Below are 230,686 nucleotides of genomic sequence, written 5' to 3'. Positions count from 1 at the left end.
GCGTCGTAGGTCTGCATCAGGTATTCGCCATCTTCCGGTGCGAACAGGCCGACCATGCGCACCTGCCCGGTGTGGAGGCGGTAGAACCGCAGGGACCGGTCGTCGTAGGCGGCTTTCTCGCGGGCGGCGATGCCGGCCTCGTCGAGTACGTCCCGAACCCGGCGGGCCCGTTTGAACAGTTGGTCGGCGTTCAGGGTTCGTACGTCGGTGAGGAGCCTGGCGAGGGCGGAGGTGAGTTTCTCGGGGGTGATCGCTTTGTCCAGGTCGCCCAGACCCTTGCGGAGCGCATCGGCTTTCTCCACGCTGAGCCAGCCCTCACCGAGGGCCCGGCCGATCGGGGCGTGCCAGGGCGGCACCGCGGCCGAAGAAATCGGCGGTTGCACCGGCGGCAGGTCTGGAGTAGCACCGTCGAGCGGCGGAGTCTCGTCGAGCAGCTTCTGGGCCTCGGCGGCTTCCCGGGCGGCCTTCTCGGCGGCGTCAGTCTCCGCCACCAGCCGACCCACTCCGAGGAGCTTGACTGCGTCGCCCTTGCTCGACCCCGAGATCGACTGCAGCAGGTCCTCCGCGGACCGGAAGCCCTTCCGGGCCGCGAGGCCCTTCCCACCGAGCTCAGGACGTGACCGCCGGGCGAGGGTCGCCGCCATCCACGCGGCACACGTCTCCAGCGCCCGCCGGGAATCTGCGATCAACGCTTGCCCGGCGAGCACCTGCTCGTCGTTGAGCGCGTCGTAGTCGGCCGATGACCTGCCCAAGGCCGCGACAGCATCCGGCACCAGCACAGGGGTGGACGCACGGAGAGACGCACCGCCGTGCGGCTGATCGGGTGAAGCAGGCGACTCGGGGAGGTTGCTCATGCCCCCACGTTACGACCGACCACTGACATGCTCTGAGCATGCCTCAGGTCTGTGGAAACTCCACCTGATCAGGTATCTGTTGAGGAGAAGCCCGACGCAGCGTGCGCCACAACGACCCCGGTCGCCCACCCACCCGTCTCGATGAGCGGGGGCTAACTCGGGGAGAACGGGCGGATGCGCGCGAACAACCCTGAGATTCCGCGCCGCTGGGAATCGCCGCGCACACATTTCCTGAGTTGGCCACCCCGCGTACGAGACCGACGCCGGAGCCGGCTTGGTGCCACGGTGCGGCTGTGGGTTACTCAGGAGAAGCGGCTGACGCGCGCAGCCTTGCCGGGAGATCCCGGCCGCCGGAGACGGCTGGACTCAGATTTCCTGCATTGACCACCTGGAGGGTCCCGAATTCAGGAGAATGACCCTTGCGCCGACCCAGTGCCCGCAGATTTCCGGGATGCCGTCGGCGAAAACGGGCTCAACTCCTGAATTCGGAACACCGCCGCCCGTGGAGACCAAGGTGGCTGGTGCTGGTGCTGGTGCTGGTGCTGGTGCTGGGGCCGGTGCCGGGGCCGGGCGGGGGTGTGGTCAGTCGTCGAAGGTGTTCAGCATGGCATGCGCCGCACGCTCGAGGTAGTCCCAGAGCACTGTGCGCTGCAGCTCGGGCAACTCTGCGGAGTCGACCGCGGCACGCATGTGCAGCAGCCAGCGATCGCGGGCGTCCGGGTTGACCTTGAACGGCTGGTGCCGCTGGCGCAGCCGCGGGTGCCCGCGCTGTTCGCTGTAGGTGCCGGGGCCGCCCCAGTACTGCTCGAGGAACCCGGTGAGGCGCGCGGCCGCCGGGCCGAGGTCCTCTTCCGGGTACATCGGCTTCAGTACCGGGTCGCCGGCGACTCCCCGGTAGAACTCGGTGACGAGCTTTTCGAAGAACGGGCGCCCGCCGACCTGCTCGTAGAACGAGGCCCCGATCGCGGCGCCGTTCTCGCCGTTGCGCAGCAGCACCCTGGCGGGCAGTGCGGGGTCGACCGGGGTCGGGGCGGGGGCGGATGCCGGTGGCTGGGCAGGGTCAGTCATCATGGGATCCCTCGGGGCTCGGGGCGGTTTCGGGAGTCGGCGGGCTCGGGTGAGCGGCATCCGGCGTCGGGGCATTCGGGGCTGGCGGAGTAGTTGGAACTGCGTTGGTCGGAGCCTTTGGGGTGCGAGGAGCTCGGGCCGTGGGCGCGCGCGGCGCCGGGGTCTGCTGGGTCGCGCCGGGAGCGGCGTCCTCGACCGGGACCTCGTGCTGAACAGCGGACTTGGCCTTGCGGGGCCCGCGCGGGGTCCGGGCCTTCTTGAGCGGAACGGCGTCGATGTGCGGCAGCGGATCGGGCTCCGCGGCTGCGGCGACAGCGGCGATGTCGACGGGGTGCGTGGGCGGCGTCGCATCCGAGCCGTCGTCCGAACCGGTCATCACGACGCTGTTGAGCGGCGTGAGCGAGACCCCGAGGCTGTCGAGCGCGAGCTTGAGGTGCAGGCGGAGGTCACGGGCGAAGTCCCACTTCGCCGATACGCGCACCTTGACGGCGAGCCGGGTGACGAGCGCCTCGGCGGAGATCGACTCGAGACCCCAGATCTCGGGCTTCTCGAGGATGATCGAGCGCCACTTGCGACTCGAAGCGAGCGCCGTCGCGACCCGGAGCATTTCCGACTGAACGGCTTCGACATCCGAGCTGTACGGGATGGGCAGGTCGATGATGACGCGGGCCCAGCCCTGCGACATGTTGCCGACCCGGAGGATCTCGCCGTTACGCACGAACCAGAGCGTGCCGTTCACGTCGCGGATCTGCGTGATGCGGATGCCGACCGTCTCCACGACGCCGGACGCGAACCCGGTGTCGACGATGTCGCCGACGCCGAGCTGGTCCTCCATAACCATGAACAGGCCGTTCAGGATGTCCTTGACGATGTTCTGCGCGCCGAAGCCGAGGCCGGCGCCGATCGCGGCCGTGAGCAGCGCGAACGAGCCGAGGATGTTCGGCGCCAGCACCTGCAGAATCATCAAGCCCGCAATGATCACGACGAGGACGTTGACGATGTTGGTCAGCACCGAGCCGAGTGTGCGGGTGCGCTGCACGACGCGCACGGCGGCGACCGGGGACACGTTGAGTGCCCGGGTGTCGTCGACCTTCTGCGTGCGCTTGACGCCCGTGACGATCTGGATCACCACGCGACGGATCACGAACTGCAGGATCCAGTGCGCCGCGTAGGCGACGACGAGGATTCCCAGTACTCCCAAGAGCTGCGGGGGGAGTGTTATCGAGAAGTATTTTACGATTTCAGTCCAGAGGTTTTCCCAGTTCATAGCGCTCCGAGTCTACCGAGAGCCGCCCGGGCGAACCCTGAGCGCCCCGCCACAACACAACGGCCCCGCCCCGGTGAGGGGCGGGGCCGTCCGGCGTGCGGATGTTGCCCGTGGCTACTCGGCGTCGCGCGCCTGGGCCGCGAGGGAGCGTTCCACTCCCGCGAGGTTCTCGATCACGAGGCGACGCAGCGCGACGGGCTCGGGGTTCGCATCGAGCCAGGCCCTGGTCGCCTCGACGAGCGCCTGGTTGGCGAGCGGGGACGGGTAGAGGCCGATGATGAGCTTCTCCGCGATCGAGAAGCTGCGGGCGACCCAGATCGGCTGCAGCATCGCGAAATACTTGTCGACGAACGGCTCGAGCAGGGTCGTGTCGTTGGCGCGCAGGAACCCGGCCGCGGTGACGCGCACGATCGTGTTCGGGGCGGTGTCGGTCTCGATCAGGGAATCCCAGGCGGCCTGCTTGGCCTCCGCGGTCGGGAGTGCGGCGCGGGCCTGGGCGGCCGACTGAGCGCCGGTCGCGGTGTTGTCCGCGGCGTGGGCCGCGTCGATCTCCGCGAGACCGGCCTTGCCGCCGGCGGCGAGGGCGATGAGCAGTTCCCAGGCGAGGTCGGTGTCGATCTCGAGGCCCTCGAGCGGGACGCTGCCGTCCCGGAGCGCCTGGACGTTCGCGAGCTGGCTGTCGGTCTCTGCGACGGATGCGAAGAACTTCACGAACTGGAACTGCGCGTCGCTGCCGGGTTCGGCGTGCTGGGCGAGGGACCAGAGCGCGTCGCCGACCTCGGTGAGGATCGAGGCCTGGAACGCGGGAGCGACGTAGTAGTTCGCGGCGAGCACGAGCTGGCCGAGCACGGTGCGCAGGGTGGTCGACTCGGTCTCGCTCGCGATGTTGCCGAGCACGAGGCTCACGAAGTCGCGGGCACCGGTCTCGGCGTCGCGGGTCGCGTCCCAGATGGCGCCCCAGACGATGGCGCGGGCGAGCGGGCTCTCGATCGCGGCGAGGTTCTCGAGGGCGACCTCCTGCGAGGCCGGGTCGAGCCGGATCTTCGCGTACGCGAGGTCATCGTCGTTGAGGAGCACGAGGGCCGGGCGGGCGCGGCCGACGAGCTCGGCGACATCCGTCGTCTCGCCGTCGACATCGATCTCGACCCGGTGGGTGCGCACGAGCTGGCCGTTGACGAGGTCGTAGAACCCGATCGCGAGGCGGTGCGGGCGGATCGTCGGGTACTCGGCGGTCGCGCTCTGCAGCACGGCGAAGCCCGTGATGACCCCGGCGGCGTCCACGGTGATCTCCGGGCGGAGGGTGTTGACGCCCGCGGTCTCGAGCCACTTGGCCGCCCAGCCGGACAGGTCGCGGCCGCTGGAGGCCTCGAGCTCGACGAGGAGGTCGTTCAGCTCGGTGTTGCCCCACTGGTGCTTGGCGAAGTAGGAGGCGACGCCGGCGAAGAACTCGTCGCGGCCGACCCAGGCGACGAGCTGCTTGAGAACGGATCCGCCCTTGGCGTACGTGATACCGTCGAAGTTGACGAGCACGTCATCGAAGTCGGTGATGGTCGCGACGACGGGGTGCGTCGACGGCAGCTGGTCCTGCTTGTACGCCCAGCTCTTCTCCATCACGGCGAAGGTGGTCCAGGCCTCTGTCCACTCGGTCGCTTCGGCGGTGGCGATGGTCGAGGCCCACTCGGCGAAGGACTCGTTGAGCCACAGGTCGTTCCACCACTTCATCGTGACGAGGTCGCCGAACCACATGTGCGCGAGTTCGTGCAGCACCGTGACGACGCGGCGTTCCTTGATGGCGTCGGTGACCTTGGAGCGGAAGACATACGTCTCGGTGAACGTGACGGCTCCGGCGTTCTCCATCGCGCCCGCGTTGAACTCCGGCACGAAGAGCTGGTCGTACTTGTTGAAGGGGTACGGGTAGTTGAACTTCTCCTCGAAGTAGGCGAAGCCCTGGCGGGTCTTCTCGAAGAGGTAGTCGGCGTCGAGGAACTGGGAGAGGCTCTTGCGGCTGAACAGGCCGAGGGGGATGATCCGGCCGTCGCTCGAGGTGAGCTCGCTGCGGATGACCGCGTACGGTCCGGCGATGAGCGCCGTGATGTAGCTCGAGATCGTGTGCGTGGGCTCGAAGGCCCAGGTCTTCGCGCCGTTGCCGGCGTCGGTGGGCTCTGGCGTCGCCGAGTTGGAGACGACCTCCCACGCGCCGGGCGCCGTCACGGTGAACTGGAACGTGGCCTTGAGGTCGGGCTGCTCGAAGACCGCGAAGACACGGCGCGAGTCGGGCACCTCGAACTGGCTGTAGAGGTAGACCTCGTTGTCGACCGGGTCGACGAAACGGTGCAGGCCCTCACCGGTGTTGGTGTACTCGGCATCGGCGACGACGGTGAGGGTGTTCGAGGCCTCGAGACCGTCGAGCTGAATGCGGATGCCGTCACTGACGGTTGCCGGGTCGAGGTCGACTCCGTTGAGGGTCACCGCGTGCACCGTGCGCGTGATCGCGTCGATGAACGTCGAGGCACCGGGGGTCGCGGTGAAGGCGACCGTCGTGGTGCTCGCGAAGGTCTCGGGACCCGTCGTGAGGTCAAGGCTGATCGCGTACGTCTGCACAGTGACGAGCGCTGCGCGCTCCTGGGCTTCGATCCGGGTGAGGTTCTCTCCTGGCAACGTTTTCTCCATCTCAGTTTCGACCGGCGCTTCTGGCGCCGGTCGCACGTCTCTTAAGCCTACCGATCCCTGGCGGCACCGTCGGTGCCTGCCTGGTAGCCGTCGACCGTTAGAGTGGCTGGCGTGAACCGGACCGACCGTCTCTACGCGATCGTGGAAGAACTCCGAGCGGTCGCACCACGGCCACGCAGTGCGGGGTGGCTGGCCGGGCGCTTCGAGATCAGCTCGCGCACGATCGAGCGCGACATCAGTGCACTTCAGCAGTCCGGGGTGCCGATCTGGGCCGAGCCCGGCCGGACCGGCGGCTATTGCCTGGACGGACGGCGGACACTCCCGCCGGTCAACCTCACTCCGGACGAAGCCGTCGCCCTGTCCGTCGGTCTCCGGCTGCTCGAGGACACGCCGTTCCGGGCCGCCGCACGCTCCGCCCTGCCCAAACTGCTCGCCGCGATGCAGGGGGACGACGCGCGCGCCGCACGGGAGCTGGCCGGGCGCATCCACCTGCTCGGCGACGGGCATCCGCTCCCGGCGGTTCCGCACAGCGTGGCGAGTGCCCTGTCGACCGGCCGGGTGCTGCGACTCGGCTACCGGGACACGGAAGGCGTCCTGACCAGGCGTGACGTCGAACCGCTCGGCTACGTCGGGTCTCCGACGCACTGGTACCTGCTGGGGTGGTGCCGGCTGCGCGACGGCGTGCGCGCCTTCCGCGTCGACCGGATCGTGTCCGTGTCGGTGACCGCCGAGACGCCCGATCCCCGCCCGTTGGCCAGGGACGACCTGGATATCCCGTACGGCGTCGTCACACGGCTCGACCTGGGGTAGGCGACTAGCGCACGGGATGTCGCCGGTGTGCCCGGCCCGCGCCCTGCTGGTCGTGGCCGGCGAACCTGGCGACGGCATCCGCTGTCACGGGTGTGAAGAAGTTGAGCAGGGTGCCGTCGGGGTCGCGCACCCGCAGGGAACGATTGCCCCAGGGCATGGTCGTGGGCACGGTGACGACATCGGTGAGCCAGGGGGAGAGCCGGGCGTACTCGGCGTCGACGTCTGCGACGAGGAACTCGATGATCGCGGTGTGGTTGTCGGCCGGGTGCGCGGCACCGGGCCCGAAGAGGCCGACGGTCCGCGTGCTGCCGATCGCCAGAGTGCCCGTCGGGGTGCGCACCTCGGCGAAGTCATCGGTCGACCAGGTGGCCGGCGTGTGGAGTGCGCGTTCGTAGAAGGCGACCAGGCGCTTCACGTCGTCGGTGATCAATCGAACGGATACGAGGTTCATCGGTACGGTCCTTGTCTGGCCGGGAGCATCCCGGTGGAGCCAGTCTCGAGCCCGCTTGCGACAACCCCCTGTCGGTGTTTAGCGGCAGAACACGATCCAATAGGGTCGAGGCATGGAATTCGCCGCAGCGCCCCGACTCGTCGGAACCCGCGTCACCCTCGAACCACTCGCCGCTGAGCACGCGGCCGAACTCGCCGTCGCCGTGGCGGAGGGCGAGCTGTGGCGCGCCTGGTACACGGCCGTCCCCCGACCGGAGTCCATGTCCGCCGAGATCGACCGGCGACTCGCGCTCGCCGCGTCCGGGCAGATGATGCCGTGGGGCATCCGTCTGGCCGCGACCGGGGCGATGGTCGGCATGACGACGTTCATGCACCCGAGCCCCGACCAGCAGCGGCTCGAGATCGGTTCGACATGGCTCGGCACGAGCGCGCAGGGCACCGGCGCCAACCGGGAGGCGAAACTGTTGCTGCTCGGCTACGCCTTCGACGAACTCGACTGCATCGCGGTCGAATTCCGTACGCACTGGCACAACCGGCAATCCCGCGCCGCGATCGCCGCCCTCGGCGCGAAACAGGACGGCGTGCTCCGCAGCCACTCCGTCGGGCCGGAGGGCGCCCTGCGCGATACCGTGGTGTTCTCGATCATCGCGAGCGAGTGGCCGGCCGTGCGCCTCGGCCTCCGTGAGGGTCTTGCCCGGCATGCCGCGCCCGTCGAAAGCCCCGGTGCCTGAGCGCCGAGCCGAAGCGACCGGCGCAGCGGATGCCGTCGGTCCCGCCGCGCCGTAGGCTGACGGCAATGACATCCCCCGCCGCCTCTGCCGCAGCCCTCCTCTCCGCCTATGACGCCCAGCTCCGCCTCTGGGCGCCCGCGGTGCCGCCCGCTTTCCCCGTCTACGAGCTCGAGGGTCCCGTGTTGCGGATCGTCGGCCGCACCCGCGGCTTCGTCGAGACGGCGCGGGACGTGGGCGTGCGCGGCGCGGACCTCGACGCGCTGATCCGCCGGCAACGTGACGTCTTCGCGGCCCGTGGCGAGGCCGTCGAATGGAAGACCCGCGGCCACGACCTTCCCGCCGACCTGCCGGAGCGGCTCGAAGCGGCGGGTTTTGCGGCCGAGGACCGCGAGACGGTCGTGATCGGGCTGACCGCGCCGCTCGCATCCGCCCCGACCGTGCCGGATGGGATCACCCTGCGCCGGGTCACCGCGCGAGGGGACTTCGAGCGGATCGCCGCACTGCAAACCGAGGTCTGGGGCGAAGACCACGCCTGGCTCGCCGACGACCTCGAGTCGAGCGTCGGGGAAGCCGGCGACGACGTCGTGATCATCGTTGCCGAGGCGGGGGACCGGCTGGTCTCCTCCGCCCGCCTGGAATTCCAGCCCGGCACCGACTTCGCCGGGCTCTGGGGCGGGTCGACCCTCGCAGAGTGGCGGGGCAGGGGCATCTACCGCGCCCTCGTGGCCGAGCGGGCCCGGCTCGCCGCCGAACGCGGCGTGCGGTACCTGCAGGTCGACGCCTCGGACGACAGCCTGCCGATCCTGCTTCGCCTCGGCTTCGAAGCCGTCACGACGACGACGCCATACGTCTGGACCCCGGCGAACCTCTGACCGGGAGCGCGGCGGGCTACCAGGCGGCGGGCTTGTAGTCCTTGAGGAAGACGCCGTAGAGGTCCTCGCCGGCTTCGCCGCGCACGATCGGGTCGTAGACGCGCGCCGCGCCGTCGACGAGGTCGAGCGGGGCATGGAACCCTTCCTCGGCGAGGCGCAGCTTGGTCGGGTGCGGCCGTTCGTCGGTGATCCAGCCGGTGTCGACGCTCGTCATCAGGATTCCGTCGTCGAGCATCTCCTTCGCGCTCGTGCGGGTGAGCATGTTGAGCGCGGCCTTGGCCATGTTCGTGTGCGGGTGGCCCGGCCCCTTGTAGCCACGGCCGAAGACGCCCTCCATCGCCGACACGTTGACGATGTAGGTGCGCCGGGCAGCGGATGCCGCGAGCGAGGCCCGCAGACGGCTCACGAGCAGGAAGGGTGCCGTCGTGTTGCAGAGCTGCACCTCGAGCATCTCGAGAGGGTCGACGTCTTCGACGTTGGCGGTCCAGCTGTTCACGGCGTGCAGGTCGGGCACGAGCCCGCCCGCGTCGATCGCGGTACCCGCGGCGTGCCGGGCGAGGGAGGACGACCCGGGAGCGAGCGCGAGCGCGGTGAGGTCGTCCGCGGTGAGGGCCTCGGTCGCAGAGACGGTCGCCGCGGCGAGGATCGGGTGGCTCGTGACCGACGCCGCGAGGGCGCTCGGGTGAGCGTCGTTGGTGTGGCCGAACGTGACGATCTCCGGCACGGAATCCGCGGGCAGCGGGGAGGACTCGGCCTCGACGAGCATCGAGTACGAACCGGGGGAGCGGCGCACGGTCTGCGCCGCGTTGTTGATCAGGATGTCGAGGGGCCCTGCTGCCGCGACGGAGTCGGCGAGGCCGATCACCTGGGCGGGGTCGCGCAGGTCGATGCCGACGATCCGCAGCCGGTGCAGCCAGTCGGCCGAGTCGGGCATCGCGGTGAAGCGGCGCACGGCGTCGCGGGGGAACCGGGTCGTGATGGTGGTGTGGGCGCCGTCGCGCAAGAGGCGGAGGGCGATGTACATGCCGATCTTGGCGCGGCCGCCGGTCAGGAGCGCGCGCTTGCCGGTCAGGTCGGTGCGGGCGTCGCGCTTCCCATGGCTCGTCGCCGCGCAGGCCGGGCAGAGCTGGTGGTAGAACGCGTCGACGAGGGTGTACTTCTGCTTGCAGATGTAGCAGGCCCGCGGCACGAGCAGCTCGCCGGCCGAGGCCCGGTCGGTGCCGAGGCGCAGCTGGGCGCCGATCGTCTCGTCGTCGATCCGGGTCGGGGCTCCGGTCGCGGTCGCCGCGATGACCTCGCGGTCGGCCTCCGCGATCAGGGCCCGCTTCTCGCCCCGGCGCACCTGCTTGACCGACTTGAACATCTTGGCGGTCGCCTGGCGCACGGTGACGAAGTCCGGGTCCTCCTGGTCGAGCGCGGCGAGGGAGGCGAGGACCCGGAGGGCGGTCTCGAGGTCGCCGGGGTCGATGCTCGGAACGGGCACGGACTCTGCGGAAGGCTCGATGGTCATCCGTCAATAGTACGGGCAGCACCCGGACGCCCGCCGGGCCGCCCGGGGAACGACGAAGCGGCATCCGCCCCGCAGGGCAGACGCCGCTCGATTATGCCGACCCGTCGAAGTGGTCGGGCCGGATGCCGGTGGTGCTAGACGCCGACCGGGTGGCGCTCGGGCTCGGGCTCGGTTTCCGCGTCGGGGAGGATGATGGCCTCGATGGAACTCGTCGGCGGCTCGTAGGTGTCGTCGAACGGCATCTCGTCGGTGTCGAGGTTCGGGTTCTCGTCCTGGGTGGCGACGAGCTCACGGGCCTCGAAGACGGAATCGACGCTCGGCATCGAACCCGGGAGGGGCCGCCGGGCGCTCTCCTTGAGGAAGAAGATGCTCACCGCACCGATAAACGAGGTGGCCATCAGGTAGTAGGCGGGCATCATGTCGTCGCCGGTGGCCTGGATCAGGGCCGCGATGATGAACGGCGTGGTTCCACCGAAGATGGCGACCGCGAAGTTGTACGCGATACCCATCGCGCCGTAGCGGCTCTCGGTCGGGAACAGTGCCGGCAGGGCGGAAGCGAGGTTCGACACGTAGAACGTCACGGGCATCGCGATCAGGGAGAGTCCGACCAGGGTCGACCAGATCTCGCCGACGCCGATCAGCATGAACGCCGGGATCGAGAACACGACCGTGCTGATCGCGCCGACCCAGAGCACCGGGCGGCGGCCGATCTTGTCGGAGAGACGCCCGGTGAGCGGGATGCAGAGCGCCATGACCACGAGCACCGGGATGGTGAGTAGGGTGCCGTGCAGTTCGTCGTACCCGAGCGAGCTCGTCAAGTAGGTCGGCATGTACGAGGTGAGCGCGTAGCCGACGGTGTTCGCCGCTGCGACGAGGATCATGGCGAGCAGGATGCCCCGCCAGTGCGCCTTGAAGATGGTCAGCGGGCCGTTCGGGACCGCGTCGGCACCGTTCGGATCCAGTGCCGCGGCTTCCTTCGCGTCCAGGGTGGCCTGGAAGGCGGGGGATTCCTCGATCTTCATCCGGAAGTAGATGGCGATGAGGCCGAGCGGTCCGGCGAGCAGGAACGGCAGGCGCCAGCCCCAGTCCTCCATGGCCGGCTGGCCGAGGGTGACCTGCAGGATCGACACGAGTGCGGCGCCGATCGCGAAGCCGAGGTAGCTGCCCATATCCAGGAAGCTCGCGAAGAACCCGCGGTGCTTGTCCGGGGCGTGCTCGCTGACGAAGGTGGTCGCACCGGCGTACTCTCCGCCGGTGGAGAAGCCCTGGACGAGCTTGGTCAGCACGAGGAGCGCGGCGGCCCAGCTGCCGATCATGGCGTAGTTCGGCAGGATTCCGACGACGAAGGTCGACGCGGCCATGATCATCAGCGTCATGGCGAGGACCTTCTGGCGGCCGATCTTGTCGCCGAGCCAGCCGAAGAAGACTCCGCCGATGGGGCGGGCGATGAAGGTGGCGGCGAAGGTGCCGAGGAGGAACAGGGTCTGGACCGACTTGTCGGCCTCGGGAAGGAACACCGGGCCCATCGTTGTAATGAGGTAGCCGAACACGCCGACGTCGTACCATTCCATGGTGTTTCCCACGATGGTTCCGCCGAGTGCTTTCTTGAGCATCGGCTGGTCGACGACGTTGACGTGGGACACCCTCAGGCGACGCTGCAGGAGGGGTTTCTTGGTCTTGATTTTGGTGCGCGTTGCACCGGGGATAGAGTCTGACGTACTACGGTCTCTGGGCACTTGAACTTCTCTCGTGGAGATCACTTGCTCGCGACGTGGAGCTGCCCCTTTTCGGGCATAACGAGTAATTTTAGCGTAAAAACGCCGTCAAGCCGAATTTTCTGGCGGGATACCGATGCTGGGCAGGGGTTTCTTCGCCTTCCGCGAATGGCCGAATGCGGGCATCCGTGCCTTTAGGCTGGTGCGATGACCGACACCGTGAAGTTCTGGTTCGACCCCTCCTGCCCCTGGGCCTGGATGACCTCCCGCTGGGTGGATGAGGTGGCCTCTCAGCGTGACCTCGACGTCACCTGGAACGTGATGAGCCTCGCGGTGCTCAACGAGGACAACGACGTGAGCGAAGAGTACGCCGCGTTCTTCCCCCGGGCACTCCGGTACACCCGCCTCGTGCAGGCTGCGCAGGAGCTGCACGGCCAGGCCACGGTGAAGGCCCTCTACGACGCGCTCGGCACCCGGATCCACCCCGGCGGCAACACGAACGCCGACGAGGTCATCCCGGCGGCGCTCGCCGAGGTCGGCCTCCCCGCCTCCTTCGCCGCCTGGGCGGACAGCGAGCACTACGACCCCGAGATGCGTGCAAGCCACTTCGACGGGATGCGCCGGGTCGGCCAGGACGTCGGCACCCCGGTCATCGCGGTGAACGACGTCGCCTTCTTCGGGCCGGTCCTCTCGCCGACTCCGCGGGGCGAGGCCGCCACGAAGCTGTGGGACGGCGTCGTCGCGGTGGCCGCATATCCCGGCTTCTTCGAGATGAAGCGCACGCGCACGGTCGGTCCGATCTTCGACTGAGCGGCTGCCGGCGGCGCTGGCACAGGACGGCGCTGGCACAGGACGGCGCGGGCACAGGACGGCGCGGGCACAGCACGGGAAATAGTATGGGGGCATGCGCATTCACCTCGCCACCGACCATGCCGGGCTCGATTTCAGCCGTTACCTCGTCGGTCACCTGACCAAGGCTGGCCACGAGGTCGTCGACCACGGACCCACGAGCTTCGACCCGCTCGACGACTACCCGTCCTTTTGCATCAACGCGGCCCAGGCGGTCGTCGACGACCAGGCCGCGGGGGTCGACGCGCTCGGTGTCGTCTTCGGCGGGTCGGGCAACGGTGAGCAGATTGCCGCGAACAAGGTCGTCGGCGCCCGTGCCGCGCTGGTCTGGAACCTCGACATCGCCGGGCTCGCACGCGAGCACAACAACGCGAACGTGATCTCGATCGGCGCCCGCCAACACACGATCGAGGAGGCGACTTCCTTCATCGACGCGTTCATCGCCGAACCGTTCACCGGAGAGGAACGTCACGCGCGGCGCATCCGCCAGCTCTTCGAATACGAGACCACCCGGTCCATCGCGGGGGCGAGCGTCGATCCGGCCGGCGTCGACCCGGCCCGCCTCGACCCCGCCCACAGCGCGCGCTGACGTGCCAGAGGGTCATTCCGTCCACAGGATCGCCCGGCAGTTCGCGCGTAACTTCGTGGGCCGCCGGGTGCAGCTGTCCTCGCCGCAGGGCCGCTTCGTCGAGGGTGCCGCCGTGCTCGACGGGCACGTGATGACCCAGGCGCGTGCCGTCGGCAAGCAGATGTTCCTCGAATTCGACAACGGGCTGTGGCTGCGGGTGCACCTCGGCATGTACGGCGCCTGGGATTTCGCCGGAGAGATCCTGATGGACCCCACGATCGCATCCGCAAACGGCCGGATGGGCCAGACCAACCAGCGCGGCACCGAGCTCGGGACCGGATCCGGAACCACCGAGAGCCAGGCGGCCGACGCCGTCCTCGACTCCGCGGGGGAGAACTCGCTGCGGAGCATCGGCGCTCCCCGGCGCACCCGGGTGCGGATGGCCGAGCAGGAGAAGGAGATCGATCGGCTCGAGACCTTCCCGCCCGAACCGGTCGGCCAGGTGCGCGTGCGCCTGCTCACCGACACGGTGTGCGCAGATCTGCGCGGGCCCACAGCCTGCCAGGTGCTCGACGCCGCAGAGGTGCAGGCCGTGATCGACAAGGCCGGCCCCGACCCGCTGCTCGATGACAGCGCCGCGGCGGAGGACCGCTTCACGGCCGTCGTGCGCCGCAAGCCGACCCCGATCGGGCTGCTCCTGATGGACCAGTCCGTGGTCAGCGGCATCGGCAACGTCTATCGCGCCGAACTGCTGTTCCGGGCCGGGGTCAATCCGCACGCGCCGGGCAAGAGCCTCGCCGAGGACACCGTGCGCGGACTCTGGCGGGACTGGGCGCACCTGTTGACGATCGGCGTCGAAACCGGCCAGATGATGACCATGGACGACCTCGCGAGGGCCGACTGGGTGCTCGCGATGAAGAACCGTGCCGACCGGCACTGGGTCTACAAACGCGAGGGCCTGCCCTGCCGGGTCTGCGGCACCCATATCCTGCTCGAGGAGATGGGCGCCCGCAAGCTCTACTGGTGCCCGACCTGCCAGGCCTGAAGACCCCCCTCCGCCCGCGAGACAGACAGGACGCGACATGCGCCACACCCCCAGCTTCGAGCTCACCGATCCCGCCGAGATCCGGCGGCTGATCCGGGAGAACCCGTGGGCCACCCTCGTCAGCCACACCAGCACGGGTGATCTCGTCGCGTCGCACTACCCGATGCTCATCGACGAGTCCGTTGCAGGAACGGATGCCGATTCCGGCGAGCTCGTGCTGGTCACCCATGTTGGTCGTCCCGACGAGCAACTGCACGAGCTCGGTCAGCACGAGATGCTCGTGATCATCCAGGGCCCGCACGGGTACGTGTCCCCTGGCTGGTACGACGCCAACCCGGCCGTGCCGACCTGGAACTTCGTCACCGCGCATCTCTACGGCACGCCGGAGATCCTCAGCGCCGAGGAGAACCTCCTGGTGCTCGACCGGCTCGTCGACCACTTCGAGGACCGCATGCCCGAACCGCGTCGCCTGCACGGGACGGCCGCGAACTCGGCATACGCCGACCGGATCTCGGCCGGAACCGTCGGATTCCGCCTCCGGGTCACCCGGGTGATCGCCAAGAGCAAGCTCAGCCAGAACAAGCCCGCCGAGACCGTCGACCGCATCATCGGCGAACTCGAGGGGACGGGCCCGTACGCGAGCCCCGCCCTCGCCGCCGAGATGCGGCGCGCCCACGAGCGGCCCGCAAGCGCCGCCCGGTCCGGAGACCACGCATGAGCACCGATCCGCTCGTCCTCCGCAACGCCCGCCTGCCCGGGAGCGACGAACTCACCGATGTCGAGATCGTCGATGGCAGAGTACGGAGACTCGGTTTCCTCGGCGGCGAGCGCGGCGACGGCCCGGCGGTCGAGTCGATCGACCTCGGCGAGCGCTGGCTGATCCCCGGCCTGTGGGACAACCACGTGCACTTCACCCAGTGGGCGCAGCTCGCGCGCCGCCTCGACGTATCCGCCGCCGCGAGCGCCGCCGAGGCAGCTCGCATCGTCTCCGGGCGCATCCCACGGATCGCACCGGGGGAGACCCTGATCGGGTTCGGCTTCCGCGACGGGCTCTGGCCGGATGCCCCGGGCCGGGCCGTCCTCGACGCCGTGTCCGGACCGGTTCCCGTCGTCCTCGTCAGCGGCGACCTGCACAGCGTCTGGCTCAACTCCGCTGCCCTCGCCTCCCGCGGACTCGCAGACCACCCCACCGGGCTGCTCCGCGAGGAGGACGCCTTCGCGGTCGAACGGGCACTCGACTCCGTGCCGGACGCGGTCAGCGACACCTGGGCGGACGAGGCGGCCCGGGTCGCCGCGACCCGCGGTGTCGTCGGCATCGTCGACCTCGAAATGGTCTGGAACCTCGACGTCTGGCGCCGCCGCATCGCCGCAGGCACCGATTCGCTCCGGGTCGAGTTCGGCATCTATACCGAGCACCTCGAGCGCGCCGTCGCCGAGGGTCTCCGCTCCGGCGCCGTCATCGCCGGAACCGGCGGTCTGCTCGCCGTCGGCCCGTACAAGGTCATCACCGACGGTTCGCTCAACACCCGCACCGCGTACTGCTTCGACGACTACCCGGGGCTCACCGGCGCGGACGCCCACGGCGTGCTGAGCGTGGCAGCCGACGACCTGCTCCGCTGGATGCGCCTCGCGAGCGAGTCCGGCATCCGTCCCGCCGTGCACGCGATCGGAGACCGGGCGAACCGGATCGCCCTCGACGCGTTCGAGACCCTCGGTTGCGCGGGCAGCATCGAACACGCCCAGCTGCTCAGCCGCGCCGACGTCGACCGGTTCGCGTCCCTCGGCGTCGTCGCGAGCGTGCAGCCGGAACACGCCGTCGACGACCGCGACGTCGCGGACCGCTACTGGGCCGGCCGCACCGACCGGGCCTTCATGCTCGCGAGCCTGCTCCGCGCCGGGGCTCGACTCGCCCTCGGCTCCGACGCGCCCGTCGCGCCGCTCGACCCATGGGTCGGCATCGCCGCTGCGGTCGGACGCACCAGGGACGGTCGCGAAGCCTGGCACCCCGAACAGGGCGTGTCCCGCCAGGCCGCGCTCGCGGCATCCGCCAGGGGCAGGCACCGGGTCGCGATCGGCGACCCCGCCGACCTCGCCGTGTGCGAGACCGACCCCTTCGCCGCCTCCCTCGACGACCTCAGGCGGATGAGCGTCGCCGCGACCCTGCTCGGCGGCCGGTTCACCCACCGCGCGCTCTGACGTTCCCGGCGCTGCGGGGGTTTACCCCCGCAGCGATTGGGGCGTGGGCCGGATGGGAGCGTGAGCCGGCGGACGCGAGGCTGGAGTCATCCACAGAGGAGGACACCATGACCACCACCACAACCGTCCCGCAGTCCAGCGAATCTGGCAGTCTGGAGACCGTGCAGACCTTTCGGAACGAACGCGCCGGATACGGCGGCCTGTGGCGATCGGTGCCCCGCGAGCTCGGCTTCCTGATTCTCACCCTGCCCGTCGCCGTCATCGCCCTGAGCGTGCTGAGCACCGTCTTCTTCACGGGCGTCGGCATGGTCGCGATCTTCGTCGGACTCTTCCTGATCGTCGCCGCACTCTACGCGGCCCGCGGCTTCGGCATCGTCGAGATCACCCGGCTGCGCTGGGCCGGCCAGCCCGCCATCCGGCCGCCCCTCTGGGAACGCAACGGCGAACCGGTCACGCCGCTCCGGACGGTACTGGGCCCGCTCGTCGGGGGCCACTACTGGCTCTACCTCCTGCACGGCCTCGTCGTGAACTTCGTGGTCTCCGTGGTGAGCTGGACCATCACCGTCGTCTGGCTCTCGATCGCCCTCGGCGGAGTCACCTACTGGGCGTGGGGCTGGTCGATCCCGCAGGATCAGGGGAACAGATCCGGGCTCCTCCGCCTGGTTGAGCTGATCGTCCCCGGCAACCAGGACGTCAGCAGCCCGTACCTGGTCGAGAGCCTGCTCGAACTCGCGCTCGGCCTCGCCTTCCTCGCGACGCTGCCCTACGTCACCCGTGGCCTCCTGATCGTGCACCGGTTCATCGGCCAGGGAATGCTCGGCGCCTGGCGTTCAGAGGCGCTCACCCGCGAGGTCGCCGACCTGAGCGCGTCCCGCGGTGCGGCCGTCGTCGCAGAGGACCGCGGCCTCCGCCGCCTCGAACGCGACATCCACGACGGTCCCCAGCAGCGCCTCGTCCGCCTGCAGATGGACCTCGCAAGCGCCGAACGTAAACTCGAGACCGATCCGACCGCCGCCAGGGCGCTGCTCGCCGAGGCCCGTGAGCAGGCCCGCGACACCCTCGAAGAACTCAGGGCGCTCTCCCGCGGGCTCGTCCCGCCGATCCTGCAGGACCGCGGCCTCACCGTCGCCCTCGAGTCCCTCGCCGCCAGAAGCACCATCCCCGTCGCGCTCGAACTCCAGCTCGAGCCGGGACTGCGGCTGCCCTCCGAGATCGAACGGAGCGCGTATTTCATCGCGGCCGAGCTCCTGACGAACGCCGCCAAGCACTCCCGCGCCACCGGCATCCGCCTGCACCTCGCCCTGCGCCGGGTCCCGGACGACGACACCACCTGGCTCGACCTCTGGGTGATCGACAACGGTGTGGGCGGCGCGGTCTTCGTCGACTCGCACGGACTGCGGGGCCTCGACGAACGCCTGCGTGGTCTGCGGGGTCTCCTGTCGATCGACAGCCCGGTCGGCGGACCCACCGCCGTCGGCGCGCACATCCCGCTCACGGAGACGGTCCCGGCCTCGATCGCCGTATCCTGAACGGGTGAGAACGCCTGAGCAGATCCACGCAGCAGCCGCACCGTCGCAGCCGCTGTCACCGTCACCGTCATCGGCGGATGTCCCCGCGAACGGACCCGGAGCGACCGAGGCGCCGCTCCGGCTCGTTCTCGCCGAGGACTCCGTGCTGCTCCGGGAGGGGCTCGTGCGGCTCTTCGACGAAGCCGGCTTCGACTGCGTGGCCGCATACGGGGACGCGGACGCGCTGCTCGCCGAGGTCGATCGGCTCAGGCCGGACGTCGCCGTGCTCGACGTGCGCATGCCGCCCACTTTCCGGGACGAGGGAGTGCGCGCGGCGCTCGAGCTCCGGCGCCGGCTGCCCGGGATCGGCATCCTGCTGCTCAGCCAGTACGTCGAGGCCACCTACGCGCACGAACTGCTCGCGGCCGGCAGCGGGGGACTCGGCTACCTGCTCAAGGACCGCGTCGCCTCCCTCGACGAACTCCAGGACGCCGTGCTGCGGATCCACGCCGGCGGAACGGTCCTCGACCCGCAGGTGGTCCGCGAGCTGCTGGCTCGCCGCACCGACCCGCTCGCGAGACTCACTCCCCGGGAACGGGACGTGCTCGGTCTGATGGCCGAGGGCCGCACCAACGTCAGCATCGCCTCCCGGCTCGTGATCGGCGTCGGGGCCGTTGAGAAGAACGTCACCGCGATCTTCCAGAAACTCGGCCTCGACGACTCCGGCACCGACCACCGCCGGGTGCTCGCGGTCCTCGCCTTCCTGCGCCACTGAACCTTCACCGACCCGGGCGCAGATTGAACGCAGATAATTCGGTTTAATCTGACGAAACGGGTGCGAAGCCGTCCGGGTGCGAGCAGACTGGAAGCATGAGCGCAATCGAGAATTCCAAACTGGCCATCATCGGGGCGGGAGCCGTCGGCACCTCCCTCGCCTACGCCTCCCTGATCCGCCAGTCGGCCCGCGAAGTGGTGCTCTACGACATCAACGAACCCAAGGTCGAGGCCGAAGTACTCGACCTCGCCCACGGCACCCAGTTCACCGGCGCCTCCTGCGTGTCGGGCGGCGCGGACCTCGACATGATCACGGACGCCAATATGGTCGTGATCACCGCCGGCGCCCGGCAGCACCCCGGCCAGTCCCGCCTCGAGATGTCCGGCGTCAACGTCGGGATCCTGCGCGAGCTGATGCCCAAGCTCATCAAGCGTGCCCCCGACGCGGTCTACATGATCGTGACGAACCCGTGCGACATCCTGACCTATGCCGCCCTGCACTTCAGCGGACTCCCGTCCAGCCGGGTGTTCGGCTCCGGCACCGTCCTCGACTCCTCCCGGTTGCGCTGGCTGCTGGCGCACCGCGTCGGTGTGGCCATCGCCAACGTGCACGCCACGATCGTCGGCGAGCACGGCGACTCCGAGTTCCCGCTCTGGTCACAGGCGAGGGTCGGCCCGATCTCCCTCGACCAGTGGGTCGCGGACGACATCTCTCCCGTCACCAACGGACGCGCGAAGTTCTCGGAGGCCGAGTTCGCGGCCATCACCGAGGACGTCAAGACCGCCGCGTACCGGGTGATCGCGGGCAAGGGCGCCACGAACTACGCGATCGGGCTCTCCGGCGCGAGGATCGTCGAGGCCGTGCTGCGCGACGAGGGCGCCGTGCTCCCGATCAGCTCGGTGCTGACCGACTACCGCGGAGTAAGCAACGTCGCCCTCTCCGTGCCGACCGTCGTGAACGCGGAGGGCGTGTCCCGGGTGATCGAAGTGCCGTTCTCCGACAGCGAACAGGCCCTGTTCCAGCATTCGGCGGACACCCTGCGGGCGACGCTCGACACCCTCGGCCTCAAGTAGGGCGCGGCCCCCGCTACGGTGGGAGGCATGTGGCCAGAGGCAATAGCGATCGCCGCGGCGGGTTTCGCCGCGGGCATGATCAACGTCGTCGTCGGCTCTGGCACCCTCATCACGTTTCCGATCCTCGTGCTCCTCGGATACCCGCCGCTCGTCGCCAACGTCTCCAACAACCTGGGCCTCGTGGCCGGCGGCGTCGCGGGCACGATCGGCTACCGACGCGAAATCGCCGCTCATCGCGGTTTCGCGCTCGCGCTGCTCCCGGTCGCCGTGGCAGGCGGCCTCGCCGGCGCCACCCTGCTGCTCGTCCTGCCCAGCAGTGCGTTCAAAGCGATCGTTCCGGTCCTCATCCTGGTCGGGATCATCCTCGTCGCGATTGGGCCGTGGATTCAGGGCCGGGTCGCCGCACGCACCACGAGATCCAGCGCAGCGGATGCCCCGGCCGAGCCGGATCAGGCGGCCGGCATCCCCGGTGGTCCGGGTCGGCGCCTCGGCATCATCGCCACCATCTTCGTCCTCGGCGTCTACGGCGGCTACTTCGGCGCGGCCCAGGGGATCCTCGTGGTCGGGGCCCTCGGCATCCTGACCACCGTCTCCCTCGGCTCGGTCAACGCCGTCAAGAACCTCCTCGTCACCGGCGTCAACCTGATGGCCTCGATCGTCTTCATCCTGTTCGCGCGCGAGTCCATCGACTGGGCCGTCGTCGGCCTCATCACCGTCGGTGCCGGACTCGGCGGTCTCCTCGGTGCCCGGGTCGGGCGGCGCCTGCCGCCCGCGCTCCTGCGTGCCATCATCGTGACCGTCGGCGTTGTCGCTCTGGCCAACCTGCTGCTGAACTCCTGACCGCCCGAACGGGGGCTAGTCAATGGGAAGCTATCTTCCTATAGTTGGAGCATGACCCGCAGAAGACCAGGCAGCCTCTTCCCGCTCGAACTGGAGATCCTCGAGAACGGCCTCGCGCTGCAAGCCAGCGCGGGACACTTCTACGGCTTCGCCCTGGCGAAGGAGCTGTCCTCACGCGATGGCGCGGCGCTGACGGCGCACGGCACGCTGTACAAGGCGCTGTCCAGGATGACCGAGGCGGGAATTCTGGAGGCGGTCTGGGAGGATCCCGCTCTCGCCGCGTCGGACGGGCGGCCTCGCCGCCGGTTGTACACGGTGACGGCGGAAGGTGCGCTTGCGCTCGCGCGCGCGCAGGCAATCCCGGACCCGCGTCCGGCCGGCATTCGGCGAGGCGCACTCGGCGGGGCCCTCGCATGAGCGTCCTGAATTCGATGCCGTATCACCACGCCGTGTCCCGCGTCTCGCGCTGGTGCTCGTGGTACACCCGTGAGGTCGACGACCAGGTGGCAGGGGGCCGGCGCGACGAACTGGCGTCCGACCTCTATGAACACGCGGTCTGGGCCGACGAAGTGGGGACCACGCCGCGCGCGGCCGCGCGGGCCATTCTCAGCCGGGCGCTGCGGGGCGCTCCCGCCGACCTCAGCTGGCGGCGAGCCCAGCGGCGGCGTCTCGCGCTGGCCGAACCGGCGGCGTATCGTGCCCGCCGCCTCGAGGGCGTTGCCGCCTCGCTTGTGCTCCTCGTCGCATCCGCCCAGCTCGCGTGGGGTGTCTTCGTGCTTTCCCGGATCGCGATCAGCACGGTCGCGGGCGATATCCGACCGGGTTCCGCTACGGCGATCACCGTCGCGCTGTTCACCGTGATCTCCGGCGCCGGCGTCGTTCTCCTGGCACGGCCGCGGACCCGGTTCTGGGGCTCGCTGGGCATGGCGATCTCCAGTTTCGGTCTCGTGCATTTCGGGCTCTACCAGCTCTACTCCCTCAGCGCGACGGTGGGAGCGCTGACGTATTCCATGCCCGCGTGGGACCTCGCCAGCACGGGCGTGATTGCCGGCCTCACGCTGTTCTTCGCGGCCGCGGCCATCTGGTGGTGGCCCGCACGGCGGTCGATCCCCTCCGGCGACTCTGTCGGCCGCATCACGCTCGGAAAGCAGGAGTCATGAAGAAAAGAATCGCTCTCGGTGTCGCCCTCCTCGGCTCCACCCTGCTGGCCGTGTCCCTGGCACTGTTCGGCATGGGGGCGGCAGCGACGCTCAATCCCGTCCCGACGCATCAGGCGGATGCGGCCGGACCGCCGACCATGACTCCCACGGGCGGCACCCTGGCGGCTCCCGCCGCCGGCACGAGTGCCGGCACGGCGGCCCTGCCAGCGCCGGCGGTCCTGCCCGGTGCTGCGGAAACGGCCGGTGCGGCGGAAGCCCCCGGTGCGGCGGAGACGCCCGACGTGTCGCCGACGTCCGCACCGGCATCCACCGGAGAAGACGCTGCGATCGTGGACGGCTGGTTGAGAGCGGCCGCATTCACCGCGCTGCCGCCAGACGAACAGGCCAACGGCAGGGAATGGATCGAGACGATGACGATCACGGCCGCCTGCATGAAGCAGAAGGGCTACACCTACACGTTCCTGCCGTACTGGGAGCGGGAACGGGGAGTGCTGGCCCAGATGTGGGAAAACACCCTCCCGGCTTCGGAACGCGCGGCGGCCCACCTGGCCCTCGACGGGAACAGCGGCGGTGGCGCCGACTACCACTGGGAGGACGCCGGCTGCTGGGGGCAGGCCGTCCACGTCATGGGCAACGACAACGCGCACTGACGAACTCGTGGCGCACGCTCGCCTCGTCGCGCGCGGACTAGGTTGATCGAGGGGGAATGCACACGATGACGCGAACTTCGGCACTGGCCCGTTCCGCAACACTGATCTGCGCGCTGGCCTCGGCGCTGGTGCTCTCGGGGTGCAGCCTGGGCTCCGCCGTTCCGCCGTCACCGGGCGCCTCGCCGGCGCCGTCTGCGACGGCGACGGCCGCGCCCGTCGCGCTCGACTGTGGGCTCGTCCTTCCCGTTGAGCGCGCGGCGGCCGGGCTCGGACTCCCGGCGAACAGCCTCTTCGACCCGTCCGCGCAGACCGCCGCCGAGCAGCAGCCGAATGGCGGCGCCACCCAGATCATCATGCAAGACGCGGCCGTCGCCCTCGGCGGCCTGGTCGACTGCAGCTGGTCGGCGCCGGACAACGGGACGGGAAGGCTGACGGACGACGGCAGCCGGATGCTGCCGCGCGTGAGCGTCCGGGTGCTGCCGAACGCCGCCGCCGAGTTCACCGCGAGTGAACCCGATACCGACGACGGCCTGCGGGGACTGCACCCCGCCGACCTCGGAGACACGGCGTACGTGGCCTGCCACCCGCCGGAGCACGATTCCTGCCGGGCCGAGATCCTGGTCGGAACAACCTGGGTCAATGCCTCCGTGAGCCCGCAACCCACCGAGGAGAGCTTCATGGCGTTCGCTCGCACCGTGGTGGCGGCCGTTCAGGCCGCGGACGCGGTGCCGGCGGCGACGCCCCTCAAGCGTGTGGGCTGTGACGCTCTGCTCGCCCCGGCCGACCTCACGGATGCCGTGGGCATGCCGGACTCCCAATCGACTGATTATGAAGTGCCCGGAACGTACACATCGGGCATTCACCCGGTCGCAGAGAGCCGGTCAGGCCTTCTCCACTGCGGCTGGTCTAGTACGGACACCGGGGCACTCTCCGGCGGCGTGCTCGTGACCGTGCTGCCGGGCGCCGCATCGGTGTGGCGAGCGTCACCGCCGAACCGGGCGAACTCCAGCATCCGGTTCGATGCGCTGACCGGGCTGGGCGATGAGGCATACGCCGGCTGCGGCGGGGACACCTGCGAGGTCGACGTGCTCTCCGGCGATGCCTGGGTGCTCGTCAAGCAGTATGCGCAGCCGACCGGCAGCCTGGACGGCACGAAGACGCTCGCGGCGACAGCCCTGGCCAACTACCTCGCGAACCGCTAGGACACGACCGATGACCGATCCCAGCATCCGCTCGGCCCAGGCGAACTCCTTCGGGTCCGCCGCCGCCGAATACGAGCGCGGACGCCCGTCCTATCCCGCTGCAGCCATCGAGTGGATGCTGCCGCCCGGCGCCCGGCGCGTGCTCGACCTGGGTGCGGGCACCGGCAAGCTCACCCGTCAGCTGGTCGAGCGGAACCTGGACGTGGTCGCCGTCGAACCGTCGGACGGCATGCGTGCCGAACTCGCGCGGCAGCTCCCCGGGATCCGGGCCCTCGCCGGAACGGCGGAAGCCATCCCGCTCGAGGACGGGTCCGTGGACGCCGTACTCGTCGCCCAGGCGTGGCACTGGGTCGACGTGGCGCGGGCGGCGCCCGAGGCGGCACGCGTGCTCACGCCGCGGGGGACCCTCGGGCTGCTCTGGAACATCCGCGATGACCGGGAGGACTGGGTCGCCCGGCTGGGGAGCCTGATGCGTCGGGGCGATGAAATCGACCTGAACGGCGAGAGGCCGGATGTCGGGACCGCCTTCGCGCCCATCGAACGGGCGGACTTCGAGTGGTCGCACCACCTCGACCGGAGTGCACTGCTGGACCTGGTCGCGTCCCGTAGCTACGTGATCACGATGCCCGCCGGAGAGCGGGCCGTGCTCCTCGCGAGCGTGCAGCGACTGATGGACACGCACCCGGACCTCGCAGGTCGCGAGGACATCGCACTTCCGTACGTGACGAGGTGCACGAGGACCACCCGCGCCTGAGCGTCCTGCGTTCAGGGGCCTCCATCGACAAGGAGGCGATATGGAGGGGATGACGGGAATCGAACCCGCGCCATCAGTTTGGAAAACTGAGGCTCTACCATTGAGCTACATCCCCATGTGTGCCGAACTGCGCACTCAAATACCCTAGTACAGTCACGGCGACCTCGCGTACGCGAACCGGCCGTGGGCATCCGGTCGGTGCAGTAGACTTACCGAGGTCAATCCGCTGTCGCGTGCACCTGCGTGGCGTCAGGCTGACTCCAACGGGTTGAGACAAATCCGGGGCGTAGCTCAGCTTGGTAGAGCGCTCGGTTTGGGGCCGAGAGGTCGCAGGTTCGAATCCTGTCGCCCCGACCATCACCCCCCTCTGAACCAGATCGAACACAGGAGATAACCCACGTGAAGTCCACGGTCGAAAAGCTGAGCCCCACGCGCGCCAAGGTCACCATTTCGGTGACCCCGGAGGAGCTGAAGCCCAGCATCACCCACGCATACGGTCACATTGCCGAAGACATCAACATCCCCGGCTTCCGCAAGGGCAAGGTTCCGCCGCCTATCATCGACCAGCGCGTCGGTAAGTCGGCCGTCCTCGAGCACGCCGTCAACGAAGGCCTCGACGGTTTCTACCGCGCCGCCGTCGACGAGCACAAGCTCCGCCCGCTCGGCCGCCCCGAGGCCGACATCGTCGAATGGCCGTCCGACAAGGACTTCTCCGGCGACCTCAAGCTCTCCATCGAGGTTGACGTCCGCCCGGAGATCGACCTTCCGGCATACGCCGGCCTCAAGCTCGTCGTCGACACCGCAGAGGTCACCGACGAGGACGTCACCGAGGAACTCGACAAGCTGCGCAGCCGTTTCGGCACGCTCATCACGGTCGACCGCCCCGCCAAGACCGGCGACTTCGTGCAGATCGACCTCGTCGCCTCCATCGGCGACGTCGAGGTCGACAACGCGACCGGCATCTCCTACGAGGTCGGAACCGGCGACTTGATCGACGGCATCGACGAGGCACTCGACTCGCTCAGCGCCACCGAGACCACGACCTTCAACTCCACCCTCATGGGCGGCGACCACGAAGGCGAAACCGCCGAGATCACCGTGACGGTCCTCGCCGTCAAGGAGCGCGAGCTTCCCCCCGTCGACGACGACTTCGCGCAGATCGCCAGCGAATTCGACACCGTCGCCGAGCTGACGGAAGACCTCAAGGCGCAGGCACTGCGCTCCAAGATCTTCGGCCAGGGCACCCAGGCCCGCGAGCTGCTCATCGAGCAGCTCCTCGCCTCCGTCGAGGTCCCGATCCCGGCCGCGATCATCGAGGACGAGGTGCGTCGTCACCTCGAGGGCGAGAACCGCCTCGAAGACGACGTGCACCGCGCCGAGGTCACCGAGTCGAGCGAGAAGACCTTCCGCCAGCAGATCCTGCTCGACACGATCGCCGAGGCCGAGAAGGTCCAGGTCAGCCAGGACGAGCTCACCCAGTACCTGATCCAGGGTGCAGCCCAGTACGGCATGGACCCGAGCGAGTTCGTCCAGGCGCTCAGCGGCAACGGCCAGATCCCGTCGATGGTCGCAGAGGTCGCCCGCAACAAGGCCCTCGCGATCGCCCTCGGCAAGGCGGAGGTCGTTGACGGCAACGGCGCCGTCGTCGATCTCGCCGAGTTCACCGCGATCGCGGGCGACGAGCCCGAGGTCGCCGCCGACGGGACCACCTCCGTCGACGTCGACATCGACGCCGTCACGGTCGACCCCGCCGCGGAAGCCGCAGCAGCCGCCGCGTCTGACGACGACGACGCCGAGGTCACCGAGGTCGCTGCCAAGCCGAAGAAGAAGGCCGCAGCCAAGAAGTAACACCCGCTGCGCGGCATCCGCTGCCAGCACCCGCTGATTCCAGCGAACAAGGGCCGGGCGTCTCAGGACGCCCGGCCCTTGCGCGTTCCCGGGCCCGGGGGAGCCACGCAATCTGCCGAGGGCGAACACGGCCGTTCTGGCACTCAGGCTCCTATAGATTCAATCTCAAGCGACAAGTGAAACGGAGCGCGACATGGCCGATATGACCCCAACACCCGGCGTTTTTGACCGACTGCTGAAAGACCGCATCATCTGGCTCGGTTCGGAGGTCCGGGACGAGAACGCCAACGAGATCTGCGCCAAGATCCTGCTGCTCGCCGCAGAGGACTCTGAGCGGGACATCTTCCTCTACATCAACTCGCCCGGCGGCTCGATCACGGCCGGCATGGCCATCTACGACACGATGAAGTTCGTACCGAACGACATCGTCACCGTCGGCATCGGCCTGGCCGCATCCATGGGCCAGTTCCTGCTGTCCTCCGGGACCAAGGGCAAGCGGTACATCACACCGAACGCCCGGGTTCTGCTGCACCAGCCGTCCGGCGGCTTCGGCGGCACGGCGGCCGACATCCAGACGCAGGCCAAGGTCATCCTCGACATGAAGAAGCGGATGGCGGAACTCACGGCGGAGCAGACCGGTAAGTCGGTCGAGCAGATCCTGATCGACAACGACCGCGACAACTGGTTCACCGCCCAGGAGGCCGTGACCTACGGCTTCGTCGACCACCTGCGCGGCTCCGCGTCGGAAGTAATCGGCGGCGGCGGCACCGACGACTCAGTGAACAAGATCTAGGACGGGCGTACACGACATGGAATTCACGAATTTTGGTCACCAGGCCGGTGGCCGCGCACCGCAGGCTCCCGAGTCTCGGTACATCCTCCCCACCTTCGAAGAACGCACGGCGTACGGCTACAAGCGCCAGGACCCCTACGCGAAGCTCTTCGAGGACCGCATCATCTTCCTCGGCGTTCAGGTCGACGACGCATCCGCTGACGACGTCATGGCCCAGCTCCTCGTGCTCGAGAGCCAGGACCCTGACCGCGACATCGTGATGTACATCAACTCACCCGGTGGTTCCTTCACCGCGATGACGGCGATCTACGACACGATGCAGTACATCCGTCCGCACATCCAGACGGTCTGCCTCGGTCAGGCCGCCTCCGCGGCGGCCGTGCTGCTCGCCGGTGGAACACCCGGCAAGCGCCTCGCCCTGCCGAACGCGCGCATCCTCATCCACCAGCCTTCAGCCGGTGGACAGGGCGGCGGCCAGGCGTCCGACATCGAGATCCAGGCCGCGGAGATCCAGCGGATGCGCGAATGGCTCGAAGAGACCATCGCGCACCACTCGAACCGCACCTCGGCGCAGGTCCACAAGGACATCGACCGCGACAAGATCCTCGGCGCACCCGAGGCCCTTGAATACGGCCTGATCGACCAGATCCTGACGAGCCGCAAGAACGTTCCGGTCCTCGTCAAGTAGCAGGTCCCTCTCGCGACGGGGCAGGTCCCCGTCCTCCTGTCGCCCGCGCGGCGGCCGGCCGGATGCGCAAGCACCGGCCGGCCGCCGCGTTCCGGTTTCCGGGGCCCGGGCTTCGTGTCCGGTCCCAGAGCGGCGTCCCCGGACGAGGTCTCAGGGCGGGGATTATTACGGGTTTCCACCGATCCGCGTCGCTTGCACCCCAGTGTCACACCCAGAGGCTAGGCTCGGTTCAGCGAAACAAGCGTTACCAGCACGACCGATGGAGGAGGCTGACGGATGGCCCGAATAGGCGAAAGCGCCGACCTGCTGAAGTGTTCCTTCTGTGGGAAGAGTCAGAAGCAGGTCCAGCAGTTGATCGCCGGCCCCGGGGTCTACATCTGCGACGAATGCGTCGAACTGTGCAACGAGATCATCGAAGAGCGCCTGGCCGAGGCCGGCGCCGAAGAAGCGACGGGCGAGTTCGAACTCCCCAAGCCCAAGGAAATCTTCGGATTCCTTGAGGAATACGTCATCGGCCAGGAAGCCGCCAAGCGCGCGCTGGCCGTCGCCGTCTACAACCACTACAAGCGCGTGCGCTCCCGTGCGACGCTCACCGCTGCGGATGCGATCCACGACGACGTGGAGATCGCCAAGTCCAACATCCTCCTGATCGGTCCGACCGGCTGCGGCAAGACCTATCTCGCCCAGACGCTCGCCAAGCGCCTCAACGTTCCGTTCGCCGTCGCGGACGCGACGGCACTCACCGAGGCCGGGTATGTCGGCGAAGACGTCGAGAACATCCTGCTCAAGCTCATCCAGGCCGCGGACTACGACGTCAAGCGTGCCGAGACGGGCATCATCTACATCGACGAGATCGACAAGATCGCCCGCAAGGCGGAGAACCCCTCCATCACGCGCGACGTCTCCGGTGAGGGCGTGCAGCAGGCACTCCTGAAGATTCTGGAAGGGACCGTCGCGTCGGTTCCCCCGCAGGGCGGGCGCAAGCATCCGCACCAGGAATTCATCCAGATCGACACGACGAACGTGCTGTTCATCGTGGCCGGCGCGTTCGCGGGCCTCGACGACATCATCTCCACCCGCGCGGGCAAGAAGGGCATCGGCTTCGGCGCCCCGCTGCACAGCAAGGGTGACGACGTGAACCTCTTCAGCGAGGTCCTCCCGGAAGACCTGCACAAGTTCGGGCTCATCCCCGAATTCATCGGCCGGCTCCCCGTCGTCACGACGGTCACCCAGCTCGACCAGGTCGCCCTGATGCAGATCCTCACCGTGCCGAAGAACGCCCTCGTACGCCAGTACCAGCGGATGTTCGAGCTCGACGGCGTCGAACTCGACTTCGAACAGCCCGCTCTCGAGGCCATCGCAGACCTCGCCGTGCTGCGCAAGACCGGCGCCCGTGGCCTCCGCGCGATCATGGAAGAGGTCCTCGGGCCGATCATGTTCGAGGTGCCGTCCTCGAGCGAGGTCGCCCGCGTCATCGTGACCAGGGCAGCCGTGCTCGACAACGCCGCACCGACCATCGTGCTGCACAAGGCCGCGCGCCGCGTCGAGAAGTCCGCCTAGGCTCAGACGTCCACCTGACGACGAGGGGTCGCCATGTTCCAGCCTGCCGGTGCGGGCATCGTCGCGGCCATCACCGGGTTCGCGAGCTCCTTCGTCCTCGTGATCGCCGGGCTTCGCGCGGTCGGGGCGAGCGACGCGGAAGCCGCCTCCGGCCTGCTCGCACTCTGCCTGCTCGTCGGCGTGACGTGCACCGCGCTCCCGTGGTACTTCCGGATGCCGATCTCCTTCGCCTGGTCGACGCCGGGAGCTGCCCTGCTCGTGGCTGCGGGCCAGACCACGAAGGACTTCGCCGCCGCCGCCGGAGCCTTCCTCGTCTGCGGGGTCCTGATTGCGCTCTGCGGACTCTGGCCCGCCCTCGGACGGCTGATCACGAGCATCCCGAAGCCCATTGCGAGTGCGATGCTCGCCGGAATCCTGTTCCCGATCTGTATCGCCCCGGTCACCGCGACCGTGCAGCAGCCCCTCCTCGCCGTCCCCGTCGTGCTGGTCTGGCTCGTGCTCTTCCGGCTCGCCCGGCGCTGGGCCGTCCCTGCCGCGATGCTCGTCGCGATCGTCGGCATCGTGCTCACCGCAGGCACCGGCTGGCTCACCGCTGCGAGTTCGGCACCGCAGCTCGTGTTCGTGCCGCCGGTCTTCGACCCGGTTGTGATCGTGAGCCTCGGCTTGCCGCTCTTTATTGTCACGATGGCCGGCCAGAACGTGCCGGGCTTCGTCGTGCTGTCGACCTTCGGTTACCGTGCGCCGCCGCGTCCGATCCTGGTCGCCTCCGGGCTGGCCACGGCCGCAGGCTCCGTGTTCGGCGCCCACGGGGTGAACCTCGCCGCGATCACGGCGGCCCTGATGGCGAGCCCGGACGCGCACCGCGACCGTTCGAAGCGGTGGATCGCGACGGTCACGAGCGGCGTGACCTATCTTCTGCTCGGGCTCGCGGCGGGGTTCGCCGCGGCGCTGGTCTCGGCGTCCCCGCCGATCCTGATCGAGGCGGTCGCCGGGCTCGCCCTCCTCGGCGCCTTCGTCACGAGCATCACCGGCGCGCTCGAGGACGCCACCCACGTGATCACCGCGGCGGCCACCTTCATCGTGACCGCGTCCGGAGTCGTCATCCTCGGCATCGGCTCGGCCTTCTGGGGCCTCGCCGTGGGGGCCGTGTTCCTGGCCTGGCTGGGCTGGCGCCGGTCAGGCCCGGCTCTCTCCGCCTGAACTCGGGCCGCCCGTCAGTTCAGGCCGCGCCGGTCGAGCAGGGGCTGGATGATCGCATCGCGTCCCCGGAAGTCCCGGTACGCCTCGAGCGGGTCGACACTGCCCCCGCGCGCGAGCAGGCGCTCCCGGAACCGCTCGCCGTTCTCCCGGGTCAGGCCGCCGTGCTCCGCGAACCAGGCGCCCGTGTCCGCGTCCTGCACCTCGCTCCAGATGTACGAGTAGTAGCCGGCGTCGTAGCCACCCGAGAAGGTGTGCGCGAAATAGGTGCTCGCGTACCGGGTCGGCACCGCGGGGTTGTCCAGTCCGGCCGCCTCGAGACACGCGGCCTCGAAGGCGGCGACATCCGTGACGCCGGTGCCGGCATCCGCTTCGATGCCGTGCCAGGCCTGGTCGAGCAGTGCGGCGGCGAGGTACTCGCTCGTCGCGAAGCCCTCGTTGAAGGTCTCCGATGCGTGGATGCCCGCGACGACCTCCGGGGGCAGCGGCTCGCCGGTTTCCCGGTGGTGGGCATAGTTCGCGAGCACCTCGGGGTCGAAGCGCCACATCTCGTTGACCTGGCTGGGGAATTCTACGAAGTCCCGGTACACGTTCGTCCCGGAGAACTTCGGGTAGGTGACCCGAGCGAACAGCCCATGCAGGGCGTGGCCGAATTCGTGGAAGAGCGTCGTCACCTCGTCGAGACTGAGCAGCGTGGCCTCCCCGTCGGCCGGCTGCGGCACGTTGAGGTTGTTGCAGACGATCACGGGAGTGCCGAGCAGGTCCGATTGCGAGACGAGGGCGTTCATCCACGCCCCGCCGCGCTTGGAATCCCGGGTGTACACGTCGAGGATGTACAGGCCGACGGGGGAACCGTCCTCCTCGCACACCTCGAACACGCGCGCGTCGGGGTGCCACCCGGCGAGCGAGGGACGTTCGGCGAAGGTCACCCCGTAGAGGCGCTGGGCGGCGTAGAAGACCCCGTCACGCAGCACGCTCTCGAGCTCGAACCACGGGCGCAGGGCGGCGGTGTCGACCTCGTACCGGGCCCGGCGCAGCCGCTCGGAGTAGAACGCCCAGTCCCAGGCGGCGATCTCGAAGCCCTCGGCGAGCGTCCCCGCGGCGACGTCGGCGTCGACGAGCGCCTGCAGCTCTGCCTGCTCCGCCCGGGCGTTGCGGGCCGCCGGAACGGCGAGACGGTGCAGCAGGTCCCCGACGGCGGCCGGCGTCCTGGCGGTCTCGTCGGCGGTGACCGCCGCCGCGTGGGTCGCGAAGCCAAGCAGGCGGGCCCGCTCGGCGCGGAGCCGGGTGATCGACAGCACCAGGGCGCGGTTGTCGTGCTCTCCGCCACGGATGCCCCGGGCGCGGGAGGCGGCGAGCAACCGTTCGCGCACGCCCCGGTTGGTGAGCAGCGCGAGGTAGGGGTGGCCGGTGAAGAGCACCAGGGTGATCACGAAACGGCCGGGCAGGCCCCGGTCGGTCGCGGCCTGGGCCGCCGCCGAGAGCTGGCCGGCGGAGAGACCGTCGAGCTCCGCGGCGTCGTCGACGAAGAGGGCGAGGTCGTTGGTGTCGGCGAGGAGGTTCTTCTCGAACCGGGTGGTGGCGACTGACAGGCGCGTGTTGAAATCGCGGAGCAGCGCCTTGTCGGCGTCGGACAGCCCGGCCCCGGCGAGGGTGAATTGGGTGAAGTACCGCTCGAGGAGGTACCGGGTCTCCGGGTCGAGCCCGAGGGCATCCGCCCGCGAGTGCAGGGCCGCGATGCGCGTGAAGAGCTCGGGGCGCAGCCGGATCGCGTCGGAGTGCGCCGCGAGCAGGGGAGCGAGCTCCTCGTCCAGGGCGATCGTGAACGGGCTCGAATCGGAGGAGCTGCGGTTGAAGAACACCGCGGCGACCCGGTCCAGCAACTGGCCGCTCCGTTCGAGCGGCAGCAGCGTGTTGTCGACCGACGGCTCTGCGGGGTCGGAGCAGATGGCCTCGACCTCGGCGAGCTGCTCGGCCATGCCCTCGAGGAACGCGGGCCGGTAATGCTCGTCGCGAATAGCGGCATACGGCGGGAGCTGGAACGGGAGCGTGCTCGGCCGGGCGAAGGGGTTGTGCTGGTCCATCTCTTAAACCTAGTTCCGAATTCAGGAGTCCGGCCCCCGACCGGGTGCCAGGGCCCGGACCAGTGCAGCGGATGCCGGCCAGTGGCGCCCTGCGGGAGTCCGGCTCCTGAATTCGGTACAGGTCCTAGGCTGTCTGCATGACCGACGAGCCAGCACGCGAGCCAGTACGCCCCCAGCCGGACATCGCGAACCCCGACCGGGTCGAGATCGCCCCGTCCGGCGAGGCGATCCGCGACACCTACACGCACGGGCACCACGAGAGCGTGCTCCGGTCGCACACGTGGCGCACGGTTGTGAATTCGGCCGCGTACCTGATCCCGCACCTCACGCAGGGGCTGCGGGTCCTCGACGTCGGCTGCGGGCCGGGCACGATCACCGTCGACCTCGCCCGTCGGGTCTCTCCGGGCACGGTGACCGGAGTCGACGCCTCCGCTGCGATCGTCGCCCAGGCGGCCGGGCTCGCCGTCGACGAGGGCATGTCCAACGTCACCTTCCGGGTCGGCGACGTCTACGCCCTCGACTTCGCCGACGACAGCTTCGACCTCGTGCACGCGCACCAGGTGCTGCAGCACCTCGCGAACCCGGTCGCCGCCCTGAAGGAACTCCGCCGCGTGCTGAAGCCCGGGGGCATCCTCGCCGCCCGCGACGTCGACTACGGCGGCGTGGCCTGGTACCCCAAGCTCCCCGGCCTCCAGTCCTGGATGACCGCCTACCGCGCGGTGCACTACTGGAACGGCGGTGATCCAGACGCCGGCCGCGCGCTCAAGGCCTGGGCCAGGCTCGCCGGCTTCGACGCCGTGACGAGCAGCGCATCCATCTGGTGCTTCGCCACGGATGCCGAACGCGACTGGTGGGGGGAATCCTGGGCCCTGCGCGCGACCGAGTCCGATTTCGCCGCGCACGCAATCGAATCCGGGGCCGCCGACCTTGCCGACCTGCGCGCCATCGCCGCAGCCTGGCGCCAGTGGGCGGGCGACCCCGACGGCTGGTTCGGCATGCCGCACGGCGAGATCATCGCGGTCAAGTAGCGCAGGTCCGTCGAGGGGGACTTCGGAAAAAGTAGACTCGAGCGTGCCCTTCCTCGACCGCCTCCAGCACTGGGCCGCCCTGCGGCCGGACGCGAACGCGGTCACGATCGGTGCGGAGCGGCTCAGCTACGCCGAACTCGTCGACCGGGCGAGCGCCCGCGCCCGCGAACTCGCGGGGGAGTCGTCCGGCGGCCCCACCGTGCTCTGCCGCCCCAACGGCGTGGCCTTCATCGTGGACTTCGTCGCCGCGGTCGCAGGCACCGGCACCGTCGCCGTGCTCGACCCGGGCTGGCCGGCCCTTCAGCGTTCGGCCGTCGAGCGGATGCTCCAGGGCGCCGGCCCCTCGACGCCACCCGCCGCCGCGCCCGCAGACCTCCGCGACGGGCCCTCGGACTCGATCTTCCTATACGGCTTCACCTCGGGCACCACTGCGCTGCCCAAGGCGTTCACGCGCAGCAGGGACTCCTGGCAGCGCGCCTTCGCCACAAGTGCCGCCTGGTTCGAGCTCGGCGCCGACGACAGGGTCCTCGCCCCCGGACCGCTGTCGGCGAGCCTCACTCTCTACGCCCTCGCCGAGACCCTCTCCGCGGGGGCGGCGTTCCACACCCTGGAGCGTGTCGACGTCGGCGATGCCCTCGACGCCGTCGCCCACGCCGGCGTCACCCGCATCGTCGCCGTCCCGACCGTACTCCGGCTGCTCGGCGAGCGGGGCCTGACATCCGGGGTGGACGCACACGCGCTCACCGGGATCGTCAGCGCGGGTGCCCGGCTCGACGGCGCCACCCTCGCGAGCGTCCGGAACTGGGCGCCCGGTGCGACCGTCTTCGACTACTACGGCGCCGCGGAACTGAGTTTCGTGAGCGCCAGGCGGCTCCGCCCCGGCGAGCACCGGACCGGGTCGCCGACCGCCGTCGGCCGGCCGTTCCCCGGCGTCGAGGTGCGCGTCCTCGACGACGCGGGTCGGGCATCCGCCCCCGGAACCACCGGGACCATCTTCGTGAGAAGCCGCCTCGTCAGCGCGGGCTACGCCTGGGGCGACGACGGTTCCGCGTTCGCCCGGACGGGCGAGTGGTGCACGGTCGGTGACCGGGGCCACCTCGACGTCGCCGGGGAACTGCACGTCGAGGGACGCCTGGCCGACATGATCGTCACCTCGGGCAGCAACGTCTACCCGCAGGAGGTCGAGGCGACCCTTCTCTCCGGCCTCGGCGGTGCCGCGGGACAGGTCGTCGTGACCGGCCTCGCGGATGCCCGGCGCGGCACGCTGCTCGTCGCTGCCGTCGTCGAGGAGAGCGGCCCAGACGCCCCCCTGGTCACCCGTGCCGACCTGAGGACGGCCGCGTTCGTCCTCGCCGCCCCGAAACGACCGCGCGGCTACTACCGGATCACCGAGCTGCCTCTCACCGGCGCGGGAAAGCTCAGCCGGCGGCTGCTCGCCGCCTGGATCACCGAAGGAGACCCTCGTGTCCACCGCCTCGACTGAGCGCAGCGCCTCCACTGACCCCACCATCCCGACTGCCGCCGACCGTGAGCCCGTCGTTCTCTGGGGGCGTCGCACGGCCTTCGGCCGACGCGGCGGCGCCCTGTCCCGCGTCACCGCCGACTGGCTGCTCGCCCCCGTGCTCTCCGCGGTCGTCGCCGACCTCGGCCTCGATCCCGTGGGCATCGACGACGTGATCATCGGGAACGCTACGGGTGGCGGCGGCAACCTCGCCCGCCTCGCGCTGCTCGAGGCCGGATTTCCCGTGAGCGTGCCCGGCCTGACCGTCGACCGGCAGTGCGGGTCCGGGCTGGAAGCGATCGTGCTCGCCTGCCGGCTCGTCGCGGCGGGCGCCGGCAGCCTCTATCTGGCCGGCGGCGTCGAGAGCTGCAGCACCGCGCCGCTCCGCGCACACCGACTGAGTTCTGCTCCGGGGGCGCCGGACTTCTTCGACCGGGTGCGGTTCGCGCCGGATTCTGTCGGCGACCCCGACATGGGCGTGGCCGCCGAGAATGTCGCCGCGCACTTCGGAATCGGCAGGGAGCGCCAGGACGCCTTCGCCGCCCGCAGCCACCGTCTGGCGGTCGCCGCCGCCGAGGCGGGCGCGTTCGAGCCGGAGATCGTTGGGATCGTCGGGAACGAAGCGAGCAGCGCGGGCGGCGCACCCGTCACGATCGACCAGGGCCCGCGTCCGACGCTCGACGCGGCCCTGCTCCGTCGCTTCCCGCCGGCCTTCCGCCCGGGCGGGACCGTCACCGCCGGCAATTCGTGCGCGGACGCCGACGGGGCCGTCGTCGTGGTCGTCACGAGCAGGGCCCGCGCCCGGGAGCTCGTGGCGAGCGGCGCGCTGCAGACCGGGACGGGTGGCACCGGCATCCTCGCCTTCGTCGACGCCGTCTCTGCCGGATTCGATCCGAACCTGCTCGGCGCCGGCGGCGGGCAGGCGGCCGGGTCCCTGCTCGCGCGCACCGGCATCCCCGCCGCCGACCTCGCCCTCGTCGAGGTCGTCGAGGCCTTCGCGGCCCAGGTGCTCGCCTCCCTCGACGTGATCGACGTGGCGGAGGACCGTGCCAACCGGCAGGGCGGCGCCCTCGCACTGGGGCACCCGTTCGGGGCATCCGGTGCCCTGGTCGTGCTGCGGCTGCTGGCCCAGGCCCGTACCGAAGCGGTCGACGGGGCGCACGCCCTCGCCATGGTCAGCATCGCCGGCGGCCTCGGCCTCGCCGCGCTCTTCCGCTGGGAGGGCACGCCCGTTTAGTCGCCCGTCGGGTGGGCGTGCACTTCCCCTCGGCGGCAGGGCAGGCCAGTATGAACCTGCGGACGCCGGCGACGGGAGGACACATGGGCAGGCTGATCTACTCGGGCATTACGTCGCTCGACGGGTACACCGCGGATGCGGCGGGCGACTTCGACTGGGCGACGCCCGACGACGAAGTGCACGCCTTCATCAACGCCCTCGAACGCAAGATCGGCACCTACCTGTACGGCCGGAGAATGTACGAGACGATGGCGTTCTGGGAGACCGCGCGGGAACTCGTCGATCCGCCGGACGTGGTGCGGGAGTACACCGACATCTGGCAGGCCGCCGAGAAGATCGTCTACTCGCACAACCTCGCGGCGGCCACGACGATGCGGACGCGCATCGAGCGCTCCTTCGACGCCGCCGAGGTACGCCGCCTGGTGTCGGAGAGCCGGCTGAGCGTGTCCGTCGGCGGGCCGGGGCTCGCCGCGCACGCGCTCAAGGCGGGCATCGTCGATGAGATCCACCGGTTCGTGACGCCGATCATCGTCGGCGGCGGCACCCGGTTCCTGCCGGAGCACCTGAGGCTGCCGCTCGAGCTCAGAGGCGAACGGCGGTTCCGCAACGGAATGGTGTACCTGCGCTATGTGGTTCCGCAGGCCGGATCCGTACCCCCGGTGGCTTAGCCCCTGCCGCCGGGAGCCGCGGTGCCGCCGGGAGCCGAGGACGGAGGGCGGGTCGTGACCCGGCAGAGGCGGCAACGGCTGTTGATCGCGCTGGTCCAGGTCCTGGCCATGTCCGCCTGGTTCTCCGCATCCGCCGTCGTCCCCGCGCTGAGCCTGGACTGGAAGATCTCGGCGGTCGACGCGGTCTGGCTGACGGCATCCGTGCAGCTCGGTTTCGTGGTCGGCGCCGTCGTGTCCGCGGTCCTGAACGCGGCGGACCGGATACCGCCCCAGCTGTTGATGGCGGGGTGCGCGCTCGGAACGTCCGGTTGCATCCTCGCCTTCACCGCGACGGCGACGGGCCTCGCGACCGCACTGCTCCCGCGCTTCCTGACCGGTGCGCTCCTGGCCGGGGTGTACCCGGTCGGAATGAAACTCACGGCGTCCTGGGCGCCGCCCCGGGCCAGGGGACGGGCCTTCGGCCTCATGATCGCGGCCCTGACCCTCGGTTCGGCCCTGCCTCACCTCGTCCGTGGCCTGCCGAATCTGGCGTGGCGGGACGTGATGAACGTGTCAGCGGTGCTCGCCGCCGCCGCCGCGGTCGTCGCGGCGCTCCTGATCCGGCCGGGCCCGCACGGCGCGTCCGGCAGCACCCCGATCAACGCCCGGTACGCCGTGGACATGTTCCGGGACCGTCGTTCGCGCCTGGCCAATTTCGGCTACTTCGGCCACATGTGGGAACTCTTCGCCCTCTGGACCTGGCTGCCCGCGTTCGTCCGCGCCGGACGGTCGATGGCGGGCGAGCCCGGTGCGGCCTGGGACACCCTCGTCGTGTTCCTCGTGATGGGGGTCGCCGGTGCGGCGGGTGCGCTGCTGGGCGGGTGGGCGGCCGACCGGTACGGCCGCGGCCCGGCGGCCGCCGGAGCCCTGATCGTCAGCGGTAGCTGTGCCCTCGCGTCGCCCGTGTTCTTCGCGTCGGCACCGGTCACCCTCGTCATCGCGCTGACGGTTTGGGGGGCATCCGTCATCGCCGATTCCGGCGTGTTCTCGACGTCGCTCAGCGAGTCCGCGGATCCGCGCTACGTGGGCACGGCGTTGACGGTTCAGACGGCGATCGGTTTCCTGATCACGGTCATCACGATCCAGGTCGTCCCGGTGCTCGCGGGACTCGTCGGCTGGCAGTTCGCGCTGCTGGTCCTGGTGCCCGGGCCGGTCCTGGGCGCCGCGGCGATGATCCGCCTCGCCCGCTCGGCGAGAACGGACCGGCCGGGCGCGACGAATCCCGCGGTCCCGCGGGATTAGTCCCCGCGGAACCGTGGGGACTTAGATCCAGTCCTCGTCGTCCTCGACCTCGATCGACGGCTGCGTGATCGTGGCGCTGTCGTCGACCGGGTTGTAGCGGATCACGGTGCCGTCGTCGAGCTCGATCACGGGCTTGGCCTCCAGCCAGGTCAGTGTCCAGCGCCAGGCATCCGTGCCCTCTTTCGGAGCGACCGTGAGGTCCTCCTCGACCGTGCTGACCGCGAGGAGGACGACCTCGGGCAGCCCGGACGGCGCCGTGCCGCCGAACGGCCAGCGGGTTCCTACCTGCATCGGGCTCAGAGCTCGATCTCGTAGGTGACCCAGTCGGTGCGGGTACCGACGTCGTCGTAGAGGCGCTGGGCGGTCTCGTTGTCCGCTGCGGTGATCCACTGCACCGTGGTGAGCTTGTGCTCGACCGCGTAGCCCTTGGCGAACTCGATCAGCGCACGGCCGACGCCGCCCGTACGGTGCTCCGGCACGACGAACAGGTCGTCGATGAAGAGGCCGCGGGTGGCGCTCAGCGTGTTCGGCACCTCCCGGTAGTGCGCGAAGCCCACGAAGTCACCGTCATCATTGACCGCGACCGCGCCGTTCAGTACGTGGTTCCGATCGATGATCCAGCTCCAGACGCGGAGGGCCTTCTCATCGGTCAGTTCGCTCTTGTAAAACTCGCTGTATCCCTCGAAGAGACCCAGCCAGGCGAAAAAATCCTTGTCGCCCAATGCTCGTACGTGAATAGCCATCTGGTTCTCCCTAACTCTCCGACACCGTGGCGAGCACGATCTCCGTGACGGCCAATTCGCCGCCTTCTGCAAAAACCAACTCCGAGATCCGGCCGACCGCCTGCAGATCTGCGGCAGCCTGCGCGAGCAGGGCCACCTCTGCAGCCGTACCGCTAATTACAGCAGATGCGACGTCGGTTTTCTGGGACGCTTTTGCATCAGTCTTTCCGCGGCGGATGCCGGTGAGCGCGCGACTGGACAGCTCGAGCAGTGCGGGGTTCCCGCCTGCACCCGCTGCCAGGTCTGCCGCGACCGGCCAGGAGGCCAGGTGCACGGATCCCTCGTTCGACCAGGACCAGGCCTCTTCGGTCGCGAACGGCACGAACGGGGCGAACAGACGGAGCAGGGTCGACAGCGCGGTGCGGAGCGCCGCGACGGCGGAGGCCTGCCCGGCGCCGGCTTCGCCGTACGCGCGTTCCTTGACGAGCTCGAGGTAGTCGTCGCAGAACGTCCAGAAGAAGCTCTCGGTGACTTCGAGGGCGCGGGCGTGGTCGTAGCCCTCGAAGGCGGTCGTCGCCTGGGCGACGACGCTCGTGAGGCGGGCGAGCATGCTGCGGTCCAGGGGCTCGGTGACCGCGGCATCCGCTGCCCCGTCGAAGCCGAGGATGAACTTCGACGCGTTCAGGATCTTGATCGCGAGGCGACGGCCGATCTTGATCTGGGTCGGGTTCTTGGGGTCGAAGGCCGCGTCGGTGCCGAGGCGCGACGATGCCGCCCAGTAGCGCACGGCATCCGACCCGTGCTGCACGAGCATGTCGGCGGGGGTGACGACGTTGCCCTTCGACTTGGACATCTTCTTGCGGTCGGGGTCGACGATGAAGCCGGACAGGGCCGCGTGCTTCCACGGTGACCGGCCGTCCTCGAGCTCGGCGCGGAGCAGGGTGGAGAACAGCCAGGTGCGGATGATGTCCTGGCCCTGCGGGCGGAGCGAGTACGGGTAGACGAGGTCGAAGAGCTGGGGGTCGCGTTCCCAGCCGCCGGCGAGCTGCGGGGTGAGCGAGGACGTCGCCCAGGTGTCCATCACGTCGACCTCTCCGACGAAACCGCCGGCCTGGCCGCGCTGGGTGCTGTCGTATCCCGGCGCGGTGTCGGACGAGGGGTCGACGGGGAGCTGGTCGCGGGTGGCGACGATCGGCTGGTCGAAGACCGGGTTCGCGTCGGCATCCAGCGGGTACCAGATCGGAAGCGGAACGCCGAAGAAACGCTGACGGGACACGAGCCAGTCGCCGGTGAGGCCGTTGACCCAGTTGTCGTAGCGGACCTTCATGAATTCGGGGTGCCACTGCAGGTCGGCACCGTGCGCGAGCAGACGGGACCGGAGTGCCTCGTCGCGGGCCCCGTTGCGGATGTACCACTGGCGGGTCGAGACGATCTCGAGGGGCTTGTCGCCCTTTTCGAAGAACTTGACCGGGTGCACGATCGGCTTCGGCTCGCCGATCATGTCGCCGCTCGCCTTGAGGAGCGCGACGACGGCCTGCTTGGCGGAGAACACGGTCTTTCCGGCAAGCTCCGCGTAGGCGGCGATTCCGGCGGCGCTCGCAATGACCTCGGGCGCCTCGGCGATGATGCGGCCGTCGAAGCCCATGATCGCGCGGTTGGGCAGGTCGAGTTCCCGCCACCAGACCACGTCGGTCACGTCTCCGAAGGTGCAGATCATCGCGATGCCGCTGCCCTTGTCCTTCTGGGCGAGGTGGTGGGCGAGGATGGGCACCTCGACGTCGAAGAGCGGCGTGCGCACGGTCGTGCCGAAGAGGTGCTTGTAGCGTTCGTCGTCGGGATGCGCGACGAGGGCGACGCAGGCCGGCAGCAGCTCGGGCCGGGTGGTCTCGATCTCGATCGTGGATCCGTCCGGCTTCCGGAAGGAGACCCGGTGGTACGCGGCCGGCATGTCCTTGTCCTCGAGCTCGGCCTGGGCGACCGCGGTGCGGAAGGTGACGTCCCAGAGGGTCGGGGCCATCGCCTGGTAGGCCTCGCCGCGGGCGACGTTGCCGAGGAACGCGAGCTGGGAGGAGGCGATCGAGTGCGAACCGATCGTGCGGTAGGTCTGGGTCCAGTCGACGCTCAGGCCGAGGTCGCGCCAGAGCGCTTCGAACTGCTTCTCGTCTTCGAGGGTGAGGCGTTCGCAGAGTTCGATGAAGTTGCGGCGGCTGATCGGCACCTGGTCTGCGGCCTTGGTGCTCTTGCCGTCGCCGCCCTCGAAGGGCGCCGTGAAGTCGGGGGCGTACGGCAGCGACGGGTCGCAGCGCACGCCGTAGTAGTTTTGCACCCGGCGTTCGGTCGGCAGGCCGTTGTCGTCCCAGCCCATCGGGTAGAAGACGTCGCGGCCGCGCATCCGCTGGAACCGCGCAACGACGTCGGTGTGCGTGTAGGAGAACACGTGGCCGATGTGCAGCGAGCCGGACGCGGTCGGCGGGGGAGTGTCGATGGAGAAGATGTTCGCCCGGGTCGCGGAGTCGCGGTCGAAGCGGTAGGTGCCCTCGGTGTCCCAGGTGCCGCCCCATTTGTTCTCGAGGCCCTCGAGGGCTGGCTTATCCGGAACGTTCGGGATCGTCATGTTTCTCCGATTTACTGTCTGCGGCACCGTGTCTGCGGTGAGGTGCCTGAATATTGGCCTTTCCCAACCTACCCGATGCCCCGTTCACCGGCGATTCGGGGGGTCCCGCCCCGCCACCGGTACGTGGGGTGTGCCGAATTCAGGAGTTGCTGCTGTTGTGCGAGGTCGCACCCCCGGAATTCCGGGCAGCGGCAGGCACCGGGGGTCTGAACTCCTGAATTCGGAACAGGTGGGGTCAGGGGGTGGGCAGGCGCGGCACGGCGTCGAGGAGACGGCGGGTGTACGGATGCGCCGGCGCGGCGAAGACCGGCCCGGTCCCGCCCGATTCGACGACCGATCCGTTCTCGATGACGACGATCCGGTCGCTGACGTGCTGCACGACGCCGAGGTCGTGCGAGATGAAGACGAGGCTCAGGCCGAGGTCGCGCTGCAGTTCGTCGAGGAGGTCGAGCACCTGGGCCTGCACGGTCATGTCGAGCGCGGACACCGGTTCGTCGCAGATCAGGATCTGCGGGCGGTTCGCGAGGGCGCGTGCGATGCCGAGTCGCTGCCGTTGGCCGCCGGAGAGTTCGAGCGGTCGCCGGCCGAGCACGGAAGCGGCGAGTCCGACCCGATCGAGGAGTTCGACCGACTGATCAGCGGAGCCGACGACGTCCCGGAGGATGGCGCCGGCGGTGAGTCGCGGGTCGAAGGAGGCGAGCGCATCCTGGTAGACGGCGCCGAGTGCCGCACGCCTGGGGCGTCTGGCGCGCTCGGGGACCCCGCTCCAGGCTTCGCCGAGCACACGGACCTCGCCGGCGTCCGGGGGCTCGAGCGCGAGCAGCAGCCGGGCGAGCGTCGTCTTGCCCGAACCGGACTCGCCGACGATGCCGAGCGTGGTGCCGCGGTCGAGCGTGAAGGAGACGTCGTTCACGGCGAGCAGCCGGCTCCGGTTGGGCATCCGGAAACTCTTGACGAGCCCGGATGCCTCGAGCACGACCCGGCCGGCGGCTGCCGAAACGGACGTTGGGGCGGTCGCCGGAACGGACCCGGAAACGATCGCGGTGAGGACCGCGGGATCGATCTCGGGTTCCGGCCGGTGCGGGCGGTCCTGCGCCGAGAGCCGGGTCCCGCGGGGCCGTCCCGCCGGGACCGCGGCGATCATCCGTTTCGTCTCGGCGTGCTGCGGGTCGGCCAGGAGTGCGCGGGTCGCGCCCGTTTCGACGATCCGGCCACCGCTCATCACCGCGACCCGGTCGGCGATCCGGCTCACGACGGCAAGGTCGTGGCTGATCAGCACGAGGGCCGTCCCCGCCCGCAGCAGTTCCTCGAACAGGTCGAGGATCCGCGCCTGCACGGTCACGTCGAGAGCCGTCGTCGGCTCGTCCGCGATCAGCAGCGGCGGGCGCAGGGCGATCGCGGCGGCGATCAGCGCGCGTTGCCGCTGGCCGCCGGAGAGCTGCCCGGAACGCTGGCCGGCCCGCAGCTCGCCGTCGGGAAGCCCGACCTCGGCGAGGAGCTCGAGCACCCGCCGTGCCCGGGCGCCTGCCGACAAAGACGTGTGCAGGCGCAAGGCGTCGCCGATTTCGCGCCCGATCGGCCGCAGCGGGTCGAGCGAGACGAGCGCGTCCTGCAGCACGAGTCCGACATCGCGGCCTCGCCTGCGCCGCCAGCCTGCCTCGCCGAGACCGAGCACGGATGCCCCGCCGAGGCTCAGCTCGTCGGCGTGCAGCCACGAGCCGGCCCCGGCGAGACCGAGCAGGCTGCGCGCGGTGAGGCTCTTCCCCGAGCCGGATTCGCCGACGATGGCGAGGCATTCCCCGGGAGCGACCTCGAAGGATACGTCGTCGATGAGGGGATTCGTTCCGGGGACGCCGCCGAAACCCACACTCAACCCGCGGACCAGCAGGGCGGGTCCGCGGCGGGGCTTCGCGGCATCCGCTCGGGGGACGGTGCCGGAGAGGGTCCCGGGGTCCGTGCCGGTGGAGCCCGTGCCGGTCGGGATCGGACCGGTCCCGCCTCCGCCGGTCACGCGCGCCCCGCTCATGCGTGCCTCAGTCGTCGTTCGACGGCGCGCCCGAGGACGGTCGCGGAGATCGCGGTGAGCACAACGAAGAGCCCGGGGAAGAAGCTCATCCACACGGCGGTGCTCAGGTAGGTGCGGCCAGCAGAGAGCATCGCGCCCCATTCGGCGGCCGGCGGCTTGGCGCCGAGGCCGAGGTAGCTGAGGGCCGCCGCCCAGATGATGGCCTGGCCGATACCGAGGGTGCCGAGCACGAGAAGCGGCGCGAGGGTGTTGGGCAGGATGTGCCGCAGGAGGATGCGGGCGCGGCTGCGACCGAGAACGGTCGCGGCCTCGACGAAGGCCGAGGAACGCACGGAGACGAGCTGGGCCCGGATGATCCTGGCGTAGCCGGGCGCGGTCGCGAGCCCGACAGCGAGGGTCGCCGTCGCGGGCCCCGGCCCGAAGACCATGATGAACAGCAGGGCGAGCAACAAGCCGGGGAAGGCGAACATGACCTCGAGCAGGCGGTTCACGGTGAAGTCGACGACCGAACCGAGCATGCCGGCCACGGTGCCGAGCACTGCCCCGAACCCGAGGCCGATCAGGGTCGCCGCCACCCCGATCTGGAGCGAGCTCAAGGTGCCGTGGCTGACCCGGGTGTAGACATCACGCCCGGATTCGTCGGTGCCGAACCAGTGCGCCCAGGAGGGGGCCTGGAACGCCGAACGCGGGTCGATCGCGAGCGGGTCTCCCGGCGCCACGAGACCGGGGGCGAGGGTGGCAACGAGCAGGAAGAGCGCGAAGACGGCGGCTAGGACCTCGGTGACGCCGATCCGGCCGGCGATCCTTCTGCCGGACCGGCGCCGTGCCGCCGCCCCGGCGAGACCGGCCTGGATCTCGAGGTCGCTCATGCGCGCCGCAGCCTCGGGTCTGCGATCCGCTGGGCGAGATCGGTCAGGAGGGTCATCAGGATGTATGCGGCCGCGACGAACAGCACGACGCCGATCACGACGGGAACGTCCCGCACCGTGACGGCGTTCAGCAGGGTGCGGCCGAGGCCCGGCCTCGCGAAGATCGTCTCGACGACGACGGCCCCGCTGATCAGCGACCCGAACGCCCACCCGGAGAGACTGATCCCCGGCAGGCTCGCGTGGCGCAGCACGTGCACCCGGCGGATGCCCGCCTCGCTTTCCCCGCGTGCCCGCGCGGAGACGACGAACGGAGCCTCGAGCGCCGTCAGCATCGACTCGCGCATGACCTGGCCGAGGAAACCGGCGAGCGGGATGGCGAGGGTGAGCACGGGCAGCACCAGGCCGGCCGGGCCGGGCGTGCTCACCGGCGGCAACAGGCCGAGCCAGCTGCTGAACACCACGATGAGTGCGCTCGCGAGCCAGAAGTGCGGCAGGGCGGCGGCACCGATCTCGAGTCCGGAGCCCAGCATCCGCCCCCAGCGCCCCGCACGGGTGGAGAACAGGGCGAGGCCGATCGCGAAGAGCCACGCCAGCAGCAGCGAGAGCACGGCGAGGAGGAGGGTACCGCCGAGTTGCCCGAGCAGGAGCGGCGCGACCGGGACGCGGAGGGCGTATGACCGGCCGAGGTCGCCGGTGGCGAGGCGGCCGAGCTCGGCGAGGTACTGCGTGACGATCGGCTGGTCGAGGCCGTACTGGGCGCGCACCGCAGCGAGCGCCTCCGGCGAGGTCTGCGATCCCGGCCCGCCGAGCACGGCCTCAGCCGGGTCGCCGGGGACGAGCCGCATCGCGAAGAACGTCACGGTCGCGACAAGCCAGAGCACGAGAACGGCCCCGCCGATCCGGGCGGCGCCGCGCAGCAGGGCGCGCCGCGGCAGGGCTCGCCGGAGAACGGCCGGCCGCGACGGGTCGGCCGGGTGGGTCGACGTTACCGGTTCAGCCACGCGTCGTAGAACGTGGGCGTCGAGACCGTCGGCATCGCCCGGGTACCGGAGACGACGGAGGAGAGCAGGTAGTGGTTCTGCTGGTCGTACAGCGGTAGAACGTAGAAGCCCTCGAGGACACGGTTCTGGGCCTGCGCGTAGAGTGCGGCGCGCCGGGTCGCATCCGCCGTCTGGGAGGCCTCGGTGAGCCAGGCGTCGACCTCCGGGTCATTCACCTGGGCGTGGTTGGCGAAGTACCCGCTCGGCGCGGGCACGATGCCGGCCGAGTCGAAGAGGGTACGGAGCACGTCGGGGCCGACCTTCGTGTACGGCGCGCTCACCGCGTCGTAGGCGTTCGAGCCGAGGGCGGTGTACCAGGCCGACAGGTCGAGCGGCGAGAGCACGACGTCGAAGCCCACGGTCTTCGCGGTCGCCTGCACCTGCTCGAACAGGGACTGCTCCGCCGGGATCGACTGGTTGGTGCTCACCGGGAACACGACGGACAGGCGCACGCCGTCCTTCGTGCGGTACCCCGCTGAGTCCCGGCCGGTCCAGCCTGCCGAGTCGAGCAGGGTGCCGGCCGCCGTCGGGTCGTAGCCGAACAGGTCCGGCCGGGACACCCCGAGCGGCTCGATGCTCGAGAGCGCGGAGAACGACCGGGTCGCCGTGCCCTGGAACAGGCTCGAGACGGCGGAGTCGACGTCGGAGGCGCGGATGAACGCCTCGCGCACGAGCGGGTCGTTGAACGGGGCCCGGCTGGAGTTAAGCTCGATCCGGTTCGACGCCCCCGGCCGGGGCGCGTCGAGGTGGCGGATGCTGCCGCTCTTCTCCGCCTGCACGATCGTGTCCGGCTGGGCGTTGTCGATCGCGTCAACGGCTCCCGACTGCAGGGCGGCGTAGCGCGACGCGGAGTCGGGGATGAACCGCCAGACGATCGAGTCGAGGTAGGCGGGCCCGGAGTGCGCGGCATCGGCCGGAGGGGAGCTGTACGCGTCGTTCCTGACGAGCGTGATCGCATCCTGCTTGACCCAGGAGGCGACCTCGAACGGGCCGGTGCCGACCGGGGCGGCGCAATTCTCGTCCTGGCTGCGGGCGAGGGCCTTCGGAGACTCCATTGCGAGCCACGGCTGGCTGAGCGACTCGAGCAGGGCGCTGTCGGGTTCGCTCAGGGTCAGGCGCACGACGGTGGGGGAGACCACGGTGGTCGACACCACCTTCCGCACGGCGAGGTACCCGGTCGACGAGCCCGTCTTCGGGTCCTGGACGTGCGCGAGATTCGCCTGCACGGCCGCCGCGTCGAAGGGGGTCCCGTCGGTGAAGGTCACCGTGTCGCGCAGGGTGAAGTCCCAGGCGAGGCCATCGGCGCTCTGCGTCCAGCTCGATGCGAGCCACGGGATGATCGTGCCCGCGCTGTCGCGGGAGACGAGCGATTCGAGGAACTGCGTGCCGACGAGGGCCTGCGGGTAGTTGCCGCCGACGTGCGGGTCGAGGCACGTCGGCTCGGCGTCTCCCGAGGCATAGGTGAGCGTGCCGCCGGAGACCGGAGCGGTGTTCTCCGCGGCCGGTGGCGACGCGGAACACCCGGTCAGGATCAGGGCGATGGCGCCAAGGGCGGAGACGACGGCGAGCGAACGCGGCGCGCGGGAGTGGTGAACCAGAGGGGGCATGGGGGGAAGGAATCTCTCTCGGCGTGGCGGGGCCGTACCGGGTCCCATCGTAAAACATCACGGTCCGGCCCGAAATTCCCGCACCCGGTGCTCCGACGGGATAGAATTACGCTCGCATGACAGTGATCCGGCCATCACCGGTGAGTCTTCGGAAGAACGGGAATCGTCGCAAGGCGGACCCCTGGTAGAACCGAACGGGTCGGGCCCGTCACAGCCTCTGAACAAGCGGTCGTCACAGCTTTAAGACGGCAAGCGAGGTGGTACCGCGTCGAATCTTCCCGGAGCCGGCGTCCTCGTGGAACAGGGCCTGTCGGCCCCTTTTGTCCAGGAGATGCACGTGTACCCCAAAGCCCCGCCCGTCCCGGCAGCAGACGCCCAGCCCGCAGCGCACGATCAGGCCGCGCTCGCCGCAGCCGCTCCCATCGTTCCCTCGCCGAACTTCCCGGCGATCGAGACCGAGGTGCTCGAATACTGGAAGGCCGACGGCACCTTCCAGGCGTCGATCGACAACCGGGCGGATGCCGAGGAATGGGTCTTCTACGACGGCCCGCCCTTCGCGAACGGCGTGCCGCACTACGGCCACCTGCTCACCGGCTACGCGAAGGACCTGTTCCCGCGCTTCCAGACCATGCGCGGCAAGCTCGTGCACCGCCGCTTCGGCTGGGACACCCACGGGCTCCCCGCAGAGCTCGAAGCCGAACGGCAGCTCGGCATCACCGACAAGGCCGACATCGAGAAGCTCGGTATCGCGGCCTTCAACAAGGTCGCCCGCGACTCCGTGCTCAAGTACACCGACGACTGGCAGCGGTACGTCAACCGCCAGGCCCGCTGGGTCGACTTCGAGAACGACTACAAGACCCTCGACATCACCTTCATGGAATCCGTGATCTGGGCGTTCAAGACCCTGCACGACAAGGGCCTCGCCTACGAGGGCTACCGGGTGCTGCCGTACTGCTGGCGCGACCAGACTCCGCTCTCCAACCACGAGCTCGGCATGGACGCGGACGTCTACAAGATGCGCCAGGACCAGACCGTCACCGTGACGTTCCCGCTCGTCGGCACGAAGGCCGAAGCCCTCGGCCTCACCGCCGTGCGCGCCCTCGCCTGGACGACGACCCCCTGGACCCTGCCGACCAACCTGGCCCTCGCCGTCGGCCCGGACATCGTCTACGCCGTCGTCCCGGCCGGCCCGAACGGCACCCCGGACGCGACCGTGCTCCGCGAGGAGGCCGCCTCCGGCAGCGACGCCGCCCGCGTGGACGTCTCCGTCCTCGGCGCCGAGTACCTGATCGCGATCGACCTCGTCGGCAACTACGCCAAGGACCTCGGCTACGACACGCCCGCGGAGGCCTCCGCTGCCGTGTCCCGTACGGTCACGGGGCGCGAACTCGAGGGCGTCGCCTACGACCGCCTCTTCGACTACTACGCCGACGCATCCGTCTGGAACACCCAGAAGGCGTGGACGATCCTGCTCGCCGACTACGTCACGACCGCGGACGGAACCGGCATCGTGCACCAGGCGCCCGCATACGGCGAGGAAGACCAGAAGGCCTGCGAGGCCGCCGGCATCCCCGTGATCATCTCCCTCGACGAGGGCGGCAAGTTCCTCGCCGACGTGCCGGAGGTCGCCGGCCTGCTCTGGTCGGACGCGAACAAGCCGCTCACCCAGATGCTCAAGGCGGAAGGCCGGCTGCTGCGCCAGGCCAGCTACGAGCACTCCTACCCGCACTGCTGGCGCTGCCGCAACCCGCTGATCTACAAGGCCGTGTCGAGCTGGTTCGTGCGCGTCACCGAGTTCCGCGACCGCATGGTCGAACTCAACCAGGACGTCACCTGGGTGCCGGAGAACGTCAAGGACGGCCAGTTCGGCAAGTGGATCGGCAACGCCCGCGACTGGTCGATCAGCCGCAACCGGTACTGGGGATCACCGATCCCGGTCTGGAAGAGCGACGACCCGAACTACCCCCGCACGGATGTCTACGGCTCGCTCGACGAGCTCGAGGCCGACTTCGGGGTGCGCCCGAGCGACCTGCACCGCCCGTACATCGACGAGCTCACCCGGCCGAACCCGGACGACCCGACAGGGAAATCCACGATGCGCCGGATCACCGACGTGCTCGACGTCTGGTTCGACTCCGGGTCGATGCCCTTCGCGGCCGTGCACTACCCCTTCGAGAACCGCGACTGGTTCGACACCCACAACCCGGCGGACTTCATCGTCGAGTACATCGGCCAGACCCGCGGCTGGTTCTACCTGCTGCACGTGCTCTCGACCGCCCTCTTCGACCGGCCGGCATTCACCAACGTCGTGAGCCACGGCATCGTGCTCGGCAACGACGGCCAGAAGATGTCCAAGTCGCTGCGCAACTACCCCGACGTCTTCGAGGTCTTCGACCGCGACGGAAGCGACGCGATGCGCTGGTTCCTGATGAGCTCGTCCGTGCTGCGCGGCGGCAACCTCATCGTCACGGAGGAGGGCATCCGTGAGGCCACCCGCCAGGTGATGCTGCCGCTCTGGAGCACCTGGTACTTCTTCTCGCTCTACGCGAACGCGTCGGGGGAGAACGGCTACGACGCCGTCTGGCGCACCGACTCGACCGACGTGCTCGACCGGTACCTGCTCGCGAAGACCCGCGACCTCATCGTCGACGTCACGAGCGACCTCGAGGCGCTCGACTCGACCCAGGCGACCGCCCGGCTTCGCGACTTCGCCGACGTGCTGACCAACTGGTACGTGCGGCGCTCGCGTGACCGGTTCTGGACCGGCGCGGTCGCAGGCGGCACCGCGACGGAAGCCTTCGACACCCTGTACACCGTGCTCGAGACCGTGTGCCGGGTCGCCGCCCCGCTTCTCCCGCTCGTCACCGAGCGGATCTGGCAGGGACTGACCGCCGGCCGCAGCGTGCACCTGACGGACTGGCCGGACGCCGACCTCTTCCCGTCGGACCACGGCCTCGTCACCGCGATGGACCAGGTCCGCACGATCAGCTCCACCGTGCTCTCGCTGCGCAAGCAGGCCGGCCTGCGCGTGCGGCTGCCGCTCGCGCAGCTCACCGTCGTCACGAGCGGAACGGCGGCACTCGCCCCCTTCGAGGCGATCCTGCGCGACGAACTCAACGTGAAGAGCGTGAGCCTCGTCGAGCTCGCCGAGGACAGCGCTGCGGACTACGGCATCACCTCCCGGCTCACCGTCAACGCCCGTGCCGCAGGGCCCCGGATCGGCAAGCAGGTCCAGGTCGCGATCAAGGCCGCGCGCAGCGGAGACTGGAGCGAGACGGACGGCGTCGTGACCGCCGGCGGCATCGCGCTCGAGGCCGGCGAATACGAACTCGTGCTGGAGGCCGGCACAGGAGCGGGGAACACCGACGCGGCATCCGCGGGAGTCACGCAGACCGGACCCGCCCTCGCCCTGCTGCAGGGCGGCGGGTTCGTGCTGCTCGACACCGTGACCACGCCGGAGCTCGAGGCAGAGGGCTTCGCCCGCGACCTGATCCGCGCCGTCCAGGACACCCGCAAGTCGGCCGGATTCTTCGTGGCCGACCGGATCCGCCTCGACCTCGTCTTCTTTGACCAGGCCGACCTCGACACCCTGCGCCTCGCGCCGGGCGTCGACGTGGCCGCGGAAACGCTCACCGTGCGCTTCGCCGCGCACGCCCCGACCGAGGTCGACCCGGCCATCCTCACGGGCGCCGTGCCCTCAGAATGGCTCGAACTGCTCGCCGGCGCGCCCGTCGAGCACTACGTGCGCTTCGAGGCCGGCCGCTACGCCAACCGCGGGCCGGTGCTCGTCGCCGTCGCCCGAGAGAACGGAATCGTGAATGTCTGATTCGATGGACCAGAACCTGCCAGAAGACAACGAGTACCGCGACGCCGGTGAGGCCGTCTTCGCCGCCCTGCTCGACCGGGTCGGCGAAGCCGCCCCGCGCCCCCGCCTCGGCCCGACCCGTCGGGTCGTCGAGCTCCTCGGCGACCCGCAGACCACGTACCCGGTGATCCACATCACCGGCACCAACGGCAAGACCAGCACGAGCCGGATCACCGAGAGCATCCTGCGCGCATACGGACTGCGCACCGGCATGATGACGAGCCCGCACCTGGTGCGCCTCAACGAACGGATCGTGATCGACGGGGAACCGATCAGCGACCGGGACCTCGCGGCGAACTGGGAGGACATCCAGCCGTACCTCGCGATCGTCGACGCCGAACTCGGTGCCAAGGACGAAGAACCGCTCACCTTCTTCGAGGCGCTCACCGTGCTCGCCTTCGCCTGTTTCGCCGACGCACCCGTCGACGTCGCCGTGATCGAGGTCGGCATGGGCGGAGAGTGGGATTCCACCAACGTCGCAGACGGCCTCGTCGCCGTCGTCACCCCGGTCGCGCTCGACCACACCAAACGGCTCGGCGGCACGGTCGCGGAGATCGCCCGGACCAAGGCCGGGATCATCAAGCCCGCGGCATCCGTGGTCAGCGCCCGGCAGGCCGAGACCGTGCAGGCCGAGCTGGAACGTGCCGTCGAACTGACCGACTCGACCCTCGCGAGCGAGGGGGAGGAGTTTGCCCTGCTCGACAGCCAGGTCGGCGTCGGCGGGCAGCTCATCACGGTCCGCGGCCTCGCTGCGACGTACACCGACCTGTTCCTGCCGATGTACGGCACCCACCAGGCCCACAACGCGGCCGTCGCGATCGCCGCCGTCGAGTCCTTCCTCGGCGCGGGCACCCGTCCGCTCGACCACGACATCCTCGCGGAGGGGCTCGCGACCGCGACCTCGCCCGGCCGGCTGCAGCTCGTCGGCGTCGAACCGACCGTGCTCGTGGATGCCGCACACAACCCGCACGGGGCCGGCGCCCTGGCCGAGGCCCTCGGCACCTACTTCCACTTCGATGAGGTCGTCGCCGTGATCGGAATCCTCGCCGACAAGGACGCCGCGGGCATCGTCGCGGCGCTCGCCCCCGTCGTCACCCGGTTCCACGTCACCCAGTCCCAGTCCGACCGGGCCATCCCCGTCGACGACCTCGCCGACATCGTCGCCGCCGGAACGAACGAGGATGCCGTCAGCCGCTTCGACGACGTCGCAGACGCGCTCGACGCCGCCAGGACCTGGGCCGCGGACGCCCCGCGCCGCGGAGTGATCGTCACCGGTTCGATCACCCTCGTCGGGGAGGCACTGTCCCTCGCGGCCGCCCGCGAATGGCTCAAGAAGTGACCGACGCCCCGCGCGGGCGGCGACCGCGGTCGGTGCGCGAGTCGCTCGCCTCGATCGTGCTCGGCTTCGAGACGATCATCGTGTTCCTCGCGGCGCTGCTGCTCTTCGGGCTCGGCTCGCTGCCGGCCTGGCTCGCCCTCGGCGGGGGAGCGCTGCTCTGCCTCGTGATGGTCGCGACGATCGGCCTGCTCCGCTACAACTGGTCGTACGCGATCGGCTGGCTCGTCCAGGCCGTCATCGTCCTGACCGGGTTCGTCAACCCGGCCATGTTCATCGTCGGCGCACTGTTCACCGCCATGTGGGCATACTGCATGGTCACCGGCTCGAGATTAGACAACAACAAGGAGAATTCATGAGCACCCCGGTCCAAGAAACCCTCGTCCTGGTGAAGCCAGACGGCGTCGCCCGCAACCTCTCCGGAGAGATCCTGCGACGCATCGAGCAGAAGGGGTACTCCCTCGTCGACATCAAACTCGTCCAGGCCGACCGTTCCCTGCTCGCCGAGCACTACGCCGAGCACGCGGGCAAGCCGTTCTTCGAGCCCCTCGTCGAGTTCATGGAGAGCGGGCCGATCCTCGCCATCCGCATCGCGGGCGAACGGGTCATCGAGGGCTTCCGTTCCCTCGCCGGCACGACGGATCCCACGACCGCGGCGCCGGGCACGATCCGCGGAGACCTCGGTCGCGACTGGGGCTCCAAGGTCCAGCAAAACCTCGTGCACGGCTCGGACTCGCCCGAGTCCGCCGCCCGCGAACTGGCCCTCTGGTTCGACTAGCACCTGCCGCACTGCCGAGTGTCGCCGTTCCCGCCGAGAGTAGTCGGCGGAACGGCGACACTCGGCGGTTAAGGCGACAGTCGGCATCCGTTCGACCGAGCGGATGCCGTGGGCGGGGCGGGTGCCTGGGCAGTCCGACTAGAGGCGGTGCAGGAAGTCCATCTTGAGCTGGGCGACCGTCGCGGCCACGAGGTAGCAGCCGATCGTGATGACGACGATCCACGAGGAAGCGCCGACGGCGAAGCGCCGAACCCCGGCCGGAACCGGGATCGTGCCCGTCCGGAGGTTGTACAGGGTCACGGCCAGGAACATCGGGATCGTGACGACCCAGGTGACCATGCACCACGGGCACAGCACGTCGAGGACGAAGAAGCTCTGGCCCATCAGCCAGATCACGAAGACGAGCGCGAGCGCCACACCGACGTTGAGTCCGATCCAGAACCAGCGGGCGAAGCGGGCGCCGGCGAGGATCGCGGCGCCGATCGTGATGACGACCGTCCACGCGATGAGTCCGATCAGCGGGTTCGGGAAACCGAAGAGCGCACCCTGCCAGGAGCCGAGGTTAGTGCTGCAGCCGACGAGCACGCTGAAGTTGCAGGAGAGCTGCGCCTGCGGATCTTCGAGGATGGCGATCTTGTCGAGGGTGAGCGCGAAGGCCGCGGCAAGGGCGATCGCACCCCCGATGATCATAAAGACGGCGAGCCCGGTGGGGCGCTTGATTTGCTCGGTCTGATGCACCTCAGGATTATGTCATGCGCCTCGCACTCGATCCTGAACAATACATGCGATAATCAACGAGGATGCTCGAGCCGCGCTCGAGCACAGCCAGAGAAGGCTTAATGGGCCGTAACAGCCCAGATTCATTGGTCCCACGACCAAAGGTATTAGCAGCCAGAGCCAAGAGCCGGTTGCGAACGAAAAGGATTCCCGAGGTGAACGCGCAAGCGTTTTTCTCGCACGAGAGAGTAGCCGGATGGGTGGCGCGGTCGCCCAAAACGGTCAAGGAGCGCACCAGCAATGGTGGAAGACAACGAAAACACCAAAAAACGCAAAGGTCTGTTCGGATCCCGCCGTCGGCGTGTAGCCGCTGCGGCGATCGCGCCCGCGGAAGCAACGGCCCCGGCGCCCAGCGCCGCGACCGAAACCGTGGAGGCACCGACAGCACCATTCCTCGAGGGGGAGCCCGCACCCTGGGCATCCACCGCGACGACCCCAGCCGAACAGGACACCACCGTGGACCAGCCGACTCCGCCAGACGAACCCGCACAGCCGGTTCGCAGGCCCTCGACCTCTCTTCTCTTCCAGGCGCCGAACATCGTGCCGCTCCCGGCCCGCGCCGGGGCCAGGCGCGACGATTCACACCCCTACGACGATCGTCAGGACGGCAACCGCTCAGACGGAGACCGTCAGGACAACCGCTCGGGTAACCGCCAGGACGGCAACCGGTCGGACTCCAACCGCCAGGACAACGGCACGGACAATCGTCACGACCGCAACCGGTCGGACAACCGCTCCGAGCGAGACGAGTACCCGGACGAGACCTCGACGGTCCGCCGCCGTGCCCGCCGCCGCCCGGGCGACGAGAACCGTTCCGGTGCGGACGACCCGGCCAACACTGTCGTCAGGGTCCGCGTTCCGCGCGAACCCGAGCTCATCACCGAGCCGCAGCGCATCAAGGGCTCGACCCGTCTCGAGGCCAAGAAGCAGCGCCGCCGCGACGGCCGCGACGCCGGCCGCCGCCGTCCCGTCATCACGGAGGCCGAGTTCCTCGCCCGACGCGAATCGGTCGACCGCGTAATGGTCGTGCGCGCCAAGCACAACAAGATCCAGATCGGCGTCCTCGAGGACGGCGTGCTCGTCGAGCACTACGTCGCCAAGAATCAGGACGCATCCCTGATCGGGAATGTGTATCTCGGCCGGGTACAGAATGTGCTCCCGAGCATGGAAGCAGCCTTCGTCGACATCGGACGCGGCCGCAATGCCGTTCTGTACTCCGGTGAGGTCGACTGGGAGGCCGCCGCGGAACACGCCGCCAACAGCAACCAGGCCCGTCGCATCGAGCTCGCGCTCAAGCCCGGTGACAAGGTGCTCGTCCAGGTCACCAAGGACCCGATCGGCCACAAGGGCGCCCGGCTCACCAGCCAGGTCTCGCTGCCCGGCCGGTACCTCGTCTACGTGCCGAACGGATCGATGAACGGCATCAGCCGCAAGCTCCCGGACACCGAGCGCGCCCGTCTGAAGAAGATCCTCAAAGAGGTCCTGCCGGACAACACCGGCGTGATCGTGCGCACCGCCGCAGAAGGCGCCACCGACGAACAGCTGACGCTCGACGTCAACCGCCTTACCGAGCAGTGGGCGTCCATCTCACAGCTCGTCGACACCGTCCAGGCCCCTGCGCTGCTGCACGGCGAGCCCGACCTGCTGATCAAGATCGTGCGCGACGTCTTCAACGAGGACTTCCAGAAGATGGTCATCTCCGGGGACGAAGCCCGCGAGACGATCCAGACCTACCTCGGCCAGGTCGCCCCCGACCTCGTCGACCGGGTCGAGCGCTACGAGGGCGAGAACGACGCCTTCGACGAATACCGCATCTCCGAGCAGATCGAAAAGGCCCTCGACCGCAAGGTGTGGCTGCCCTCCGGCGGCTCCCTCGTGATCGACCGCACCGAGGCCATGACCGTCGTCGACGTCAACACGGGCAAGTTCGTCGGATCCGGCGGCAACCTCGAGGAAACCGTCACGAAGAACAACCTCGAGGCCGCAGAGGAGATCGTGCGCCAGCTGCGGCTGCGCGACATCGGTGGCATCATCGTCGTCGACTTCATCGACATGGTGCTCGAGACCAACCGCGACCTCGTGCTCCGCCGCCTGCTCGAATGCCTGAGCCGCGACCGCACCAAGCACCAGGTCGCCGAGGTCACCTCGCTCGGTCTCGTGCAGATGACCCGCAAGAAGCTCGGACTCGGGCTCCTCGAGTCCTTCAGCGAGAACTGCGAGGCCTGTGCGGGCCGCGGAGTCGTCATTCACCACGATCCCGTCACCAAGCACCGCCAGACGGCGCAGCCGCCCCAGGAGCGCCGCCCGCGCAGCAAGTCGGGCAACTCCGGCAACGACAACGGCAACGGTGGCAACGGTAACGGTGGCAACAACGGCCACCGCGGCGGGAATTCCGGCGGCAACGGCTCTCAGTCATCCGCGTCCGAGCAGGCGAAGGCCACATCGGGCACGCACGGGATCACCGAGGACGCCAAGCACGCCCTCGCCCTGATCGCGGCGAGGACCATCCCACGCGCGCTGACCGGGTCCATCCCGATCATCCACGTGCCGGATGCCCCCGCGTCGGTGCCCGTGTCCGCTGCGGTGGACGCGAACGAGGCATCCGCCCCGGTCTCGCCCGTCGCCGAGGCTCCCGTCGCTCCCGTGGAGACGCCGAGCGTCACCCAGGCAGTAGCCGCTGACCCGACCGAGGCCAACACCGGTTCCGTCGAGATCCTCGACATCCCGGTGCGGAAGTCGTCCCGCACCCGCCGCACCGTGAGCAAGCAGGTCACCGACCAGCTGCTCGACTCGGTGCTCGAGTCGCTCCCCGAGCCCAAGCAGCCCGGGCAGGGTCGCTCGCGCAGCCGTCGGGTCACGACCGCCGGAGGTTCGACGTCGAACGCGCAGCCCATCGTGCTGTCGGCACGGGAGACGCAGAACTAGTCCAGCGCATTCCGGTGCACCCCGGATGAACGGCGGTCGACTTCGGTCGGCCGCCGTTTTGTGTACCTGCGGCACCAGCGACACGCCGCAGGACCGCCGGAGTTCAGCGCCCGGAGCGCTCGCGTCCCGAAACGCGGAGCCCGCTCGCGCGTAAGCGCAGCACGAGCTCCCTGTTGCCCACCGGAAGTGCCCCAGCAGCCACGAGGGCCTCGTAGCGGTGCTCGGGCACGTCGTAGTGGTCCAGGTCGAAACCGCGCCGGGGAATGCCATTCGCAGCGGCGAAATCATGCAATTCTTCCAGCGACACGTCGCTGACGAGGTGCGACCAGACCGTATCGTGCGCGGGCCATGTAGGCTGATCTATCAACACGGTCATCCCAAGATTGTATGTTCTCCGCGGCCTTGTGCCGGGGGAGCCGACGATCCCCGGTCGATCCCAGCCCCAGTTTGACCGGGGCCGGTTGATCAGCTAAACTCGACTGTTGGTGTGCGTTGGGCCTGAGCCCGCGCTGACACCTAAGGTTTTCTGACAGAGACGGGCCGACTTGGCCCGTTTACGCAGTAACTTTCCATCATAGGAATCGGGGCCTCACGGCTCCCCAGAGATAGGTACGTAACGTGGTTTACGCAGTTGTGCGCGCCGGTGGGCGGCAGGAGAAGGTAGAGGTCGGGACCATCGTAACGATGGACCGAATCAAGGCTGACAAGGACGGCAACGTCGAGCTGGCCGCAGTGCTCCTCGTCGATGGCGACAAGATCACCTCTGACTCGAAGTCTTTGGCCAAAGTCACCGTGACCGCCGAGGTCCTCAACGACCTCCGCGGCCCGAAGATCGTCATCCAGAAGTTCAAGAACAAGACCGGTTACAAGAAGCGTCAGGGGCACCGTCAGGAGCTCACTCGCGTTCAGGTCACCGGCATCGCCTAGGCCCGAGGAGCAGAACAAATGGCACACAAAAAAGGTGCGAGTTCCACTCGCAACGGTCGCGACTCCAACGCCCAGCGCCTCGGCGTGAAGCGCTTCGGCGGTCAGGTTGTCGGAGCGGGCGAGATCATCGTCCGCCAGCGCGGCACCCACTTCCACCCCGGCGTGAACGTCGGCCGCGGTGGCGACGACACGCTGTTCGCCCTCGAGGCTGGCTCGGTCGAGTTCGGCGCGAAGGGTGGCCGCAAGGTCGTCAACATCGTGGTGGCTGCCGCGTAGGCATCCACAATCTGTAAGCGTGAGGGCGGGCTTCGGCTCGCCCTCTGCTTGTTTTACGCCACCTGAAAGGGGCACCCCCATGGCCACATTCGTTGACCAGGTCACGCTGCACCTGCGCGCGGGCAACGGCGGCAACGGCTGTGTGTCCGTCAAGCGTGAGAAGTTCAAGCCTCTCGCCGGCCCCGACGGCGGCAACGGCGGAAACGGTGGCGACATCGTGCTCGTCGCCGATCCCCAGGTGACCACGCTTCTCGGCTACCACCGGTCCCCGCACCGCAGTTCCGTCAACGGCGGCCCCGGCATGGGCGACCACCGCGCCGGCTTCAGCAGCGAAATCATGGAACTTTCCGTGCCTCTCGGCACCGTCGTCAAGGACGTCGACGGCAACGAACTCGCCGACATGACCGAACCGGGTTTCCGGATCGTCGTCGCCCCCGGCGGCCAGGGCGGGCTCGGCAACGCCGCCCTCGCCTCTTCGAAGCGCAAGGCCCCCGGCTTCGCGCTCCTCGGAACCTACGGCTGGGAAGGCGACGTCCAGCTCGAACTCAAGACCGTTGCGGATGTCGCCTTCGTCGGCTATCCGTCGGCCGGCAAGTCCAGCCTGATCGCGGCCATGTCCGCCGCCAGGCCCAAGATCGCCGACTATCCCTTCACGACCCTGTTCCCGAACCTCGGTGTCGTCGACGCCGGCGAGGTGCGCTACACGGTCGCCGACGTTCCCGGCCTGATCGAGGGCGCGAGCGAGGGCAAGGGCCTCGGCCTCGAATTCCTGCGCCACGTCGAACGCTGCACCGCCCTGCTGCACATCCTCGACTGCGCGACCCTCGACCCGGACCGCGACCCGATCAGCGACCTCGACGTGATCCTCGGAGAACTCGCCGCCTACCCGGTCCCGGAGGGTCAGAAGCCCCTCCTCGAGCGTCCGCAGCTGGTCGCGCTCAACAAGATCGACGTGCCGGAGGCCCGCGAACTCGCGGACTTCGTCAAGGCAGACCTCGAAGGCCGCGGCTACCGCGTCTTCGAGATCTCCACCGTCAGCCACGAAGGCCTCCGCCAGCTGAACTACGCCCTCGCCGAACTCGTCGAAGCGGGACGCGTCGAGGCCGCAGCGGCCCTCGCGGCCAAGCCGCGCATCATCATCCGCCCCAAGGCCGTCGACGACAGCGGTTTCGTCGTCAAGGTCGAGGGCGGCTCGTTCGGCAACATCTACCGCATCATCGGCACCAAGCCGGAGCGCTGGGTGCAGCAGACCGACTTCACCAACGACGAGGCCGTCGGGTTCCTCGCCGACCGCCTGGCCAAGCTCGGCATCGAGAACGAACTCTTCAAGGCCGGAGCCGTCGCGGGCTCGACCGTGATCATCGGTGCCGGCAACGGCGTCGTCTTCGACTGGGAGCCCACGCTCACGTCGACGGCGGAACTCATCACGGCACCTCGCGGTACCGACACCCGACTTGACGACTCGAAGCGCCGCACCAGTAGCGAGCGGCGCGAAGAGTACTTCGGCCGGATGGACGCCAAGGCGGCCGCCCGCGCCGAGCTCATCCGCGAGCGCGACGCCGGAATGTGGACCTCCGGTGAGGTCGAGTACAACGGCGAGAGCGCCCCGGCCGGCTCGGAAGGCACCGAGGACGAGTCCGAGTGAGCGTGCTCGGGCGGGGTGACATCAAGACGGCGGCACGCATCGTCGTGAAGGTCGGGTCCTCCTCGATCAGCGGCGCGAACGTGTCGCAGATCTCCCCGCTCGTCGACGCCCTCGCCGAGGCACACGCCCGAGGCGCCGAAATCGTCCTGGTGTCCTCCGGCGCGATCGCAACCGGGATGCCGTACCTCAACCTCGAAGAACGCCCCACCGACCTCGCAACCCAGCAGGCCGCGGCCTCCGTCGGCCAGAACCTGCTGATCTTCCGCTACCAGGACAGCCTCCGTCGCTACTCGATCATCGCCGGACAGGTTCTGCTCACCGCGGGCGACCTCGAGAATCCGTCGCACCGGTCCAACGCGCGCCGCGCGATGAACCGGCTGCTCGGGCTGCGGATCCTTCCGATCGTGAACGAGAACGACACCGTCGCCACCCATGAGATCCGTTTCGGCGACAACGACCGGCTCGCGGCCCTTGTCGCGACACTCATCAGCGCCGACCTGCTCGTGCTGCTGAGCGACGTCGACGCCCTCTACACCCGTCCGCCGAATCTCCCCGGGGCAGAACGCATTCCGCACATCGCAGCGGGGGATCGGCTTCCCGGCGTGGAATTCGGAGCGAGCGCTTCCGGTGTCGGCACGGGCGGCGCGGGCACCAAGGTGTCAGCGGCCCGGATCGCCGCTGAAGCGGGAACGGCCGTCCTGGTCACCTCGACCGGGCTCGTCGCCCAGGCCCTGCGCGGCGACTACGTCGGCACCTGGTTCGAACCGACGCCGCGGCAGTAGCCCGTCCGGTCCCTGCCCTGCGGAGGCGTGGAACGTGCCGTAAACTACCGGCATGTTGCAGTCACCCGTCGACTCCCTCCGGCTCACCCTGACCCTCGATTCGGCGCGGCGCGCCTCGATCGTCCTCGCGTCCACACCGACGCTGCAGAAGAACAGGGCACTCACCGCGATCGCGGATTCCCTGCGCCGGAACACGGCCGACATCCTGGCGGCGAACCGTGACGACCTCACGGCCGGTGCCGCGAACGGACTCAGCGCGGGTCTCCTCGACCGCCTCACCCTCGACGATGCCCGCGTGGCCGCCCTCGCCGACGCCGTGCTCCAGATCGCACTACTGACCGACCCCGTCGGCGAGGTCGTCCGCGGCAGCAGCCTGCCGAACGGCGTGAAGATCAGCCAGGTGCGGGTGCCCTTCGGCGTCGTGGGCGTCATCTACGAGGCCCGGCCGAACGTGACCGTCGACATCGCCGCCCTGGCGCTCAAGAGCGGCAACGCCGTCGTCCTCCGCGGCGGGTCCGCCGCCGAGAACACCAACCGCGTCCTGGTCGCCCTCCTCCAGACGGCCATCGAATCCGTCGGCCTGCCGGGGGACATCGTGCAGACCATCGATCCCTTCGGCCGCGAGGGCGCGACCGAACTCATGCAGGCCCGCGGCCAGGTCGACGTGCTCATCCCGCGCGGAAGCGCCGGCCTGATCAATGCCGTCGTCACCCAGTCCACGGTCCCCGTCATCGAGACCGGTGCCGGTGTCGTGCACATCTTCCTCGACGAGAGCGCCAACCGGGACTGGGCCGTCGAGATCGTGCACAACTCGAAGGTGCAGCGCCCGAGCGTCTGCAACGCCGTCGAGACCCTGCTCGTGCACGAGGGCGCCGCGGATCGCGTCCTGCCCGCCGTCCTCGCCCGTCTCGCCGCCTCCGGCGTCACCATCCACGGAGACTCCCGAGTCCAGGCGCTCTTCCCGGACGCCGTCCCCGCCAGCGAATTCGACTGGGAGACGGAATACATGAGCCTCGATCTCGCGGTCACGGTCGTTGCCGGACTCGACGAAGCGCTCGCGCACATCCGCCGGTATTCGACGGGCCACACCGAGTCGATCATCACCAACGACATCGTCAACTCCGAACGGTTCCTGAACGAGGTCGATTCCGCCGCGGTCATGGTCAATGCGTCCACCCGGTTCACCGACGGCGGCGAATTCGGCTTCGGCGCGGAGGTGGGCATCTCCACGCAGAAGCTGCACGCGCGGGGCCCGATGGGTCTCCCCGAACTCACGAGCACGAAGTGGATCGTGCGCGGCACCGGGCAGGTGCGGGCCTAGCCCGAACGGCCCCACTAGAATGGTGCGGTACTGCACGTCTCGCGTGCCGTCCCGCAGAAATGGAGTGTTTATGCCGACGTTCGTCTATGGCCTGATTGCCCTGGTCACCTTCGGCGCCCTCGGCGCGGTCGTCTGGTCCTACCGCGATGTCGCCAACCGCCACGCCGAGAAGGCGCGCGCATACGCCGCAGCCCACGGCCGCGTCGACGAGCACTAGGGGAACCGTCTCTGTGACTGCGCGCCGCCCCCGCATCGGCGTCATGGGCGGCACGTTCGATCCCATCCACCACGGCCACCTCGTCGCCGCGAGTGAGGTGGCGCAGAGCTTCCACCTCGACGAGGTCGTCTTCGTACCCACCGGGCAGCCGTGGCAGAAGAGCGACGTCACCGAGACCGAACACCGCTACCTGATGACCGTCATCGCGACGGCGTCGAACCCCCGCTTCACCGTGAGCCGCGTCGACATCGACAGGGTCGGCCCGACGTACACGATCGACACCCTTCGCGACCTGCACGCGCAACGCCCGGACGCCGAACTCTTCTTCATCACCGGTGCCGACGCCATCCGCCAGATCCTGAGCTGGAAAGACGTTCAGGAGCTGTGGGATCTCGCCCATTTCGTCGCTGTGAGTCGCCCGGGACATGAGCTCACCATTTCGGGATTGCCGAACCAGGACGTAAGCTTGCTGGAAGTTCCGGCATTGTCGATATCGTCCACCGACTGCCGTGCACGCGTGAACCGGGGTTTCCCGGTCTGGTATCTGGTTCCCGACGGGGTCGTCCAGTACATCTCAAAGCATCATCTGTATCGGAGTGTGGCATGACGTTGGGTACCAACCCACCGCCACTGACGCGTCGTCAAGCGCGCGAGTTGGCAAACGGGCACCAGCCCGACGCGCCTTCCGCTGCGCAGAAACATTCCCCGCACCACACGCAGCCGGTGGCCCAGGCAGCGGATGCCTCGACGAGTGCCTCCGAGCCCCTTCTGGTCCTGCCAACGACCGGCGAGCCCGTCGCAGAGTCCGGGCCCGTCATCCTCGGTGAGCTCGTCCCTGAGACCGAGACCGAAACTGAAGCCACGTCTCCGGCCGCGCCGGAGGCGACACCGGTCCTCATCTCGGTTCCTGCTGAGGCCCCCGCCGACGAACCGGTCCGCGAGCGCACCCTGACCCGGCGCGAACTCCGTGCCCTGCAGGCCGCCGCAGCGCCTCCCGCCGAAGATTCCCTGCTCGCGGCCGTCGCGACGCTCACCGCCTCCCGCCCTCTCTCGGACACCGCCGTGCCCGTCGACGTACCGGACGGCATCCGCCCGCCGACCCGCCGCGTCGAACCCCAGCCCATCGCCTTCATGGTCGACGTCGCACCGAGCCCCCTCGGCGAGACCCGGCCCGGAGCCCTGCACCCTCCGGTCGGTCACTGGTCGCTCGACCGCGGCGAGGACAACGACCTGCTGCCCGGGTTCGAGACCCTCGCACCGTTCGACCAGCTGATGAACCAGGGCGTGAGCGCCGGCGGCATCCCGACCACGACGAACGCCCTGATCCTGCCCTCGATCCCGCACCAGGGCAACACCTCGGGACCGCTCACGAGCACCGGCGAGATCATGATCACGGGCTCGATCGACCTGCCGCGCAGCCTCGGCGAGACCGGCGTGCACCCCAACGTCTACGACTCCTCCGAGATGGACCGCATGCTCGACCAGCTCGACGAGGGTGGTCACCGCAGCGGAATCGCTCCCGTGAGCGCCAGTCGCGCCGTCAGCACCCATGCGTCGACCCGTGGCGTCATGGCCCCGCCGAAACAGCGCGGGCTCACGCTTCCCACTGTTCTCACCGTGACCGTCGGCGTCCTCGCCGTCGGCGTGCTGGCCCTGTTCGCGGTCGGCTACTTCCTCCACATCTTCTAATGCCATTTCACTCGCTTTCACTAACACAGGGATTCATTCGATGACCGCTTCTGCCCACGCTCTCGAGCTCCTCAAGCTGGCCGCCGCCGCCGCAGACTCGAAAGCGGGGGAGGACCTCGTCGCGATCGACGTTTCCAGCCCTCTCCCGCTGACCGACATCTTCCTCATCGTCACCGGCCGCTCCGAGCGCAACGTCGTCGCCATCGCCGGCGAGATCGAGGACCAGCTCACCGCAGCCGGCCACAAGCCCTTGCGCCGCGAAGGCCGCGCCGAGGGCCGCTGGGTGCTCGTCGACTTCGGCGACCTCGTCGTGCACGTCTTCCACGAGGAAGAGCGCGTGTACTATTCCCTCGAACGGCTCTGGAAAGACTGCCCGGTCATCCCGATCGAACTGCCCGTCCACAAGGTCCAGGACTGAGTGGTCACAACAGGCTTCCGCGTGTAGTAGCCTAGAGAAGTTGTTTCGGGGGAAAACCTGAAACACAATCTGGGTCCGTGGCGCAGCTGGTAGCGCACCTGCATGGCATGCAGGGGGTCAGGGGTTCGAATCCCCTCGGATCCACCAATACAGGAAAAGCCCCGACTTCGGTCGGGGCTTTTCCTGTTTCCGGCCGGTCGTCGGTCCCGCTCGGGTGTCAGCCGGCGGCGTCGATCGGGGCGAACCGGGCAACGGTCTGGCCGTCGATGCTGACGGATTCCAGGAACATCGCCAGGGGACGCACCCACAGCCCGCGTTCGCCGTAGAGCGCCGTGTACACGACGAGTTCTTCCTCGGTCTCAGAATGCCGGGCGACGCCGATCACGTCATAGAGATTGCCCTTGTAATGGCGGTATCGCCCCGGTGTGATGCCTGTCATCTTTTCTCCGCTTTCCGCACCCAGTATCCGGCATTTCCCGGAGCGGGGTAGTGTTCCCGGAATCTGTGTCGTGACATAGTGTGTTGTAACACTTTATCCGTCGCGACGAATCGAGCTCCCATCACTCCCGTGAAACGCGTTTCCGTGATCAGCACCGGTTCCGTCCGGATCCGACCCCAGCACGAGAAGTCCAACGGGCTCCCGACGATCTGGTGGTTGCTGACGTCCCGGAGGTGGACACCGCCTCGGCCCATCAACGTCTACGTGATCGAGCACGAGCGCGGGCTCGTCGTTTTCGACACCGGACAAGACCGGCGGTCGGTGATCGATCCCGAGTACTTTCCAGACGGGCTCGTCGGGTTCCTCTACCGACGGCTCGCGCGGTTCGCGATCCGCGAGCAGGACACGCTCACGGAGGGCCTGCGCGCACAGGGCTATCGCGCGAGCGACGTGACCCTGGTGGTGCTCTCGCACCTGCACCAGGACCATATCGGCGGACTCGCCGAGCTGTCGGATGCCGAGATCGTCGTGAGCGCGGCAGAGTGGGCGACGCTTTCGCATCCGTTCGCCCCCGTCAACGGACTGCTTCGCGAGCACATCGAGCTGCCGGGACTGCGGTGGAACAGGGTGACGCTCGAGGCGACAGCGGATGCCGCACTCCTGCCGTTCCGGAACGCTCGCGACCTGTTCGGCGACGGCAGCGTCGTGCTCCTGCCGACGCCGGGGCACACGCCGGGTTCCCTCTCGCTTCTGGTCCGCCAGGCCGGACACCCGCCGATCCTGCTCGTGGGAGACCTGACGTATGACGTGCGGAACCTCGAGAAGCTCGCGGTGCCCGGAATCGGTCGGCACGCCGCATTGGTGCGCTCCTCGCGCGACGTGAACGACTTCGTCGACCGATGGCCCGGAACCGTGGTTCTCGCCGCGCACGACCCGGCCGCCGCGGGTCTGCTCGAGTCTGCCTGGGCGAGCGTGATCGAGCCGTGAGGCAGGCAGAGCTGATCCGCTACGCGATTCTCGCGGCGCAGCGCGACGGCAATCTCTGGTTCGCGCGCGAGCTTCGCGCACGCGCCCTGACGCCGTCCCAGGCCGAGGTGCTGCGTGTGATCGGCGACGACCCGAACGGAGTGGGCCTCGTGGATCTCGGCCGCCTTCTGGTGTGCGAGAGCGGCACCAATCCCAGCAGGCTCGTGGATCGACTCGTCGCGGCGGGGCTGGTGCAGCGGCTGCACTCCCGGGCCGATCGTCGCCGACTCGTGCTCACCCTGACGAGCGCGGGGGAAGAGGCCGAACGATTCGTACGCGGGGTTGAAGCCCGGATGTATGCACAGATCGACGCTGCCTGCGGGGGTGCAGGCGGAGAGTCCCTCGTGTCGGTCCTGCTCTCGCTGAGTGCCGGGCAGTCGGCGGGGAGCGCGCTAGAGCGGCGTCTGGCGAAGGCGCCGGAATGAGCGCCGGTTGGGCAATCACTGAACGCCCCAACGTCCACAGCAGGCACCAGGATCATTTTCTTCCGTCGGACACTGCTGGCGACCCTACCGTGTACCCGGTGTTCAGAGAAGAAATCCAGGCAAGTCGGATAGGACTCGGAATCGAGGTCCCAGATGCCCAAACTAAGCCCATAGACAGATAGCTCACTTGGGAGGAAGCGCCGTCTCACGATGAGATGCTGACTTTATTGAGGTTCGAGTACTTTCCGCGTCTCGACATCATCTTCGCCGAGGTGGGTCAAGACGTACCGGTCATGGTTAAGGTGAAGCAGATCTCTATCATTGAGCGACTTAAGTGTTCGCTTCATGTTGGCACGCATGGGCGCCCTCGCCCATGCCTGCAATTCGTCGAGCGTGGCACCCTGCGATCCCCGCCAATAGAGTAATACGAGAACATGATCCGACGCTCTTAGCTGCTTGAGCACCCTTGGAAAGCCGTCGAATTCCTGAATCAAGGGAACGTCTTTCGATACAAGGTCCACGATCATGGTGTGCGCAACTGCCGCAGTTACGTTGTTGTACATACGGACGAGTTCGGCCAATACCCACTCCATATTTCGCACGACAAGGGTTGCATCCTGCTGATTCGGGTCTATACCGTCACTTAGGTGCGCGACGTCACGTTTGTTTCGCACGTCGTAGATCAGTCTCAGGGTGCGCGGGATATGCATTCGAATACTGTCGTTTGAAGCCGCATTGATCAACGTGTTCATCATTGCGTCGACGCTAGGCAAGGTTCTCCCAAGCGCCGTGTACTGCTCTGCAGTAGCCCACTGCAAGATTCGGAACACTGCTTCGGAGAAACGGGCACCTTCGATTTCGGAGGGCCTTAGGTCGTTGCGGTAGAAGCGACGCTTAGCTTCAGCGAACGCGATCAGGAGCTCGGTCACAAGTTCAGCCGGTATGCCAGCTTCCAGGAGGCCCTCCCGAATCCTGGAGTCCAGTGTGGTCATAGAACGCCCAGCACTCTGTCGATGAGGTCAGGGAGTGCCGCGATTCCACTTCCTCTCGCTTCGAGACGTCGAGCCTTGCTCTCGCCCTTGACCACGAATCCATCGATTTTCGGCAGGTGCTGCGAGGCGAAGTTCTTTGAGTCGTAGCAATGCTTACTTTCGCAGGCTACCTTGATTACTTCGAAAGCCGTGTCGCTGTGTCCCATGCCCACCTTCCGGACGACTGTCACGATCTGGGCGACTGCGCGAGCCTGCTCTGCTGTCGTGGACCCATACTTCGTGTGTTGGCCAATCAGCTTCACGGCACCGTCGTCGATATGAAAGACGAGCAGCAACTTGTCAACCGGGATACCTGTTTCGTCGGATACTCGCCGGAATACAACTTCCTCAGGAATGGGGGCCTCTTGCTCGCCGCCACTTTCAGCTTTTCGACCATCAGGTTCCTCTCGAGACACTGACGGAGTCCCGAGTCCGTGGCCAGTTGCAGTGGCGTGTTGTACCGAATTGAGGGTCGAGCGCAGCGCCTCGGTGAAGGCGCGCCCCTGCATGTGGTCGGGCACGCCAGATTCCTTGACTGAGGACCATGCGACGTTGATCGATTCAGTGAGCGTTAAGTTCGCGCCCGAAGTTCTCGCTGCCGTTGGCATAACGCTATTCGATCCAGTTAGCATCAGGACTCTCCGGTCAGCTTGGCTACCAGCCCGGGGAAGTCAGTGATACCTGGGCCTTTGGCCTGGATCCGGCGATAGTTCCCTGTCCCCTTGATCACAAAACCCTGCAGCGCCTTCAGCTGTGAAGAGAAGTTCGCCGAGTCATAGCACTTGAGGCGTTGTGCTTCCTCTCGCACCAGTTCAACTGAGGTGTCATCTTCGTCGAGACCGAAAGAACGGACGATGGTGAAGATCGCCGCGATCGTCCGTGTTCGGTCGGCGTTATTCTTGCCCAACTTGATACCGGGGAGGTTCAAGCGCAATGCGCCATCGTCCAGATAGATCAAGTTGCTCAACGCGGCGGCGGTTGCACCAGTGCCATTCGACACCTTTTGCACCAGCTCATCGTCGGACAGGGCGATGGCGTTCTCACCCAATCTGGGTCCGCCTCCCGTGGTACCGCCGGACGGTGTCAGTTTCGCAGCGTTGGCGGTGCTCGGAGCGGACTGTCCGGTCCGAGGAAACGGCACGGGTGCCGGCACGGGCGGTGCGATAAGTCGCACTGCTTCCCGGAACGCTACCTCGTGGATCTTCTCTGGCAGGTTCGCTTCTTCAACAGCGGACCAAGCCTGTTTCAGTATTGCGCTCGTGGAAATGACAATCGCCTCCCTGGCTTCAGTTCGCTAAGTATATATGGAGAACGGACTAAGACAAGCACATGCCTTCTGTGTCAGTTTTACAGATGGAGTCATCTGTTCTTTCATCACCACCATCTCGTCCAAGTAAAGTCCTGATTAAAAGAGATTTAAAAAGCAGAAAGCGGAATTTGTAAGTGAATAGCCATCCATATACTTCTGTCGGATGGGATTGCATGCAAGAAAAACTCGTCCATCCCTGTCGCATTAGTCATCTCGAGGACCTGAATTGCGGCGATCTTGTGCAGTTCGGATGGCAATTGGAATGATACGACCATAAATTCTGCCGGAGCGGACGGATAGGTGTTTGAAGTACTGCAGTTTGCGGATATTGTTTTGGCTCAGTTGTCGGTTCGCAATTTTTAGGGAACCTAGTGCTCGCGGTGATGGAATATGTGCGCCAGAGGAGTGCAGTACGCGCAACTAGGTAAGGCTGTCCTAACTTCGACTAGGCTGTCGGTATGCGCTCCGCATTCTGCGGGGAAGCCGGAGGGCGAGGAGAGCCTGCAGTGAGAGTGACGCACCGGGTTCGTGAATTGCCTGCGGCTGCGACCACACCGGTGCCGGATCCCTGCGGCCTCGAGGCTCTCCCGATCGGGGTTCCTGCCCGCATCGTCGATGTGGGGGACCGCGGAACGGCCCCGTATTCCGGTCGCCTCGGCGACCTCGGCTTCGTCACCGGTGCCAGGATCGAACTCCTCCGTCGGGCGCCGGTCGGCGACCCTGCCGTGTACCGGGTACGCGGCTACGACATCTGCCTCCGCGCGGCCCAGGCCCGCGGCATCCGCGTGACCACGACATTGTGACCACCACACTGTGACGGACGCAGCGGGCGGGGCGGACTGCCACGGTGGTCCAAGCGGCGGCACCGTCGTCGTCGGCGCTCCCCGTACGGCACTCGTCGGCAGCCCGAACGCGGGCAAGACGAGCATCTTCAACGCCCTGACCGGCCTCCGGGCGAAGACCGGCAACTATCCCGGCGTCACCGTCGGCCGGTCCGTCGGCGTCTTCCGCGCTGCCGGCCAGGACTTCGTCGTCGAGGATCTCCCGGGCACCTATGGCCTTGAACCGGTGAGCCCGGACGAGCAGATCGTCACCGACCTGCTGCAGGGCCGGCTCACCGGGGTCGAATTGCCCGACGCCCTGGTCGTCGTGATCGACGCGACGACCCTCTGGCGATCGCTGCGGCTCGTGTCGCAGGTGTTGCGCCTGCGCCGGCCGGTGTGCATCGCCGTGACCCTCACCGACGAACTCGTCACCCGCGGCGGGCGCCTTGACATTCCCGGTCTCGAACGGGCCCTCGGGGTGCCGGTCGTCCGGGTGATCGGCAACCGGCGCGTGGGCATCCCCGAACTCCGCACGAAAATCGCGGGCTGGCGAAGCTGGTCCCGGCCCGTGCTCGATCCACCGACGGACCCTGCCGAGCTCGAAGCCTGGACCGAATCCATCCTCCTGGCGAGCGAGTACCGCCCGGCGCAGCCGGACAAGACCACCCAGCGGATCGACGCGGTGCTGCTGCACCCCGTGTGGGGCACCGCGATCTTCGTCGCGGTCATGGTCGCCTTCTTCCAGATCATCTTCTCCTTCGCGGCGCCGCTGCAGGGCCTCGTCGAGACGTTCTTCGGCTGGCTCGCCGACCTGGTCGACGGGTACGTCCCCGTTCCGTGGCTCGCGGGCCTGCTCGGTGACGCGATCATCGGCGGGGTGGGCGCCGTCGTCGTCTTCATCCCGCAGATCATGCTGATGTTCCTGCTGATCTCCCTGCTCGAGGGCGTCGGCTACATGTGCAGGGCCGCGTTCCTGATGGATCGGATCATGTCGAGGGCCGGGCTCGAGGGCCGGGCGTTCGTGGCGCTGATGAGCTCCTTCGCGTGCGCGGTCCCCGGGATCATGGCGACCCGTACGCTGCCCTCCGCCAAGGACCGCATCGCCACGATGATGGGCGCGCCCCTCATGACGTGCTCGGCACGGCTGCCGGTCTACATCCTCCTGATCGGGATGCTCGTGAGCCCGGAGTCCCGCATCGGCCCGCTGCAGACCCAGGGCGTCATCATGTTCTGCCTGTACTTCCTCGGGGCCGTTTCGGCCATGCTCGCCGCCTGGATCGTGAAGACCGTGCAGGACAGGAACGGCCTCCTGATGCCGTTCTACATGGAGATGCCGCCGTACCGGGTCCCGACGCTGCGGTCCATCTGCCTCACCATGTGGGATTCCTCCCGGGCGTTCCTCCGCAAATGCGGAACGATCGTGATGCTGACGACGATCGTGCTGTGGCTCCTCCTGAACTTCCCGCTGCACTCGACCGCCGAGCTGACGGCATCCGGCGTCGACGTGACCGATGAGGGCGCAGTGACGTCCTTCGTGATGGACCACAGTGCCGCTGCGTCGATCGGCCGGGCCGTCGAGCCGGTCTTCGCGCCGCTCGGCTTCGACTGGCGCGTCAACATCGGCGTCGTCGCCTCCCTCTCGGCACGGGAGACGTTCGTGGCCACGCTCGGCCAGATCGCGGCAGCGGACGACCCGGACAACCCCTCAGCTGCCCTCGCCGCCATGACATACACGGACGGCGCCCATGCGGGGCAACGGGTCTTCACCGCCCCGACGATCGCCGCGCTGCTGGTGTTCTTCGTCTATGCGCTGCAGTGTATGTCCACGGTGAGCGTGATGAAACGGGAAACCGGCACCTGGAAGTGGCCGGCCATCGCCTTCGGATACATGTTCGTGCTGGCCTGGGGCTCGGCGTGGGTCGTCCACGGCGTCGTCGCACTCGCGACCGGGACGGCCTGACATGATTCCGCTGCACCCGGAAGCCGTTGACTCGCGCCCCGAGGCGCTCCGCTGGGTGATGCCGGCCGGTACGCTCGCGTTCACCGGCGAGGTTCGGTCGGCACCGGGTGAGCTCGGTCGCCTGGCCGAGACCGGGGTGCTCACCGCACTCACTGTCGAGGTCGCGGCCGTCACGACGTGCCTCTCCGCGACCGGCAGCTGGGCGTCCCAGGGAGCCTTCGTGAGAAGCGCCCTGCACGCCGCCCTCGGGAATCCCGCGGGCTGGGTTCCCGTCCTTCCAACAACGCCCGGCACGCGTGACGCCGACCTCGCCGCGTGCGCCCTGACCGTGCTCACTGGGCGGGTCGGCGACTTCATCCGCTCCCACGGCGGCGTGGTCGAGCTCGTCTCGGCGCATGACGACGTCGTCACGGTGCGCCTCACCGGTTCCTGTAGCGGATGCCCCGCCGTCGGGTTCACCCTGCACGCGCGCGTCGAGCGCGCCCTGCGTGACCTGCACCCGGGCTTGCGCGCACTCGTCGCGGTCTAAGCAGGCATTCTCCGCAGGCTCTGCCGTGTTTCTTCGGTGCAGTACCGGCACATAGGTCATTCCCGTTGCGGCATGCGTCGGCGCCCGGCCGGTCCCTTCCCGGATCGGCCCTGTTGCGATCCGCCGCACCGGACCATGATGGTGAACGAATCTGCAGTCGAGGAGGTGGGGGCATGGTCCTGTTCAGTGATCGGGTGGATGCCGGCCGGCAGCTGGCCGAGCGGCTCCAGTACCTGCGGGGTGCCGACACGATCGTGCTCGGACTGCCGAGGGGAGGGGTGCCCGTCGCCGCAGAGGTCGCCAGGGTACTCGGCGCACCGCTCGACGTGATCGTGGTGCGCAAGCTCGGGGTGCCGTTCCAGCCCGAGCTCGCGATGGGAGCGATCGGAGAGGGCGGCGTCCGGGAACTCAACCCGGACATCCTTTCGATGGCCAGCATCAGCGACGAGGAACTCGCGACCGTCGAACGTCGCGAACGGGCCATTCTCGACGCCCGCGTGGCCGAACTGCGCGCGGGCAGGGAACGGATCGACGTGCGCGGTCGCACTGTCGTCATCGTCGACGACGGCATCGCGACGGGTGCGACGGCGCGTGCGGCCGGAGACGTCGCCCGGCTGCACGGAGCGAACCGGGTGATCCTGGCCGTGCCGGTGGCCTCGGCGGAAGCGCTCGTCGACCTCACCGGCTTCGACGAACTCGTCTGCGTCCATGTCCCGCGGCGGCTCGTGGCCGTCGGCAACCACTACATCGACTTCGCGGCCACGACCGACGACGAAGTGACCGCGCTGCTGGATGCCGCGGCACGGCGGATCCGTACCGGTCGCCACGCCGGTGGGTCGGGCCTGGACCGGGACGTCGAGATCCCGGTCGGCAGCGTCGTCCTCGAGGGACACCTGTACCTCCCGGAGAATGCCCCCGCGGTCGTCGTGTTCGCCCACGGAAGCGGCAGCAGCCGGCACAGCCCCCGCAACCAGTTCGTCGCCGACGTGCTGCATCGCGCGGGCCTCGGCACCCTCCTCCTCGACCTGCTCACGCCCGGGGAGGAATCGGACCGGGCCAACGTCTTCGACGTCGGGCTCCTCGCCGGGAGACTGGCGGCGGCCACCGAGTGGCTCCTCGACCGGCCGGACACCCGGTCATGCCGGATCGGCTATTTCGGGGCGAGCACCGGTGCGGGTGCGGCGCTCTGGGCCGCGGCCGACGCCGACGACCGCCTCGCGGCCATCGTGAGTCGCGGCGGCCGCCCCGACCTCGCCGGAGACCGGCTACCGGAGGTCACGGCCCCGACGCTCCTGATCGTCGGCGGTACCGACCCGGGAGTGCTCGACCTCAATCGCCGGGCCAGGACCCGGATGCGCTGCCGCAACCGGCTCGCGGTCGTCGAGGGTGCGACCCACCTCTTCGAGGAACCCGGCGCGCTGGCCGCGGCGGCGAACCTCGCGAGTGACTGGTTCGTGTCCTACTTGCTTCCCGGGCCCGACACCGGCGAGGCCGGTGAGTCGGCCGGACTGGTCGGCGTCGCCGAGGGAGACGACGCGACCGAACTGCGTGCCCAACCGGAGTCGGACGTACAGCACTGACCCGCTACTCACCCGCCGCTGATCCGCCGCTGACCCGTCTCCCCCCTGACCCTGTCGCCCGGACTTCTCCCTCCGGGCGTTCCGGGAGCAGCGATAATGGTGCTGTGCCGAATCCCCGTGACCCCCGCGCCGATCCGGCGGCGCAACGACCGGAACGGTGCCCCTGCCTGAGCGGAGAACGCTACTCCGAGTGCTGCGGCCCGTTGCACGCCGGCGTGACCCCCGCACCGACGGCCGAGCGCCTGATGCGATCGCGGTACTCCGCCTTCGTCCTCGGCGACGTCGACTACCTGCTCCACACCTGGCATCCGAGTACCCGCCCGGGGCAGTTCGAACTCGACGACACCCTCCGCTGGACCCGCCTCGACATCGAACGTGTCGAAAGCGGTGGCCCCTTCGATTCGGCCGGCCTGGTCGAATTCACCGCATACTGCCGCCAGGGCGGGATGCGGAGCGCCCAGCACGAGGTGAGCCGCTTCACCCGCGTCGCCCGGCAGTGGTACTACCTCGACGCCGAGGGGTGACCAGCCCATCCCGGTCTCTGCCGGGCGGGGTGCTTCGTCAGGGGTCGCGAGGCGGAAGCTCCGGGAGCGTTCAGTCGCGACGTGGCGGTGAACGACGGATGCTGACACGATCATGCGATCCGGGCGGAATACCAGCGTGGTGCGCCGGGTTCCGCTAGTTGATGCATTTGCATAGACACGTGCAGGAACGCACGGCAGGACCAGACCCGGCACACCCAGGACCGGCAACAGAGGAGCATGGCATGGCACAGGAGATTCAACTCGGACTAGACACCTTCGGAGACGTGACCTGGGACGCCGACGGCGCACCCCTGCACCATGCACAGGTACTTCGGAACGTCGTCGCGGAAGGCGTCCTCGCCGAGCAGGTCGGACTCGACTTCTTCGGCATCGGGGAGCACCACCGCACGGACTTCGCCGTGTCGGCGCCCGAGGTCGTGCTCGCGGCGATCGCAGGGCAGACCACGCGCATCCGGCTCGGTTCTGCCGTGACGGTGTTGAGCTCCGATGACCCGGTCCGGGTGTTCGAGCGCTTCGCGACCCTGGACGGCCTGTCGAACGGCCGCGCGGAGGTCATCCTCGGCCGCGGTTCCTTCACCGAATCCTTTCCGCTCTTCGGTCTCGACCTCGGCGACTACGAACAGCTCTTCGAGGAGAAACTCAACCTCTTCTCCGAGCTGCTCAAGGAAGAACCGGTGACCTGGGCGGGGGCGACCCGTGCGGGACTCACCGACCAGAGCGTGTACCCGCCGACAGAGTCCGGGTCCATTCGCACCTGGATCGGGGTCGGAGGCAGCCCGCAGTCCGTCGTCCGCGCCGCCCACTACGGCCTCCCGCTCATGCTCGCCATCATCGGCGGCTCGCCCCTCGCCTTCGCGCCCCTCGTCGAGCTCTACCACCGCGCCCTCGGCGAATTCAAGCGCCCGACCCAGCCCATCGGCGAGCACTCCCCGGGGTACGTCGCCGAGACGGATGCACAGGCTCGCGAGGAGATGTGGCCGCACTATGCCGCCATGCAGGAGCGCATCGGGCGGGAACGCGGCTGGGGTCCCGTGAGCCGCGAGCAGTTCGAGCACGATGCCGGGCCGGAAGGCGCCCTGTTCGTCGGATCACCGGAAACCGTCGCGGCGAAGATCGTCGCAACGGCACAGGGTCTCGGCCTCTCCCGATTCGACCTGAAGTACAGCATCGGCACCCTGAGTCACGAGCGACTCATGACGAGCATCGAGCTGTACGGCACCCGGGTCGCTCCGCTGGTGCGGGACGCGCTGGGCTGATCTTCCAGCTAGGGACGATCGTGACGCTGTAGCGTACAAGTGGTGCCGCCCGCCCGTTCGGAGGACGGTATCGATCGGAATACAGCATAAGGAGTCCCTTGGAAACCTGGCCAGGCACCGCTTACCCACTCGGCGCGACGTTCGACGGAACCGGAACGAACTTCGCCATCTTCAGCGAGGCGGCACAACGCGTCGAGCTGTGTCTCTTCGACGACGACGGCGTCGAGACCCGCGTCGAGGTGATCGAGTCGAGTGCGTTCATCTGGCACTGCTACCTCCCGCTCGTGCAGCCGGGGCAGCGGTACGGTTACCGGGTGCACGGGGACTCCAACCCCGCTGAGGGTCACCGCCTGAACGAGAACAAGCTCCTGCTCGACCCGTACGCCAAGGCCACCGCGGGAACGATCGACTGGGACCCGTCGCTGTTCTCGTACAACTTCGGCGACCCGGATTCCCGGAACGACGACGACTCCGCCCCGCACATGATGCTCGGCGTCGTCGTCAACCCGTTCTTCGACTGGCTCGGCGACCGCCCGCCGCGCACCCCGTACAGCGAATCCTTCATCTATGAGGCGCACGTGAAGGGCCTGACCGAGCTCATGGAACTCGTGCCCGAGTCCCAACGCGGCACCTACGCGGGGGTCGCGCACCCCGCGGTCATCGACCACCTCCAGAAACTCGGAGTCACCGCCATCGAACTGATGCCGGTGCACCAGTTCGTCAACGACGGCACGCTCGAAGAGAAAGGGCTCCGCAACTACTGGGGCTACAACACCATCGGCTTCTTCGCCCCGCACAATGCGTACTCCTCGACGGGCGATCGCGGCCAGCAGGTGCAGGAGTTCAAGGGAATGGTGCGCAGCCTGCACGACGCCGGCATCGAGGTCATCCTCGACGTCGTCTACAACCACACCGCGGAGGGCAACCACCTCGGCCCGACAATCTCGTTCAAGGGCATCGACAACGAGGCCTACTACCGACTGATGGACGACGACAAGCGGTATTACATGGACTACACGGGCACGGGGAACACCCTCAACGTGCGTCACCCCCACGTCCTCCAGCTCATCATGGACTCGCTGAGGTACTGGGCCATCGAGATGCACGTCGACGGCTTCCGGTTCGACCTCGCCTCGGCCCTCGCCCGTGACCTCTACGACGTCGACAAGCTCTCCACCTTCTTCGAACTCGTCCAGCAGGATCCGATCGTCTCGCAGGTGAAGCTCATCGCCGAGCCGTGGGATGTCGGCCCCGGCGGCTATCAGGTCGGGAACTTCCCGGCCCAGTGGACGGAATGGAACGGGAAGTATCGGGACACCGTCCGCGACTTCTGGCGGGGTGAGCCATCGACGCTCGGAGAGTTCGCCTCGCGGATCACGGGCTCCGCCGATCTCTACGAGCACTCCGGCAGGCGCCCGGTGGCCTCGATCAACTTCGTCACCGCGCACGACGGCTTCACCCTCTCCGACCTGGTCTCCTACAACGAGAAGCACAACGACGCCAACGGTGAGGGCAACAACGACGGCGAGTCCCACAACCGCTCCTGGAATTCCGGCGCAGAGGGGCCGACGGACGACGCGGAGGTCCTCGCCCTGCGCGCCAGGCAGCACCGCAACTTCCTGACCACCCTGCTCCTGTCCCAGGGCGTGCCGATGCTCCTGCACGGCGACGAGCTCGGCCGCACCCAGCAGGGCAACAACAACACCTACGCCCAGGACTCCGAACTCAGCTGGATCCACTGGGACACGGCGGACCAGCCGCTCATCGAATTCACCGCGGCGATCTCCCGGCTGCGCAAGGACCACCCGACCTTCCGCCGCAGCCGCTTCTTCGACGGGCACCCCAACGCCCTCGCCGTCGACGGCGACACCCTGAGCGACATCGTCTGGCTGAACAGCGACGGCGAGGAGATGCGCACGGAGGACTGGGACGAGGGCCGGGCCGGCACGGTCGCCATGTACCTCAACGGTGACGGCATCCGTGAGCGCGACTCCCGCGGCCAGCCCGTCGTCGACGTCAACTTCCTGGTCTGCTTCAACACGGATGCCGACGACGTCGAGTTCCGGTTGCCCCCGGCGATCTACGCTCCGCAGTGGGAGATCGTGGTCGACACGGCCGGCGAGGGCGCCGACGCGATCCCACGCCCTGCCGGCGCCATCCAGACCGTCAAGTCCCGGTCCGTGGTCGTGCTGCGCGCGTACACGGCTCCCGAAGTCGCGCCGGACCATTCCGTCGCCGCCTCCCTCGCCGGCCTGGCCGGAACGCCGACCGCGCTCGCGCTCAACCCGGACCACGTGGTCGAGCCATGAGGATCCCGCACTCGACCTACCGGCTGCAGATCACGGCGGCATTCGACCTCGACGCCGCGGCGGGCATCCTCGACTACGTCGTCGGCCTCGGCGCCGACTGGATCTACCTCTCGCCGCTCCTCACCTCCGCCGACGGCTCGGACCACGGCTACGACGTCGTCGACCACGCCGCCATCGACCCCGCTCGGGGCGGGCCGGAGGGGCTCCGCCGGCTCGCGGCCGCGGTGGCGGATGCCGGGCGCGGCATCCTCGTGGACATCGTGCCCAACCACATGGGCGTCGACGACCCGCACCGCAACGACTGGTGGTGGGACCTGCTCCGATTCGGGCAGGTGTCCCGCTACGCGGAGGCGTTCGACGTGGACTGGGCGGCCGGAGACGGAAAGATCCTGCTGCCGGCCCTCGGCGACGACACACCGGGAGAGGGCAGCGAGCTCGACCGGCTCGCCATTGTCGGCGGCGAACTGCGCTACTACGACCACCGGTTCCCGATCCGTCCCGGAACAGCCGAAGACGGTGCGGACGCCAGGACCGTGTATTCCCGGCAGCACTACAGCCTGGTCAACTGGCGGCGCGCAGACCACGAGCTCAACTACCGGCGGTTCTTCGCCGTGAACAGCCTCGCCGGCATCCGCGTGGAGGTCCCCTGGGTCTTCGAGGAGTCGCATCGCGAGATCGTGCACTGGGTGCGGGACGGTCTCGTTCAGGGCATCCGGGTCGACCACCCGGACGGCCTCGCCGACCCGGGCGGCTACCTCGACCGGCTTCGGGACGCCACCGACGGAACCTACGTGCTCGTCGAGAAGATCCTCGAGGGCGACGAGACGCTGCCGACGAGCTGGTCGACGCGGGGCACGACGGGCTACGACGCCCTCGCCGACGTCGACCGGATCTTCGTCGACCCGGAGGGCCGGCCCGCCCTCGACGCGCTCGAAAAGCGCCTGCAGGACGACTCCCCAGCGCCGGGGGACCACGGCCGTCCGCAGTCCTGGGCCGAGCTCGTCTCCGAGCGCAAGCGCGGCATCGCCGACGGAATCCTGGGCTCGGAAGTGCGCCGGATCGCCCGGCTCATCCCCGAGGTTCCCGGGCCGGAGGCGGTCGACGCCCTCGCAGAGCTGCTCACCGCTATGCCGGTGTACCGTTCGTATCTTCCGCTCGGCTTCGAGTTGCTCGACGAGGCCGCGCGTCGCGCGTCCGCCCGCAGGCCGGACCTGGCCGGAACGATCGGCACGCTGCTGTCCGTGCTGGCCGACCCGGCGAATCCCGCAGCCGTCCGCTTCCAGCAGACCTCCGGCATGGTGATGGCCAAGGGCGTCGAGGACACCGCCTACTACCGCTACAGCAGGCTCACCTCGCTCAACGAGGTCGGGGCAGACCCCTCGGAGTTCTCGATCGATGCCGACACCTTCCACGCGCGCCAGCAGGCCAGGGCGGCGACCTTCCCCGACTCGATGACGACGCTCTCCACGCACGACACGAAACGGGGAGAGGACGTCCGCGCCCGCATCTCCGTCATCGCCGAGGTCCCGGCGGAGTGGGAGGCGACCCTCGACACGCTCCGCGCGAACGTCTCGCTCGACGACGGACCCCTCGAGAACCTGCTCTGGCAGGCGGTCGTGGGGTCGTGGCCGGCCAGTCGCGAACGGCTCGGCGCCTATGCGCTCAAGGCGGCCCGCGAATCGGGAACGTCAACGACCTGGAACGCCCCGGACGCCGCCTTCGAGGCGAAGCTCGAGGCCCTGGTCGCCGCGGTATTCGACGACCCGACCGTCACGGCGGCCCTCGCGGGCTTCGTCGCACGGGTGCAGCAGGCCGGCTGGAGCAACTCCCTCTCGGCCAAGCTCGTGCAGCTCACCATGCCGGGAGCGCCGGACGTCTACCAGGGCAGCGAGCTCTGGGAGACCTCCCTCGTCGACCCGGACAACCGGCGACCCGTCGACTACACCGTCAGACGGGACATCCTCGCCCGACTCGACGACGGATGGCTGCCGCCCGTCGACGAGACCGGCGCCGCTAAGCTGCTCGTCACGAGTCGCGCCCTGCGCCAGCGCCGCGACGCCCCGGAACGGTTCTTCCGCCACGCCCCCGTTGCGGCCTTCGGCGCCGCCGCCGGACACCTGCTGGCCTTCGACCGCGGCGACGCCGTCACGGTCGCCACCCGGCTCCCGCTCGGTCTCGCCGCCGACGGCGGCTGGCGGGACACGACGGTCGTGCTCGCCGGCATCCCGGTGACCGACGTCCTGACCGGGGAACGGTTCCCCGGAGGGACCCTCTTCCTGCGTGACCTGCTGCGCCGCTATCCGGTCGCCCTCCTCGTTCCGGATGACGACCGGGGAACCGCAGCACCGATCAGCACGGGGGAGACCGGCCGATGAACACATCAGAGCCCGCTCACGAGGACCGGGATGTCGAGGACTGGGATTTCGAGGTCTGGGCGCCGTACGCGCAGGCGGTCGACCTGTTCCTGCGCAGCACCGTCCCCGGCTCCGCAGAGGAACCGGTCACCCGGTCCATGAACCGGGCAGAGGACGGCTGGTGGCGCCTGAGAATGCCCGACGGCGGAGCCGAGCCACGCGACTACGGATTCGTGATCGACGGTGCCGGCCCGTTCCCCGATCCGCGCTCCCGCCGCCAGCCCGCAGGCGTGCACGCGCTGTCCCGCACGTTCGACCCCGGCGCGCACGCGTGGCAGGACTCGGCCTGGACCGGCCGCCAACTCGCGGGCGGCACGATCTATGAGCTGCACCTCGGCACCTTCACGTCCGAGGGCACCCTCGATGCCGCGGCGGCACGCCTCGGCCACCTCGTGAGCCTCGGAGTCGACTTCGTCGAGCTCCTGCCGGTCAACGCCTTCAACGGAACCCACAACTGGGGCTACGACGGCGTGCTCTGGTACGCCGTGCACGAGGGGTATGGCGGACCCGCCGCCTACCAGCGCTTCGTCGACGCCTGCCACCAGGCCGGCATCGGAGTGATCCAGGACGTCGTCTACAACCATCTCGGACCGAGCGGAAACTACCTGCCCGAGTTCGGACCGTACCTCAGCGAGTCCGCGGGGAACACCTGGGGGTCCTCATTGAACCTCGACGGCCCGGACTCGGACCCGGTCAGGCGGCACATCATCGGGAACGCGCTGATGTGGCTCGACGACTACCACGTCGACGGATTGCGCCTCGACGCGGTGCACGCCCTCCGTGACGACCGGGCCATCCACCTGCTCGAGGACATGGCAGGGGAGGTCGCCGCGCTCAGCGCATTCACCGGTCACCCGCTGACCCTGATCGCCGAGTCCGACCTCAACGATCCGCGCCTGATCACTCCGGCGGAAGCGGGCGGCTACGGCCTCGACGCCCAGTGGAGCGACGACTTCCATCATGCCGTGCACGTTGCCCTGACGGGGGAGACCACCGGCTACTACGCCGACTTCGCCCCGCTCGGCGCCCTGGCCAAGGTCCTGACGCACGGGTACTTCCACGACGGCACGTTCTCGAGCTTCCGCGGCCGCACGCACGGTCGTCCCATCGACAGGCAGCGGATGCCGGCCTGGCGTCTCGTCGTCGGCAGCCAGAACCATGACCAGATCGGAAACCGGGCCATCGGCGACCGCCTGACCGGCACGCTCGACGCCGGCCAGCTCGCCATTGCCGCGACGCTGACCCTGCTTGGTCCGTTCACCCCGATGCTCTTCATGGGGGAGGAGTGGGGTGCAACCACCCCGTGGCAGTTCTTCACCTCGCATCCGGAACCGGAACTCGGCGAAGCGACCGCAACCGGGCGGATCGGCGAATTCGCCCGGATGGGCTGGGACCCCGCGGTCGTGCCCGACCCGCAGGACCCGGCGACGTTCACGAGGTCGCGGCTCGACTGGGATGAATCCGAACTCCCGGAGCACGCGAGGCTTCTCGGCCTCTACCGGCGGCTCGCGGACCTCCGTCGCGCCGTGCCGGACTTCACCGATCCCCGTCTCGACCGGGTCGGCGTCGACTACGACGCCGACGAGTCCTGGCTGTGCCTCTGCCGTGGTTCAACGGAGATCCTCGTGAATTTCGCAGCCGATGCCCGGACCCTGCCCGCAGGGACCGGTGCCGTGCTCCTCGACTTCGGGACGGACGGGCCTGCGCTCCTCTCCCGCGAGGAGGACGGGTCCGTCCTGCTGGCGCCGCACGCCGTCCTCGTCATCGCAGGGACCACCGCGTGATGAGACACGGTGGCTTCCTCTCCGCGGAGACCGGAGCAGCCCTCGACGCACTCGCGGCCCTCGACGCCGCAGCGGACCCGCTCGACCGCGTGCGCGGCCTCCGCCGGCTGCAACTCGCACTCGACGCCGACCCGGCGACCCTCTCCGCGGTGCGGGATGCCCTCGTCTCGGGGATCGGCTGGGATGCCATCTCGGAGGCGGCCGGGCTGAAGCCACCGGCGGCCCGGTGGCGGTGGAGCGGCTCCGACTCCGAGATCGCCGCCCGGCTCGAGGCCGGCCGCAAGCGGTCTGCGCGTCCGAGTTCGGTGCCGACCGAACTCCCCGGATACTCGGTCGCCGAGGCCGCGACGAAGCTCGGTCTGACCGTGCAGGCCGTCTATCTCCGGGTCAGCCGGGGTAAGCTGGCCAGCCAGACCATCGAGCTGCCGGACGGCCGCTCGTACAAACGGGTCTTCCTCGACGCAGCGGACGAGGTGAACGGCCCGCCGGACACGTCCGGCCAGGCCGGCTGAACCGGACCGACTGAATCGGATCGACTGAACCGGACCGGGCGGATGCCCACAGCTTCAGACCCACAGATACGCGCCGAAACCACATACGTGCCGAAACCACAGGGATGACGGAGTACCACCATGACTGATTTTCCGACAGAGAACTTCAACCGCACCACACCGTACAACACGGGTGACAACACGGCCGTGACCCCGGTCGTCAGCACGGAGACCGGGTCCCGGGCGATCTCGGCCCCGCCGGAGAAGCAGCCGAGACCGGCATCCGCCGTCTCGGCCAGCGGCGGCGGAGCGTCGCGCACGGCACTCGTCGTGCTGGCCGCGATCGGGATGCTCGGACTCGCATTCGTCGTGATGATCCTCGTCGGCGTCTCGAGCGAGAGCATCAACGCCCTCGCCGTCTTCGCGACTCCGATCGCCTCGATGGTCGCGGCGTACTACGGAATCACCCTGAGCATCCAGCAGGTCAAGAACGAACGCGCCGAGAAGGAGACCGCGATCAAGCGGGCCGACGTCGCGGACGCCTCGAGCCGGGAGACTGAGGTCTGGGCGGCCCAGATGGAATCGGGACTTCGCGTGGCGATGGCCAAGCTCACCGCGGCACACATCGGCACCGACGAGGTCACCAAGGCAGCGGGAACGCCGGACGGTTTCTTCTAGGCGACGGTTACTCCCCGGCGTCGGTTCCTTCTAGGCGCTGACGAGGCGCCCTGACCTGATCGCGCCGACGAAGCCGGCATAGTCGTTCGTCGCCTGCTGGGCGTATGCGACCGCGAAGTCGGCGAAGGCCCGGTCGGCCTTACCGCTCAGGCCCAGGTAGGCGGCGATGGGCACGGGGTCGCCGGAGCGGGCGTGGGCGCGCGCGAGCGTCGTGCCGGTCAGCCGGGCGTATGCGAGGAGCCCTGGCGCGGCGAAGGTGGCAGGATCGGGCGACCATTTCATGTCCCGCAGCTGACGCGCGTAGTATTGCCCGCCGAGCGGGGTCGTCGCCCAACCGAGGAACACGTCTCCGGACGCCTGCATCAGGCGCTGCCCCTCCACGACGCGCTGACCGGCATGGGCCGGCCCACCGGGTGAGCCCGGCTCCGTGGTGGGCCTCTCGATCACCGATTGCTGTGCTTCCTTGAGTTGCAGCACGAGGACGTCGTCCGGTCCGATGCCCTCGAGCAGGGCGACCCAGGAATACAGGCCGACGCTGCCGACCCCGACGACCTTGTGGGCGAAGTCGATGATGTGGAATCGGTCGAGCAGGCGCCTGCGGCTGTCGTTGAGCGATTCACGATAGGCGGAGAAGGTCGATTCGACGATCTCGGCCGTCGAGCCGGCGAGCGGGATCCTGGTCAGCAGGGGCGGCTGGTCGAGGAACTGCCGGTGCCCGTCCACAACACGGGTGAGCTTGCGCACGACGGACCACGTGTCGCGGGTCTCCGCCTTGGCGACGCTGTCCCTGACCGCGCGGCGACCCGTCTTCCCCGTCGACGCGGAGATGATGGCCTCGACGTGGCTCGACTCCATCCGGTCGTACCAGACGCGCATGATCGGCATGCTCGAATAGTCCTGGATCGTGCTGCGATAGCTGCGCGCGCTCTCCAGGGCGGCGGCCCTGCCGACCTCGGCAGGCAGGCCGGCGTCGGCCGCCGCGAGGACGAACGAGGTCGCCAGACGCTTCACGTCCCATTCGAACGGCCCACGCCACGTTTCGTCGAAATCGTTGACGTCGAAGACGACACGGCGGTCCTCACTGGCGAACAGGCCGAAGTTGGAGAGGTGTGCGTCGCCGCAGAGCTGGGTTTCGAGACCCGTGTCCGGCAGCGCGGCCAGGTCCCTGGCCATCACGAGCGCGGTTCCCCGAAAGAAGGTGAACGGCGAAACGCCCATACGGGCATGCCGGAGCGGGATCAGGGCCGGGTCCCGCGTCTGCGCCTGGCCCAACAGGAGGTCGACCGGATCGGCGCGATCGGCCGGAGCCTCCCATCGGGCGAGCGACGAGCGCGGCAGCCGCAGCCGCGCGGCACGGCCGAGCTCTTCGTGCCCCGCCGTCGTGGGGCGAACGGTGTCCGTCGTGCTGTTCATTGCGAGAGTGTATCGCTCCGGCAGGCGCAGCGGGCCAGGTCAGCGAACGCGATCCGGAACGGCCGACCTGGCGGGGGAACCGAGGTAGTGGTCGCGCGGCCAGTGCCGCACCCACCTCGGGAGCTGCGGGTAGACGCGCACGACGATGCGCAGCATCCGATCGAAGCGGCGTTGCTGTCGAGGGGACCAGCTCAGCTCGAACAGGTCGCGCACGGCGGGAGGCAGCAGTCCCACGGTGACCGGGCGGGCGAGGGGCATGGCCAGGCGCAGCAGGAACGGCCCACCCCGGGGGTGCAGGAGCCGCCTGGCGACCGCGCGCGTGGTCTCGTCGGTGCGCAGCCCCTCGAGCCGCTGCTGCCAGTACACGGCGAAGGCCGCCCGATCCCGCGGCCAGAGCGCCTCAGGGACTTGCAGCGCCGTGCCGAGCACCGCGTACTCCCGGTACAGGGACTCGGCGGTGGTGTCGTCGAACGCTCCGAACACCCGCTCGTACATGCCGATCGCCGAGTCGTAGAGCGTCGCAGCGACCCAGAGTTGCAGCTCGGGCGTGAAGGCGTTGTACGCGGGCGCTCCGCCCGCCGCAGCACCGACGACGGGAACGTGGGCGCGGTTCACCCTCCGGACCGCGGTCCTTGCCTGATCGGGAGTGCCGCAGGTCACGGCGTATGCGTAGCTCAGGGTGCCGGCCAGCCGGTCGAGGGGCCGGTTCTCGAAATCGCTATGGTGGGCGACACCGTGCCCGATCGCCGGATCCGCGAGCTGGAGCAGGATGGAGCGGCCGCCCGCGAGCAGCATGACGGCTTCGCCCGCGATGTCCCGAAGCTGTGGCATGTCGGCCTCCCTGTGCTCGCCGAGTGTAGTCCGGACAAAGTATTTCGGAAGATTCTCTCCGATTCGGAATAAACCCGCTCTCTATGCGCTTGCATGTATCCGAGGGCGGCGATCCATCCGTCACGCAGACTTGAGGAGCATCATGACCGAAACCACCGCGACGACCATCCCGGGCTACAAGGCCGGAACCTGGACCATCGACCCGACCCACTCCGAGGTCGGCTTCAGCATCCGCCACATCATGATCAGCAAGGTCAAGGGCACGTTCGACAGCTTCGCGGCGACTTTCGTCACCGGCGAGAACCCCCTCGACTCCGTCGTCACCGCCTCGGCAGACGTCGCTTCGATCAACACCAACGAGGCCAACCGCGACGGTCACCTCCGTACCGGCGACTTCTTCGAGGCCGAGACCTACCCGACGATCGACTTCGTCTCCACCGGTGTCCGTGAAGTCAAGGGCGAGTTCCTCGTCGACGGCAACCTCACGATCAAGGGCGTCACCAAGCCCGTCACCTTCGACTTCGAGTTCGGCGGCTTCGGCACCGACCCGTACGGCAACTACAAGGCCGGTGCAACGGCCAAGGCCGAGATCACCCGCGCCGACTTCGGCCTCAACTACAACGCGGCACTTGAGACCGGTGGCTTCCTCCTCGGCGACAAGGTCACCATCACCATCGAACTGCAGGCCGTCCTCAACCAGGCGTAGTCTTCCCGGTTCGTGAAAGGGGTCCCACTTCGGTGGGGCCCCTTTTTTCGGCTATTCGCCCTTGATCTCCTCGCGTACCCTGCGGAGGTCCTCCATGAGCGAACCGATCAGGATCCAGTGCTGCGGATGCGGCGTCATGATCAGGAGCGGCTCGGTGAGGGCGGGCGGTTCGACCGCGACCGGCAGGTGATCCCGATCGGGATAGTCGGCCTCCGCGGCGAGCAGTCGCAGGTCGTGCGCCGAGCGGCTGAGCTCGACGGTGATCGCGAGCACGGTCGGCTCGAGGTGCAGCGAATGGTCGTAGTGGTCCCTGAGCGACCTGGTCATGCCGATCGTCCGGGTCACGAGAGAGGTCAGCCGGTTGTAGAACTCCTCGTCCACGTCGAGCAGGCGTCGATTCGTGGTGTGGCGTGGATTCAGGGTCAGGCTCTCCTCCGCGGATTTGAGCGCCTTTTCCGCCTTGTTCAGCATCGGCCGCAAGAGCCGCGCCTTGATCATCATTTCCTCGATCTGGGTCTGCGTCTGCGGGAATCGCAAGGCGTCGACGATACGGTCGAGGGTGTCCGCGACTTCACGCGCGAGGCGGATGACCGTGTCGTGTGCGGGCGCGAGCAACACCGGCGGCACGATGAGCGCGTTCACGAACAGGGCGGCCGCGGCGCCGATCATTGTCTCGATGATGCGGTCCCTGGCGTATTCCGGGGTCGTGGCCCCGATGGAGAGCACCATCATGGCGCTGATCGGGATCTGGCTCGCCGAGCTCGGGGCCAGTCGGAGCGCCCAGGCGAGCAGGATGCAGAACACGATCGCGAGCAGGACGATCCAGCTCGACTTGCCGAACGCGACGCCGACGCCATAGGCGACGAGCACCCCACCGACGACGCCGAGGCTGCGCTCGATCGCCCGGCCGAGGGTCTGGTTGATGTTCGGCTGCACGACGAGGAGGGCTGCGATCGCGGCGAAGATCGGGAGCTCTGTGTGCAGGAGGCCTTGCGACAGTACCCAGCCGAGCATGACGGCGAGTGAGGTCTTCACAGCCTGGAGCAACGGAATCCGGCTCGAGGATCGAACGCGGGCCGATATTCTCACCCGTTCAGGATATCGTGCTCGCTCCGCCGGGGGGGAGCAACCGGGGGCGTGACCGTGGTGGGAATCCCGGTGAAGCGGGAATAGTCGCGGATTGCCCTGGCGAAGCCCGTGGATCGCCGCGCGCTGAGGGTACTGAACGGCGCCGCCTCGACCGCGACGGTCGGTCCCGCTGACCTGGTACGTGTCGTCTCCTTCCGCCAGGTCCCGATCACGCGGCCGTCCGCGACGATGAGCGGCAGGAAGATCCCGTTGAGACCGGGCACGACCCGCGGGAAGTCCTCGTTCGCCACGACGTACGACCGGTCGCGGTAGCCGAGCAGGTACTCATCGAAGCCGGGCAGTGCGAGTACGGGAGAGCGCTGCGCCGGCCTCGATCCGAGGACCCCGCGTTCCGTCGCAACGGGCAGGAGCAGGGACTCCCCGTCCACCTCGAGCTCCTCCAGCCGGTCGCCGGCTTCCGCGAGAGCGACCCGGGCGTCGGAGACGGTGAGCTGGGTCCACGCGACGAAGTCGCGCAGGGTGGCCGGGCCGTGGCCGTCGAGGTAGCGCATCAGGAATTCGGCGAGTCCCTCAGCGCGATCCAGGCGGCGCTGCACGGGTGCCCACTCGTCGAGCAGGGCGAGGGCCGGCTGGCCGTCCTGGTGGGGCCCCCACGCCACGAGCCCCGCGAGCGCGAGGGAGACGATCAGGTGGTAGCCGCGCTGGCCGTCCGGGTCGATCCCCGCGGACCGCAGCCCGGCCAGGAAGGGGGTGCGGCTGAGGTGCCTGCCGCCGGAGAGGAGGTCGGTGGCGGCCACAGCGGCCGAGGCCACGATGGTGGCGTCGAGCCCGAGTTGCCTCTGCCGGGTCTCCAGCGAGGAGAGCACCCTCTCTGCGGTGAGGTCGAGCAGCCACCGGACGTCGGTTGCCGGGACCAGGTGCAGGGTCCCGCGCATCGGATACGATCGCACGATCGAGCCGGCATCGAGTGCGGCCGTGACGTCGGCGGCGACGGTACCGGGGGAGCGCACCCCGATCGCCCAGCTGGCCGCGGGGAGATCCTGGGCCTGGACCGCGAGCATCCGCTCGACCACGGCGAGCGGACCGCCGAGGCCACCGGTCGCCGTCGCGGTCGCGGATAGCCCGTGGCTCAGCAGGCGGAGGCGCAGGACATCGGAGCGGGAGGCGCGCGTGGACATGCGGCCAGTATGACGCTGAGCGCGGACACTCTCGAATCGGCCGGTCAGTCGAACGTGCGCAGCAGCACCCAGTCGTCGTCCTCCGCAGCGTGCCGCACGTCGAAGACGTGCGTTTCGCCGTCGTCCGACGTCGCCTGGAACCGCCAGCCGGCGATGCAGAGCGGCGGATGGCCCACACCGAAGGTGTATGGGTCGAAGGGTCGCCACCAGTCGGCGGTACCGACGAGAGCCGTCGGCGTATCCGTCACCCGGAATCGTCGCGCGCGCCAGACGATGCGGCGGGGCTCTCCCGCGTTGTCCGTCGTGACCCTGACGGGTTCAGGGTGCTGCGCGTCGATCGGGACCACTGACCACCTCGCCTGTCGCATCGAACGTATGTTCGATAAAACTATAACAAGGGGGTCGACAGAATGCTAGACGGGGTCCCCGGCGGAGTCTCCACGGACCGCGCGCGGCGGTTCAGCCGTTTCGCGCCACGCATGCCTGGCGCGAAACGGCGGAAAGGGCGCGCGGCGCTCAGGCGAGGTCGTCGTCGGTGCGGGCACCGAAGACGATCTCGTCCCAGCTCGGCATCGATGCACGTCCGCGCTTGCCGAGGTTGCCGGTGTTCCGCGGCTGCCCGGTCGCGGCCTGGGAGGCCCAGGCATTGCGGGTCGGGTCGGTGCGCGGCGCCTCGACCGGGGTGTCGGCGACGGATGCCTGCGCCGGGTCGTCGATGAGTCGCGGGCCGCTCGGTGCCGGCGTTTCGCTCCGCGGTTCCGGGGTGAGCGCACCGGAACCGAGTACGGCGGCTTCACGCTCACCGCGGCGGCGACGCAGTGACTCGAGCAGGTCGGCGGTCTCGCTCAGGCTCTTGGGCGGTTCCGCGGCGCGCTTGATCGCGGCCTTGGACACGGCGTCCGTCGTTCCGGCGGATCGGGAATAGGGGATCGGGTCCAGTTGGGGCGCGGTGTCGTTCATGAGCTCGTCCGCGAGTGATTCCTTGAACGTGAACGCGCCGCTGTCGAAGCGGGACACGTCTGCAGGGCTCGTCTCCGCACCGACCGCACGGAGACGGGGGATGAGGGCGCCCTTGAGCTCGCCCTGCTGGGAGAGGGCGATGGCCTCGTTGCCCAGCGGGGAGAGGGCGTTCTTCTTCGGTTCGAAGGACCAGCGGGCATCGTGGTCGATATCGTCGGCGGTGAAGGCGAGCTTGACGATCCAGCCTGCGCCGGGTTCCTTCCAGCTCGCCCAACGCTCGTCCGTCGCTCCCAGGGATGCGAGACGCTCGCGGATCACTCCGCCGAACGTCGCGGGCCCCTCTCCGGGATCCGGCTCGATCGCGGTGTGGACGGGCACGCCGAGGGCGCACGAGACGATGTACTCGCGTTCGGCGACCACGGGGCCCTCGAAACGGCGCACGAAGTCGATCGGGGCACCCGTCACGGCGGCGACGTCCTCTGCCGACATTCCGGCGCGGATGTGCGCCTGCACGTCCCTCGGGGACAGCTTCGTCTTCGGGGTGTGTTCTATCTGGCTCTGGCGAAGCCGGGACTGGAGAACCTCGTCGATGGGGATCCGAAAACGGTCACCATCCTCGCTCGCTGCAAGCAGCGCGCCGTTCTCTACTCCGATTACCTTCAAATCCTGCATGGCGAAAGCCCTCTCGCGATCACTGATCCGCCAACACTGTCATGGAACGCCCCTCATTCCGGGGAATACGCCGGGCGTGCCGTAAGTTGACCACTCAGCCGAAGTAATCAGCGGCGGCGGTTTGCTATTCCTTCGGGATTGTTGCAAACTGTGCCCGCTGATTTCGTTAATCGGCATTAAATGAATGGATGGGCATGGCAACCGATTACGACGCACCCCGAAAGTCCGAAGACGACTCTGAGTCGATTGAGGCCCTCAAGGAGCGCGTACCGGACAAGATGTCTGGCGTCGTGGATGTAGACGACTCAGACAACCCCGGTGGGTTCGATTTACCCGGTGCCGATCTGTCCGACCTCGACCTCGATGTCGTCGTCCTGCCCCCGCAGGCCGATGAATTCACCTGCGTAGAGTGCTTCCTCGTGAAGCACCGTTCGCAGATGTCGCACGAGACCAAGCTCGGCCCGGTCTGCCTGGAGTGCGACTCCTAAAAGCGCGTTTTAGTTACTTGATGCCGGCCGTCGTGATCCATTGATCGCGGCGGCCAACGTCGTTGGGTGACGTGTCGAGACGAGCCAGTACGGTGCCGGATCCCGGGGATCCTCGATCGGTACCCGAACGACGGGGCCGATCCAGCCCCTGATCAACAACCAGGCCCGCGCGTCGAGCCTGCGCCCGCGCTCGAGCGTCGCTTCCGAAGCCTCGAACGCAACGGCCTCCCCGACGAGCTCCGTTGTTATTCGCGCGCGACCCGCCGTGAAGACACCGTCCGTCACGGACACGACGGGAGCCGTCAGCAGCAGAGTGAGGACAGCGGCGCCGTAGAGCACGATGGCGACGATGATTCCCCAGAACATCGAGATCGGTGCGAAAACGAGGATGCTCGCCGGTATCAGCAGGGCGGTCGCGAGGAATGGGGCTGGTGAGGCCCAGAGTTTTTCACGATATTCAGGCATGGCTCTATTCGATCAGACTTCTGCACTACCCTCGACACGTGGCAGAAAGCGTCGAAGTGTTGATTACCGCATCCATCGTTCCGCGGTACGCGCATCCGGGCGACGCCGGAGCCGATCTGCACTCTGCGGATGAGCTGGTCCTCGCCCCCGGTGAGCGTGCCCTGGTCGGCACCGGCGTGTCGATCGCCCTCCCGGACGGTTACGCGGCGTTCATCGTGCCCCGCAGCGGCCTCGCGGCCAAGCACGGCATCACGATCGTGAACTCGCCGGGTACCGTCGACGCCGGCTACCGCGGCGAAATCAAGGTGTCGCTGCTCAACACCGACCAGACCGAATCTTTTGCGATCGCCGTGGGCGATCGCATTGCCCAGATCATCGTCACCCCCGTCTCCCGGGCCGCCTTCATTCCCGTCGACCGGCTGCCGGACAGCCAGCGCGGCGAGGGCGGTTTCGGATCGACCGGAGTGCGTGAAACGGGAACCGGCCGGCAGCCCGCCGGCTCACCAATGTCAGGAGACACCCCGTGACCGACGTCGCGAATGCGGACCAATTCCCGGAACCACTGCCGAAGTCGGCGCCAGAGGACCGCGAGACAGAGGGACCCCTCGACGAGAGCGAGGCGAACCCGGTTCGACCGTACGTCGACCTCGGCGGCGTCAAGGTGCTCCCGCGTGAGGGCCTGCACCTGCGCCTCGAGATCGAAGAGGGCAGCAAGCGGGTCGTGGCCATCGGCCTCGACTACGCCGGTTCGACCTTGCAGGTGCAGCCGTTCGCCGCACCCCGGTCCAGCGGCCTCTGGCACGAGATCCGCGACCAGATCGCGGACCAGATCGGCAAGCAGGGCGGCACGACGACCCTGCGCGAAGGCCCGTTCGGACCGGAGCTCGTCGCCGAGATCCCCGTCGCGACCGGCCAGGACGCCTCCGAAACCAGCAGGCTCGCCCGCTTCATCGGCGTCGACGGGCCCCGCTGGTTCCTCCGCGGCGTGATCGCGGGCGAAGGCGCCATCAACCCGGACGCCGCCGCCCAGATCGAGGACCTCTTCCGCAGCATCGTCGTCGTGCGGGGGTCCGCACCGATGCCGCCGCGCGACCTGATCCCGCTGCGCATGCCGGTCACGCCCGCCGGCCCCGCAGAGCCCGCAGACGCCTGACCCGACCGCCAGGAAGATCGCCCCGACATGACGGACAACCCAGCCTCCCGCGACGAGCGGGAGACCCCGCACCCGACCGGGCCGGACCCGACGCAGCCGGATCCTGCGGTGGCCGCGCCGAACGCCGTGTTCGCCGAAAGCATGGCGGCCGCGGCCCGGCGTGCCGGTTTCTCGCCAGCGGCGGAGGGGGCGCCGATCAGCGGCCACGCCCTGCTCGCGGCGATGGGCGGCATCCGCGGCCTGGTCGAGGCAGTGGTGCCCGGACTCGTCTTCCTCGTGACGTACACCCTGACCCGCGACCTCATTCCGTCCCTCGTCGCCCCGATCGTGATCGGCGTCGTGATGGCCGGGCTGCGAATCATGGCCAGGCAGACGGTGACGCAGGCGGTCGGCGGGCTCGTCGGCATCGGCATCAGCGCCGTGCTCGCCCTGCTCTCCGGTAAGCCGGAGGACTTCTACCTCTCGGGCTTCTGGATCAACGGAGCGTACGGCGGAGCTCTCGTGATCTCGATCGTCGTGGGGTGGCCGCTCATCGGCCTCGCCGTCGGCTTCCTGGTCGGTGACGGCGTGAACTGGCGGTCCGACCCGTCGAAGCGCCGGGTGCTGACCCTGCTGACCGTCCTCTGGGCCGGTCTGTTCCTCCTGCGCCTCGCCGTGGAACTGCCCCTCTACTACACGGGGAACGTCGCCTGGCTCGGCGCGACGAAGCTCCTGATGGGCATCCCGCTGTACGCGCCGCTCCTCATCGTGTCGTGGCTCATGGTGCGGTCGGTCTACCGTCCGAACCCGCCGGCCGACGGTGGAACCGGGAACTGATCCATGACTGCCGCAGCGGCGTGACCGGCCTCGAGCAATGAGCGAAACAATCCCGCTCGACGGGCTGAGCACTACCCAGGTCGCCGAACGACTCGCCGACGGCAGGGGCAACGATGCCGGCCAGCCAACGTCGCGCACCATCGCCGACATCCTGCGCGAGAACGTCTTCACCCTGTTCAACGCGATCCTCACGGTCTGCTTCATCGCGGTCGCCGTGCTCGGTGACTACCGGGACGGCCTGTTCTACATCATCGTCGTCGCCAACGCGCTCATCGGGATCGTGCAGGAGGTACGGGCCAAGGTCGTGCTCGACCGCCTCGCTCTCTTGGCCATCCCCGAAGTCGCGGTCAAGCGTGACGGCCTGGCGCACATCGTCCCGCTCGGACTCGTCGTCCAGGACGACGTGATCATCCTGCGGCCGGGTGACCAGATCCCTGCGGACGCCGTTGTCCTCCAGGGCGACGATCTCGTCGCCGACGAATCCCTGCTGACCGGGGAGTCCGATCCCGTCGTCAAGGTCGTCGGGGACGAGCTCCTGTCCGGCTCGTACGTCTCGGGCGGCTCCGGGTACGCACGGCTGACGCACGTCGGCGCCGCGTCGTACGCGAACCGGCTCACCGCCGAGATCCGGCGGCACTCCCTCGTGCACTCCGAGTTGCGGGCGGCGACCAACCGGATCCTCGTCGTGCTGTCCTGGCTGCTCGGCCCCGTGATCCTGCTCACCCTGATCGGCCGGATCGCGGCATACGGCGGTCTGGACTCCCTCTTCACCGGGATCGACGGGCCGTGGCGGAGCGCCCTGCGGGACTCGGTCGCCGGCGTCGTCGGCATGATTCCCGAAGGGCTCGTGCTGCTGATCAGCCTGGCCTTCGGCCTCGCCGCGGTTCAGCTCGCCAGGCACAAGGTCCTCATCGAGGAACTCGCCGCCGTCGAGGTGCTCGCCCGCGTCGACGTGCTCTGCCTCGACAAGACCGGAACCCTGACAAGCGGCAAGCTCGAGTTCGACCGGCTCGTCGTGCAGTCCGCCGCCCACGAAGCGGATGCGCGGCTCGTGCTCGGCGTCTTCGGCACGGATGATGCCGCCAACCTCACCGCGCGGGCGCTCGGTTCCCACTTCGACCCGGGCCAAGCCGTCGTGAGCGCTCGGCTTCCGTTCAGCTCCGCCCGCAAGTTCAGCGGCCTGACCCTCGCAGGCCCGGGCGCAGCCGCATCCTGGCTTCTCGGCGCTCCCGAGCGGCTGCTCGCGGCGCACCCCGAATCGCTCGCCGCGGCATCCGTCATCGCCGCGGAAGGTCGCCGCACCATCGCACTCGTGCGCCTGGCCGACACGGCGGCCCTGGACGGCGCCGTCGACCCCGAGGAATGCGTTCTCGAGCCGGTCTGCCTCGTCGTGTTCAGGGAATCCGTGCGACCACACGCCGCGGAGACGCTGCGGTACTTTGCGGCGCAGGGGGTGCGCGTGATCGTGATGAGCGGGGACAACCCCGTGACGGTCGCGGCGATCGCACGCCAGCTCGGCGTCGGCGGTGAGACCATCAACGCGGCGGAGCTCGCCGACGATGAGGCCCTCGCCGCGGCGCTGACGACCGCGAGCCTGTTCGGACGCGTGAGCCCGGAACAGAAACGGACGGCCGTCGCCCTGTTGCAGGGAGAGGGGCGCACGGTCGCCATGACCGGAGACGGCGTCAACGACGCGATGGCGATCAAGGATGCCGACCTCGGCATCGCGATGGGTTCCGCGACGCCGGCGACGAAGGCAGCGTCGCGTCTCGTCCTGCTCGACAATCGCTTCGACCGCCTCCCCGAGGTGCTCGGCCTCGGCCGCCGGGTCATCGCCAACGTCGAACGCGTCGCCAACCTGTTCCTCTCCAAGACGGTCTACGGCATCCTGATCGCGCTCACGACGTCGCTGCTCGCCCTGCCGTTCCCCTTCCTGCCGCGGCAGTTGACCCTCGTCTCCGGCCTCGCGATCGGCATCCCCGCATTCGTGCTCGCGCTCGCGCCCAACCGGCGGATCTACACCCCCGGCGTCCTGCGCCGCATCATTCGCTACGCCGTGCCGACCGGCGCCATCGCCGCCGCGACCGCACTCGTGACCTTCATCGTCCTCCACGGCAGGATCCCGCTCCACGAGGCGCGGAGCGTCACGACCATCTCCCTCTTCGTCGTCTCCCTCTGGATCCTCTGCGTGCTCGCCCGGCCGCTCACCGGGCCCCGCCTCGCCCTCGTCACGGGGATGGCCGCCGCCATGGTGCTCGCGTGCACGATCCCGTTCAGCAGGGTGTTCTTCGTCATCGACGTGCGGCTCGACCTCCCCCTGCTCTTCGGGATCGGCGTCGGAGCCCTCGGAGCGGCGGGCATCGAGCTCATGTACCGGTACGCGCGACGCACCGGCCTCGTCTTCGACCGCGAATAGGGCATTCTCGACGAAGACCGGGCATCGGCTCCCTGCTAGAGTTATCTCTACGTCAAGATAGTTTGGCGTTGGCATCGTTCGGTGACGCCGCCGGTTAGGATACCCTTGCTGGCCTGGCGCTGGTCCGTTCGTCAGGATTGGGGACTGCGGACGGATTCCCGTCAGTTTCCACAAAGGAGAGGGCATCGTGTCTGCGTTAAACAGTTTTGGAGCCAAGGACACCCTCCGCGTCGGAGCGACAGACTATGAGGTCTTTCGCCTGGACTCGGTGCAGGGTTACGAATTGCTGCCGTTCAGTCTCAAGGTGCTGCTGGAGAACCTCCTCCGCACCGAAGACGGCGCCAACATCACGGCCGATCACATCCGTGCGCTCGGCGCCTGGGTTCCCACGAGCGAACCCGACACCGAGATCCAGTTCACGCCGGCCCGCGTGATCATGCAGGACTTCACCGGAGTGCCCTGCATCGTCGACCTCGCGACCATGCGGGAGGCCGTCGCCGAACTCGGCGGCGACCCGAACAAGATCAACCCGCTCGCCCCCGCGGAACTGGTCATCGACCACTCGGTCATCGCGGACCTCTTCGGCAGCGAGAACGCCCTCGAGCGCAACGTCGAGATCGAATACGAGCGCAACGGCGAGCGCTACCAGTTCCTCCGCTGGGGCCAGACCGCCTTCGACGACTTCAAGGTCGTCCCGCCGGGAACCGGCATCGTGCACCAGGTCAACATCGAATACCTCGCCCGCGTCACGATGACCCGCGTCGCCAACGGCGTGCTGCAGGCATACCCGGACACCTGCGTCGGCACGGACTCGCACACGACGATGGTCAACGGCCTCGGCGTGCTCGGCTGGGGCGTCGGCGGCATCGAGGCAGAGGCGGCCATGCTCGGCCAGCCCGTCTCCATGCTCATCCCCAAGGTCGTCGGCTTCAAGCTCACCGGCTCCATCCCGACCGGCGTCACCGCGACGGATGTCGTCCTCACGATCACGCAGATGCTCCGCAAGCACGGCGTCGTCGGCAAGTTCGTCGAGTTCTACGGTGAGGGCGTCGCGGAGGTCCCCCTCGCCAACCGGGCGACCATCGGCAACATGAGCCCGGAATTCGGCTCGACCGCCGCAATGTTCCCGATCGACGACGTCACCCTCGGCTACCTGCGCCTCACCGGCCGCAGCGAGGAGCAGGTCGCCCTCGTCGAGGCATACGCGAAGCTGCAGGGCCTCTGGCACGACCCGGCCCGCGAACCCGTCTTCAGCGAGTACCTCGAGATCGACCTCGGAACCGTGGTGCCCTCGATCGCCGGACCCAAGCGCCCCCAGGACCGCGTCGAGCTCAGCCGCGCCAAGGACCAGTTCGAGACCGACCTGCAGAGCTACGCGACCCAGGACCTGTCCCAGGTCGATGCCGCAGTCGAGGCGACGTTCCCCGCATCCGACCCGATCGGGTTCACCGCACAGGACGAGAACAGCGCCCACGCGATCTCGCACACCCACGTCAGCCACCCGCCCAGGACCATCTCCACCCCGGTCGCGATCGAGACCGCCGCGGGAGCCAGCTACACCCTGGACCACGGGGCTGTCGCCGTCGCCGCGATCACGTCCTGCACGAACACCTCCAACCCGAGCGTCATGCTCGCGGCGGGCCTGCTCGCCCGCAACGCCGTGAAAAAGGGCCTGACGAGCAAGCCCTGGGTCAAGACGACCCTCGCGCCCGGCTCCAAGGTCGTCACGGACTACTACGAGAAGGCCGGCCTCACCGGCGACCTCGAGGCCCTCGGTTTCTACACGGTCGGCTACGGCTGCACCGTCTGCATCGGCAACACCGGCCCGCTGATCGACGAGGTCTCCGCGGCCATCAACGAGAACGACCTCGCCGTCACGGCCGTGCTCTCCGGAAACCGCAACTTCGAAGGCCGGATCAGCCCCGACGTCAAGATGAACTACCTCGCGAGCCCGCCGCTCGTGATCGCATACGCCCTCGCCGGTTCGATGAACTTCGACTTCGAGACGGATGCGCTCGGAGACGACACCGAAGGCAACCCGGTCTACCTCAGGGACATCTGGCCGGATTCCGCCGAGGTGCAGTCGACGATCGACAGTTCGATCGACACCGCGATGTTCACCAAGGAATACGGCGCGGTCTTCGAAGGCGACGAGCGCTGGCGTTCCCTGCCGACGCCCGACAGCGAGGTCTTCGAGTGGGACAGCGAGTCGACCTACGTGCGGAAGCCCCCGTACTTCGACGGCATGACCCTCGAGACCACTCCGGTGAGTGACATCGTGGGCGCCCGCGTCCTCGCGAAGCTCGGTGACTCGGTCACGACCGACCACATCAGCCCGGCGGGCAACATCAAGGCGGACAGCCCCGCCGGCGCCTACCTCGTCGAGCACGGCGTCGCCCGCGGCGACTTCAACTCCTACGGATCGCGCCGGGGTAACCACGAGGTCATGATCCGCGGCACCTTCGCCAACATCCGGCTGCGCAACCAGCTCCTCGACGACGTCGAGGGCGGCTACACCCGCGACTTCACCGTCGAGGGCGCCCCGCAGTCGTTCATCTACGACGCCAGCCAGAACTACCAGGCCGCCGGCATCCCGCTGGTGATCTTCGGCGGCAAGGAGTACGGCTCCGGGTCCTCGAGGGACTGGGCGGCCAAGGGAACCAGCCTCCTCGGAGTCAAGGCCGTCATCACCGAGAGCTTCGAGCGGATCCACCGCTCGAACCTGATCGGGATGGGTGTCGTGCCGTTGCAGTTCCCGGCAGGCGAGAGCTGGGCGTCCCTGGGCCTTGACGGCACAGAGGTCGTCTCGATCGCGGGCCTGGCGGAGCTCAACGCCGGCGTCACCCCGAAGACGGTGCACGTGACCGCCTCCCCGAGCGAGAACTCGGCCGCCGGCAAGGCCACCGTCGAATTCGACGCGGTCGTGCGCATCGACACGCCCGGTGAGGCCGACTATTACCGGAACGGCGGCATCCTGCAGTACGTTCTTCGATCACTGGTCGCATAACCCTCAGGGTTGCAGTTCGGGACCGGCGCGTAGACTCAACTGTTGTTGAAGCTACGCGCCGGCTCCGTTCTGCCCGCGACGTCGTACTCGAAAGGTGTTGCCGATGAGCCTGCTGGAGACCATCACGGGTCCGCGTGACCTGGACCGCCTCTCGCTCGACGAACTCGTGCAGCTCGCGGCCGAAATCCGTGGCTTCCTCGTCAGTGAAGTCTCCAAGACCGGCGGGCACCTCGGTCCGAACCTCGGCGTGGTCGAGATGACCATCGCCATCCACCGGATCTTCGAATCTCCCCGCGACGCGATCGTGTTCGACACCGGGCACCAGACGTACGTGCACAAGCTCCTGACCGGCCGTCAGGACTTCAGCGGCCTCCGCCAGCAGGACGGCCTCGCCGGGTACCCGCAACGCTCCGAGTCGGTGCACGACATTGTGGAGAGCTCGCACGCCTCGAGCTCGCTGTCCTGGGCGGACGGCATCTCCCGTGCGTTCGAGATGACGGGACAGAGCGACAGGCACGTGATCGCGGTGGTCGGAGACGGCTCGCTCACCGGCGGCATGACCTGGGAAGCGCTCAACAACATCAGCGACGACAACACCCGCCGCCTGATCATCGTGGTCAACGACAACGGCCGTTCCTATGCGCCGACGATCGGCGGCATGGCCAGGTTCCTCAACACGGTGCGCACCCGCAGCAGCTACCACGCGGCATACCTGAGCAGCCGCAGGGCCTTCGACAACATGGGCGCACCTGCCCGCGCGTTCTTCCGCGGCGTGCGCGGCGGGCTGCACGGCTTCCTCGCGCGCTTCTCCAACAACGAGGCGCTCTACTCGAACCTCGACATCAAGTACATCGGCCCGGTCGACGGGCACGACATGGAGGCGATGCTCGAAGCGCTCCAGCAGGCGAAGAACTACGGGGCCCCGGTGATCGTGCACACGATCACCCAGAAGGGCAAGGGCTACGACCCCGCCATGCAGGACACCGCAGATCAGTTCCACGCCGTCGGCCAGATCGACCCGGAGACGGGGGAGTCGACGGAGACGCCCGGCGCGCCGTCGTGGACCTCGGTGTTCTCCGACGAACTCCTGAACCTCGCCACCGAGAACCCGCGGATCGTCGGAATCACGGCGGCCATGCTGCGCCCGACCGGGCTGCACCGGATGGCGGAACGCTTCCCGAACCGGGTGCACGACGTCGGCATCGCCGAACAGCACGCCGTGACGAGCGCGGCCGGCCTCGCCTTCGGCGGGCTGCACCCCGTCGTCGCCCTGTACGCGACCTTCATCAACCGGGCATTCGACCAGGTCCTGATGGACGTGGCACTGCACAAGGCCGGGGTGACCTTCGTCCTCGACCGGGCGGGTGTCACGGGCCCCGACGGGCCGAGCCACCACGGCATCTGGGACCTGGCCATCCTGCAGGTCGTTCCCGGCATCCGCCTCGCAGCACCGCGCGACTCGACCCGGCTCCGTGAGGAGCTCGGCGAGGCGATCGCCGTCGAGGACGGACCGACCGTGCTGCGCTTCCCGAAGGGCAGCACCGGCGTCGAGTTCGACGCCGTGACCCGCCTGGACGACGGCGTCGACGTCTTGCTCGAATCGGCCCAGAAGGATGTGCTCATCGTCACGGTCGGCCCGATGGCCGCGATGGGCCTCGACGTCGCCCGGCGCCTGTCCGCCCAGGGGATCGGCGCGACCGTCGTCGACCCGCGCTGGGTCGTGCCCGTGCCCAGGAGCCTCATCGGGCTCGCAGCGGAGCACCGCCTCGTCGTGAGCATCGAAGACGGCATCCGGGTCGGGGGAATCGGTACGCGCATCCGCCAGGACCTGCGCGCGGCCGGCGTCGACACGGCCGTCACCGAACTCGGGCTGCCCGACGAATTCCTGGCCCACGGCACCCGCGCCGAGATCCTCGAACGGGTCGGCCTCACGCCGCAGCACATCGCCCGCGACGTCGTGGCGATGGTGCTCGGCAGCAAGCTCCCGCACGCGAGGCCCCTCCCCGCCGTGCCTGCGGACCCGAACGACCAGACCGACTCGGCCGTTCAGACGGATACCGGCTCACTGCCGGTTCGCCGCGGCCGCGCGGAGTGACCCGCTCAGAATGAGCACGCGCGAGATCCGGCGAGGAGAGCACGGATGACGGTATTGATCGCGGGCTGCGGTGACCTCGGCACCGAGGCCGGCCTGCGGTTCGCGGCTCTCGGCCACCGAGTCGTCGGGCTGCGCCGGTCGCCGGGAGTGCTTCCCGCCGTCATCGAGGGCCAGGCCGTCGATCTCAGCAGGGAACGGCCCGTCATCCCCGTCGGAACCGACATCGTCATAGTCGCCATCGCCGCGGCCGGCTCGACGGCGGATGCCTACCGCAGCTCATACGTCGACGGGCTGCGCAACCTGCTCGACGCCCTCGACGCGACGGACGCGAGCCCGAGCCGCTTCCTGCTCGTGTCTTCGACCGCCGTGTACGGCGTCGACGACGGAAGCCTGGTCGACGAGACCACGCCGGCGCTGCCGGCGTCGGCGACGGGCGCCGTGCTGCTCGAGGCGGAAGACCTGCTGCGGTCGAGGGTTCCCCGCGCCGTCGTGCTGCGCCTCTCCGGAATCTACGGGCCGGGCAGGGAACTCCTGATCCGGCAGGTCAGGGACGGGACGGCCTCCGTCTCCGGCCTGGCGAGGCATACCAACCGGATCCACAGGGACGACGCGGCCGCGGCCATCGTGCACCTCATGACGATGGCGGGAGAGCCGGCATCTCTGTACCTCGGCGTGGACAGCGCACCCGTTCCGCGGGGCGACGTGCTCGGCTTCCTCGCCGCCGAACTGGGAGTTCCGGATCCGGGTGCCGGCGCGAGCGCGAGCGCCACCGCCGCCGACGGTGGCACACCCGCAGCCACTGTGACCGCGCCCGGTCGCGCGGCCGGGCCGCGCGGCGGCGACAAGGTCTGCAGCAACGCCCTCCTGCTCGCGAGCGGATTCTCCTTCGAATACCCGGGCTATCGGGAGGGTTACCGGGCCATCCTCGCCGGAACCGGCATCCGCCACCCCTGACCGCGTAACTCACCGCGAAACCGACCGCGAACCTGGGCGCCGGCTGGATGAAGAAGATCCCGGCTTGACGTGGAGCGCGCTCGAGGTTTTAGGGTTGCAGCAGCCTCGACTCGATCGACTACAAAATCTCTCTCTATTCAGAATCGGAAAGGGTTTCCCCAGCATGAAGAACATCACTCTCGGCAGCACCGGCCTCATCGTCTCCCGGCTTGGACTCGGTTGCATGGGCATGTCCGCCTTCTATTCCGGAGCCGGAATGGACGAGGCGGAGTCCATTCGCACCATCCACCGCGCGATCGACCTCGGCGTCACCCTCTTCGACACCGCGGAGATTTACGGCCCGTACCTCAACGAGGAACTCCTCGGAAAAGCACTCGCCGACCGGCGCGACCAGGTCGTCGTCGCGACCAAGTTCGGCACGCTCCTGCACCGGGGCGACGGAAGCAGGGGCATGGACGGCAGCCCGGAGAACGTGCGTCTCTCGGTTCAGGGCTCGCTGGCCCGGCTCGGCACCGACCGAATCGACCTGTACTACCAGCACCGAATGGACCCGGGCGTCCCGATCGAGGAGACCGTCGGCGCCCTGGCCGAGCTCATCGAGGAGGGCGTCATCGGCCACTACGGGCTCTCGGAGGCGGCACCCGAGACGATCCGTCGCGCCCACGCCGTGCACCCCGTGACGGCCCTGCAGACCGAGTACTCGCTGTGGAGCCGCGAACCCGAGAAGGAGATCCTCCCGTTGCTGCGCGAGCTCGGCATCGGCTTCGTGCCGTACTCGCCGCTCGGCCGCGGCTTCCTGACCGGGACCGTCCGGTCGCTCGACCAGCTCGACGCGAGCGACTTCCGTCGCTCGAACCCGCGATTCGAGGGGGAGAACCTGGCCGCCAACATCCGCATCGTCGAACAGGTGGCTGCCGTCGCCGCCGAACTCGACGCGACCCCCGCCCAGGTGGCGCTCGCCTGGCTGCTGGCCCAGGGCGACGATATCGCCCCGATCCCCGGCACCAAGCGGGTTGCCCGTCTCGAGGAGAACGTCGCAGCGGGGGACCTGAACCTCACGGATGCGCAGCTCGCCACCCTCGGCGCGCTCGACGCCCCCGTCGGCGACCGCTACGCCGACATGTCTCCGGTCAACCTGTAGCCCCAGGACTGTAACCCCTGGCGCGTCCCGCCCGAGTTTCCGCACAAGGCACCCTCGCCGATTCGACGAGGGTGCCTTGTGCGTGCTTCGGTCCGGTAGGTAACGCTAGAGCGTGACCGGAACCTCCGAGGCGACGCCGCGGATCATCGGCGTGTGGAACGTTCCGCCGAAGACCCGCTCGCTCGCGCCGACCCTGTCGAGGTAGGGAGTCGCGCCGCCCATCTGGAACGGCCAGCCTGCGCCGAGGATCACGCACAGGTCGATGTCCTCCGCGGCGTGCACGACCCCGTCGTCGAGCATCCGCTTGATCTCGTCGGCCAGGCCGTCCTCGATGCGCCGGAGGATCTCCTCGCCCGTCATGGGCGTTGTGCCGCCGGCGACGATCTTCTTCGCCGTCTTGTCGAAGCCCGTGACCTTGCCCTTGGCGTCGCGCTCGAGGATCTTGCCGTGCTCCGCGAGCTTGTGCAGGTTGTCGCTTTCGAAGAAGCGGTCGGGGAACGCGGCGTGGTGCGTGTCGAGGACGTGCGCTCCGACCTTGAGCCCGACGAGTTCGAGGAGCTCGAACGGCGTCATCGGGAGCCCGAACGGTGCGATGGCGCCATCGACGACCTCGAAGGGGGTGCCGGTGTCGACAGCGTGCATGGCCTCGCCGAGGAGCTTCGCGAGGATGCGGTTGACCACGAAACCGGGGGTGTCGCGCGTGATCACGGCGTTCTTCCTCAGCTTGCCCGCGATCACCATCGCGGTCGAGAGCGTCGTCTCGTTCGTCTGCGGCGTGTTCACGACCTCGATGAGCGGCATCACGGCGACCGGGTTGAAGAAGTGGAAGCCGACCAGGCGCTCGGGATGGGCGAGCTTCGCGCCGATCTTCTCGACGGAGAGCGACGAGGTGTTCGTGGCGAGGATGGCTTCCGGCGACACGTAGTTCTCGATCTCGGCGAAGACATCCTGCTTGACGCCGAGTTCTTCGAAGACGGCCTCGATGACCCAGTCGGCGTCGGAGAAGTTCGACTTGTCCGTCGTCCCCGTCACGAGGGCCCTGAGCCGGTTGCCCTCGTCCGCCGTGATGCGGCCCTTGGACTGCAGAGTCGCGATCTCGCCGTGGATGTACGCGACACCCTTGTCGACGCGGGCCTGGTCGAGGTCGGTGATGACGACGGGCACCTGCAGGCGGCGGACGAACAGGAGCGCGAACTGGCTCGCCATCAGGCCTGCGCCGATGACGCCGACCTTCGTGATCGGGCGGGCGAGCTTCTTGTCCGGGGCGCCGGCCGGGCGCTTGGCCCGCTTCTGGACCAGATTGAAAGCATAGATGCTGGCCTGGAGCTGGTCGCCGGCGATGAGGGCGGCGAGGGAGTCGTCCTCGCGTTCGAAACCCTCCTCGAGCGTCCCGCTCTTCGCGGCTTTGAGCAGGTCGAGAGCAATATAGGGAGAGAGCGCGACCGTCCCGATCCGACTTTCGAGCATCCGCCTGGCGATGCCGATCGCGGCGTCCCATTTCACGAGGCGCTCGATCTTGCCCGGCTTGTTCGGCCGTGCGACCGTCGTGGTGCCTGCGATCACGCCGTCGGCCCAGGCGATGGAGTGCTCGAGGAAGGCCGCTGACCCGAAGAGCACGTCGGCGATGCCGAGTTCGACGGTGTCCGTTGCCTTGAGCACGCGGTTCTTGAGCGGGTTCGAGATGATCACCGTGAGGGCGTTCTCGATGCCGATCAGGTTCGGCAGCAGGTAGGAGCCGCCCCAGCCGGGAATGAGCCCGAGGGAGACCTCGGGCAGGGCGACGGCGGCGACGGATGCGTCGACCGTGCGGTAGTCGGCGTTCAGCGCGATTTCGAGACCGCCGCCGAGCGCGAGCCCGTTGATGAAGACGAAGGAGGGCACACCGAGCGTGGAGAGCTTCCCGAGGGCGTGGTGGCCGAGCTGGCCGAGCAGCTTGCCGGTCGCGAGCGAGGGGATCTCGCTGACCTTGCCGAGGTCTGCGCCCGCGGCGAGTATGAACGGTTTGCCGGTGACGGCGACCCCATGGATCTCCCCGCGTGCTGCTCGCTCGGCGAGACCGTCGAGGGTCGCCGCGAATTCGAGGAGGGTGACCGGTCCCAGGGTGTTCGGCCGGGTGTGGTCCCTGCCGTTGTCGAGGGTGACGAGCGCGAGGGTGCGCGACCCGGACAGGGGAACGTCGCGCACGAAGGAATGCGTGACGACCTCGTCACCGGAGAGTGCGACGAGTTCGGAGAAATCGAGTGCGGAGTAGTCGGTCATCGCTTACTTTGCCTTCCGATTGAAGTGCGGGTTTTCCCAGATGACGGTGCCGCCCTGCCCGAGGCCGATGCACATGGCGGTCAGGCCGTAGCGTACCTCGGGGTGTTCGGCGAACTGATGCGCGAGCTGGTTCATCAGTCGCACACCGGAGGAGGCGAGCGGATGGCCGATCGCGATCGCGCCGCCGTACTCGTTGACGCGCGGGTCGTCGTCGTCGATGCCGAAGTGGTCGAGGAAGGAGATGACCTGCACCGCGAAAGCCTCGTTGAGCTCGAAGAGCCCGATGTCGGTGATGCTGAGGCCGGCCTTACGGAGGGCCTTCTCCGTCGACGGTACCGGGCCGAGGCCCATGACCTCCGGCTCGACGCCCGCGAAGGCGAAGCTCACGAGCTTCATCTTGACGGTGAGGCCGAGTTCCTTGGCGGCGGCACCGCTCGCGAGCAGGCAGGCGCTTGCGCCGTCGTTGAGCCCGGATGCGTTGCCTGCCGTGATCCGGCCGAACGGACGGAACGGGGTCTTCAGCGCGGAGAGGCCTTCGAGGGTCGTCTCGGGGCGCGGCGCCTCGTCGCGGGTCGCGAGTCCCCAGCCCTGCTCGCTGCGGATGGCGACGGAGACCAGGTCCGGCTGGATCTTGCCGGCGGCGTACGCCGCAGCGACCTTCTGCTGGCTATGGAGCGCATACCGGTCAGACCGGTCCTTGGTGTACTCGGGAAAACGGTCGTGGATGCGCTCGGCGGTCGCACCCATGTTCAGGGCGTCCTCGCTCACGAGCCGCTCCGAGAGGAACCGCGGGTTCGGGTCGACGCCGGAGCCCATCGGGTGCCTGCCCATGTGCTCGACGCCGCCGGCAATGGCGAGGTCGTATGCCCCGAAGCCGATCGCGGCACCGACCGTGGTCACTGCGGTCATCGCGCCTGCGCACATCCGGTCGATCGCGTAACCGGGCACAGACTTCGGCAGTCCGGCCAGGAGTGCCGCCGTGCGCCCGAGGGTCAGTCCCTGGTCGCCGGACTGCGTCGTAGCGGCGATCGCCACCTCGTCGATGCGCTCCCCGGGAACCTTCGGGTTTCGTTCCAACAGGCCGATCATGGCCTTCACCACGAGATCATCTGCCCGGGTGTTCCAGTACATTCCCTTTTCGCCGGCGCGTCCGAACGGGGTACGAACCCCATCCACAAACACGACTTCTGCTCTATCGGCCACGGTGCCTCCATCAATCAGATCAGGTGTCGGTTGATCCTAGGGTGGCACGATTGGCGGGTCGAATCCTTGGACGGATCCTACGAATCGACCTCGACGGATACGGCGATGGTTTGGTTGGCTTCCACAAAGGCATCCGTGATCTGTTGTGCGGTCAGTTCAATTTGCCAGTCGCGGGCGCCCAGGGCGACGAGCGCCTCGCTTACGGACTCCACGTCGATCGGCTCCGGGGGCGTCCAGGCGATCCGGCGCACGAAGTCCGGCGTGACGAGGTTCTCGATCGGGATCGCGAAGGCTTCCGAGATCTGGCCGAGAGCCAGCCGCGCGGCCTTGTACCGCAGGTCGGCCTCGGGGTTCCGGTCGGACCACGCCCGGGGCGGAGGCAGCGCGTCTCCGGTCCCGCGCAGGGAGGGCAGGTCCGTCGCACGGATGCCGTCCTGGATCGCCGTCCACCAACGGTCGAGTTCGCTGCGGCTGGCCCGTCCGCTGAATTCGCGGAGGTCGGCGAGCGCCTGCCTGCTGGCGGGCAACACCCGTGCAGCGGCGACGAGGGACGCGTCGGGGACGAGGCGCCCGGGAGACACGTCGAGGTGCCTGGCGAGGTCGTCGCGGGCGAGCCAGAGGGACCTCGCGACGGCGAGGTTGCGCTGGGAACGAATCGAGTGAACTCCGGACAGCCTGCGCCAGGGCTCCGCGCTGACCGGCTTGGGCTCATGGTCGAGCGTCGCCTGGAATTCCTGGGCGGCGATCTGGGTCTTCTCGTCGGTGGCCAGCATCTCGACCATGCGGTCGCGCAGGTCGGGAAGGAGTTCGACATCGAGGGCGCCGTAGACGAGCCAGCTCTCCGGGAGCGGCCTGGTCGACCAGTTCGCCGCGGAATGCTCCTTGGCGAGATGGATGCCGAGGAGTTCCTCGACGACCGTCCCGAGGCCGACTCTCGGCAACCCGAGCAGCCGCGCGGCCAGTTCGGTGTCGAAGATGATGTGCGGGTCGAGGCCGACTTCCCTGAGGCAGGCGAGATCCTGGCTCGCGGCGTGGAAGATCCATTCGTCTCCCGCGATCGCCGCGTTGAGCTCGGAGAAGTCTCCGATCGCAGGCGGGTCGAACAGGAAGGTGCCCGCTCCGCGCCGGTACATCTGGATCAGGTAGGCGCGCTGCGAGTACGTGAAACCGGACGCGCGTTCGGCGTCGATGCCGATCGGTCCCGTTCCCGCGCTGATGGCCGCGGTGGCCGCCAGATAGGCGTCCCGCGTATCGATCACGTGGTGATCAACCACGACCGGTTCGGCGTGCGGACAACATGCTGACTCCTTCGCCAATGGGGGGAAGACCTGCGAGCATGCAGATCAATTCGCCCCAGCCTTCGACGTGGGCGGTGAGATTGTGGTCCACAGGTGTCCACGAAGCACGCAGCTCTATCTGCGCACCGTCGCCTTGCTTCGCAAGTTCACCGAAGCCTGACGAAATGATCTTAGTCGCGGTTCCGGAAGCCGCGGTGTATCGGGCTCCGTGGGAGTCGAGCGCATCGATCAGCCAGGCCCAGGCGACCTCGGCGAGGAACGGGTCAACACCGATCTCCGTTTCGAGGGGCGCCTGCGCGAAACAGACCACCCGGAATGCCCCACCCCAGGCCTCCGGCTCCTCGGGGTCGTACAGGAGGATGAACCGGCCGGTACCCAGTTCTGAGTTGCCGCCATGGCGTGAGGGGGCGACATCCGCGGACAGGGCGACGGCGTGCGGGGCGAGCTTCCCTGGGGCCGGGATTTCGCTGAGGACCAGGTCGGTTCGGGTGTGCGCTCTGCGGATGGCCGCGAGCGCGGCGGCGAACTCCGGGGGGAGTGGTTCTTGTGTTTCGGGCACGTCTGCAGACTAGAGTTTTTTCCGGGCGGGTCGGTGAGGCACGCCGGGCAGCCGGAGGTACGCGTGCGGGAAAAATCGAGGTCAGGCAGGTCGGGCGGGCTGTTCGTCGCCGTCACCGCGCTGTCCATTGCCGGTGCGGCCACGGTCGTGGCCGCGGGCGTGAGCGTGCTGGCCGCCGTGATGGCGCGCCGCATCGTGACGCCGGCCACCACACGTTCCGATGACACCGACGTTCTCGGCGTCGACCTCGAAGCCTCGACGATCACCCTCGCCGTGACGCCGGACTCCGTGCTTCCCGGTGACTACAGCTTCTGGTTCGAGCGCGAGTCCGGGCACGCCCAGCTCGGTGAGATTCTCCGCGTGACCAAGACGGCGGTCACCCGCCGGATACACCGCGTCGACTACGGGGACCTGAGTGAGGCCAGGAGAGGCCGCCTCGGCGGGTATTCCTATCTGGGGCCCTGGGACCTCGGTTTCCCGTTCGAACAGGTGCACGTGCGGACGGAGGTCGGCCAGGCCCCGGCCTGGCTGATCCCCGCCGAGCGGCCGGACGGCCGCTGGGTGATCCAGGTGCACGGGCGCGGGGTGCAACGCCAGGAAACCCTGCGGGCCGTTCCGGTGTTCCACGACAGCGGCTACACCTGTCTCCTGGTGTCGTACCGTAACGACGGCGACGCGCCGGGAAGCGGAGACGGACGGTACGGACTCGGGGACACCGAATGGCACGACATCGATGCGGCGATCGGGTTCGCCGCCGAGCACGGCGCGACGAGCATCGTGCTGATGGGGTGGTCGATGGGCGGAGCGATCGTGCTGCAGACCGCGACGCGCACGGCGTTCCATCAGTTGCTCTCCGGTGTCGTGCTCGATTCTCCCGTGATCGACTGGGCAGACGTCGTCGCGTTCCAGGGCAGCACGCTGCGCCTGCCCGGCCTCGTTGCGACGGGGGCCATGCAGGTCCTCGGCCGGCGCTGGGGCGGCCGCCTCACCGGCCAGGCAAGCCCGATCGACTTCAGCAGGCTCGACTTCGTCACCCGCGCCGACGACCTCGAACTCCCCGTGCTCCTGATGCACAGCGACGACGACGGCTACGTGCCCTCGAGCCCGTCACGCGCCCTCGCTGTGCGCCGCCCCGACATCGTGACCTTCCTGCCGTTCACGGTCGCCAGGCACACCAAACTCTGGAATTACGACAGGGAAGGCTGGAACGCGGCGATCGAGAACTGGCTCGGTGAACTCGGCTCCCCGCCGGAACCGGCCGAACCGGACCACCCCGAGGGGTGACCGAGCTCAGGGTCGCTCGCGCAGCCTCCGCTTGGTGCGGGCGAGCATCGCAGACATCCCGCGGATGCGAAGCGGCGAGACCGCCTGAGTGAGCCCGATGGTCTGCGGGTAGTCATCCGGAACCGCAAGCACCTCGGCGACGGAGAGGCCGTCGAGGCCCTGCGCGAGGATCGACGCGAATCCCCGGGTCGTCGGGGACTCCCTGGGCGCCGTCGCGTGCAGGTGCACCGCGTCCTGGTCATCGACGTCGACGAAGATGAAGACGGGCGACTGGCACTCGACGACGCGTTCGAGCAGGTCCGGATGGTCCCGGTACCTGGCCGGGAGCTCGGGGAGTTCATCGGCGAACTCGAGCAGCAGGAGCAAACGGTCCTTCTGTTCGAGTTCGAGGAAGTCCTCCTGGATCTCGGCAAGCTTGGCGGGCAGCGCGGCAGTAGTCATCGACACGATCCTGTCACGGTTCAGCGCGGTTCGGGGGTCGAGCCGGCCGCGGCGCCCGTGACGATCGGTACCCGCACAGCGTTGCCCCATTCCGTCCAGGAGCCGTCGTAGTTGCGCACGTCCTCGAAGCCCAGCAGATGGGTCAGGACGAACCAGGTGTGGCTCGACCGCTCGCCGATCCGGCAGTACGCGATGACGGCGTCGTTCTCGCGGAGCCCCGCCTCGCCCCGGTAGATCGCCTCGAGCTCGTCGCGGGTCTTGAACGTCGCATCCGGTGCCGCGGCGCGCGCCCAGGGCACGGAGACGGCGGAGGGGATGTGCCCGCCGCGCAGCGCGCCCTCCTCCGGGTATGCCGGCATCGTGGTGCGCTCCCCGGTGTACTCCTCCGGAGAGCGCACGTCGATGAGCGGGCGGCCGAAGTGCGCGAGCACGTCTTCCTTGAAGGCGCGGATCGGAGCGTCGTTGCGGGGGACGACGGGGTACTCGGCGGGAGTAACCATTGTGGCCTCGCGGGTCAGGGCGCCGCCCTCCGCGATCCACTTGTCCCGTCCTCCGTCGAGCAGGCGCACGTCCGGGTGCCCGAAGAGGCTGAACACCCAGAGCGCGTACGCGGCCCACCAGTTGTTCTTGTCGCCGTAGATCACGACGGTGGAGTCGCGCGTGATGCCCTTCGCGCCGAGGACGGCCGCGAAGGCCGCACTGTCGACGAAGTCGCGCTGTACCTGGTCGTTGAGCTCGGTGTGCCAGTCGATCTTGACGGCGCCGGGGATGTGGCCGCTCTCGTAGAGGAGCACGTCCTCGTCCGACTCGAGGACCGTCAGGCCGGCGTCACCCTGGTGTTCCCGCAGCCAGTCGGTGCTGACCAGCCGTTCGGGATGAGCGTATGCGGCGAACTTCGCGTCCGGATCGAGATCGACGGGCATGGGAACCTCCAGTGGGGCCGGGCTGTGCCCCGGGATCATTTGAACGCGGCTTAGGCTGGTCTTCCGGCCCGCGCTTCGAATGTACGCGGTCCGGCCGGGTGGCGCATTTGTGGTGAAATACTTCAACACGGACGCCCCGAAAGCAGTCCATAAGGCCAACCGAGACAGAAACGCGGGTATTCCACGATGGTTCCAGAGGCGTCCCGGGCTCCCAGTCGGCTGCACCGGCTGGCGGAACGCTCTCCCGAGATCACGGGGGCGGAAATCGTCGCCGAACTCGTGCCGCCTCCCCAGTTCGAGCACGCCTCATTCGAGTCGTACCGGCCCGATGTGAACTTCCCCTCCCAGCTCGAGGCCGTCGGCCGGCTCACCGCCTTCGCGGAGGCCTGGCGCCCGCAGCGGCCGGGCGGATTCTTCTCCCGCACCCGCAAGGCGCCGGCGCAACTCCCGGGAATCTACCTCGACGGCGGATTCGGCGTCGGGAAGACCCACCTGCTCGCCGCGCTCTGGCACTCCGCGCCGGGGCCCAAGTACTTCGGCACCTTCATCGAGTACACCGCCCTCGTCGGGGCGCTCGGCTATGCCGCCGCGGTCAGGCAGCTCTCCGGGGCGAAGCTCATCTGCATCGACGAGTTCGAACTCGACGACCCGGGCGACACCATGCTGATGACCCGGTTGCTCGGCGAACTCGTCGCATCGGGCACCCGCGTCGCCGCGACCTCGAACACGCCGCCGAACTCGCTCGGTGAGGGCCGGTTCGCGGCCATCGACTTCCTCCGCGAGATCCGCGCCATGTCCGCGAACTTCGAAATCCTCCGCATCGACGGGCTCGACTACCGTCGCCGCGACATCGAAGGACACTCCGTCGCCGTCGAGGGGCCGGAACTCGACCGTCTCGTCGCGGCGCTCGTCGCGAGGGGAGCGAACGTGACCGAAGACGACTTCGGTTCCCTGATCCGGCATCTCAGCACGGTGCATCCGTCGAAGTACATCAAGCTGATCGCCGGCGTCGAAGTGATCGCCCTCACCGACAGCTACCTGCTGACAGACCAGACGGATGCCTTGCGCCTGGTGGCCTTCATCGATCGCGTCTACGACGCCGAAATCCCGATCATCGCGACCGGGGTGCCCCTCGCGGAGGTCTTCGACGAGGAGATGCTCGCGGGCGGCTACCGGAAGAAGTACCAGCGCTCCCAGTCGCGGATGGTAGCGCTGACGACGGGTGAGCTTCCGCCGCACGACTGACAGTCGGGTGCTGCGCGGCCGAAAACCCCTCTGACAAGCCTGTTTACCGGATCAGACCGACTGAATCCGTGACAGAGTCAAGCCGGGAAACGCGGGGTCGGGGGATACCGGGCGTTAGGAAACACGATGTTAACACCGCCAACAATCGCGTAACGCGGTCGAAACATCCCTGAGCGTGTGCGGAAACGTGTGCACTCCACACTGTCTCTGTACCTGCCGATACACGCTTCACGCTCACCCTGTGCACGTCGGCGGTCATCCCTGTTAGTTAGAGAGAGGTAACCATATCCATGGTTGAACTGTCGGTCCTGCTGGACGATACGACTGATGCACTTACCACAAACATCAATTCCCTGTGGCTCCTCGTCGCGGCAGCCCTCGTCCTCCTGATGACTCCGGGCGTGGCCTTCTTCTACGGCGGCATGGTCAAGGCGAAGAGCGTCATCTCCATGATGATGATGAGCTTCGGCGCCATGGGCCTGATCGGTGTTCTGTGGGTCCTCTACGGTTACGGACTGTCCTTCGGTCCGCCCCTCATCGGCGGCTGGCTCGGCAACCCGTCCGAGTTGATCGGGCTGAACGGCCTGCTCACGAGCGGCGCCGACGGCGGCCCCAACCTGAACGCCCTCGCCTTCGCGGGCTTCCAGGCCACCTTCGCGATCATCACCGTCGCCCTCATCTCCGGCGCGATCGCCGACCGCGCCAAGTTCGGCGCCTGGATGATCTTCGCCGGCGTCTGGGCCACCCTGGTCTATTTCCCGGTCGCGTACTGGGTGTTCAACCTCACTGACGGCTGGGCTCCCTTCCTCCTCAAGGTCAACGACTTCGCCGGCGGCACCGCGGTGCACATCAACGCCGGTGCGGCGGGCCTCGCCCTCGCCCTGGTCCTCGGCAAGCGCGTCGGCTTCAAGAAGGGCATCTCCAAGCCGCACAACGTGCCGCTGACCCTCCTCGGCGCCGCACTGCTGTGGTTCGGCTGGTTCGGCTTCAACGCCGGCTCCGAAGCCGCCGTCGACGGTATCGCCGCCATCGCCTGGATCAACACCCTCGCCGCACCCGCCGCCGGTATCCTCGGCTGGCTCATCGTCGAGAAGATCAAGGACGGCAAGCCGACCATGATCGGTGCCGCGTCGGGCGCCGTCGCCGGCCTCGTCGCCATCACTCCCGCGTGTAACATCCTGACCCCGATGTGGGGCATGCTCCTCGGCCTCATCGTCGGTGCCGTCTGTGCCGTCGCGATCGACCTGAAGTTCAAGCTCGGCTTCGACGACTCCCTCGACGTCGTGGGCATCCACCTCGTCGGAGGCATCATCGGCACGCTCTACGTCGGCCTCGTCGGCAACAACATCGGCCTCCTCCAGACCGGCAGCTTCAACCAGCTCGGCGTGCAGGCCCTCGCTGCCTTCGGCATCGGCATCTACTCCTTCGTGATGGCATACGCCATCGGCTGGATCATCCAGAAGACGATCGGCTTCCGCATCACGAACGAAGACGAAGTGGCCGGCGTCGACACCATCGTTCACGGCGAAGAGGGCTACGCGCTCGACGCCGTCTAACCGGCACGTGCTGCACCCGGTTGCTCCGTGACCGGGTCAGGAACCACCGAATAGGGGCGCATCCGCGGCAAGCGGATGCGCCCCTATTCGAGCGCATCCGGCGGCCGTGTCCGATGGGGCGCGGGTCGTGAGCCCAGGGGCGGCCCGCCGGCGCCAGGCGAATCCCGTGCGGTACAGTGTGGCTGTGTCAGGCATCCACGGCTTCTTCAGCGCCCTTTTCGGACTCTTCGCGCCTCGCCGGCGAACCGGCGACAGGCCGACGAGCCAGAGCCCCGGACGCACCGGCAGTGGCGCGACCGTCGAAATCGACCCGAGGAGCCTCCGGGGCGTGCGCCTCGGCTACCGTCCGAGCCGGAATGCGAGTCCGGACCCCGGAGAAGTCGTCTGGACCTGGGTGCCGTTCGAGGAACGCGACGGCCGTGGCAAGGACCGCCCGGTCGTGATCGTGGCCGACGCGGGCAAGGGAGCCGTGCTGGCCGTCCAGCTGACGAGCAAGGACCGGACGGGGCACCCCGACTACGTGGCGCTCGGAATCGGCGACTGGGACAAGAACGGCCGTCCCAGCTGGGTCAACATCGACCGGGTGTTCGTCGTGCACCCCGGGGGCATGCGCCGTGAAGCGGCCCGGGTCGACGCGGCGCGGTACGGCCGCATCGCGACGGTCCTGCGCGGCCGCTACGGCTGGAACTGACGCCGTGCCGGAGCCGTACCCGATCTCCGTCGTCGCGCCCCCGCTGGCCGGCCGCTCCGTGGCGAGCCAGCGCTGGTCGAACCTCTGCTTCGTGCACTGGCGGGTGCCGGCGGCCGCTGTGGCGCCGATCCTGCCCGACGGGCTCATTCCCGACGAATTCGACGGCAGCAGCTGGGTCGGACTGATCCCCTTCGTGCTGGACCGGGCGACCGTTCTCGGCAGCCCGCCCGTGCCGTACTACGGGAACTTCGTCGAGGTGAACGTGCGTCTCTACGCCGTAGACGCGGCAGGGCGTCGCGGGGTCGTCTTCGTTTCCCTCGAGGCGTCGCGGCTCGCCGCGGTGCTCGCGGCGCGCGCGCTCTTCGCGCTCCCGTACATGTGGTCGCGGACGCGGCTGACGCTCGCGGCGGGGGAGTACCGCTATTCGTCACGACGTCACTTCGCGGCCGGTGCCCGCACGGAAATGGTCGTGCGTCCGCGGGACGAACCCGTGACCGGGGACCCCCTTGCCGACTTCCTGACGGCGCGCTGGGCGCTCTTCACCAGAGCCAGGGGTCGCACGGTCTACCTGCGCAACCACCACGCGCCCTGGGAGCTCGTTCAGGCCGATGTCGTGCTCCTGGACGACACCCTGCTGGCCAGGGCCGGGTTTCCGTCGCTCACCGGGCGTCAGCCGGATTCGGTGCTCTTCTCGCCCGGCGTCACGACTCGGTTCGGAACCGGTTGAGGTCCTGACCGGTTGACCGGTCGACCGGTCGATTGGTCGAGCGGATGGCCGTGCCGACCTTGCCGTGCGTCGATCGGATCGGCGGGGAAACGACGAAGGAACCCCCCTCTCCGCCGTTGTGCCGGAAGGGAGGTTCCTTCGAGTGCGGTGAGGCGCCGGTCAGGCCCCGCAGGTGACGGTGACGCCGTTGTTGTCGAAGACACCGGCGCCGTGCTCGGTGCAGAACGCCGCGAGGTTGACGCCAGCGCTGACCGCGACGGCGATCACGATGCCGACGACGATGATGCCGACGACACTGATGATGATTCCGGCGAGGGCGAAACCGTTGCCGAGTCCTGCTTTCTTCGACTTCACCAGGCCGATGATGCTGACGATGATGCCGAAGGGCTGCAGCGAGACGATGGACAGCACGAGGCCGACAATGCCGAGGGTCTTGCCGGGGTTGACTGCTGAGGCTACTGGTGTCGTCATGGTGACGGCCTTTCTGTGGGCGCCGGAACCGTTCGGGTACGCGGCAGTGGGTAGGGGAAATCGGGCAGGCCACGGTCCGGTGGCGCTCGGGTGGCCATCGGAGTGGGGCTGCTCGGTCCTGTGCGGCAGTGGGGAGGATCGCGTGGCGGCAGCATGCATTGTGTGCACTGGGCCGTTCGATCGATGCCGGACAAGAAAATGCGCTCTGTCGCAGGAATGCGCCGGAGGGTTCGCTGGGTCAGTCTTCGGGAACTGTAGTTCTTGTCTGGCTTGGGTTGAGCATGACACAGCGGACGTGCGGAGGGCAAGGAGCATATTCCCTGCTCGCGGAGGCGCGCCGTTCGCGGGGCAGCGGGGGTTTCCGGCTCAGCCGGCCAGTCCGAGGAGACCGGCGCCCAGCACCGCACACGCAGTCGTGACGATCAGGAAGACGCCGACCCAGAGCAGGCCGGGGATGTGCGTGAGACGGGCGAGCTGGTCGGCATCCGAGGCCGTGCCGGCGCGGCGGGACCGTGACCGCTGCAGCTCGAGCACCGTGCGCACCGCGCCGAGGAGGAGGAACGTCGTCACGAGCAGGGCGAAAATACTCTGCACGAGCGCAGAACCGAACCAGGTGACCGCGAAGATCACCGCGGCCGTCGCGAGAACGGACCAGAGTCCGAACCAGTTGCGCACCTGTACGAGGAGCAGGGCGAGGGCCGCAAGCAGTAGCCAGAGCAGGCCGACCGAATACCCCAGGCTCAGGAGCCAGGCCGCACCGAGCCCCAGCAGGGCGGGTGCGGAGTAGCCGGCGAGCAGGGTCAGCACCATCCCGAGTCCGCGGGGCTTGCCGCGGCTGACGGTGAGACCCGATGTGTCGGAGTGCAGGCGGATGCCGTCGAGCTTTCGGCCACCGAGGGTTGCGACGAGCGCGTGCCCACCCTCGTGCGCGATCGTGACCACGTTCCGGCACGCCAGCCACAGCACCGGGACGAGCACGATCGTCGCGGCGGCAACAACGGTCAGCCAGGCGACGGGCAGGGGGAGCGGCGCCTGGCGCACCGTCAGGTACGCCCAGAGGCCGAGCAGAAGGTCCATGCTCACAGACTAGGCGGCGAGGTCACGCGGACCCTGACCGGTCGGAGCGCCGGGAATGGAAAACGTCCCGCTCCCCATCGGTCGGAACCGGCCGGGGGGAGCGGGACGCGCGGAGTGCGGGTGCTTAGGCGCTGGGCGTCTGGCTGGCGGCCAACGAGAAGGTGACGACGAGGATGACCACGAAGAGCACGAGGAAGATGGCGCTCAGGATGATGCCGGCCTTGGCGAGGCCGCGGGGCGCGCCGGCCTTCTTGGCCTGGTTGAAGCCGATGATGCTCACGATGAGGCCGGGAAGCTGAAGGTACGGAATGAAGGCGAGGATGAACCCGACGATGCCGAGGATCTTGCCGGGTGTGGCCGTTGTGGTTTCTACGGAAGTCATGGGAATGGCCTTTCTGGCTGAGGAACTACTGCGGGGGACTACTGACGGTGTCTGGAACGGACGACTAAGGACGCGCCGAGGGCTGCCGACAGACGTGCTGACGGCAGATCGAACGCAGCCGGCAGTGCGGCGTTCACGAGTTCAGGGACGCGACCGATGGGGGCTCGGATCGTGTCACGGAACAGGACGGGAGTGCAGCGCTCTTTCGTGATGAAGACGAAGGAGGGTTCGCTGGGCCGGAGAACCAATGGGATGGTCCTTAGGCTTGAAGAAGAGCTTGGCACAGGACGCGCCCAGGTTGGCGGCGCGGGACCCCCCAGTGTGAGGGTACAAAAAAACCCCGCCGAGGCGGGGTTTTGCCGAGATAACCGTGGGCGATACCGGACTCGAACCGATGACCTCTTCCGTGTGAAGGAAGCGCGCTACCAACTGCGCCAATCGCCCGCGGCGAACGAATTCTCTTCGACCGCGACTCTCGATACTAGCCCAGACCGGGCGCCTGTCGTGCACCGACGCGCCACCCCGCCGGTAAGTTCCGCTCGGTTTGTATATCCGGAAAACTACCGGTACAGTCTTCAAAGCACGCAGAAATGCGCGCAGTTGCGGATGTGGCGCAGTGGTAGCGCATCACCTTGCCAAGGTGAGGGTCGCGAGTTCGAATCTCGTCATCCGCTCGAATTGAATCGGCCGAAAGGCCGATTCTCTTTGGTATGAACCCGAATACGGTGGATTGGCCGAGAGGCGAGGCAGCGGCCTGCAAAGCCGTATACACGGGTTCGAATCCCGTATCCACCTCCAGTCTTGGAGAACACAAGTTCTTGAAGCACTAGATTTGGGCGATTGGCGCAGCGGTAGCGCGCTTCCCTGACACGGAAGAGGTCACTGGTTCGATCCCAGTATCGCCCACAGATAAACCCCCGGCTTACGGCCGGGGGTTTTTTCGTTTAAGCGGACACCGGTTCGAGCGTCCACCGGAATGGGGATACCGGTGCGGGGCAGGGTGCAGCACTCTCGAGGGGGAGGTTCGCCATGAATTCGCACACGGTGACGCCGGGCATCCGGTTCGGCAGACGAGCGACGGATGTCTCCGCTGCAGTCACCGCGGACCTCACTGCCCGTCCACTCGCCCATTCCGTTCCCCGCCGCGGGGTGCCGGCAAGCCGGTACCTGCCTGCGCAGGACTGGGACCGCCTGCTCGTCGCGGACGCCGCGGGATTGCCCACCCTGTACCTCGCCGCCGCCGCCGGCGCCGGGGAACTGTGGCTGACGGAGCCGAGCACCGGCCGGGTCGTCGCGCTCGGCAACCGCCACCTGCGCGGCCTCGGAATCTGGAGCTTCTGGCTGCGCAATGTCGACAAGCGCACGATCGTCGCACGCGAGGGGCTCCTCCAGCCGGGATCGGTTGTCCGGCTTGTCCGCGAGCAGGCGGGCGGTCCCGGCCCGCGTCCGATCGCGGTGCACGCGGCGACCGGGCGCCCGGTCGGTCACGTGAGCCCGCGGATCGCCGCCGGACTGGCGTCGCTCCTCGACGACGGAGCCGGACTGCTGGCCGTCACCCTCGCCTCCGACCCGCCCTCCTTCTCGGATCGACCCGGCCTCGTCAAGGCGATCGCCTGCTCACCGGACGTCCTGGGACATCTGTTCCGCCGGTTGCCGCAGGGCCCACCCGTGCCGTCGCTCGCGCGTGACACCGTCCTCGTGGCCTGAGCCGGGCATCCACCGGTGTCCGAACGGGGAATCCCGGTCGCGACCGCGCCGCTAAAGTTGGAGGGGTTCGCACAATACTGAGGAGTACTACACGTGGCTGACGGCTTTGAGCTATTCACCGACCGGTCTGTTGTCGCAATGCGCGTCAACGGTGAACTCAAGGATCTCGCCGCGACGCTGACTCCGACGGATGTCGTGGAGCCCGTGACGATCTCGTCCCCGGACGGTCTCAACATCCTTCGCCACTCGGCGGCGCACGTGCTCGCCCAGGCCGTGCAGAACGTCAACCCGGCGGCGCGCCTCGGGATCGGGCCGCCCGTGACGGACGGCTTCTACTACGACTTCGACGTCGAGGTGCCCTTCACCCCCGAGGACATCAAGGCCCTCGAGAAGGCGATGGACCGCATCATCCGCCAGGGCCAGCGATTCGTGCGGCGCGTCGTGACCGACGACGACGCACGGGCCGAATTCGCCGCAGAACCGTACAAGCTCGAACTGATCGGGCTCAAGGGCGGCGCGGTCGCGGCCACGGCGGACAACGAATCCGTCGAGGTCGGCGGTGCCGAACTCACCATCTACGACAACGTCGACCCGAAATCGGGCGAGACCGTCTGGAAAGACCTCTGCCGCGGCCCGCACCTGCCGAACACCCGCATGATCGGCAACGGGTACTCCCTGACCCGGCTTGCCGCTGCCTACTGGCGCGGTTCGGAGAAGAACCCGCAGCTGCAGCGCATCTACGGAACGGCCTGGCCGACCAAGGACGAGCTGCGCGCCTTCCAGGCCCGCCAGGAGGAGGCAGCCAAGCGCGATCACCGCAAGCTCGGCCAGGAACTCGACCTGTTCTCGTTCCCCGAGGAAATCGGTTCCGGGCTCCCGGTGTTCCACCCCAAGGGCGGGATCGTCCGGGCGGAGATCGAGAACTATATGCGTGAGCAGCTGCTCGCGAACGGCTACGACCTCGTCAACACGCCGCACATCACCAAGGCGCACCTGTTCGAGACCAGTGGGCACCTGCAGTGGTACAAGGACGGCATGTTCCCGCCGATGCACCTCGACGAAGAGGTCGACGCTGAGGGGAACGTCACCCGGCAGGGTCAGGACTATTACCTGAAGCCGATGAACTGCCCGATGCACAACCTCATCTTCAAGGCACGGGGCCGCAGCTACCGCGAACTGCCGCTGCGCCTCGCCGAATTCGGCACGGTCTACCGCTACGAGAAGAGCGGGACGCTGTCCGGCCTCACCCGGGTGCGCGGGCTCACCCAGGACGACGCCCACATCTATGTCACCGAAGCACAGGTGAAGACCGAGGTCGCCAGCCAGCTCGAGTTCGTCTTCGAAACGCTGCGCGGCTACGGGCTCACCGACTTCTACCTCGAACTCTCCACGAAAGACCCGGTGAAGTTCGTCGGCACCGACGAGCAGTGGGAGGAAGCGACGGAGACCCTCCGGCAGGTCGCCGTCGAATCCGGGCTCGAACTCGTCAGCGATCCGGGTGGAGCGGCGTTCTACGGTCCGAAGATCTCCGTGCAGGCGAGGGACGCGATCGGCAGGACGTGGCAGCTGTCCACCGTCCAGCTCGACTTCAACCAGCCGGAACGCTTCGGGCTCGAATACACCGCGGCCGATGGAACCAGGCAGCAGCCCGTGATGATCCACCGCGCCCTGCTCGGCTCCATCGAGCGCTTCTTCGCGATCCTCCTCGAGCACTACGCCGGCGCCTTCCCGGTCTGGCTGTCCCCGGTACAGGTCGTCGGCATCCCCGTTGCGGAAGCATACGAGGACTACCTCGGCGACGTCATCCGCCAGCTGAAGGCACTCGGAGTGCGCGCGGAACTCGACACCTCGAGCGACCGGATGCCGAAGAAGATCCGCACCCACACCAAGGCGAAGGTGCCCTTCCAGCTGATCGCGGGGGAAGACGACCGGGCGGCGGGCTCTGTGAGCTTCCGTTTCCGCGACGGCACCCAGGAGAACGGCATCCCCGTCGCGGACGCGATCCTGCGCATCGTCGACGCGATCGCGACCAAGGCGCAGGTGTGACGTGACTGCCGGAGACGAGACGATCGAATTGTCCGGCGACTTCGCCGCCGTACCGGACGCCTTCCAGCGGCTGTGGACGCCGCACCGGATGGTCTACATCCAGGACGGCACCCAGCCGCACGCCGACGCCTGCCCGTTCTGCCTCGCCCCGGCAATGACCGACGAAAAGGCTCTCATCGTCGCCCGAGGCACGCACGCATACGTGCTGCTCAATCTGTTCCCGTACAACAGCGGTCACCTGCTCGTCTGCCCGTACCGTCACATTGCGACCTATGACGAAGCAACGCCGGAGGAAGTCGCCGAGATCGGTAGCCTGACCCAGGTGGCGATGCGCGTGCTCGCGGAGACGTCCAACTGTGACGGCTTCAACATCGGGATGAATCAGGGCCGGGTCGCCGGAGCAGGTATCGCAGAACACCTGCACCAGCACATCGTCCCACGCTGGGCGACCGACTCGAACTTCTTCCCGATCATCGCGAAGACCAAGGCCATTCCGCAGCTGCTCGGCGATGTCCGCCGGATGGTCGCGGACGGCTGGCCGCGCGACGACGCCTAGCCCGACCCCGTTCACCCTTCCCCTCGTACCACCCGCTCTCGCAGCCGCTGCTCGCGGAGTTCCCACCAGACGCAAGGAATAGAATTCACGTTATGACTGAAACAACATCCATCGAGCAGTTTGGTTCGAGCCGTGTCAAGCGCGGTCTCGCCGACATGATGAAGGGCGGCGTCATCATGGACGTCGTCACCGCAGCACAGGCCCGCATCGCGGAAGATGCCGGTGCCGTCGCCGTCATGGCGCTCGAGCGCGTTCCCGCGGACATCCGCTCCCAGGGTGGCGTCGCACGGATGAGCGACCCCGACCTGATCGACAGCATCATCGCCGAGGTGTCCATCCCGGTGATGGCGAAGGCCCGCATCGGCCACTTCGTCGAGGCTCAGGTCCTGCAGGCTCTCGGCGTCGATTACATCGACGAATCCGAAGTGCTCAGCCCCGCCGACTACGTCAACCACATAGACAAGTGGAAGTTCGACGTGCCGTTCGTCTGCGGCGCGACCAACCTCGGTGAGGCGCTCCGTCGCATCAACGAGGGCGCGGCCATGATCCGGTCGAAGGGCGAAGCCGGCACCGGCGACGTCTCGGAGGCCATGAAGCACATCCGGACGATCAAGGGTGAGATCGGCCGCCTGTCCTCGCTCAGCAAGGACGAGCTCTACGTCGCGGCCAAGGACCTGCAGGCCCCGTACGAGCTCGTCGTGGAGATCGCCGCGACCGGCAAGCTCCCCGTTGTCTTGTTCGTCGCCGGTGGCGTGGCCACCCCGGCCGATGCCGCCCTGATGATGCAGCTCGGTGCGGACGGCGTCTTCGTCGGCTCCGGTATCTTCAAGTCGGGCAACCCGCAGGCCCGCGCGAACGCGATCGTCAAGGCCGTCACGTTCTACGACGACCCCAGCGTCATCGCATCCGTATCGCGCGGCCTCGGCGAGGCCATGGTCGGCATCAACGTGTCCGACCTCCCCGCACCGCACCGCCTCTCCGAGCGCGGCTGGTAGCTCGAACAGGTGACGGTAGGAGTACTCGCCCTCCAGGGCGACTTTCGCGAGCATGCGCAGGTATTGCGCACCCTCGGAGCGGACGTCGTCCTGGTGCGCCGCCCTGAGGAACTCGCCCGCGTCGACGGGCTCGTGATTCCGGGCGGCGAGTCCAGCGTGATGGACAAGCTCGCGCGGGCCTTCGGCCTTGCCGATCCCTTGCGGGCCGCCGTCAGGGCCGGTCTCCCGGTCTACGGCACCTGCGCGGGACTGATCATGCTTGCGGACACCGTCGTCGACGGCATCCGCGGCCAGGAGAGCATCGGCGGCCTCGACATCAGCGTCCGGCGCAATGCCTTCGGCTCGCAGACGCAGTCCTTCGAGACCGATCTGGACGTGCCGGTGCTGGGCGAAGCACCGGTGCACGCCGTGTTCATCCGCGCCCCGGTGGTCGACACGGTCGGCCCGCAGGCGACGGCTCTCGCCCGGCTCGCCGATGGCCGGTGCGTCGCTGTGGAGCAGGGGCGCCTGCTCGGTACCTCGTTCCACCCGGAGATCACGGGGGAGCACCGCTTCCACGAGTATTTCCTCAGCACGGTCGCTGCGGCCCGCTTCCTCGGCTGAGGACCGGCGGGGTTTCCCGCCTGGCGGGTCCGGGACTAGGGTTTGGGCATGAGTCAACGATGATGCGATACGTAGCCCTGCTCAGGGGAATCAATGTCAACGGCATAACCATCGCCATGAATGATCTCGTCGAGACCTTCCAGGGCCTCGGCTACACCGACGTCAGGACTGTGGTCGCGAGCGGCAACGTCGTCTTCAGCGTCGACGATGCGGCCCAGGCCTCGCCAGGCGCGATCAAGAGCCGGATCGAGGCGGCCCTGTCGGAGCGCTTCGACTACGAAGCCTGGATCGTGCTCATCGACGAGGCCGAACTCACCCGCGAGGTGCGTTCCTACCCGTTCCCGGAGCGAGAAGGCTGGCACGCCTACGTCATGTTCGGTTCGGACCCGACCCACCTTGCAGAGCTCGCGGGCCACGCCAGGGAACTCGACCAGGCGGATGAACGGATCGAACTCGGCCACGGTGTCCTCTACTGGGAGGTCCGGAAGGCCGTCGGCATCAAGAGCGCCTTCAGCAAGAAGAGCGCGAAGGTGAAATACCGCGCGACGACCACAACCCGCAACCTGAACACCCTGCAGAAGATCATCACGCTCTGACCCGCCCTGGAGCATCAGGGGTCCGCCGCGCTTGCCGGAAGGCTCCGGCAGGGCGGATCGGGCACCTCGGGTTAGACTGGCGAACACCGCATTGGTGCGACGAATTCGCTGTTCTGCCACTGGCGGCAGACGGCCGGCACCACAATCAGACAGCCAAGCACGACAACGGGAGATTCATGTCCGGACATTCCAAGTGGGCGACTACCAAGCACCAGAAGGCGGTCACCGACTCACGGAGGGCCAAGGCCTTCGCCAAGCTGATCAAGAACATCGAGGTCGCCGCACGTATGGGCGGCGCCGACCTGTCGGGTAACCCGACTCTCGTCGACGCGATCCAGAAGGCCAAGAAGACCTCGGTCCCCAACGAGAACATCGACCGCGCCGTCAAGCGCGGGGCCGGCCTCGCCGGCGTCGTCGTCGACTACACCACGATCATGTACGAGGGCTACGCCGCCAACGGCGTCGCCATCATGATCGAGTGCCTCACCGACAACAAGAATCGGGCAGCGGCGGAAGTCCGTACGACGGTCAGCCGCAACGGCGGCAACATGGCAGACCCCGGCAGTGTCGCATACAACTTCCACCGCAAGGGCATCGTGGTGGTGTCCAAGGCGAACGGCGTCACCGAAGACGACGTCCTCGGAGCGGTCCTCGACGCCGGAGCCGAAGAGGTCGTCGACGAAGGGGAGACCTTCGAGGTCTTCAGCGAGGTCCAGGACCTCGTGGCAACCCGTACGGCCCTGCAGGCCGCCGGAATCGACTACAACTCGGCCGACATCGCCTTCGTCCCGCAGCTCACGATCGACGTGGACGCCGAGACCGCCCGCAAGGTCTTCAAGCTCATCGACGCCCTCGAGGAACTCGACGACGTGCAGAACATCTACAGCAACTACGCCGTGTCTGCCGCCGTCTCCGCCGAGCTCGAAGCCGAGAACGAGTAGACACCGGTGGCCGTGCGGGTGCTCGGAATCGACCCCGGGCTCACCCGTTGCGGCGTCGGTGTCGTCGACGTCGCGCCGAATCGCACGGCGACGCTCGTCGACGTCACGGTCCTGCGCAGCTCACCCGAGCTTCCGCTCGAGCAGCGCCTGCTCCTGCTGAGCCGCGGGCTCGAGGAGATGATGGACCGGCACAAGCCGGCCTTCGTCGCCATCGAGCGCGTCTTCGCCCAGCACAACGTGCGCACAGTGATGGGTACCGCCCAGATCAGCGGGGTCGCCCTCCTGCTCGCCGCCCAGCGCGGCCTCACGGTCACCCTGCACACCCCGAGCGAGGTCAAGGCGGCGATCACCGGCTACGGCTCGGCGGACAAGGCCCAGGTCGGCGCGATGGTCGCCCGCGTGCTCGGCCTCAGCGAAGTTCCGAAGCCCGCTGACGCCGCCGACGCGCTCGCGCTGGCCATCTGCCACGCCTGGCGTACCGGGGCGTCCGGGGGAACCCTGCCGACGGCGGACGGACTCGCGGGCGGCGCACTCACGCCCGCACAGGCTGCGTGGCGCGCCGCGGAGCGCGGCGCGGCAGCGTCGGCGGTGCCCCGTAGGCTTAAGCGATGATCTCTTCCGTACGTGGACTCGTCCTCTCCGCCGCCGGCTCGACCGCGGTGCTCGAGGTCGGGGGAGTCGGGCTCGCCGTGCAGGTGACGCCCGCCACCGCCCTCGGCCTCAGGCACGGAACCGAGGCGCGCCTGCTCACCACCCTGCTGGTCAGGGAGGACTCGCTCACCCTCTACGGCTTCGCGTCCGCCGACGAACTGTCCGTGTTCGAGCTCCTCGTCGGCGTCACCGGGGTCGGCCCGAAGTCCGCGCTCGGCGTGCTCGCCGTGCTCACCCCGAACCAGATCGCCCAGGCCGTCGCCGGTGAAGACGACGCCGTTTTCCGCAAGGTCAGCGGCATCGGGCCGAAGACCGCGAAGCTCATCATCCTGTCGCTCGCAGGCAAGGTCGTCGTGTCCGCCGTCGACGGCGCGCCCCGCACCAGGCGGCCGGCCGCCGCGAGCCCCTCCGCCAACGTCCAGGCCGCCCTGATCGGCCTCGGCTGGTCGGAACGGGTTGCGGAGGAAGCCGTCAGGGAGACCCTCGCAGAAGCCGCAGACCCCGACCTGATCGGTGTCGCCGCGCTGCTGAGGCTCGTCCTCGCCCGGCTCGGACCGGCGCACCAGGCATCGGAGGACCGACAGTGACCGCCGAACCGTTCGCAGGGACACCGGACCCGGGCGTCGAACTCACCAGCCCGCTGCTCGAGGGCGAGGCGGAGCTCGCGTTCGAGGGCGCGCTCCGTCCCCGAAGCCTCGCGGAATTCGTCGGCCAGCAGAAGGTGCGCGGCCAGTTGCAGCTCATGCTCACTGCCGCGACGATGCAGAACCGCACGCCGGACCACATCCTGCTCGCCGGCCCTCCCGGCCTCGGCAAGACCACGCTCGCGATGATCATCGCCTACGAGGGCAACCGCCCGCTGCGAATGTCGAGCGGCCCCGCCATCCAGCACGCCGGCGACCTCGCAGCCGTGCTGTCCTCCCTCGTGCCCGGCGAGGTGCTCTTCATCGACGAGATCCACCGGATGGCCAGGTCCGCGGAGGAGATGCTCTACCTGGCGATGGAAGACTTCCGAATCGACATCATGGTGGGTAAGGGCGCCGGCGCGACGTCGGTGCCGCTCGACCTCGCCCCGTTCACCCTTGTCGGTGCGACGACTCGGTCCGGGATGCTGCCGAACCCGCTCCGCGACCGCTTCGGCTTCACGGCACACCTTGAGTTCTATGCGAGCCAGGAACTGGAGCAGGTCCTTGCCCGGGCCGCGACCATGCTCGACCTCGAGATCGACAGGGAGGCCATCGCGGAGATCGCCGGCCGCTGCCGGGGAACGCCGCGCATCGCGAACCGGCTGCTGCGCCGGGTGCGCGACTATGCCCTCGTGCACGGCGGAGCAGCCGACCTGGCGGCCGTCCATGCGGCCCTCGAACTCTACGATGTCGACCCGATCGGCCTCGACAGGCTCGACCGTGAGGTCATGAACATCATCCTGACCCGTTTTGGGGGTGGGCCGGTCGGACTGAACACCCTCGCCGTTTCGGTGGGGGAGGAGTCGGAGACCGTCGAGTCTGTCGTCGAGCCGTTCCTGGTGCGGATAGGCTTCCTCACGCGCACCCCGCGTGGCAGGGTGGCCACCGCGGCCGCGTGGCGGCACTTCGGGCTCGCCGATCCGAACGACGTCGGCCGCCAACCCGCCCTTCCGATTGATGACCTATAATTCGATGTGGTTCGCTCCGAGCCGCATGTACGCACACGCTTCGGCCACCGCGCCGCAACTGGAAGGCTTTGCCGCACTATGGATCCGTTGACTCTTGTCATGCTCGCCGTATTGGCGCTGCTGGTGTTCTTTATGTTCCGCAACGGCCGCAAGCGCCAGAAGGAGCAGGCGTCGCTGCAGTCGCAGATGGTCGCAGGCGCGAACGTCATGACCAACTTCGGTATGTACGGAACCATTCTGTCGATCGACGAGGAAGCAAACAAGGTCGAGCTCGAGATTGCTCCCGGAACCGTCGTGCAGATGCACCGCCAGGCGATCTCCCGGGTCGTCGAGCCGGCCGTCACCGCCGACGATGCGGACGCCGAGCTCGAGTCGTCCGTCGACGACACCCACACCGCACGGCTCAACGAAGACAACGCGATCGTCATGGGCGAACCCGAGTTCGGCGAGCGCATCGCCGACGATGCCCCGTCAACCGATTCGACCAAGAGCGACCCCACCAAGGGCGACGCGTAACCAACCCTCGCCCGGCTCGCGTCCTTGTGGCGCGTGCACGCGTATAGAAAGCTGAGTTCCAAGGTGGCAAAGTCGACTCCGGCCAAGAAGGCCTGGCGTTCCCTGACGTGGCTGGGGGTGATCGTCATCGGCCTGGTCGCAGTCAACCTCATCGGTGTCCTCACCGCCGGAGGGTCCTGGGCGCCCAAGCTGGCCCTCGACCTCGAGGGTGGCACGCAGATCATCCTCGCGCCGAAGCTCGAGTCCGGTCAGTCCGTCTCCCAGGAGCAGCTGAACCAGGCGGTGTCGATCATCCGGCAGCGCATCGACTCCTCCGGTGTCTCCGAGGCGGAGATCAACACGAGCGGCCAGAACATCGTCGTGTCGATCCCGGGAATCCCGGACGACGCCACGATCAACCGGATCGAATCGTCAGCGAAGCTCGAATTCCGCCCCGTCCTGGTCGCCGCAGCGCCCTCGACGGCCGCGATCGGCGCCGACGGCACCGCGACGCCGACTCCGGCCGCGACGGTCGACCCGACCCTGCCGAGCACGCCGACGGCGGTACCCACCAACGGCAGCGACCTCAGCTGGGTGACCCCGGCGCTCCAGGCGCAGTACGCCGCCTTCGACTGCTCGACCATCGACACCTCCAACGTCGCACCGGCCGACCAGCCGCTCGTGACCTGTGAGACGGACGGTTCGGTCAAGTACATCCTCGGCCCGGTGGAGGTCAGCGGCGAGAACGTCTCCGACGCCACCAACGGCCAGAAGACCACCCAGTCCGGTGCCACCACCGGCGAGTGGGTCGTCAACATCAAGTTCGACGAGCAGGGCACCAAGGACTTCGCAACGGTCAGCACCCGGCTGAGCGGACTCACCGGCGTGCAGAACCAGTTCGCGATCGTGCTCGACGGCAAGGTCATCTCCGCGCCGCGCACCCTCGCCGTGATCACGGACGGCAACGCCCAGATCAGCGGCAGCTTCGACCAGGCATCCTCCAAGGTGCTCGCGGACCAGCTGAAGTTCGGCGCCTTGCCGCTGAGCTTCACCGTGCAGAGCCAGGACACGATCTCGGCGACCCTCGGTTCGACCCAGCTCGTGAGCGGCCTCATCGCCGGCCTGATCGGACTCATCCTGGTCGTGCTGTACTCGCTCCTGCAGTACCGGTTGCTCGGCTTCGTCACGGTGGCGTCCCTCGTCGTCGCCGCAGTGATCACCTACCTCCTGATCACGATCCTGTCCTGGCGTGAGGGCTACCGGCTCTCCCTCGCCGGTGTCGCGGGGTTGATCGTCGCCATCGGAATCACGGCGGACTCGTTCATCGTGTACTTCGAACGAGTGCGCGACGAGTTGCGCGACGGCCGTGGGCTGGAATCGGCCGTGGAAGCGGGCTGGAAGCGCGCCATCCGCACGGTCCTCGCCTCCGACGCGGTCAACTTCCTCGCCGCAGGCGTGCTCTTCATCGTCGCCGTCGGCAACGTCAAGGGCTTCGCCCTGACGCTCGGGCTCACGACGATCGTCGACGTCGTCGTCGTGGCGCTCTTCACCCACCCGACACTCCAGCTGCTCGCCCAGACCCGGTTCTTCAGCGAGGGCCACCGCTTCAGCGGCCTGGACCCGAGAGCTCTCGGAGCCACCTACCGGGGGAGGGCGAAGTTCCGTCCGTCAGACGAGGTCGCTTCGGCGAAGTTGTCTTCCGCGAGTCGTGAGGCCGCCAAGCGCCAGACCATCGCCGAGCGCAAGGCATCAGAACTCGTCGGATCCTCCACGGATCGGTCGACCGACGGGAAGGATTCCTAATGGCCAGCTTCTCCCAGTTCGGCAACGACCTGCACACCGGCAAGCGCTCCTTCAACATCATCGGGCGTCGCAGGCTCTGGTATTCCCTGGCCGGTATCGCGATCCTGATCGCGCTTGTCGTGCCCCAGCTCCGTGGCGGGTTCGTCTTCGGCATCGAATTCACCGGCGGCTCCGAATTCGTCGTGAGCGACGTCGCGAACCAGGACCAGTCGCTCGCGGTCAAGGCCGTGACGAGCGTCGAGCCCGCTGCGGTTCCGAAGGTCTCGAACGTCAGCACCACCGGCATCCGCATCCAGACGGACCAGCTGTCGAGCGACGCGACCCGGCAGATGCGCACAGCACTCGCCGACGCATACGGGGTGCCCACCGAGCAGGTCACCGCTTCGTTCATCGGCCCGTCGTGGGGCGCGGACATCACCGGGCAGGCACTTCGCGGCCTCGGGATCTTCCTCGTGCTCGCGGCGATCGGGATGGCCCTGTACTTCCGCACCTGGAAGATGTCGCTCGCCGCGATGGTCGCCCTGCTGCACGACCTCATCATCACGGCGGGGTTCTACGGCATCACCGGGTTCGAGATCACTCCGGCCGCCGTGATCGGGTTCCTGACGATTCTCGGCTACTCGCTCTACGACACCGTCGTGGTGTTCGACAAGATCCGCGAGAACACCCGCGAAGATGGTCCCGAATCGCGCAGGACCTTCGCAGACTCGGTCAACCTCGCGGTGAACCAGACGCTGGTGCGCTCGATCAACACCTCCGTCGTCGCGATCCTCCCGGTCGGCTCGATCCTCTTCATCGGAGCGTTCGTGCTCGGTGCGGGTACCCTGCGCGACATTTCCCTCGCGCTCCTGATCGGAATCGTGGCCGGCGCGTACTCGACGATCTTCATCGCGTCTCCGCTCTACGCCCAGCTCCGCACCAGGGAGCCCGCTGTGCGCAAGCGCGACAAGAAAGCGCTCGCCCTGCGCGCCAAGGCGTCGTCCGCGCCGAAGACGGACGTTCGCGTCACCGTCTAGCTCCGGTGGAACACCCTTAACCGTGCCGCTCCTGCCCATTTCGGCGGGAGCGGCGCGGAGTGGTCGGAAAAGGCGCGATAATTGCTGGATGCCCGGGAATGGCCGGGCGCTCGCGAACGAGGTGTGAGATGACGGAAACGACGACACCGCCACCGAACGCGCCGCTGCCCGCCGCCTCCCTCCGGCGTCTTGTCCCGCGGATCTTCTCCCGCGCCCAGCCGGTCGGCGCAGTGGACACCCTGCTCAGGACCGTGCGGATGCACCACCCGAAGGTCGACCTGTCGATCATCGAGCGCGCGTACACCGCAGCGGAACACGCTCACGAGGGCCAGGTGCGCCGCAGCGGGGAACCGTACATCACGCATCCGGTCGCCGTCGCCCAGATTCTCGCCGATCTCGGCATCGGCCCGAAGACCGTCGCCGCCGCGCTCCTGCACGACACCGTCGAAGACACCGAGTACACCCTCGACCAGTTGCGCGCGGACTTCGGCGACGAGATCGCCATGCTCGTCGACGGCGTGACGAAACTCGACAAGGTCAAATACGGCGACAGCACCCAGGCCGAGACCGTGCGCAAGATGATCGTCGCGATGTCCAAGGACATCCGGGTGCTGATCATCAAACTCGCCGACCGACTGCACAACGCGCGCACCTGGGGTTTCGTTCCCGCGGAGTCCGCGGTGCGCAAGGCGACGGAGACCCTGGAGATCTACGCGCCGCTGGCGCACCGTCTCGGGATCCAGACGATCAAGTGGGAGCTCGAGGACCTGTCCTTCGCGGTCCTGTACCCGAAGCTTTACGCCGAGATCGAAAGCCTCGTCAAGCAGCGCACCCCGCAGCGCGAGGAATTCGTGCAACACGTCATCGACGCGATCGTCGAAGATCTCAAGGCAGCACGCATCCGCGGCAAGGTCGCCGGACGGCCCAAGCAGTACTACTCCATCTATCAGAAGATGGTCGTGCGGGGCCGTGAGTTCGACGAGATCTACGACCTCGTCGGTATCCGTGTCCTGGTGAACTCGGTGCGAGACTGCTACGCCGTGCTCGGAGCGATCCACGCCCGCTGGACGCCGCTGCCCGGCCGGTTCAAGGACTACATCGCCACACCGAAGTTCAACCTCTACCAGTCGCTGCACACGACGGTGCTCGGCCCGAGCGGCCGCGCCGTCGAGATCCAGATCCGCACCCAGGAGATGCACCAGCGCGCCGAGTTCGGTGTCGCCTCGCACTGGAAGTACAAGGAGCAGACCACCGGCAAGAGCTCAGGGCCTGGCCCGCAGAGCGATACCGACATGGCCTGGCTCGCGCACATCTCGGACTGGCAGGCCGAGACAGCCGACCCCGGGGAGTTCCTCGACTCGCTGCGTTATGAAATCGGTGCGAAAGAGGTCTACGTCTTCACGCCGAAGGGCCGGGTGATCGGCCTGCCGACGGGAGCGACTCCCGTCGACTTCGCATACGCCGTGCACACAGAGGTCGGCCACCGCACCATGGGCGCCAAGGTCAACGGGCGACTCGTGCCGCTCGAGAGCCCCCTGGTCACGGGAGACGTCGTCGAGGTCTTCACCTCGAAGAACCCGGACTCCGGGCCGAGCAAGGACTGGCTCAACTTCGTCAAGAGTCCCAGGGCCCGCAACAAGATCCGGCAGTGGTTCACCAAGGAACGCCGCGACGAAGCCATCGAACAGGGCAGGGACGCCATCGCCCGCGCGATGCGCAAGCAGAACCTGCCCCTGCAGAAGCTGATGAACCAGGACTCCTTCGCCGAGGTCGCAGCGGTGATGAAGTACGAGGACGTTTCCGCGCTCTACGCCGCCGTCGGCGAGGGACACATCAGCACGCAGTCCGTGCTCGAGAAGGTCGTCGCGACGCTGCAGAGCGTCGAGGAGAGCGATGCGACCGATCTGCCGTTCGCGCCGAACGGACGCACCCAGACGCTGCGCAACAGCGACTCCGGGATCCTGGTCCGTGGCGCCCCGGACATCCTGGTCAAGCTCGCCCGCTGCTGTACCCCGGTTCCCGGGGACAAGGTCGTCGGCTTCATCACCCGCGGCGCCGGTGTCTCCGTGCACCAGGCGTCCTGCCGCAACGTGCAGTCGCTGCTCAAGGAACCGGAACGGATGATCGAGGTCGACTGGGCCCCGACGTCCAAGAGCCTGTTCCTGGTCCAGATCCAGATCGAGGCCCTCGACCGCTCCGGACTCCTCTCCGATGTGACCAGGGTGCTCTCCGAGCATCACGTCAACATCCTCTCCGCGACCGTGCACACCTCGAGCGACCGGCTGGCGATCAGCCGTTTCGTCTTCGAGATGGGTGACACCACCCACCTCGACCGGGTGCTCAACGCCGTGCGCCGCATCGACGCGGTCTACGACGTCTACCGCGTCAACGACGGCTAGGCTCCCCGAGCGACGTCATGGCCGCTTCCGCGGCGTCGAGGTGCCCGAGCGCCCTGTGGGTGAACGGCAGGCTGTCGGCGGCGCAGGCGCGCCTCGCCGCCGTGGCGTCCGGGTGACCGGCGAGGCGGAGCAGGGTCGCGATCAGGGGCGCCGGCTCAGGGAACTCCGGGGGAGGCCAGCGGGCCAGGTCGAGTGCGGTGCGCAGCGGCCGGGTCACGAGCAGGCCGGCCACCCGGACGTCTGCCCTGTTCACGGTGGCGGCACCGAGGCGGACGATGTGCTCGGGGTCGCAGACGACCTCCCGGACTCCGAACCGCGGTGACGGCGGGAAGTACGCGCGCGCCGTCCTGGGCACGCAGAACTGGTGGCGCTGCGGCTCGGGGGCGAGACCGTAGATCCATGCGGCGGTCAGCCGTTCCGCGATGGCCCTCACCGGTACCAGGAGGGCAAGGGACCGTGCCCGTTGGTCCCGGTCTTCTGCCAGGTCCACCGGGCTCCAGAAGTCGCCGACACGGAAGAGCTCGCCGTCGAGGCACAGGCTCGAGAGTTCGGCGACGGGAAGGTCGCCGGAGGAGAGGATGTCGGGGAGCCGGTCGGACACCCGGACAGGATGCGCCGGGAGGGAACACAGAAGCGACGGGGCCCCGGATCTGTGGACAGAAACCGGAGCCCCGTCGCCTGTGGACGGACTCTGCGGGGGTGCCTGCTACTGGCCGATGGCCTTCAACCACGCCTTGCGGGCCTCGAGCGCCTCGCGGGCGTCCTTGATCGCGCGGGCATCGGTTCCTGCCTCTGCGGCGGCGAGTTCGGCCTCGAGCTTGGCGATCGCGTCGTGCAGCTGTCCGGCGAGGCCCTCCGTGCGGGCCTTGGTCTCCGGGTTGTTCCGAACCCAGTGGTCGTCGTCGAGCTTGCGGACGGCCGCTTCGACCTTGCGCATGCGATCTTCGACGAGCTTGACGGAGTCGCGGGGAACCTTGCCGATCGCGTCCCAGCGGCGCTGCACGGAGCTGAGCGCGCTGCGTGCCTTGGTGCGGTCGGTCTCGGTGAGGAGCGCTTCGGCTTCGGTGAGGAGCGCGAGCTTCTCGACGAGGTTCCCGGCGAATTCCTCGTCGTCCTGGGCGTCGATCTCCGACTTGACGGAGTAGAGCACGTCGCCGGCGGCCTTGAACTTCGCCCACATGGCGTCGTCCTGCTTCTTGCCGCTGCGTCCGGCGAGCTTCCACTCGTCGAGCAGCGTGCGGTAGGCGGGGATGCCGTCCGCGCCCTTCGGCGCAAGCGCCTCAGCCTGCTCGATGAGCTGCTGCTTGCGGTTGCGGACGTCCTTGTGCGCCGTGTCGAGCTCGGCGAAGAACGCCTTGCGATTCTGCTCGATGGTGGTGCGTGCCGCGCGGAAACGCTTCCAGAGCTCGTTGGCCTCACCCTTGGGGATGCGGGGCGCATCGTGCTGGTGCGCCTGCCACTTGGCGAACAGGGCGTCGAGGGCGGCGCTCGTCTGCTTCCACTGCGTCTTGGCGGGGTCCTCTGCTGCGAGGGTCTCTGCCTCCTCGACGATCGCGGCGCGTTCGGCGACGGCTGCCACAGCGGCGGCCTTCGATTCGGCACCCTGCTGCTCCGTGAGCTCGCTGACGGCGCCACCGAGGGCGCCGAGACGCTCCACGAGGGCGGCGAGGTTGCCGACGGCGTTTGCGGTCGCAACCGTCTTCGCGAGGTGCGAGACGGATTTGGCGATGTCAGCAGCCGGGGCACCGCCCTTGGCACGCTGCTCGAGAAGGGTGACCTGTCCGTTGAGTTCGACGTACTTGCGCTCGAAGTAGGCCAGGGCCTCCTCCGGCGTCGCGTCAGGATACTGGCCAACCGCGCGTTCGCCCGACGCTTCGCGCACGAAAACCGTGCCGGATTCGTCTACGCGACCCCATGGTTGCTGATCTGTCGTAGTCAAGAGTCTCACCTTAGATGTCGATGTGTGTGTGCCCACACTGGGCCAATACCCGGTCAAGCCTATTGCAAGGCCCGGACGGCTGGAACTACTGGACGCTGAAGGCGCTGATTAAGGTCGTGACCTTCGGGGCGCCGTCCGTCGAACCGTCGGCGACTCCGGCATCCGTGATCTGCGCCTTCACCTGGTCGAGGCCGCTCGTGACATGGCCGATCACCGTGTAGCCGCCCGCGGCATCCGACGGGATGGTCGAATCCTGGTAGAGGATGAAGAACTGGCTGCCCTGGCTGTATCCGTTGGCGCTCTGGCGCGCCATCGCGATGGAACCGGCCGGGTAGACGTTGTCGGCGGGCGCATTCTCGACGGGACCATAGCTGTAGCCGGGGCCGCCGGAACCGTCGCCGGCCGGGTCGCCGCACTGGAGCACGTAGATCCCCGAGGTCGTCAGCCGGTGACAGGTCAGGTCGGAGTAGAAGTCGGACTGGGCGAGGCTGATCGTGGACGAGACCGCCTGGGGGGCCGCGGCACCGTCGAGTTCGATTCCGAGGTTGATGCCGTTGAGGCCGAGGGTTCCTGTCCAGGTGCGGCCCTCTGCGAGCGTGCTCGGCGGGACGGTCCCGGTGTTCGCGCCGGCGGCGGCGGTCGGGGTGGCCGTGGCCGTTGGCGTGGCCGTCGCGGAGGAGCTCGGCGCCGGAGTACCGGGCCCGCCGTTGAAGAAGTAGACCTGGGCGACGACCGCGAGCACGGCGACGACGACGACGGCGATGCCGGCCACGACGTTGTCCCTGCGGCGACGGGACTGCTGGTGTTCGTGCACCGCCCGGCGTGCCTGGTACGCGCGAACCCGGATGCGGGCCTCGCGCTCGTCGCGATCCTGCTTCTTGTTCGCTGCCACGGCTGTCCTCCAGGATGCTGTGCGGATGTCTTCCGCGACCAGCTTGAACTCTACAACGCGAGCACTGCCGCTCGAACGCCGGTGTCAGCGGTGCGAACTACGCTGGAGGCATGGTCGATGGACAACCCGGACTGCGCAGTGGCGCAACACCTCTCGCAGTACGGATGCGACCGACGACCCTCGCCGAAGTGGCCGGCCAGCGGCACCTGCTCACCCCCGGTTCGCCCCTGGTCAGTCTGGCCAGCGACAAGTCGGGGGAGCGCGGCGCGGTGTCCGTGATCCTCTGGGGTCCGCCGGGCACCGGGAAGACGACCCTCGCCCAGGCGATCGCGCACAGTTCCGGCCGCCGCTTCGTCGAACTCTCCGCGGTCTCCGCGGGGGTGCGCGACGTGCGGCAGGTGATGGAGGAGGCACGCACGAGCCGCGACCTCTACGGGCTGTCGACCGTGCTCTTCCTCGACGAGATCCACCGGTTCAGCAAGGCCCAGCAGGACGCACTGCTGCCCGGCGTCGAAAACGGCGTCATCATTCTCGTCGCAGCGACGACCGAGAATCCGTCGTTCTCCGTGATCGCCCCCCTGCTGTCCCGGTCCCTCCTGCTCACCCTCGAGACGCTCAGCGACGAGGACCTCGGGGTCGTCATCGACAGGGCCGTGACGGATGCGCGCGGACTGGCCGATCGCTTCGTGCTGGAACCCGAGGCCCGCGCGACCATTATCAGGCTCGCCTCCGGCGACGCCCGCCGTGCCCTCACGGCGCTCGAGGCGGCATCCGTCTCTGCGTTGTCATCGGGGACTGATGACGATGACGATGACGAGGTCGATGGCGAGGCCGCAGACGTGCCTGACGCCCGCCCCGTCATCACGAGCGACACGGTCGCCCTCGCCGTCGACAGGGCGCTCTTGCGCTACGACCGCAACGGGGATGAGCACTACGACGTGATCAGCGCCTTCATCAAGTCGGTGCGGGGATCGGACGTCGATGCGTCGCTGCACTATCTCGCGAGGATGATCGAGGCGGGGGAGGACCCGCGATTCATCGCGCGCCGCATCATCGTCCTCGCCTCGGAGGACATCGGGATGGCAGACCCCCAGTCCCTCGTGATCGCGGTCGCCGCCGCCGACGCCGTGCAGCTCATCGGGATGCCGGAGGGGCGGATCCCGCTCGCCCAGGCCGTCGTGCACCTCGCGACCGCGCCCAAGTCCAACGCTTCGTACCTCGCGCTCGACGCGGCGATCGCCGATGTGCGCGCGGGCAAGACCGGCCGGGTGCCGAAGCACCTGCGCGACGCCCACTACGCCGGCGCCAAACGACTCGGGCACGGCAAGGGGTATCGCTACCCGCACGACGACACCCTCGGCGTCGTGCAGCAGCAGTACCCGCCGGACGAACTCGCGGCCGTCCGCTACTACGAACCCACCGAACACGGCAATGAGCGAGAGGTCTCGGCACGCCTCGCCAAGCTGCGCCGGATCATCCGCGGCGAGTGACTCCGGGCCCCCGCGCCGGGTCCAGCCCAGGCATGGCCGGCCGGGTCCGGTGTGGTAGTCTGTTCAGGCCTACAACTGGCATCGGCATGCGGCTGCGTCCGATTCCAGGTTGGAGAGGGAGCCCTGTAGCCGGGCACCCCGTGGCACACCCCTCTGATCTCCCATGACGCCGGCCCACACGCTGGCGCCCTGGATTCCACTTTGTCTGTTGCTCGTTCCATTGAAAGGACACCGTGTCTACCAAGTCACGTACCCGCAGTAAGACCCGCCTGTCGCGGGCCCTGGGCATCGCCCTGACCCCGAAGGCCGCCCGCTACCTCGAGAAGCGTCCGTACGCTCCGGGCGAGCACGGTCGCACCAAGCGCAAGACCGACTCTGACTATGCCGTGCGTCTCCGCGAAAAGCAGCGCTTAAGGGCCCAGTACGGCATCCGCGAAGCCCAGCTCAAGATCGCCTTCGAAGAGGCCCGTCGCGCCCAGGGCCTGACCGGTGAAAACCTGGTCGAGATCCTCGAGACCCGTCTCGACGCCCTTCTCGTTCGCGCGGCAATCGCCCGCACGACCGCGCAGGCCCGCCAGATGGTCGTGCACCGTCACATCCTCGTCGACGGCCAGCTCGTCGACCGCCCCTCCTTCCGCGTGAAGCCGGGTCAGCTCATCCACGTCAAGGCTCGCAGCGAGGGCATGGAGCCGTTCCAGGTCGCCGCAGCCGGCGGACACGTCGACGTGCTCCCGAAGCTCCCGCCGTACCTCGAGGTCGAGATCGACAAGCTCCAGGCCCGCCTCGTGCGTCGCCCGAAGCGCATCGAAATCCCCGTGACGTGTGAAGTCCAGCTCGTCGTCGAGTACTACGCAGCCCGCTAGGTTCCCCTGCCCGCCGTCCGGCGGCATCTGAACTACGCTGGAGAGCGGATCACCCCCAGGGGTGGTCCGCTTCGTGCGTTAACCGGTGCTGTCGGCCGGGAGTCAACGTATGAACCTTTCGGAATGGATGGAGTCACCAGTGTCAGGTGGAGATATCGCGGGCCTCGCTGCCGCCGTCGTGTTTGCTGTTCTCGTCGGGCTGCTCGCCGTTCCGCTGCTGAAGCTCGGCCGGGTCTTCGACGAGACGACCCTCGCGATCCACGAGCTGAGCCAGAACGTCACTCCGCTCCTGTCCGAGACGACGACCACCCTGCAGGAGACCAACAAACAGCTGGCCAGGGTCGATACGATCACCGGAAACGTCGCGGATGTGACGGGCAACGTCTCGGCACTCGTCGCGCTGTTCGCCGCGACCGTCGGCGGACCGCTCATCAAACTCGCCGGCTTCTCCGCCGCCGTGAGGGCGGGTTTTCGCGCAGCATCCCCGACGCGCGCAGGTCGTCGGCGCGGGTAGTCGGCTACGCTGGAAAGAGGCTGGTCGAGTCCGGGATAGGCCGACCGCACCACTCGCGCGGCCGTCGCGCATTTCTATCAGGGTCTCCACACCGTTCAGGGAGCATTTGTCATGAAGAATTTCATCTGGTTGGTCATCGGGGTCGGCGTCGGATTCTTGATCGCGCATGAAGCGAACAACACCCGTCAGGGCAAGCTGTTCTTCAGCGACCTCGACACCAAGGCGCGTGAGTTCGGTGAGGCCATCTCCGATGGCTACCGCAAGCGCGAGGCAGAACTGCGCGACGCCCTCGGCGACGTCGCCGACGCCGGAACCGACGCACTCGGCGGCACGACCCGCCCCTGAGCATCCGCTCGGGCTTCTCTACTTTTTCGCCTATTCATTCTTCAACGAACTACGGAACCCATGCAGACTGCTGAAATTCGCGGGCGCTGGCTCGACTTCTTTGCCGACCGCGGACACACCGTCGTACCGTCGGCGTCGCTCGTCAGCGACGACCCCACCCTGTTGTTCACCGTCGCCGGGATGGTGCCCTTTGTGCCCTATCTCACCGGACTCGTCCCCGCACCGTATCCGCGTGCGACGAGCGTGCAGAAATGCATTAGGACGAACGACATCGAAGAAGTGGGCAAGACGCCGCGCCACGGCACGTTCTTCCAGATGAACGGCAATTTTTCCTTCGGAGACTACTTCAAGGAACAGGCGATCGGCTACGCGTGGGAGCTCCTGACGACCTCGGAGGCCGACGGCGGCTACGGGTTCCAGGAGAAAGACCTGTGGGTCACCGTCTACCAGGACGACGACGAGGCGTTCCGTTACTGGCGGGCGCTCGGCCTGCCGGAGGAGCGCATCCAGCGCCTCGGAATGGACAGCAACTACTGGTCGACCGGCCAGCCCGGACCCGCGGGCCCCTGCTCGGAGATCTTCTTCGACCGCGGCCCCGCATACGGCGCAGACGGCGGCCCCGCGACGGACGACGACCGGTACGTCGAAATCTGGAACCTCGTCTTCATGCAGTACCTCAGGGGCGAGGGCACGGGCAAGAACGACTTCGTCATCCTCGGCGACCTGCCGAAGAAGAACATCGACACCGGCATGGGTCTCGAACGCGTCGCGTTCCTCAAGCAGGGCGTCGAGAACATGTACGAGATCGACCAGGTCCGCCCGGTCCTCGACCGGGCTGCCGCGCTCTCCGGACGCCGCTACGGCGCCGTGCACGACGATGACGTGCGGATGCGCATCGTCGCGGACCACGTGCGTTCCTCACTCATGCTGATGAGCGACGGCGTGACGCCGTCCAATGAGGGCCGCGGCTACATCCTCCGTCGTCTGATGCGCCGCTCCGTGCGCGCCATGCGCCTGCTCGGCGTGGACGTGGCGACGTTCCCCGAACTGTTCCCCGCCGCGCGGGACGCCATGATGAGCGCGTACCCGGAGGTCCACGGCGATTACGCCAGGATCAGCCAGGGCGCGTACGCCGAGGAAGAGACCTTCCTCCGTACCCTCGCGAGCGGCAGCACCGTCCTCGACGTCGCGGTCGCGAAGACCATCAAGGCGAAGAAGACCGAGCTTGCGGGAGACACGGCGTTCCTGCTGCACGACACCTACGGGTTCCCGATCGAGATCACCCTCGAGATGGCGGAGGAAGCCGGGCTGAGCGTCAACCGGTCCGCGTTCGACGCCCTGATGGCCAAGCAGCGCTCGATGGCGAAGGCGGATGCGAAAGCCAAGAAGACCCATCTCGCCGATCTCTCCGTCTACAGTGCCTTCCGAGCCTCCGGCGAGACCGTCTTCACCGGCTACGAGGAACTGCAGACCGAATCCAGCGTGCTCGGGATCATCGTCGCCGGCGCGTCCGTCACGAAGGCGGTCGCGGGTGAGATCGCGGAAGTGATCCTCGCCGAGACGGCGCTCTACGCCGAGTCCGGCGGCCAGGAGGCCGACGCCGGCCTCATCGTCGGCCGCGGCTACGAGCTCGAGGTCCTCGACGTCCAGAAGCCCGTCAAGGGCCTGATCAGCCACAAGGTGCACGTGACAAGCGGAGAGGTCGGCGTCGGAGACCCCGCGACGAGCGTTGTCGATCCGAACTGGCGCCGTGGCGCCCGCCAGGCGCACTCCGGAACCCACGTGCTGCACGCGGCACTGCGCCAGGTCCTCGGCCCGAACGCGCACCAGTCCGGCTCATACAACAAGGCCGGGTTCTTCCGTCTCGACTTCTCCTGGAACCAGGCGCTGTCGGCCGCGACCCGCAGCGAGATCGAGGAGATCTCCAACAACGCGATCCGCGACAACCTGCCCGTCGTCACCCGGGAGCTTCCCCTCGCGGAGGCGAAGGCGCTCGGCGCCATGGCGCTCTTCAGCGAGAAGTACGGTGACCGGGTCCGCGTCGTCGACATCGGCGGACCCTGGTCCAGGGAACTCTGCGCGGGGACCCATGTGGGTTCGAGCGCCGAGATCGGAATGATCAACCTCGTCAGCGAGGCTTCGGTCGGTTCGACCAACCGCCGGGTCGAGTCCCTCGTCGGCCTCGAGGCCTTCCGGGACCTCGCAGCCGAGCGGGCGATCGTCTCCCAGCTGACCGCCAACCTCAAGACGCCGAAGGAACAACTGCCCGAACGCATCGGCGAATTGCTCACGAGCCTCAAGACCGCAGAGAAGAAGATCGCGGCCTTCGAAGCGAAGGCACTCACCGAACGCGTTCCCGCGCTCGTCGCGACTGCCCAGCGCGCAGGGGCTGTGCGTCTCGTCGCCGAGAACCTCGGCACACTCAACTCGCCCGATGACGTGCGGATGCTCGTCACCGCCACCCGGGCCCAGCTCGGATCCGACCCTGCCGTCGTCGCACTTGCGGCCGTCGTCGACGACAAGCCCGTCATCATCGTGGCGACCAACGCGGCGGCACGGGACGGCGGCCAGCGCGCCGGGGCCCTCGCGAAGCTCGTCGCGGGCATCCTCGGCGGCGGCGGAGGCGGCAAGGACGACCTCGCCCAGGGCGGCGGAACCGACGTGAACATGATCGCGGGCGCCCTTGCCGCTGTTCGCACCACGATCGCGGGCTGAAGAATGCGGCATGGCGTGCGGGTCGGAGTCGATGTCGGCAAGGCCAGGATCGGCCTCGCGATGAGCGACCCGCGCGGCATGCTCGCGACCCCCGTCGAAACCGTGCCCCGGGACGGGAGCGGCGCCACCGACGTGGCGCGGATCACCGCCGTCGTCCTGGACCTCGGCGCCATGGAGGTCATCGTCGGCCTCCCGCTCGCCCTCTCCGGCAACCACACCGCGTCGACGAACGATGCCGTCGGCTTCGCTGAAACCCTCGCCCTGGCCGTTCCCGTTCCGGTGCGCCTCGTCGACGAACGGCTGTCGACCGTCGCAGCGCAAGGCGTCCTCCGCACCGCTGGCCGCAAGGCGAAGACCCAGCGTCCGGTCATCGACCAGGTCGCGGCGACCATCATCCTGCAGCACGCCCTCGACACGGAACGCGGTCTCGGGCATCCGCCCGGGTCGGCCGTCGTGCCTGCCGTCGTGCCGACGGTTCCCTCCGCGACCACGTCGCCCGCAGCTCCGATCGAAGGGTCCTGATCGTGCCCCATCCCTCGCTCGACCCCCGGGACGACCCGGCAGGAACGAGTTCACCGGCGCCGGACGCGCACGGTAGTCACGCGGCCGGAGCACCCGGTGCACCCGGTGCGGAACCCCCGGTCAATCCGTGGGCGGGCCTGCTGACTCCGCACGACGAGACACCGGCTTCCGGCGATCCCGGCCGGTCAGGCGCAGACGCCGACGGTGCCTTCCCCACCCGCAGGTCCCTCCGCACCACGACCGAGGCTCCGCAGACCTCACGGTCGAGCCGCCGCTCCCAGCTCGGCTCCGAGCCACCACGGCCGGCCAAACGGCGCCGCAAGGGCCCGTGGGGCTGCCTGATCGCCCTCGTCGTGCTCGTGGCGCTCGTTGCGGGCGCGGCCGTAGCGCTGCAGGGTCCGATCGATCAGCTTCGGGCGACACTCGCGGGCCCCGCAGACTATTCCGGGTCCGGCGAGGCGAAGGTCGTTGTCATGATCCATGAGGGCGAGACCGGATCCGACATCGCGAACACCCTCGTGGCCCAGGACGTCGTCAAGAGCTACGACGCCTTCTACAAGCTCCTGCTGAAGGTCACCCCCGCACCGGTCTTCCAGCCGGGCGCATACCAGCTGATGACGAAGATGAGCGCGAGCGCTGCGCTCACCGCGCTGCAGGACCCCGCCAGCAAGCTCGAACTGACCGTCGTAATCCCGGAAGGCACGGCGGAGGCCGACATTCTGCAACTGGTCAGCGAGGGCACGAGCATCCCGCTCGCCGACCTCCAGGCGGCCTCCACGGACGTCGCGGCCTTCGGCCTTCCCCCAGAGGCCACGACTCTCGAGGGTTTCCTGTTCCCGGCGACGTACACCTTCGTTCCGGGCGTCACCGCGAAGGACGCCCTCAAGACCCTCGTGGACCGGCAGTTCGAGGCCCTCGACTCCGCAGGGGTCGCACCGGCCGACCGATGGAAGACCATCGTGCTCGCCGCGCTGATCCAGAGGGAGGCCGGCCTCGCCGCCGACTACCCCAAGGTCGCCAGGGTGTTCCTGAACCGGCTCGACCCCGCACAGTGGGAGAGCGGGCTGCTGCAGTCCGACGCGACGGTGGCATACGGCACCGGGCACACGAACGTCGTCACCACGACGGATGCCGAACGCGCCGACGCGGGCAACCCGTACAACACCTATGTCCACCCCGGACTCCCGGTCGGCCCGATCTCGAACCCGGGGGACATCGCGATCAAGGCGGCCCTGCACCCCGCAGACGGAACCTGGCTGTACTTCGTCACCTGGAACCTCGACACCGGCGAGACCATCTTTTCCACGACCGCAGCCGAACACGAAGCCGGCGTTGCCCAGTGGCAGGCCTGGATGAAGGACCACCCCGAATATGGTTGAGCGCACGACAATGACACTGACCCGGCCACTGCCACTGCCTGAGCGCGTGAGCCAGGGAAAGCCTGTGGAAGGATAGTGGGCATGCTTCGTTGGCTCACCGCAGGAGAGTCCCACGGCCCCGAACTCATCGCCATTGTCGAGGGTTTGCCCGCAGGGATCCCGGTCACACTCGATTCGATCCGCCTCGATCTCGCGCGCCGCAAACTCGGCTACGGCCGGGGTGCCCGGATGACGTTCGAGCAGGACGAACTTACCATCTCCGGCGGCGTCCGGCACGGATTCACCCTCGGCGGTCCGGTCGCGCTGCGGATCGGCAACACCGAATGGCCCAAGTGGTCGGAGGTGATGAGTGCGGACCCCGTCGAGACCGCGCCAGGAGAGGTGCAGAGCACCCGCGGCCGGGGCGCCCCGCTGACCCGGCCGAGGCCGGGCCATGCCGACCTCGTCGGCATGCAGAAGTACGGCTTCGACGAAGCCAGGCCGGTCCTCGAGCGCGCCAGTGCCCGCGAGACCGCCGCACGGGTGGCCCTCGGCGCCGTCGCCAGGTCTTTCCTGGCCGAGCTCGGCATCCGCCTGGTCAGCCACACCCTCTCGATCGGGCCCGTGCGCGTGCCAGAGGATGCCCTGCTGCCGCAGCCGGACGACCTCGAGACCCTCGACGCCGACCCGCTGCGCTGCTTCGACGCGGCGACGAGCGCGCTCATGGTGGCCGAGGTCGACCAGGCCCACAAGGACGGCGACACCCTCGGCGGCGTTGTCGAGGTGCTCGCATACAACCTGCCGCCCGGTCTCGGGTCCTTCGTACACTGGGACCGCCGACTGGACTCCCAGCTCGCCGCTGCGCTGATGGGCATCCAGGCGATCAAGGGCGTCGAGGTCGGAGACGGCTTCCTCACCACGACCCGCCGCGGTTCGCACGCGCACGATGAGCTCGTGCAGTCCGACGGCCGCATCCAGCGGGTCAGCGACCGTGCCGGCGGCACGGAGGGCGGCATGAGCACGGGAACCGTGCTGCGGGTCCGGGCCGGCATGAAGCCGATCGCGACCATCCCCCGGGCACTGCGCACCGTCGACGTCACGACGAGCGAGGCCGCTCCCGCCCACCACCAGCGGTCGGATGTCTGTGCCGTGCCCGCCGCCGGCGTCGTCGCCGAAGCCATGGTCGCGCTCGTCCTCGCCAACTCGGTGCTGGAGAAGTTCGGCGGAGACTCGATCGACGAGACCAGGCGCAACCTCGAGTCCTACCTCGCGCACATCCCCGGCAACCTCAAGACCGGCGCGTCGAGCGACGCCTCGCTGTGACAACGGCGGGACGGTAATGCCGGAACTGCCTCCGACGCAGGCACAGGCGGGGAACGGTGACCTGCCGGACTTCCCGCTCGTGCTGATCGGACCGATGGCCGCCGGCAAGACCAAGGTCGGCAAGCGGGTGGCGCGGGTACTCGGCGTCCCGTTCGTGGACACCGACGCACTCATCGTCTCCGGGCACGGGTCCGTCGCGAACCTGTTCAGCAGGTACGGCGAGGAGCATTTCCGTGCGCTGGAACGGATTGCCGTCGGCCAGGCCCTGGCCACCCGGGCGGTCGTCTCCCTCGGCGGGGGAGCCGTGCTCGACGCAGGCACCCGCGCGGACCTCGCCCGCTGCCGGGTCGTGTACCTGAGCGTGACGGAGCAGGCCGTCGCCGGTCGGATCAACGGCGGCAAGCGGCCGCTCCTGGCCAATGGCCTCGCCGACTGGATCCGCATCTACGAACTTCGCCGACCGCTCTACGAAGAGCTCGCCGGCCTCCACATCGACACCTCGAATCGCCAGATGGACTCCATCGCCGACGATGTCGTGGCCTGGATCCAGAGAGGGCAGAACACCCATGACTGACGTTCCCAAGACAACCGAGACCAGCGAAACCACCGAGACCACCGAGACCACCGTCATCACGGTGTCCGGGGTCGACAGCTACCCGGTCATCATCGGCAGGGGCCTGCTCGCCGAAGTCGCAGAACAGCTCGGCCCGAAGGTCGGCAAGGTGCTCATCGTGCACACCTCGACCCTCGGCGCACGCGCCGTCGCCCTCAGGGAAGGCCTGCTCGCGCACTACGAGGTGCTCATCGCCGAGGTCCCCGACGCCGAGGCCGCCAAGCGCGTCGAGGTCGCCGCGTTCTGCTGGCAGGTGATGGGCCAGGCCGACTTCAGCAGGACGGACGCCGTGATCGGCTTCGGCGGGGGAGCCGCAACCGACCTCGCGGGTTTCGTCGCCGCGACCTGGCTGCGCGGCGTGCGCCTCGTCCAGCTCCCGACGAGTGTGCTCGGCATGGTCGACGCGGCCGTCGGCGGCAAGAACGGCATCAACACCGCTGAGGGCAAGAACCTCGTCGGCACCTTCTACGCGCCCGCCGCCGTGATCTGCGACCTCGACACCCTCGACGACCTGCCCCGCAACGAGATCCTCGCCGGCTTCGCCGAGATCGTGAAGGCCGGCTTCATCCAGGTGCCCGAGATCCTCGACATCGTCGAGGCGGATGTCGCCGCCGTGACCGACCCGAAGACGCCGCAGTTCCGCCGCGTGCTCGAACTCGCGATCGACATGAAGGCCCGCGTCGTCGGCGCAGACTTCAAGGAGTCCGGCCTGCGCGAGATCCTCAACTACGGGCACACCCTCGGCCACGCCGTCGAGCACGCCGAACGGTACGGCTGGCGCCACGGCGCCGCCGTCTCGGTGGGCATGATGTTCGCCGCAGAGCTCGCCCGGCTGAGCGGACGGCTGTCCGACGAGGCGGCAGACCGGCACCGCAGCATCCTCGAATCGCTCACCCTGCCGACCAGCTACCCTGTCGGCCGGTGGAGCACCCTGCTCGCGACGATGCAGCGCGACAAGAAGACCCGCAGCGGCATGCTCCGCTTCATCGTGCTCGACGACATCGGCAAGCCGACCGTGCTCGAAGGCCCGGACGCCTCGCTGCTCTTCGCCGCGTACCAGGAAATCGGGTCCTAGCGCCGTCGTGCAGGAATGGGTCCTAGAATGATGCCCTGAGCGGGCAGGGACCCGGTCGCCGACCAGAGTCGATCGGAGGACACACCGTGAACCAGTGGACCGTGGGGTCGACAGGCGAACCCGTTCGGGACGTCGTGCTGAAGCTGGCCAGGGCGCACGAGACCGCAGTCGGTTCGGCACTCGGCACCGCGTGGGGGACCACCCCCGGTCCGGGATCGGGCAGCATCGTGCCGTTCGACGGGGTGAACGCCCGCACCGATTCGACCCTGCTCGCGGATGCCCGTGGTGGCGTCCGCAGGCTCGTCCAGGAATCCTGGGAACGGTCCCTGTCGCTGCACATCGATCCCGCCCGACCGGCACCGGAGCCGGAACTGTCGTCAGACGCCCTCAGGGAATTGCGTGACCGGCATCCGCTCTCCGCGGTGCTCCCCGTCGTCCAGAACCTCCTGATCCGGCATTCCCTCGAGTCCGGCCTCATCGTCGCCATCGGGGACGAGTCCGGCAGGCTGCTCTGGATCGACGGCGACCGTGCCGTCCGGCGCCGGGCGGAAGGCATGCTGTTCGTCGAGGGAGCAGACTGGTCGGAACGCCGGGTCGGGACGAGCGCGCCCGGAACGGCCCTCACCCTCGACCACGGTATCCAGATCCAGCGTGCGGAGCATTTCAACTGGCTGGCGCACTCGTGGAGCTGCACGGCCGTGCCGATCCACGACCCGGACTCGGGCAGCATCCTGGGCGTCATCGACGTGACGGGCGGCGACGACGCCGTCGGTCCCCAGACGCTCCCGCTCGTCGAGGCCGCAGCGTGGGCGATGGAGGCCGAACTGCGCATCCAGCGGCTGCGCGGGCGAAACGACGCCGGCTTCGGCCGCGGCGCCCCACGCGATCACGCGGTCATGCGGGTCGCCGGATTCGCGCAGACACCCGCACCGTCGGCCCAGAGGCGCCCGACGAACGCACGGGTGTCTGTGCTCGGGCGCGACACCGGCTTCCTCGAAAACGGGCTCGCGTCCTTCGAGCTCAGCCCGCGGCACGCCGAGATCCTCACCCTGCTCGCCTGGTACCGGGACGGCCTCACCGCGGACAGGCTGTCCCAGCTGCTGAGCGACCAGCCGAACTCCGTCGACAACCTCCGCGCCGAGATGGTGCGGTTGCGCAAGGTGCTGGACGGGACGGAGCCGCCCCTCTCGATCGCCTCCCGGCCGTACCGGCTCGGTTCACCGGTCGAGCTCGACGCCCAGCGCGTGCTCGCGCTCCTCGAACGCGGCGCGCACCGGGTCGCCCTCGGCACCTATCGCGGGCCGTTGCTGCCTGCCTCCGTCGCCCCGGGCATCGTCGAGATCCGCTCGGAGATCAGTTCCCGGTTGCGCCAGGTGCTGCTGAGCGACGCGAGCCCCGACCTGCTCCTCGAATACGCCCGCAGCGACGAGGCCGCCTGGGACGAGGAGGTCTGGCGCGCCTGCCTGGAACTGCTGCCGCCCCGGTCGCCGAAACGGGCATCCGTCGTCGCGCGCCTCGGGAAGATCGAGTCGGACCTCGCCGACTCCGGCGCCCCTGGCGCCGGGCGCAACCTCCCGCAACCCTGACGCAACGGTCTCGCCGCGTACGCTCGGCCCAGGTCCGCAGCAGGCGGACCCCACCGACAACGTCGTCGACGAGGAGAGAAATGACCGTCTATGCCAACCCCGGGACCCCGGGCGCCAAAGTCACCTTCAAGCCCCGCTATGAGAACTGGATCAACGGAGGCTGGGTCAAGCCCGTCAAGGGACAGTACTTCGAAGACATCTCGCCGGTGAACGGAAAGCCGTTCGCCGAGGTCGCCCGCGGAACCGCGGAGGACATCGAACTTGCACTCGACGCCGCCCATCGGGCCGCCCCGGCGTGGGGCAAGACCACGGCGACCGAACGCGCCGCCGTGCTCAACCGGATCGCAGACGTCATCGACGCCAACAAGGAACTGCTCGCCGTCGCAGAGACCTGGGACAACGGCAAGCCGATCCGCGAGCCGCTCAACGCCGACCTCCCGCTCGCGAGCGACCACTTCCGCTACTTCGCCGCGGCGATCCGTTCGCAGGACGGCGACCACGCCGAACTCGACAACGACACCGTCTCGTACCAGTTCCATGAGCCGCTCGGCGTCGTCGGCCAGATCATCCCGTGGAACTTCCCGATCCTGATGGCGGTCTGGAAGCTCGCTCCCGCCCTCGCGGCCGGGAATGCGATCGTGATGAAGCCGGCAGAACAGACCCCGGTGTCGATCATGGTGCTGATCGAACTGATCGGCGACATCCTGCCGCCCGGCGTGCTCAACATCGTCAACGGGTTCGGTCTCGAGGCGGGCAAGCCGCTCGCCTCCTCCCCGCGCATCCGCAAGATCGCCTTCACGGGGGAGACCACCACGGGTCGCCTGATCCTGCAGTATGCGAGCGCCAACATCATCCCGGCCACGGTCGAACTCGGCGGCAAGAGCGCGAACATCTTCTTCAGCGACGTCGCCCAGGAGCAGGACAGCTTCTACGACAAGGCCCAGGAGGGCTTCGTGCTCTTCGCCTTCAACCAGGGCGAGGTCTGCACGGCGCCGAGCCGGGCGCTCCTGCAGAAGCCGATCTACGAGAGCTTCCTCGGCAGCGCCATCGAGCGCACCCGCAAGGCGATCCAGGGCAACCCGCTCGACACCGACACCCAGGTCGGGGCGCAGGCGAGCAACGACCAGCTCGAGAAGATCCTCTCCTACATCGACATCGGCAAGCAGGAGGGTGCCCGGCTGGCCCTCGGCGGAGAGCGCGTCGACCTCGGCGGCGACCTCAGCGGCGGCTACTACGTGCAGCCGACCATCTTCGAGGGCAACAACAAGATGCGCATCTTCCAGGAGGAGATCTTCGGACCGGTCCTCGCGGTGACGAGCTTCTCCGACTACGAGGACGCCATCTCGATCGCCAATGACAACCTCTACGGGCTCGGCGCCGGCGTCTGGTCCCGGAACGGCAACGTCGCATACCGCGCCGGCCGCGACATCCACGCCGGGCGAGTGTGGATCAACAACTACCACCACTACCCCGCCGGGGCCGCGTTCGGCGGCTACAAGAGCTCGGGCATCGGTCGCGAAAACAACAAGCTCGCCCTCGGGCACTACCAGCAGACCAAGAACCTGCTCGTGTCCTACTCGGAGAAGCCGCTCGGCTTCTTCTAAACGGCACCGGTATCGAGAGGGGCCGTCGGTATCGACCGGTGGCCCCTTTCGACCGTCCCGCACCTCGACTACCGTTGGTGCATCCCGCCCGCTGCCCAGCGAGCGGGTATCGAACCCGAAAGGCCAGGCAATGTCGCCAGCAGCGCCCGCAACGTCCACGGTCATCGCCTCCGTCACGGTTCCGGGGGAGACCACGCCGCGCGTCGAATTCACGCCGGCGGCGGTGGATGTCCTCCGTGAACTCCAGACCCAGTTCGGGCCGCTGATGTTCCACCAGTCCGGCGGATGCTGCGACGGCAGTTCCCCGATGTGCTTCCCGGCGGGTGAGTTCATCACCTCAGACCGGGACGTGCTCCTCGGCGTGCTCGACATCGCCCCGGCCGACGAGGCTCCGCAGCCGGTCGAGTTCTGGATCTCGGCGGAGCAGTTCGAATACTGGAGTCACACCTTCCTCACGGTCGACGTCGTTCCCGGCCGGGGGAGCGGTTTCTCCCTCGAGGCTCCTCGCGGCGTGCGGTTCCTGATCCGGTCCCGGTTGATGGAGAGCTTCGGCTGACTCCGTCGGCGGCCCCGTCCTCAACAAGCCCGTTCACGGCATCCGTCTGTGGACAACCGCGGCGGAGCTGGCTCGGCCGGGCATCCTGTCCGGCATGACCCCTTCTTCCCTCTCTATCGAAGACCAGCCACCCGTCACCTCCCTCGACGAAGCGCGGGAGCGGGTCGCCGACCTGGTCGGTCACGCCATCAGCCGCCAGCTCTGGCTGATGCTCTTCGACGCCGCGGGCCGGCAGCTTCCGCTGGTGATCCCGGTGGGCGGGATTCCGCTGCGTCCCGATCCCGGGGACAGCGTGCAGATGGCCTCGGGCATCACCACGATCCTGGCCGATTGTGCACCGGGCGGCAGCGTCGTACTGACACTGGAGCGACCCGGGGGTGCGGCGCTCACCGCTCCGGACCAGGCGTGGGCCCGCGAGCTGAGGGCGTCCTTCGGAAAGGTGCTGCCGATCCTCGGCCTGTTCGTCGCGCACGACTCCGGGGTGGCCGACCTCGCGGAGTGACCCTCGGTCAGCCTTTGGCTGTGGGCTCGCGGGCAACTACACTCGTTTGAGGCCGATTCGGCCGCGCACCTTCCTAACTGAACTGACTGAACGGAACCGCTTTCCATGGCATCAACCGCCGATATCCGAAATGGCGTCGTCCTCAACATGGACGGCCAGCTTTGGGCCGTCACCGACTTCCAGCACGTCAAGCCGGGCAAGGGCGGCGCTTTCGTTCGCACCAAACTGAAGAACGTCGTCACGGGCAAGACCGTCGACCGCACCTTCAACGCCGGAGCGAAGATCGAGACCGAGAACGTCGACCGCCAGGACTTCCAGTACCTGTATGCGGACGGCGACTCCTACGTCTTCATGGACGTGTCCGACTTCGACCAGCTCACCGTCTCCAGCGTCGTCGTCGGTGACGCCTCGAACTTCCTGCTCGAGAACCAGAACGTGACCATCGCCCTCCACAACGGCAACCCGCTGTATGTCGAGCTGCCGGCATCCGTCGTGCTCGAAATCACGTACACCGAGCCCGGCCTGCAGGGCGACCGCTCCACCGGCGGCACCAAGCCCGCCACCGTGGAGACCGGCTACCAGATCCAGGTCCCGCTGTTCCTCGAACAGGGCACCAAGGTCAAGGTCGACACCCGCACCGGTGACTACCTCGGCCGCGTCAACTAGTGAGCGCACGAACGAAGGCGCGTAAGCGCGCGCTCGACATCCTGTACGCCGCCGACGTGCGGCAGACCACGATCCCCGAGTCTCTCGCCGCCGAGGCGCAGCGCGCCGCGAGCGAGCCCGCCCGGATGGCCTCCTGGCTGTACGCGCGCGAGATCGTCGACGGCGTCGTCGATCACCGCGAGGAGATCGACGAACTCATCGAGACGTACTCGCAAGGCTGGACGCTCAAGCGGATGCCGGTCGTCGACCGGGCCATCCTGCGGATCGGGATCTGGGAGATCCTGTTCAATGACGCCGTTCCGCACGCCGTCGCGATCGACGAGGCCGTCGAGGCCGCGAAGATCCTCTCGACGGATGATTCGGCCGGCTTCGTGAACGGACTCCTCGGCAGGATCGCGCAGACCGCTCCACCGGCGCCCGCTGCGCCGGCTGCCTCCTAGGCTCGACCCATACCGTTCCGTCAGCCCGGGGGAAGATCATGAGCAACGACACGCCAGAGCCGTATCCGTCCTACCCGGAACAGCCGGGTCTGCCGGCGTCACCGCAGCAGGGACTCCCAGCGCCATCCCCACAGCAGCAGGGCTTCCCTCAGGTTCCGCCGACGAACACGCTCGCAATCGTCTCGCTCGTCTCCGCGTTCGCCGTGTCGCTCGTTGCCGTGATCACCGGGCACCTCGCGCTCGGACAGATCGCCCGCCGCGGTGAGCGGGGGCGCGGCCTCGCCATCGCAGGGCTCGTGCTCGGCTACGTCGGCCTCGCGTCGACCACGGTCATCGTCGTTCTGTCGATCGTGTTCGCGGCGGCCTTCGGGCACCTCTTCGTGAACCTGGCCCAGCGCGGCGGTGTCGGCGGGCCGGTCGCCTCGGCGACGAGCGAACCGGATGCCTCGCAGGGGGTCCTCCCGAGCGGAACGCTCGGTGCGGCCCACTTCGACGACGGGTACCTCTCCGTCGGCACCGGGAGCACGATCGTGGACGAGTACATCGACCCGATGTGCCCGTACTGCGGCCAGTTCGAAGCCACCAACGGCGCACTGCTCGCAAGCCGCGTCGACGGGGGGTCGATCACCCTCCGGATTCACGCGCTGACCTTCCTCGACCAGGCCTCGCAGGGCACGTATTACTCGACCCGAGCATCCGCCGCCCTCACGTGCGTGGCGACGGTCAGCCCGGACGCGACCCTCGACTACCTCGCGGCCCTGTTCGCGAACCAGCCGGAGGAGAACAGCCAGGGTCTGACCGATGGCCAGCTCGCAGCGCTCGCGCCCACCGGCACCGACATCTCGGACTGCATCGCGCGAGGCGAGTACCAGCTGTGGTCGGAGGTGAACACCGACGACGCCCTGAACGGGCCGATCCCCGGCGCGGAGATCGACTCGATCCAGGGCACGCCGACCGTGCTCATCGACGGCGCCCAATACCCGGGTGGACTCACCGACAGCCGTGAGTTCGAGGCATTCCTCGACTCCGGCTCGGGTTCCGGCTCCGGCCAGGCGACGACCCAGGGAACGTCGGGCGCCTGAGGGCATTCCGGCCTAAGACGGCCGGACCGCTACAAGACTGCGTAGAGGCCTTCGAGGGCGCTCGGGATCGAGTCGAAGCTGCCGATCCGCTGCCCGTCTTCGTTCACCAGGAGGAAGCCGCGCGGTGTGCGCTCGAGGATACCCGCGAGCTCATCCGTCACGTCGTGACGGACCTCCCACCGGGCGGGGCCGGCGTCCACGACGGAAAACAACTGAACGAGGTCCGTCCGGTTCATCAAAGTCCTTCATCTGTGCGTGCTTTCGCCAGCGGATGCCTGCCGCGGGACAATCCTGACGTGTGACGGGCCCGACCGCAACTGCTGGTCGGTAAACACCATGTGACGGTGCAGTCGTTGGCGTCAGAGCGAGTTGGCCAGGGCCAGGACCCGTTCTTCGGGTTGGGCGGTCCAGGTTCCGGAGAGTTGCTCCGCGCCGCCGCCAGCTGTCCTCCGAGCGGCGAGCACGCTCGTCTCCGCCTCCGGGCTGCCGGGCGCCCGGAGAATGACGAGACGCAGGGAACCAGTGACGACGACGGTCGAATCGGGCTCGTCGCTGGTCGAGATGGCGCCGGTCGTCAGCAGCACGGGAGCGGGGGCATCCGCCGGGCCGCTGCCGGCGACGGTCGCCGTGGACTCGCGGAAGACGAGGTCCCCCTCGACGTCGACGAATTCGTCGGCCTGGGTGCCACCACAGAAGATCACCGTTGCGAGCGCGGCGATGTACGCGGGATCCCCGACGGCGTCGTACGTCCAGCGACGGCCCAGGACCGAGTGTTCCATCGTTCCGATCAACCAGGCCTCTCCGCCCTCGAGGGGCGCATCGCGATACGTCAGCGGAACCTGGAGCACCGGGCCGTCGCCGGCGCGCACAAGCAGGGTCTCGATGCCGACCTCACCCGCCGGATCGTCGAAACGGTACGCCCCGGCGGAGGTCAGGGGAGCGGTGGGATCGCCGGCGAACCAGGACCGTGTCCGCAGCCACGGTTCGACGAGTTCAAGCTTGGACGGCCGAAGCTGGGCGCGGTGGATGAATGCCATGTCCTCGATGCTAGGGCACGGCCGCATCGCAGAGAGGGATGTCAGACTGGGGAGATGTCCAGAGCAGCAGAGAAGTCGGTATCGGTCCGCACGTCGTCGACGAAGACATCACTACCGCGGACGATCGGCCGGATCGCGCTCGGCGCCTTCCTGCTGTTCGCCGGCATCAGCCACCTCACCTGGAGTCGCGCGGAATTCCTCGCACAGGTGCCCTCGTGGGTGCCTCTCGACCGGGACGCCGTCGTGCTTCTCTCCGGTGTCACCGAGGTCGGCCTCGGCGGCGCACTCGTCGCCCTGCCTGGCCGCCGGATCACGGTCGGGTGGCTCGTTGCCGTCTTCTTTGTGGCCGTCTTCCCCGGCAACATCGCTCAGTTCGTGACCAGAACGGATGCCTTCGGCCTCGACTCGGACCGGGCCCGCGGCATCCGGCTCCTCTTCCAGCCCCTTCTCGTGGTCTGGGCGCTGTGGTCGGCGGGCGTCCTGCACCGTGGCCGGCGTTGACGTCACTCCCACACTGTCGGCGCGAGCCGTCCGCTGGCAGACTGGGCGTGTGAGTCCAGAGCCGATCCCATCCTCCGCTGCACCAGACGGCGCCCCCGTGTCGCGAGTCGACCACTATGCCAACGGCCAGACCAAGGCAAGCGGGAGCACCCTCGACGGCGAGCTGCACGGTGAGTGGGAGTGGTTCCGCACTGACGGCACGCTGATGCGTACCGGAGAGTTCGACCGCGGCCGTCAGATCGGCGTCTGGCGTACCTGGGCCAGGGACGGCAGCCTCGTCAAGGAGACCCTTTTCCACTGAGTCACTCACCGAGATACCCACTGACCCACTCACGTACACATTGACTCGATTCCGCGCCTTCCTGGCCCGTAAGGACGCTCTCGCACGTGAGCTGCGCGCCGCGGCCGTTCAACACGAAGGTGAGCGTCCCGAATTCAGGAGATGCCTGCTGCAGGTCGGGATCGGCCGCACTGGTCCGCGGGCCGCTGTCGCTCGCCCGGGCGCATCTCCTGAATTCGGCACCACGAGTGCGGACACACTCGTCTTCAGCTTTGAATCTCGTGATGAGAAGCCCAAAATTAGGTGAGCAAGCCTCGCATTAGTGTTCGATTCGGGGTAGAATCGGGGTATGGCAGGAGCTTCGGATCCACAGTCACACACCCCGCCGACAACCGGTTCCGGGGCCGCGGGAGAACAGCCCATCACGGCGGGCCTCGCATCCACCGAGTCGTCGGTCGAATCCTCGGGCGGTTACGTCAAGTCGACCCATCCGGTTGCGGTTGCTGAAGGTTTTGAGGGCGCTGAGGGGCTGGCCGGGTCGGTGCCGTCGGTTCATGCGGATGTTGTCGCCCGGCTCGCCGAGATCCAGGCGGCCCTCGCAGACGCGCTGGCGGCGATCCCGGTCGGGTTGCTCAGTGATGCGGAAGCCGTCACGGCGCTGAAAGAAGTCGAGGCCATCGGGCGGACGGTGGATGCGGCCCGGGTGAACACGACGACGGATGTGGACCGGCGGGCCCGGGTGCTCGGCCGGGACGGGCTGGCCTGGAGGATGGGCTGCAAGGGCCCCTGGGACGTCCTGACCCGGGTGACGCGGGTGTCGGCGCGGGAAGTGAAGCGACGCACGAAGCTCGGGGACGCGGTGTTGCCGCGGCCGTGCGGTGGGAGCAGCTGGTTGCCGCCGTTGTTCCCGACCGTTGGGGCCGCCCTGACCGCGGGGGAGATCGGGGTGGAGACCGCGGAGCTGATCGTGACGGGGCTTCAGACGATCAGTCACCGGGTGGCGCCGGATGACCTGCTGACGGCGGAACGTGCTCTGGTCGCCTCGGCGGCCGGTCTGATCACTCCGGAAACCGAGAACCTCGCCGGCGCGGGGGTCCCCGCGGCCGCGGATCTGATCCGCGGCATGGTGCTCCAGTGGCAGGCCTTCCTCGACCCGGACGGCGTCCTGCCGCAGGAGGATGTGTTCGAGGCGAAGTCGAACATCGGCTTCGGCCAGTTGAAGAACGGGCTGTATCCGGTGAAGGGTGGGGTGACGCCGGAACTGTTCGGGATGATGAATACCCTCTTCGACGCGTTCCTCAGCTTCCATGCCCGGCCCGCGTTCCCCACCGAAGAGGAACAGGCGCTGATGGATTCCGGGCAGATGATCCCCGGCGCCGAGACCGCGGGCGACGCCGGCACCGGCCCGGAGCTGGACGTGATCGAAGCGGAGCTGCGGGAACGCCGCCAGGACACCCGCACCAGCGGGGAGAAACGCGCCGACATTCTCCGGGCGTTGATCGAACACGCCGCTCGCGATGAGGGCACGCCCAGCATGGGCGGGTCGGCGCCGACGGTGATGGTGCACGTGAACGCCGCCGATCTCGAATCCGGGGTCGGCGTCGGGTGGATCGACGGCGTCGAAGCGGCGGTGTCGCTCAAGACGGTGCATCAGCGGATCTGTGACGGTGGCTTCCAAGGGGTGTTGTTCGGGGCGAACAACCAAGTGCTCAAGCTCGGCCCGGAGCGGCGGTACTTCAACCGGGCTCAACGGCGGGCGATCACCGCCCGGGACGGCGGGTGCATCATCCCCGGCTGCAAAGCCCCCGCGCACTGGGCCGAGGTGCACCATGTGAAGCCCTGGGCGAAGGACGGACCGACGAATGTCGACAACGGGGTCCTCCTGTGCTGGTTCCACCACCACACCATCGACACGTCGGGGTGGGAGATCCGCATGGTCAAGGGATCGCCACAAGTGCGGGCTCCGGGGTTGATCGACCCGCAACGGCTCTGGCGGCCACCGAACCGGCACCGCGCCCACCAAGTTCTCACCGGGCCACCCAACCGCGACTGACCGGGCGGCTGCTACGATGGATGACGGTAACAGCCATCCTTTAACAACCGTCCGGTGAGGCGGGGAAGGAGGCCTTCGTTTTGTCACGCATCGTGCTCAACCAGGCTGAAATAACCCGGGCTTTGACTCGGATCTCCCACGAGATCCTGGAGTCCAACCGGGGACCGGACAATCTCGTCATCCTCGGCATCCCGACGAGGGGCGTTGCCCTCGCGCGGCGGATCGCCGACATCATCGAGCGGATCGAACCCGCCGCGGCACCCGTGGCTTCCGGGTCCCTCGACGTCACGATGTACCGCGACGACCTCGCCCACACCCGTACCCGCACGCCGTCCCGCACCCTCGTGCCCGCGAGCATCGACGGCGCGACCGTGGTGCTCGTCGACGACGTGCTCTACTCCGGGCGCACCATCCGCGCGGCCCTCGACGCCCTCGGCGACCACGGCCGCCCCGCGATCGTGCGTCTGGCGGTCCTCGTCGACCGCGGCCACCGCGCGCTGCCGATCCGCGCCGACTTCGTCGGCAAGAACCTCCCGAGCTCCACTGAGGAACGCATCAACGTGCACCTCCTGGAGGTCGACGGCGACGAATTCGTGAGCATCGACGGCGGGAGCGCGGAATGAAGCACCTCCTCTCCACCAAGGACCTCAGCCGCGACGACGCCATCACGCTCCTCGACATTGCGGAAGACATGGCTGATGTCTCCACGCGCGAGGTCCGCAAGCTCCCGACGCTTCGCGGTAAGACCGTGGTGAACCTCTTCTTCGAGGACTCCACCCGCACCCGGATCTCCTTCGAGGCGGCAGCGAAGCGGCTGAGCGCCGACGTGATCAACTTCAGCGCCAAGGGGTCGAGCGTCTCCAAGGGCGAGAGCCTCAAGGACACCGCGCAGACCCTCGCCGCGATCGGCGCGGACGGTGTCGTGATCCGGCACCCGGCATCCGGTGCCCCCCAGGTGCTCGCGACGAGCGGCTGGATCGACGCCGGCATCATCAACGCGGGGGACGGCACCCACGAACACCCGACCCAGGCGCTCCTTGACGCCTTCACCATCCGCCGTCGTCTGCACAAGGCTGCGTCGCGCGGCAAGGGCCTCGACGGCGTGACGGTGACCATCGTCGGCGACGTGCTGCACTCCCGGGTCGCGCGCTCCAACCTGTGGTTGCTGACGACACTCGGCGCCGAAGTCACCATGGTCGCGCCGCCCACCCTGTTCCCGATGGACATGACCGGTTGGCCGGCCGCCGTGAGCTTCGATCTCGACGACGCGATCGACGCCGGCCCTGACGTGATCATGATGCTCAGGATCCAGCAGGAACGCATGAACGCGGCGTTCTTCCCCAACAGCCGCGAGTACTCGCGGCGCTGGGGACTCGACGATGAACGCTTCGCCCGGCTCGCGCCGACTAGCATTGTCATGCACCCCGGCCCGATGAACCGCGGCCTGGAGATTTCCTCAGCCGCCGCAGATTCGGCCGCATCGACCGTCCTCGAGCAGGTCGCGAACGGTGTTTCGATACGTATGGCGGCACTGTACCTGCTCATGTCTGGCGACCGGGAGGAAAGCTAAATGGAAAACACGGCCACCCGGTACCTGATCCGGAACGCACGCCTCGCCGACGGCACCCGCACCGACCTGTTGCTCGCCGACGGCCGGATCCAGGAACTCGGAACCGCCCTCTCGCACGCGGGCGCCACGGTGATCGACGCTGACGGCCTCCTCGCCCTTCGCGGCCTCGTCGACCTGCACACCCACTTGCGCGAACCGGGCTACGAGCAGAGCGAGACCATCCTCACCGGCAGCCAGGCGGCCGCCATCGGCGGCTTCACGAGCGTCTTCGCGATGGCCAACACCTCGCCGGTGCAGGACACCGCCGGCGTCGTCGAACAGGTACTCGCCCTCGGCGAGCGGGCCGGGTACGTCACGGTCCAGCCGATCGGTGCCGTCACCCTCGGGCTCGCGGGGGAGCGCCTCGCCGAACTCGGCGCCATGGCGACGAGCCGTGCCCGTGTCCGGGTCTTCTCCGACGACGGATTCTGCGTCTCCGACCCGCTTCTGATGCGTCGCGCCCTCGAATACGTCAAGGCCTTCGACGGCGTGATCGCCCAGCACTCCCAGGAACCACGCCTCACCGAGAAGGCCCAGATGAACGAGGGCGCGCTCTCGAGCGAACTCGGCCTCGCCGGCTGGCCCGCTGTCGCGGAGGAATCCATCATCGCCCGCGACGTGCTGCTCGCCGAGCACGTCGGAAGCCGCCTGCACGTCTGCCACGTCTCGACGGCCGGCGCCGTCGACGTGATCCGCTGGGCCAAGGCCCGTGGGATCAACGTGACCGCGGAAGCAACGCCGCACCACCTGCTCCTGACCGAGGACCTGGTCCGCGGCTACGACGCCCGTTACAAGGTCAACCCGCCGTTGCGCCGCCGCGAAGATGTCGACGCGCTCCGCGCCGGACTCGCCGACGGCACGATCGACATCGTCGCGACCGATCACGCGCCGCACCCCGTCGAGTCCAAGGACTGCGAATGGGATGCCGCCGCCAACGGGATGGTCGGGCTCGAATCCGCGCTCTCGGTCGTGCAGGCATCCGTCGTCGACACCGGCCTGCTCGACTGGCGGGACGTGTCCCGGGTGCTCTCGGCCGCCCCGGCACGGATCGGGCGCCTCGCGAGCCAGGGCCGGCCGCTCGAGGTCGGCGCCCCCGCCAACGTCACGCTCTACGACCCGGCCGCGAGCCGGGAGTTCGGCAGGGACGACCTCGCGGGCAAGAGCACCAACTCGCCCTACCTCGCGATGACCCTGCCCGGCCGCGTCGTCGCCGTCTTCCACCGCGGCACGGCGACCGTGCTCGACGGCGTTCTCCGGGCACCCGCGGAACTCGGCGGACGAGAGGAACCCCAGCATGGATAGCACCATCCCCGCCGTACTGATCGGCATCGTCCTCCTGGCCGTGCTCGCACTCATGCTGCGCAGCTGGCGCGCGCGCACCCGGCGCGATGCCGCCCTCGCCGCCGGCTACCCGCTGCCAGGACCGGACACGGCCGACACCGTGCTCGCGACCGCCGAAGCGTTCTACGTCGCGACGACACGGGAAGGCCGACAGCTCGAGCGCCTGAATATCCGCGGCCTCGGCTTCCGGGCCCGCGCCCTCATCACCGTGACGAGGAACGGCGTTCTGCTCGATCTCGTCGGCGAAAACCCGGTCTTCATCCCGATGGCGGCCATCACCGGACTCGAAGACGCCACCTGGACCATCGACCGCGCCGTCGAGACCGGCGGACTGCTCCTGCTCCGCTGGCGTCTCCAGCCGCACGCGGATGCCGCGGGCCAGGTCGTCGACAGCTACTTCCGCATCCTTGACCCTACCGACCGCGCCCGCGTGAGCGCGTCGATCCGAACCGAAGCGGCGGGTGCCCTGCACTCGGCCGCGCACGACGAAAGCGAGGCGTAGCGTGAGCGACACCGAGGCCCAGGCCCAGGCGGCACCCGACGAGACGACGACAGCGACGGCAGCACCGACGGCGACGACAGCACCGGCGGTGCTCGTCCTCGAGGACGGCAGGCGTTTCGTCGGCCGCGCATACGGCAGCCGGGGACAGACCCTCGGCGAGATCGTCTTCGCCACCGGAATGACCGGCTATCAGGAAACCCTGACCGACCCGTCGTACGCCGGCCAGATCGTCCTGATGACCGCCCCGCACATCGGCAACACCGGCGCCAACGACGAGGACATGGAGTCCTCCCGGATCTGGGTCGCCGGGTTCGTCGTGCGCGAACCGGCCAGGATCGCCTCGAACTTCCGCTCGACGCGCACCCTCGACCAGGACCTCGTGAACAACGAGGTCGTCGGGATCAGCGGCATCGACACCCGGGCGATCACCCGCCACATCCGCTCGGCCGGCTCCATGAAGAGCGGCATCTTCTCCGGCCCCGCCTTCGACCTCTCCGCAGGGGAACAGCTCGAACTCGTCCGCGGTGGCGCCGCGATGCGTGGCCGCAACCTGTCAGACCAGGTGTCGACGGTCGAACCGTTCCAGATTCCGGCGAAGGGCGAGCGGATCGGATCCGTCGCCGTGCTCGACCTCGGCGTCAAGACCTCGACACTGAACTACCTAGCCGAACGCGGCTTCGAAGTGCTCGTGCTGCCCCAGTCGGTCACGGCGGAGCACGTGCTCTCGCTCAATCCGACCGCGCTTTTCTTCTCCAACGGACCCGGTGACCCCGCCGCGTCCGACGCGCACGTCACCCTGCTCCAGGAGGTGCTCCGCGCCGGCGTGCCGTACTTCGGCATCTGCTTCGGCAACCAGCTCCTCGGCAGGGCGCTCGGCTTCCGCACCTACAAGCTGCCCTTCGGCCACCGCGGAATCAACCAGCCGGTGCTCGACAAGACCACGGGCCGCGTCGAGATCACGTCGCAGAACCACGGCTTCGCCGTCGACATGCCGATCGAAGGCGTCAGCGACTCCCGCACCGGCTTCGGTCGCGTCGAGGTCAGCCACTACAGCCTGAACGACCAGGTCGTCGAGGGCATCCGCTGCCTCGACATCCCCGCGTTCTCGGTGCAGTACCACCCAGAGTCTGCGGCAGGCCCGCACGACGCCAACTACCTCTTTGATCGGTTCAGGGACATGGTGACCGCCCACACGGCGGCCGCCGGAGCAGGAGACGCCCAGTAATGCCCAAGCGCGACGATATCAACAGCGTCCTGGTCATCGGAAGCGGGCCGATCGTGATCGGCCAGGCCTGCGAATTCGACTACTCCGGAACCCAGGCCTGCCGCGTGCTCCGCGCAGAGGGCGTCAGGGTCATCCTGGTCAACTCGAACCCGGCCACGATCATGACGGACCCCGACTTCGCTGATGCGACCTACATCGAGCCGATCACTCCGGAGATCCTCGAGACGATCATCGCCAAGGAACGCCCCGACGCGATCCTGCCGACCCTCGGCGGCCAGACCGCGCTCAACGCGGCCATCCAGCTGCACGAGCGCGGCATCCTCGAGAAGTACGACGTCGAACTGATCGGCGCATCCTTCGAGGCGATCCAGAAGGGCGAAGACCGCCAGATCTTCAAGCAGCTCGTGCTCGACGCCGGCGCGGACGTCGCCCGCTCGCACATCGCGCACACGGTCGACGAGGCCATCGGCTTCGCCGAAGACCTCGGCTACCCCCTCGTGGTGCGGCCCTCCTTCACGATGGGCGGCCTCGGTTCCGGATTCGCGTACACCGAAGCGGAATTGCGCCGCATCGTCGGCGACGGCCTGCACCAGAGCCCGACGACCGAGGTCCTCCTCGAGGAATCCATCCTCGGCTGGAAGGAATTCGAGCTCGAAATGATGCGCGACACGGCCGACAACACGGTCGTCGTCTGCTCGATCGAGAATGTCGACCCGGTCGGCGTGCACACCGGGGACTCGATCACCGTCGCCCCCGCGCTCACGCTCACCGACCGCGAGTACCAGAAGCTCCGCGACATCGGTATCGACATCATCCGCGCCGTCGGAGTCGACACCGGCGGCTGCAACATCCAGTTCGCGATCGATCCGGCCACCGGACGCATCATCGTGATCGAGATGAACCCACGGGTGTCGCGTTCGTCCGCCCTGGCGAGCAAGGCGACGGGCTTCCCGATCGCGAAGATCGCGGCGAAGCTCGCCCTCGGCTACCGGCTCGACGAGATCCCGAACGACATCACCCAGGTCACCCCGGCGAGCTTCGAACCGACCCTCGACTACGTCGTGGTGAAGGTCCCGCGCTTCGCGTTCGAGAAGTTCCCCGCCGCTGACCCGCGCCTCACGACGACCATGAAGTCCGTCGGCGAGGCCATGGCGATCGGCCGCACCTACGCATCCGCCCTCCAGAAGGCCCTCCGTTCGCTCGAGAAGCGCGGATCGTCGTTCCACTGGGGCGAGGAGTCCCGCACGCTCGAGGAACTGCTCGAGGTCGCGTCGATCCCGACGGACGGCCGCATCGTCACCGTGCAGCAGGCCCTCCGCAAGGGCGCCACGATCGACCAGGTCTTCGAAGCCACCAAGATCGACCCGTGGTTCATCGACCAGATCGTGCTGATCAACGAGATCGCCGCCGAGGTGGCCGCCGCCGAACGACTCGACATGGACATCCTGCGCACCGCGAAGGACCACGGTTTCTCCGACGCCCAGATCGGCGAACTCCGCGGCTTCGGCGAAGCGGATGTCCGCAAGGTGCGTCACATCCTCGGCGTGCGCCCGGTCTACAAGACCGTGGACACCTGCGCGGGGGAGTTCCCCGCCCTGACCCCGTACCACTACTCGAGCTACGACGAGGAGACGGAGGTCGTCCCGAGCGACCGCCGCAAGGTCGTCATCCTCGGCTCAGGCCCGAACCGCATCGGCCAGGGCGTCGAGTTCGACTACTCCTGCGTACACGCCTCGTTCGCCCTCTCCGAGGCCGGCTACGAGACCATCATGATCAACTGCAACCCCGAGACCGTTTCGACGGACTACGACACGAGCGACCGGCTCTACTTCGAGCCGCTCACCCTCGAGGACGTACTCGAGGTCATCCACGCGGAAAGCCAGAGCGGGGAACTCGTCGGCGTCGTTGTTCAGCTCGGCGGCCAGACGGCACTCGGGCTCGCGAAGGGCCTCGAGGCGGAGGGAATCCCGATCCTCGGCACCTCGCCCACCGCGATCGACCTCGCCGAAGAGCGCGGCCTGTTCTCGAAGATCCTCGACGAGGCCGGCCTGCTCGCTCCCCGCAACGGCGTCGCCACCGACTTCACCGGTGCGGTCGTCGTCGCGGAGGAGATCGGCTACCCCGTCCTCGTCCGCCCGAGCTACGTGCTCGGCGGACGCGGCATGGAGATCATCTACGACTCCCTGTCGCTCGCGGACTACTTCGAGCGGATGCAGGGCCAGGGCATCATCGGCCCGTCGCACCCTGTGCTCGTCGACCGGTTCCTGGACGACGCGATCGAGATCGACGTCGACGCGATCTACGACGGAACCGAGCTCTACATCGGCGGCGTCATGGAGCACATCGAGGAAGCCGGCATCCACTCCGGCGACTCGAGCTGCACCCTGCCGCCCGTGACCCTCGGCCGTGCCGAGATCGACCGGGTCCGCGAAGCCACCCTCGGCATCGCGCAGGGCATCGGCGTGCGCGGTCTGCTCAACGTGCAGTTCGCCATCGGCGCCGGCGTGCTCTACGTGCTCGAAGCCAACCCGCGGGCCTCCCGCACGGTGCCCTTCGTCGCCAAGGCACTCGGGATCACCCTCGCCAAGGCCGCCGCGCTCATCATGGTCGGAACAACCATCGCCGAGCTCAAGGAGAGCGGCAAGCTGCCGCTCATCGACGGCTCCCGGGTCCCGATGGAATCGCCGGTCGCCGTGAAGGAGGCCGTGCTGCCCTTCAACCGGTTCCGCACCCCGGAGGGCAACGTCGTCGATTCCGTGCTCGGCCCGGAGATGCGCTCGACCGGCGAGGTCATGGGCATCGACCGCGACTTCCCCCGCGCCTTCGCGAAGAGCCAGCTCGCCGCATACGGCGGAATCCCGCTGAGCGGAACCGTGTTCGTCTCGGTCTCCGACCGTGACAAGCGTGCGATCATCCTGCCGATGCTGCGCCTCCAGCAGCTCGGCTACGAGATCGCCGCGACGGAGGGCACCGCAGAGGTGCTGCAGCGCAACGGCATCCGGGCCAGGGTCGTCACGAAGTTCAGTGAGAAGCACGACGAGAACGACATGTCGATCGTCGAGCTCATCCGCCGGGAGGAGGTGCAGATCGTCATCAACACCCCCGGCGGTCGTACCGCCCGCGCAGACGGCTATGAGATCCGGGCGGCCGCCGTCGCCGCGGATCTGCCGCTGTTCACCACGATCGCCGAGCTCAGTGCCGCCGTCGCCTCCATCGACGCGATCCGAGGCGGGTTCGAGGTGACATCGCTCCAGGAGTATGCACTCACGCGGGAAGCCCTGCTGTGACCGGCGCCGTGCCCGTTTCGACGTTCGGGGACCGTCTCGACGCCGCCTTCGGGCGGTGGGGCCAGCTCTGCGTGGGTATCGACCCTCACGCCTGGCTGCTGTCCGACTGGAACCTGCCGGACACCGCGGACGGCGCAGAGAGCTTCGGACGCCGTGTCGTCGCCGCGTGCGCGGGCCGGGTCGGCCTCATCAAGCCTCAGCTGGCCTTCTACGAGCGTTTCGGGTCGCGGGGCTACCTCGCCTTCGAACGCGTGCTCGCAGACGCACACGCGGCGGAACTGCTCGTGATCGCTGACGTCAAGCGCGGCGACCTCGGAACGAGCGTCGCGGCGTACGGGGAGGCCTGGCTCACCCCCGGCTCCCCGCTCGAGGTGGATGCGATCACCGTCAACGCGTACATGGGCGTCGGTTCACTCGAGCCCGTTTTCGAACTGGCCGCCGCTGCGGGTAAGGGACTCTTCGTCCTGTCCGCGACGTCGAATCCTGAGGCGAGTGCCCTGCAGCGCGCCAGAGTCCCCGACGGACCGTATGCCGGTGAGACCGTGGCCCGCGCCGTCTTCGACGACGTCGCAGAACGCAACCTGAGAGCGGGGGCGTCGGGCCGACTCGGCTCCATCGGCGTCGTGCTCGGCGCGACGCTCGACCTCGCAGACTTCGGTCTCGACCTGTCGGTTGCGCCTCCCGGCGGAGCCACTCCGATCCTCGCTCCCGGTTTTGGTCACCAGGGTGCGCATGTCGCTGATCTGGGAAACCTTTTTGGGGGGTACGCTCATTCCGTAATAGTGAGTGAATCTCGTAGCGTGTTGTCGGCCGGCCCGGACCGGATCGGACAGGCGATCGCACGCCGAGTACTTGAAGCAGGAGCGGCCCGTGGCTGAGAATCGCCCTACCCCACCAGACGTCGATCGGGTTGCAGCATCGCGCGCAGCCGTCGCGGCGCGTCGAGCGCGCGCAGCGGTCAAGGCAGAGATTGCAGCAGGGAAGCGCACACCGCTCGCCGTGCTCGCTGCTGCCATCGAGCATCCGGACGGCGTCGAAGGACGCCTGCGCGCGACGGAGTTCCTCGTGAGCATTCCGGCCATCGGCGTCACCAAGATGCGCCGGATCATGACGCAACTCGAGATCTCGCCGTCCAAACGGCTCGGCGGCCTCGGCAAGCACCAGCGCGACCGGCTGCGCCTGTTCCTCGCGAACCGGACCGTCTCCCGCCGCGGATCCTCCGACGCTCACCTCGTCGTCCTCGCCGGGCCGACGGCGGTCGGCAAGGGTGCCGTCGCCGGTTACATCCGCGAGAACTACCCCGATGTGCTTCTCTCCGTGTCGGCGACGACCCGCGCACCGCGGCCGGGCGAGGTCGAAGGCACGAGTTACTTCTTCGTCACCGATGCCGAATTCGACCGCATGGTCGCGTCGGGAGAGCTCCTCGAGTGGGCTGTCGTCCACAACGCCTTCCGCTACGGAACCCCGCGCGAACCCGTGGAGCAGGCACTCGCGAGCGGACACAGCGTCCTGCTCGAAATCGACCTTCAGGGTGCGCGCTCCGTGCGTGCGGCCATGCCGGAAGCGCGCATGGTCTTCCTGCTCCCGCCGAGCTGGGACGAACTGGTGCGCCGCCTCATCGGCCGTGGGACCGAAAGCCCCGCGGAACAGGCACGCCGCCTGGAGACCGCGAAGCTCGAACTCGCGGCCCAGGACGAGTTCGATTTCCGGGTCGTCAACCAGGAGGTCAACGTTGCGGCCAGGGAAGTCGTAGACTTGATGAATCTGCGTAAAGCGCCGTCGCTGCTTTAACGCCCTCCGACTTATCCGTCTATTCGCCGCAAACGCTCTGAAGGAGTGCCACCTTGGCCAACAAGCCCACCGGTATCATTGACCCGCCCATCGACGACCTGCTCACGAAGGTCGACTCCAAGTACGCCCTCGTGATCTTCGCGTCCAAGCGGGCGCGTCAGATCAACGACTACTACGCCGACCTGCACGAAGGCAGCCTCTTCGACAACGTCGGCCCGCTCGTCGACTCGACCGTCGACGACAAGCCGCTCTCCGTGGCATTGCGCGAAATCAACGAAGACAAGCTCGTCTCCCGCCCCATCGTCGAATAACGCCCAGCACACAGCAAAGCGCGCAGGATGTCGCACGGACGCACGATCGTCGTCGGAATCACCGGCGGCATCGCCGCGTACAAAGCGGTCAACATCGTGCGCGCTTTTGTGTTGCTCGGGGACTCCGTGCACGTGGTGGCGACGCCGGCGGCGCTGCGCTTCGTCGGCAGGCCGACACTCGAGGCGATCTCCCGGAATCCGGTGCACACCGACCTCTACGAAGGCGTCGCCGAAGTGCGCCACGTCGCCATCGGGCAGTCCGCCGACCTGATCGTGGTGGCGCCTGCGACCGCGAACACGATCGCCAAACTCGCGGCCGGCCTCGCCGATGACCTCCTCGGCAACACGATCCTCGCGAGCACCGCGCCACTCGTGATCGCCCCGGCGATGCACACGGAAATGTGGAACAACCCCGCGACCGTGCACAATGTGCAGACCCTCCGAAACCGCGGCGTCATCGTCGTCGGACCCGGTGTGGGACGCCTGACCGGATCGGATTCCGGTGCGGGCCGGATGGAGGAACCCGACGTCATCGTCGCGGCGGCCCTCGAAGCCCTGCACCCGGCCACGGGGATCACGGCCGCCAGGGATCTCTCCGGCACGCGCATCGTCATCACAGCAGGCGGAACCAGGGAACCCCTCGACCCCGTCCGTTTCCTCGGCAACCGCTCGAGCGGCAAGCAGGGCGTCCGTCTTGCCGAGGCGGCCACCGCGCGGGGCGCTTCGGTCGTCCTGATCGCGGCGAACCTCGAGATTCCGGTGCCTGCCGGGATCGAGACCCGCCTCGTCGGCACGGCACTCGAACTCCAGTCCGCCGTGACCGAGGCGGCAGTGGGCGCGGACGTCGTCATCATGGCCGCGGCAGTCGCGGACTACCGCCCGGCGGCGGTTCGCGGCGACAAGATCAAGAAGGACGAGGCAGGGGACACACTGACCCTCGAACTCGTCAAGAACCCCGACATCCTCGCCGGCCTCGCGGCGGCCAGGGAGCCCGGGCAGCTCGTGATCGGGTTCGCCGCCGAGACGGAAACGGACCCCGACCGGCTCCTCGCGCTCGGCCGCGAGAAGCTCGCGCGGAAGGGCTGCGACTACCTCGTTCTCAACAGGGTCGGCTGGACCGAAGGGTTCGCCGCGGAACGTAACCAGGTTCGGGTCATCGATTCGGCCGGAGTTATAGTGGCGGAGGCCGCAGGGACGAAAATGTCGGTGGCCGGACGCATCCTTGATGTCGTGGTCGCCGGGCTGGGCTGACCCGCGCCAGCCCCGATCAACACTTCTGTTCCACCCATTCCACCCTCGACACAGAGACAGGCCAGATGAGCGATCTTCGCCTCTTCACTTCCGAATCCGTCACCGAAGGCCACCCGGACAAGATCTGTGACCAGATCTCCGACAGCATCCTCGACGCCCTCCTCACGGAGGACCCGAACAGCCGTGTCGCCGTCGAGACCCTCGTCACGACCGGCCTCGTCCACGTTGCGGGCGAAGTCACGACGGAAGCGTATGTCGAGATCCCGTCGATCGTCCGCAAATGCATCACCGACATCGGCTACGACTCCTCTGACGTCTGGTTCGACGGCCGCTCCTGCGGCGTCGAGATCTCCATCGGCGGCCAGTCACCCGACATCGCCCAGGGCGTCGACGACGCGTTCGAGCACCGTGAAGAGGCCAGCGCCGAAGACTTCGACCGCCAGGGCGCCGGCGACCAGGGCATCATGTTCGGTTACGCCACCCGGGAGACCCCCGAGCTCATGCCGATCCCGATCTGGATCGCGCACCGCCTCGCCGAACGGCTCGCAGAGGTCCGCAAGTCCGGCGAACTGGACTACCTGCGCCCCGACGGCAAGACCCAGGTCACGATCGGCTACGACGGCATCATCCCGCGCACCGTCGAGACCGTCGTCCTCTCCACCCAGCACGCCCCCTCCGTCACGACGGAACGCCTCCGCGCCGAGGTCGAAGAGCTCGTGATCCGGCCGGTGCTGTCTCGCGTCGAACTCGATTCCTCGAGCCTGACTATGTTGATCAATCCGACCGGCCGCTTCGAGATCGGCGGGCCCCAGGGCGACGCCGGGCTCACCGGCCGCAAGATCATCATCGACACCTACGGCGGATCCAGCCGGCACGGCGGAGGCGCCTTCAGCGGCAAGGACCCGTCCAAGGTCGACCGCTCGGCCGCGTACGCGATGCGCTGGGTCGCCAAGAACGCTGTCGCAGCCGGGCTCGCCGAACGGCTCGAGATCCAGGTCGCATACGCGATCGGCAAGGCGGCACCGGTCGGACTCTACGTCGAGACCTTCGGCACAGGGGCACTGCCGGACAAGGAGATCACCGCGGCGATCCGCGAGGTCTTCGACCTGCGGCCGGCCGCGATCATCCATCACCTCGACCTGCTCCGCCCGATCTACCAGAAGACGGCGACATACGGTCATTTCGGTCGCGAACTGCCCGAGTTCACCTGGGAGAGGCTGGACCGCGTCGACGAGCTGAGAAGCGCCTCCGGGATCTGATCATGGGACGCACGGGCCTCGTGGCACGCGTCCTGCTCGAGTCGACGCTGCCCCAGCTCGACCACCTCTTCGACTACGGAATCCCGGACGACCTCGCCGCGGCCGCGCGGCCAGGCGTCCGGGTCCGGGTGCCCCTGCGGTCGGCGGGGCGCGTCGCCGACGGCTACCTGATCGAGGTCCTGGATGCCGGGGGAGTCGTCCTCGCGACCCTGAACGCCCCGGTGTCCGGCCTCGAACCGGCGAAGGACGCCTCCTTTCAGGGGACCCTCAGCCCGATCGAGACTGTCGTGTCCGCGGCTCCCGTGCTCACGGCGGAGGTGTGGCGTCTCGCCCGTCGGGTCGCCGACCGCGCCGCCGGCAACGCGAGCGATGTGCTGCGGCTCGCGATCCCCACCCGCGCGGTGCGGGTCGAGAAGGCCTGGCTCGCCGCGCAGGAGCAGGCGACAGCGGAGCAGGACGAACCGGCTCCGGAACCCGAACCCGTGCCGGAAACCGAACCGGCGGCATCCGCCGGTTTCGCCGATTACCCGGCGGGGCTGCTCGAGGCGGCCCTCGCAGAGCGCACACGCCTGAGCGTGGCCGCCGTGCCCGCCCTCGTCGCCCTGCCCGACGGGCGCACCGTCGGTCACTGGGCCACCACGATGGCCGAACTCGCGGCGGCGACGGTGCGGAGCGGGCGAAGCGCCATTCTCTGCGTTCCCGACTACCGGGACCAGGACCAGCTCCAGGCCGCCCTTGACGCCTGCGCGCCGGCGGGCACCGTGAGCAGGGTCGATGCCCGCCAGCCCAATCCCGAGCGCTACCGGGCCTTCCTCGCGTGCCTGGAACCCACCCCACGGATCATCCTCGGCAACCGCTCCGCCGTCTATGCGCCTGCGCACAACCTCGGCGCGATCCTGATCTGGGACGACGGCGACCCCCTGCACTCCGAACCGCTCAGTCCGTACGTCCACGCCCGCGACGCCGCACTGGTCCGCCAGGGCCTGAGCGGATGCGCACTGATGTTCTTCGGGCACACCCGAAGCGTCCCCGTGCAGCGGCTCCTCGAACTGGGCTTTCTCGGCGAAGCGCATCCCCTGAGTCCGCGTCATCCTCGGGTGATCCCCACTGAATTCCAGCTCGCCCCCGACCGGCAGGAGCGGACCAACCGGATCCCCTCCGCCGCCTGGCAGGTGGCCAGGGCCGCCCTCGCGGACGGACCGGTCCTCGTGCAGGTCGCGAGCCCCGGCTACGCGCCGACCCTCGCCTGCCAGACCTGCAAGAAGTCGGCACGCTGCACGCACTGCCAGGGACCGCTCGCCCTCGCGAGCGCGAACGCCGTGCCGTCCTGCCGGTGGTGCGGCAAGCTCGCCGCCGGCTGGAACTGCGTGCACTGCGCGGGCACGTCCCTGCGGGTGATGTCGCTCGGAACCGGGCGAACCGCCGAGGAACTGGGCAGGGCCTTTCCCGGCGCGCTCGTCCTCGTCGCCGACGGGGAGCATCCGCTGCAGCAGATCGGGGCGGCACCGGCGCTCGTCGTCGCGACGCGCGGTGCCGAGCCGATCCCGACCGGCGGGTACCGGGCGATCCTCCTGCTCGACGGCGAAAAGATGCTCGCCCGCGAATCCCTCGGCGTCGCGGAAGACTGCCTCCGATGGTGGAGCAACGCAGCCGCCCTCGCGGCACCCGGCGCGTCCGTCATGCTCGCCGGCGTCGGCGGGGCACTCGCGACCGCCCTCAACGCGTGGCAGCCCGGTGCTTTCGCAGCGGCGGAACTGGCGGACCGCAGGCAGCTGCGCTTCCCGCCCGCCGTGCGCGTCGCCTCGGTCACGGGAACCGCCGCCGACGTCGCAGCAGCGGTCGAAGACCTCGCCGACCTGCCAGGGCTCGACGTGCTCGGTCCGGTCACCACCGTCGATCCGCTCGTCCGGGCCGTCGTGCGATTCAACTACGCGGACGGCGACGACGTCGCGCGGCTCGTGAAGGCCGCGATTGTGCGCAATGCAGCGCGCCGCCGCCGGCCGAAGGGCGCCGCCTTCCGCCCGGCACCTACACTCAAAGTACGATTCGACGACCCGGAGCTGCTCTAAATGAAACTCGTGTTCGCTGGCACGCCCCAGGTGGCGGTGCCCAGTCTCCAGGCCCTTGCCGACTCCCCGCACTCCATCGCCGCGGTCATCACCCGGGCGGATGCCCCCCTCGGCCGGAAGCGCGTGCTCACGCCGTCGCCCCTCGCGCAGGCCGCTGCCGGGCTCGGGCTTCCGCTGCTCAAGACCAATCGTCTCGACGCCGCCGCGACCGACCGGATTGCGGCCCTCGAACCGGACCTCGGCGTCATCGTCGCATACGGCGGGCTCGTGCGTGAACCCCTGCTCTCGGTTCCCCGCCTCGGCTGGATCAACCTGCACTTCTCGCTGCTGCCGCGCTGGCGCGGTGCCGCACCGGTGCAGCGCGCCATCATGGCCGGCGACGAACGGACGGGGGCAGCGGTCTTCCAGCTCGTCGCCGAGCTCGACGCCGGCGCCGTCTTCGCGAGTTTCTCCGAACCGATCTCCCGGCACGCGACCGCCGGCGGGCTCCTCGAATCCCTGAGCCACAGCGGCGCAGTGCTCCTCAGGAGCGTCGTCGACCGGCTCGAGGCCGGCACGATCGAGGCGGTGCCGCAGGTGGGCGAGCCGACGACGGCCGCCAAACTCGGCCGCGCCGACGCCAGGATCGACTGGACCGCATCCGCTGAGGCCGTCTACAACCGGGTGCGCGGCGTGACGCCGGAACCCGGAGCCTTCACCATGCTCGGCGACGCGCGCCTCAAGGTCCTCGACCTCGCGCCGACCCACGGCGCCCAGCCGCTTCCGGCGGGCGTGATTCGCGAATTCGACAAGAAAGTGCTGGTTGGAACTGGGACGGGGCCGCTTGAGCTCGTCACGGTGCAACCGGCTGGAAAGACACAGATGAAGGCAATCGACTGGTGGCGCGGCATGGCGGCGACGGACGTGGTCGCCTCATGAGCGTCCAACAGCACCAGGGCTTCGTCCAGCCCGCCCGCCGGGTCGCCTACGAGGTCATCGCCGCCGTCCGCGAGTCGGACGCCTACGCGAACCTGTTGCTGCCGACCCGCATCCAGCGCGCGGCACTCAGCACGGCGGATGCCGCCCTCGCCACCGAACTGACCTACGGCACCCTGCGCATGCAGGGCTACTACGACCTCGTGATCGCGGAAGCGGCCGGCCGGCCGGTCACCGCGATCGACCCGGCCATCCTCGACGTGCTGCGTCTCGGCGCCCACCAGCTGCTCGCGACGCGCGTCGCGACCCACGCGGCCGTCAACGAATCCGTCGAACTGGCCCGCCAGGTCGGCTCCCGCGCCGCGACGGGCTTCACCAACGGCGTGCTCCGCACCATCTCCCGCTCGACCCCGGAGGAATGGCGCGAACGGGTCCTCTCCGGGGCAGGCTCAGCGGACGACCGCCTCGCCGCCGAACACTCGCACCCGGTCTGGGTCGTGCGTGCATTCCGGCAGTCGCTGCGCCTCGAGGGCCGTGAGGCCGAACTCGAAGACCTGCTCATCGCCGACAACGCCGCCCCCCGCGTCAACATGGTCGCGCTGCCGGGCATCACGACAGCGGAGGAGACCGCGGGCCTCGGCCGCCCCAACGAATATTCCCCGGTCGGGTTCGTGCTCGCGGGCGGAGACCCCGTTCACCTCGTCACCGACCACGACGGCCGCATCCGGGTGCAGGACGAGGGCTCGCAGCTCGCTGCGCTCACCCTGAGCCGCGCCCGCCCCGTCGCACCGGGCGAACGCTGGCTGGACCTCTGCGCCGGACCCGGAGGCAAGGCCGCCCTGCTCGCCGCCGAAGCGCTCGCGGGCGGCGCCGAACTCGTCGCGAACGAGCTCGTTCCGGCCAGGGCCACGCTCGTGCGCCGCGCCCTCGCGGCGGTTCCCGGCACCGTGCCGGTCTGGGAACTTGACGGGACCCGCATCGCCGTCAACCACGCGGAGGAATTCGACCGCATCCTGCTCGACGCGCCGTGCACCGGCCTCGGTGCCCTGCGCCGCCGGCCGGAGGCGCGCTGGCGCAAGCTCCCGCGCGACGTCGCCGAACTCTCCGACCTGCAGTCCGGCCTGATCGACGCGGCCCTCGGCGCACTGAAGCCCGGCGGCATCCTCGCCTACGTCACGTGCTCGCCGCATATCGCGGAGAGCAGGGGCATAGTCGCGACGGCGCTCAAGAAATGGGGCGACCGGGTACGGGCCGTCGACACCGCCGCGGTCGTGCAGGGGTTCAGCGGCACCCCTCTCGACCTGCCGGGCGACGGAACGAGCGTGCAGCTCTGGCCGCACCGGCATGGCACCGACGCGATGTTCATCACCCTGCTCGAACGCACCGCCTGACGGCCCTCGTGAGGTGTCGCAGATCGACGTTCGCCGGGCGGATGAAGGTCGATGTGGGACACCTCAGCGGTCTGGGCGGGGCCTGCGACGGGCGCCCGCGGCGCTAGGGTGAAGGCATGCCGATCAGGATCAGCCCCAGCATTCTCGCCGCCGACTTCGCGAACCTGGAGCGCGACCTCGGCCGCATCCGCACCGCCGACCTCGTGCACGTCGACGTGATGGACAACCATTTCGTGCCGAACCTGACCTTCGGGCTCCCCGTCGCCGAGCGCATCATGCAGGTTTCCGCGCTCCCCGTCGACGCGCACCTCATGATCGAGGATCCGGAACGCTGGGCCCCGAAATTCGCCGAGGCCGGCGCGTTCTCCGTGACCTTCCACGGCGAGGCGACGACGAACCCTGTCGCGCTCGCCCGCAAGCTCCGCGCGGCCGGTGCGCGTGCGGGCATCGCCCTGAAGCCGGGCACCGCCATCGAGCCGTACCTCGAATTCCTCGCCGAGTTCGACCAGATCCTCGTGATGACCGTCGAGCCCGGTTTCGGCGGCCAGAGCTTCATGCCCTCGACGATGCGCAAGCTCCGTTCCGCAGCGGATGCCGTCAGCGCGAGCGGCAGGGACGTCTGGCTGCAGGTCGACGGCGGCATCACGGAGGAGACCATCGTCGTGGCAGCCGAGGCGGGCGCGGACACCTTCGTCGCCGGCTCGAGCGTGTTCGGCTACCCGGATCCCGCGGCCCGGATCGCGCTCCTGAGGACGTCCGCGACCGCGCACTCGCACGCGCACTAGTAGCCTAGGGGTGTGAAAACATTCGACGACCTCTTCGCTGAACTGGGCGAAAAAGCACTCAACCGGCCGGAAGGCTCCGGAACCGTCCGTGAACTCGACGCGGGAGTGCATGCCATCGGCAAGAAGATCGTCGAAGAAGCCGCCGAAGTCTGGATGGCCGCTGAGTTCCAGAGCGACGAGGAAACCGCCGCAGAGATGAGCCAGCTGCTCTACCACGTGCAGGTCATGATGCTGGCGAAGGGGCTCACCCTCGCCGACGTCTACAAGCACCTCTGAAGAGTGCAGCGGCCGGCGCCGCAGATACCCCCGAGACGCTACCCCACGAACTGACCTGCTGAGAGTGTTGAGATGCTGAGAATTGCCGTGCCCAACAAGGGCTCCCTGTCCGAAACCGCGGCGCAGATGCTGCACGAGGCCGGGTACACCGGCCGTCGCGACCCGCGCGACCTCGTCGTGTCCGACCCGCGCAACGACGTCGAGTTCTTCTACCTGCGTCCGCGCGACATCGCCACCTACGTCGGCAGCGGCGCGCTCGACGTCGGAATCACCGGCCGTGACCTGCTGCTCGATTCCGGCTCACCGGCACGCGAGATCGCGAGCCTCGACTTCGGAGACTCGACCTTCCGCTTCGCCGGCCCCGCCGGCCGCTTCGCCGAGCTGAGCGACCTCGAAGGGCTCCGCGTCGCGACGAGCTACCCCGGCCTCGTCGAAGCCTTCCTGGCCCGACACTCCGTCACGGTCACCCTCGTGACCCTCGACGGCGCCGTCGAGTCCGCCGTCCAGCTCGGAGTGGCGGATGCCGTCGCCGACGTCGTCTCGACCGGGACGACCCTGCGCAAGGCCGGCCTCGAGATCTTCGGCCCGGTCATCCTCGAATCGACGGCGGTGCTGATCACCTCCGAGAACGAGAACACCGGCATCCACACGCTGCTCCGCCGGCTGCAGGGTGTGCTCGTCGCCCGCCAGTACGTGCTGATGGACTACGACATCCCGCTCGGGAAACTCGACGCGGCCTGCCTGCTCGCTCCCGGAATCGAGTCGCCGACGGTGTCGAGCCTGCACGACCCGGACTGGGTCGCCGTGCGCGTGATGGTCCCGCGCTACGACTCGAACCACATCATGGATGCCCTCTACGAGCTCGGCGCCAGGGCCATCCTGATCAGCGCCATCCACAACGCCCGCCTCTAGGGCCCGAACGTGGGCAGAATAGCTCCGGAGGTGCAATCGTGAGTCTTGCCGTGCGGGTTATCCCGTGCCTCGACGTGGCCAATGGCCGGGTCGTCAAGGGCGTCAACTTCCAGAACCTCAGGGACGCCGGCGACCCGGTGGAACTGGCCCGCCGGTACTACGAGCAGGGCGCGGACGAACTCACGTTCCTCGACGTCACCGCGACCGTCGACAACCGGGCGACGACGTACGACGTCGTCCGCGCCACAGCGGAGCAGGTCTTCATCCCGCTCACCGTCGGCGGCGGGATCCGGAGCGTCGAGGACGTCTCCCGGCTTCAGGCGAGTGGAGCGGACAAGGTCGGCGTCAACAGTGCCGCGATCCTCCGCCCAGCACTCATCGGCGAGATCGCCGACCGCTTCGGCTCGCAGGTGCTCGTGCTGTCGCTCGACGTGAAGCGCAGCGGCCGCACGGAGTCCGGGTTCGTCGTGACGACTCACGGCGGTCGCACCGAGACCGACCTCGACGCCCTCGCCTGGGCCAGACTCGCGATCGAACTCGGCGCGGGGGAGCTGCTCGTCAACTCCATCGACGCCGACGGCACCAAGGTCGGATTCGATCTCGAGCTCATCGCCCTGATGCGGGAACTCAGCACCGTGCCGGTGATCGCGTCCGGCGGAGCCGGCAAGGTCGAGGACTTCCCGCCAGCGATCCGGGCGGGCGCGGACGCCGTTCTCGCGGCATCCGTTTTCCACAACGGCGAGCTCAGTATCGGAGACGTCAAACACGAACTCGCCAGGGAAGGACTCGTGGTGCGCTGATGACACCCCTGCAGACCATAGACGACGCTCTCGCGATCGCCGTCTTCAATTCGGACGGCCTCCTGCCCGCCGTGATCCAGCAGTGGGACACCCGGGAGGTGCTCATGCTCGGCTGGATGAACGAGGAAGCCCTCCGGCGGACGTTCACAGAGGGCCGCGTGACGTTCTGGTCACGTTCCCGCCAGGAATACTGGCGCAAGGGCGACACGTCCGGGCACGCGCAATACGTGCACGGCACAGCCTTCGACTGTGACGCTGACACTTTGCTCGTGCAGGTCGACCAGGTCGGCGGGGCCTGCCACACCGGTACCCGCACGTGCTTCGACGGGCGGGACATCGACGTCGCCCACGGCGCAACGCCCGTCGCGACAGACGGAGAACGCGCATGACGACGCATGCCCCCACGACGACAACGGGAACGACAACGGGAACGACCACGGCCGGAACAACCACGGCCGAACAGTTCGACGCCCTCATGGCCGGGCACCGCGTGATCCCCGTGATCCGCGAACTCTTCGCAGACGGCGAGACCCCCGTCGGCATCTACCGCAAGCTCGCGGCCGGGCAGCCGGGCAGCTTCCTGCTCGAATCGGCGGAGCAGGGCGGCATCTGGTCGCGGTTCTCCTTCGTCGGGGTGTCGTCCTTCGGCGTCCTCACCCAGCAGGGTACGGAAACCCGGTGGATCCCGTACGGCGTCGATGCCGCACGCGTCCTCGGCCCGGCGGCCGCCCAGCCGCCGCTCGAGGCCCTCGCCACCCTGTACGCCCGCTGGCAGACGCCGCGGCTCCCGGAGCACCCGCCGTTGACCGGTGGTCTCGTCGGCTTCATCGGCTGGGAGGCCGTCCGCCAGCTCGAACGTCTGCCCAACCAGCCGACGGCCGACTATGACGTTCCCGGCCAGGCCTTCAGCTTCGTCGCCGACCTCGTCGCGATCGACCACAAGTTCGGCACCGTCCAGCTGATCGCCAACGTCCTCAACGACGGGATCGATGCGGCGGACACGCTCTGGGCCGCAGCGCAGGCCCGGCTCGACTCGATGCAGGCCCGGCTGGCCGTGCCCGCGGAAGCCTGGCTCGCCGAGGTCGACCTGTCCGCCCCCGCGACCATGCGCGCCCGCACCAGCCGCGACGACTTCATCGCCGCCGTCGACACCGCCAAGCACCACATCGTCGACGGGGACATCTTCCAGGTCGTCATCTCCCAGCGCTTCGACCAGGACTGCACCGCGGACCCGATCGACGTCTACCGGGTGCTCCGCAGCCTCAACCCGAGCCCGTACATGTACCTGCTCGGCCTCGAGTCCCCGTCCGGCGAGCCGTACTGGATCGTCGGTTCCTCGCCTGAGGCCCTCGTCAAGGTGCAGAACGGGCGCGTGTTCACCCACCCGATCGCCGGATCCAAGCCGCGCGGAAGTACCCCAGAGCAGGACGCCGACTTCGAAACCGAGCTCGCAGGCGACCCCAAGGAGGGCGCAGAACACCTCATGCTCGTCGATCTCGCCAGGAACGACCTGCTCAAGGTCTGCGCACCCGGCTCCGTCGAAGTCACCGAATTCAAACGCATCGAGCGTTTCAGCCACATCATGCACCTCGTCTCGTCCGTCGAGGGCAACCTGCTGCCGCGGAAGACGGCCATCGACGTGTTCCGCGCCACGTTCCCGGCAGGGACCCTGTCCGGGGCGCCGAAGCCGCGGGCGCTGGAAATCATCGACGAACTCGAGCCCACCCAGCGCGGCGTCTACGGGGGAGTGGTCGGCTACTTCGGGTTCGCGGGCGACGCGGACCTCGCCATCGCCATCCGCACGGCCACGATCAGCAACGGCGTGGCCAGGGTGCAGGCCGGAGGAGGCCTCGTCGCGGACTCCGATCCCGCGAGCGAGTTCCAGGAATCGGTCAACAAGGCCGCAGCGCCACTCCGCGCCGTCGCGATCGCCAACGCCATGAAGCGGGTGCACTAGGTGAAGCGGACCGGCCGCACCCTCAAGCTCCGACTGGTGCTCCTCGTGATCGCCGCGAGCGGGCTCGCCCTCCTCGCCTGGAGCCAGGTCTGGATCGACGTGAGCGTCGTCCAGGGTTCCTCGACCGTCCGGCTCCCGATCAGCGGTTCGACCGCGGCAGGCGCGCTGAGCGCCCTCGCCCTCGCCGGGATCGCCCTCGCCGGGGCACTCACGATCGCGGGCCCCGTGATCCGGGTGGTGCTCGGCGTTCTCGAGGTGCTCCTCGGCTTCTCGGTGTCCCTCGGTGCGGGCCTCGCCATCGGGAATCCCGCCGCCGCGAGCGCGGCCGCCATCACCAAGGCGACCGGCATCGCGGGCAATGCCTCGATCCAGGACGGCGTCACGGCTGCGGCCCTGACGCCCTGGGCCTTCACCGGCTTCGCGGCCGGTGTGATCATGGCCGCCGCCGGTGTCGGCATCTTCGTCACGAGTTCCCGCTGGCCCGGGGCGACGAGCAGATACCAGGCCGTGCGCTTCGAGGCGGCCGACGGTGCACCCGGCAGTCAGCCGGCTGCCTCCGCCGGTGCTGACGAGCGAGAGGATGCCGTCATCACATGGGACGGGTTGACCCGCGGTGACGATCCCACCACGACGGAGGGCGACCGGTGATCGGCGTCGCCGCTAGACTTGAGCCGCACCAGGACCCACAATCCACGCGTCCGCAGCTGACGCCCCTGCGTACGCAGTTGACGCCCCGCGTATGCAGTTGACGCTAATAAGGAGAACCATGAGCTTCGAGTCGGTAGACCCAGGCGAAGGCCACTCGATCGCGGCCTGGACGGCCGTCATCGTCATGCTCGTCGCGATCACGATCGGCACCGTCGCCTTCTTCCTCGTTGTGCCGTGGCTGGTGTGGGCCTCTGTCGTCCTCCTCGTCCTCGGCCCCATCGTCGGATTCATCCTGAGCCGGTTAGGCTACGGCGTCGCCGACGCCGCTCCGCACGAGAGTCACTAGCCGAGTGCTTTCCGAACTTCTCGCCGGTGCCCTGTCGGACGCCGCAGAACGGCGCCTGACCCGTCCATTCGCCGCCGTCGAATCGGCGGCCCTCGATCGTGCCCCCGCCATCGACGCGCTGCACGCCCTCTCGCCGGCCGACCGGGTCAAGATCATCGCGGAGGTGAAGCGGGCTAGTCCCTCCCGGGGCACCCTCGCCGAGATCTCCGACCCTGCGGCCCTCGCCGTCTCCTACGAGTTCGGTGGGGCGAGCGCCATCAGCGTGCTCACAGAGGGACGTCGTTTCCTCGGCTCCCTCGCCGACCTCGAACAGGTGCGGGCGGCCGTCTCGGTGCCCGTGCTCCGCAAGGACTTCATCGGCGAGCCGTACCAGGTCCTCGAGGCCAGGGCGGCGGGAGCCGACCTCGTGCTCCTCATCGTCGCCGCACTCGACCAGGCCACCCTCGGGTCCCTCCAGACCCTCGTCCGCGAACTCGGCATGACCGCCCTCGTGGAGACCCACAGTGCCGAAGAGGTCGACCGTGCACTGGATGTCGGTGCGAGCCTGGTCGGCGTCAATGCCCGCAACCTGTCGACGTTCGAGCTCGACCAGGAGCTCTTCGGCCGCCTCGCCGACCGGATCCCCTCCGGCGTCGTCCGCGTCGCCGAATCTGCGGTCAAGACGGCCGCGGACGTCGCCCACTATCGTTCAGCAGGGGCCGACGTCGTCCTCGTCGGCGAAGCGCTTGTCACGAACGATCCCATCCTCACTCTCACCGAATTTCTGGCGGTCTAGTCTATGTCTTTGCGTTCTGAAACAGGCCCGTACTTCGGCGACTTCGGCGGCCGGTTCGTCCCGGAGTCGCTCGTAGCGGCGCTCGACGAACTGACGAGCGAATATGCGCTGGCCAGGGTCGACCCCGCCTTCGCGGCCGAGCTGATGGAACTGCACAAGACCTACACCGGCCGGCCGTCCATCATCACGGAAGTGCCGCGGTTCGCCGCGCACGCCGGTGGTGCCCGGGTGATCCTCAAGCGCGAAGACCTCAACCACACCGGCTCCCACAAGATCAACAACGCCCTCGGCCAGGCGCTTCTCACCAAGCGCATCGGCAAGACCCGGGTCATCGCCGAGACCGGCGCCGGCCAGCACGGCGTCGCGACCGCGACCGTCGCCGCCCTGTTCGGGCTCGAGTGCGTCGTCTACATGGGCGAGGTCGACACCGAACGGCAGGCCCTCAACGTCGCACGGATGCGCCTCCTCGGCGCAGAGGTCGTCTCCGTCCGCACCGGGTCACGCACCCTCAAGGACGCCATCAACGACGCCATGCGCGACTGGGTCACGAACGTCGAGACCACCAACTACATCTTCGGCACAGTCGCGGGTCCGCACCCCTTCCCCGCGATGGTGCGCGACTTCCAGAAGATCATCGGAGAAGAAGCCCGCGCCCAGGTGCTCTCCCTCACCGGCCGGCTACCCGACGCCGTCACGGCGTGCGTCGGCGGCGGCTCCAACGCCATCGGCATCTTCGACGCCTTCCTGGACGACCCCACTGTCGCCCTCTACGGGTACGAGGCAGGCGGAGAGGGCGTCGAGACCCCGCGCCATGCCGCGACCCTGACCAAGGGACGCCCGGGGATCCTGCACGGGGCCCGCAGCCTCATGCTCCAGGACGAGGACGGCCAGACCGTCGAATCGCACTCCATCTCGGCCGGGCTCGACTACCCGGGTGTGGGGCCCGAGCACTCCTGGCTCTCGACCATCGGGCGGGCCACGTACCTGCCGGTCACCGATGCCGCGGCCATGGACGCCTTCCGCCTCCTCAGCCGCACGGAGGGCATCATCCCGGCGATCGAATCGGCCCACGCCCTCGCAGGCACCCTCGAGCTCGGCAAACGACTCGGACCGGAGGCGACCATCCTGGTCAGCCTCAGTGGTCGCGGGGACAAGGACATGGAAACGGCGGGCCGATACTTCGACCTGCTCGACGAGGGTGCGCAGCAGCTATGACCGCAACGACGACTGGAACAATGCCCAACCGCACGAGCAGGGTCGAAGCCACGATCGCCCGGCGCAGGGCAGAGGGCGGCGGAGCCCTGATCGGCTACCTTCCCGTCGGATTCCCCACCCTCGACGAGAGCATCGAGGCGGCCGTTGCCCTCGCGGAGAACGGCGTCGACATCATCGAGCTCGGACTGCCGTACTCCGACCCCGTGATGGACGGCCCCGTGATCCAGGCCGCCACGCAGCAGGCCCTCGCCAACGGTTTCCGGCTCCGGCACGGCATCGAGGCGGTGGCAGCGATCACCGCACGCGTCGACGCCCCGGTCCTCGTGATGACCTACTGGAACCCGATCCTGCAGTACGGGGTCGACCGCTTCGCCGACGACCTGCTCGCCGCAGGCGGGGCAGGCCTGATCACCCCCGACCTCATCCCCGACGACGCGGCCGACTGGTTCGCAGCGAGCGACCGCACCGGCCTCGACCGGGTCTTCCTCGCCGCGCCGTCGTCCTCCGACGCGAGGCTCGCCCACGCGGTCGAGGTCAGCCGGGGCTTCGTGTACGCCGTCTCCACCATGGGCATCACCGGAGCGCGTTCCGACGTCGACTCCGCCGCCCGCATCCTGGTCGACCGGCTTCGGCTCGCCGGTGCCACGAGCGCGTGCGTCGGCCTCGGAATCTCGACCCCGGAGCAGGTCCGCGAAATCCTCGGCTACGCGGACGGCGCCATTGTCGGCTCCGCGCTCGTCAAGGCGCTGTCCGACGGGGGAGTCCCGGCACTCGGGGAACTCGCCGCCCGGCTTGCCGCAGGGGCCAGCGGGATTCGCGCCGCCGTTTAGGGTAAGTTGACCGAGGCAAGCTCCCACGCTTCCCCGCTACGAAAGGTAATACCCAGGTGTCTTTTCTGCTGAGCATTCCGAGCCCAGGCCCCGAGTGGAGCTACTTCGACCTCGGCATGTTCCGGATCCACGCGTACGCGCTGTGCATCCTGGCCGGCATCATCGCGGCGACGGTCATGACGAGCAGGCGCCTCAGCAACCGCGGCGCCGAGCCGGGCGTGGTGCTCGACATCATCCTCTGGGCCGTTCCGCTCGGCATCGTCGGCGCCCGGGCGTACCACGTGCTCACCCACCCGGGTGACTACTTCTTCGCCGGTGCGAACCCCTGGGAAGTCTTCGCGATCTGGAACGGCGGAAACGCCATCTTCGGTGCGCTCATCGGCGGGGCCGTCGGCGCGTACATCGGCTGCCGGATCTCCGGCGTGAAATTCTGGTCCTTCGCGGATGCCCTCGCCCCCGGAATGCTGATCGCCCAGGCCATGGGACGCCTCGGCAACTGGTTCAACACGGAGCTCTTCGGCCTGCCGACGACCCTGCCCTGGGGGCTCGAGGTGCCGTCGACGAACGCGGCGTTCCCGGTCGGGCTTCCCGCCGGAACCCTCTTCCACCCGACCTTCCTCTACGAGATGATCTGGAACACCATCGGTGTGATCCTGATCCTCGTGATCGAACGCCGGATCACGCTCCGCTGGGGACGCGCCTTCGGCGTCTACCTGGTCTGGTACGGCCTCGGCCGCACCTTCTTCGAATCGATCCGCATCGACCCGAGCGAGATCTTCTTCGGCATCCGCACCAACGTCTGGGCCGCGATCATCGCCGTGGTCCTCGGCATCATCCTCATCGTGGTGCAGGGCCGCAGGCACCCCGGACTCGAGGTCAGCGTCTACCGCCAGGGTCGGGAGTGGAAGCGCCCCGTCCCTGAGGTAGAATCTGAAGAGTTTGATACGGATTTCGAGGACCACGGTGATGAGGCCGTCGAACCCGCCGCATCGGGCGACGTTGCAGCCACAAGCACCAGCAACCCGCGCCTCCAGGCCTGAGACCGTACACCCGGCTCCCGCCTCCCTCCCGGTACGACGGGTCGGCGCGCAACTGTACGCAGATGATCTCCACCCCCGCGGGCCAGCGTCGTCCCCACTTGCCAGCTACCTCTGAGGACGGTCCCATGCCGCAGTCACCCCTCTTTTCCCGCTTCAGCACCGTTCCCCAGCCCCAGGGGCTGTACAACCCTGCCGACGAGCGGGACGCCTGTGGGCTCGCCATGGTCGCGACACTGCGGGGAACCGCCGGGCACGACATCATCACGATCGCCCTCGACGCGCTCCGCAACCTCGAACACCGCGGAGCCGTCGGCTCCGACGCCGGAACCGGCGACGGCGCAGGCATCATCACCCAGATCCCGCACGACTTCCTGAGCGAGGTCGTCGAATTCGAGCTCCCCGCCGCCGGGCGGTATGCCGTCGGCAACGTGTTCCTCCCGACCGACCCGACCGAGCGCAGTTCCGTCAAACGCCAGATCGGCCGGATCGCCCAGGAGGAGTGCCTCGAGATCCTCGGCTGGCGCGAGGTCCCCGTGCGTCCAGACGAGGTCGGGAACCTGGCCAGGGCTGCGATGCCCGCGATCCAGCAGCTCTTCGTCCGCAGCTCACGCACGGACGACGACGGTGAGCCCCTCGCCGACATCGCGCTCGACCGTCAGACCGTCCGGCTGCGGAAGCGCGCCGAGCGGGAACTCGAGACCTACTTCGCGTCGCTCTCCTGCCGCACCCTGGTCTACAAGGGCATGGTCACGACCCTCCAGCTCGAGCCCTTCTACCCGGACCTGTCCGACCCGCGCTTCGTCTCGAAGCTCGCCCTCGTGCACTCCCGGTATTCGACGAACACCTTCCCGTCCTGGCCGCTCGCGCAGCCGTTCCGGATGATCGCGCACAACGGCGAGATCAACACGGTGCAGGGCAACCGCAACTGGATGCGCGCGCGCCAGTCCCAGCTCGAATCCTCACTGCTCGGCGACCTGGCCCCGCTGCTGCCGATCGTCACCCCGGGCGGCAGCGACTCCGCCTCGTTCGACGAGGTCGTCGAACTGCTCAGCCTGTCCGGCCGCTCGCTGCCGCACGCGGTGATGATGATGGTGCCGGAGGCCTGGGAGAACCAGACCGCGCTCGACGAGGAACGTCGTGCGTTCTACGAGTACCACTCGATGCTCATGGAGCCGTGGGACGGACCCGCGGCGATCGTCTTCACCGACGGATCCCTCGTCGGCGCGACCCTCGACCGCAACGGGCTCCGCCCCGGCCGGTACCTGATCACCGACGACGGCCTCGTCGTGCTCGCGAGCGAGATCGGCGTCCTGGACATCGACCCCGCCCGGGTCGTCCGAAAGGGCCGGCTCCGCCCCGGCAAGATGTTCCTCGTCGACACCGTCGAGGGTCGACTGATCGAGGACGACGAGATCAAGGCGGAACTCGCCGCGATGGAACCGTGGGGGGACTGGCTCGACGCCGGCCGGATCAACCTCAAGGACCTCCCCGAGCGCGAGCACATCGTGCACCCGCCGGCATCCGTCGTACGCCGCCAGCGCACCTTCGGCTACACCGAAGAAGAAGTCCGCATCCTGCTCGCGCCGATGGCGCGCACCGGAGGCGAACCCCTCGGCGCCATGGGCAGCGACACCCCGATTGCCGTGCTGAGCGACCGGCCCCGGCTGATCTTCGACTACTTCACCCAGCAGTTCGCCCAGGTGACCAACCCGCCCCTCGACTCGATCCGCGAGGAGGTCGTCACGTCCCTCAAACTCGGCCTCGGGCCGGAACGGAACCTCCTGTCCGTCGGGCCGGAGCACGCCCGCCAGGTGGTCCTGGACTTCCCGGTCATCGACAACGACGAACTCGCCAAGATCCAGCACATCGACCCTGCCCCCGGCAGCCGGACGACGTCGACGATCCGCGGACTGTACCGTTTCGACGAGGGCCCCGACGCCCTCGCCGACCGCATCGACGCGATGTGCCTCGAGGTCGACGACGCGATCGAGGCCGGAGCCCGCTTCATCGTGCTCTCCGACCGTGATTCCAACAAGGACATGGCGCCGATCCCGTCGCTCCTGATGATCGCGGCCGTGCACCACCACCTGATCCGCACGGAGAACCGGATGAAGGTCGGCATCGTCGTCGAGGCCGGCGACGTGCGCGAGGTGCACCACGTCGCGCTCCTGATCGGCTACGGCGCCTCAGCGGTCAACCCCTACCTCGCGATGGAGACCTGCGAGGACCTGGTCCGCAGCGGGTACATCACGAACGTCTCACCGGAGAAGGCCGTCCGCAACGTCATCAAGGCCCTCGGCAAGGGCGTGCTCAAGATCATGTCCAAGATGGGCATCTCGACGGTCTCGTCCTATGCCGGCGCTCAGACTTTCGAGGCCGTCGGCCTCAGCCAGGGCTTCGTCGCGCAGTACTTCACCGGCACGACGAGCAAGCTCGGCGGCATCGGCATCGACGTGATCGCCGCGGAGAACGAAGCGAGGCACGCCTCCGCCTACCCGGAAGACGCAGCAGTCACCGCGCACGAACGCCTGAGCACCGGCGGCGAGTACCAGTGGCGCCGCGACGGCTCCCCGCACCTGTTCAATCCGGAGACGATCTTCCGGCTGCAGCACGCGACCCGGACCGGCCGGTACGACATCTTCCGCGAGTACACCAAGCTCATCGACGATCAGGCCGAGAGCCTCATGACCCTCCGCGGCATGTTCACCTTCGACAAGCACAAACGGCACCCCGTGCCCCTCGACGAGGTCGAATCGGTCGCGTCGATCGTCACGCGCTTCGCGACCGGTGCGATGAGCTACGGCTCGATCTCCCCGGAGGCCCACGAGACCCTCGCGATTGCCATGAACCGGATCGGCGGCAAGTCGAACACCGGCGAGGGCGGCGAAGACCTGGACCGGCTGATCGACCCGCAGCGCCGCAGCGCCGTCAAGCAGGTCGCCTCCGGGCGGTTCGGCGTGACGAGCATGTACCTGTCCCACGCAGACGACATCCAGATCAAGCTCGCCCAGGGAGCGAAGCCCGGCGAAGGCGGCCAGCTGCCGCCGACCAAGGTGTACCCCTGGATCGCGCGGACCCGGCACGCCACGGCGGGCGTCGGCCTGATCTCGCCGCCCCCGCACCACGACATCTACTCGATCGAAGACCTCAAGCAGCTCATCTTCGACCTCAAACGGGCGAACCCGGATGCGCGCATCCACACGAAGCTCGTGAGCCAGTCCGGCATCGGAGCGGTCGCCGCCGGCGTCGCCAAGGCGCTCTCCGACGTCATCCTGATCTCAGGCCACGACGGCGGCACCGGGGCGAGCCCGCTCAACTCGCTCAAGCACGCGGGGACGCCCTGGGAGCTCGGACTCGCGGAGACCCAGCAGACCCTGATGCTCAACGGTCTGCGTGACCGTGTCGTCCTGCAGGTCGACGGCCAGCTCAAGACCGGCAGGGACGTCATCATCGGCGCACTGCTCGGAGCGGAGGAGTTCGGCTTCGCGACCGCGCCCCTGATCGTCGAGGGCTGCGTCATGATGCGGGTCTGTCACCTCGACACCTGTCCGGTCGGCGTCGCCACCCAGAACCCCGAACTGCGGAAGCGGTTCACCGGCAAGGCGGACCACGTCGTGAACTTCTTCGAGTTCATCGCCCAGGAGGTGCGCGAGTACCTCGCCGAACTCGGCTTCCGCAGCCTCCAGGAGGCCGTCGGCCACCACGAGATCCTCGACGTCGACGGCGCGCTCGAACACTGGAAGACAGCGGGCCTCGACCTCGCGCCGATCCTCGACGGCCCGGACTTCCCCGACTCCGAACCGAGACAGTCCGGCCGGCCGCAGGAACACGAACTCGACAAGCACTTCGACAACGAGCTCATCCGGCGCGCCGGAAGCGTGCTCGAACACGGAGGTCGCGTCGAAATCGCCCTGCCGATCCGCAACACTGAACGGGCCGTTGGCACGATGCTCGGCCACGAGGTGACGATCCGGCACGGTGAGAACGGACTGCCCGCCGGCTCGATCGACGTGACGCTCACCGGTTCGGCCGGACAGTCCTTCGGGGCCTTCCTGCCCGGCGGGATCACCCTCAGGCTCGAGGGCGACTCGAACGACTACGTCGGCAAGGGCCTGTCCGGCGGTCAGATCGTGGTCCGCCCCGATCGCTCGAGCATCTTCTCCGCCGAAGAGAACGTCATCGCCGGCAACGTGATCGGCTACGGCGCCACCCAGGGCAGCATGTTCATCCGTGGCATCGTCGGAGAACGGTTCCTGGTGCGCAACTCCGGAGCGACCGCGGTCGTCGAAGGAGTCGGCGACCACGCCCTCGAATACATGACGGGCGGGCTCGCCCTGATCCTCGGCCAGACCGGGCGAAACCTCGGTGCGGGAATGAGCGGCGGAACCGCGTATGTCTACGGACTCCGCACGGAGGACGTCAACAGCCAGGCGCTCGAGTCCGGGGAGCTCACGCTCCTCCCGCTCGGCAGCGCCGACAGGGAGATCGTCAGCGATCTCCTCGAGCAGCACCGAGACCAGACGGATTCCGTGCTCGCCGCGGCTCTCCTGTCCGATCTCGAAACAACCATGTCCACTTTCGTCAAGGTGCTGCCGCGGGACTACGCCGCCGTCCTGGCGACCAGGCAGAGCGCCGTCGCCGAGGGTCTCGACCCCGACGGCGACGTCGTCTGGAACCGCATCCTGGAGGTTACCAATGGCTGATCCGAAGGGATTCCTCAAGACGAAGGCGCGCGAACTGCCGCCACGTCGCCCGGTGTCCGTCCGCCTGATGGACTGGAAAGAGGTCTACGAACAGGGAGACGCCGCCGTTCTCAAACGGCAGGCCGGCCGCTGCATGGACTGTGGTGTGCCGTTCTGCCACCAGGGCTGCCCCCTCGGCAACCTGATCCCCGAATGGAACGACCTCACCTGGCGTGAGGAAGGCAGGCAGGCCATCGAGCGCCTGCACTCCACGAACAACTTCCCCGAGTTCACGGGACGGCTCTGCCCGGCCCCGTGCGAATCGGCGTGCGTGCTCGCGATCAGCCAACCGGCCGTGACGATCAAGCAGGTCGAGGTCTCGATCATCGACCAGGCCTTCTCCAACGGCTGGGTGCAGCCGCAACCGCCGGGGCGCCTGACCGGTAAGACGGTCGCCGTGGTCGGCTCGGGTCCCGCCGGTCTCGCCGCCGCGCAGCAGCTCACCCGTGCCGGGCACACGGTCGCCGTGTTCGAACGCGACGACCGGATCGGCGGCCTGCTCCGCTACGGCATCCCCGACTTCAAGATGGAGAAGAAGCATCTCGACCTGCGCCTCGCCCAGATGACGGCGGAGGGAACCCGGTTCCGGGCCGGCGTCACCATCGGCGTCGACATCACCTGGGACGACCTTCGGGCCCGGTACGACGCCGTCGTCGTGGCGACCGGCGCGCTCGTGCCCCGCGACCTGCCCATCCCCGGCCGCGACCTCCCCGGCGTGCACTTCGCGATGGAGTACCTCGTGCAGCAGAACCGCGCGGGCGCCGGCGACACGGTCGACAGCCAGATCACCGCTGAGGGCAAGCACGTCGTCGTCCTGGGCGGTGGAGACACCGGGGCGGACTGCATCGGCACGGCGCACCGCCAGCTCGCGGCATCCGTGACCAACCTCGCAATCGGCAGGCAGCCGGGAACGGAGCGGCCGGAAAACCAGCCGTGGCCAATGTCCGCGACCCTGTTCGAGGTCTCGAGCGCCCACGAAGAGGGCGGCACCCGCGAATACCTCGCCTCGACGATCGAGTTCCTGTCGAACGAGGCCGGCGAGGTGCGCGCCATCCGCGTCGCGGAAACCGAGTACCTCTATGGCCGTCGCGTGCCCAAGGCGGGTACGGAACGTGAAATCCCGGCGGACCTCGTACTCCTCGCGCTGGGTTTCACCGGCCCGGAATCGGCGGAGCTCACCAGCCAGCTGCACGTGCCGCTCGATGGGCGGAGTAATGTCGTTCGAGACGGTAACTACCAGACCAGCCGTGAAGGTGTGTTCGTCGCCGGTGATGCCGGCCGCGGACAGTCCCTCATTGTGTGGGCGATCGCTGAAGGTCGCGCTGCTGCAGCGGCCGTCGATCGATTCCTCGAAGGTGAGACACAACTACCTGCTCCGGTCAAACCGACCGACCATGCCTTCGCCATCTAACGGTCCCTGCGAAGTGAGCGATTAGCCGGAGGACGCCTACCAAGCGGCCTCCAGAACCACAGATCAAGAATGCGCCTACCCGGCGCGGAAAACGGAGCACTTTCAGAATGAGACGCGCCAAAATTGTCGCTACCCTCGGGCCGGCAGCCGCCAGTTACGATCAAATTCGAGCCCTGATCGACGCGGGTGTCGATGTTTGCCGGATGAACCTGAGCCATGGTGACTACACCGTGCACGAGGCCGTCTACGCGAACATCCGCAAGGCAGCGAATGATTCCGGTCGTGCGGTTGCCGTCCTGGTCGACCTGCAGGGCCCGAAGATCCGGCTCGGCAAGTTCGAGGGCGGCCCTTATGAACTGGCCGTCGGCGACATCTTTAAGATCACCACGGACGAGATCCTCGGCACGAAAGAAATCTGCGGCACCACGTACAAGGGCCTGCCCATGGACGTCAAGCCCGGCGACTTCCTGCTGATCGACGACGGCAAGGTCAAGGTCGAGGTCGTCGCAACCGATGGCGTCCTCGTCACGACCCGCGTCATCGTCGCAGGCCCGGTCTCGAACAACAAGGGCATCAACCTGCCCGGTGTTGCCGTCAACGTTCCCGCACTGTCCGAGAAGGACGAAGCAGACCTGCGCTGGGGCCTCCGCCTCGGTACCGACCTGATCGCCCTCTCCTTCGTGCGCGACGCGGCCGACATCACCCGCGTGCACGAGATCATGGCAGAGGAGGGCCGCAAGGTCCCCGTCATCGCCAAGATCGAGAAGCCGCAGGCCGTCGAGCACCTCGAAGAGATCATCGATGCCTTCGACTCGATCATGGTCGCCCGTGGCGACCTCGGCGTCGAGCTTCCGCTCGAGGCCGTGCCGATCGTGCAGAAGCACGCCGTCGAGCTCGCTCGCCGGATGGCCAAGCCGGTTATCGTCGCAACGCAGATGCTCGAATCGATGATCCACAGCCCGGTCCCGACGCGCGCGGAAACGTCCGACGTCGCAAACGCCGTCCTCGACGGCGCGGACGCGGTCATGCTCAGCGGCGAGACCAGCGTCGGCGAATACCCTGTCGTCACGGTTCAGACCATGGCGCGGATCGTCGCATCCACCGAAGACCACGGCCTGGAGCGCATCGCGCCGCTCACGAACAAGCCGCGCACCCAGGGCGGGGCGATCACCCTCGCCGCGATCGAGGTCGCGGAATTCGTCGACGCGAAGTTCCTCTGCATCTTCACCGAATCCGGAGACTCCGCCCGCCGGATGTCTCGCCTGCGGTCGAAGATCCCGATGCTCGCCTTCACGCCTGAGCCCGGCATCCGCCGCCGCCTCGCGCTCACCTGGGGCGTGCAGACGTACCTCGTGGACCGGGTCACGCACACGGACTCCATGTTCGGCCAGGTCGACGACATCCTGCTCGGCCAGGGCTTGGCCCAGCTCGGTGACAAGGTCGTCGTCATCAGCGGTTCCCCTCCCGGAATCGCCGGCTCGACGAACGACATCCGGGTGCACCGCATCGGCGACGCCCACAACGAGGTTGCTCCGGCATACGTCAAGCAGTAGTCCCGTTGGAAGGAAAGCCCCGTCGACCGTTTCGGTCGGCGGGGCTTTTCCTGTGTCCGGGCGGGATCAGTCCGTCGCACCCAGGAACGCGATGGCCGCGTCGCGGAAGGCCCGGGAAGTCGGGGCGTTGAAGTGGTTGCGGCCAGGGATCTCGAAGAAGGACCCGGCCGGCGTGGCCTCCGCGAGTGCCCGTGACGCCACGAGGATGCGATCCTCGCTGCCGGTGGCGAACAGCAGCGGTTGCGACGGGGCATTGTCGGGGCCCGGCTGGGGACCGCCGCGCATCCCCTCGACGAGCGCGACGAGCGCCTCGAGGTCGTTGCCCGGCAGCGCCCGAGCCATGGTGAGATAGGCACCGGTGAGCCTGTCGCCGACCTCGGTACCGTGTTCGATGTGCGCCCGGGCGTCGGCGACCTGGAAGCGGGTGAGCGGGTCACCGTCAGGAATGCCGCCGAGCACCGCGCGCGTCACCCGGCCCTCGAGCTCTCTCGCCGCCTGCCAGCCGACCCGCGCTCCCAGCGAGTAGCCCGCGTACGCGACCTCGTCGAGCAGGTAGGCGTCGAGCACCTGTTGCACGTCGGCGACGAGAGTGTCCATCGTGTACGCGGACGGGGAGTGCGGCTTGTCGCTCAGGCCGTGGCCGCGTTGGTCGATCGCGATCACGTGGAATCCGGCGCGCAGGAGATCCCTAGTCCAGCCGGTCGCGTGCCAGTTCGCCACCGCGCTCGACGCGAAACCGTGGACGGCGAGAACGGTCGGGTCGGCCGGATCGCCGAATTCGTAGGTCGCGAGGTTGACCCCGTCAGGGGAGTAGACGAAGCGGTGGGGCGGCGCTATTCGGGTGTTCGTGTTCATCACTGACCATTTGACCACGATGGCGTGGCACGGACGGTCGCCGCAGCGGAGTCGGTGGGGTCAGACGTAATCTGGCGACATGAAGACGTACACGGCTGCCCAGCAGCGCGAGGCAGAGCAGCCGTACCTCGCCGACGGGATTCCACTGATGCAGCGGGCATCGGCCGCGCTGGCCGCGGAGACGGCGGCGTTGCTCGTGGCGCGCCGGGGCACGGTGCGCGGCGCCGGGATACTCGTCCTCGCGGGACCGGGAAACAACGGGGGAGATGCGCTCTTCGCGGCCGCGACGCTCGCGGCGGAGGGTGTCCGGGTCACCGTGGCGCCGACCGCGCGGAGGATGCACGAGGAGGGCCTCGCCGCCGCGGTGGCGGCCGGTGCGCGGGTGCTCGGTCCGGAGGAGTCGCCTGCTGTTGTCGCGCGGGCAGCGGCGTCGTGCGACGTGATCCTCGACGGCATCCTCGGAACGGGCACGAGCACGGACCCAGCGCTGCGCGGTAGGGCCAGGGAGGTCGTGGCTGCGATCCTGGCCGTGCTGCACCCCGGTGCCGCGCAGGCGTCTGACGGAACGGGCAGGGAGCCGGTCGTCGTCGCCGTCGACCTGCCGAGCGGCGTCGGCGTGGACGACGGTGCCGTGCCGGATCCGACGGTGCTGCCCGCGACGGTGACGGTGACCTTCGGCGGCTGCAAACCGGGGCTGCTCCGCCGGCCGGCCGCCGGGCTGGCCGGGCGGGTCGTCGTCGCCGATATCGGAATCGCACCTGAGCTCGAACGAATCGCGGCCAGGGACCGCGCCGCTAATCTAGACGGGTGAGTGAACTGACAGTGAAATCCGATGCCGTGCAGCCCCCCGAATTCGCGGATGCGGTGCGCCCGGCCCGGTCGCAGGCCCTGCTCGACACGATGCGGGAACGGGTCGTCATCGCCGACGGCGCGATGGGGACGATGCTCCAGGAGCACAACCCCACCCTGGACGACTACCAGCAGCTCGAGGGCTGCAACGAGATCCTGAACGTCAGCCGCCCCGACATGATCGAGGCGATCCACGGCGCGTACCTCGACACCGGCATCGACGCCGTCGAAAGCAACACCTTCGGAGCCAACTGGTCGAACCTCTCCGACTACGACATCGAGGACCGCATCGAGGAACTCGCCAGGCTCGGCGCGGCCATCGCCCGGAAGAGTGTCGAGGACTACGAGGCCCGCGACGGCCGCGTGCGCTGGGTGCTCGGCTCGATGGGGCCGGGAACCAAGCTCCCGAGCCTCGGCCACACGACGTACGCGAACCTCAAGGCCACCTTCGCAGATCAGGCAGTCGGCCTGATCCGGGGAGGCGCCGATGCCTTCCTGATCGAGACCTCCCAGGACCTGCTGCAGACCAAGTCCGCGGTGAACGGCTGCAAGCAGGCGATCGCGGAGACCGGCATCCGCCTGCCGATCTTCGTCGAGGTGACCGTGGAGACCACCGGCACCATGCTGATGGGCAGTGAGATCGGGGCGGCGCTCACGGCGCTCGAACCCCTCGGCATCGACGCGATCGGCCTGAACTGCGCCACCGGTCCGACCGAGATGAGCGAACACCTGCGCCACCTCTCCCGGTACTCGCACGTGCCGGTGATGTGCATGCCGAACGCCGGCCTGCCGATGCTGACCGCGACGGGGGCGAGCTACCCGCTCACGCCCGACCAGCTCGCGACGGCGCACGAGCAGTTCGTCAAAGAGTTCGGGCTCGGCCTCGTCGGCGGATGCTGCGGGACCACTCCCGCGCACATGAAGGCGGTCGTCGACCGCCTGCGCGGCGCCGCCGTCAGCGTGCGTGCCATCGAAGAGGACGCCGGCGTCGCGAGCCTGTACCAGCACGTCAGCTTCGACCAGGACAGCGCCTTCCTCGCCATCGGGGAGCGCACGAACGCCAACGGCTCCCGGGCCTTCCGCGACGCCATGCTCGAGGAACGCTGGGACGACTGCGTCGACATCGCCCGCGCCCAGGTCCGCGACGGCGCCCACCTGCTCGACGTCTGCATCGACTACGTCGGCCGCGACGGCGTCGCGGACATCCGCCAGGTCGTCTCCCGGCTCGCGAGCGCCTCGACCCTGCCGCTCGTCGTCGACTCGACCGAACCGGCGGTGCTGCAGGCGGGCATGGAGCTCATCGGCGGGCGCCCCGTCGTGAACTCGGTCAACTTCGAGGACGGCGAGGGCCCGGGCAGCCGCTTCGGCCGGATCATGCCGCTCGTCAAGGAACACGGGGCCGCCGTGATCGCCCTGACCATCGACGAAGAGGGCCAGGCCCGCACCGCAGAGCACAAGGTGCGGATCGCGACCCGGCTCGTCGAGACCCTCGTGAACGACTGGGGGATGCGCGTCGAGGACATCATTGTCGACGCCCTCACCTTCCCGATCGCCACCGGCCAGGAGGAGACCCGCAGGGACGGCATCGAGACGATCGAGGCGATCCGGCAGATCAAGGCGAAGTATCCCGGCATCCACACCACGCTCGGCGTCTCGAACGTGTCCTTCGGCCTGAACCCCGCGGCCAGGTCGGTGCTCAACTCCGTCTTCCTGCACGAGGCGACGGCGGCAGGGCTCGACTCGGCCATCGTCAACTCGGCCAAGATCGTGCCGCTCGCCTCCGTGCCGGACGACCGGCGCAAGGTGGCGCTCGACCTGGTCTGGGACCGCCGCGAGTACGACGTCGACGGCAACCTGACCTACGACCCGCTCGCCGCTCTCCTGGACCTGTTCGCCGGCGTCGACTCCGCCGCGCTGAAGGACGAGCGCGCCGCGGAGCTCGCCTCCCTTCCCGTCGGCGAACGCCTCGAACGACGCATCATCGACGGCGAGGCCAAGGGCCTCGAGGCCGACCTCGACCTCGCTCGCGCCGGCGGCATGAGCGCCCTCGACATCGTCAACGTGCACTTGCTCGCCGGCATGCAGATCGTCGGGGCCCGGTTCGGCAGCGGAGAGATGCAGCTGCCGTTCGTGCTGCAGTCCGCCGAGGTGATGAAGGCCGCCGTCGCGCTGCTCGAGCCGCACATGGAGAAGTCGGAGGCCGCGGGCAAGGGCACGATGGTGCTCGCGACGGTGCGTGGCGACGTGCACGACATCGGCAAGAACCTCGTCGACATCATCCTGACCAACAACGGCTACGACGTCGTCAACATCGGGATCAAGAAGACGATCAACGAGATCATCGCGGCGGCCGAGGAACACAACGCCGACGTGATCGGGATGAGCGGCCTGCTCGTCAAGTCCACGGTCGTGATGAAGGAGAACCTGCTCGAGCTGAACAACCGGGGGCTCGCCACGAAGTGGCCCGTCATCCTCGGCGGCGCGGCACTTACCCGCGCCTACGTCGAGGAAGACCTCGCCGGGCTCTTCGAGGGGCAGGTCCGCTACGCGCGGGACGCCTTCGAGGGCCTGAAGCTGATGGAGCCGCTCGTGGCCATCGCGCGCGGCGCCGACCCGGCATCCGTCGGGCTTCCGCCGCTCAAGCAGCGCATCCACAAGCGCAGCCTGCTCACCGTCACCGAGCCGGACGCGATGCCGGTGCGCAGCGACGTGGCCGCGGACAACCCGGTTCCCACGCCGCCGTTCTGGGGGACCCGGATCGTCAAGGGCGTCGCCCTCGCCGAGTACTCGGCGTTCCTCGACGAGCGGGCGACCTTCATGGGCCAGTGGGGTCTCAAGCCCAGCCGGGCGGAAGACGGCGCCAGCTACCAGGAACTCGTCGACACCGAGGGCAGGCCGAAGCTGCGCTACTGGCTCGACCGGATCCTCGCGGAGGGCATGCTCGACGCGTCCGTCGCGTACGGCTACTTCCCGGCATACAGCGAGGGCAACGATCTCGTGGTGCTGCACCACGGCGACGACCCGGACGGGACCCTCGGCACGCCGGGCCTGCTCGCGCCCGACGGCGGTTCCGGCGGACCGGTCGGCACCGAGCGGCTGCGTTTCTCCTTCCCCCGCCAGCGTCGCGACAGGCACCTGTGCCTGGCCGACTTCGTACGCCCGCGCGAGTCCGGCCAGATCGACGTCGTCGCCCTCCAGCTCGTCACGGCGGGCGCCAACGTCGACAGCGTGACCGCGAAGCTCTTCGCCGCGAACAAGTACCGTGACTACCTGGAGCTCAACGGCCTCACCATGCAGCTCACCGAGTCCCTCGCCGAGTATTGGCACGCCCGCGTGCGCGCGGAGCTCGGCCTCGGCGCCGAGGACCCGGCCGACGTGGCCGGAATGTTCAAACTCGAGTACCGCGGCGCCCGGTTCTCGCTCGGCTACCCGGCCTGCCCCGAGATGGAGGACCGCCGCAAGGTCGTCGAGCTGCTCAGGCCCGAGCGGATGGGTGTCGTGCTCTCCGAGGAACTGCAACTTCATCCCGAGCAGTCGACGGATGCCTTCGTCTTCCACCACCCGGAAGCGAAGTACTTCTCGGTCTAGCGGCGCGCGTCTGCCCTGTGCGCCGTGCGGCGTGCGGCGGGCAGTTTGGCGCGGCGCAGGGCGGCGAGGGCGGCCGGCCCGACCAGGCAGATGCCGAGCACCGTCGTGACGGCGCGCACCGTGTCCCAGGTGAGCGTCGAGGTGACGAGCGAGTAGAGGCCGAATGAGGCCAGGTTCGTGCCCAGGGGCGCTCCGGGGGAGTAGGAGATGCCGGTCCCGGTCCCCACCGCGAACGGCCAGAACCACAGGTTCATCACGAGCCCGAACAGGTAGGACGCGACGACGCCGTAGCCCGCGAGCATGGCGATCTCGAGGCGGGCGCTAGCGCGCGGTCCGAGCCGGCCGGATACACCGGACCCGCCCCCGGCGCGGTGCCGCGGCAGCAGGGCGGCTCCCGCGCCGACCCAGCCGCAGGCGAACATCTGAAACGGGCTCCAGGGCCCGAACCCGCCCCAGAGCACCGAAGACACGGCGATGGTCAGCAGCCCGAGCAACAGCCCGAACCGGGCGCCGTAGACCCGGCCCGCGAGGATCAGCAGGATGAACACGGCCTCGACACCGCCGACACCCGTGCCCGCGATCCGGACGGCCGCTCCCACGGCAGCGAGCACCCCGAGGAGGGCCACCGTCTTCGCGGTGTACATCTCGCGGTCCACAACGAGGGCGAGCGCGACGATCAGGGCGGGCACGAGGGCGAACGCGATGAACGGCACGGCGCCCTGCGCGTCCCTGGGCACGGCGGCCGCGAACAGCGGCCAGGCGAATCCCGCGGCGGCGAGCGGGCTTCCGCTCCACAGCACCGCGGATGTCCATCGCCCGCTGCGGCTCGTCACTGCGTCACCCGCGGGTCCCGGCCGGGGGCCCCGGTAGTCGGGGTGATACCTGTCGCTGTCTCCGCGCCGCCGTACCCGGCGGTGGTCAGTCGCCCGGCCTCGAGGTGCAGCGCCCGGGTGGCGAAGGACCGGGCGAAGTCGTGGTCGTGCGTCGCGAACAGCACCGCGCATTCCCGGTCGGACACGCGCTGCAGCGCCGCGCCCACGAGCGCACGGGCAGCGGCATCGAGGCCGCGGGTGGGCTCGTCGACGAGCAGCACCCGAGGCGCGGCCGCGAGCTGGATCGCGATCGCGAGGCAGAGCCGCTGGCCCGCCGAGAGGTCCCGCGGATGACGCTCGAGAAGCGGTGCTGCCGCGGCGGAATCGTGGCCGAGAAGCCGCGCGAACGTCCCGGCGGTCGCGCCAGGGTCGGACCTCGCGCTCCGCCCGGCACGTCGGCGAGCACGTCGGTCGGCCGTTCGGCCTGCCGTCGACCGGTCGCTGCGGCGGCACTCGTCCGCGACCGTCGTGGCGAAGAGCAGGTCGTCGAAATTCTCCGGCACGAGTGCCACGAGCCGGCGCCGGGTCCTCCGGTGCAGCAGAGCGACGTCCTGTCCGCCGACGATCACGGTCCCGGGGGTCGCGGGCAGCGCGAGCGCAGTGAGCAGGCTGCTCTTGCCCGCCCCGTTCCGGCCCTCGAGGGCGACGATCTCGCCGGCCGCGAGTTCGAGGGACACCGCGTCGACGACGGTCCGGTCGCCGTGTCGAACCGTCAGTCCGCGGATGCCGGCGAGCGGCTTCCCGCCGGAAGGCACCGCAGCAGGTAGCTCGGCGCCTGCGCGGGGTGTCGCGAGGCTGCGGTCGCCGACCCGGTCCGGCGGCGCCTCGCCGGGGTGCAGCATGCGCGCGCGGTGCCCCTCGAGCACGAGCCAGGCATCCGCGATCGAGGCGAACTCGCGGCTGTTGTGCTCGGCGACCACGACGCAGACGCCGGCTTCGTGGGCGAGCCGGTCGAGCACCCCGCAGACCCTGTCCCGCGCGATGCGGTCGAGTTCGGCGAGCGGTTCGTCGACGAGAAGCAGCACGGGACGGCGGATCAGGGCGCCGCCGAGGGAGACCAGGGTGGCCTCCCCGGCGGAGAGCGCCAAGACGGGGCGAGCGAGCAACTGCGTGATGCCGAGTTGCGCGGCGACCTCCCGCACCCGCTGGTCCAGGATCTCCGCGGCAACGCCCCGCACGGCGAGAGCGAAGCCGATCTCCTCGGCCACGGTCTCGGCGACGAAGGAGAGCCGCACGTTCTGGGGCACCAGTCCGACGAAGCCGGCCGTGTCGCGCGGGGGAGTCTCGGCCCGGTCGGCGCCGCCGATCTCGATCCGGCCGCCCTGGTGGCCGTCGTGGAAGTGCTGGAACAGCCCGCTCATCGCTTGGAGCAGGCCGGACTTGCCCGAACCGGTCGGCCCGACGATGACCGTGAGCGTGCCGGGGGCGAGCGCGAGGTCGAGGTGCTCGAGGCGCCAGTCCCCGTCGAAATCGAGCGCGGCATCCGTCATGAGCACGGGTGCCGCACAGTCACCGTCCACTGGCGTGGTCGACGCGAATCCCCGGGTCTCCATCGATGCCGCAAGGGCGAGGGCACGCTCGATGGTCTGCTCGAAAACCGGGACGAGCAGGGCTGCCACGGTCCGCTCGCCACGGAGGGCGGCGGCCAGGCGCACCCGCCTGACCGAGTCGAGGAGCGCGGGAAACGTGGCCCACGCGATCACGAGGGCGCGGGACACCGTGCGCAGCGGCCCGCGGCGGGCGCCGCGGGCGAACAGGCGGCTCACGTCGACGACCGCGTTGACTGCCCCGAAGAAGACGATTACCGCGGCGACCGGGAGCGCGCTCAGTGCGGCGTTCCAGAGGCCGACCGTCGTGACCGGCCCGAACAGCGCTACCTGGCTGAACGGGCCGGTGAGCGGGATCCGGGGCAGGTCGAGCAGGACGGCCCCGCCTCCGCCGCCTCCGCCGAAGAGCATCCGATAGCCCACCCGCAGAGCGATGAATCCGAGCGCGAGCAGCACGGATGCGCGCAGGGGAGCCGGGCGGAAACGGAACACCGGGGTCGGAGCCTCAGCTGCCGGGTGTCGGAGTCTCGGCGCCCGTTGTGAATACGAGGCCGAGGGACTGGCCCGGCGTCACCTGGAGGCTGCCGAGGCCCTCCTGGGCGTATTCCCAGGCCGCACCGGGGGCGGTCTGGATCCACAGCGCCCAGTAGGCGTACGCGGGCGCCATCGACTGGCACGATTCGACGAACGAGGCCTGGCCCGTGACCGTGACGGTCTCGTCGGCGGCGGGGCGCCCGTTCACCCGGCAGACGACCTGGTCGCCGTACTGCACGGTTCCCTCTGTCGCGATCGCCGCGGTCTTCATGACCGCGCTTGCAGCGATCGTGGTCGCCGTCCCCGTGTCGACACAGTCGGTGATCTTCGGTGCGGCGAGGGTTCCGAAATCGACGACGACCCGAACCCCGGAACAGGCTTCCGGTGAGGCGGACTCCGTGGCGGCGGTTCCGGGCGTGGCGGTCCCGCTGGTCGCGGTGGACGGGCCGGTGGCGCAACCGCTGAGGGCCAGCGCTCCGAGCAGGGTGAGCGTAGCGAGTACTGGCATCTTCATGCCCCCCAGAATACTGAGCGGCAAGCGGGAATCGGAATTCGTCAGACGCGCGAGGTCACCGTGGGTAGTCTTGGCCTCAGACGCTGAACCCAGCGAGCAACGGTATTCGACGAACCAGGCGCACGTCGTTCAGGAGAGACCATGACCACCCGGGGTGCCAGGCTCGTTCGCGGCTGGCTGACGGCTTCGGTCGCGGTCTTCGTCGCGGCGTTCGCGCACGCCGCCGGCGGGGGAAGCCGGCCGGGGGAGCTCGGAACCGTGCTCGCCCTCGTTTTCTCGGGTCTGGTCTGTACGTTCCTGGCTGGAAGGTCCCTGTCACTCTTCCGGATGTCCGCCTCGGTCGTGGTGAGCCAATTCCTGTTCCACATTCTGTTCGGGCTCGGCGGCGGCGGCGCCGGCTCACTGACCGTCGTCGGCGGGTCGCACCACGGTTCGGTGACGGTCGGCTCAGACCCGCACGCAGCGATGGGGCCGATGGCGATGGGACCGATGCCGATGGGTTCGATGGGTCTCGGCTCGTCGGGGACGGGCGCCGCGGCGTCCGGCCAGATGGACGCGTGGATGTGGCTCGCTCACGTGGGCGCCGCGCTCCTCACGATCATCGCGCTGCGGCACGGTGAGGCGGCCTTCCGGGTGCTGTTCGATCTGGTGGGCCTGCTGGCGTCGTACCTGAACGCTGCCTGGCACCTCCACGACGACCTCGTCATCGTCGTCCGCCGGGGGCTGGGCGACGGCGTTCCCCGCAGCGGCGCCGCTGCGCTGACCCACTTCGGCGTCCTGCGATCCAGCGTCTGGCGCAGGGGACCGCCGCCGGCTCTGCCGTCCTTCTGATCTTTTTCCTGCGGTAATCGCTGGCGGCTCCTGACTCACGGCCGTCCGGGCACAGGTTCCGCAGCGTGCGTCCGATCACGTGGAACCGTCGAACCGGCCTTCCGTGCTGATCCGGCACGCTCCGTACGCGCACGTCAACTCTCGTGATGAGGCAGAACATGATCCCCTTTCCGCGCGCCCGCTGGGCGATGAGCGCACTGGCACTGGTGACCCTGGTCGCCCTGTCCGTCGCGGCCGGGGCCGCTCCGGCTGCCACAGCTCACGATCAGGTGCTGTCGACCTCCCCGACCACCGGGGAGAACGTGGACATGGCGCCGAAGCAGGTCGCCATGGTCTTCTCAGACGACATCCTCAGCGTCGGAGCGATCATGCTCATCGTCGACGACCAGGGACGGAACTGGGCGGACGGGACGCTGAAACTGGACCGCGCCACGGTGACCCAACCGCTCGCACCGGGCCTCCCGAACGGTGCGTACGAGGTGCGGTGGCGCGTGGTGTCTGCTGACGGGCACCCCATCGCCGGAACCTTCCAGTTCTCCGTCGGCACAGTGACCGCCGGGTCCGGGTCCGCATCCGCCGGGCCGGCCTCATCGGGACCCGCCACCGTGTCACCGCAGCCGGGCGCAGCGGATGCCGGACCCGCGCAGGCGCCGACAGGCGCGATCGGTGGGGGACTTCCCCTCGCCGTGGTCGCCCTGCTGGGCGCCGGCGGCGGTATCGCGGTCCTCGTCGTCGTGTTACTGCTCACGAGTCTCTGGAAACGGCGTCGTTCCGCCTGATTCCTTCTTCCCCACAATTCCCCCTCACTTTGCATGGAGACAACACATGTTTCAGAACACCAACACCCGTGCCGGCATCGCCGGCCTTGCCCTCGTCGCCGCACTGGCCCTCGCGGGTTGCGCCGGAACCCCCGCAACGACACCGGCAGCGACCCCGTCCGCCGCCACCACCGAAGCGAGCGGCCTGAGTATCACCGACCCGTGGGTGAAGGCCGCAGATTCCGGCATGTCGGCAGCGTTCGGCACCCTGGAGAACGCGGGCGCGAGCGACGTGACCATCGTGTCGGCGCAATCAGCGGCATCCAGCATGCTGCAGCTGCATGAAACCGTGTCCAACGCGGCCGGAGAGATGATGATGCAGCAGAAACAGGGCGGCTTCGTCGTCCCGGGCGGCGGCTCACTGGAATTGGCGCCCGGTGGCAACCACATCATGATGATGGACCTCAGCAACCCGATCAAGGCCGGTGACGAGGCGAAGTTCACGCTGACGCTGTCTGACGGCTCGACGATCGATTTCACGGCCGTGGCGAAGGACTACACCGGCGCCAACGAGACGTACACCGGCGACATGAACATGGAGACCCCGAAATAGTGACCGACAGCCCGGAGCCGGCACCGGCTCGCAGACTCAGCAGGCGCCACCTCCTCCTCGGAGGTGCCGCCGCGGGCATCGGCGCCGCGTCCGCCGTCGGCATCCAGCTGGCCGGACAGGCCGGCGAGCCGAGCGCGTCGCGGCCGGCCGGTGACCCGGAGACGGGACTCAACGGCGCCCTCACCGTGCCCTTCCACGGCGTCCATCAGGCGGGGATCGAAACGGTTCCACAGGGCCACGCGACCTTCGTCGCGCTCACCCTGCACGACACGGTCGACCGCGACGCGGTGCGCAGGATGATGGTGGTCCTGAGCGGCGATGCCGCGCGGCTGACCCAGGGCGTGGCCGCTCTTGCTGACTCCGAGCCGGAACTCGCCGTGGTTCCCGCCCGGCTGACGATCACTTTCGGCTTCGGCCCGGCGCTCGTCGCCCGGGCGGGCGGGGAAGCGCCCACCTGGCTTCGGCCGCTGCCGGCCTTCGGGGTCGACCGGCTCGAACCGGCCTGGGCCGACGGCGACCTGCTCCTCCAGATCGCCGCAGACGATCCGCTGACCGTCGCCCATGCCACCCGGATGCTCCTCAAGGACGCGCGCAGCTTCGCGAGCGTGCACTGGGTGCAGTCCGGGTTCCGCAGGGCTCCCGGTTCGGAGCGGCCCGGAACGACGATGCGCAACCTGTTCGGGCAGCTCGACGGCACCGTGAACATGGTGCCGGGGAGCGAGGACTTCGAACACCTGGTCTGGCGCCCGGCCGACAATCCGGCCTGGCTCGCGGGCGGGACCGGATTCGTGCTGCGGCGCATCAGCATGGACCTCGACAAGTGGGATAAGCTCGACCGGTCCGGCCGTGAGTCGGCCATCGGGCGCACCCTCGCGACCGGAGCTCCGCTGACCGGGGTCGCCGAACACGACGAGCCGGACTTCGCCGCAACGACTCCGATCGGCTTCCCGGTCATCGCGGAATTCTCCCACCTGCGCCGGGCTCGCTCGGAAAACAGGGAGGAGCGCATCCTGCGTCGCGGCTACAACTACGACGACGCGCCGACCGGTGCGAGCGTGTCGGATTCCGGGCTGCTGTTCGTGTCGTTCCAGGCGGATGTCGATGCCCAGTTCGTGCCCATCCAGCGGCGGATCGATACCCTCGACCTGCTCAACCAGTGGATCACCCCGGTCGGATCGGCCGTGTTCGCCATCCCGCCGGGCTGTCAGGAGGGCGGGTACATCGGGGACACGCTGTTCTAGCGGCCCAGGCTTAGCGGCCCAGGCTTAGCGGCCCGGGTTTCGTGCCTCCGGTGTCGTGCTCAGAGGGACGGCACGCGCTCGGCCGGGAGGGGAGGTTCGGCGGAGTGCCGTCGCCGAACGGACGCCCGCCCAGGGCCTCGCGACCGGACGGTTCGAGCCAGCCACGGGCATCCGGCCCCTTCGGGACGATGCCGCTCGGATTGATGTCGCTGTGGGTGACGTAATAGTGCCGCTTGATCTGCTCGAAGTCGATGGTGTCTCCGAATCCCGGCGTCTGGAAGAGGTCCCGCGCGTATGCCCACAGCACGGGCATCTCGGTGAGCTTGTTCCGGTTGCACTTGAAATGCCCGTGGTAGACGGCGTCGAAGCGCGCGAGCGTCGTGAAGAGCCGGATGTCGGCCTCGGTGATCGTGTCGCCGACGAGGAAGCGCTGGGTGGAGAGACGCTCCTCGAGCCAGTCCAGACGGGCGAACAGAGTGTCGTATGCCCGCTCATAGGACTTCTGGCTGCCGGCGAAGCCGCACTTGTAGACGCCGTTGTTCACATCGTGGAAGATCAGCTCGGCGACCTCGTCGATTTCGGCGCGAAGCGCGACCGGATAGAGATCGGGAGCGCCCGCACGGTGATACTCGACCCATTCGGTTTCGAAGTCGATCGTGATCTGCGGGTAGTTGTTGGTGACGACCCGTCCGCTCGGAACGTCGACGATCGCGGGAACGGTGATGCCGCGCGGGTAGTCGGGGAACCTCGCGAAGTAGGCCTGCTGGAGCCGTTCGATGCCGAGCACCGGGTCGACGGCGCCGGGGTCGAGGTCGAAGGTCCAGCTGTTCTTGTCGTGTGTCGGTCCCGGCAGGCCCAGGGAGATGACCCCCTCCAGGCCGAGCAGGCGCCGGACGATCGCGGTTCGGTTCGCCCACGGGCACGCCCGGGCGGCCACGAGCCGGTACCGGCCGGGCTCGACCGGCCAGCCGTCACGCGCATCCCGCGTGATGCGGTCCTCGATGTAGTGAGTGTCGCGATTGAAGGGCTGTCCCGCTTCGATGTAGCTCGGCTTCAGGTCTGCGCCCTCGGGCTCTGGGATGGTCATCCCTCAACGGTAGCGGTGGCGCGAGATCACACAGCGCGAGAATTTACCTCGCGGTAACGGAGTCGCGTCATTGTGGACGCTGTGCAGCGGCTACTCTCCGAGGAAGGCATTCAGAGGAGATACTGCATGATCGGTCGCGTTGACCCGTTTATCGGCACCGAGGTCACGGACCTTCCTCCCCAGACCGGCCTCGCCGCGACCTGGTGGTGGCCGAAGCCGCAGATCGGGAACACCCACCCCGGCGCCACCTACCCGCTCGGAATGGTGTCGGCCTGCGCGTATTCGGGTGCTTATCCGACGGGGTACGGCCGGTACGACCTCTCGCTCGAGGGCATCCCGCCCCTCCTGCACGAGCGTCACCTCGCTTCGGGATTCGCGCACTTCCAGCAGTCCGGTACCGGCGCCATCCGCAAGTACTACAACTACTTCCGCGTCACGCCGATGATCGAACCGCTCGACGTGCTCGGGCGCACCTGGGAGCTCACCGACGAACAGGCCGAGCCGGGCTGGTACTCCGGAACCCTGGACTCCGGCATCACCGCCGAGCTCACCGTCGGGCCCAAGAGCGCGGTGCACCGGTACACCTTCCCCGCACACTCCAAGGCCCGGGTGGTCATCGACTTCTCGCACGGCGGCCTGTCGATTCCGTATGGCGCCACGATCCCGGTGCGTGCCCACCTCGAGTGCCTCGAGCCCGGAGTCGCGAGCGGCGAGATCGTGGTGGAGGGCGCCCCGCTGTCGGTGTACATCGAGTGCGACAACCCCCAGTGGCGGCAGATGCTCTGGTACGACCGACGCCTGATGCCCGGGGGAACCCGGCTCGACTTCGACCACATCCGGCCGACGACCCTGCGCCCGTTCGGACTGATGTGGGCCGGTCCGAGCGAGGAGGGCCAGACGATCGAGCTGCGGATCGGGTTCTCCCTGCGGGGCGTCGAACAGGCCAAGCGCAACCTCGAGGCGGACTGCGGAACCGGGCCGGCGCAGTTCACGCCCCGCCGCGAGCGCACCCAGAAGGTCTGGCGCAAGAAGCTCAAGGGCATCACGGTCAGGACACCGTCCGCCGCCCGCCAGACGGTGTTCTCGACGGCGCTCTACCACGCTCTGATCAAGCCCTGCCTGGCCCCCTCGGAGAGCCCGTTCTGGCCGACGGACGGGCCGTTCGTCTTCGACATCAGCACGATGTGGGACATCTACCGCACCCAGCTGCCCCTGATCACCGCGCTGATGCCGGAACGGGCCGTCGAACTCGCGAACGCGATGATCACCATCTCGGAGGAGGAGGGCAACTTCCCCATCGGGTACCGGATGGCCCGGGGGAGCGACCGCTTCTCCCGGCAGGCGAGTGCCCTGGCCCACACCTTCCTCTCCGACCTGTGCCAGCTCGGCCTCCCCGGCATCGACTGGGACTGGGCCCTCGTGCACATGTCCGACGACCTGCGCCGCACCTACGGCGAGGAGTTCCTGGTGCACGGGGAGGCGCATCCGATCAGCCACACCCTCGACCTGGCGTTCGGCTATTGGTGCACCGCGAAGGTCGCCGGGCATGTCGGTGACAAGGCCCTCGTCGAACAGTTCATCGCACTCGCTGAGCGCTGGGTGAACGCGTACGACCCGGTGACCGGTCTCCTGAAGGACTCCACGTACTACGAGGGCACCCGGCACAACTACTCGTTCCGGCTGGTGCACGACATGGATGCCCGCATCGCCCTGAGTGGAGGGGCCGAGCGGTTCATCGCCCAGCTCGACGAGTTCTTCGGCTACGGGGCCGAGCCGGTGAAGCAGCTCGTCCGGGGCTCCGGCCCGGAGGAAGTCCTCGCCGGCTATCGTCTCGGCCGTTTCGAGGGGCTCAACAACGAACCGGACATGGAAGCACCCTGGTCGTACCACTACGTGGGGCGGCCGGACCGCACCGCCGAGATCGTGCACAACATCGTGCACCAGCAGTTCGGCACCGGTCGGGGCGGGCTGCCGGGCAACGACGACTCCGGCGGACTCAGCTCCTGGTTCGTCTGGGCATCCCTCGGGCTGTTCCCGGTCGCCGGCCAGAACATCTTCCTCGTCAATGCGCCTTCGTTCGAGAAGTCGGCGTTTTCTGTCGGTAAGCACTCGTTCACCATCCGTACTCGTGGATTCATTGAACCGACACCCGGCGGACCCGTACAGTATGTGCAGGCCATGGAATTCAACGGCGAACCCCTCGGGCGCACCTGGATCAGTGGGAACGAATTCCACGGGGGTGGCGAACTCGTTGTGGAGTTGGGGCCTGAGCCGAGCGGCTGGGGAACGACGGACCTGCCCCCTTCGGCGCCATCATCCTTGTCACACACACGAGCGTCACGATCCACGGGAGAGACACCATGAATTCTGTTGAGAACCGGCTTGTCATCGTGGTCCGGGCCGATCCGGTCATCTGCGGCCACTCCGTCGAAGCACGCAACCTCGCGGAGACCGCCCTCGAACGCGGCTTCGACGAGGTGCGCATCGTCACGTGGCCGATCGACAAGCTCCAGGCCTCCGGTCTGCCGCTCAAGCCGCTCGATTCCGTGCTGCCGTACAGTCCCGGGATCTTCGTCGACCGGCCCGCACCGGTCGGGGACTACAAGGTGCTCGACGGGCGCCACCTCGCCGGGGTCACCGGCCGGCTGATCGAGCTCTTCACCGACGGCGTGCCGACGGTCTGCCTCTCGCTCTACCTCACGCCGCACACGCTCGCGGTCTCCGACGCCGTGCGTGCTGCCTGGGGGACCGGGCTGCCCGTGAACGTGACCACGATTGCGGAAGCCGTCGGTTCGGACGTCACGAACGTCGTGCGGACTGCAGTCAACGAGGGACGATTCGGCGCGGCAGCGCACATCCTGTCGAGCTATCTCAGCCAGGACTATTGCGTCGCCGTGTCCGAGTACACCCGGCAGCTCATCATCACCGAGGCCGAACTCGTCGACCAGCACCACGGCACCCGGTACGCGGCCCAGTGCCGCGAACGGATCACGATCTCCTACCCGGCGATCGACGCCGACTCGTACCTGCACCTCGACGAGAGCGTGACGGACGACGTTCTCACTGCCCGCGGCCTCGAACGCGACGGCTACATCCTGTTCCTGTCCCGCCTCACGGCCGCGAAGGGCGTCGACGACCTCATCGCGGGCTACGCTCTCAGCGCGGCCAGCCAGGACAAGATCCTCGTGATCGCGGGCCGTGGACCGCAGTCCGAGGCGCTGCAGGCCATCGCGGCTGCCTCACCGCTCGCCGACCGCATCCGGTTCCTCGATGATGTCGGGGATGCGGAGAAGCCGTACCTGATGTCCGGATGCGCCGCCTTCGTGCTTCCGAGCAAGCCTCGGCCCGAGTTCGTGGAGACGTTCGGCATCGCACTGGCCGAGAAGATGCTCGCCGGCGGCGGCCCCGTGATCACCACCGTCACGGGCGGCATCGGCGAAGCGGTCGGCGATCACGCCCTCATCATTCCCGTGGAAGACCCGCAGGCGATCGCGGAGGCGATTGACCGCGCAATTCTCGAGACCACGGCCGAGGAGCGCAGAGACTGGGCGGACCGTGCGCGCGAGTACGCGATGCAGTTCGACCGCCGCAACGTCTTCGACCGGATGTTCGCCCCCCTCCGCGACTCCGCGGAGGTCCCGCACCAGTAGACATCAGGCACCGCGGTGCGTCCAGCCGCACTGCGAGCGAGTCGCTGACGTTCGAGCCCCCGCCCCGTGGATTGCTAGTCGCTGTCGCTGTCGCTGAGTATCGAACTTGTGCTGGTGAGGGGGATGGGTGTCTGCTCGGGGTCGAGTCGGGGTGGTGGGGTGAGCCAGTAGCGGCCCGCATCGTCCCGGGTGATGCTCCAGTGTTCGTTGTGGAGTCTGAGGTGGTCGGCCCGGCAGAGCAGGATGCCGTCGGCCAGGTTGGTTGGCCCGGTGTCGTCTTTCCAGTGTTCGATGTGGTGGGTTTCGGTCCAGGAGGGTGGTCGGTCGCAGCCTGGCCACATGCAGCCGCCGTCGCGGATGGCGAGGGCGGTGCGTTGGGCGGGGGAGAAGGTGCGTTGTTCGCGGCCGAGGTCGAGGCCGTGTCCGTGGTCGTCGAAGGTGACGTCGAGGAGTCCGCTGTCGCAGAGGTTCCGCTCCAGGGTCTCGGCAGACACCGTGACCGCGGTCCCTTCGATGACGCCGGGCTGGAGCTCGGGCGCCGCGGATCCGGCGCCCGACCCGGCCTCGGCCGCGGGTTTCTCCGCGGCGGGAGTCGGGCCGCCCGGTTCAGTCCCACCGGCTGCGGCCCCGATCGACGCGGTCCCGACCTGAGTGGTTTCGGTCGGTGCGGTGTTTGTGGGTGCGGTCCCGGTCTGAACAGCGCTGGTTGACGCTGGCCCGCTGGGCGACGAACCGGTCGATACGACCCCGGTCGATACCGCCCCGGTTGGTGCGGTGCTGCTCGGGGCGGTGCCGGCGGGAGTGGTGATGGTGGGGCGGATGGTGACCATCCGGACGGCGGGGTTGCGGCCGCCGGCGATGCGCTTGGGGTCGGCTTTCACGCCCAGTTTGGTCAGGGCGAGGAATGCGTCCGCGGTGAGTTGCTCGGTGCTGCGCGGGTCGTCCTGGACTCGTTTCGCCCACGTGGCCTGCGCCTTGTCGACGAAGCGGACCCCGCCGCGGCGGGGGCTGGTGATGGCGTCGTAGGTGCTCATCAGGTATTTGCCGTCTTCCGGGGCGAACAGGCCGACCATGCGCACCTGCCCCGTGTGGAGGCGGTAGAACCGCAGGGACCGGTCGTCGTAGGCGGCTTTCTCGCGGGCGGCGATGCCGGCCTCGTCGAGTACGTCCCGCATCCGGCGGGCCCGTTTGAACAGCTGGTCCGCGTTCAGGGTTCGTGCTTCGGTGAGGAGCCGGGCGAGGGCTGTGGCGAGTTTCTCCGGAGTGATCGCCCGGTCCAGGTCGCCCAGGCCCTTCCGGAGCGCGTCGGCTTTCTCCACGCTGAGCCACCCCTCGCCGAGGGCCCGGCCGATCGGGGCGTGCCAGGGCGCCACAGCGGCGGCCGGCACCGGCGGCAGGTGCGGGGTGGTCCCGTCGGGGGGCGGCTGCCCGCCGTTCTCGTCGATCCCCTCGCTCCCGTCGCTCCCGTCGCTCCCGTCACGTCCGCCATGCCCGTCGAGAGTCGGGGTCCCGTCGAGTCGTTTCTGTGCCTCGGCGGCTTCCCGGGCGGCTTTCTCGGCGGCATCGGCCTCGACGAGCAGCCGGCCCACGCCGAGCAATTTGACCGCGTCGATCTTGCTCGACCCGGAGATGGCCTGGAGGAGGTCCTCCGGGGTCCGGTACCCCTGCCGGGCGGCGAGGCCCTTCCCGCCGAGTTCGGGCCGGGACCGGCGGGCGAGGGTCGCCGCCATCCACGCGGCACACGTCTCCAGCGCCCGCCGGGAATCCGCGATCAACGCGTGCCCGGCGAGCACCTGCTCGTCGCTGAGCGCGTCATAGTCCGCCGATGACCCGCCCAGCGCCGCGACAGCATCCGGCACCAGCACGGTGAAGGATGCACGGGGAGATGCACCGACCTGCGGCTGATCCGGTGAAGCGGGCGACTCCGGGAGGTTGGTCATGCCCCCACGTTACGACCGACCACCGACACTCTCTGAGAATGGCTCAGGTCTGTGGAAACTCCTTCTGATCAGGCACCTGTTGAGGAGTGGTTGGCCAGACGCGTGCCCAACTGGCTGGCTCCGGCTGGCCAGGTCGTGGCCAATGGGTGCCCGGCGTGCTCGCCCCGCCGCCGACGAGGGCCGTCTGTGCATGAACTGCACAGCATCTGTTGCTCTACTGGTTCTCGGTGTCGGGGCACGCGGATGCGTGCTCGGGCGATAGGGGGGAACGCGTGTCGACTAAGAAACAACTCGGGACCGTTGGCGGGATCTTGATCATCGGAGTGCTTGCGGCGATGGCGCCGGTGGCCGGACAGGCGCTGTCGATGACCGTCAGCAGTCTCGCCGGGTTTCAGCGAAGCGTGCGCACACGTATCTTCCCCCGCCACAACGTTGCCAAGCCAACCCGCGAGGGTGACCGCTCGAATCGCTAATCGCTAATCGCTAATCGCGAATCGCTAATCGCTAATCGATCATCCCGGATCGGTACGCAGAATCGAGCATGGCGATCGTCGACCGCTCGCCAGAGGTCGTGGATCACATGCTTGTTCACGTCCTCGCGGCCAGAACCGCGTCACGGACGAGTCATCACGCGCCGGAACTCCGCGCTGTCGCCATGATCCGCGCTGACGCTTTCTTCCTGCAGGGCTACCCGGTGTGGGACCAGCGTGGCTCGTCCAGCCCGAGATCGCGCGCTGGTCCGGCTCGGAGTTCGACGCCTTCGATTGCGATCGGTTGGCGGAGCCGTAGGGCCGGCCCCCAGCTCGTCGCTTCGTGCTGTGGATCGAAATCATCCTTCGTCAGCGGTGGAAACGGGGTGTGATCGCCTTCGGCTCGGTGTGAGATGAGGAGTTCGGCAGTGCGCGCGAGGGAGAGTCGTGCTGAGCGCCCGATTCCCGAGCTGCGCCGGTGGGTGAGCGCGTTGAGCGCTGCGGCAGCGGCGAAGTACCCGGTGGCGTGGTCAAGTGCCTGCACGGGGAGGGGAACCGGGCGAGTCGAGCCCGCCTCCCTCATGCCCGCGTCGGCAATGCCGGTACTCATCTGAACGAGACTGTCAAAGCCCCTGCGGTCGGCGTACGGGCCGCTCCAGCCGTAGGCATCGATGGCAATGTCGATGAGCCCGGGACGGATCTGTTGACGTTCGTGTTCGCCGAACCCGAGTCGTTCAAGTGCGCTCGGCCGGTAGCCGTGAACGATGACATCAGCAGTCGCGAGTAACGCCGTGAACGAAGCGCGATCGTCGTCGTCAGTGAGGTTCAACCGGGTGGTGCGCTTACCGAGGGTAACTTCGGGCAATACGCTCTCGTTCCATTCCGGCGGGTCGACTCGGAGGACATCCGCGCCGAGGAGCGCCAAGAATCGGGTCGCGATCGGGCCGGCGAGCACGCGAGTCAGATCAAGGACCCTGACTCCGGTGAGCGGCCGGAGCATCGTTCCCATCTGACGTGGAGCCGGGCCGGATCCGAGATCTTTCCAGGTGATGAGTGGTTCCGCGGCAACGGCGATGCCCTGAGCGCTTGTCGACCATTCGTCGATCGTGCGCATGACTGCCGCGCAGCCGCCCGCCGCGATGACGGCCGCCTCGAGTTCGTCACCGTTCCAGGACAAGACGGCGGCGGTGACACTCTCCGGCGAGTTGTCGGTGTTGAGCACGGCGAGCGCAGCAGCCCGGTGGTGGGGTGCGTTGGTGTGCAGGCGCACCCAGCCGTCGCGTGTCCGGTAGTCGCCCGCGATCGCATCCCAGGCCGGAGGCAGCGTCCACCCCATCGGTCGGATCGATGTGGCGAACCAGGCCGAAGCGAGCCGGCGATCCACGGTCACGTGCGCGGAGCCGGCATAATCCGCAGCGGCGAGTGCGGCTGAATGTATCGCGGCGCTTGCGAGCTCGGAGACAGGAAAGGCCGAGTCCAACCCGCCGGCGGTTGTGACGCCGGGGTCGAGTCGAGCGACCCCCGGCAGGGATGCGAGTACTTCGGTGAGCAGGGCGTCTTCAACCGGCATGGCGGTACCTCCGATTCGAGGCTCCCGTGCGGGGCCCCTGTCGTCAAGCTCGACGGGCAAAATCACCGTTCATTGTTGCGACGGGGCTGATCACTCGTGTTGTTGACACTACTGACTGCGTCGCTCTGTGGACATCATGTCGCCGTCGACCTGCGACCTCGACCCTCACTGCACTAGGTTCAAGGACATGACCTCCCATGGCACCCAAGTCATCGTCAGTCGTCCAATGTCTGGACACGCAGTGGTCTCTCTGTTGGTGGCCCTGGTCGCTGTTGCGACTCTCGCAACGCCGACCGTTTCTCTTGGCCTCGGCATCGTGGGCTTCGTCATGGCATTGATGTCGCGGCGGCGACTGGTACTGGAACCACGTCTCCGCGGTAGTCGCCTGGCGTTTGCTGGTGCGGTGCTTGGTGGTCTTGCAGTCGTGGTTTCAGCGCCTGGCGTGATTGTGGGCTTCCTTGGGTTCGTCGCGCGAGCAATCCGACTTCAGCTCGGCTGAGTCCGAACGCCCAAAGTGTGGTTCCTCGCTGCCATGGGCGCGGGCAATGGGTGTCTCCTGGCGCCTCGTTGTTGCACAACGATGCGGTAAGTGATTTACTTGCCAGAATGGAAACCGAAACCGAAAGCGCAGCCGATGAGGGTGCGGCTTCAGCGCGTGACGCACTGGCGGCGATTGCCGCCGACCGCCAACGGCTCGGGCGCCGACTGAAGTCGCAAACGTGGTGGAGCGCACCGGCACAGGCCCTCGCTGTCGCTGCGGTGATTTACTCGCCAGCGGCTGGCATCGCGCTTCCCATGACAATGGTGCTGTCTCTCGCCACCTTGGCCCTTGTGGCCATCGACCACGTCGTGCGTAGGCGAATGCGCATGGTGGCCGTTCCGGGGCCGACGGGCCCGATGAGCCTCGCGATCATCGTCGTAACCTCCGTGGCCATGATCGGAGCATTCGCCCTCGCGGTTGTCTTCGAGGTGAACGAGCAACGCCTGTGGCTGATTGTCACGACCGCCGCTGGCCTCGTAGTCGCCCTCATCTGCTCAGCCCTCTACGATCTGGCCAACGCGCGGGAACTGCTTCGTGTCCGTTGATGCCCGCTTCGACGAATCGATCCACGCACCAACCCGGCTGAGGCTCTGCGCGCTGCTCCTCGCAACGGGCACAGCAGAATTCAGCTCGATTGCGAGCCTGCTGGAACTGAGCGAGGCGACACTGTCCAAGACCATTCGAAACCTTGCTGATCTCGGCTACGTCCAGACGTCAAAGCAAGCATCGGCAGCACGGGACGATGCCAGAAGGACCACGACAGTCGCGCTCACGCCACGTGGCAGCGCCGCAATCGACGGTCATTTGGCAGCGCTCCGCGAGATTGCAGCGCCACCGGGGTCCCACTGAGGGAAAAGGTGGTGACTGCAAGCGTGGAGTTCCGGTAGCGATTCGCGCTGACCGTTTCATGGCTGCCTGGCACCAGTGCGCAGTCTCCCCGGAAGAGCTGAACGCAGAACCGTGTCAGTGGACCGGAAGGTGACAGGTGGTCGGCCACAACGTGCCAAGAATCAATCGCGGAGGAGCGCTCTGATGTCTGGCCGATCAGCTTCGGCTGACTGAGACCTGACGCCGTTCAAGAGGAACTCCCACATTTCCTCGAGTCGGTCCGAGATGTCCGCCCAGTGTGTGCGTGCCTGGGAGAGCGCCTGCACGCCAGAGAAGGTGGCGATCACGAAGGTCGCGACGCGACTCGCGTCGTGCTGTGACGAGATATCGCCCTCGACCATGGCGCGTCTGACGAAGAGTTCGCAGATGGCGATCCAGTCTTCGTAAGGCTGCTTCGCGGTTTCGGCGAAGACATCGGCCGATTCGGTGCTCAGCCGGAGTCCTGCACGCACAAGGGCACTGGTCGTGATCTGCGATGCGAGTTCACGAGAAAGAGCGATCATGGCGGGGATGCCGCGTGCCGGCATATCGAGGAGGCGCTTGCCGGCTTCGAGAAAAAGCTGATGCTGGCGATCTATGACTTCCTGCGCCAACGCTTGCTTGGAATCAAAGTGGAAATAGAGCGCACCTTGCGTGACTCCGGCCTCTCGCAGCACCTCTCCCAGGGTCGCCTGTGCATATGTCTGGTTGGAGAAAACGACCGCAGCCGCCTGCACGATTGATTCTCGTGTGGCGTGGGCTCGAGCTTGTTTAGCCATTACTCTCCATCGCTAGCTACTCGAGAAAGGCTATCCGGTTATCGAATGCAGAAGATCAGCCCGCGATCGAAGGCGAGGCGGATCGCACTCTGCGAGTATCTATGCATGGGGGATACATCGGGCACGGCGCAGCGATCGGTGGTGCACTGGGCGGTTGTGAATTCCGGACTTGTCGGGCTCGCACTTGCCGTGGTGTGGCTCGTTCGATCCAAATCGGTGGTCTGCGCCATCTCCAGTTTTTCAGCCTGTCCTTCGGCGGATGCGAGGCTCGTTCCCGCACTGGTCTCATCCGTTGCGCTCGTTTTGCTGTGGGGTGGCGCACTTGTCGCCGGGTATTTCGTTCCGGCCGCTCAACGTTCCACGGTGCTGAGCGGAGTGAGCCTGCTCCTGGCCATTCGGGAATTATTGCCAGTCTCGTTGTCCTGTTCTCTGCTGGCTTCGTCGCGTGGCCGGTGTGGGGATAGCTGATCCGCTCCCATACGCGGCAGCGCCGTACCCGGGGCATCGGCGACTGAAGCCAGTGTTCAGCGTCCGTCAGACCGGTGGATGCTCGCAGTCAGTCGGCGGGACCGCCGGAACCCGTCGGCGGTTCGTACGGCGGAGAAGCTGATGCTCTAACCGCTATCTTCAGTGGAATGGAAACACCGAAAGAAGGAGTCGGGCGATGACGCAGTATCGAGCGGTGTTCGACGCGGAGATCACGTTCTCCAACGAGGGTGGGCTACAGGCGCAGGGCTTTCGAGTCGACGTCGCGGATGCCCACGCGACCGACGAGCAAATCGGTCGACTGTTCGTCACGTCGCTCGACTTACTGATGACGGAGACGGTGTCTCTCCGCAACGTGCGAATCATCGAAGAGCCGCACAAGGGCACACGCGGCGGTCCGAGCGACCCTCCGCGGTAGGGGAGCGGTACTCGTACGCAGCAGGCGCAGGCGCAGGCGGCGTGCCGGCGCCGGCCACGTCGAAGGCCCCGGACGCCGCGGGGTCACGCGGCGGGAAACGTCACCTTCGTCAGGTTCTCTGACGCCGCCCAGATTCGTCGTGCATCCTCCTGGCTCGTGAGGCGGGAGTAAAGCTTCTGCGCCCCGGGTCCGCCACCGAGGTGTCCCGGCCCGCTCGGACCATAGAACCGGGAACCAGGGGCGTCGGGATTCGTCGCCGCATACAGGGCCGGAAGGCCAGCGGTTTCCACGGTGCCGACCAGGATGCCCCTCCGGGAGAGAGCGCCGATCACGCGCTTGCCGACGGAATCCTCGGCGCGGCCGAGCTCTGGTCGCGCGGCGAGCAGGTTCGTCGGCGCGATTCCGGGGTGGCAGAGGTTGCTCGTGATGCCCCAGCCGCCCGTGCGACTGCGACGGTCGAGTTCGAGGCCGAAGAGCCCGAACGCAATCTTCGACTGACTGTATGCGCCCATCCCGTTGTACGACCGCTCCCAATTGAGATCCACCCAGTTGATCGCCTTCTCGTTCGCCGCGACACTGACCTGGGAGGTCACGCGCGCCCTCCCTTCTCGCAGCAAGGGAAGAAGGTGACCGACCAGGGCGAAGTGGCCGAGGTGGTTCGTGCCGAACTGCAACTCGAACCCATCCGCCGTTGTCTGGCGCCGAGGCGGAGTCATGACGCCGGCGTTGTTGATCAGGATGTGGATCGGCTCGCCTTCCGCGCTCAGCGTCTCGCCGAGGGCAGCGACAGACTCAAGTGAGGAGAGGTCGAGTTCGCGGAGGGACACGAGCGCGTCGGGCACGGAGCGACGGATGGTCGCGAGGGCGGCCGCACCCTTTGCAGCGTTGCGAACGGGCAGCAGGACATCGGCCCCAGCGGCTGCGATCCGGGCGGCGATCCCGAGTCCGATTCCGTCGCTCGCGCCGGTGATCACGGCACGTGTACCGGTGAGGTCGGGGACGGTGATGTCGATCGATGTGCGTGGCATGGTTGCTCCTGCTGTCTGGGTCCTTCAGTCTGGCGACGATTCCCGCCGTCATTCAGGGACGGACGATCCCCCCATCGAAAGGAAGGGGGGATTGCCGATCCACGGATGGGGAAGGCGCGGAGCGAGTAGAAATGACTCATACCCAAGGAGCACATGGAGATCGACAGGGCGGGTTTGGCGGAGTTCCTTCGCCGACGCCGGGAAGCACTCCAGCCCGAAGACGTGGGTCTGCCGCGCGGCCAGCGGCGCCGCACACTGGGGCTGAGGCGTGAGGAAGCAGCATCGCTGAGTTTCATGTCCACTGACTACTACTCGCGACTGGAGCAGGAGCGCGGACCGCAACCATCCGAGCAGATGATCGCGTCGATCGCGCAGGGTCTGCATCTGTCCTTCGACGAGCGGGACCACCTCTTCCGTCTTGCCGGACATAACCCTCCCGCGCGGGGCGGGGGAGGCGATCACATCGGGCCCGGCCTGCTGCGCATCTTCGACCGGCTGCACGACACCCCGGCGGAGATCGTCACGGAGCTCGGCGAGACACTGCGCCAGACCCCGCTGGGCGTTGCCCTCACCGGAGACCTCACCAGCTTCAGCGGACTGGACCGCAGCCTCGGCTACCGGTGGTTTACCGACCCCGCCACGCGAGAGCTGTACGCACCGGAAGAACATCCATTCATGGCCAGGATGTTCGCCTCCGGGCTTCGGGGTACCGTCACGCTGCGCGGCCGCGGCTCCAGGGCGGCCCACCTCGCTGACGTGCTGCTCGATGTGAGCGAGGAGTTCCGTGACGCATGGAATCTCCATGAGATCGGCATCCGGCCGCGCGAGGTGAAGCACTTCGTCCACCCCGAACTCGGCAGACTGGAACTGACGTGCCAGACGCTGCTCGACCCGAACCAGTCGCACTTCCTGCTCGTCTACACCGCCGTGCCAGGCAGCGAGAGCTACGACAAGCTGCAGCTGCTGTCGGTCATCGGTTCTCAGGCGCTCGCCTAGATCGGCGAAGATCGCCCCGACGGCCCGGTGGCGTTCCGCTGGCTCACAGGCGTCTCAGATTGGCCTGTGTTGGTACCGGTGGTGGGACTCGAACCCACACGTCCTCTCGAACAAAGCATTTTGAGTGCTCCGCGTCTGCCATTCCGCCACACCGGCTCACAACACCTGGTTCAGAATACCGTAGGCTTTGACCCGTGACCGACCAAGATTCAACCCCAGTACCTCCTCGCCGTGTTGTCGTGGCCGAGGATGAGTCCCTCATTCGTCTCGACATCGTCGAAATCCTCCGTGACGCCGGATTCGAGGTGGTCGGCGAGGCCGGCGACGGCGAAACCGCTGTCGCCCTGGCGACCGAGCTCCGACCCGACCTGGTGATCATGGACGTCAAGATGCCGCACCTCGACGGCATCTCCGCCGCGGAGCGGATCACCAAGGCGCACATCGCCCCGGTCGTCCTCCTGACCGCCTTCAGCCAGAAGGAACTCGTCGAGCGGGCGACGGAAGCCGGCGCACTCGCATACGTCGTCAAGCCGTTCACCCCGAACGACCTGCTGCCCGCGATCGAGATCGCGCTGTCGCGGTACAGCCAGATCATCACCCTCGAGGCCGAGGTCGCCGACCTCGTCGAGCGCTTCGAGACCCGCAAGCTCGTCGACCGGGCCAAGGGCCTGCTCAACGAGAAGATGGGCCTCACCGAGCCGGAGTCGTTCCGCTGGATCCAGAAGGCGTCGATGGACCGGCGCCTCACGATGCACGATGTCGCCCAGGCGATCATCGAACAGCTCTCCGCAAAGAAGTAACGCACCAGCACAAACGAAAGGCGGGTCCGGTCAATGGCGACCGGCCCGCCTTTGTCGTGCCCGTGCGGCGTGCGACGAGCGACGAGCGACGTGCGTGCCGATCAGGCGATGCCGGGGCGGTCGGTGATCAGGTTGGTGATCCGGATCGTGGAGCAGCGCCTGCCCTGATCGTCGTCGATCTCGATCGAGTGCGTCGTGAGGGTGCGCCCGAGGTGGATCGGCGTGCAGACGCCGGTGACCCACCCGCTCGTTGCCGAGCGCGTGTGCGTCGCGTTGATCTCGATGCCGACGGCGAGCTTGCCCGGTCCCGCGTGCAGGTTCGCGGACATCGACCCGAGGCTCTCGCCGAGCACCACGAACGCGCCGCCGTGCAGGAGCATCGCCGGCTGGGTATTGCCGAGCACCGGCATCCGTGCCACGGCCCGTTCGAGGCTGAACTCGAGGAATTCGATGCCCATCTTGTCGGCGAGGGCGCCGCCGCCGCGCTGCTGCACCCAGCTGAGGGCGTCTTCGGTCGTCTGGGTCATGGTCGCCTTGGATAGGGCCCTGCGCCGTCGGACGACGCTTGTAGGCTGTCTGTGTGTCGGATTCCGAAAAGCCTACCCTGATGATCATCGACGGCCATTCCCTGGCCTACCGGGCGTTCCATGCGCTCCCGGTCGACAGTTTCCAGACCAGGGACGGCCAGCACACCAACGGCATCCACGGGTTCATCTCGATGCTGCTGAGCCTGCTGCGCACCGAGAACCCCTCGCACATCGCCGTCGCCTTCGACATCTCGCGGGCCTCGTTCCGCACCCGTGAGTACCCGGAATACAAGGGCACCCGGGCGAGCACCCCGCCGGAGTTCAAGGGTCAGGTGCCGCTCCTGCAGGAGGCCCTCGCCGCGATGAACATCAAGACCCTCACGAAGGAAGACTTCGAGGCGGACGACATTCTCGCGACCCTCTCGGTCAGGGGCACGAAGGAGGGCTTCCACGTCTTCGTGGTCTCCGGCGACCGGGATGCGATCCAGCTCGTGAACGAGAACGTCACGCTGCTCTACCCGGCCAGCCAGGGCGTCTCTGCCCTCACCCGGTACGATCCCGCCCGCGTGCGCGAGAAGTACGGCATCGACCCCGCCCAGTATCCGGATGTCGCGGCCCTCGTCGGCGAGACGAGCGACAACCTGATCGGCATCAGCAAGGTCGGCGAGAAGACCGCGGTCAAGTGGCTGGGCCTCTACGGCAGCCTCGACGGCATCCTCGAGCACGCCGACGAGATCAAGGGCGTCGTCGGCAACAACCTGCGCGAGCAGAAGGAGAACGCGATCCGCAATCGCCGCCTCAACCGCCTCGTGACCGACCTCGAACTTCCCGTCGAACTTCCCGACCTCGTCCGTGCCCCCATCAACGAGGCCGCCGTGCGGGACGTGTTCGGACGGCTCGAGTTCAAGAGCCTGCTCGACCGCGTGATCAAGCTCGAGGGCGGGGGAGCCGAGGCCACCGCGACCGTCGTCCCGATCGAGCGCGACGACGTCCCCACCGCCCCCGTCGCCAAGGACCTCCTCGACGAAGAACTCGGCGCCTGGCTCTCCCGTGCGACTGCCGCCAACCCGGGCGGACTGGGACTCCAGGTCGAGGTCCAGGACGGCAAGGCGATCGGCTTCGGCGTCTCAGGGCCGCTGGAATCGGTGAACCTGCCCTGGCAGCCCGGACGCACCGACTACCTGCCGTTCGAAGACTGGCTCGCGAGCGACGCGCCCAAGATCATGCACGACGCCAAGCACCAGCTCAAGGCCCTGAGCCGCAGCGGCCTCGGCTTCGGCGGTCTTGCGACGGACACTCTCGTCGCCGCGTGGCTGCTGCGCCCGGGCGGACCGGACAAGACCCTCGCCGACCTCGTCACCCGCTACCTCGACGAGACGCTCGCCGTCGGCGACCCCAACCAACTCGTGCCGGACGAGTCCCAGTCCGGCGGCGTGCCTGCCGAGGCCTGGTACGCATACCGGCTTTCGGCGGTCCTCGCGTCGAAGCTCGATCCGGGCTCCCAGTCGGTGCTCACCGACATCGAGATACCGACCCTGTTGACCCTCGTCGACATGGAACTCACCGGCGTCGCCGTGTCGCACGAGGAGCTCTCCACCCTGTCGGCCCAGCTCGGCGAGCGGGCGGCGGAGTATGCCTCCGGTGCGTACGCCGAGATCGGCAGGGAGGTCAACCTCGGCTCGCCCAAGCAACTCCAGGAAGTGCTCTTCGAGCAGCTCGGCATGCCGAAGACCCGCGCCAACAAGACCGGGTACACGACGGATGCCGGTGCCCTCGCCGATCTCCAGGCGAGCAACCCGCACCCCTTCCTCGGTCTCCTGCTGCAGCACCGCGACGCCACCAAGCTCCGTCAGATCGTCGAGACGCTCGACAAGGCGATCGACGCGACCGGACGCATCCACACCAACTACGTGCAGATCGGCACCGCGACGGGCCGGATCTCCTCTGCCGACCCGAACCTGCAGAACATCCCGGTGCGCACGGAAGAAGGCCGCCGGATCCGCGCGGCCTTCCACGCCGGCCCGGACGCCGAGTGCCTCCTGACGGCGGACTACTCCCAGATCGAAATGCGCATCATGGCGCACCTCTCGGAGGACGCCGGGCTGATCGAAGCCTTCAACGCGGGAGAGGACCTGCACCGTTTCGTCGGCGCATCCGTCTTCGGGGTCACGCCGGAGGACGTCACGAACGAGATGCGCAGCAAGGTCAAGGCCATGTCCTACGGGCTCGCGTACGGCCTGAGTGCCTTCGGCCTCTCCAAGCAGCTGCGCATCGACCAGAAGGAAGCCCGCCAGCTCATCACGGACTACTTCGCCCGGTTCGGCGCCGTGCGCGACTACCTGCGGCACGTCGTCGAACAGGCCAAGGTCGACGGGTACACCGCCACGATCTTCGGCCGTCGTCGCCCGTTCCCCGAACTGCACAGTTCCAACCGGGTGCTCAGGGAGAACGCGGAGCGGGCCGCGCTCAACGCGCCGATCCAGGGCTCTGCCGCCGACATCATGAAGATCGCGATGAACAACATCGCCGAGGACATGCGCGAGGAAGGGCTCGAGTCCCGGATGATGCTCCAGGTGCACGACGAATTGATCTTCGAAGTCGCCCCCGGCGAGTGGGACGCCCTCCGCACCGTCGTCACGCAGAGGATGGAGACGGCCGCCGCGCTGCTCGTACCGCTGGACGTTCAGGTCGGCAGGGGAGCGAACTGGGACGCCGCGGCGCACTGAGCCCGGTCCTCTCCCGCTGTGTCGCCGTGGGCGCGGTGATCTAGGCTCGGTCCATGAGCCCAGACACCGTGCGCACGCCCACAGCGATTGACGCGATCGCCGAAGACTGGGTCGATACCCTCGTCGACCTCGACCCCACGATCGGCACCTACATCGGCCGCACCGACGGCGCCGACAGCTACGGCGACTACTCTCCGGCCGGCCTCGAGCGGCACCGGCTCGCGTCCCTCGCCACGATCGCACGCCTCGATGCCGCCGTCGTCGTTGACGCGGTCGACGAGGTCACCCGCACCGACCTGCGCAGTGAGCTCGCCCTCGGAGTCGAGAGCTCCGATGCCGGCCTGCCGCTGCGGGACCTGAACAATCTCGCCTCACCGGCACAGGACATCCGTGCCGCCTTCGACCTGATGCAGACGGACACCGTCGAGGACTGGCGCACCATCTCGACGCGGCTCGGGGCCGTGCCGGAGGCCGTCAGCGGCTACATCGAGACCCTGCGCCTCGGCATCCGCGAAGGCGTCATGCCCGCGAAGCGCCAGGTGCGCGAAGTCGCCGTGCAGGCCCGCCGCCACGCGGCGAAGACGGGCTTCTTCGCAACGCTCGCCGCCGAGGCGAGCCCCGCGACCGGGAGCCTCCCGGCGAGCCTCGCGACCGACCTCGGCGCCGGAGCCCGCGCCGCCGCCGCCGCATACTCCGGACTCGCCGCCTTCCTCGGCGACGAACTCGAACGGTCAGCGCCCGAGGCGGATGCGGTCGGCCGGGAGATCTATGCGCTCCAGTCCCGCCGGTTCCTCGGGGCCGCGGTCGACCTCGATGAGACCTACGAGTGGGGGATCGAGGAACTCGCCAGGATGGTCGCCGAGCAGGAGGGCATCGCCAGGCAGATCCTGCCCGGCGCGAGCGTGCGGGAGGCCATCGCCCACCTCGACGCCGACGAGAGCCGCACCCTGCACGGCACGGCGGCGCTGCAACGCTGGATGCAGGAGACGAGCGATCGCGCCGTCGCCGAACTGTCCGTCAGCCACTTCGACATCCCGCAGGAGATCCGCGCCCTGGAGTGCCTGATCGCCCCGACCCAGGACGGCGGCGTGTACTACACCGGGCCGAGCGACGACTTCTCCAGGCCCGGCCGGATGTGGTGGTCGGTTCCGGCCGGCGTCACCGAGTTCTCCACCTGGCGCGAACTGTCGACCGTCTACCACGAGGGCGTTCCCGGCCACCACCTGGAGATCGGTCAGGCCGTGCACAATCGCGGCATCCTGAACACCTGGCGCCGCCAGCTCGCGGGCACCTCGGGGCACGCGGAGGGCTGGGCGCTCTACGCCGAACGCCTGATGAGCGAGCTCGGCTACCTCGACGACCCGGCCGACCGTCTCGGCATGCTCGACGGCCAGCGGATGCGCGCCGCCCGCGTCGTCATCGACATCGGCGTGCACCTCGGCAAGACCCTGCCGGACGGAAGCGGCCCCTGGACCGCGGAGCACGCCTTCGACTTCTTCCGCCGCAACGCGAACGTCGACGAGAGCACGGTGCAGTTCGAGGTCAACCGGTACCTGGGCTGGCCGGGACAGGCGCCGTCGTACAAGATCGGCCAGCGCATCTGGGAGGAACTCCGCGACGCCAGCAAGGCCAAAGCCGGTGCGGCATTCTCGATCAAGGACTTCCACAGGAGGGCCCTCGACCTCGGCGGCGTCGGCCTCGACACCCTCCGCACGGCGCTGCTGTCCTGACCGCTCTCAGCGCGCTCGCATCGACACGCGGATGTTGCCGGTCGCCCCTGTAAACCGCTAAGCTTGACTGTCACGTTTGTGACGAACTATCCGCTGCCATGCGCGGAGTTCACAATCCCCACCCGTGTCGCGTATGGCCCGACTTATGTCCATCCTGGAGCAACTACTACATGACAATCGCAACGACCGATAGGGCACCTAAGCAGGTCGCCATCAACGACATTGGATCTGCTGAAGATTTTCTTGCCGCGGTCGAAAAGACTCTGAAATTCTTCAACGACGGAGACCTCATCGAGGGCACCGTAGTGAAGATCGACCGCGACGAGGTTCTCCTCGACGTGGGTTACAAGACCGAGGGCGTCATTCCCTCCCGCGAACTTTCCATCAAGCACGACGTTGACCCTTCCGAGGTTGTCAAGGTCGGCGACCTGGTCGAGGCCCTTGTCCTTCAGAAGGAAGACAAAGAAGGCCGCCTCATCCTCTCGAAGAAGCGCGCCCAGTACGAACGTGCGTGGGGCGACGTCGAGAAGATCAAGGAATCCGATGGCGTTGTCACCGGTTCGGTCATCGAGGTCGTCAAGGGCGGGCTCATCGTCGACATCGGCCTCCGTGGCTTCCTGCCGGCCTCGCTCATCGAGCTTCGCCGCGTTCGCGACCTGACCCCGTACCTGGGCCAGGAGATCGAAGCGAAGATCCTCGAGCTCGACAAGAACCGCAACAACGTTGTGCTGTCCCGTCGTGCCCTGCTCGAGCAGACGCAGTCCGAGAGCCGCACCACCTTCCTCAACAACCTCCAGAAGGGACAGGTCCGCAAGGGCGTCGTCTCCTCGATCGTCAACTTCGGTGCGTTCGTCGACCTCGGTGGCGTTGACGGCCTGGTTCACGTCTCCGAACTCAGCTGGAAGCACATCGAGCACGCCAGCGAGGTCGTCGAGGTTGGTCAGGAAGTCACCGTCGAGATCCTCGAGGTCGACCTCGAGCGCGAGCGCGTGTCGCTGTCGCTCAAGGCCACCCAGGAAGACCCGTGGCAGGTCTTCGCCCGCACCCACGCCATCGGCCAGGTTGCACCGGGCAAGGTCACCAAGCTCGTCCCCTTCGGCGCGTTCGTTCGCGTTGCAGAGGGCATCGAGGGCCTGGTCCACATCTCCGAGCTCTCCGGCAAGCACGTCGAGCTCGCCGAGCAGGTTGTTTCGGTCGGTGACGAGGTCTTCGTTAAGGTCATCGACATCGACCTCGAGCGTCGCCGCATCTCGCTGAGCCTCAAGCAGGCCAACGAGGGTGTCGACCCCGAGGGCACCGAGTTCGACCCGGCGCTCTACGGAATGCTCACCGAGTACGACGACCAGGGCAACTACAAGTACCCCGAGGGCTTCGACCCGGAGACCAACGAGTGGCGCGAAGGCTTCGAAAACCAGCGCGAGAAGTGGGAGCAGGACTACGCTGCAGCCCAGGCTCGCTGGGAAGCCCACAAGAAGCAGGTTGCATCCGCGAACGACGAGATCATCGCCGTCGGCGACGTTCCCTCCGCAGCGGGCAACTCGTTCTCGAGCGAGACGGCCGGAGCCGGAACGCTTGCTGACGACGAGGCACTCGCCGCACTGCGCGAGAAGCTCAGCAGCAACAACTAGCACGCAGCTCCACCGCAACACCAGAACCGGCCGGACCCTTTGGGGCCCGGCCGGTTTTTTGCGCCCTGGCCGCATCGGTAGCATTGCCGGGGTGTACCTCATTGGACTGACCGGCGGGATCGCATCCGGCAAGAGCACCGTCGCGAGCGCCCTCGCGGACCACGGCGCCGTCGTCATCGACGCGGATCTCCTCGCGAGGGAAGTCGTGGAACCGGGCGCTCCCACCCTCACCGACATCGCTCGCGAGTTCGGCTCGGCGCTGGTCGGCGCCGACGGCGGACTCGACAGGGGCGCCCTCGGCGCGATCGTCTTCGGGAACCCGGCCGCCCTGGCCCGGCTCAACGCCATCGTGCATCCTGCGGTGCGGGCGCTCTCCAACGAACGAATCCGCGCCGCGGAGCTCGCGGATCCCGACGCCGTCGTCGTGTACGACGTCCCGTTGCTCGTCGAGGCCGCCGTCGACCACCCCTTCGATCTCGTCGTCGTCACCCAGGCGGCCCCGGAGACCCGGATTCGACGGATGGTCGACCTGCGCGGGATGAGCAGCGAGGCCGCGGCACTGCGCATTCGCTCCCAGGCAGATGATGCCGAACGGAGTGCGATCGCCGACATCGTGATCGACACCGACGGCACCCTCGAGCACACCCTGCGACAGGTCGACGACCTCTGGACGGGCGTGCGCGGGGACGGAAACGCTGCAGGCACCGAGAGTGTCGGTGGTCGAATCTAGACTGGAGGGATGGAACCCACGCGATCCGTACATCCCTTTGAGGTCGTGAGCGAATACACGCCGAGCGGCGACCAGCCGACCGCGATCAAAGAACTCGCCGAGCGCATCAACGCCGGCGAAACCGACATCGTCCTCCTGGGCGCCACCGGAACCGGCAAGTCCGCGACGACCGCCTGGCTGATCGAACAGGTGCAGCGCCCGACACTGGTGCTCGCGCACAACAAGACCCTCGCCGCGCAACTCGTGAACGAGTTCCGCGAACTGATGCCCAACAACGCCATCGAATACTTCGTCTCCTACTACGACTACTACCAGCCGGAGGCCTACGTCCCGCAGACGGACACCTTCATCGAGAAGGACTCCTCGATCAACGCCGAGGTCGAGCGGCTCAGGCACTCCACCACGAACTCCCTCCTGAGCCGGCGCGATGTCGTCGTCGTCTCCACGGTGTCCTGCATCTACGGACTCGGCACGCCGGAAGGCTACATGGAGGCGATGATCGCGCTCCAGATCGGGCAGAAGGTCGACCGCGACTGGCTGATCCGGAAGTTCGTGGCGATGCAGTACCAGCGCAACGACGTCGACTTCTCCCGGGGTCATTTCCGGGTGCGCGGCGACACGATCGAGATCATCCCCATGTACGAGGAACTCGCGATCCGGATCGAGATGTTCGGCGACGAGATCGAGGCGCTGTACAGCCTGCACCCGCTCACCGGCGACATCGTCCGCAAGCTCGAATCCGTGTCCGTGTTCCCCGGCTCGCACTACGTCGCGAGCACCGAGACCATGCAGCGAGCCATCGTCACCATCCAGGAAGAACTCGCCGAACGGCTCGGCCAGCTCGAACGGGAGGGCAAACTGCTCGAGGCTCAGCGGCTACGCATGCGCACGACCTTCGACCTCGAGATGATGGAGCAGATCGGCTTCTGCTCGGGCATTGAGAACTATTCCCGGCACATCGACCAGCGGTCGCCGGGGGAGGCCCCGCACTGTCTCCTCGACTACTTCCCCGATGACTTCCTGATGGTCATCGACGAGTCCCACGTCACCGTCCCCCAGATCGGGGCGATGTACGAGGGCGACTCCTCGCGCAAGCGCACCCTCGTCGAGCACGGCTTCCGGCTCCCGAGCGCGCTCGACAACCGCCCACTCAAGTTCAACGAGTTCAAGGACAGGGTCGGCCAGACGGTCTATCTGTCCGCAACGCCCGGAAAATACGAGATGGGCATCGCCGACGGCATCGTCGAACAGATCATCCGCCCGACCGGGCTCATCGACCCGCAGATCATCGTGAAGCCCTCCAAGGGGCAGATCGACGACCTCCTCGAAGAGATCCACAAGCGCGTCGAGCTCAACGAGCGGGTGCTCGTCACGACCCTCACCAAGAAAATGGCGGAGGAACTGACCGACTTCCTCACCGAGGCCGGCGTGCGGGTGCGCTACCTGCACTCCGACGTCGACACCCTACGGCGGGTCGAGCTCCTCACCGAGCTCCGCGCGGGTGTGTACGACGTCCTCGTCGGAATCAACCTCCTGCGGGAAGGGCTCGACCTGCCGGAGGTGTCGCTCGTCGCGATCCTCGACGCGGACAAGGAAGGGTTCCTGCGCTCCGCGACGTCCCTCATCCAGACCATCGGCCGTGCCGCCCGGAACGTCTCGGGCGAGGTGCACATGTACGCCGACCGGGTGACCGCCTCGATGGAACGCGCGATCGACGAGACCGACCGCCGCCGCGAGAAGCAGGTGGCGTACAACACCCTGCACGGCATCGACCCCACCCCGCTCCGCAAACGGATCGCCGACATCACCGACATCCTCGCGCGCGAGCAGGCGGACACCGCGGAGCTCCTCTCCGGGCGCGACGCCCGGCGTAAGGTCGCGGCGACCCCGCTCCGAACCGGCATCGCCGCGAACGGCGCCAACGACCTCGAATCGATCATCGCCGACCTCAGCGGGCAGATGCTCGAGGCCGCCGGTGAGCTCAAGTTCGAACTCGCGGCCAGGCTCCGGGACGAGGTCTCCGAGCTCAAGCGCGAACTCCGCCAGATGGAGAAGGCCGGGCACATCTAGCCGGGCACATCTCGTGCACCTGCGAACCGATCTACTCCGGAATTCGAACGTGTGTTCGCTCAGGGCGTGCCTCGGGGGCACGAGTGTGTCGGTGGCACTCAATAGACTCGAACGGTGTCAATTTCCAAGGTAACGTCCGGGTCCAAGCTCAGTGTCCGCGGTGCGCGCGTGCACAACCTGCACAACGTCGATTTGGAGATCCCCCGGGATTCCCTGGTCGTCTTCACGGGGCTGTCCGGCTCGGGCAAGTCCTCGCTCGCGTTCGACACCATCTTCGCCGAAGGCCAGCGCCGCTACGTCGAGTCGCTCTCGGCGTACGCGCGCCAGTTCCTCGGCCAGGTCGACCGGCCGGACGTCGACTTCATCGAGGGGCTCAGCCCCGCGGTGTCGATCGACCAGAAGTCCACCAACCGCAACCCGCGGTCCACGGTCGGCACCATCACCGAGGTCTACGACTACATGCGCCTGCTCTGGGCTCGCATCGGGGTGCCGCACTGCGCGGTCTGCGGCGAGGTCATCCAGGCCCAGACCGTGCAGCAGATCGCCGACCAGCTGATGGAGCTTCCCCAGGGCACCCGGTACCAGATCCTCAGCCCGGTCGTCTCCCAGAAGAAGGGCGAGTTCGTCGACCTGTTCAAGGAGCTCGCCGCCGGGGGATACTCCCGTGCCATGGTCGACGGCACCCAGATCCAGCTCAGCGAACCGCCGACTCTCAAGAAGCAGATCAAGCACGACATCTCCGTGGTCGTCGACCGCCTCGTCGCGGCGCCGGAGCTCCTCAGCCGCCTGACCGACTCCCTCGAGACCGCCCTCAAGCTCACCGACGGCATCGTCCAGATCAACTACGTCGACGGGGAGGGCGACGCGGCGTGGCAGAGCTACTCCGAGAAGCTCTCCTGCCCGAACAACCACCCCGTGCAGCTCACCGAGATCGAGCCGCGCACCTTCTCGTTCAACGCGCCGTTCGGCGCCTGCCCCGAGTGCTCCGGCCTCGGCACCAGCATGTCCGTCGACCAGGATCTCCTCCTCGGCGACCCTGAGCTGAGTATCGCGGAGGGTGTCGTGCTGCCCTGGACCACCCAGGGCAAGGGCCTCTTCCAGTACTACGAGAAGCTGCTCGACGGCCTCGCCCACGACCTCGACTTCTCCCTCGACACCCCCTGGGGCGACCTCAGCCTCGACGTGCAGAACGCCGTTCTCCGCGGGGACAACTTCGAGGTCAAGGTGAAGTGGAAGAACCGCTACGGCCGCGAGATGAGCTACACCTCCGGCTTCGAGGGCGTCGTGCCCTACATCGAACGCCAATACCTCCAGGCGGAGTCCGACACCCAGCGTGCCCGCTGGGGCGAGTACCTCCGCGAGATCGACTGCCCGGTCTGCTCGGGAACCCGGCTCAAGCCCGAGGTCCTCGCCGTGCTGATCCACGGCTCGAGCATCGCGGATGTCTGCAACCTGAGCCTCTCCGACGCCCGGTCCTTCATGGACCTGCTCGAACTGACCGACCGCGAGGCCATGATCGCCGCCCAGGTACTCCGCGAGATCAAGGCGCGCCTGGATTTCCTGAACCGGGTCGGGCTCAACTACCTGAACCTCGCGCGTGCCGCCGCGAGCCTGTCCGGCGGAGAGGCCCAGCGCATCCGCCTGGCCACCCAGATCGGCTCGGGACTGACCGGGGTGCTCTATGTACTCGACGAACCGAGCATCGGCCTGCACCAGCGCGACAATCGCCGCCTGATCGAGACCCTCGTCGCGCTGCGCGACCTCGGTAACACCCTCATCGTCGTCGAACACGACGAGGACACCATCAAGATGGCCGACTGGATCGTCGACATCGGCCCGGGCGCCGGCGTCAACGGCGGCCACGTCGTGCACTCCGGCTCCTACGCGAGCCTGCTGGAGAACCGCGAGTCGCTCACGGGAGACTACCTCGCCGGCCGCAAGTCGATCGAGACCCCCGAGACCCGCCGTCCGATCGATCCGGACCGCCAGATCAGCGTGATCGGCGCGGAGGCGAACAACCTCAAGAAGGTCTCCGTCACCTTCCCGCTCGGCACCTTCACCGCCGTCACCGGGGTGAGCGGGTCCGGCAAGTCCTCCCTCGTCAACGACATCCTCTACCGGGTGCTCGCCAACCGGCTGAACGGCGCCCGCAAGCTCCCCGGCAAGCACACCAGGGTCACCGGCCTCGACCAGCTCGACAAGGTCATCCACGTCGACCAGGCCCCGATCGGGCGCACCCCGCGCTCCAACCCGGCGACGTACACGGGCGTGTTCGACAAGATCCGCACCCTGTTCTCGGAGACGATCGAGGCGAAGGCGCGCGGCTACCTCCCCGGCCGGTTCAGCTTCAACGTCAAGGGCGGCCGCTGCGAGGCATGCTCCGGAGACGGCACGATCAAGATCGAGATGAACTTCCTGCCGGACGTGTACGTCGCGTGCGAGGTCTGCGGGGGCGCGCGGTACAACCGCGACACCCTCACGGTGCACTACAAGGGCAAGAACATCGCCGAAGTCCTCGACATGCCGATCAGCGAGGCCGCCGAGTTCTTCGAACCGATCTCCGCGATCCACCGCTTCCTGAAGACCCTCGTCGAGGTCGGACTCGGGTATGTGCGCCTCGGCCAGAGCGCGACGACCCTCTCCGGAGGCGAGGCGCAGCGCGTCAAGCTCGCCACCGAACTCCAGCGGCGCTCGAACGGCCGCAGCGTCTACGTGCTCGACGAACCCACGACCGGGCTGCACTTCGAGGACGTGCGCAAGCTCCTCCTCGTGCTCAACAGCCTCGTCGACAAGGGCAACACCGTGATCGTGATCGAGCACAACCTCGATGTGATCAAGTCCGCGGACTGGGTGATCGACCTCGGGCCGGAGGGCGGGTCCGGCGGCGGCAAGGTGCTCGCGACCGGAACGCCGGAGCACATCGCGACCGTGAAGAAGAGCCACACGGGCACCTTCCTCAAGGAGATCCTGGCGGGGCGGTAAAATTCTCTTCGGCCGGATTCTGTCCGGCCGGAGGCTGTCAGGCAGGTTTCTGCACGGCACGGGGAAGTGACACGGGGAAGTACCAGGAGAGTTCATGTCGGACGCGTTGAGCTATCGACCCAAGGCGGGGGAGATCCCCACCGTTCCTGGCGTGTACCGCTTTCGCGACGAGACAGGGCGGGTGCTGTACGTCGGCAAGGCCAAGAACCTGCGCGCGCGCCTCAGCAACTATTTCGCGCCGCTCAGCAGCCTGCACGAGCGCACCCGGCGCATGGTCACGACCGCGGCATCCGTCGAGTGGACCACTGTCGGCACCGAGGTCGAGGCCCTTCAGCTCGAGTGGACCTGGATCAACGAGTTCGACCCGCCGTTCAACGTGCAGTTCAAGGACGACAAGTCCTACCCCTACCTCGCCGTGACGCTCGCAGACGAGGCGCCGCGCGCTCTCGTCACCCGCACCACCGGCATCCGCGGCGCCCGCTATTTCGGCCCGTACCCCAAGGTGTGGGCAGTGCACGAGACCATCGACCTGATGCTCAAGGCCTTCCCGATCCGCACCTGCAACAACGCCAACTACAAACGTGCGATGCAATCGGGAAAGCCGTGCTTCGCCGGCCAGATCGGCCGCTGCTTCGGCCCGTGCTCGCAGAAGGTGTCCATCGAGGAACATCGGGTCATCGTCGACGAATTCGTGAGTTTCATGGCGAGCCAGGACCGCACCATGATCAACCGGCTGACCAACGAGATGAAGGCCGCCGCGCTCGGCCAGCAGTACGAGCTCGCGGCCAAACGGCGCGACCAGGTCAAGGCACTCACGAACGTGCTCGAGAAGAGCGCGGTCGTGCTGCGCGACAACGTCGACATCGACCTGTTCGCCGTCGAGGAGGACGAGCTCGCGGCGGCGGTGCAGCTGTTCATCGTGCGCGGCGGCCGGATCAGGGGTGTCCGCGGCTGGGTCGTCGACAAGGAACTCGACCTGACCACCGGCGAGCTCATCGATTCCCTGTTGCAGACCGCATACTCGGGGGATGCCCTGCCCCCGAGGGAGATCGTCGTCCCGTTGCTCCCTGACGATTCCGCAGCGCTCGAGGAATGGCTCGGCGGTATCGCCGGGCGCAAGGTGCACCTCGTGGCCGCCCAGCGCGGCGAGAAGGCCGCGCTGCTCGCAACGGCGACGCAGAACGCCCGGCAGGCCCTGATGCTCTACAAGACCCGCCGCAGCTCCGACTTCGTCGCACGCTCCAAGGCGCTCGAAGACATCCAGGAGGCGCTCGGCATGGAGTCGGCGCCGCTGCGGATGGAGTGTTACGACGTCTCGCACCTGAGCGGCACGAACATCGTCGCGTCGATGGTCGTCTTCGAAGACGGATTGCCGCGCACCGACGAGTACCGGCGCTTCAGCATCCCGGAGTCC

Annotated in this window: 206 protein-coding genes and 8 tRNA genes (2 of these 214 running past the window's edge); 159 read left to right on the top strand and 55 right to left on the bottom strand. The window is 68.3% G+C overall.

Annotated features, from left to right (window positions below; genetic code table 11):
• The 4 genes from E3O44_RS02595 to pepN all read right to left on the bottom strand — a co-directional run.
• A protein-coding gene (locus E3O44_RS02595) for an HNH endonuclease signature motif containing protein (protein WP_134532204.1) crosses the window boundary here: on the bottom strand, positions 1-854 show its 5' end (the start). The gene continues 985 nt to the left of window position 1, outside the view; only the first 854 of its 1,839 coding nucleotides appear in the window; the start codon lies at positions 852-854; the stop codon falls past the left edge of the window.
• A gap of 582 nt (positions 855-1,436) precedes the next feature.
• Positions 1,437-1,922: a globin gene (locus tag E3O44_RS02585; RefSeq protein ID WP_420897910.1), complete on the bottom strand. Its 486-nt coding sequence runs from the start codon at positions 1,920-1,922 to the stop codon at positions 1,437-1,439.
• Positions 1,915-3,123, bottom strand: a complete 1,209-nt coding sequence (locus tag E3O44_RS02580; protein WP_241975971.1) for a mechanosensitive ion channel family protein — start codon at positions 3,121-3,123, stop codon at positions 1,915-1,917. The genes E3O44_RS02585 and E3O44_RS02580 overlap by 8 nt, the downstream gene beginning before the upstream one ends.
• A gap of 180 nt (positions 3,124-3,303) precedes the next feature.
• Positions 3,304-5,847 (bottom strand): aminopeptidase N, encoded by a 2,544-nt coding sequence (gene pepN / locus E3O44_RS02575; protein WP_134532199.1) that lies wholly within the window; start codon positions 5,845-5,847, stop codon positions 3,304-3,306.
• Positions 5,848-5,970: 123 nt separating this feature from the next.
• Here pepN and E3O44_RS02570 point away from each other — a divergent pair, with 123 nt between their 5' ends.
• Positions 5,971-6,669, top strand: a complete 699-nt coding sequence (locus E3O44_RS02570; protein WP_174775018.1) for a helix-turn-helix transcriptional regulator — start codon at positions 5,971-5,973, stop codon at positions 6,667-6,669.
• Positions 6,670-6,673: 4 nt separating this feature from the next.
• Here the strand turns inward: E3O44_RS02570 and E3O44_RS02565 are convergent, their stop codons facing one another.
• Positions 6,674-7,120 carry a VOC family protein gene (locus tag E3O44_RS02565; RefSeq protein ID WP_134532195.1) on the bottom strand — a complete coding sequence of 149 codons (447 nt, stop codon included), beginning with the start codon at positions 7,118-7,120 and terminating at the stop codon, positions 6,674-6,676.
• A 112-nt stretch (positions 7,121-7,232) separates the two neighbouring features.
• Here E3O44_RS02565 and E3O44_RS02560 point away from each other — a divergent pair, with 112 nt between their 5' ends.
• Positions 7,233-7,850: a GNAT family N-acetyltransferase gene (locus tag E3O44_RS02560; protein WP_134532193.1), complete on the top strand. Its 618-nt coding sequence runs from the start codon at positions 7,233-7,235 to the stop codon at positions 7,848-7,850.
• A 65-nt stretch (positions 7,851-7,915) separates the two neighbouring features.
• Positions 7,916-8,722, top strand: coding sequence for a GNAT family N-acetyltransferase (locus E3O44_RS02555; protein ID WP_134532191.1), 807 nt, complete (start codon positions 7,916-7,918; stop codon positions 8,720-8,722).
• A 16-nt stretch (positions 8,723-8,738) separates the two neighbouring features.
• Here the strand turns inward: E3O44_RS02555 and E3O44_RS02550 are convergent, their stop codons facing one another.
• Entirely contained in the window at positions 8,739-10,232 is a 1,494-nt protein-coding gene (locus tag E3O44_RS02550; protein ID WP_134532189.1) for an SDR family NAD(P)-dependent oxidoreductase, read from the bottom strand.
• A 134-nt stretch (positions 10,233-10,366) separates the two neighbouring features.
• Positions 10,367-11,968, bottom strand: coding sequence for an MFS transporter (locus E3O44_RS02545; RefSeq protein ID WP_134532187.1), 1,602 nt, complete (start codon positions 11,966-11,968; stop codon positions 10,367-10,369).
• 186 nt (positions 11,969-12,154) lie between these two features.
• On the opposite strand from E3O44_RS02545, the gene E3O44_RS02540 reads away from it, so the two are divergent.
• The 14 genes from E3O44_RS02540 to E3O44_RS02470 all read left to right on the top strand — a co-directional run bounded on the left by E3O44_RS02540 (position 12,155) and on the right by E3O44_RS02470 (position 24,567).
• On the top strand, positions 12,155-12,757 hold the full coding sequence (locus E3O44_RS02540) for a mycothiol-dependent nitroreductase Rv2466c family protein (RefSeq protein ID WP_134532185.1): 603 nt from the start codon (positions 12,155-12,157) through the stop codon (positions 12,755-12,757).
• A 94-nt stretch (positions 12,758-12,851) separates the two neighbouring features.
• Positions 12,852-13,385, top strand: coding sequence for a ribose-5-phosphate isomerase (locus E3O44_RS02535; RefSeq protein WP_134532183.1), 534 nt, complete (start codon positions 12,852-12,854; stop codon positions 13,383-13,385).
• A gap of 1 nt (position 13,386) precedes the next feature.
• Positions 13,387-14,409 (top strand): Fpg/Nei family DNA glycosylase, encoded by a 1,023-nt coding sequence (locus tag E3O44_RS02530; protein ID WP_134532181.1) that lies wholly within the window; start codon positions 13,387-13,389, stop codon positions 14,407-14,409.
• 37 nt (positions 14,410-14,446) lie between these two features.
• Positions 14,447-15,127, top strand: a complete 681-nt coding sequence (locus E3O44_RS02525) for an FMN-binding negative transcriptional regulator (protein ID WP_134532179.1) — start codon at positions 14,447-14,449, stop codon at positions 15,125-15,127.
• A complete protein-coding gene (locus E3O44_RS02520; protein ID WP_134532177.1) occupies positions 15,124-16,605 on the top strand; it encodes an amidohydrolase in 1,482 nt (493 codons plus the stop codon). Before E3O44_RS02525 ends, E3O44_RS02520 begins: the two co-directional genes overlap by 4 nt.
• A gap of 107 nt (positions 16,606-16,712) precedes the next feature.
• Positions 16,713-18,134: a sensor histidine kinase gene (locus tag E3O44_RS02515; RefSeq protein ID WP_134532175.1), complete on the top strand. Its 1,422-nt coding sequence runs from the start codon at positions 16,713-16,715 to the stop codon at positions 18,132-18,134.
• Positions 18,135-18,186: 52 nt separating this feature from the next.
• Positions 18,187-18,888: a response regulator gene (locus E3O44_RS02510; protein ID WP_134532963.1), complete on the top strand. Its 702-nt coding sequence runs from the start codon at positions 18,187-18,189 to the stop codon at positions 18,886-18,888.
• Positions 18,889-18,983: 95 nt separating this feature from the next.
• Complete coding sequence (locus E3O44_RS02505) at positions 18,984-19,961, top strand: L-lactate dehydrogenase (RefSeq protein WP_134532173.1); 978 nt, start codon at positions 18,984-18,986, stop codon at positions 19,959-19,961.
• A gap of 27 nt (positions 19,962-19,988) precedes the next feature.
• Entirely contained in the window at positions 19,989-20,801 is an 813-nt protein-coding gene (locus tag E3O44_RS02500; protein WP_134532171.1) for a sulfite exporter TauE/SafE family protein, read from the top strand.
• A 51-nt stretch (positions 20,802-20,852) separates the two neighbouring features.
• Positions 20,853-21,218 carry a PadR family transcriptional regulator gene (locus E3O44_RS02495; RefSeq protein ID WP_134532169.1) on the top strand — a complete coding sequence of 122 codons (366 nt, stop codon included), beginning with the start codon at positions 20,853-20,855 and terminating at the stop codon, positions 21,216-21,218.
• The gene (locus E3O44_RS02490) at positions 21,215-21,961 is read left to right on the top strand and encodes a hypothetical protein (protein WP_134532168.1); all 747 of its coding nucleotides are present in this window, start codon (positions 21,215-21,217) and stop codon (positions 21,959-21,961) included. Before E3O44_RS02495 ends, E3O44_RS02490 begins: the two co-directional genes overlap by 4 nt.
• Complete coding sequence (locus E3O44_RS19110) at positions 21,958-22,611, top strand: hypothetical protein (protein ID WP_166792513.1); 654 nt, start codon at positions 21,958-21,960, stop codon at positions 22,609-22,611. The genes E3O44_RS02490 and E3O44_RS19110 overlap by 4 nt, the downstream gene beginning before the upstream one ends.
• A gap of 65 nt (positions 22,612-22,676) precedes the next feature.
• The gene (locus tag E3O44_RS02475) at positions 22,677-23,813 is read left to right on the top strand and encodes a hypothetical protein (protein ID WP_134532162.1); all 1,137 of its coding nucleotides are present in this window, start codon (positions 22,677-22,679) and stop codon (positions 23,811-23,813) included.
• A 10-nt stretch (positions 23,814-23,823) separates the two neighbouring features.
• On the top strand, positions 23,824-24,567 hold the full coding sequence (locus E3O44_RS02470; protein ID WP_134532160.1) for a class I SAM-dependent methyltransferase: 744 nt from the start codon (positions 23,824-23,826) through the stop codon (positions 24,565-24,567).
• 41 nt (positions 24,568-24,608) lie between these two features.
• Here E3O44_RS02470 and E3O44_RS02465 read toward each other — a convergent pair.
• A tRNA-Gly gene (locus tag E3O44_RS02465) sits at positions 24,609-24,682 on the bottom strand.
• A gap of 165 nt (positions 24,683-24,847) precedes the next feature.
• On the opposite strand from E3O44_RS02465, the gene E3O44_RS02460 reads away from it, so the two are divergent.
• The 6 genes from E3O44_RS02460 (at position 24,848) to E3O44_RS02435 (ending at position 30,656) form a co-directional block, all read left to right on the top strand.
• A tRNA-Pro gene (locus E3O44_RS02460) sits at positions 24,848-24,924 on the top strand.
• Positions 24,925-24,966: 42 nt separating this feature from the next.
• A complete protein-coding gene (gene tig / locus E3O44_RS02455; RefSeq protein ID WP_134532158.1) occupies positions 24,967-26,415 on the top strand; it encodes a trigger factor in 1,449 nt (482 codons plus the stop codon).
• Between the two features lie 193 nt (positions 26,416-26,608).
• The gene (locus E3O44_RS02450; RefSeq protein ID WP_134447888.1) at positions 26,609-27,208 is read left to right on the top strand and encodes an ATP-dependent Clp protease proteolytic subunit; all 600 of its coding nucleotides are present in this window, start codon (positions 26,609-26,611) and stop codon (positions 27,206-27,208) included.
• A gap of 16 nt (positions 27,209-27,224) precedes the next feature.
• Entirely contained in the window at positions 27,225-27,896 is a 672-nt protein-coding gene (locus tag E3O44_RS02445; RefSeq protein WP_134532156.1) for an ATP-dependent Clp protease proteolytic subunit, read from the top strand.
• A 276-nt stretch (positions 27,897-28,172) separates the two neighbouring features.
• Positions 28,173-29,456, top strand: coding sequence for an ATP-dependent Clp protease ATP-binding subunit ClpX (gene clpX / locus E3O44_RS02440; protein WP_134532154.1), 1,284 nt, complete (start codon positions 28,173-28,175; stop codon positions 29,454-29,456).
• 33 nt (positions 29,457-29,489) lie between these two features.
• The gene (locus tag E3O44_RS02435; protein ID WP_198415858.1) at positions 29,490-30,656 is read left to right on the top strand and encodes a benzoate/H(+) symporter BenE family transporter; all 1,167 of its coding nucleotides are present in this window, start codon (positions 29,490-29,492) and stop codon (positions 30,654-30,656) included.
• Between the two features lie 14 nt (positions 30,657-30,670).
• Here E3O44_RS02435 and E3O44_RS02430 read toward each other — a convergent pair whose 3' ends face one another.
• Positions 30,671-32,737: a M3 family metallopeptidase gene (locus tag E3O44_RS02430; RefSeq protein WP_134532152.1), complete on the bottom strand. Its 2,067-nt coding sequence runs from the start codon at positions 32,735-32,737 to the stop codon at positions 30,671-30,673.
• 137 nt (positions 32,738-32,874) lie between these two features.
• Between E3O44_RS02430 and E3O44_RS02425 the strand changes: the two genes are divergently transcribed.
• The 5 genes from E3O44_RS02425 (at position 32,875) to E3O44_RS02405 (ending at position 38,452) form a co-directional block, all read left to right on the top strand.
• The gene (locus E3O44_RS02425) at positions 32,875-33,765 is read left to right on the top strand and encodes a methyltransferase domain-containing protein (RefSeq protein ID WP_134532150.1); all 891 of its coding nucleotides are present in this window, start codon (positions 32,875-32,877) and stop codon (positions 33,763-33,765) included.
• A 43-nt stretch (positions 33,766-33,808) separates the two neighbouring features.
• Positions 33,809-35,248 (top strand): class I adenylate-forming enzyme family protein, encoded by a 1,440-nt coding sequence (locus E3O44_RS02420; protein WP_134532148.1) that lies wholly within the window; start codon positions 33,809-33,811, stop codon positions 35,246-35,248.
• Complete coding sequence (locus E3O44_RS02415; RefSeq protein WP_241975969.1) at positions 35,229-36,503, top strand: thiolase family protein; 1,275 nt, start codon at positions 35,229-35,231, stop codon at positions 36,501-36,503. Before E3O44_RS02420 ends, E3O44_RS02415 begins: the two co-directional genes overlap by 20 nt.
• Before the next feature lie 83 nt (positions 36,504-36,586).
• Entirely contained in the window at positions 36,587-37,171 is a 585-nt protein-coding gene (locus E3O44_RS02410) for a dihydrofolate reductase family protein (protein ID WP_134532146.1), read from the top strand.
• A gap of 54 nt (positions 37,172-37,225) precedes the next feature.
• The gene (locus tag E3O44_RS02405) at positions 37,226-38,452 is read left to right on the top strand and encodes an MFS transporter (RefSeq protein WP_198415857.1); all 1,227 of its coding nucleotides are present in this window, start codon (positions 37,226-37,228) and stop codon (positions 38,450-38,452) included.
• Between the two features lie 21 nt (positions 38,453-38,473).
• Here E3O44_RS02405 and E3O44_RS02400 read toward each other — a convergent pair whose 3' ends face one another.
• The 7 genes from E3O44_RS02400 to E3O44_RS02370 all read right to left on the bottom strand — a co-directional run bounded on the left by E3O44_RS02400 (position 38,474) and on the right by E3O44_RS02370 (position 47,330).
• Positions 38,474-38,743, bottom strand: coding sequence for a hypothetical protein (locus E3O44_RS02400; protein WP_134532144.1), 270 nt, complete (start codon positions 38,741-38,743; stop codon positions 38,474-38,476).
• Between the two features lie 5 nt (positions 38,744-38,748).
• The gene (locus E3O44_RS02395; RefSeq protein ID WP_134532142.1) at positions 38,749-39,195 is read right to left on the bottom strand and encodes a GNAT family N-acetyltransferase; all 447 of its coding nucleotides are present in this window, start codon (positions 39,193-39,195) and stop codon (positions 38,749-38,751) included.
• Positions 39,196-39,205: 10 nt separating this feature from the next.
• The gene (gene valS, locus E3O44_RS02390) at positions 39,206-41,788 is read right to left on the bottom strand and encodes a valine--tRNA ligase (RefSeq protein ID WP_134532141.1); all 2,583 of its coding nucleotides are present in this window, start codon (positions 41,786-41,788) and stop codon (positions 39,206-39,208) included.
• Positions 41,789-42,023: 235 nt separating this feature from the next.
• Positions 42,024-43,814 (bottom strand): dipeptide ABC transporter ATP-binding protein, encoded by a 1,791-nt coding sequence (locus E3O44_RS02385; protein ID WP_134532139.1) that lies wholly within the window; start codon positions 43,812-43,814, stop codon positions 42,024-42,026.
• On the bottom strand, positions 43,811-44,683 hold the full coding sequence (locus E3O44_RS02380; RefSeq protein WP_134532137.1) for an ABC transporter permease: 873 nt from the start codon (positions 44,681-44,683) through the stop codon (positions 43,811-43,813). Before E3O44_RS02380 ends, E3O44_RS02385 begins: the two co-directional genes overlap by 4 nt.
• Positions 44,680-45,684: an ABC transporter permease gene (locus tag E3O44_RS02375; protein ID WP_420897903.1), complete on the bottom strand. Its 1,005-nt coding sequence runs from the start codon at positions 45,682-45,684 to the stop codon at positions 44,680-44,682. Before E3O44_RS02375 ends, E3O44_RS02380 begins: the two co-directional genes overlap by 4 nt.
• Positions 45,669-47,330, bottom strand: coding sequence for an ABC transporter substrate-binding protein (locus E3O44_RS02370; RefSeq protein ID WP_134532135.1), 1,662 nt, complete (start codon positions 47,328-47,330; stop codon positions 45,669-45,671). The genes E3O44_RS02375 and E3O44_RS02370 overlap by 16 nt, the downstream gene beginning before the upstream one ends.
• A gap of 331 nt (positions 47,331-47,661) precedes the next feature.
• On the opposite strand from E3O44_RS02370, the gene ileS reads away from it, so the two are divergent.
• Genes ileS through ndk form a run of 4 tightly spaced genes read left to right on the top strand, consistent with a single transcriptional unit; the run spans position 47,662 to position 53,309 of the window.
• Positions 47,662-51,156: an isoleucine--tRNA ligase gene (ileS, locus tag E3O44_RS02365; protein ID WP_134532133.1), complete on the top strand. Its 3,495-nt coding sequence runs from the start codon at positions 47,662-47,664 to the stop codon at positions 51,154-51,156.
• The gene (locus E3O44_RS02360) at positions 51,149-52,534 is read left to right on the top strand and encodes a bifunctional folylpolyglutamate synthase/dihydrofolate synthase (protein ID WP_241975967.1); all 1,386 of its coding nucleotides are present in this window, start codon (positions 51,149-51,151) and stop codon (positions 52,532-52,534) included. Before ileS ends, E3O44_RS02360 begins: the two co-directional genes overlap by 8 nt.
• Positions 52,531-52,890, top strand: a complete 360-nt coding sequence (locus tag E3O44_RS02355; RefSeq protein ID WP_241975965.1) for a DUF4233 domain-containing protein — start codon at positions 52,531-52,533, stop codon at positions 52,888-52,890. The genes E3O44_RS02360 and E3O44_RS02355 overlap by 4 nt, the downstream gene beginning before the upstream one ends.
• Positions 52,887-53,309, top strand: coding sequence for a nucleoside-diphosphate kinase (ndk, locus tag E3O44_RS02350; RefSeq protein ID WP_134532129.1), 423 nt, complete (start codon positions 52,887-52,889; stop codon positions 53,307-53,309). Before E3O44_RS02355 ends, ndk begins: the two co-directional genes overlap by 4 nt.
• 138 nt (positions 53,310-53,447) lie before the next feature.
• Here the strand turns inward: ndk and E3O44_RS02345 are convergent, their stop codons facing one another.
• The gene (locus E3O44_RS02345) at positions 53,448-54,047 is read right to left on the bottom strand and encodes a vitamin K epoxide reductase family protein (protein WP_241975963.1); all 600 of its coding nucleotides are present in this window, start codon (positions 54,045-54,047) and stop codon (positions 53,448-53,450) included.
• A 279-nt stretch (positions 54,048-54,326) separates the two neighbouring features.
• Here E3O44_RS02345 and E3O44_RS02340 point away from each other — a divergent pair, with 279 nt between their 5' ends.
• Positions 54,327-57,011, top strand: coding sequence for an Rne/Rng family ribonuclease (locus E3O44_RS02340; RefSeq protein ID WP_134532127.1), 2,685 nt, complete (start codon positions 54,327-54,329; stop codon positions 57,009-57,011).
• Between the two features lie 103 nt (positions 57,012-57,114).
• On the opposite strand, the gene E3O44_RS02335 is transcribed toward E3O44_RS02340, so the two are convergent.
• Positions 57,115-57,387 (bottom strand): DUF4031 domain-containing protein, encoded by a 273-nt coding sequence (locus E3O44_RS02335; RefSeq protein WP_134532125.1) that lies wholly within the window; start codon positions 57,385-57,387, stop codon positions 57,115-57,117.
• Between the two features lie 242 nt (positions 57,388-57,629).
• Between E3O44_RS02335 and rplU the strand changes: the two genes are divergently transcribed.
• From rplU to E3O44_RS02285, 10 genes are all read left to right on the top strand, one after another.
• Positions 57,630-57,938 carry a 50S ribosomal protein L21 gene (gene rplU / locus E3O44_RS02330; RefSeq protein ID WP_134447928.1) on the top strand — a complete coding sequence of 103 codons (309 nt, stop codon included), beginning with the start codon at positions 57,630-57,632 and terminating at the stop codon, positions 57,936-57,938.
• Positions 57,939-57,956: 18 nt separating this feature from the next.
• The gene (gene rpmA, locus E3O44_RS02325) at positions 57,957-58,214 is read left to right on the top strand and encodes a 50S ribosomal protein L27 (protein WP_066595878.1); all 258 of its coding nucleotides are present in this window, start codon (positions 57,957-57,959) and stop codon (positions 58,212-58,214) included.
• A gap of 79 nt (positions 58,215-58,293) precedes the next feature.
• Complete coding sequence (gene obgE, locus E3O44_RS02320) at positions 58,294-59,859, top strand: GTPase ObgE (RefSeq protein WP_134532123.1); 1,566 nt, start codon at positions 58,294-58,296, stop codon at positions 59,857-59,859.
• Positions 59,856-60,641, top strand: a complete 786-nt coding sequence (proB, locus tag E3O44_RS02315; RefSeq protein WP_134532121.1) for a glutamate 5-kinase — start codon at positions 59,856-59,858, stop codon at positions 60,639-60,641. Before obgE ends, proB begins: the two co-directional genes overlap by 4 nt.
• Before the next feature lie 52 nt (positions 60,642-60,693).
• Positions 60,694-61,962 carry a glutamate-5-semialdehyde dehydrogenase gene (locus tag E3O44_RS02310; RefSeq protein ID WP_134532119.1) on the top strand — a complete coding sequence of 423 codons (1,269 nt, stop codon included), beginning with the start codon at positions 60,694-60,696 and terminating at the stop codon, positions 61,960-61,962.
• 70 nt (positions 61,963-62,032) lie between these two features.
• Complete coding sequence (locus E3O44_RS02305; RefSeq protein ID WP_241975962.1) at positions 62,033-62,179, top strand: hypothetical protein; 147 nt, start codon at positions 62,033-62,035, stop codon at positions 62,177-62,179.
• Positions 62,180-62,192: 13 nt separating this feature from the next.
• Positions 62,193-62,786 carry a nicotinate-nucleotide adenylyltransferase gene (gene nadD, locus E3O44_RS02300; protein WP_255454315.1) on the top strand — a complete coding sequence of 198 codons (594 nt, stop codon included), beginning with the start codon at positions 62,193-62,195 and terminating at the stop codon, positions 62,784-62,786.
• Positions 62,787-62,902: 116 nt separating this feature from the next.
• Complete coding sequence (locus E3O44_RS02295; protein ID WP_134532113.1) at positions 62,903-63,868, top strand: hypothetical protein; 966 nt, start codon at positions 62,903-62,905, stop codon at positions 63,866-63,868.
• A 40-nt stretch (positions 63,869-63,908) separates the two neighbouring features.
• A complete protein-coding gene (rsfS, locus tag E3O44_RS02290; protein ID WP_134447942.1) occupies positions 63,909-64,286 on the top strand; it encodes a ribosome silencing factor in 378 nt (125 codons plus the stop codon).
• A 71-nt stretch (positions 64,287-64,357) separates the two neighbouring features.
• Positions 64,358-64,433: transfer RNA gene (locus tag E3O44_RS02285), tRNA-Ala, on the top strand.
• Between the two features lie 70 nt (positions 64,434-64,503).
• Here E3O44_RS02285 and E3O44_RS02280 read toward each other — a convergent pair.
• Positions 64,504-64,725, bottom strand: coding sequence for a DUF1653 domain-containing protein (locus tag E3O44_RS02280; RefSeq protein ID WP_134532111.1), 222 nt, complete (start codon positions 64,723-64,725; stop codon positions 64,504-64,506).
• A gap of 129 nt (positions 64,726-64,854) precedes the next feature.
• Here E3O44_RS02280 and E3O44_RS02275 point away from each other — a divergent pair, with 129 nt between their 5' ends.
• Positions 64,855-65,712, top strand: coding sequence for an N-acyl homoserine lactonase family protein (locus tag E3O44_RS02275; protein ID WP_198415856.1), 858 nt, complete (start codon positions 64,855-64,857; stop codon positions 65,710-65,712).
• Positions 65,709-66,176, top strand: coding sequence for a MarR family winged helix-turn-helix transcriptional regulator (locus E3O44_RS02270; RefSeq protein ID WP_134532109.1), 468 nt, complete (start codon positions 65,709-65,711; stop codon positions 66,174-66,176). The genes E3O44_RS02275 and E3O44_RS02270 overlap by 4 nt, the downstream gene beginning before the upstream one ends.
• Positions 66,177-66,400: 224 nt before the next feature.
• On the opposite strand, the gene E3O44_RS02265 is transcribed toward E3O44_RS02270, so the two are convergent.
• From E3O44_RS02265 to E3O44_RS02255, 3 genes are read right to left on the bottom strand one after another with little or no spacing between them, the layout of a single operon-like run.
• On the bottom strand, positions 66,401-67,168 hold the full coding sequence (locus tag E3O44_RS02265) for a hypothetical protein (RefSeq protein WP_134532107.1): 768 nt from the start codon (positions 67,166-67,168) through the stop codon (positions 66,401-66,403).
• Positions 67,165-67,815 (bottom strand): hypothetical protein, encoded by a 651-nt coding sequence (locus E3O44_RS02260; RefSeq protein ID WP_134532105.1) that lies wholly within the window; start codon positions 67,813-67,815, stop codon positions 67,165-67,167. Before E3O44_RS02260 ends, E3O44_RS02265 begins: the two co-directional genes overlap by 4 nt.
• A 23-nt stretch (positions 67,816-67,838) precedes the next feature.
• Positions 67,839-68,255 carry a hypothetical protein gene (locus tag E3O44_RS02255; protein ID WP_134532103.1) on the bottom strand — a complete coding sequence of 139 codons (417 nt, stop codon included), beginning with the start codon at positions 68,253-68,255 and terminating at the stop codon, positions 67,839-67,841.
• Between the two features lie 818 nt (positions 68,256-69,073).
• Between E3O44_RS02255 and E3O44_RS02250 the strand changes: the two genes are divergently transcribed.
• The 11 genes from E3O44_RS02250 (at position 69,074) to E3O44_RS02200 (ending at position 82,886) form a co-directional block, all read left to right on the top strand.
• Complete coding sequence (locus tag E3O44_RS02250) at positions 69,074-69,319, top strand: FeoA family protein (RefSeq protein WP_241975960.1); 246 nt, start codon at positions 69,074-69,076, stop codon at positions 69,317-69,319.
• Positions 69,320-69,329: 10 nt separating this feature from the next.
• The gene (gene feoB, locus E3O44_RS02245) at positions 69,330-71,300 is read left to right on the top strand and encodes a ferrous iron transporter B (RefSeq protein ID WP_134532099.1); all 1,971 of its coding nucleotides are present in this window, start codon (positions 69,330-69,332) and stop codon (positions 71,298-71,300) included.
• 1 nt (position 71,301) lies between these two features.
• The gene (locus tag E3O44_RS02240) at positions 71,302-71,829 is read left to right on the top strand and encodes a NifU family protein (protein ID WP_134532097.1); all 528 of its coding nucleotides are present in this window, start codon (positions 71,302-71,304) and stop codon (positions 71,827-71,829) included.
• Between the two features lie 173 nt (positions 71,830-72,002).
• The gene (locus E3O44_RS02235) at positions 72,003-73,409 is read left to right on the top strand and encodes a phosphoribosyltransferase family protein (RefSeq protein WP_134532095.1); all 1,407 of its coding nucleotides are present in this window, start codon (positions 72,003-72,005) and stop codon (positions 73,407-73,409) included.
• Between the two features lie 104 nt (positions 73,410-73,513).
• Complete coding sequence (locus E3O44_RS02230) at positions 73,514-73,933, top strand: YchJ family protein (protein ID WP_134532093.1); 420 nt, start codon at positions 73,514-73,516, stop codon at positions 73,931-73,933.
• A 242-nt stretch (positions 73,934-74,175) separates the two neighbouring features.
• Entirely contained in the window at positions 74,176-75,210 is a 1,035-nt protein-coding gene (locus tag E3O44_RS02225) for an LLM class flavin-dependent oxidoreductase (RefSeq protein ID WP_134532091.1), read from the top strand.
• Between the two features lie 98 nt (positions 75,211-75,308).
• A complete protein-coding gene (glgX, locus tag E3O44_RS02220; RefSeq protein WP_134532089.1) occupies positions 75,309-77,519 on the top strand; it encodes a glycogen debranching protein GlgX in 2,211 nt (736 codons plus the stop codon).
• Positions 77,516-79,894 (top strand): malto-oligosyltrehalose synthase, encoded by a 2,379-nt coding sequence (gene treY, locus E3O44_RS02215; RefSeq protein WP_134532087.1) that lies wholly within the window; start codon positions 77,516-77,518, stop codon positions 79,892-79,894. Before glgX ends, treY begins: the two co-directional genes overlap by 4 nt.
• Positions 79,891-81,717, top strand: a complete 1,827-nt coding sequence (gene treZ, locus E3O44_RS02210; RefSeq protein WP_134532085.1) for a malto-oligosyltrehalose trehalohydrolase — start codon at positions 79,891-79,893, stop codon at positions 81,715-81,717. Before treY ends, treZ begins: the two co-directional genes overlap by 4 nt.
• Positions 81,714-82,229 carry a hypothetical protein gene (locus tag E3O44_RS02205; RefSeq protein ID WP_134532084.1) on the top strand — a complete coding sequence of 172 codons (516 nt, stop codon included), beginning with the start codon at positions 81,714-81,716 and terminating at the stop codon, positions 82,227-82,229. The genes treZ and E3O44_RS02205 overlap by 4 nt, the downstream gene beginning before the upstream one ends.
• Before the next feature lie 120 nt (positions 82,230-82,349).
• Positions 82,350-82,886 carry a hypothetical protein gene (locus E3O44_RS02200; RefSeq protein ID WP_134532082.1) on the top strand — a complete coding sequence of 179 codons (537 nt, stop codon included), beginning with the start codon at positions 82,350-82,352 and terminating at the stop codon, positions 82,884-82,886.
• 30 nt (positions 82,887-82,916) lie between these two features.
• Here the strand turns inward: E3O44_RS02200 and E3O44_RS02195 are convergent, their stop codons facing one another.
• Positions 82,917-84,299, bottom strand: coding sequence for a DUF2252 domain-containing protein (locus E3O44_RS02195; RefSeq protein ID WP_134532080.1), 1,383 nt, complete (start codon positions 84,297-84,299; stop codon positions 82,917-82,919).
• Positions 84,300-84,338: 39 nt separating this feature from the next.
• Positions 84,339-85,130: an oxygenase MpaB family protein gene (locus tag E3O44_RS02190; protein ID WP_134532078.1), complete on the bottom strand. Its 792-nt coding sequence runs from the start codon at positions 85,128-85,130 to the stop codon at positions 84,339-84,341.
• A 142-nt stretch (positions 85,131-85,272) separates the two neighbouring features.
• Between E3O44_RS02190 and E3O44_RS02185 the strand changes: the two genes are divergently transcribed.
• Positions 85,273-85,836: a YceI family protein gene (locus tag E3O44_RS02185; protein WP_134532076.1), complete on the top strand. Its 564-nt coding sequence runs from the start codon at positions 85,273-85,275 to the stop codon at positions 85,834-85,836.
• Positions 85,837-85,887: 51 nt separating this feature from the next.
• Here the strand turns inward: E3O44_RS02185 and E3O44_RS02180 are convergent, their stop codons facing one another.
• From E3O44_RS02180 to sepH, 4 genes are all read right to left on the bottom strand, one after another.
• Complete coding sequence (locus E3O44_RS02180) at positions 85,888-86,871, bottom strand: FUSC family protein (protein ID WP_241975958.1); 984 nt, start codon at positions 86,869-86,871, stop codon at positions 85,888-85,890.
• 50 nt (positions 86,872-86,921) lie between these two features.
• Positions 86,922-88,103: a winged helix DNA-binding domain-containing protein gene (locus E3O44_RS02175; RefSeq protein ID WP_134532072.1), complete on the bottom strand. Its 1,182-nt coding sequence runs from the start codon at positions 88,101-88,103 to the stop codon at positions 86,922-86,924.
• A gap of 44 nt (positions 88,104-88,147) precedes the next feature.
• The gene (locus E3O44_RS02170; protein ID WP_241975956.1) at positions 88,148-88,450 is read right to left on the bottom strand and encodes a hypothetical protein; all 303 of its coding nucleotides are present in this window, start codon (positions 88,448-88,450) and stop codon (positions 88,148-88,150) included.
• A gap of 169 nt (positions 88,451-88,619) precedes the next feature.
• On the bottom strand, positions 88,620-89,735 hold the full coding sequence (gene sepH, locus E3O44_RS02165; protein ID WP_134532069.1) for a septation protein SepH: 1,116 nt from the start codon (positions 89,733-89,735) through the stop codon (positions 88,620-88,622).
• A gap of 194 nt (positions 89,736-89,929) precedes the next feature.
• Between sepH and E3O44_RS02160 the strand changes: the two genes are divergently transcribed.
• The gene (locus E3O44_RS02160; RefSeq protein WP_134447980.1) at positions 89,930-90,223 is read left to right on the top strand and encodes a DUF4193 domain-containing protein; all 294 of its coding nucleotides are present in this window, start codon (positions 89,930-89,932) and stop codon (positions 90,221-90,223) included.
• Between the two features lie 9 nt (positions 90,224-90,232).
• Here the strand turns inward: E3O44_RS02160 and E3O44_RS02155 are convergent, their stop codons facing one another.
• On the bottom strand, positions 90,233-90,688 hold the full coding sequence (locus tag E3O44_RS02155) for a DUF3093 domain-containing protein (RefSeq protein WP_134532068.1): 456 nt from the start codon (positions 90,686-90,688) through the stop codon (positions 90,233-90,235).
• A 38-nt stretch (positions 90,689-90,726) separates the two neighbouring features.
• On the opposite strand from E3O44_RS02155, the gene dut reads away from it, so the two are divergent.
• The 8 genes from dut (at position 90,727) to E3O44_RS02115 (ending at position 102,270) form a co-directional block, all read left to right on the top strand.
• A complete protein-coding gene (gene dut / locus E3O44_RS02150) occupies positions 90,727-91,215 on the top strand; it encodes a dUTP diphosphatase (RefSeq protein ID WP_241975954.1) in 489 nt (162 codons plus the stop codon).
• Positions 91,212-91,841 carry a DUF3710 domain-containing protein gene (locus E3O44_RS02145; protein ID WP_134532064.1) on the top strand — a complete coding sequence of 210 codons (630 nt, stop codon included), beginning with the start codon at positions 91,212-91,214 and terminating at the stop codon, positions 91,839-91,841. Before dut ends, E3O44_RS02145 begins: the two co-directional genes overlap by 4 nt.
• A gap of 27 nt (positions 91,842-91,868) precedes the next feature.
• Positions 91,869-92,657: a DUF3159 domain-containing protein gene (locus tag E3O44_RS02140; RefSeq protein ID WP_134532062.1), complete on the top strand. Its 789-nt coding sequence runs from the start codon at positions 91,869-91,871 to the stop codon at positions 92,655-92,657.
• Between the two features lie 37 nt (positions 92,658-92,694).
• Entirely contained in the window at positions 92,695-95,073 is a 2,379-nt protein-coding gene (locus E3O44_RS02135; RefSeq protein ID WP_134532060.1) for an HAD-IC family P-type ATPase, read from the top strand.
• Between the two features lie 187 nt (positions 95,074-95,260).
• Positions 95,261-98,080 carry an aconitate hydratase AcnA gene (gene acnA / locus E3O44_RS02130; RefSeq protein ID WP_134532058.1) on the top strand — a complete coding sequence of 940 codons (2,820 nt, stop codon included), beginning with the start codon at positions 95,261-95,263 and terminating at the stop codon, positions 98,078-98,080.
• 103 nt (positions 98,081-98,183) lie between these two features.
• Positions 98,184-100,175, top strand: a complete 1,992-nt coding sequence (dxs, locus tag E3O44_RS02125) for a 1-deoxy-D-xylulose-5-phosphate synthase (protein ID WP_134532056.1) — start codon at positions 98,184-98,186, stop codon at positions 100,173-100,175.
• A 45-nt stretch (positions 100,176-100,220) separates the two neighbouring features.
• Positions 100,221-101,129 (top strand): NAD-dependent epimerase/dehydratase family protein, encoded by a 909-nt coding sequence (locus E3O44_RS02120; protein WP_134532054.1) that lies wholly within the window; start codon positions 100,221-100,223, stop codon positions 101,127-101,129.
• A gap of 163 nt (positions 101,130-101,292) precedes the next feature.
• A complete protein-coding gene (locus E3O44_RS02115) occupies positions 101,293-102,270 on the top strand; it encodes an aldo/keto reductase (RefSeq protein ID WP_134532052.1) in 978 nt (325 codons plus the stop codon).
• A 105-nt stretch (positions 102,271-102,375) separates the two neighbouring features.
• On the opposite strand, the gene E3O44_RS02110 is transcribed toward E3O44_RS02115, so the two are convergent.
• The 4 genes from E3O44_RS02110 to E3O44_RS02095 all read right to left on the bottom strand — a co-directional run bounded on the left by E3O44_RS02110 (position 102,376) and on the right by E3O44_RS02095 (position 107,589).
• Positions 102,376-104,529 (bottom strand): 3-hydroxyacyl-CoA dehydrogenase NAD-binding domain-containing protein, encoded by a 2,154-nt coding sequence (locus tag E3O44_RS02110; RefSeq protein WP_134532050.1) that lies wholly within the window; start codon positions 104,527-104,529, stop codon positions 102,376-102,378.
• 3 nt (positions 104,530-104,532) lie between these two features.
• Complete coding sequence (locus tag E3O44_RS02105) at positions 104,533-105,732, bottom strand: thiolase family protein (RefSeq protein WP_134532048.1); 1,200 nt, start codon at positions 105,730-105,732, stop codon at positions 104,533-104,535.
• Positions 105,733-105,809: 77 nt separating this feature from the next.
• A complete protein-coding gene (locus tag E3O44_RS02100) occupies positions 105,810-107,006 on the bottom strand; it encodes an HRDC domain-containing protein (protein WP_134532046.1) in 1,197 nt (398 codons plus the stop codon).
• Entirely contained in the window at positions 106,999-107,589 is a 591-nt protein-coding gene (locus tag E3O44_RS02095; RefSeq protein ID WP_134532044.1) for a DUF3000 domain-containing protein, read from the bottom strand. The genes E3O44_RS02100 and E3O44_RS02095 overlap by 8 nt, the downstream gene beginning before the upstream one ends.
• Positions 107,590-107,652: 63 nt before the next feature.
• Here E3O44_RS02095 and E3O44_RS02090 point away from each other — a divergent pair, with 63 nt between their 5' ends.
• Positions 107,653-108,873 carry an alpha/beta hydrolase family protein gene (locus tag E3O44_RS02090; protein WP_134532042.1) on the top strand — a complete coding sequence of 407 codons (1,221 nt, stop codon included), beginning with the start codon at positions 107,653-107,655 and terminating at the stop codon, positions 108,871-108,873.
• A 6-nt stretch (positions 108,874-108,879) separates the two neighbouring features.
• On the opposite strand, the gene E3O44_RS02085 is transcribed toward E3O44_RS02090, so the two are convergent.
• Together E3O44_RS02085 and E3O44_RS02080 are read right to left on the bottom strand one after the other, a co-directional pair.
• Entirely contained in the window at positions 108,880-109,314 is a 435-nt protein-coding gene (locus E3O44_RS02085) for a SufE family protein (protein WP_134532041.1), read from the bottom strand.
• A gap of 20 nt (positions 109,315-109,334) precedes the next feature.
• Positions 109,335-110,237, bottom strand: a complete 903-nt coding sequence (locus tag E3O44_RS02080) for a sulfurtransferase (RefSeq protein WP_134532039.1) — start codon at positions 110,235-110,237, stop codon at positions 109,335-109,337.
• Positions 110,238-110,423: 186 nt separating this feature from the next.
• Here E3O44_RS02080 and zapE point away from each other — a divergent pair, with 186 nt between their 5' ends.
• The 4 genes from zapE to E3O44_RS02060 all read left to right on the top strand — a co-directional run bounded on the left by zapE (position 110,424) and on the right by E3O44_RS02060 (position 114,456).
• Positions 110,424-111,482 carry a cell division protein ZapE gene (gene zapE, locus E3O44_RS02075; RefSeq protein ID WP_134532037.1) on the top strand — a complete coding sequence of 353 codons (1,059 nt, stop codon included), beginning with the start codon at positions 110,424-110,426 and terminating at the stop codon, positions 111,480-111,482.
• A gap of 290 nt (positions 111,483-111,772) precedes the next feature.
• Complete coding sequence (locus E3O44_RS02070; RefSeq protein WP_134532035.1) at positions 111,773-113,038, top strand: ammonium transporter; 1,266 nt, start codon at positions 111,773-111,775, stop codon at positions 113,036-113,038.
• Between the two features lie 184 nt (positions 113,039-113,222).
• On the top strand, positions 113,223-113,729 hold the full coding sequence (locus E3O44_RS02065; RefSeq protein ID WP_241975952.1) for a type II toxin-antitoxin system PemK/MazF family toxin: 507 nt from the start codon (positions 113,223-113,225) through the stop codon (positions 113,727-113,729).
• A gap of 4 nt (positions 113,730-113,733) precedes the next feature.
• Positions 113,734-114,456, top strand: a complete 723-nt coding sequence (locus E3O44_RS02060; RefSeq protein ID WP_134532033.1) for a YqjF family protein — start codon at positions 113,734-113,736, stop codon at positions 114,454-114,456.
• A 159-nt stretch (positions 114,457-114,615) separates the two neighbouring features.
• Here E3O44_RS02060 and E3O44_RS02055 read toward each other — a convergent pair whose 3' ends face one another.
• The 4 genes from E3O44_RS02055 to E3O44_RS02040 form a co-directional block, all read right to left on the bottom strand.
• Positions 114,616-114,927 carry a hypothetical protein gene (locus tag E3O44_RS02055; RefSeq protein WP_134532031.1) on the bottom strand — a complete coding sequence of 104 codons (312 nt, stop codon included), beginning with the start codon at positions 114,925-114,927 and terminating at the stop codon, positions 114,616-114,618.
• Between the two features lie 366 nt (positions 114,928-115,293).
• Positions 115,294-116,004 (bottom strand): M50 family metallopeptidase, encoded by a 711-nt coding sequence (locus tag E3O44_RS02050; protein ID WP_134532029.1) that lies wholly within the window; start codon positions 116,002-116,004, stop codon positions 115,294-115,296.
• A gap of 124 nt (positions 116,005-116,128) precedes the next feature.
• A complete protein-coding gene (locus E3O44_RS02045; protein ID WP_134532027.1) occupies positions 116,129-116,386 on the bottom strand; it encodes a hypothetical protein in 258 nt (85 codons plus the stop codon).
• Positions 116,387-116,757: 371 nt separating this feature from the next.
• Positions 116,758-116,830 (bottom strand) — tRNA-Val (locus tag E3O44_RS02040).
• Positions 116,831-116,988: 158 nt separating this feature from the next.
• Between E3O44_RS02040 and E3O44_RS02035 the strand changes: the two genes are divergently transcribed.
• The 17 genes from E3O44_RS02035 to E3O44_RS01955 all read left to right on the top strand — a co-directional run bounded on the left by E3O44_RS02035 (position 116,989) and on the right by E3O44_RS01955 (position 131,848).
• A tRNA-Gly gene (locus E3O44_RS02035) sits at positions 116,989-117,060 on the top strand.
• Between the two features lie 50 nt (positions 117,061-117,110).
• A tRNA-Cys gene (locus E3O44_RS02030) sits at positions 117,111-117,184 on the top strand.
• Positions 117,185-117,220: 36 nt separating this feature from the next.
• Positions 117,221-117,292, top strand: a tRNA-Val gene (locus tag E3O44_RS02025).
• 123 nt (positions 117,293-117,415) lie between these two features.
• A complete protein-coding gene (locus tag E3O44_RS02020) occupies positions 117,416-118,093 on the top strand; it encodes a hypothetical protein (protein WP_134532025.1) in 678 nt (225 codons plus the stop codon).
• 93 nt (positions 118,094-118,186) lie between these two features.
• Complete coding sequence (gene thrS / locus E3O44_RS02015; protein WP_134532023.1) at positions 118,187-120,139, top strand: threonine--tRNA ligase; 1,953 nt, start codon at positions 118,187-118,189, stop codon at positions 120,137-120,139.
• Between the two features lies 1 nt (position 120,140).
• Complete coding sequence (locus E3O44_RS02010) at positions 120,141-120,695, top strand: HIT family protein (RefSeq protein ID WP_134532021.1); 555 nt, start codon at positions 120,141-120,143, stop codon at positions 120,693-120,695.
• A gap of 92 nt (positions 120,696-120,787) precedes the next feature.
• Positions 120,788-121,690 carry a pyridoxal 5'-phosphate synthase lyase subunit PdxS gene (gene pdxS / locus E3O44_RS02005; protein WP_134532019.1) on the top strand — a complete coding sequence of 301 codons (903 nt, stop codon included), beginning with the start codon at positions 120,788-120,790 and terminating at the stop codon, positions 121,688-121,690.
• A gap of 9 nt (positions 121,691-121,699) precedes the next feature.
• Positions 121,700-122,293 carry a pyridoxal 5'-phosphate synthase glutaminase subunit PdxT gene (gene pdxT / locus E3O44_RS02000; RefSeq protein WP_134532017.1) on the top strand — a complete coding sequence of 198 codons (594 nt, stop codon included), beginning with the start codon at positions 121,700-121,702 and terminating at the stop codon, positions 122,291-122,293.
• Positions 122,294-122,352: 59 nt separating this feature from the next.
• Positions 122,353-122,889, top strand: coding sequence for a DUF1697 domain-containing protein (locus E3O44_RS01995; protein WP_134532015.1), 537 nt, complete (start codon positions 122,353-122,355; stop codon positions 122,887-122,889).
• 176 nt (positions 122,890-123,065) lie between these two features.
• Entirely contained in the window at positions 123,066-123,830 is a 765-nt protein-coding gene (locus E3O44_RS01990; RefSeq protein ID WP_134449445.1) for a YebC/PmpR family DNA-binding transcriptional regulator, read from the top strand.
• Positions 123,831-123,842: 12 nt separating this feature from the next.
• On the top strand, positions 123,843-124,442 hold the full coding sequence (gene ruvC, locus E3O44_RS01985; RefSeq protein ID WP_174775017.1) for a crossover junction endodeoxyribonuclease RuvC: 600 nt from the start codon (positions 123,843-123,845) through the stop codon (positions 124,440-124,442).
• On the top strand, positions 124,439-125,068 hold the full coding sequence (gene ruvA, locus E3O44_RS01980; RefSeq protein WP_134532011.1) for a Holliday junction branch migration protein RuvA: 630 nt from the start codon (positions 124,439-124,441) through the stop codon (positions 125,066-125,068). Before ruvC ends, ruvA begins: the two co-directional genes overlap by 4 nt.
• 53 nt (positions 125,069-125,121) lie before the next feature.
• Positions 125,122-126,135, top strand: a complete 1,014-nt coding sequence (gene ruvB / locus E3O44_RS01975; protein ID WP_174775030.1) for a Holliday junction branch migration DNA helicase RuvB — start codon at positions 125,122-125,124, stop codon at positions 126,133-126,135.
• Between the two features lie 99 nt (positions 126,136-126,234).
• Positions 126,235-126,651 (top strand): preprotein translocase subunit YajC, encoded by a 417-nt coding sequence (yajC, locus tag E3O44_RS01970; RefSeq protein WP_241975950.1) that lies wholly within the window; start codon positions 126,235-126,237, stop codon positions 126,649-126,651.
• 63 nt (positions 126,652-126,714) lie between these two features.
• Positions 126,715-128,433 (top strand): protein translocase subunit SecD, encoded by a 1,719-nt coding sequence (gene secD, locus E3O44_RS01965; RefSeq protein ID WP_134532005.1) that lies wholly within the window; start codon positions 126,715-126,717, stop codon positions 128,431-128,433.
• On the top strand, positions 128,433-129,449 hold the full coding sequence (secF, locus tag E3O44_RS01960) for a protein translocase subunit SecF (protein WP_134532003.1): 1,017 nt from the start codon (positions 128,433-128,435) through the stop codon (positions 129,447-129,449). The genes secD and secF overlap by 1 nt, the downstream gene beginning before the upstream one ends.
• 128 nt (positions 129,450-129,577) lie before the next feature.
• Entirely contained in the window at positions 129,578-131,848 is a 2,271-nt protein-coding gene (locus tag E3O44_RS01955) for a RelA/SpoT family protein (protein ID WP_134532002.1), read from the top strand.
• On the opposite strand, the gene E3O44_RS01950 is transcribed toward E3O44_RS01955, so the two are convergent.
• The 3 genes from E3O44_RS01950 to E3O44_RS01940 all read right to left on the bottom strand — a co-directional run bounded on the left by E3O44_RS01950 (position 131,835) and on the right by E3O44_RS01940 (position 134,679).
• Positions 131,835-132,449, bottom strand: a complete 615-nt coding sequence (locus tag E3O44_RS01950) for a type IV toxin-antitoxin system AbiEi family antitoxin (protein WP_166792512.1) — start codon at positions 132,447-132,449, stop codon at positions 131,835-131,837. The two genes, E3O44_RS01955 and E3O44_RS01950, sit on opposite strands and share 14 nt — an antisense overlap.
• A gap of 105 nt (positions 132,450-132,554) precedes the next feature.
• On the bottom strand, positions 132,555-133,787 hold the full coding sequence (locus E3O44_RS01945; protein ID WP_134531998.1) for a DUF349 domain-containing protein: 1,233 nt from the start codon (positions 133,785-133,787) through the stop codon (positions 132,555-132,557).
• Positions 133,788-133,872: 85 nt separating this feature from the next.
• Positions 133,873-134,679, bottom strand: coding sequence for a peptidylprolyl isomerase (locus tag E3O44_RS01940; protein WP_134531996.1), 807 nt, complete (start codon positions 134,677-134,679; stop codon positions 133,873-133,875).
• Positions 134,680-134,789: 110 nt separating this feature from the next.
• On the opposite strand from E3O44_RS01940, the gene E3O44_RS01935 reads away from it, so the two are divergent.
• From E3O44_RS01935 to E3O44_RS01855, 17 genes are all read left to right on the top strand, one after another.
• Positions 134,790-136,169, top strand: coding sequence for a replication-associated recombination protein A (locus E3O44_RS01935; protein ID WP_134531994.1), 1,380 nt, complete (start codon positions 134,790-134,792; stop codon positions 136,167-136,169).
• 233 nt (positions 136,170-136,402) lie between these two features.
• The gene (gene rpsD / locus E3O44_RS01930) at positions 136,403-137,032 is read left to right on the top strand and encodes a 30S ribosomal protein S4 (protein WP_134449457.1); all 630 of its coding nucleotides are present in this window, start codon (positions 136,403-136,405) and stop codon (positions 137,030-137,032) included.
• 139 nt (positions 137,033-137,171) lie between these two features.
• Entirely contained in the window at positions 137,172-137,546 is a 375-nt protein-coding gene (locus E3O44_RS01925; RefSeq protein WP_134449458.1) for a DUF948 domain-containing protein, read from the top strand.
• A 111-nt stretch (positions 137,547-137,657) separates the two neighbouring features.
• Positions 137,658-137,891, top strand: a complete 234-nt coding sequence (locus tag E3O44_RS01920) for a hypothetical protein (RefSeq protein WP_134531993.1) — start codon at positions 137,658-137,660, stop codon at positions 137,889-137,891.
• Positions 137,892-137,951: 60 nt separating this feature from the next.
• Complete coding sequence (gene alaS, locus E3O44_RS01915) at positions 137,952-140,606, top strand: alanine--tRNA ligase (protein WP_134531991.1); 2,655 nt, start codon at positions 137,952-137,954, stop codon at positions 140,604-140,606.
• A gap of 3 nt (positions 140,607-140,609) precedes the next feature.
• Positions 140,610-141,128 carry a Holliday junction resolvase RuvX gene (ruvX, locus tag E3O44_RS01910; RefSeq protein WP_174775016.1) on the top strand — a complete coding sequence of 173 codons (519 nt, stop codon included), beginning with the start codon at positions 140,610-140,612 and terminating at the stop codon, positions 141,126-141,128.
• A gap of 2 nt (positions 141,129-141,130) precedes the next feature.
• A complete protein-coding gene (gene mltG / locus E3O44_RS01905) occupies positions 141,131-142,507 on the top strand; it encodes an endolytic transglycosylase MltG (RefSeq protein ID WP_241975948.1) in 1,377 nt (458 codons plus the stop codon).
• An 81-nt stretch (positions 142,508-142,588) separates the two neighbouring features.
• The gene (aroC, locus tag E3O44_RS01900; RefSeq protein ID WP_134531985.1) at positions 142,589-143,809 is read left to right on the top strand and encodes a chorismate synthase; all 1,221 of its coding nucleotides are present in this window, start codon (positions 142,589-142,591) and stop codon (positions 143,807-143,809) included.
• Between the two features lie 16 nt (positions 143,810-143,825).
• Positions 143,826-144,383, top strand: coding sequence for a shikimate kinase (locus tag E3O44_RS01895; protein ID WP_134531983.1), 558 nt, complete (start codon positions 143,826-143,828; stop codon positions 144,381-144,383).
• On the top strand, positions 144,376-145,497 hold the full coding sequence (aroB, locus tag E3O44_RS01890; RefSeq protein WP_134531981.1) for a 3-dehydroquinate synthase: 1,122 nt from the start codon (positions 144,376-144,378) through the stop codon (positions 145,495-145,497). The genes E3O44_RS01895 and aroB overlap by 8 nt, the downstream gene beginning before the upstream one ends.
• Positions 145,498-145,583: 86 nt before the next feature.
• The gene (locus E3O44_RS01885; RefSeq protein WP_241975946.1) at positions 145,584-147,083 is read left to right on the top strand and encodes a GAF domain-containing protein; all 1,500 of its coding nucleotides are present in this window, start codon (positions 145,584-145,586) and stop codon (positions 147,081-147,083) included.
• A gap of 80 nt (positions 147,084-147,163) precedes the next feature.
• Entirely contained in the window at positions 147,164-148,687 is a 1,524-nt protein-coding gene (gene exaC, locus E3O44_RS01880; RefSeq protein ID WP_134531979.1) for an acetaldehyde dehydrogenase ExaC, read from the top strand.
• 130 nt (positions 148,688-148,817) lie between these two features.
• Positions 148,818-149,243 carry a DUF779 domain-containing protein gene (locus tag E3O44_RS01875; protein ID WP_134531977.1) on the top strand — a complete coding sequence of 142 codons (426 nt, stop codon included), beginning with the start codon at positions 148,818-148,820 and terminating at the stop codon, positions 149,241-149,243.
• Between the two features lie 94 nt (positions 149,244-149,337).
• Positions 149,338-149,745 carry a hypothetical protein gene (locus E3O44_RS01870; protein WP_134531975.1) on the top strand — a complete coding sequence of 136 codons (408 nt, stop codon included), beginning with the start codon at positions 149,338-149,340 and terminating at the stop codon, positions 149,743-149,745.
• 105 nt (positions 149,746-149,850) lie between these two features.
• Positions 149,851-150,411, top strand: coding sequence for an elongation factor P (efp, locus tag E3O44_RS01865; protein WP_134531973.1), 561 nt, complete (start codon positions 149,851-149,853; stop codon positions 150,409-150,411).
• Entirely contained in the window at positions 150,411-150,851 is a 441-nt protein-coding gene (gene nusB / locus E3O44_RS01860) for a transcription antitermination factor NusB (protein ID WP_134531971.1), read from the top strand. The genes efp and nusB overlap by 1 nt, the downstream gene beginning before the upstream one ends.
• Before the next feature lie 38 nt (positions 150,852-150,889).
• Positions 150,890-151,933 (top strand): thioredoxin domain-containing protein, encoded by a 1,044-nt coding sequence (locus E3O44_RS01855; RefSeq protein ID WP_134531969.1) that lies wholly within the window; start codon positions 150,890-150,892, stop codon positions 151,931-151,933.
• 29 nt (positions 151,934-151,962) lie between these two features.
• On the opposite strand, the gene E3O44_RS01850 is transcribed toward E3O44_RS01855, so the two are convergent.
• Both E3O44_RS01850 and E3O44_RS01845 read right to left on the bottom strand, forming a co-directional pair.
• The gene (locus tag E3O44_RS01850; RefSeq protein ID WP_134531968.1) at positions 151,963-152,169 is read right to left on the bottom strand and encodes a hypothetical protein; all 207 of its coding nucleotides are present in this window, start codon (positions 152,167-152,169) and stop codon (positions 151,963-151,965) included.
• Between the two features lie 123 nt (positions 152,170-152,292).
• A complete protein-coding gene (locus tag E3O44_RS01845; RefSeq protein WP_134531966.1) occupies positions 152,293-152,970 on the bottom strand; it encodes a CG0192-related protein in 678 nt (225 codons plus the stop codon).
• 54 nt (positions 152,971-153,024) lie between these two features.
• On the opposite strand from E3O44_RS01845, the gene E3O44_RS01840 reads away from it, so the two are divergent.
• The 32 genes from E3O44_RS01840 (at position 153,025) to pyk (ending at position 190,045) form a co-directional block, all read left to right on the top strand.
• Positions 153,025-153,471, top strand: a complete 447-nt coding sequence (locus tag E3O44_RS01840; protein WP_134531964.1) for a DoxX family protein — start codon at positions 153,025-153,027, stop codon at positions 153,469-153,471.
• A gap of 49 nt (positions 153,472-153,520) precedes the next feature.
• Positions 153,521-153,772: a toxin-antitoxin system YwqK family antitoxin gene (locus tag E3O44_RS01835; RefSeq protein WP_134531961.1), complete on the top strand. Its 252-nt coding sequence runs from the start codon at positions 153,521-153,523 to the stop codon at positions 153,770-153,772.
• A 328-nt stretch (positions 153,773-154,100) separates the two neighbouring features.
• Positions 154,101-155,804: an HNH endonuclease signature motif containing protein gene (locus E3O44_RS01830; protein WP_134531960.1), complete on the top strand. Its 1,704-nt coding sequence runs from the start codon at positions 154,101-154,103 to the stop codon at positions 155,802-155,804.
• Between the two features lie 80 nt (positions 155,805-155,884).
• On the top strand, positions 155,885-156,427 hold the full coding sequence (gene pyrR / locus E3O44_RS01825) for a bifunctional pyr operon transcriptional regulator/uracil phosphoribosyltransferase PyrR (RefSeq protein WP_134531959.1): 543 nt from the start codon (positions 155,885-155,887) through the stop codon (positions 156,425-156,427).
• Positions 156,424-157,374: an aspartate carbamoyltransferase catalytic subunit gene (locus E3O44_RS01820; protein WP_134531958.1), complete on the top strand. Its 951-nt coding sequence runs from the start codon at positions 156,424-156,426 to the stop codon at positions 157,372-157,374. The genes pyrR and E3O44_RS01820 overlap by 4 nt, the downstream gene beginning before the upstream one ends.
• Entirely contained in the window at positions 157,375-158,715 is a 1,341-nt protein-coding gene (locus E3O44_RS01815) for a dihydroorotase (protein ID WP_134531957.1), read from the top strand.
• A complete protein-coding gene (locus E3O44_RS01810; RefSeq protein ID WP_134531956.1) occupies positions 158,708-159,256 on the top strand; it encodes a PH-like domain-containing protein in 549 nt (182 codons plus the stop codon). Before E3O44_RS01815 ends, E3O44_RS01810 begins: the two co-directional genes overlap by 8 nt.
• Before the next feature lie 88 nt (positions 159,257-159,344).
• Positions 159,345-160,481 (top strand): glutamine-hydrolyzing carbamoyl-phosphate synthase small subunit, encoded by a 1,137-nt coding sequence (gene carA / locus E3O44_RS01805; protein WP_134532946.1) that lies wholly within the window; start codon positions 159,345-159,347, stop codon positions 160,479-160,481.
• The gene (carB, locus tag E3O44_RS01800; RefSeq protein WP_134531955.1) at positions 160,481-163,768 is read left to right on the top strand and encodes a carbamoyl-phosphate synthase large subunit; all 3,288 of its coding nucleotides are present in this window, start codon (positions 160,481-160,483) and stop codon (positions 163,766-163,768) included. The genes carA and carB overlap by 1 nt, the downstream gene beginning before the upstream one ends.
• Positions 163,765-164,646, top strand: a complete 882-nt coding sequence (pyrF, locus tag E3O44_RS01795) for an orotidine-5'-phosphate decarboxylase (RefSeq protein ID WP_174775015.1) — start codon at positions 163,765-163,767, stop codon at positions 164,644-164,646. Before carB ends, pyrF begins: the two co-directional genes overlap by 4 nt.
• Positions 164,639-165,559, top strand: coding sequence for a guanylate kinase (gene gmk, locus E3O44_RS01790; RefSeq protein WP_134531954.1), 921 nt, complete (start codon positions 164,639-164,641; stop codon positions 165,557-165,559). The genes pyrF and gmk overlap by 8 nt, the downstream gene beginning before the upstream one ends.
• A gap of 53 nt (positions 165,560-165,612) precedes the next feature.
• The gene (gene rpoZ, locus E3O44_RS01785) at positions 165,613-165,870 is read left to right on the top strand and encodes a DNA-directed RNA polymerase subunit omega (protein WP_134448746.1); all 258 of its coding nucleotides are present in this window, start codon (positions 165,613-165,615) and stop codon (positions 165,868-165,870) included.
• 27 nt (positions 165,871-165,897) lie between these two features.
• Positions 165,898-167,121 (top strand): bifunctional phosphopantothenoylcysteine decarboxylase/phosphopantothenate--cysteine ligase CoaBC, encoded by a 1,224-nt coding sequence (gene coaBC, locus E3O44_RS01780; RefSeq protein ID WP_134531953.1) that lies wholly within the window; start codon positions 165,898-165,900, stop codon positions 167,119-167,121.
• Between the two features lie 65 nt (positions 167,122-167,186).
• Positions 167,187-168,380: a methionine adenosyltransferase gene (gene metK / locus E3O44_RS01775; RefSeq protein ID WP_134531952.1), complete on the top strand. Its 1,194-nt coding sequence runs from the start codon at positions 167,187-167,189 to the stop codon at positions 168,378-168,380.
• A gap of 2 nt (positions 168,381-168,382) precedes the next feature.
• A complete protein-coding gene (locus E3O44_RS01770; RefSeq protein ID WP_134531951.1) occupies positions 168,383-170,449 on the top strand; it encodes a primosomal protein N' family DNA-binding protein in 2,067 nt (688 codons plus the stop codon).
• Positions 170,450-171,367 (top strand): methionyl-tRNA formyltransferase, encoded by a 918-nt coding sequence (gene fmt, locus E3O44_RS01765; protein ID WP_134531950.1) that lies wholly within the window; start codon positions 170,450-170,452, stop codon positions 171,365-171,367. It begins immediately after the preceding gene.
• A complete protein-coding gene (locus E3O44_RS01760) occupies positions 171,364-172,755 on the top strand; it encodes an RsmB/NOP family class I SAM-dependent RNA methyltransferase (RefSeq protein ID WP_134531949.1) in 1,392 nt (463 codons plus the stop codon). The genes fmt and E3O44_RS01760 overlap by 4 nt, the downstream gene beginning before the upstream one ends.
• A 116-nt stretch (positions 172,756-172,871) precedes the next feature.
• Entirely contained in the window at positions 172,872-173,540 is a 669-nt protein-coding gene (rpe, locus tag E3O44_RS01755) for a ribulose-phosphate 3-epimerase (RefSeq protein ID WP_134531948.1), read from the top strand.
• 12 nt (positions 173,541-173,552) lie between these two features.
• Entirely contained in the window at positions 173,553-173,816 is a 264-nt protein-coding gene (locus tag E3O44_RS01750; RefSeq protein ID WP_134531947.1) for a phosphoribosyl-ATP diphosphatase, read from the top strand.
• 72 nt (positions 173,817-173,888) lie between these two features.
• Positions 173,889-174,728, top strand: coding sequence for an ATP phosphoribosyltransferase (gene hisG / locus E3O44_RS01745; RefSeq protein ID WP_134531946.1), 840 nt, complete (start codon positions 173,889-173,891; stop codon positions 174,726-174,728).
• Positions 174,729-174,766: 38 nt separating this feature from the next.
• A complete protein-coding gene (gene hisF / locus E3O44_RS01740; RefSeq protein WP_134531945.1) occupies positions 174,767-175,528 on the top strand; it encodes an imidazole glycerol phosphate synthase subunit HisF in 762 nt (253 codons plus the stop codon).
• Positions 175,528-175,917: a phosphoribosyl-AMP cyclohydrolase gene (hisI, locus tag E3O44_RS01735; RefSeq protein WP_134531944.1), complete on the top strand. Its 390-nt coding sequence runs from the start codon at positions 175,528-175,530 to the stop codon at positions 175,915-175,917. The genes hisF and hisI overlap by 1 nt, the downstream gene beginning before the upstream one ends.
• The gene (locus E3O44_RS01730; protein WP_134531943.1) at positions 175,914-177,485 is read left to right on the top strand and encodes an anthranilate synthase component I; all 1,572 of its coding nucleotides are present in this window, start codon (positions 175,914-175,916) and stop codon (positions 177,483-177,485) included. Before hisI ends, E3O44_RS01730 begins: the two co-directional genes overlap by 4 nt.
• Positions 177,486-178,133: a Trp biosynthesis-associated membrane protein gene (locus E3O44_RS01725; RefSeq protein ID WP_134531942.1), complete on the top strand. Its 648-nt coding sequence runs from the start codon at positions 177,486-177,488 to the stop codon at positions 178,131-178,133. It begins immediately after the preceding gene.
• 118 nt (positions 178,134-178,251) lie between these two features.
• The gene (locus E3O44_RS01720; RefSeq protein ID WP_134531941.1) at positions 178,252-178,479 is read left to right on the top strand and encodes a DUF6704 family protein; all 228 of its coding nucleotides are present in this window, start codon (positions 178,252-178,254) and stop codon (positions 178,477-178,479) included.
• 4 nt (positions 178,480-178,483) lie between these two features.
• The gene (gene trpC, locus E3O44_RS01715) at positions 178,484-179,254 is read left to right on the top strand and encodes an indole-3-glycerol phosphate synthase TrpC (protein WP_134531940.1); all 771 of its coding nucleotides are present in this window, start codon (positions 178,484-178,486) and stop codon (positions 179,252-179,254) included.
• Positions 179,255-179,257: 3 nt separating this feature from the next.
• A complete protein-coding gene (gene trpB, locus E3O44_RS01710) occupies positions 179,258-180,469 on the top strand; it encodes a tryptophan synthase subunit beta (protein ID WP_134531939.1) in 1,212 nt (403 codons plus the stop codon).
• A gap of 20 nt (positions 180,470-180,489) precedes the next feature.
• Positions 180,490-181,299, top strand: a complete 810-nt coding sequence (gene trpA, locus E3O44_RS01705) for a tryptophan synthase subunit alpha (protein ID WP_134531938.1) — start codon at positions 180,490-180,492, stop codon at positions 181,297-181,299.
• Positions 181,300-181,355: 56 nt separating this feature from the next.
• Positions 181,356-182,339 (top strand): prolipoprotein diacylglyceryl transferase, encoded by a 984-nt coding sequence (gene lgt, locus E3O44_RS01700; RefSeq protein WP_255454313.1) that lies wholly within the window; start codon positions 181,356-181,358, stop codon positions 182,337-182,339.
• Between the two features lie 125 nt (positions 182,340-182,464).
• Entirely contained in the window at positions 182,465-187,042 is a 4,578-nt protein-coding gene (gene gltB, locus E3O44_RS01695) for a glutamate synthase large subunit (protein ID WP_134531937.1), read from the top strand.
• A complete protein-coding gene (locus tag E3O44_RS01690) occupies positions 187,035-188,492 on the top strand; it encodes a glutamate synthase subunit beta (RefSeq protein WP_134531936.1) in 1,458 nt (485 codons plus the stop codon). Before gltB ends, E3O44_RS01690 begins: the two co-directional genes overlap by 8 nt.
• A gap of 107 nt (positions 188,493-188,599) precedes the next feature.
• Entirely contained in the window at positions 188,600-190,045 is a 1,446-nt protein-coding gene (gene pyk, locus E3O44_RS01685) for a pyruvate kinase (RefSeq protein WP_134531935.1), read from the top strand.
• A 66-nt stretch (positions 190,046-190,111) separates the two neighbouring features.
• Here pyk and E3O44_RS01680 read toward each other — a convergent pair whose 3' ends face one another.
• On the bottom strand, positions 190,112-190,900 hold the full coding sequence (locus E3O44_RS01680; RefSeq protein WP_134531934.1) for an alpha/beta fold hydrolase: 789 nt from the start codon (positions 190,898-190,900) through the stop codon (positions 190,112-190,114).
• A 79-nt stretch (positions 190,901-190,979) separates the two neighbouring features.
• Between E3O44_RS01680 and E3O44_RS01675 the strand changes: the two genes are divergently transcribed.
• Together E3O44_RS01675 and metH are read left to right on the top strand one after the other, a co-directional pair.
• The gene (locus tag E3O44_RS01675; protein WP_134531933.1) at positions 190,980-191,711 is read left to right on the top strand and encodes an NAD(P)H-hydrate epimerase; all 732 of its coding nucleotides are present in this window, start codon (positions 190,980-190,982) and stop codon (positions 191,709-191,711) included.
• An 89-nt stretch (positions 191,712-191,800) separates the two neighbouring features.
• Positions 191,801-195,337: a methionine synthase gene (metH, locus tag E3O44_RS01670; protein WP_134532940.1), complete on the top strand. Its 3,537-nt coding sequence runs from the start codon at positions 191,801-191,803 to the stop codon at positions 195,335-195,337.
• On the opposite strand, the gene E3O44_RS01665 is transcribed toward metH, so the two are convergent.
• Genes E3O44_RS01665 through E3O44_RS01655 form a run of 3 tightly spaced genes read right to left on the bottom strand, consistent with a single transcriptional unit; the run spans position 195,334 to position 198,804 of the window.
• Positions 195,334-196,170: an ECF transporter S component gene (locus tag E3O44_RS01665; protein ID WP_166792502.1), complete on the bottom strand. Its 837-nt coding sequence runs from the start codon at positions 196,168-196,170 to the stop codon at positions 195,334-195,336. The two genes, metH and E3O44_RS01665, sit on opposite strands and share 4 nt — an antisense overlap.
• On the bottom strand, positions 196,167-198,248 hold the full coding sequence (locus tag E3O44_RS01660; RefSeq protein ID WP_134531931.1) for an ATP-binding cassette domain-containing protein: 2,082 nt from the start codon (positions 198,246-198,248) through the stop codon (positions 196,167-196,169). The genes E3O44_RS01665 and E3O44_RS01660 overlap by 4 nt, the downstream gene beginning before the upstream one ends.
• Positions 198,249-198,261: 13 nt before the next feature.
• Complete coding sequence (locus E3O44_RS01655; RefSeq protein WP_134531930.1) at positions 198,262-198,804, bottom strand: hypothetical protein; 543 nt, start codon at positions 198,802-198,804, stop codon at positions 198,262-198,264.
• A gap of 141 nt (positions 198,805-198,945) precedes the next feature.
• Here E3O44_RS01655 and E3O44_RS01650 point away from each other — a divergent pair, with 141 nt between their 5' ends.
• The 4 genes from E3O44_RS01650 (at position 198,946) to E3O44_RS01635 (ending at position 202,247) form a co-directional block, all read left to right on the top strand.
• A complete protein-coding gene (locus E3O44_RS01650; protein ID WP_134531929.1) occupies positions 198,946-199,635 on the top strand; it encodes a hypothetical protein in 690 nt (229 codons plus the stop codon).
• 146 nt (positions 199,636-199,781) lie between these two features.
• Entirely contained in the window at positions 199,782-200,414 is a 633-nt protein-coding gene (locus E3O44_RS01645; RefSeq protein ID WP_134531928.1) for a copper resistance CopC family protein, read from the top strand.
• Between the two features lie 46 nt (positions 200,415-200,460).
• Positions 200,461-201,006, top strand: a complete 546-nt coding sequence (locus E3O44_RS01640; protein WP_134531927.1) for a copper chaperone PCu(A)C — start codon at positions 200,461-200,463, stop codon at positions 201,004-201,006.
• On the top strand, positions 201,006-202,247 hold the full coding sequence (locus E3O44_RS01635) for a Dyp-type peroxidase (RefSeq protein ID WP_134531926.1): 1,242 nt from the start codon (positions 201,006-201,008) through the stop codon (positions 202,245-202,247). The genes E3O44_RS01640 and E3O44_RS01635 overlap by 1 nt, the downstream gene beginning before the upstream one ends.
• Positions 202,248-202,257: 10 nt before the next feature.
• Here the strand turns inward: E3O44_RS01635 and E3O44_RS01630 are convergent, their stop codons facing one another.
• Positions 202,258-203,334: a glutathione S-transferase family protein gene (locus tag E3O44_RS01630; protein ID WP_134531925.1), complete on the bottom strand. Its 1,077-nt coding sequence runs from the start codon at positions 203,332-203,334 to the stop codon at positions 202,258-202,260.
• A 126-nt stretch (positions 203,335-203,460) separates the two neighbouring features.
• Between E3O44_RS01630 and E3O44_RS01625 the strand changes: the two genes are divergently transcribed.
• Together E3O44_RS01625 and E3O44_RS01620 are read left to right on the top strand one after the other, a co-directional pair.
• Positions 203,461-205,698: a glycoside hydrolase domain-containing protein gene (locus E3O44_RS01625; RefSeq protein WP_134531924.1), complete on the top strand. Its 2,238-nt coding sequence runs from the start codon at positions 203,461-203,463 to the stop codon at positions 205,696-205,698.
• Positions 205,695-206,984, top strand: coding sequence for a glycosyltransferase (locus E3O44_RS01620; protein WP_134531923.1), 1,290 nt, complete (start codon positions 205,695-205,697; stop codon positions 206,982-206,984). The genes E3O44_RS01625 and E3O44_RS01620 overlap by 4 nt, the downstream gene beginning before the upstream one ends.
• A 74-nt stretch (positions 206,985-207,058) precedes the next feature.
• Here E3O44_RS01620 and E3O44_RS01615 read toward each other — a convergent pair whose 3' ends face one another.
• Positions 207,059-208,924, bottom strand: a complete 1,866-nt coding sequence (locus E3O44_RS01615) for a DUF222 domain-containing protein (RefSeq protein WP_134531922.1) — start codon at positions 208,922-208,924, stop codon at positions 207,059-207,061.
• A 272-nt stretch (positions 208,925-209,196) separates the two neighbouring features.
• Here E3O44_RS01615 and E3O44_RS01610 point away from each other — a divergent pair, with 272 nt between their 5' ends.
• Positions 209,197-209,397, top strand: a complete 201-nt coding sequence (locus E3O44_RS01610) for a hypothetical protein (protein WP_134531921.1) — start codon at positions 209,197-209,199, stop codon at positions 209,395-209,397.
• 214 nt (positions 209,398-209,611) lie between these two features.
• Here E3O44_RS01610 and E3O44_RS01605 read toward each other — a convergent pair whose 3' ends face one another.
• Entirely contained in the window at positions 209,612-210,964 is a 1,353-nt protein-coding gene (locus E3O44_RS01605) for a CoA transferase (protein ID WP_134531920.1), read from the bottom strand.
• A 187-nt stretch (positions 210,965-211,151) separates the two neighbouring features.
• Between E3O44_RS01605 and E3O44_RS01600 the strand changes: the two genes are divergently transcribed.
• The 3 genes from E3O44_RS01600 to E3O44_RS01590 all read left to right on the top strand — a co-directional run bounded on the left by E3O44_RS01600 (position 211,152) and on the right by E3O44_RS01590 (position 212,354).
• Positions 211,152-211,463: a hypothetical protein gene (locus E3O44_RS01600; protein ID WP_134531919.1), complete on the top strand. Its 312-nt coding sequence runs from the start codon at positions 211,152-211,154 to the stop codon at positions 211,461-211,463.
• Between the two features lie 107 nt (positions 211,464-211,570).
• The gene (locus tag E3O44_RS01595; protein ID WP_134531918.1) at positions 211,571-212,050 is read left to right on the top strand and encodes a hypothetical protein; all 480 of its coding nucleotides are present in this window, start codon (positions 211,571-211,573) and stop codon (positions 212,048-212,050) included.
• On the top strand, positions 212,040-212,354 hold the full coding sequence (locus E3O44_RS01590) for a transcriptional regulator (RefSeq protein ID WP_134531917.1): 315 nt from the start codon (positions 212,040-212,042) through the stop codon (positions 212,352-212,354). The genes E3O44_RS01595 and E3O44_RS01590 overlap by 11 nt, the downstream gene beginning before the upstream one ends.
• A gap of 161 nt (positions 212,355-212,515) precedes the next feature.
• Here E3O44_RS01590 and E3O44_RS01585 read toward each other — a convergent pair whose 3' ends face one another.
• Positions 212,516-213,151, bottom strand: coding sequence for a ScbR family autoregulator-binding transcription factor (locus E3O44_RS01585; protein WP_134531916.1), 636 nt, complete (start codon positions 213,149-213,151; stop codon positions 212,516-212,518).
• Positions 213,152-213,815: 664 nt separating this feature from the next.
• Here E3O44_RS01585 and E3O44_RS01580 point away from each other — a divergent pair.
• Positions 213,816-214,055 carry a hypothetical protein gene (locus E3O44_RS01580; protein ID WP_134531915.1) on the top strand — a complete coding sequence of 80 codons (240 nt, stop codon included), beginning with the start codon at positions 213,816-213,818 and terminating at the stop codon, positions 214,053-214,055.
• Between the two features lie 83 nt (positions 214,056-214,138).
• Here E3O44_RS01580 and E3O44_RS01575 read toward each other — a convergent pair whose 3' ends face one another.
• Complete coding sequence (locus E3O44_RS01575) at positions 214,139-215,083, bottom strand: SDR family oxidoreductase (protein WP_134531914.1); 945 nt, start codon at positions 215,081-215,083, stop codon at positions 214,139-214,141.
• 153 nt (positions 215,084-215,236) lie between these two features.
• On the opposite strand from E3O44_RS01575, the gene E3O44_RS01570 reads away from it, so the two are divergent.
• Positions 215,237-216,079, top strand: a complete 843-nt coding sequence (locus E3O44_RS01570) for a helix-turn-helix transcriptional regulator (RefSeq protein ID WP_134531913.1) — start codon at positions 215,237-215,239, stop codon at positions 216,077-216,079.
• Positions 216,080-216,149: 70 nt separating this feature from the next.
• Here the strand turns inward: E3O44_RS01570 and E3O44_RS01565 are convergent.
• Positions 216,150-216,235 (bottom strand) — tRNA-Leu (locus E3O44_RS01565).
• Positions 216,236-216,273: 38 nt separating this feature from the next.
• Between E3O44_RS01565 and E3O44_RS01560 the strand changes: the two genes are divergently transcribed.
• Positions 216,274-216,879 (top strand): ANTAR domain-containing response regulator, encoded by a 606-nt coding sequence (locus E3O44_RS01560; RefSeq protein WP_134366651.1) that lies wholly within the window; start codon positions 216,274-216,276, stop codon positions 216,877-216,879.
• A gap of 101 nt (positions 216,880-216,980) precedes the next feature.
• On the opposite strand, the gene E3O44_RS01555 is transcribed toward E3O44_RS01560, so the two are convergent.
• Positions 216,981-217,406 carry a hotdog fold thioesterase gene (locus E3O44_RS01555; protein WP_134531912.1) on the bottom strand — a complete coding sequence of 142 codons (426 nt, stop codon included), beginning with the start codon at positions 217,404-217,406 and terminating at the stop codon, positions 216,981-216,983.
• Positions 217,407-217,459: 53 nt separating this feature from the next.
• Between E3O44_RS01555 and polA the strand changes: the two genes are divergently transcribed.
• From polA to uvrC, 7 genes are all read left to right on the top strand, one after another.
• Positions 217,460-220,132, top strand: a complete 2,673-nt coding sequence (polA, locus tag E3O44_RS01550; protein WP_134531911.1) for a DNA polymerase I — start codon at positions 217,460-217,462, stop codon at positions 220,130-220,132.
• 53 nt (positions 220,133-220,185) lie between these two features.
• Positions 220,186-221,862: a DUF885 domain-containing protein gene (locus E3O44_RS01545; protein WP_134531910.1), complete on the top strand. Its 1,677-nt coding sequence runs from the start codon at positions 220,186-220,188 to the stop codon at positions 221,860-221,862.
• Positions 221,863-222,032: 170 nt separating this feature from the next.
• Positions 222,033-223,490 carry a 30S ribosomal protein S1 gene (rpsA, locus tag E3O44_RS01540; protein WP_134448701.1) on the top strand — a complete coding sequence of 486 codons (1,458 nt, stop codon included), beginning with the start codon at positions 222,033-222,035 and terminating at the stop codon, positions 223,488-223,490.
• A 91-nt stretch (positions 223,491-223,581) separates the two neighbouring features.
• Positions 223,582-224,220 carry a dephospho-CoA kinase gene (gene coaE, locus E3O44_RS01535; protein WP_134531909.1) on the top strand — a complete coding sequence of 213 codons (639 nt, stop codon included), beginning with the start codon at positions 223,582-223,584 and terminating at the stop codon, positions 224,218-224,220.
• 9 nt (positions 224,221-224,229) lie between these two features.
• Positions 224,230-226,290: an excinuclease ABC subunit UvrB gene (uvrB, locus tag E3O44_RS01530; protein WP_134531908.1), complete on the top strand. Its 2,061-nt coding sequence runs from the start codon at positions 224,230-224,232 to the stop codon at positions 226,288-226,290.
• 114 nt (positions 226,291-226,404) lie between these two features.
• On the top strand, positions 226,405-229,272 hold the full coding sequence (gene uvrA / locus E3O44_RS01525; RefSeq protein ID WP_134531907.1) for an excinuclease ABC subunit UvrA: 2,868 nt from the start codon (positions 226,405-226,407) through the stop codon (positions 229,270-229,272).
• Positions 229,273-229,366: 94 nt separating this feature from the next.
• A protein-coding gene (gene uvrC / locus E3O44_RS01520) for an excinuclease ABC subunit UvrC (protein ID WP_134531906.1) crosses the window boundary here: on the top strand, positions 229,367-230,686 show its 5' portion. 582 nt of this gene lie beyond the right edge of the window; the window shows 1,320 of its 1,902 coding nt (coding positions 1-1,320); the start codon lies at positions 229,367-229,369; its stop codon lies beyond the right edge, outside the window.

Origin of the sequence: Cryobacterium algoricola (genome assembly GCF_004402485.1) — a bacterium.
Lineage (GTDB): Bacteria > Actinomycetota > Actinomycetes > Actinomycetales > Microbacteriaceae > Cryobacterium > Cryobacterium algoricola.
The sequence above is the reverse complement of the archived record's forward strand: the minus strand, read 5'-3'. Positions and strand labels throughout refer to the sequence as shown.

Excerpts from the sequence above, each read along its gene's own strand:
- E3O44_RS02585 (WP_420897910.1), bottom strand. The coding sequence starts at position 1,922 with ATGACTGACCCTGCCCAGCCACCGGCATCCGCCCCCGCCCCGACCCCG.
- E3O44_RS02565 (WP_134532195.1), bottom strand. The coding sequence starts at position 7,120 with ATGAACCTCGTATCCGTTCGATTGATCACCGACGACGTGAAGCGCCTG.
- E3O44_RS02560 (WP_134532193.1), top strand. The coding sequence starts at position 7,233 with ATGGAATTCGCCGCAGCGCCCCGACTCGTCGGAACCCGCGTCACCCTC.
- E3O44_RS02555 (WP_134532191.1), top strand. The coding sequence starts at position 7,916 with ATGACATCCCCCGCCGCCTCTGCCGCAGCCCTCCTCTCCGCCTATGAC.
- E3O44_RS02550 (WP_134532189.1), bottom strand. The coding sequence starts at position 10,232 with ATGACCATCGAGCCTTCCGCAGAGTCCGTGCCCGTTCCGAGCATCGAC.
- E3O44_RS02540 (WP_134532185.1), top strand. The coding sequence starts at position 12,155 with ATGACCGACACCGTGAAGTTCTGGTTCGACCCCTCCTGCCCCTGGGCC.
- E3O44_RS02535 (WP_134532183.1), top strand. The coding sequence starts at position 12,852 with ATGCGCATTCACCTCGCCACCGACCATGCCGGGCTCGATTTCAGCCGT.
- E3O44_RS02525 (WP_134532179.1), top strand. The coding sequence starts at position 14,447 with ATGCGCCACACCCCCAGCTTCGAGCTCACCGATCCCGCCGAGATCCGG.
- E3O44_RS02520 (WP_134532177.1), top strand. The coding sequence starts at position 15,124 with ATGAGCACCGATCCGCTCGTCCTCCGCAACGCCCGCCTGCCCGGGAGC.
- E3O44_RS02515 (WP_134532175.1), top strand. The coding sequence starts at position 16,713 with ATGACCACCACCACAACCGTCCCGCAGTCCAGCGAATCTGGCAGTCTG.
- E3O44_RS02505 (WP_134532173.1), top strand. The coding sequence starts at position 18,984 with ATGAGCGCAATCGAGAATTCCAAACTGGCCATCATCGGGGCGGGAGCC.
- E3O44_RS02500 (WP_134532171.1), top strand. The coding sequence starts at position 19,989 with ATGTGGCCAGAGGCAATAGCGATCGCCGCGGCGGGTTTCGCCGCGGGC.
- E3O44_RS02495 (WP_134532169.1), top strand. The coding sequence starts at position 20,853 with ATGACCCGCAGAAGACCAGGCAGCCTCTTCCCGCTCGAACTGGAGATC.
- E3O44_RS02490 (WP_134532168.1), top strand. The coding sequence starts at position 21,215 with ATGAGCGTCCTGAATTCGATGCCGTATCACCACGCCGTGTCCCGCGTC.
- E3O44_RS19110 (WP_166792513.1), top strand. The coding sequence starts at position 21,958 with ATGAAGAAAAGAATCGCTCTCGGTGTCGCCCTCCTCGGCTCCACCCTG.
- E3O44_RS02475 (WP_134532162.1), top strand. The coding sequence starts at position 22,677 with ATGACGCGAACTTCGGCACTGGCCCGTTCCGCAACACTGATCTGCGCG.
- E3O44_RS02470 (WP_134532160.1), top strand. The coding sequence starts at position 23,824 with ATGACCGATCCCAGCATCCGCTCGGCCCAGGCGAACTCCTTCGGGTCC.
- E3O44_RS02450 (WP_134447888.1), top strand. The coding sequence starts at position 26,609 with ATGGCCGATATGACCCCAACACCCGGCGTTTTTGACCGACTGCTGAAA.
- E3O44_RS02445 (WP_134532156.1), top strand. The coding sequence starts at position 27,225 with ATGGAATTCACGAATTTTGGTCACCAGGCCGGTGGCCGCGCACCGCAG.
- clpX (WP_134532154.1), top strand. The coding sequence starts at position 28,173 with ATGGCCCGAATAGGCGAAAGCGCCGACCTGCTGAAGTGTTCCTTCTGT.
- E3O44_RS02435 (WP_198415858.1), top strand. The coding sequence starts at position 29,490 with ATGTTCCAGCCTGCCGGTGCGGGCATCGTCGCGGCCATCACCGGGTTC.
- E3O44_RS02430 (WP_134532152.1), bottom strand. The coding sequence starts at position 32,737 with ATGGACCAGCACAACCCCTTCGCCCGGCCGAGCACGCTCCCGTTCCAG.
- E3O44_RS02425 (WP_134532150.1), top strand. The coding sequence starts at position 32,875 with ATGACCGACGAGCCAGCACGCGAGCCAGTACGCCCCCAGCCGGACATC.
- E3O44_RS02410 (WP_134532146.1), top strand. The coding sequence starts at position 36,587 with ATGGGCAGGCTGATCTACTCGGGCATTACGTCGCTCGACGGGTACACC.
- E3O44_RS02400 (WP_134532144.1), bottom strand. The coding sequence starts at position 38,743 with ATGCAGGTAGGAACCCGCTGGCCGTTCGGCGGCACGGCGCCGTCCGGG.
- E3O44_RS02395 (WP_134532142.1), bottom strand. The coding sequence starts at position 39,195 with ATGGCTATTCACGTACGAGCATTGGGCGACAAGGATTTTTTCGCCTGG.
- valS (WP_134532141.1), bottom strand. The coding sequence starts at position 41,788 with ATGACGATCCCGAACGTTCCGGATAAGCCAGCCCTCGAGGGCCTCGAG.
- E3O44_RS02385 (WP_134532139.1), bottom strand. The coding sequence starts at position 43,814 with ATGAGCGGGGCGCGCGTGACCGGCGGAGGCGGGACCGGTCCGATCCCG.
- E3O44_RS02380 (WP_134532137.1), bottom strand. The coding sequence starts at position 44,683 with ATGAGCGACCTCGAGATCCAGGCCGGTCTCGCCGGGGCGGCGGCACGG.
- E3O44_RS02370 (WP_134532135.1), bottom strand. The coding sequence starts at position 47,330 with ATGCCCCCTCTGGTTCACCACTCCCGCGCGCCGCGTTCGCTCGCCGTC.
- ileS (WP_134532133.1), top strand. The coding sequence starts at position 47,662 with ATGCACGTGTACCCCAAAGCCCCGCCCGTCCCGGCAGCAGACGCCCAG.
- E3O44_RS02360 (WP_241975967.1), top strand. The coding sequence starts at position 51,149 with ATGTCTGATTCGATGGACCAGAACCTGCCAGAAGACAACGAGTACCGC.
- ndk (WP_134532129.1), top strand. The coding sequence starts at position 52,887 with ATGAGCACCCCGGTCCAAGAAACCCTCGTCCTGGTGAAGCCAGACGGC.
- E3O44_RS02340 (WP_134532127.1), top strand. The coding sequence starts at position 54,327 with ATGGTGGAAGACAACGAAAACACCAAAAAACGCAAAGGTCTGTTCGGA.
- E3O44_RS02335 (WP_134532125.1), bottom strand. The coding sequence starts at position 57,387 with ATGACCGTGTTGATAGATCAGCCTACATGGCCCGCGCACGATACGGTC.
- rpmA (WP_066595878.1), top strand. The coding sequence starts at position 57,957 with ATGGCACACAAAAAAGGTGCGAGTTCCACTCGCAACGGTCGCGACTCC.
- obgE (WP_134532123.1), top strand. The coding sequence starts at position 58,294 with ATGGCCACATTCGTTGACCAGGTCACGCTGCACCTGCGCGCGGGCAAC.
- E3O44_RS02310 (WP_134532119.1), top strand. The coding sequence starts at position 60,694 with ATGTTGCAGTCACCCGTCGACTCCCTCCGGCTCACCCTGACCCTCGAT.
- E3O44_RS02305 (WP_241975962.1), top strand. The coding sequence starts at position 62,033 with ATGCCGACGTTCGTCTATGGCCTGATTGCCCTGGTCACCTTCGGCGCC.
- rsfS (WP_134447942.1), top strand. The coding sequence starts at position 63,909 with ATGACCGCTTCTGCCCACGCTCTCGAGCTCCTCAAGCTGGCCGCCGCC.
- E3O44_RS02280 (WP_134532111.1), bottom strand. The coding sequence starts at position 64,725 with ATGACAGGCATCACACCGGGGCGATACCGCCATTACAAGGGCAATCTC.
- E3O44_RS02265 (WP_134532107.1), bottom strand. The coding sequence starts at position 67,168 with ATGACCACACTGGACTCCAGGATTCGGGAGGGCCTCCTGGAAGCTGGC.
- E3O44_RS02260 (WP_134532105.1), bottom strand. The coding sequence starts at position 67,815 with ATGCCAACGGCAGCGAGAACTTCGGGCGCGAACTTAACGCTCACTGAA.
- E3O44_RS02240 (WP_134532097.1), top strand. The coding sequence starts at position 71,302 with ATGATTCCGCTGCACCCGGAAGCCGTTGACTCGCGCCCCGAGGCGCTC.
- E3O44_RS02235 (WP_134532095.1), top strand. The coding sequence starts at position 72,003 with ATGGTCCTGTTCAGTGATCGGGTGGATGCCGGCCGGCAGCTGGCCGAG.
- E3O44_RS02225 (WP_134532091.1), top strand. The coding sequence starts at position 74,176 with ATGGCACAGGAGATTCAACTCGGACTAGACACCTTCGGAGACGTGACC.
- treY (WP_134532087.1), top strand. The coding sequence starts at position 77,516 with ATGAGGATCCCGCACTCGACCTACCGGCTGCAGATCACGGCGGCATTC.
- treZ (WP_134532085.1), top strand. The coding sequence starts at position 79,891 with ATGAACACATCAGAGCCCGCTCACGAGGACCGGGATGTCGAGGACTGG.
- E3O44_RS02200 (WP_134532082.1), top strand. The coding sequence starts at position 82,350 with ATGACTGATTTTCCGACAGAGAACTTCAACCGCACCACACCGTACAAC.
- E3O44_RS02195 (WP_134532080.1), bottom strand. The coding sequence starts at position 84,299 with ATGAACAGCACGACGGACACCGTTCGCCCCACGACGGCGGGGCACGAA.
- E3O44_RS02190 (WP_134532078.1), bottom strand. The coding sequence starts at position 85,130 with ATGCCACAGCTTCGGGACATCGCGGGCGAAGCCGTCATGCTGCTCGCG.
- E3O44_RS02185 (WP_134532076.1), top strand. The coding sequence starts at position 85,273 with ATGACCGAAACCACCGCGACGACCATCCCGGGCTACAAGGCCGGAACC.
- E3O44_RS02175 (WP_134532072.1), bottom strand. The coding sequence starts at position 88,103 with ATGTCCACGCGCGCCTCCCGCTCCGATGTCCTGCGCCTCCGCCTGCTG.
- sepH (WP_134532069.1), bottom strand. The coding sequence starts at position 89,735 with ATGCAGGATTTGAAGGTAATCGGAGTAGAGAACGGCGCGCTGCTTGCA.
- E3O44_RS02160 (WP_134447980.1), top strand. The coding sequence starts at position 89,930 with ATGGCAACCGATTACGACGCACCCCGAAAGTCCGAAGACGACTCTGAG.
- E3O44_RS02155 (WP_134532068.1), bottom strand. The coding sequence starts at position 90,688 with ATGCCTGAATATCGTGAAAAACTCTGGGCCTCACCAGCCCCATTCCTC.
- E3O44_RS02140 (WP_134532062.1), top strand. The coding sequence starts at position 91,869 with ATGACGGACAACCCAGCCTCCCGCGACGAGCGGGAGACCCCGCACCCG.
- E3O44_RS02135 (WP_134532060.1), top strand. The coding sequence starts at position 92,695 with ATGAGCGAAACAATCCCGCTCGACGGGCTGAGCACTACCCAGGTCGCC.
- dxs (WP_134532056.1), top strand. The coding sequence starts at position 98,184 with ATGAGCCTGCTGGAGACCATCACGGGTCCGCGTGACCTGGACCGCCTC.
- E3O44_RS02120 (WP_134532054.1), top strand. The coding sequence starts at position 100,221 with ATGACGGTATTGATCGCGGGCTGCGGTGACCTCGGCACCGAGGCCGGC.
- E3O44_RS02115 (WP_134532052.1), top strand. The coding sequence starts at position 101,293 with ATGAAGAACATCACTCTCGGCAGCACCGGCCTCATCGTCTCCCGGCTT.
- E3O44_RS02110 (WP_134532050.1), bottom strand. The coding sequence starts at position 104,529 with ATGACCGACTACTCCGCACTCGATTTCTCCGAACTCGTCGCACTCTCC.
- E3O44_RS02085 (WP_134532041.1), bottom strand. The coding sequence starts at position 109,314 with ATGACTACTGCCGCGCTGCCCGCCAAGCTTGCCGAGATCCAGGAGGAC.
- E3O44_RS02080 (WP_134532039.1), bottom strand. The coding sequence starts at position 110,237 with ATGCCCGTCGATCTCGATCCGGACGCGAAGTTCGCCGCATACGCTCAT.
- zapE (WP_134532037.1), top strand. The coding sequence starts at position 110,424 with ATGGTTCCAGAGGCGTCCCGGGCTCCCAGTCGGCTGCACCGGCTGGCG.
- E3O44_RS02070 (WP_134532035.1), top strand. The coding sequence starts at position 111,773 with ATGGTTGAACTGTCGGTCCTGCTGGACGATACGACTGATGCACTTACC.
- E3O44_RS02055 (WP_134532031.1), bottom strand. The coding sequence starts at position 114,927 with ATGACGACACCAGTAGCCTCAGCAGTCAACCCCGGCAAGACCCTCGGC.
- E3O44_RS02050 (WP_134532029.1), bottom strand. The coding sequence starts at position 116,004 with ATGGACCTTCTGCTCGGCCTCTGGGCGTACCTGACGGTGCGCCAGGCG.
- E3O44_RS02045 (WP_134532027.1), bottom strand. The coding sequence starts at position 116,386 with ATGACTTCCGTAGAAACCACAACGGCCACACCCGGCAAGATCCTCGGC.
- E3O44_RS02020 (WP_134532025.1), top strand. The coding sequence starts at position 117,416 with ATGAATTCGCACACGGTGACGCCGGGCATCCGGTTCGGCAGACGAGCG.
- pdxS (WP_134532019.1), top strand. The coding sequence starts at position 120,788 with ATGACTGAAACAACATCCATCGAGCAGTTTGGTTCGAGCCGTGTCAAG.
- E3O44_RS01995 (WP_134532015.1), top strand. The coding sequence starts at position 122,353 with ATGATGCGATACGTAGCCCTGCTCAGGGGAATCAATGTCAACGGCATA.
- E3O44_RS01990 (WP_134449445.1), top strand. The coding sequence starts at position 123,066 with ATGTCCGGACATTCCAAGTGGGCGACTACCAAGCACCAGAAGGCGGTC.
- ruvA (WP_134532011.1), top strand. The coding sequence starts at position 124,439 with ATGATCTCTTCCGTACGTGGACTCGTCCTCTCCGCCGCCGGCTCGACC.
- yajC (WP_241975950.1), top strand. The coding sequence starts at position 126,235 with ATGCTCGCCGTATTGGCGCTGCTGGTGTTCTTTATGTTCCGCAACGGC.
- secF (WP_134532003.1), top strand. The coding sequence starts at position 128,433 with ATGGCCAGCTTCTCCCAGTTCGGCAACGACCTGCACACCGGCAAGCGC.
- E3O44_RS01955 (WP_134532002.1), top strand. The coding sequence starts at position 129,578 with ATGACGGAAACGACGACACCGCCACCGAACGCGCCGCTGCCCGCCGCC.
- E3O44_RS01935 (WP_134531994.1), top strand. The coding sequence starts at position 134,790 with ATGGTCGATGGACAACCCGGACTGCGCAGTGGCGCAACACCTCTCGCA.
- E3O44_RS01920 (WP_134531993.1), top strand. The coding sequence starts at position 137,658 with ATGAAGAATTTCATCTGGTTGGTCATCGGGGTCGGCGTCGGATTCTTG.
- alaS (WP_134531991.1), top strand. The coding sequence starts at position 137,952 with ATGCAGACTGCTGAAATTCGCGGGCGCTGGCTCGACTTCTTTGCCGAC.
- ruvX (WP_174775016.1), top strand. The coding sequence starts at position 140,610 with ATGCGGCATGGCGTGCGGGTCGGAGTCGATGTCGGCAAGGCCAGGATC.
- aroC (WP_134531985.1), top strand. The coding sequence starts at position 142,589 with ATGCTTCGTTGGCTCACCGCAGGAGAGTCCCACGGCCCCGAACTCATC.
- E3O44_RS01895 (WP_134531983.1), top strand. The coding sequence starts at position 143,826 with ATGCCGGAACTGCCTCCGACGCAGGCACAGGCGGGGAACGGTGACCTG.
- aroB (WP_134531981.1), top strand. The coding sequence starts at position 144,376 with ATGACTGACGTTCCCAAGACAACCGAGACCAGCGAAACCACCGAGACC.
- exaC (WP_134531979.1), top strand. The coding sequence starts at position 147,164 with ATGACCGTCTATGCCAACCCCGGGACCCCGGGCGCCAAAGTCACCTTC.
- E3O44_RS01875 (WP_134531977.1), top strand. The coding sequence starts at position 148,818 with ATGTCGCCAGCAGCGCCCGCAACGTCCACGGTCATCGCCTCCGTCACG.
- E3O44_RS01870 (WP_134531975.1), top strand. The coding sequence starts at position 149,338 with ATGACCCCTTCTTCCCTCTCTATCGAAGACCAGCCACCCGTCACCTCC.
- efp (WP_134531973.1), top strand. The coding sequence starts at position 149,851 with ATGGCATCAACCGCCGATATCCGAAATGGCGTCGTCCTCAACATGGAC.
- E3O44_RS01855 (WP_134531969.1), top strand. The coding sequence starts at position 150,890 with ATGAGCAACGACACGCCAGAGCCGTATCCGTCCTACCCGGAACAGCCG.
- E3O44_RS01850 (WP_134531968.1), bottom strand. The coding sequence starts at position 152,169 with ATGAACCGGACGGACCTCGTTCAGTTGTTTTCCGTCGTGGACGCCGGC.
- E3O44_RS01845 (WP_134531966.1), bottom strand. The coding sequence starts at position 152,970 with ATGGCATTCATCCACCGCGCCCAGCTTCGGCCGTCCAAGCTTGAACTC.
- E3O44_RS01840 (WP_134531964.1), top strand. The coding sequence starts at position 153,025 with ATGTCCAGAGCAGCAGAGAAGTCGGTATCGGTCCGCACGTCGTCGACG.
- E3O44_RS01830 (WP_134531960.1), top strand. The coding sequence starts at position 154,101 with ATGGCAGGAGCTTCGGATCCACAGTCACACACCCCGCCGACAACCGGT.
- E3O44_RS01820 (WP_134531958.1), top strand. The coding sequence starts at position 156,424 with ATGAAGCACCTCCTCTCCACCAAGGACCTCAGCCGCGACGACGCCATC.
- E3O44_RS01815 (WP_134531957.1), top strand. The coding sequence starts at position 157,375 with ATGGAAAACACGGCCACCCGGTACCTGATCCGGAACGCACGCCTCGCC.
- E3O44_RS01810 (WP_134531956.1), top strand. The coding sequence starts at position 158,708 with ATGGATAGCACCATCCCCGCCGTACTGATCGGCATCGTCCTCCTGGCC.
- carB (WP_134531955.1), top strand. The coding sequence starts at position 160,481 with ATGCCCAAGCGCGACGATATCAACAGCGTCCTGGTCATCGGAAGCGGG.
- coaBC (WP_134531953.1), top strand. The coding sequence starts at position 165,898 with ATGTCGCACGGACGCACGATCGTCGTCGGAATCACCGGCGGCATCGCC.
- metK (WP_134531952.1), top strand. The coding sequence starts at position 167,187 with ATGAGCGATCTTCGCCTCTTCACTTCCGAATCCGTCACCGAAGGCCAC.
- E3O44_RS01770 (WP_134531951.1), top strand. The coding sequence starts at position 168,383 with ATGGGACGCACGGGCCTCGTGGCACGCGTCCTGCTCGAGTCGACGCTG.
- fmt (WP_134531950.1), top strand. The coding sequence starts at position 170,450 with ATGAAACTCGTGTTCGCTGGCACGCCCCAGGTGGCGGTGCCCAGTCTC.
- E3O44_RS01760 (WP_134531949.1), top strand. The coding sequence starts at position 171,364 with ATGAGCGTCCAACAGCACCAGGGCTTCGTCCAGCCCGCCCGCCGGGTC.
- rpe (WP_134531948.1), top strand. The coding sequence starts at position 172,872 with ATGCCGATCAGGATCAGCCCCAGCATTCTCGCCGCCGACTTCGCGAAC.
- hisG (WP_134531946.1), top strand. The coding sequence starts at position 173,889 with ATGCTGAGAATTGCCGTGCCCAACAAGGGCTCCCTGTCCGAAACCGCG.
- hisI (WP_134531944.1), top strand. The coding sequence starts at position 175,528 with ATGACACCCCTGCAGACCATAGACGACGCTCTCGCGATCGCCGTCTTC.
- E3O44_RS01730 (WP_134531943.1), top strand. The coding sequence starts at position 175,914 with ATGACGACGCATGCCCCCACGACGACAACGGGAACGACAACGGGAACG.
- E3O44_RS01720 (WP_134531941.1), top strand. The coding sequence starts at position 178,252 with ATGAGCTTCGAGTCGGTAGACCCAGGCGAAGGCCACTCGATCGCGGCC.
- trpB (WP_134531939.1), top strand. The coding sequence starts at position 179,258 with ATGTCTTTGCGTTCTGAAACAGGCCCGTACTTCGGCGACTTCGGCGGC.
- trpA (WP_134531938.1), top strand. The coding sequence starts at position 180,490 with ATGCCCAACCGCACGAGCAGGGTCGAAGCCACGATCGCCCGGCGCAGG.
- gltB (WP_134531937.1), top strand. The coding sequence starts at position 182,465 with ATGCCGCAGTCACCCCTCTTTTCCCGCTTCAGCACCGTTCCCCAGCCC.
- E3O44_RS01690 (WP_134531936.1), top strand. The coding sequence starts at position 187,035 with ATGGCTGATCCGAAGGGATTCCTCAAGACGAAGGCGCGCGAACTGCCG.
- pyk (WP_134531935.1), top strand. The coding sequence starts at position 188,600 with ATGAGACGCGCCAAAATTGTCGCTACCCTCGGGCCGGCAGCCGCCAGT.
- E3O44_RS01680 (WP_134531934.1), bottom strand. The coding sequence starts at position 190,900 with ATGAACACGAACACCCGAATAGCGCCGCCCCACCGCTTCGTCTACTCC.
- E3O44_RS01675 (WP_134531933.1), top strand. The coding sequence starts at position 190,980 with ATGAAGACGTACACGGCTGCCCAGCAGCGCGAGGCAGAGCAGCCGTAC.
- metH (WP_134532940.1), top strand. The coding sequence starts at position 191,801 with ATGCGGGAACGGGTCGTCATCGCCGACGGCGCGATGGGGACGATGCTC.
- E3O44_RS01655 (WP_134531930.1), bottom strand. The coding sequence starts at position 198,804 with ATGAAGATGCCAGTACTCGCTACGCTCACCCTGCTCGGAGCGCTGGCC.
- E3O44_RS01650 (WP_134531929.1), top strand. The coding sequence starts at position 198,946 with ATGACCACCCGGGGTGCCAGGCTCGTTCGCGGCTGGCTGACGGCTTCG.
- E3O44_RS01645 (WP_134531928.1), top strand. The coding sequence starts at position 199,782 with ATGAGGCAGAACATGATCCCCTTTCCGCGCGCCCGCTGGGCGATGAGC.
- E3O44_RS01640 (WP_134531927.1), top strand. The coding sequence starts at position 200,461 with ATGTTTCAGAACACCAACACCCGTGCCGGCATCGCCGGCCTTGCCCTC.
- E3O44_RS01630 (WP_134531925.1), bottom strand. The coding sequence starts at position 203,334 with ATGACCATCCCAGAGCCCGAGGGCGCAGACCTGAAGCCGAGCTACATC.
- E3O44_RS01625 (WP_134531924.1), top strand. The coding sequence starts at position 203,461 with ATGATCGGTCGCGTTGACCCGTTTATCGGCACCGAGGTCACGGACCTT.
- E3O44_RS01620 (WP_134531923.1), top strand. The coding sequence starts at position 205,695 with ATGAATTCTGTTGAGAACCGGCTTGTCATCGTGGTCCGGGCCGATCCG.
- E3O44_RS01615 (WP_134531922.1), bottom strand. The coding sequence starts at position 208,924 with ATGACCAACCTCCCGGAGTCGCCCGCTTCACCGGATCAGCCGCAGGTC.
- E3O44_RS01605 (WP_134531920.1), bottom strand. The coding sequence starts at position 210,964 with ATGCCGGTTGAAGACGCCCTGCTCACCGAAGTACTCGCATCCCTGCCG.
- E3O44_RS01600 (WP_134531919.1), top strand. The coding sequence starts at position 211,152 with ATGACCTCCCATGGCACCCAAGTCATCGTCAGTCGTCCAATGTCTGGA.
- E3O44_RS01595 (WP_134531918.1), top strand. The coding sequence starts at position 211,571 with ATGGAAACCGAAACCGAAAGCGCAGCCGATGAGGGTGCGGCTTCAGCG.
- E3O44_RS01585 (WP_134531916.1), bottom strand. The coding sequence starts at position 213,151 with ATGGCTAAACAAGCTCGAGCCCACGCCACACGAGAATCAATCGTGCAG.
- E3O44_RS01580 (WP_134531915.1), top strand. The coding sequence starts at position 213,816 with ATGACGCAGTATCGAGCGGTGTTCGACGCGGAGATCACGTTCTCCAAC.
- E3O44_RS01575 (WP_134531914.1), bottom strand. The coding sequence starts at position 215,083 with ATGCCACGCACATCGATCGACATCACCGTCCCCGACCTCACCGGTACA.
- E3O44_RS01570 (WP_134531913.1), top strand. The coding sequence starts at position 215,237 with ATGGAGATCGACAGGGCGGGTTTGGCGGAGTTCCTTCGCCGACGCCGG.
- E3O44_RS01555 (WP_134531912.1), bottom strand. The coding sequence starts at position 217,406 with ATGACCCAGACGACCGAAGACGCCCTCAGCTGGGTGCAGCAGCGCGGC.
- E3O44_RS01545 (WP_134531910.1), top strand. The coding sequence starts at position 220,186 with ATGAGCCCAGACACCGTGCGCACGCCCACAGCGATTGACGCGATCGCC.
- rpsA (WP_134448701.1), top strand. The coding sequence starts at position 222,033 with ATGACAATCGCAACGACCGATAGGGCACCTAAGCAGGTCGCCATCAAC.
- uvrB (WP_134531908.1), top strand. The coding sequence starts at position 224,230 with ATGGAACCCACGCGATCCGTACATCCCTTTGAGGTCGTGAGCGAATAC.